A 224637-nucleotide genomic window follows, 5' to 3' on the forward strand; every position below is an offset into this window, starting at 1 on the left:
AGTGGTTCCTGCGGAGCCACACCACGTCGATGGAATTTGTCGTGTCTGTGCTGAAGGATGGCGGGAAACTTACTCGGGCATCCTTCCCGAGCAAGAGATCGAAGCGACCATTGAAGATTTCTACACTCCCGAACAGGTGGCACAGGAGGTAAACTCGCCAGAAGACTGGGACGGTTGGCTTGTCGCGCTTGAACATGACGAAGTAGTTGGCGCAGGTGGTGGTGGCCTCACTGACCCGTCTACTGGAGAAGTATTTGTCCTATACGTTGACCCAACGATGAAACGAAGAGGAATTGGCTCTCATCTGCTCGAATCAATAACAGCGCAACAACGAGAGCAGGGGGCAACGGAGCAGTGGGTCTCCATTGTTCCAGACAACGATATTGGCAAATCATTCTATCTGAAACACGATTTTGAAGTCGTAGGCCAGCGAGAGGCATACGGTGAAGCGAGCGATAGAGATTCGCTTCGACTCAAACGCTTCGTCTAATCGGGTCGCAGTAGAAGACTGACCGACTTGCGCTCTGTATTCAGTATCGGCCTCTGCAAATTATCCACTTACGAGAGTTTCAACAGAGCCAGCAAAAACTGCCTTAGAGCCAACAACCAGATGTGAGAAAATAGTCATCTGATACCTGAAAACCAGAATAAGTATCGGGAGTGATGTAACAGACGTAGTGATGTTACCGACAATTTGACGAAGAGTTAAAAATTCGAGAACGTACTGACTTAGACAGAGGACAGCCACGCAGATACAAGGAGATGTCCATGCAGTGCTCGTCGTTCACCTGCTTCTTTGGACCATGTACTCGGTCCCAACGGTAAATACACTCTACTCGGTCATCTGATCACTGGGTAACGTACAGTGAGTAGGCGATAACCGCGAACCCGATGGCCGTCAACGCGTTTTCGGCAATAAGCGCATTATGTGTACTGAACAGTAAGAGTTGGTCTCCAACACCGGCGAGAAGAGATCCAAAGGTGACGATGCCGAACCCTGCAGCGAGATACGTCAGTCCCTTCCAGCCGCTTTTGCGAGCTGCCGAAAAGGCGGTGTAGGTGATGAACCCACCAATGAGCAGTGTAATCGTTTTGAGAACGATAACGAGAAACGGTATTTCGCTAGTCATAATTCCTCGCTCATACGCGACCAAAACTGTGCGAGCTGATGGTCTGCAGGCTGTCGAACAGTTCCGAGTTCGAGTTCAATCTCGCCGTCTTCTTCGAACATGACTGCCACACCCGTAATCGAACGCTCGTAGGTGTTCACGTGATGGCCGTCGGACCGAATTTCTGTGTCTTCGCGGACGAGACCAGCATCAGAGAGTGCTTGCAGTTTGCGGTATGCAGTTGTCTGGGAGAACTCCGACATCTCAGAGACGTCCTTTGCGTTGCGTGGCTGCTCAAGATCTTTGAGTATCTCTCGACACCCGGGGTCTGCAAGCGTTTCGAGTACGGTTTGCAGTTCTGTACTGGGTGGAGACTCACTGGGCATGTTTGTCGACACTTGAGAGATCGCATTGTGACTCCCTGTAAGAGGCAACTCCGATTGGTTCGTGTCTGTGAGGGCTGGCCATCTTGGGGGGTGAACATCAATTGGCGACGACTGAGGTAGCGTGTTAGTGAGGGTGCTGTCTGTGTGAGATTCGATAGTCGTACTACCGATTGGATGTCATTGCCCCAATATAAAGTAGAAGTGATGATTTCCAGATGTTGAAAATCATCCCCCTTATTGTTCGGCGCAGCGCCCGATGGTCAAATTGCAATGAAACAGTCCCCGACCCGGAGACGGTACCTCAAGACTGCAGGACTTGCCAGTCTCGCCGTAACAGCAGGCTGTACTACCAGTGGGAATTCTGGGCAAGTCGCCGGCGGTGCTGGTGATAAGTCGACAGAAACTGACACAGAGACACAGTCACCAACCACCGACGCTCCACAGTCAACTCCCGAAGAGTCCTTAGAAGAGTGGCTTGCAGACGCGAATGGATACGATGGAGAGGTCATTCGCCACGGCAAAGGATCGAAGCCAACAATCTGGGTTGGGAATCCTGTCGATGACGAGTGGGCGTTCGACCCACCCGTAATCGAAGTTCCTCCCGAAACGTTTGTCGAGTGGGATTGGACTGGCCACGGCGGCCAACACAACGTGGTCGCCCTCGACGGTACGTTCGATAGTGGGCGGACGAACGCCCAGAAGGGAACGTCGTACGAATACCTCTTCTTGCCCGAAGAGACTGGGGTGTATCGGTTCGTCTCCGAACCACATCGTGACGAGGGCATGAAAGGCGCAGTCATCGTCAAAGAGCCACCAACTACTGGCATCGAGGAAGTCGACGAGTGGGTTCAGTTGAGCAACACCTTCGACGGCACCATCACCGACAAAACGAATACGGACACCACGACCATTACTACCGGAGCCGAAGGCAACCGCGGGACGTTTGCGTTCGATCCGGTAGTATTGAAGATCTCTTCAGGAACGACTGTGCAATGGGAGTGGGCAGAGGATAGTGGTCCACACACCGTCGCCTTCGAGGATATCGACGTCAGGACGGACGAAGTCTACACTGAGGCAGGCGTTCACTTGGAGTACACCTTCGAGGAGAAGGGCATCTACCGATACGCCTGCGAACCGCACGAGTCACTCGGGGGACGAGGAGCCATCATCGTCGAATAGCGTCCTGAGCCACACAACTCAACGACTCGCCATCACTCGCGGTTTTCAGTATTCGTTGGCATGCCTGTCACTGTTTTTTGACGTAGAACTCTACCAGCGGCGTTTCTCGTAGCCATAGCAAGGAATCCATGCTTCGACAAAAGTGACCGACTAGGCTGATACAAGTGGTCGTAGGGTACGGGTTGTCTCCAGCATCGGACTGTTTTCTGCATCAAGCGAACACCCTTTTTCTTCGCTCACAGCACCCTGTTTGCTCCTTGAGGGCCGACGGTTCACATCACACAAGAGATGGTAAGGAAGATGCCAAGGAGTGTTAGCACAATGCCGACGCCACGAGTGAGATTGACTTTCCATTCTGTGGGCTCGACTGGTCCTGCGGGTTTGCGTCCGATCGCATCAAGTAGTTCTTCGGAGCGAGCGATTTGGTAGGGCCAGATGGCAGCAGGCACCCCGAAGATGAGACAACCACTGCCCCATACGATTGAGTCGGGTGAACACATACCCTCCAAGGTTGTGTCGAAAGTAAAAGTCGTACCGGTGTTTGGTGTGAGATAACATACGATGTACATCTCGAATGTCACCGTATTCGAACACCAGAGAAAGGACCAATACACCGGTATCAAAGCGCTTTTTGTCAGACTGAGTGCCTCTGGGGCAGTCACATCGCATTTTAGTTATCACGGGCTACGAGTGTGATTTCGTCTTCAATCGGGCTTTGAGAAGTCAATCTCCACTCGCAACACACCGAGATTGAACAGCGATGCTTACCAGAGGTTGCAATTCTATTTAGGATCGCTATTCTGCAATTGTAGTTCTATACTGGCCGTGCAATTCCAAAAAAGGCGATAATTTTTTAATTGGTAGTGCCTATTTGGACGTAATGATCGACGGTTACGACCTCCCACCAAATGCACCTGGACAGTATCTTCCACTCCGTGAGGACCAACGTCTCCCGAAAGCATACTTCCCAGACAAACTCCCACCCAGGCTTGATCTCTCTGATGAGGTTATCGTTGAACACGGACGAGCAATGTGGGCGCTTGGTCGTCTCGAGGGATTGGGCAGCGAGATTGACAACCCTGGTGCAGTATTCAGCTCGTTCGTTTACAAGGAAGCAGAACAGTCTTCGCGAGTTGAAGGTACCGCCGTCACAGTCTCCGACATATACCGTTACGATGTGGATCAACTAACGTTCCGAGAATCTGCAGAGAATGACTACGAGGCCGATGTCGGGGAAGCTCGGAACTACATCCACGCGCTTGATGAGGCAGTATCGTATCTGCGCACAGCAGGGTTCAATCGCTCCAGTCTCACCGTTGAACTGATAAAGCAACTCCACAGGAAATTGCTTGAACAAGGTCGTAGTGATGACGAGGACCCGCTACCTGGACAGTTTCGTCCTGGGTTTGCTGTCATCGAGGAGGACATCCCACGTGGGTTTGGAACGCGTGTCCGGTTCGTGCCTCCCAAACCAGATACTGTTGTGGGTCTGATGGAGGATCTTCAACGCTTTATACAGGGAGGCAACTCTCTGCCCACATTGATCGACGTAGCTGTCGCTCACTACCAATTTGAGACGGTCCATCCATTCAAGGACGGTAACGGCCGTGTCGGCCGCATCCTCGTCGTTCTAATGCTTATCGCCGGTGGGTTGCTTCACTACCCATTGCTTTCTCTAAGCGCCTATATCGAACGTCGTCGCACCGAGTACACAGATCTTCTTTTAGCTGTAAGTGAGGAGGGCAAGTGGGATGAGTGGCTCCTCTTTTTCCTCCGAGGAATCCGCGAACAAGCTGAAGAAGCATTTGTACGGGCAAAATTGCTCATTAACACACGTCAGAAATACGTGACCGAATATGCTGAGCAACCGAAGTCGGTTCGGAGTCTTGCTCTCTCGTTGTTTAAAGATCCATACTTCACGGTTAGAGAAGCAAGCGAACGAATTGATGTCGTCTACCAGACTGCGAACAACGCTGTTGATCGCTTAGAAGCAGACGGGGTCGTTACGGAAATCACCGGAAACAAACAGAACCGCGTATTCAGAGCAGAAGAAATAATGGATCTCGTAGAACGTCCTGCAAAGGGTCTGCCTGACGCGGCAGAACTCATCGATGTTGAACACGCGTGGAACCTTCCCGATAGACCACTTTGAGACTCGCACAGAATACAAATTCAAGAGAATGTGGCACCCTCCTTGGTGTGGGTTAGTTCGACTCGATGAGACGGTCTCTGCGGGCGTCTTCGATGTCCTCGAGCGTTTCTGTCTCTAGTAGTTGTTCGACTTTGCGTTCGAATTGTGCTTCAGTCAGTTCGCCTTCTGCATAGCGACGCCGAATTGTCTCAAGTGGGGTTTCAGCGGGCGTTGCTGCTTTTGTAGGAGTCTGTGATTCTGTGTCGGGAGTCGACGATGTGTTTGTCTTCGACCTCCACGACCCGGACTGTTGCCAGTCGTCGTATTCTTCGTCGTCGTATTCTTCGTCAAAGATCATACTCACGACTGGGATAAACACAATATATCCGAAGAGGAGAGCACCGATCCACCAACTGTGACCGATGAGCAAGAGCGAAAGCCACACACCGGTGACGAGTGTGGAGGCGATTCCAGTTGCATTTTTTCGTATCCGTTCTGCGGGGGAACTATTTGTCACAGAGGATATCTATAACACTTGTTAAAAAATGAATTGTATGTGGTTATCGTGAGGGTGACGTCGCAGTTGAGATGAGTTTTGATTCAGCTTTCCGGAGATGCTCGGCCGCCGTGCTAGGCGAGCATTCTAACACCGCAGCGATATCCTTCGTATTAGATTTCCGTGGTACTTCGTAGTATCCGAGTTCAACAGCAACATCGACGGCCTCGCGCTGGCGTCTACTCAACTGTGTCTCCAGAACGGCAGCCATCGAAGTTAGTCCACTGATTTCCTCTATCGTTACGTCAACTACGTCGGGCACACTCTCAACTGCGTGTTGAATTTCGCTATCTGGACCGAAAACGGAGAACGTCACTGTCCCATCTTCGTGATACCGTATGGGTGGGACAACTACTAGCCCACCATGTGTGATCGGGCCAAAGAGGTCACTCAACTCATTAGTGGTTGCATCCCGGATATAGACGTAGAAGGCGTCTGCTCCAGCCGTTTCAATATCGTAGTCGAGCACCTCCGGAATATCTGCAATGGCGTTCTCAAAGGCAGCAGCATCACCGACAGCGAAGTGAAGAATCCCGAATGCGTCGCCAGTGTAGTTCCATTGGAGGGCGGTTGCACGCTCGATGAAGGGGGCGTTCGCCCACAGGTCATACATCGGGTGGATGTCGGCCTCACGCCCACCTGCGGTGATTCGGACCCGTAGATGCTTCATAGCCGGGGTGACCAGACCAGTCAAAATAAACCCCTCCCATGGGTCCGGCAGCAGCGACTCAGCTCACCACACAGAATATGTGTGTATGAAGGTGTTCATCACGGGCGCAACAGGTGTTCTCGGTCGGCGACTCGTAGCCCAACTCACCACTCACGGCCACGAAGTAGTTGGACTTGTACGCGATGATGCAGGAGCCGACCTCGTAGAACAGAATGGGGCCATTGCACGATACGGAGATGTCCTTGACCCCGAGACACTACGACAAGCGATCGACGACGATACTGAAGTCATCGTCCATGCTGCGACAGTCATTCCAAGGTCACCAAAGCCCAGCAAGGACGAATGGGCGCAGAACGGTCGTGTCCGAAAAACGGGGATGCAGAATCTGCTCGAAACCGCTCCCAGTGAGTTGAAGCAGGTGTTGTTTCCGAGTGTGGTGTGGGTTGCGCGTCAACCTGATGGGTCTTGGTTCGATGAGACCGCTGACCGATATCCAGATAGAGCCACACAGTCTGCCGCAGAAGTCGAGAGGCTCCTCCAGTCACGTGCAGCAGTCGACGATTTCGAGGCAGTGATTCTTCGGTGTGGGTTCTTCTATGCAGCAGATGCTAGAGACACCCGACTCTGGGGAGAGAAACTCCTTGAAGGCGAACTCCCCATTGTCGGTGGTGGGCTGCTTGGCCAACAGGATGCGAAACTTTCGTTTGTGCATGTTGACGACGCAGCATCGGCGTTCGTTGCAGCTATCGAGGCTAACGCGAATGGTCTCTATCACGTCGTTGACGACGAACCAGTGAGCGGAGCCGCGTTCTTCGAGCGGCTGGCGGAGTTGTTGGATGCTCCAGAACCACGTCGGATTCCGGGCTGGCTCGCCCGGCTCTTCATCGGAAAGGTCAACGTCAACGGATTCACGAGTCCGATGCCAACGACGAACGAGAAAATCAAGACCGAACTTGACTGGCAACCAGCATACCCTTCATTCGAGGAAGGCCTCAAGCAGGTGGTTGAGAGCTGGCAGACCAACGGAACAGTCACCGGCTCACGTGAAGAGTCAATCACTGAAACAAAAATCTCGATATAGAGCGTAGTGACGTGGCATTCGATACTCTCAACGGTTCAATCGTACGCTGGCGATGTTGCGGACGATGCACAATCAAAAACCAGCGTCTTCCTTTTTGGCATATGACAACAGTAAGCAAGCCAGCAGCCCCATTAGTCACTATATCGATCATATGCGATCATCGTTCCAATGAGCGTCGTGAAGAACACGAACACAACAATAGCTCTAGAGGGAGTTCTCGGCTCAGCACTTCCTCCAACAAAAAAGATTGCAACCATACCTACAACCAGAGCAGCCAACAAAGAGAGAATATAGATTTTGAATCCTCGAGCGATATCTGCCCTTTGAGCCATACATTCACTTCATTCTACTCACTCTTCAAGAGGAGGAAACCTCTTACAGTACCAGAACAATCGTAGGACTGTCCTCTCCATGTCCTCGATACTACTGGTAGCAGGCATTGTCCTCCTCCCCATCGCAGCATTCGCAACCGTCTACGGTCGTCGTCAACACCGAAAAAGTACGCTCATCAAGGATACCGAGACAACTGACGTTCGAGATATCAAAGAGGAAGGCCTCGTCGAACTCAAAGGCACCGTACGCGAAGACGACACCTTCGACTCCCCGATAAAAGGCGAACAGAGCGTGCTCTCAGCATGGGAAGTCGAAGAATGGAACGAGACGGGTGACTCCGAGATGTGGGAGACACGTGCCGAAGGCATCTACGCAACTCCGTTTGGTCTCGATGACGAAACTGGGTACGTCCGCGTTGAGGTCGGCACCCACGTGAAAGACGCCTCGACAGGCACAGGAATCGACGAGATCCAGATCGGCCCGATTAACTTCGACCGATATCTCTCGAATGGCGTTTCCGTCGACAATCTCCTCGCGTCACTCAGCAGTTTCTCCGTCGAAACCACTGTCCGACCGGACACTGAGCCTCCCGAACGCATCAAAAACTTCGTTCAGGGAGAATCTGGAGTCACCACGCAGACCGACTCGATTACCAACATCATCGACTTTGGAAACGCCCACGGTGAACGTCGCTACTACGAAGGGACGCTTGGTCCCGGCGACGACATCTATCTCCTTGGGCAAGTTCGCGCCAGCGAAACCGCAACACATCCACTGAAACCCGACGACGTCGTTATCACCCCGCCAGAGGACGGCCAGTTCATCATCTCCGATAAGCCCGAGTCCGAACTCGCAGATTCGTTCAGTACGTACAAATACGCGTACGCTGGTGCGTTGATAGCGGCTGTCTCTGGTATCGCCGCCCTCGCCATCGGCGCGGGCGTCGTGTGAGCAAACTGCCGGTCAGTAACCCACGACTGAAGTCGTGGGCTTCCTCCTTGCATCTGTGTGAGCGAGCGAACGGAAGTTCGAGGAAGACAAGCGAACCTATTTCAATATCTGTTTGTTTGCAGTCACATGTTAGTAGTTCATGGCTGTCAGTCACCTCCTCCCAGTAGGGATTTTTCTTGGACTGTAGTTCGCAATAAGTACTCTCTGCGCACCGGTTTTTGCGAGTAAGAGCTGTCGACGACTCCTCAACGCAGGCCCATCTAACCACGCTGTCGCAAACTACCTTGCGGGCATCGGAGTTCTCACTCTCGTCCATGTCGCGCTTGTTTTTGGTGGCGGACTATTCAGTGGCTTCTTTGGAATTCAAACACCGCTGTGGGCGCTCACTGCAACGCTCATCGCCGCCGGGGGCAGTTGGATAGTCACTGGCTTCGTGCTACCATACTATGGCTTCTGGGAGCCCTCTGGTTCAGGCTTCGATGGACGAATCATTCTGGGTCTTACGGCCATCTGGTACGTCGTCTGCACAGTTATCCTCGGCGTGGTCTTCGTGTTTGCGTGGTTTGTCGCATTCTACCCTGGGTAAGACCTTCCCCGTAACGAGCGACGAAAATCTCTCTCGTGAGTGGAGTTTCACGGAAGGTAGGTGGCGAGGAAGTTGACAATGCGGTCAAGTCGTTCGTTGATCTGGTTTTCTGGATTGTCTTCTTCGTCGGAGTCGGAGGACATCACTCGAAATACAGGGCATTTGACTAGATAGTTTCTTCGCTGGGGTCTGACACTCAATGACCATGATCAAGACCGGTACTGACGGACGCGACAGCACTCGTCAAGGTCAAAAACGAGCGAATCGTCCTCGAGTTCGACCGTGAGTTCGAGAGAGCTATAATCACTGTCCAAGTATTCAACGTCACTCGCGCGAGCCAAATCATGTGGTCCGAGTTGTGCGTCTATTGGATCCAACCCATGGTCGATGTACAGTGTTTCAATCGCTGGGTGGCCAAGGACAGTATGTGCAACGGGGAGTGGGTACGTGAGCCAGCAGGCGTCGCAAGCGACTGTTGCATATGGAACGTCGTCAAGTAAGTACGAATCAGGGATGGATTCACCTGGATACGAGATGCCAGCAGTGCCCCAGCACTGTGGGCAGACTCCATTACGAAAGAGTCGGACGTCGCACGCGTGTTTTTGCAGAGTAATTTTGATGATGTCTGAAAGTGGTCGGTCAGTTGCCGCTCGAGGAGGGAGTGGATATGCAACTGCAGCGCCGTGGGTGGGGCATCCGACGTACAGGTGATGGTCTTTGTAGGTTGCAAGAAGCGTGTCATCACAGTGTGGACACTGGTAGTCTGTTTGCTGTTCTTTGATTTTGACTGACGTGTCGGTGTAGGTCCCGGCTCGGATTGCGGAGGCAATTTTGAGGGCAGCTACACGGGGACGATACTGGCCGTCGATTTTCCGGACGAATTGATCTTGAAGTTCTGTGAGGTGGTAGCTGAACCGGCTGGTGTCTTTGATCCCGACTTTTTCGCGCAGTTGTGAGAATGTGGGCCACTCTGCGGTCCATGCGTCGGTGTAGTGGTCTGCGAGCGCGAGCAGGATTCGAATACGGGTTTCATCAGTTAAAACGGCATATGTGTCCTCGTGGGGTTCGTCTCCAGGGTCCGCCATGTAGAATGATTTGGGATTACCAGCGGTGTGGGTTTCGAATTAGATATCAATTTGTCAACTTAACAGTCATCCAGATAACACTTACAAGCAAAACACGAGTCTCCCAACCCGTGTCAGACCCAACCTCCACACCACCAACACATGGTGACGAAACTGAACACACCAACAGTGGCATTGCACGCACAATAGCCGTCGTTGGCGGTCTAATCATAGCCACACTAATAGCAACCTTCACAACGGCACTGGTGACAATCACCGTCATTGGCCGAGACGCAGGTACAACAACCACATTCGTCGCCAGCCTTCTCGGAACTGAACTCACATTTCTCCTTATCGGAGCCATCTACCTCCACTTCCGCCCATCACACCGACTACTAACCAAGCTCCCAACCCGCGAAGCATCTCCAGTCCTCCTTATCGGACTCCTTTTGAGCTTCATTACTGCCTTTCTCTCCATCGCAATCACTGACACGATCATCCCTGCGATCGAACTCTCACCCGGCTATGCCGAATACAGCCAACTCAACAGCGTAACCGGGACAGGACTTCTACTCGCAGCAATCCTCTCGCTGATAGTAGTCGGACCCGTCGAAGAGTTCTTCTTCCGAGGCGTGGTGCAAACTCGACTCCGCGAAGCCCTCACTCCCGTAAGCTCGATTATAATCGCTGGCGCTGCATTCGCCCTCTTTCACGTCTATACCGTTGCATTGCTCGCGCCACCCGCTGCAGTACTCATCCACATGTTAGCCTACTACACTTCGATGGGGATGATCTTCGGCTGGGTGTACCACCGAACAGAGACCCTCACTGCTCCAGCACTCGTCCACGGAGTATTCAACGCGACCATCTTCCTCATTCCTCTGGTGGGCTGACACCATCACTACTTAAGATATCGGCGATGCCCGTTCTCGATGAAGAATCGTGCGTCTGTGAAGCAAACCCATATTCTTAAGCATAGACCTGTGAAGAATCCCTGCATGAACGTTTCCGCGAAGACGTCAACCCCCTCCACAGTGGACGCACTCGCAGTACAATCTGGGGCCGTAGGTCTCCTTGTGGTCTATGGGTCGTTGCTCGCTGCGATTGTGCTCTCACCGACCTTTGGTTGGACCACCAGCGCACTGTCAGACCTCGGTGCAGTCGATGCCCAGCGAATGTGGATTTTCAACGGTGGATTGATTCTTGGTGGGTTCTTGCTAGCGATTTTCGTCCGTGGAATCGTCGCACAGACCACGCATCGGACCAAACAACTCGGGGCGATCGTCCTTGGAACCGCGTACGTTCTCAGTATCTTCGTGGGCGTCTTCCCACACCCGACGCCACTTCACAACCCTGTTGCGCTCACACAGTTCGCACTCATCCCGATTGGACTGTCGATTTATGCAATCGGAAGTCTCTCACAGGGAGTGTCGACGATGGGTCTTGCAGCCACCGTCCTTGCACTCTCTGCTTTCGCAGGTGTCGGTTGGTTGGTGACAGTCGTCTCTGGGGGCTCACAAGGGATTGCACTCCCCGAACTCGTCGTCGTCGCCTCGCTCGATATTTGGACACTAGGGATGCTGTTCCAGCGGGTCAAACGGTGATCGACTACGAGGTCCAACTGCCGAGGATATGCATTGAATCTCAAACCTGATTTCGGGAAGATTCTGAGCTGTTCAGGCGAAAAAGGCGGGGAGATAACCTGCCATGACGACGACTGAGTAGGTGTTGCCCAATGCGTGTGCAAGTGTGGGTCCTGTGAGATTGTCGTACTGCAGTCGCATCCACCCGAATAGGACTCCAGAGAGTGTCGAGAACACGACACCGGATACGCCACCGATAAGCAGATGAATGCCTCCGAAAAAGAGACTTGACCCGACGATGGCGATCGTAGCGCTGTACCGTACGCGAATCGCGTCAAAGACGACTCCACGGAAGAGGATTTCCTCGACAATCGGAGCGATGAGAATGGCACTCACAGCGAGTACGAGCGTTCCGGAGAGTGAGTTGAGTGAGTCGCTAGAGGATTCGCCTGCGCCAAGAACTGTGGCTGTGTGCGCAGCAATCGGGTCGATGAGAACTGTGATGAGTAACGCGATGACGATCGCACTAGCAGTCTCTTGTCGAGAGGGGATGCGAAACGGAAGCATCTTTGAGCGGGTCACTGGTGAGAGCCAGTTGAATAAGATGCCGACCACGGCGACGGATGACACAGCATAGACACCAGAAGGCGTGTTTGGGACTGGCGAGCGACCAACTGTCGTATACAAGATGGTGAGTGCGATGGTAGTGAGTAGGAGGGGACTGAGAGCGATTCCAAGCCATCGCCAGAGGCTGACTCGATGAAGGGTTTCGATTTCGGAGGGTGGATTTGCTCCCATGGCTAGTATGTGTCTCCGCCACAGAGTTATTAGTGAATTTTCATTTCAGGACCGCGATGATTCGATGATCTGTCCCAACACCCGAGCAACCAAACGGTCATACCTGCCGGCCAGCCGTGCCAATACGAACCCACGCAATTGCAGTGACAGCCAACACCCCCGCAAGCGGGATGAACAACAATCGCATTGCGAAGCCGACACCCGAGTCCCCGATTACGAATCCCATCAGTGCAGGCACCGCAGCAATGCCACACGAAGACACAACCAATCCAATCGCATTCACCGGTGCACTATGCTCGGGAGCACTCTCAGTCGCATACGCGAGCAGTGTCGGATACAGCCCAGACAGCGTCAGTCCGATACAGAACACACCCACGAGCAACCAGATTCCGGACGCAATCAGGAACGTGTACCCAGCCGACACCAAACAGAGACCACCCAGTCCGAACGCCAAGGGCACGTATCCAAATCGCTTCGACAACGACCCCGCAACGAATCGTCCCGGAATATACGCAACCAACAACACGCTCAACGACACCGTCACAAGCGAACTCGAGAGCCGTCCCTCTGCGTACGTGGTCAACCACGTGAAGAGCCCCCCTTCAACACCGGTTGTGAGTAAGATCCCGGCTGCCATCACCATCACTGCCGGACTTCGACTGATTCGACGCAACTCCTCGAAGGTGAGGGGGTCGTCACCTCCACCATCGACCGACGGGCTTGGTAGGTACCAGATGAGTGCCGCAAGTGGAATGAAGCACGCACCAAGCGCGTAGTATGCGAGCTGCCAGTCTTCAGCCCAGAGTGCCGCCGCAACAGTGAGCGGGCCAAGCGTCGCGCCAACGGCCCACATCATATCGTAGTACCCGAACAACTGACCGCGTCGACGTGGATACAGATGGCTCAGGAGTGGTCGATCGCTTCCGCGCCCGATTCCGCTGAACACGCCACGTAGGACTAGTGCTCCCAAGAACAATCCAAACGACGGGACCGCCCCCATCAAGAACACACCCAGACCGGTGCCTACAATCCCAACGAGGAGGAGTCGTCGAGTATCTAATCGACCGGCGACGGCACCGACGGCAGCCACGAACACGAGAAAGCCTGCCGTTCCTGCGGGCGCAACCATGCCGAGAAGCCAGTTGGGTGTGCCGAAATCAGTGCGAAGCGCAGGAATGATTGCGCCCTGCATTTGGAGCGTTGCGCCCTCGAGTGCGGCGAACCCGAATATTGCGAGTGTCCACCAGCGACGGCTGTTGGAGTGTTGTGTGGTGTCGCCGTCGGTGGCCGTTTCCATGTAGTGACCACACTCCACTGTCGGAAAAATATTTTGTAGATAGTACTATAATCCTCTACCATGACTCAGGACTCCCTTCGAGAACACCTCACGGCCTTTGGTTTCTCCGAGAAAGAGACCGAAGCCTATCTCGTTATCCTCCAATCGGGAGCTGCAACAACGAGTGAGATTTCACAAGAAGCCGGAATCTCCCAGGCGTACGTCTACGACCTCGCCACGGAACTAAGCGAGCGTGGGCTCATCAGTATCGACGAAACCGCAAGCCCAACCCGCCTTCGAGCCCGGCCACCCGAAGAGGCACTCGGCAGTTTCACCGATCGGCTTGACCAACTGAACACCGACATCGAAACCCTCTATCACCGTTCGGAAACACCCGATCCAGCTGTCGAAATCGTTCACTCACGCACCACTACACGCAAGCGAATCATTCGAGCGATCGAACACGCACAGAACGAAGTCGTGCTTACCGTTCCAGCAACTACGTTCACACATCTGCGAGAACCGCTCAAGGCGGCTCGCAATCGTGGCGTCACAATCTATCTTCAGCTTGTTTCCCCAGTAGAGAACCTCGCAACTGACGTTGACTGGCAGCAGTATGCAACCATCGCCAAAACGTGGGACGCAATCCCGCCAGTCACCGTTGTCGCCGACGAGAAATCTGGTGTGATGGGGTCTCACAGTATTCTTTCGAGTCGACATGGCTCTGCGTACGCGCTCGTCTTCTCCCAGCAAGACATCGCCGGTGGGTTCTTCGGCAATGCCATCAGTAACTTCTGGCCAATGGGTGAAGTCTGCTTCACCGCAGACCCCGATCCGCTGCCAGCGACGTACCACCACGCTCGGACTGCTGTAACCAACGCTGCACTGCACTCAGCGGAGGATCGAGCGCTTGTAGCCGATGTAACGATTCGGGCGGTCGGATCTGAAGAGACAACCACATACGAACGTGTTCCAGTTGTCGAGATTCGCCAGAACCTCGTTGGAGAGCCGACCAACGAATTTCCGATCGAGAACAATCTCGTGTTCGACACACCGGACGGACGCATCGCAACCGGCGGCAGTGATGGAAGTCTCCAACCGTTCTACGAAGGCTATGGGATGGTCTCAGTGACGTTGTATGACGAGAGAAATCACAAAAACTGATCAATCTCGGCATCGTCGTGAGCATCGTCTTTCTATCTCTTGTTCGTCACTATCTTCTAGAAAACACATTCTGAAAATCTGAACAATATCCTGCAGTCCATATTCAGAAAAATTATAAGTAGCCAATCAAGCAGTCAGAGTGAAGACCGAAATTTGACTGATATCCAAAGACATCCATTAGATGATTGAGCTCGTACTCACCGCATTGGGACTCGGCGTTGCTGGATTAGATCCCACAAAGGCGTTGCTTGCTGCTGGAGCGCTCAGCGGTGGGGCTCGCAAACAGGATGTCACTCTCTATGGAGTGGTGTCGATTGTCGGCACAATCGTGTCTGGAACGATTCTGTCTTTGGTGCTTGGTCCTCGCATCGCAGAACTCGACTGGACGCTCTTTGTGCCAACTGACCCGGTGATAGCAACACTCGAGGTCGGGCTTGGTCTCGGGTTTCTCATCTGGGGACTCGTTCGTATTCGTAACTCTGTGGCACATACGTCCAGTTCACGCGTCTCTCATGGAACGAGCCTGCCGGCCCTGGTCGGGTTTGGCCTGTTTTTTGCCCTCACGGCATTCGTCGACCCAGCGTTTGCGTCCCTCATCGTCGTCGCCAGTCGGGAAACGTCGCTTTGGTCAGTCGTTGCTGCCCATTCCGTCTGGATACTCATCTCGCAAGCACCACTGATCGTAATCATCGGTGCGATACTGTGTGGGAAACATGAGACCGTGGTTGCTGAATTCCAGTGCCGCTGGCGGCAAATCCGTCCCACAGTGCGTCGTTTGGTTACGATTGCACTGTTCGTCGCGGCCACGATTTTACTCTCCGATGCCGGCTGGTGGTTCTTCACTGGCAAATTTCTCGTCCTGAGTTGAACGGGGTCAATAGAATCCTCACCGTGGCATCCTGTGTGAGTACCACGAGGTCAATTCTGAGAGACACACCAGTATCCCAAACCCCACGACAGTTCTCGCCTCGAAGAATCGAAGTACTATTCAGTCGAGACGGCCACGAGGTGACAATGTCTCAATCGACCTACGTAATTGGCCACCAGCAGCCTGATACGGATACGATTTGCTCTGCAGTGGCGTACGCACGCCTCAAAGAAAAACAGGGAGCAGACGCAGTCCCCGCCCGAGCCGGAGAACTCAACCCTGAAACGCAGTTCGTCCTTGAGCGATGGGATGTCGACGCTCCCTCGCATCTCGAAGACGCCAGCGGGGAACAACTGATACTCGTCGACCACAACGAGCACAGCCAAACCGTGACTGGCGCGCGAGAGGCCGAAATCATGGAAATCATCGACCACCACCGCATCGGGGACGTCGAAACGAGCAGTCCCATCCTCTTCCGAAACGAACCCGTGGGGTCGACCGCAACGATTCTCTCTGAACTGTTCGACGACGCAGGCGAAACTCCCTCGACGCGAACTGCTGGACTCCTCCTCAGTGGCCTTCTAAGCGACACAGTCGTTCTTCGCTCTCCAACGACAACCGACCGAGACCGAGTCGTCGCAGAAGAACTCGCCGAGATTGCAGGCGTAGACTACGAGGAGTACGGAAAGGAACTGCTCACCCACAAAAGCAAAATCGGTGAGAAAACGCCCCGAGAGATGATCCTCAGTGACTTCAAAGAGTTCGAGTTCGGCACTCACGAGTTGGGGATTGGGCAAATCGAAACGGTGGAACCCGCCGTCGTGTTGCATCAGAAAGACGCCGTCCTCGAAGCCATGGATGATGTCGCCACAGAGCGAGAGTATTCGGCGTTCGTACTTCTCGTAACAGATCTTCTCGAAGAAGACACGACCGCGCTTGTTGCGGGCGACGAAATCGAGACCGTTGAGGCTGGATTGGATACGGCGTTCTCAGAGCAAGAAGCGTTCCTCCCGGGTGTCATGTCCCGAAAAAAGCAGGTCGTACCGCCGCTGGAAGACGCATTCAGATAAACTTCGAATCCGGGTTCCTAGAGACTCTTTTCAGCTAACAATCGTCTGCTTTCGGCAGATGGTACACGACAGTTGCTCCACACGAGTTGTGTTCGCTAAAGGTGAGCTCCCCGCCGATGGATTCGATATACCACTTCATAACCCACAGGCCGAGTCCAGAACCATGAGAGAGGTCGCTAACTGCTTGACGCTCATCGAGCGCATTCCGTTCCATCTCTGGAATTCCCGGACCTTCGTCGCTGATCTGTATCTGGACTTTCCGAGGATTGTCTGGGCCCAGCAGACGGGTTTCCACGACTACTGGTGGTGCTTCTAGCCCTGAGTGGACGATTGCATTCTCCAGTGCGTGTTGTAATGCGACCTGCAGTCGGGTGGGGCCCTTGATACGGACATCCAAGTTGGATTCGACCCCGATGTCTGCGTGGGGATATGCTGCTGTAATCTCGTCTATTGCGTCAGTGATTGGGGTACTAAGATCTGCTTGGGGAAGCGACGGAGACTCTGGCCGGAAGACGGCCTGAATTTGTCCGACTTTCTTGCTGAGTGCAGCAACATCATGTGCAGTTGAGCTTACGACATCTGCGTACTCTTTCTCCGTTTCAGACTTCACCTGGTCTGCGATCAGATCAGTGTATCCGATCACGACGTTCATGCTGTTTCGGAGATTGTGCCGCAAAACCCGGTTGAGGAGTTTGACGCGTCGGGTCTGTCGCTTTTGCTCTGAGATATCCGAAATGAATCCCTCCAAGGCAACGATTTCTCCGTTCTCGAAGATGGCACATCCTTTCTCTGTCACCCACTTTTTCTGTCCGTCCGCTGTTTCGATTTGATAATTTATGTTGAACGGCTTTCCAGCAGCGATCTGTGTCTGCGTGATTTCCCAGACTCGATCGTGATCTGCTGAATGGATGACATCGGTCCCAAAATCGATCTCCCCCTCGATGAGTTCCTCCTGTGCGTACCCAGTGAGTTCTTCGCAGCCTCTACTGACAAACTCCATGGGCCAGTCAGGTTCGTTCGAGCATCGATACACGATTCCCGGGAGGTTACTAACGAGCGTATCGAAGCGACGTTGATTCTCAGATTGTCTCTGCTCTGTTCGATATCGCGTGACTGCCTGTGCAATTCGAGCAGCAAGCACTTCGATGCGATCACTTTGTTCGCTCGGCTGGATAACATCGTTTGCACCGATCGCAAGTGCATCCCGAACAAACTCGTCAGAGGCATCCTTCTGGTAGAACACAAATGGGAGGTCTGCTTTTGCTTCTTGCGTGGCCCTAAGAAACGAAAGTTTCCGGCTATCTTCTAACTGCACACCGCTCACGACACAACTGACATCAGTAGATTCGACGCGACTAAGCGCATTTTGTGAAGAACTCTCGGAAATCGTTGATGTGGTCTCACCATGGCTCTGTAAGAGTGAGTCGATCTGTACTACTGTCTCTGTGGGGATATTCACATACAGTACAGTAGATGAATCATTGAGATTTGGAGAAGACCAGGCACACATACGCTCTTTCACGACATATATGCTTAGAGAACAAAACTGTGCTGGAGGTTATCATATACTGCGTGTTTCGCGCGTTTAGTATTGGATCTTCGATATTTCGAAGCAAACTCGACACCAGTCAAGTTCAGCGAGAACTGTGATATGAGACAGATTCGTGTCTGAATCGTCGCCTCGTTTGCGACTAACCTAGTGTTGTCTCAAGAACAAATTCAGAGCACTTATACACACTCAAACTGAATGTCAGTCGTAGTGCCATGTGGCACTACTCACTCCCATTTCCTAAGAAAACGAGTGGCTACTACTGTCGTCGGAGAGTGAAGCCACAGATACTGGCCAACAGTGCAACGACTGCGAGCAACATCGAGAATCCAGGCGTCGTCGTACTCGTTGTCTCGCTCGAAGTCGTAGATGTCGCGTTGGGCGTGATAACATCCGAATCGGTCTGTGCCGACGTAGTGGTCGCAGGTTCGGTTGTCGACGGAGTCGAACTGGATGTCTGAGTGGTCGTCTCTTCAGACGGTGGCGACGTAGTTGCGGTAGCTGTCGTCGTATTGTTTGGTTGCACCGTTGTAGTCGCCGCTGTTGTCGTCGTATCATCGGACGGTCCATCCTGACCGCCTGATGAACCCCCGCTTCCAGCATTGGTCGTCTCTTCGTTTACGACGACTTCTTGCGTCTGCGTGAGCGCCAGCAGTTCGTTTCGGTCGTTGTAGGTATCGGTCCCACGAACCGTGGTGTACAGTTCATACGTACCGCTCGAATCGAAGGTCACGGATGCGACGTACTGGTCGCCGTCTTTCGTTGCAGTCACTCGCTGTGTGGCTTCTCCCTGTGCGACGACTGCAACCTCCACTTCGTTCATTTCAGGCGCATCCTCACGCGGAGAGACTTCGATCGTGACCTCGGTCGATTCGCCGGCTGTCGTCGACTCAGGAACCGACTGGGAGACATCGTATCCGTTGACTACAACCGGCTGAACTTGCTCGATGTCTCCTTGGGGTCCGTATACCAGAGCAAGGTACGAACCGGGTGTGAGCGGCCCCGTATCGAACGAAACTGTGCTAGAGCCCGATTGGAGATCACTTCGATACTCTGACTGTTGTTCACTATTGTAGAGCAGAACGCGATAGCTCTCACCATCTGGTCCATCGGCATTCACGACAATATCCTCACCAGGCTCAACCGAGCCAATCTCAGAGACGTCATAGTCGGTCCCCTGGAGTGTGAGTGTACGATCTGGGACGTCTACACTGTTTTCGACGCTAATCGAGTAGTCCGGATTATCTGCGAGGACAACTGTCCCTCCCGAAAGTAAGAGGAGAGCAGAGATCAGGACGGCGCCTACGCGTGCGTACATACGTGAAGATGCAGTGTGACCTGCTTGAAAACTATTCCGTTCAGTACTTTGTCTATAGCGCAAAATATCTGCAGGCGTTGAGAACGAATCTCCCCGATTCTACGGTATCTGAGGATGTACCAGCTTACATATGTTAACCGTAAATAATATCAACTAAGAAGATAGACAGCACACGATGACATTCAGTTCTAAAAAAGTAGGGGCTGTCTGTCTTGTGTTTCTCATGGTGGTTTCGACTATGGGGGTACAAGGCGTCGCAGCGATCGGGAGTTCACACTCTCAATCGCTGGGATCTGATGCAGTCCTATTTAACTCAGACTCCACTGAGTTAGAAAGCGAAAGTACAGACGTAACTAGTCAAGTGAGTGTGTGGGACTATGCTCCCTTCTCGATGCGAGCAGGACAGTTCCAGGAAGGAACTGTCGACATCGAAGCTCCTTCAGCGTCTCTGACGACCGACGAAAAGAACATCCCGCTAAACAAAAACGTTCTAGTCGTCGGTAACGTCAACGAGGAGATCGAACTTAACTTCAGAACCCGTACTGGTACTGTAGACACTTCGCAGTTTGCCGGAGAGGACGTCCAACTCGTCGTTGCCAGAATGGGTGACGGATTCGACAGCCAATCCGGTCAGGAAATGCTTGAGCAGTCCAGCGCGGATGAAGAGTCGTTCGAGCAGACTGTAAACGACAACGCAGAGTTCGTTGAGGTCATCGAAGGCGACGACCTCACAATTGACGAAGAGGGTAACCTCCAGACCTCCTACACGCCGACTGAGGCAGGTCACTACGCGTTCTTCCTCGCCCAGCCGCTCGACAAGGGAGACGGCTTCAGTACACACAACAACGACCTCTCCGTCTCTGGCGAGACTCGGATTATCGGCATGGAGTCCGTGCCTGTCCAGACGCGACGCTCGTCGGCAGACCTCGTACGAGATGGTAAAGAGGTTGAAGCAGCAGAGAACGAGGACGTCTACGCGGACCCTGGCGAGACGCTCACCTTCAAGGTTGACTCGCTGTTCTCGTCCGAAGGCGAGTACCCTGACTCGACCGAGCACATGGTTCTCGTCTATGAGAAGTCCACGTTCGTAAACAGCAACCTCGATATCACGGTCACGAAAGACGACGACGGCAACATCGAGGATGTCAGTACGACGAGTGACATTACGTCGGTCAACGGCCACGTAAACGTCGCCGAAGAGTCGACTTCCTTCCAATCGATGGGTGATGGGGAACTGAACCCGACGATGAGCATCAACAGTGCTGGTGAAATCGTCTCGGAGGCTCACGAAGACGACTCCGACGACGGCCAAGAGATTGATGCATCACTTACCGCAATCTCTGGAGACTCCCAGGATACGGTCAATGTCGAAACCAACGAAGATTGGGACGAGACGAAGTACGTCTACGTCCACATCGCAGTCGGTGACGACCCGTCGCAGTTCGCAGTCGACCAAGGTTCGCTCTGTCTGAAACCAGAGGGCGAAACCTGTTACGACCCCGGTGAAGAACCCGACGAGGGTGACAACTCCGGTGACGGCGATGGCGACGACTCCGAGAACGACGGAGACGACGACAACAACGCTGGTGGCGGCGGTGGCGGCGGCGCACCCGCTGGTGGCAGCGACGATGGTGACAGCGGTCCGGACCGCATCAAAGCCAAAGAGAGCAACGGTCAGATGACCGCCAGCACTGGCACGGTCTTCGCCGGCCAGACTGTCGGCTTCAACGTTGACAACGATGGTTCGCTCAAGAACTTCGACATCACGATGGAGAACACGGTGTCGGGCTTCAATGTTGACTACGCTGACCTCGACAGTCAGCCAGGCAGCGTCACGACGCCGCCGATGTCGGCTGTTCGCTTCTTCGAGGTGAACGCAAACGGCGTCTCTGACGACGACATCGACAACGTCAAATTCAATTTCCGACTCGACAGTTCGGAACTCCCAGAGGGCGTCTCGCCTGACGACGTCCAACTGCTTCGCTTCCACGATGGCGAGTGGCAGACACTCGAAACGAAGCACCGCAACGGCGACAACTACCGTGCGAGCTCGCCTGGCTTCACCGTCTACGCGATCGGCTACGATGAGCCTGCACAGCCGTCCTTCGCACTGAGCAGTCCGTCGCTTGCTGGGACGACCGCCTCGGTCGGACAGGCAACTGAGGTTTCCGCAACCGTCGAGAACACCGGCGATGCAGCAGGAACCTACACCGTCGACCTCACCGCCAACGGTGACGTCGTCGACACGAAGGAAGTCACCGTGCCCGCTGGCGAAAGCGAGCAGGTGACCTTCTCGGTCAGCTTCGACGAAGCAGGCACGTACGACCTCGCAATCAACGGCGAGGCACTTGGTGCGATCACGGTTCAAGACGAACCGGTCGACCAAGTTGATAACAACGACGACACCAACGATGGTGACGACGAGACTGGCGGCAGCTTGCTCTCCGGTCCGGTCGTCCTCGTATTGGTCCTGATCGTTGTCGTGATCGGCGTGGCTGTCGCGCTCGCAAAGCGCGAAGACCTCCAAGAAAAGCTCAAGTAACGACTTCCGTCGGATACTTTTTTGTAGTAGTCTCTGAAAGTCGCGTTCAATGAGAATAGCGAATAGCACGACGTCTACTGGTCCCCAGACGTCCGAGAACGCAGATAACCAACAGACGGCGCCCGTAGTTCAGTGTCAAAACGTCACTCGAAGCTATACTGGGCGCGGTTCTGGGAGTCTCTTGGGCCGAAAAGAACACACCCAAACCGTAACCGCGGTTTCGGATGTTTCAGTCACTGTCCGAGAACGCGAACTCGTCGGGATTGCAGGTCCAAGTGGGAGTGGCAAATCGACGCTGCTTCACCTTCTCGCAGCACTTGACGTTCCCACCTCGGGTGTTGTAACCGTCAACGGCACGGACACGAGCTCGCTCAGTGAACGCGCGCTCGCGCGTATGCGACTGAACAATATCGGAATCGTATTCCAGCACTTCTACCTCCTCCCTGCGCTCTCTGCACGCGCTAACGTCGCCCTCCCACTCGTCGAACTCGGACTGAGTCGCAAAGAACGCCGGTCACGTGCATCAACCCTCCTCGAAAAAGTCGGTCTCGGCGATAGGGAGTCGCACAAACCGAGTGAACTGAGTGGGGGCGAACAACAGCGCGTCGCTATCGCACGAGCGCTCTCAACGAAGCCAAAGCTGCTCATTGCAGATGAGCCAACTGGCGAACTCGACACCGAGACCGGGGCCTCCATTCTGGATCTCTTCGATGACCTGCGAGACGAGTGTGCACTGGTCGTTGCTTCTCACGACCAACAGACGCTCGACCGTATGGATCGAGTTGTTCGACTCCAAGACGGGGAGCGCATTGACGACCATGCGTAGGTCACGACAGTTTCGACGACTCACTGGCCTCATTCGACTGGCTGGTGCTCGTATCCGTGGTCGGCTTACCACGTCTTCCAGTCGAGTCATTCTGAGCATGAGTGGCGTTGCACTCGCTATCATGCTCTTGACCGTCGTGACTGGCGTATCACTCGGCCTTGCTTCGCAGTCGGCTATCCAGAGTGAATCCGTTGATTACTGGATCGTCCCTGAGGAGACCGGCCAGTCTTCGATTGCGGTCGAAGTCGATGGCCCACAGCTTGGCGGTGTTCACAGTGCTGCAGAACGGCTTGGAAACGACGATCGCGTAACATACGCAACTCCTGTACAGACGCATATCACACGCGTGTCTGGCCCCGATGGCACGAGTGAGTACATTCTCCTCGTCGGTGTGATTCCAGATGATACAGACCGGGAAGTGTCCGGACTCTCTACTGCTGGCTTAGAACCCGGTGACCCATACTACGCCGATGGTGCGTACAACGGTCGGTGGACGGGTGATCTCGTTGTAAGTGACGGCACTGCAGACTTACTCAACGCCTCTTCTGGGAGTGAGCTCACAGTCGAAAGCGGCGATACAGAGAGAGGGCTGTCGGTCGTCAATGTCACCGAGGGGAACATGCAATCGGGTGCTGGAACGTTCCCAATCGGGCTCGTCCACCTCTCCGAACTCCAAGAGATCTCTGGGAGTACGGGCGGTGACCAAGCAAATCAGCTACTCGTCTCGACGAACGATCCAAGCGTCAAACCGCAGTTGGCCTCACTGTATCCCGGGACTGACGTCGTCACGCAGACTGGGTTTGCAAGTCGTGACGTTTCGACGTCGAATCTGTCGCTTGCAATCGGCTTAGCCGCATTCGTCACCGCGCTTGTGACGGGGGTCTTACTCGTGGCGACAATTATGGGACTCGAAATTCTCGCAGATCGTTCGACTCTCGCACTCTTGGGCGCAGTGGGGTATTCTGCTCGCTCGCGCTCGCTTCTCGTGCTCACGGAGACTGTCATCATAACACTCGCCGGTGGCCTCGTTGGAGTCGTCCTTGGTGCCGGTGGAATCGTTGTCGTGAACGCGCTCTCGTATGACCTACTGGGCGTGGACTCGATTGCGCTGTTCGATCCGCTGATGTTCGGCTACGGACTCATCGTCGCCGTTCTCATTGGACTCGTCGCTGCGCCATACCCAGTGTGGTTGAGTCGTCGAGTAAGCCCTGTGGAGGGACTCCAAGAATGAGCTGGTTGACCCGAATCAGTGGTGGCACGTCAGTGGCGATTGCCCAACTCAAACACGAGCGAATGCGAACCGTCTTGGCGGTTGTTGGACTGGCGCTTGCCGTTCTTGCAGCAACGCTTCTCGCCAGCGTCGGGACTGGCGTTGTTGCCACTGGCCAGGAAAAATTCGACACATCCGGGCGGGATCTCTGGATTACTGGTGGGACGGCACGTCTCACACCCGGTGCTGGTGGCGTGGAAAATCCCGTGATGGATTCACACAAGCTTCAGGATACGCTCGAAGCTCGTGATGATATCCATACCGCCTCACCACTCGCGTTCAAGACTGTGTACGTAGGAAACAGCACGTCAGAGTTCGAGACGTTCGTTGGTGTCGGCGGCCCCGCTCGAGGGAAGTCTGTCCAAATCACCGAGGGAGAAGCAATCAGTCAAAAGGATATCCACTACGCGAACGGCACCTACGAGGGGCCGATGCTCAACGAGGTCGTCATCGACCGACAGACCGCGAACGCACTCAACGTTTCTGTCGGAGATACGATCTATATTGGTGGCACGCTTGCAAGTGCACGGCAGCACGAATTCACGATTGTCGGTATCTCACCGACGTACTCGAATTTCCTCGGTGCGCCCACGGTGGTCGTCCCCCTCAGCGAACTCCAGGAGGTGACTGGGACAACTGGTGGCGACCGGTCGACGATGATCTCTGTGTCGTTGACTGAGGGTAACAGCCCAGAGCAGGTTGCTTCCGAACTCGAAGCAGAATATCCCCAGTACACTATTCGGACGAACCAAGAGCAATTCGAGGCGACACTGCAACGACAGGCAGTGGTCATCGCAAGTGGACTCTGTCTCGTTGCACTCGCGTTTGTCGCAGGGATTGCGCTCACGGTCAACTTACTGCTCTCGCTTGTCTATCAGCAACGAAAGCAGTTTGCCGCCTTCAGAGCGCTTGGTGGATCGACGGCGACACTTTCGACTGTCGTTGTCGCGCAAGCACTGATACTGGGAGTACTTGGTGGAATCCTCGGTGTCGCACTTACGATTCCAGCGGCTGATCTCCTCAACGTCCTCGCAGCGCAACTCGTCGGGTTCGAGGGACTCGTGCAGGCCTCTGATCAGGTTCTTATCGCGGGACTCGTTCTCGCGCCGGTGATGAGCGTTCTTGGCTCTGTGACCGCTGTCTGGCGTCTCAGTCGAATGTCGCCGCTCACCCACCTCAACGCATGAGTGAATCCCACGCCGACTCGGCCGTCGGAAGCCGATAGGTTGGTAAGGCACCCCTCTCTGACAGGTAATTATGACAACCGTTCGCCGAGCGCGGTTCATCAACGCACAACTTGGGTGGATGCTCGGCGTCCTTCTCGTATTGACGCTTCTCGAGTCGCTGACCCTTGAGTTGTTCTTTGTCTGCTCGCTCATCGGGTTTCTCGTCATCATTGAACTCACCGCTCCCTTCGCGGTGACGCCGACGTGGCGGAAACGACTCCGCTGGCTCATTGTTCTCGGACTGGCCGTATTCGGATACATTGTCATCCAACGGATTCTCTCCATTCTCCCACCGGGGGTGCTTTAGATGCGACTGTTCGGCCGTGAGTACTCGTATCCCGAACTGCTCCTCGGAGGGCTCATCGTCACTCTCTGTGTCGCAACGTTGTTTGCGGCGAGTACGTCTGCGGCCTCATTTGGCGTCTATAACGCCGGGTGGAACGGTGCCTCCGGACTGCAGTCACTCACCGAAGAAAGCGACACGACAACCGAAATCGGGCTCAACACCTCAGCGTATGAGGAGACACCAGCGAACGCTACGGCCTTCATTCTCTCTCCTGATAGTGGCTACTCGCCACAAGAGCGGACACACGTGAACTCGTTCGTGAGAAATGGCGGTACCCTCGTTGTCGCAGAGGACTATGGGCCACACAGCAATCGCTTACTCCGTTCGATTGGCGTCTCTGCACGATTCGATGGACGAGTCCTCAGAGACGAACGGGAAAACTATCGATCCCCAGCGATGCCTGTTGCGACAGGCGTCAACGAGACACCGATGACCGAAGACGTGGATCAACTCACGCTCAACTACGGGACGGTCATCACAGCGAACAACAGCACGGTCGTCGCTCGCTCATCGCAGTTCAGTTACCTCGATACGACACCGAACGGTGAACTCGACGACAACGAAACGCTCAGTCAGTATCCAGTGGTCGTCACCGAGCAAGTAGGAGACGGTCGCGTGATTTTGGTCTCTGACCCTAGCTTGTTCATCAACTCGATGTTGGAGCGACCAGGCAATCAGCAGTTCAGCCAAAACCTGATCTCTGATACAGAATACGTGCTGTTCGACTACTCGCAGACAGAGCAACAACCACCGTTGGCGGTTGCACTCTTGACGCTTAGAGAGTCGACGTTCTTGCAGGTGCTCGTCGGTCTACTCAGCTTCGGGGCCATCACAGCGGTTTTCAGCAGTAACCCCAAGGCGAGACGTTTCCGACAAATACTCTCGCCACTGCGTCGAAACGACTGAGCAGCCATTGTACACTGATTTTCCTCGACTCCCAATGACAGGTGTTTTTAACGACACAGCATCAGGAGGATGATAATGAGTCAGAATAGTGCGGCGACATTCTACGACGCTGTCGAGAGCGCCTCCGAGACAGTTCTTTTAGGAAACGAGGACGTCCTCGAACGTCTCAGTGTCGCACTGTTGACCGACGGGCACGTGCTGCTTGAGGGAGTCCCTGGCGTTGCGAAGACGACAATTGCGAACGTCTTCGCGCGCGCGACGGGCCTCGAATCGAACCGGATCCAGATGACACCAGACATCCTCCCCGCAGACATCACAGGGACGACGATTTATCGGATGCAGACTGGTGAGTTCGAGCGTCGAGAGGGACCGGTGTTTTCGAATCTCGTCATTGCAGACGAGATCAACAGAGCAACGCCGAAGACACAGAGTGCGCTGTTGGAAGCAATGCAGGAAGGGTCTGTCAGCCTTGATGGCGAAACGCTGGCGTTGCCATCGCCGTTCATGGTGGTTGCAACGCAGAATCCCATCGAGATGGAGGGGACCTTCGAACTCCCTGAGGCACAGCGAGATCGCTTCCAACAGAAACTGATCGTGGACCTCCCGACCGAAGACGTCGAGCATGCGTTGTTGACACGCTTCGACGACGACCCACAGTTGTCTCCGAGTGAAGTCGAACAGAGTGTGAGCGAGGCCGAATTGGAGGCTGCACGCAACGCAGTCGCAGACACGTACGTCGCAGACAGGGTCAAACAGTACATCATCGACATCGTCCACGCGACACGAGCAGACGACGAAATCGAGTTCGGTGCCTCTCCACGTGCGTCACTGGCGTTGCTTCGAGCGAGCAAGGCTCGTGCAGCGATTCACGACCGTGAGTACGTTATTCCAGACGACATCAAAGCGTTGGCACCGGCTGTGTTCCGGCATCGACTGCTTCTCAGTACGGACGCTGAACTCAGTGGCCGGTCGACCGATGACGTGATCGACACGCTTCTGGAGTCGATCAGTCCACCTGAAAACGTCCAGCCCGAGGCGTCGACGCCGACGACGTAGTCCTTCTGCGGTCTCCAATTTCCCGAGTTGCTCTCTCCCTCTCTTTCTCGGACTGCTTTCTCGAATCTTGCGTACTCGATTACTCTCGGTCCGTTATCTAGCCAACACCGTCTTTCACGCATTTCTCGTGTTGTATAGATATCAAATAGATTTATTGTATTCTATTCCAGAAGGTTTTCTAACTGGAGACACCCGACCAATGACTTTCATTTCGCATACGCTGAACACCCCTTTCTCCGAGTCGCAGTAAGATGGCCGGAAGAGCATCCCCCGACCTCGGCCGAGAGGATATCTTCTACATCCTCCGAAACAAACGACGCCGTTTCGCACTCCATCATCTGAAACATCAAGGCAAGCCAGTAAGCCTTGGTGAACTCTCGACTCGAGTCGCTGCTTGGGAAAACGAGGTAAGCGTTGAGGAAGTGACGACGACGCAACGACGTCGCGTATACAACTCTCTTCAGCAAAGCCACCTACCAGAACTCGTCGACGCAGGGCTGGTCAATATGAACGATTTGGATATTGAACTCACTCCGCGTGCAGATACACTGAAAGTGTATCTCGAGGTCGTCTCTGGACGGGACATTCCGTGGAGTGAGTACTACCTTGGGCTTGGATTCGTTGCCCTCGCGCTCCAGGTGGTTACTTGGCTGGATGTGGGTGTGTTTGCTTCGTTCCCTGACGGCGGTGTCGGTGTCCTTGCGATCACAGCATTTGTCGTCTCTGCTGGAATCAACTACTACACACAGCGACGTGGCCAACTGGGGAATACCTCACTCCCTCCTGAACTCAGAAACTGACCTCTTCACGGCACGGCCCAAAACAATAGACAGAGTTCCTTGCTGTACGCTCAGGGCGTTCGGTCACTGATAGAGCGAAACTCATCGACGACTATTTCCAGACGATGCCGTCTGCTTTCTGAGACTCCGGAACTGCCGTTGAGAATCAAAAATAAACCAGCAACATGATGGGTGCCACCAGTTTATGATCGCCTTTGCAGGCCACCACATTCAAGATTAAAATACATTCTATTAAAACTACTTGTCCGAAGATATCGGTTGTTGGAACTCAAGAACGACTCGTCTAAGACTCTACGAGAGACACTTCCGGCTACTCTAAGGACTCTGCGTCGTACTCGACGATCTCGGTAGACTCACAGGCCGAACACCGCTCACACTCTGTGTGGTGGGTCGTACCGCAGCGACGGCACTCATAGATTGGCGCAGGTGAAACGCCCCTTCCAAGCACCCGCTTGACTAAATTGAACATAGATTTTCAACGGCCAACTGCAGGTCGTCTAGTCAGTTGGTAGCATAGTCACTACAAATACTCTTTCAATGCAGAGTGTAAGTAAAATCGGATAACAACGGCTGAACGCACATTCAACGCTATGTCCGTTCAACCCTCTACGTGGTCATGAGTTTGGATGCTTCCAGTCAGCGTATTCTGACTACGCTTCGATCGACCGGTATCCGTCTTCCCACCCACGTCGATTGCGGATTGCTTCTCTACCTTTCTCGGTGATTGCGTAGTAGTTGGTTCGTCGGTCGATCGGTCCCTTCTCGACGTAGTCCTTGTTGACGAGGGTGTCGAGATTCGGGTACAGTCGCCCGTGGTTGATTTCGCCATCGATGTACTGTTCGAGTTCGGTTTTGACCTCTTGTCCTGACGGTCTTTCGAACCCAGAAATCACGTACAAGAGGTCTCGCTGGAAGCCACTCAAGTCGTGCATATGATATCATCCACAAATTTGTATATAATAGTTCGTAGAGTCATCTGCGTTGACAATTATTGTGGCGATTGATATCTCTTGGTTTCCGTCAGGACGCCAATTCCACAAAATAGCGCAGGAGAAAAGTGCTTTCTAGGTTCTATCGAAGCCCGAGTTCGACGAGCCGTTCCTCGAACGCTTCTGCGGTCATGCGACCGACGGCAAAGACTCCATCAACGGCGACAAGCGGGTAATAGTGACGCGTCTTATCGGGTCTCCACCCGAGGTCACGTCTGCACACGCAGACGAGACGAATGAACTCTCGGTCGATTTTCGCCGAGATCTCGTCGGGCAGCACAACAGCATGGTTGTTCCACGTCGTCGATTCCTCACTTTCGGTATTGACGTTCTGGTCACAGTCTCTGCACATCCACACGAGATTCTCCGCCTCAGTGTTCTCTCGTCTCCCGTCGAGGTGGTGGACGCGAAGTTCGTCGTCTGCACCGCACACAGTGCATTGCTGGATGTCTTCTCTACTGTGACCCGCTGTCTCCCTCGCTTCTGGCCCCCGATTTCCTTCCTGCATGCGTACTCTGAAACACACGCCAGTCAATCATAATGAATGTATGGACTCACAACTAATACCTAGGTACCACTCTCTGCGCACATCTACCGGTGCGTTCTGCTGTCCGACCGAAATGGTTGACCCACCGATTTTTGATTTCGAGATTCATCTTTGGCCTAATCATAGCGTTTATGACTCGGCGATTTATTCCACAATACGATGCTTACTGGGTGGCGGTACCGGGTCGTCAGCGTCGTCGGCGCTGCCAGCCTCACCGCCCTTGCGGTGTACTTTGCCAACCACCCACTGGTGCAGTTACTGTTCACGAGCTACGTCCCTCTGTTCAATCGCCTCGATTCGACTGTACTGGAGGGAATTTCTCTCAACCGTGCCGTCTGGACGACGATTCTCGCCGTTCTCGTGAGTTTGGTGCCGTTGTATAAGCCGCGACCACGTCGAATCCTAGACGTCGTTTCGCTCACGCAGAAGCACGTCCTCATCGCTGGCCTTGCGCTTGCGACGTTCGGCTACTTCGAGTGGTCACACAGACTTCCACGAGCGACGCTCGTTGTCGTCGTCTGTGTGTTGTTGGTCGCCCTGCCAGCTTGGTTCGTCTGGATTCGTCGCCGTCCTCCGGTCGACTCCGGACGAACGGTCATCGTCGGCGACGACCCGACGCTCATCGACCGTATCGCGGGTGAAGTCTCACTACCTGTACTCGGATACGTCTGTCCAACAAGTGCACTTCCAAATCGACGCGCGACAGTTACCGGAGAGACCGATGTGAGCGACGCGGTGGCTGACGGTGGTACAATGCTACCTGAACTCTCTCACCTCGGAGGGTTCTCCCGATTAGACGACGTGCTCGTCGAACAGCACATCGACACCGTCGTTCTCGCGTTCATGCGCCCAGACCGTGCAGAGTTCTTCGGCGCAATCGATACCTGCCATGAACACGGTGTCGAGGTGAAAGTCCACCGTGATTACGCAGATTCGGTATTGACCTCGAAGGCGAGTGCAGGGACGCTCGTCGACGTCGATGTCGAGCCATGGGACATGCAAGATTATATGCTCAAACGAGCATTCGACGTGGTGTTTGCGGCGACGGGGCTGTTAGTGTCCACTCCGCTAATGCTGCTTCTGGCAGTCGCTATTAAATTGGATAGCGAAGGACCGATTCTGTACAGTCAAGAGCGTACTGCTGGTTTCGGCGAGACATTCGAGGTGTACAAGTTCCGGACAATGGTTCCGGAAGGAGAATCCTCGACTCCAATCGAAGACGACGATAACGATCGGATCACGCGCGTTGGACGTGTACTTCGTCGAACTCATCTGGACGAACTACCACAGCTATGGGCGATCTTGGCTGGGAAGATGAGCACTGTAGGCCCAAGGGCTGCGTGGACAAATGAAGAAGTCGCGTTGGAACGTCAAACCGCGATGTGGCGGAAACGGTGGTTCGTCAAGCCCGGACTGACCGGACTAGCGCAGATCAACGACGCGAAGAGTACCGACCCAGACGAGAAACTGCGATACGACTTAGAATATATCCGTCGTCAGTCGTTCTCCTTCGATGTGAAGATCATTGTGCGGCAGGTCTGGAAGGTATTCGAAGACGTTTGGTCGACTCTGCGGTGAAGGATCCGGGAACGAGACACTGAACCGCAATCGGTGCGCTCTTGCGTGCGACGCCGGACGGATTTCGTATGCGAATTCTTCGCGTCGCGCAGAAACTCTATCCGGAAGTGAAAGGCGGTGGTCCATATCACGTTCATGCGATGAGCCGCGACCAGGCGGCGATGGGTCACGACGTAACCGTCTTGACCGTCAGTGACGATATCGACAATCCTCATAGGGAAGATCGAGACGGGTACTCTGTCGTACGGTACCCGACGACCGTGAGTGCACTCGGAAACGATATTTCTGGTGGCGTTGCATCCTTCCTCCAGACTGCTCACTCTTATGACGTAATTCACGCACATTCGCATCTGTACTTTTCGACGAATCTCGCGGCCCTGAAGCGACGGTCGGGCGATATTCCGCTGGCGATAACGAACCACGGGTTGTACTCGCAGAATGCGCCAGAGTGGCTGTTCGATCTGTACCTGCGGAGTGTTGGGCAGTGGACGTTCAACCAGGCCGATGTAGTGCTCTGTTATACGGAGACGGACAGACAGCGGGTTCGTAGTTTCAATGTAAATTCGCGTATCGAGGTTGTCTCTAATGGTATCGACACAGAGCGTTTCTGTCCGAGTGGTCCGAAGAGCTCTCTGATTGAGGACGAGGTGCCGGTTGTGCTTTTCGTCGGCCGCTTGGTCGAGGGCAAACAACCTAGAAAAGTAATCGAATCTCTCGCATTGCTTCGAGAGAAATGCCCTGACGCTGAACTCTATATCTGCGGAAGCGGTCCGTTGCAAGGTGAACTCAAAGAACTCACCGAACGGTTAGAACTCGCAGACGCTGTTCACTTTTTGGGTTACATATCCTACGACGAGATGCCGCAGGTGTACCGATCCGGTGACGTGTTGCTACTCCCGAGTCGTGCAGAAGGCCTACCACGTACAGTTTTGGAGGCCATGGCTTCGGGGTTGCCGGTTGTTGTGAGCGAGCTTGAACAGATGACTGATGTCGTCGGCGACGCTGGGTATTTTGTTGATGCCGAGGATAGTCGATCTATCGCCCAAGCACTCGTCTCCTGTCTCGATCACCAAGACTCGAATGTGATAGGTACACGTGCGAGATCACGTATCGTCGAACAGTACCACTGGCCTCGGACTGTGGAAAAAACCACAGACGTGCTTACATCGTTGGTGGAAAGAAATCGATATATGCAATAGAGCTCTTCGGACGAATATGGCTCGCGACCTCGTTGAGATAATCAAGCACTCCGTATTCTATCGTAGCGCGATGCGAGTGCGCGAGTGGGCTGAGGGAACTGCTGCCACGACTCTGTTGAACGACGAACGAGTCTTAGTCGGACTTCTCGGAGTATTTTTGATATTCAGTATCGTTCGCGTGCTGTCTTCCGGCATGGACGTGACTGTTAAATTTCTCAGTTTCGCTCTCCTCTTCGTGGTCCTTACCGCGCTGACGTGGAACTACACCGAGCCACTGACGGAACACTAATTCCCAGCGTTGAATTACTGGTGCAGCCATGATGACGAGAAGAAACTCGAAGACGATTCTGTGACGGACGTTCGTTCCGAAGTTCGAGTTGATGGCTCCATAACCCATGATACCGGCGAGATAGACGACAACTAAGAAAACAGCCACTGTTTCGTCATACTCACAGTGGTACAGAGAGCGTACCGCGCTAACGAAGAGGATAATTACAATGACTGTTGCGGCAAACGCGAGGAGATGAAAGATCGACTCTATGTGGAGCGGGAACGGTGCAAACTGGAAATAGAGCGCTCGTGCTGGTGCCACGAGTAGGAAATCGAGCCAAGAAGTGTACTGCATTCCTTCGAGATAAACAGCGCCACCTGATGCGCGGTACGCAAGCTGGTAGTTGGCACGCTCGAAGGAGTAGAGAAGTTCGGCGAACAACGCGAATCCGACGAGCCCAATTCCTCCAAGAAGTGTTGTCAATGCTGGTAATGAGATATCCGACTCTAATGCCCGAAGAACTTCTACGACTCCAGCTGCAGCGAGTCCAAGCAAGAGAACAAGTGCAAGTTCGGGACGGAGCAAATACACGAGACCCCACAGCGGCGGGAGTACCAGTCCTCTGACCTCGTCTCGTGAGAGCATACACTGAATTGATAGGCTGAGAAACACGAAGAACAGACAGACCGATAACGCATCTCGCATCGGCACAGCAAAAAATAGGAACGGAAGCGGAAGGAACAACACGAGTGTCATCACTCCGTGGCTTCTGTCGGAGAGGTTCGGATACAGTTGTCGAACGATGTACGAAATGGGGGGGTAGACGAGTACAGCCAGAAGGGCGTTGAACACTGAGACTACTGCTGGATCTGGCGAGAAAACTACGTACAGTAGGCCTTGGAATGTCCCAAACGACGCAACAGTTGATGATGCAGTTACGGGACCTCCGGTCGCAAACGCTACTGCGGCTTCATGGAATTTACTGATATCCCACGAGTACGGAACATTCGGAATTAAAAGGAGTGACACTATTAGGTGACCAATGAACGAGAGTGTCGCCATGAGTCGATAAGTCAAATCCCCGTAGTAACGCACTAGGAGAGCAAGAACCAGAGAAGCCGTGATGACGGCGTAAACAACCATCAGGCGAATAGGGTCTATCGCCATACAAAACTCATTCGCTAACCGACTGATGGAGAACAGTTTTGGTGTCTCAGGAAAAATTTAATTCGTTCAGAAATTCCGGTAGCGTCTCTGTGTAATTGTCATTGTTCTATCATTCGTTCGTATATTTTCTCGGTGCGTTCGGTCAGAACCTCGAAATTCCGTTGTTCTGTAGTGTAACTGTGGCCACGAGATCCCATCTTTCGTCGAAGTTCTTCGGAATTCAAGAGTTTAGAAACTGCCACCGAGAAGTCGGGTACGGTGTAATTGACAGCAAAGCCACCACCAGACGCATCAAGTACCGATTGTTGATCCGGGGTCGCCGAGGCTACCACGGGTGTACGTAAACTCATATATTCGAGTGTTTTAATCGGGGCATTCGTTCTGAGAAGCCCATCCGTCGGGAGGGGAGAGACACCTACATCGGCGGCAGCCACCGCACGATGGAGTTCATTTCGATCGGATATCCAGCCTGTGAACGTGATTTTCGACGACATCCCTGACTGCGAAGCGAGGCGCTGAAGTCTCTCTCGGTTCTCTGGGAACCGTCCCCCGGCAATCACCAGTTCGGTATCGTGTTTTTCGTTTACTTCTGCAAGAACGTCAAAGAGGAAATCCAAGCGACGGAGAGGGGTCAGCGTACCCATGTAGAGCATCAGGTACTCGCTTTTGAGACCGTATGCTTCCCGAAAAGGTTCTCCGTTCGGAACTTCGTCTATGACCTCGGTTCCGGTGGGTAGTACCTCCATTGGCATCTCGTAGCCTGATTGACTCAGGTACTGCTTCATCGCTTCGCTGATTGGGAGTACAGTATCCGCGTTCACCGCAATAGTGCGACGTAACCGCTGCCCCAAGTGACCTTTTACCCACGCCGCTCGATTCTCGAATCCCTCGTGGTAGCCCTCGACGAGCGTTTCGGCTTTCAGATGTGATATTTGATGAGCGAACGCTACGTCGCGAGTGTTCGCGATGTGTGCTGCAGCAAGTCCCATCGGGAGGTCGTTTCGGACGTGAACGACGTCGAAGTCGGCGAAGTCGATATCCGTTGAGAACAACGCGTTCTCGGTTATTCTTCCAGTTCGGTAGCGGAGGTAGTTTCGAACGGGGTTGAACGCTGTTGTCGGCAGAACGTAGACATCTGAGTGATTCCACGTTTGGTGCTCGGTACACGTTTGATTCGGGTCATCCGGTCGCATCACCCACGTCACGTCGTGGCCGCGTTTGACGAAGTTCTCGGCGTAGACGTTCGTTAGAAACTGGTGGTCGCAGGGGTAGGTCCAGTCGGTGAGTAATAGGATGTTCATTTCATCTTTTTCCGTTACAGCGATTAGGTAAAAGTGGCACGTTCATCGCCGTGTCTCTCTGCGCTATTCTGTTGCCACTCTTGTGAACTGTTTCAGAATAACTCTCCGTGAGAATTTTATACCTAATTGGATTGGCAGAGTATGTAGTGAACGAATCTAACTCTTGGTCGATGAATGACTGTCTGACATTTCTATATTTTCGTTACTGTCCTGCCGGTGGAACAACAGATATCCCACCACAAATTCGGAGTGCCATCTCCAACCAACCTCTTGAAAGTTCCAAACAGAATCTACTAGAACGTGGTAAACAATGTGTACGGGATTCTATAAAAAAATATATCGAAGATGTGGGTGAGAATAACACACATGTAGTTCCTCTTAGTGGTGGACTTGACTCCCGGACAATACTAGCGGGTCTAGTCACGAGCGACGAAATAGATCAACAAGATGTCATAACTGTGAGTTTTGGATCTCCCAAGACATGGGACTTTGAGTTAGGACAGCAAATTGCAAGAGCCGCAGGCGTGAAAAACATTGCAATAGACCTCACGAGCTCTGAGATAGATTGGTCTATAGACAAATTACTTAACGTTGCGCAGTTATCCTCGAAACCAGTACCAATTTTAGAAGCACGGGCCAATCGACTCCCTATCGAGAATTTTGAACAGGAAAACACCGTCTTTTGGTCTGGATTCATGGGTGACCCTAGTGTGGGATCCCACCAGCCCTCAGATCTTCATGGCGATTGGGAACTAGCCAAATCCGAGTTCATAGATGATAATTTGATCATGGGCGATTCTCTACTCCATAAGCCAGATTTCTTTGAGCATTTGCCGAATGAAGCATATTTTGATGAATCACTTCTGAGCTATGAAGAGCAATTAGACTTTGCTATTAGACAGGAGAACTATATCCGACCAACAGTTGTACCTGACAAACAATATCTCACACCATTTTTCTGTGATGAGTGGCTCTCCTTTTGGCTAAACATTCCGAGAAATCAACGTAGAGGCCGTAAGTTGTTTAGACGGGTTGTTTGTTCAGCATTTCCGGATCTATTTTCACTCCCATCTAGCACAAATTATGGACTCCCGATTACGTCTTCCAGACTATTAGGGAACATTAATGGTGTGAAGAAAATTGCCACAAATTGGCTGACCAGCAAGATATATGCGAGAACATACACACATCCGAATACCAATTATTTAAATTTCGGACCCTCACTTCGGGGGCCTAATCAGTTGCATAAAAGTGCCGAATATCTTTTAGAATCATTTGAAGAACGAGACATCTTGGAAACCAATCTCAGTTCAGTATGGAACCGGCATCAGGCCGGTGAAGATCATACAGAGTTAATCCGTTCGGTCATGTCTCTTGAATCTCATATGCTGTCCAATCAATAAATTCTCCCAAGCAGGTCTTTAATTAGGTTTCCAATCATAGTCTTTAGGTCTCTCAACTTAATACGTCGTATCAGTCTGAACAGAATAATTGCCCGCTCCTCTTTGCGATTTGTAACTACTGTTTTCCCCAAACTTGTGAAGTATACACGATTTTTCTCCAGTCTATTTATTTCCTGAACTGCGTCTGTTACGTCCCCTCCCTGACGAGCTCCATGACCATTCACTTCTTTGAGTCGGCCGTGGAAAACCTTCACTCTTCGACTCACACGGCCGTACGTTCGGAAAATACAATTGTACTCCCGAGTTAGCGTGTGTATCCCTACGCCCGAATTGTAGAGAGAGCGTCTAAACGAAGCTTGATCTGGTGGATGATCCATGACACAATCACAATCATATCTATATTCTTCTCTCCAATCTGAAAATAGATTGGATACATCTTCATTAGATTTGAATGCGATCACTCCAGTATTGTATTCTGGCACACCTTCGGGTAGTGTGTTTAAGGGATGGTCTTTGGGGACATTCACCTCTCCAAAGTTGTATTCTGTAAGATTATGTGCCGCAGCCACGTCCCATTCGTTTAGAATCTCAAACAATTCATTGACTCCCTCTCCAAGATAAATATCTGTGTCAAAATAAATGGTATTTTTAAACGGAGTTTTGTGTATGTTCTGTACTTTAACCCCAAAGTCACCAGAATTAGTCTGTGACTCAAGTACAATATCAAAAATACCTGGGGGAGAATCAACCCACTTTCTACTGGTAACTAGTGCAATCGGAATCTCTCCCATAGTCTCTCTGACTGACTGTGCGGATTTTTCTGCTTCTTCGATGAAATCATCTTCCGTAGCTATGTATAATATGCCCCTCTCAGGAGAAGACGCAGAAACATTATCGAACATACAAAAAAGACCTGTTTAGAATTAAAAAACCTTCCCATCAGACATCGATTCATTCAAAATTTGAACTATTCATCGGTCATAATTTTTACCTACGAATATTGTATATTATACAACTCTCCATACACTCCATTGTTTGAGAGAAGCTCTGCATGTGTCCCCGATTCCACTACTTGTCCCTTCTCCATCGTGTAAATCCGATCAGCGTTCGTCACCGTTGACAACCGATGCGCGATGACCAGCATCGCGTAGTCGCGCTCCATCCCCTCGATACCCTCGTGTACTCGTCTCTCCAGCGATGTGTCAAGGTCGCTCGTCGCCTCGTCGAGCACCAGCAAGTCGGCATCCTTCAACAACGCTCGCGCGATGGCGACGCGCTGACGCTGCCCACCCGAGAGCATGACGCCCTGATCACCGAGCACTGTCTCGTAGCCGTTCGGCAGGTCGTCAACGAACTCAGTGATCTGGGCAATTTCACAGGCTGTTTCGAGTTCGTCTCGTGAGACGCTTCGGTTGCCGATGGTGACGTTCCGTTTGAGCGTGTCGTTGAAGATGTGGGGGTCCTGTCTGACCACGGATACGCGCGAACGCCACTCCTCTATACCGACCTCCGTGTGTGGCGTTCCATCGGCGGAAATCGTCCCCTCATCTGGGGTGTACATCCGCGCGAGCAGCGAGATGATAGTCGATTTGCCTGCCCCCGAGGGGCCAACGAACGCGACGAACTCACCACGGTCCACGGCAAAGTCGACGCCACGAAGTACTGGTTCGTTCTCCTCGTCGTAACTGAATCGAACGTCGTCGAATGCGATGGTGTCGATGCGGCCGGACAGCGGTTTCTCGCCCTCACTGGGTTCACGGTTCGCCGAGAGTTCGGCGACGAACGCCTGTGTCCGGACGAGATGCGGAAGTTCACCTTCGACACGGTAGACGAGTCGGTTCAGGTTGCTCACCTTCGGTCCGAGGCGGAACATCGCAAAGAGGAATACTCCGAGTGCTCCAAGTTCGAGCGACGAGAACGTTAGTGCGGCGTAGATGAGTACGAACACGCTCACCGCTGTCACCAACTGATAGAAGTTCGTTATCGCCGACTCGTTGCGAAGCAGTTTGATCCGCGAGCGCTCAAACTGTTCGACAGATTTGGTGAACCCCTCTCGAAGTTCGCCGGCGAGACCAAACAGTTTCACGTCGCGTATCCCCTGCGTTCCAGCCTGTGCGTTCTCCTGAATCCCCTCTTTCGCGTCGGCCACCTCGTCACCCAGCGAGTAGCCGCCCTCCAGAACGTTTCGGAATAGCACCGCTACCGAAGCGAGGAGCGCTGCCGTGACGACAGTCAGTACGGGTGCAAGATACAACGCAATGGCGACGTACATTAACGACAACATCGCCTGCTCTACGGTTTGGAGCGCGTAGCGAATCACGCGCCCGGCGTACTCCGCCTGCGTGACGATAGCGTTGAGGATGTCGTCAGAGCCCTCCGTGTCGAAGTATCCGATTTCCGCGTTGAGTGCATTGTTGAACGCCTCTTGCTGTAAGTGCCGGACGTACTGCGTCTCTATGGCACCACGGAACCATCCAACGAGGAAACTTGACGTGAACCTGACCGTCATGATTGTGACGACACCTAGGACAAGATAGCCCATTGTGAATGGGATTCCGAGGATGCTATAGATAGAGAAAAATAATCCGAGCAACCCATCTGTCTCTCCTGGGTTGATGCCGCCCGCCTGCGCGAGTTCTACAATTGGTAGGATGAAGCTTAGGCCGAACCCCTCCAGCACTGCTGCGACGATGCTGAAGCAGACGACTGCAGAGGCGAGTTTCGGCTTGAATTTGGCGACTCGATACATCGCACGCAGCTTCTGACGCCAGTCGAGTTCGACGTTCGTATCTTGGAGAGTAGACATGGAGCTAACCGGGGTCCGTTGGAGAATTTCTCACCGGGGCGAATACAAAACGGCGTCGTTATCCGGTTGTGACTATCCCGAAGATAGACGTGGTGATGTCCCGCAAGAGGAGGACGGAGAAAGGCAGAGAATTCGAACGACTGGGGTTCGAGTCTCTCACGACGACCGAACAAGCGGCTCGTACCACTCCCGATTCTCGTCGTACCAGTCGATGAACTCTCTAACGCCCTCCTCGATGGACCGCGATGGTTCGTAACCAATCGCTTCCTGTGCTTTCTCTACAGATGCGTGCGTGTGCTCCGCGTCGGCTTGACGGGGCTCTTCGTAGACGATATCGAGTTCGGGCGCGAGTTGGTCCCGAACGGCTACCGCCAACTCCCGAATCGAGATGTTGTCACTGCTACCGACGTTCAGTACTCCACCGTCCGCGGCGTCGGTTGCCAACAACGATCGATTCGCGTCGACAATATCGTCGACGTAGGTGAAATCCCGTGTCTGCGACCCGTCGCCGTAGATGACTGGCGGCTCGCCGTTGTAACACCGAGAGACGAAGTTCGAGATCGCCATATTCGGTCGCATTCGTGGCCCGTACACCGTGAAGTACCGCAGACACACGGTCGGTAGGCCGTGAAGTTCGTTGTACACTCTAGCGTAGTGTTCGCCGGCGAGTTTCGTCACCCCGTAGGGGCTCACCGGCTCTGTCTGATGCTCTTCGGTGTAGGGTAGCGACTGCGGTTTTCCGTATACTGACGATGAACTAGCCAAGATAACGCGACGGGTTTCGCTCCGTGCAGCCGACTCCAGTACATTGACTAACCCACCGAGATTGATGTCGGTCACCTCCCGCGGTTCGTCGACGCTGGTCCGGACTCCCGCCTGTGCGGCCTGATGGACGACGGCCTCGGCGTCGCAGACGAGGTCAGACACCAGGTCGGAATCGCGTACGTCGCCTTCGATTAGTTCGTAGCTGCCCTCACTGTCGGCAGCGACCGCTCGACACCGTTCGACAGTCCGTCGTTTGATCCCGAGATCGTAGAAGGGCTCGAAGTTGTCGAGGACGGTGACGTCGTTTCCCTCCGCGACGAAAGCCTCGGTCAGGTGGCCGCCGATAAACCCGGCACCACCAGTGACGAGTATTCGCATCGCTCGGGGCGAATACTTCATCGGATATAACATCACCGAGATGTGAACGAATCAGTTCCCACCCTGCCCTGAAAGCTGGGCAACCTCTTCTGGGTTAGCAGCTTCCCCTCGAATCTCTACTTGATTGATTGCTCCTTTGAATCGTCGCTCGTCATTGACAGATGCTCCGATTCTGAGATGCTTTCGGCTAGGGAGCCCTGTTTCGATTCCTCCACGACGCACCTCCTCGCCGTCGATGTAGAGACGGACTTCCGAGCCGTCCCGAACGGCAGCGAGATGATGCCATTCGCCGTCGTCCACGTGTTCTGTGGAGAGTACTGTCGCGCTGGCCTCCGAGCCATCACCGAGTGCAACCATGACACGGCCTCTCCAGAGCGCGAGCTGATACCCTTCTGTCCCTTCGTAGGCACCATTTTCGCTGTTCGAGACCAAACGAGGGTACTGTAGTCCGTTACGATAATCTACTCCTTCATCTGTTCGAATCCACGCCGACACGGTGAGTCCTCCCTCACCACTCAACTCCTCAGCATCAGGTACAGATACCGACCCACTTCCGTCGAATTCTAGAGCGTACCCGTCGAATCCTTCTGCCCACGTCACCCCACTCACGGAACCGTGATAACCTCCTTGTGAGTCGAACACAAATTCCCCACGCCCTTCGTTGAATGACCATACTGCACGCGAACCTTTCTCAGGGGTGAACCCGCCAGACTGAACCGCCTCTTCCGAAACTTGGTATCGTTGTCCAGCCAACAAATACTCACCAGCGTACGGCACCCGAACTGCATACCACCCGTTCTCAGTCGGTTGCACAGACCGCTCATACGTAATCGACTCGTTGCCGACGTTGGCCTCCGTCTGCACTGTCTGACTTCCGCCGTCACCGCGTCCAACGAGTACAGCCCCCGGAGCGAGACCGAACACTTTCCGCGAACCATCGGTACTCGAGTACAGCGCCTTGTAGTGCCCGATACCCGGTATCGAACCGTCGCCACCACCGTACTGCGAATGAAGTCGCGAGTGGAGCGACTCACCCCCTCGACCATCACCGGCGATAGCTGGCCCATCCTCAGTCACGATGAACCCAACACGGTCTCGCAACCGTCGGTACCACTCCTCGCCGTCTCTCGACCCGAGGAACTCACGATAGTTATTGAACGCGAAGCCGTACGAATCTGAGTTCCCGTTCACCAAGTAATTATACGCCCGATTCCAACTCCACTCGCTGAACACGTAGTTCTCGGGATACTCCAATCCCTTTTCCTCCGAATACTCACGCATCCACATCGCGGCATCGTACAGCCCATCTGGAACCAGCAATTGCCCGGTCTTCACCGGAACTTGGACGAAACTGAAACTTCCGGCGAACAGCCCAAGACCCAACAGAGACATCGCCTCACGACGCTCCGGACGTTCCAACCCGACCGTCTCCCCCATTGCTTCACGTCCGCGCCGACCGGACTCTACCTCCGCGAACGGTTTTGGCATCCGCATGGCGTCTATCTTCGCCGCCAGATGAACGAATCCCAGTCCCGCAAACACCGCGAGGAACACTGCCAACTCACCGGCGAAGCGCAACTGAACCAGCGCCAGCGCTAGGAAATACCACGTGTAAATCCCCATCGCCAACCAGCCCGGTTCGTACTCCCGGGACGACCGAAGCAGCGCCCACCCGGCGTACGGAAGCCCCAAGAGCACAAACAAGCCGAACGACAGCAGCGGTCCGACGAGCGACCCCTGGTCAGCACTCACCAGTGACTGCGTTTCTGCGATCCCCTCCGTCTCAAAGAGGAACTGAACCCCGCTCTGAAGTTCCGCACCCATCTGCGGGATGACGAAGGGCAGAGCTCCGAAAACGACGACGCTCGCGACGACCTCTCCACCGAGGAGCATCCGTGCGGACCACCCCTGTCTCAACGCCAGTTCGGTGACACCCACTACGGCGACCGACCCGACGAACAACCCAGCAGGCGCGAACGCGACGGTCGTTCCGTGCCACCCCAGCGCGAAGTGCGCTCCCGCGGTCAAGATAGCAGCGAGTGCAAGCCCGCCGATAAGCCCACCCAACTCACGAGCCGGCGACTTCCCCGCCTGAACCGTCGTGGTCGCCCATCCGACGACGACCAGTCCCAGCGGAAGAATTAGCAATGGCCCGGCCTCCCACGCGAGTGTCTGTCCGGCGACGGCGACGCCGAACAGGGCGCTCCAGAACGCGGTTTTGGCGTCACGTCGACTCGGTTCTGCGGCCAACGAAACCAACGCCACTGCGGTCAGTGCCAGCCAGAAGTAGTCGAACGCGTGGTGGTCGGCGAAGCCGAGACTCGTCCGATAGGCGTAGGCGGGAATCAACGCCAGTGCCAGCACTGCTGCGAGCGCGACCCGACGGTCGTCGCTCAACCGGAGCGTCGTCAGATACACCAACGCACCAGTTAGCACCGCAGTGACGACGGGGTAAACCGAAAGGACGATTCCCGACGCGTTCGCGCCGCCGCCCAACAACTCTGTCCAGAACCAAAGCGTCACCACGAGCAGCGGTTCGCCGGCCGTGACCCGATGCGGTAGCGACGCCACCGCGCCGATGTCGAACGGGCCGTTCGTCTCCGCGGCCACGGTTTCGACGAGGTAGCGATAGAAGTACGGGTCGTTCGCCGAGAGGACGATAGCGCCTTCGCGGAACACCGCCGAAATAGAGATGAGTCGGACGAGTGCGAGAAAGACGAGCGCCCCCGCGAGTGCCAGTGCTGCGGTTCGGTCGACGCTCACGTTCGAGAGCGAAGGCATCGTCACCGACCGTGACGTGGATTTCGAGGTCGAAGGCGTCGCCGCTCTCTCGCCGTCGAGCGCTGCACGCACTGCCGCGGGGTCGCTGACGCGGTACCCACCGTCTCGCTTCTCGACGATGTCCGCCGCGACGATTTCGCCGAACAGTCCTGAATCGACGTCGACGTCGTCGAACGTCCACGTGCCGTGTTCGTCGGCGGCGAGGATAGAGCGCAGCGCCGATTCGGCGTTCGGGCGCTCCGCGAGGAGGGTAGTCGTCGCCTCGCGCGTATCTGTCATTGCACGCTACACAGTGAAAGAACGGTTAAAATCCTCCGAAGGCCGGTGACAGTCGCTTGACCCGAACGACGCCGAACTACGCCGTCTCGGCGACTTCTTCCTGCAACCGCCGCTCTGCTTCCTCTCTGTCTTCGGGGTAGCCGACGTCGACACGCCAGCCGTCGAGGCGAATCGCGTCGATGGTTCGCCCGCTCTGCAGCAGCAGGTTGATGGCGTCGGTTATCTCGTACTCGTCGCGGTCGGAGGGCTGGACGAGATGGCAGGCGTGGAAGATGGCCGGCGAGAACGTGTAGAAGCCAGTCATCACGAGGTTCGTCGGTGGCTCGTCGGGTTTCTCGATGACTTCGACGATTTCACCGTAGTCGTTCGTGTTACAGACCCCATAGCGACCCGCCTCTTCTTCGGGCACTTCCTCGACGAGGAACGCCGCGTCGGCGCGCTCTTCGCGTTGTCGACGGAGTACGTCGCCGAGGTTCGCCTCGAACACGTTGTCGCCGAGCATCAACACGAAGTCGTCGTCGATGTACTCTTCGACGGTCAACAGCGCGTGCGCCAACCCGTTCTGCTCGCGCTGGTGCGCGTACGTGATGGGGACGCCCTGGACTTCGTCGCCATAGTGGCTGATAACTTTCTCTTTCTTGTAGCCGACGACGACGATGAACTCGTCGGCACCCAAACGTGCGAGTTTCTCGAAACAGTGTGTGAGAATCGGTTGACCGTCGACTTCGACCAGTCCTTTCGGTTTCTCGTCGGTGAGCGGTCGCAGACGAGTTCCCTTGCCCGCCGCGAGCACGACTGCTTTCATACCACTCACCGAGAACGCATCGGATATGTGTCTTTTCACTGTGGATGAACTGATTCTTCGGTTCTCAGAACAACGGCAGTGCCCGCGTGAAGGTCCGAACCGCCGGCAATGCGAACTCGCCCGCGTAACCGAAGTACTCCCATCCCGAAAGGAGCAAGAACACCGTCGTCAGCCCACAGGCGACGCCGACGAGTGCTGCTCCAAGGCGCGGATACGAACCCTCGCCGAGCCCCGTCTCGGAGACGAGTACCCACAGCGCCAGCATCGCTGCCGCGGCGAGATGAACCAGCGCGTGGAGTTGAATCGCTTCACCCAGTTGGACGCCGTCGAGAAGCAGTACGAGCAGTAGAAGTTGACCGCCGATGGCGAGAGCACCGAAGTAACTCCACGCGAGCGTCGCCCACTCGCTGAGTGCCTCGCGGACGCTTTCGAGACGGACGGCGGCGTACACCAGTATCGGTAACAACGGTACGAGATACCGAACCGTCACCATCGCGTGCAGCGGCAGTCGATGCAGGTAGATGAGCGAAAACGTCCACAAACTCGCCACAGCCAGCAGGTCCGTCGCGCGCCTCGGGGATTGAAGCGACCTGCGGAGACGACGAAGTTGCTCGTGGACCGAACGGCGGTTCCACTCCCTATTGGTCCGCTCTCTCACTCGGCGGACTGTGAGGGGGACGACACCGATGAGCACACCGAGAACGGGCGCGGACTCGACGAACGCCATGTTGACCGCTTCGCCGCCGTCGTCGCCAGCTACGTGCGAAAGATAGCCACTGCGGACGAAGATGCGGTAGAGGCGAATTGGTTCGAAACTCGCAACCAATCCCTGTCGAACGTACTCAGCGAACAGCGCCGCCCGGTCGAGAGCACTGCCGAGAACTGCACCAATGGACGCAACGAGGCCAGCGGTCGAAGCGCTTCCATCGCTTCCGGTTCCGCTGTCTCCGCCAGTGAGTTCGCCGCTGGCCCCACTAGTTGGGTCGATTGTGAGCGCCTGGTCACCCGTAAAGCGCGTCCAGAGACGCGGCGGTGACAATGGATTGCCAGTCACTACGGCATTCGTCACCAGAAACGGCACCAACGAGAGCGCGAACGCCACGGCGACAACACCCAGTGTTCGCCAGTCGGTACGCCGCACGGTCAGGAAATCCACCGCGGCGAGTGCGACGAACAGCGTCAGCGCCTCGGCAGGTTGCACCCACGTCGAGAGTCCGACCGTCGCGTACGCTGCCGACCGAAAGCCGAGCGCCCGGTTTGGCCTCTCTTCACTGACTTCGCGACTTCGATAAAAGGTGTACAACACGACAGCGACGACGAGCGCCATCGTCGCGTGTCGCTTCGGCAGCGACGCCCAGAAGCCAACGGGTGTGGCAACTACCAGTATCGCCCCCGAGACGAGTCCGGCCCGTCTGTCGGCGACGCACGCGAGCAGTCGATACACGGCGACACCCGCGAGCGCTGCTGTGACCATAGAGGCCAGTTGCAACGCCATCAGAGGGAACCACTTCGGGTCCAACGGGGTCGCAAACAGAAGGTTCACGCCGAAGAGGCCAATGGCGGCGACAGCTCCGACAAGATTGCCCATCACCGGACGGTCGACGACTCTCCCGACTACGACGCATGCGCCTAGCACGGTGAAACACCAGAGACCGACGACGACGAGCCGGGGGTCCGCGACCAACGCACCCAGTTCCAACAGCCACAGAATTGGCAGCGCGAGCGCCATCTGGCCGTAGTTTCGGCCGTACAGATAGCCATCAACGACGTTCATGCCGGGTGTCGCACCGTCGGCCGGACCGTACCGAAGTTCGTCGACGTACAGATGACCGTCGGCAACGCCGACGAACGCGTTGGCGACGGTGTACGTGTCGTTGACGAAGACGCCGACGCGCCAGAACAGACCGAAGAAGGCGAGTGAGAGAAGAAACAGCGCGAGTCCCGACCGGTCGCCGAACACCGCGGCGACGATTCGTTGTTTCAGGTCCTTCACTCTCGGACCTCCACAGTGACCGAAACCTGTCGAAGCACCCGTGTTCCGGACTGACTACGCAACAGCACCGATACCTCTGCTTCGTAGCTCGACTGGGTCACTCGCCCCGGTTCGACCGGTCCGTCGTCGAGCGACAGTGCAAGCGTCGTTGGTCCATCTTCCGTATACGATTCGTCGAGGAACGCGGACGAACTCCGTTCGATGCCCAGGGCCGGAATCCGAATCTTGTAGGCAAGTATCGGCTGCCCGGTCACCGACTGGAGGTCTACCGTCGCGTCCGGCACCTGGAGATAGTACGTCTGTGACCCGTAGTCGCCTCGCTCGAGTCGAATCCCGTCAAGGTCAAGCGAGACGTCGGTCACCGTCGCGTTTCCGCTACCGAGTGCCCGTTCGGGAGCGCTCTGACTTTCCGTGTCTTCGGCAGTAAAATCGACGCCGGCGACGAGCGGACCGCTTGCTACCGAGAGAACGACGACGGCCAACACAGAGAGCCATACGGCGGCACCCGACGCTCGCATTCTATCTGCGAACGACAGAGAGACTGAATAAATGCGTCGGAACCGAGAGGCGGCCGCTCCGACTTTGTCGTTTGTGATCCAACCTACGACTGGCCGCAGTGACAAGAATGTATGCTCCAATTTCCCCAGACGGCGGCGCGTTTCTCCCTAACCAAGAGCGAACTCTGCCGCGGTAAGAGCACTGTTCAGCCACCGATTAAAGAGTGCTAACCGAACCTTCGGTGACGGCGACACATTGTTATACTTTCAGCTAAATTCGAAGAGCAATGACTACTCACCCAACCGTGTTCCGGCCCTGGAGGGGGTCTCGATGACGATGCGGTTCGGGTGCAGCGACGACGACGGTATCGAAGTTGTCGACCCCATCGAACGACATCGATACGAGCTCGGGACGCCCAGTGCGGTTACTCCCAACTCCATCGATATCGACGAGTTCCGCTTTCCGGTCGACGCCGCCGTCTCCTTTCGCACATCGTCGCTGACACTGCCGACCGTCGTCCCGATTTACGTCCGCGACACCGACGGGACGATGCTCGCACACGTTACTCCCTCGGACTCGCTTAGCCTCCCCGACGGCGAGTACGCTATCGAACTCTGTACGCCAATCAAGATGTATCTCCGGGTGTCGAGCGAACTCACCGTCGACCGGACCAACCAGAGTCTCGACTTCGGCGAGGAGACAACGGTGCTTTTGGGTGCGCGCTCGCACCACGAACATCCAGCCGGCACCATTACCGTCACCGACTCCGTCGAAGACGCGATGCGCGCCGTCTCGCTGTTCGGGTCAGCAGTAAAGACGACATCACCCGAGCGCTCTTACCCCACGCTTCGCGGTCATCCGCCGACGGTCGAACTCGGCGACTCTTTCGAGGCGCCTGAGGATATCGTCGCTCCCGAGACGGGAATCCGCATCGAACTCCCGCGCGAACGCTCGTACGTCTACGCTGCTGCACCGCTTGCATACTACCTCGGTGCGCGCGTCGAACCCGGCTCAGTGCCTCGACTCGTGACCGACTCAGGATTCGAACACCGCTTGGACACTCCAGACGGCGTCGAACGCGAACTCGAACACGTGCTCCGACACGTGTTCTTCTTCGACTGTCTCTGTCGAACCGAGGGACTGTACCAAGTCGACCTCCACGAGCGTCGCGCAGTCGAATCGACCGTCGACATCGACTTTGAACGGCTCTACGGCCTCCCCTCCGACGAACGACTCGAAGCGTACCTCTCGGTTCCGTACGAGACGCTGGAACCGCACCAACCGGAGTGGAAACTCGTCAGTCACGTCGCACCGAGCGCCCAGAGCGCGGAACTCCTCCCGTTCTTGGTCGACGACCTTGCAATCGTTCGCACGCCGACACAGACAAAGACGACGGCAGCACCACAGATACAGGTAGACGCAGTTCAGGAGTTCCTCCGCGACGGTGACGAGTTCACCCGGAGTACAGCGTCACAGCCGTCGTCGATGGAGTTCGTCGAACCCGAGTCGGCCGATGCGGTCGAACAGGCGTGGGTCGGCGAGGGAACACCCGTCGGCGCGAACAAAGCGACTATCGAAGCGTATCGGAATCGGCTCAGTCGGACGATGGCCGACGACGACATCGACATCGTCGTCGTCTGCAACGACACTCAGATGAGCGAGGAGCGCGACGACATCGACCAGGTGTACGGGTCGCGCGAGGAACTCCCGTTCGACGTGCAGATTCACCGCTCTCTCACCACCGACGAGTTGACCGAGGTGCTCCGCGAGGAGACGGAGTTCCTCCACTACATCGGTCACATCGACCAGGGCGGCTTCGAATGCACTGACGGCCGCCTCGACGCACGGGAACTCGATGACGTCCGTGTTGACGCGTTCCTTCTGAACGGCTGTACCTCCTACGAGCAGGGATTATCCCTCATCGAGGCAGGCGCTATCGGCGGTATCGTCACGCTCTCGGACGTTATCAACAGCGGAGCGGTGCGTATCGGTTCGACGCTCGCCCGCTTGCTCAACGGCGGCTTCCCGCTGTCGGTGGCGCTCGAAACCGCTCGTGGTGAGAGCATCGTGGGTAGTCAGTACGTCGTTGTCGGCGATGGAGGGTTGGCGATCACGCAGGCTGAAAGTGGGACGCCACTTCTCTGTGTGGTAGAAGAACACGAGAACAAAGGCCAGTACTCCATTCAAATCAGAGGATATCCCACTGATCGGTCAGGGATGGGTGGTCTCATTGTTCCCTACGTATCAAACAACGAGGAGTACACGCTCAACTCGAACAGTCAGCTTTCGTTCGAGGTCTCAAAATCGGAGTTGGCAGAGTTCCTCCAACTGGAGGGGATGCCCGTTCGTCTCCGTCACGAACTCCGGTGGAGCGACGAGATACCGCTGTACGAACTGTAGAATTTCACGGCCCAGCGACAGTACCTGCCGCCGCCGCTGCTGCGTTTCCTGCCTGTGTGAGCAGCAGCATCATCGTGAACACGACGCCGACCATACGGGGGTTGTTTGCGAGGTAGTCCGCCATTGCAGAGTCGTTCTGGCTCATACTACAGTCGATGGTCGGCACTGGCATGAATATATTTAAACACTTCCCACAGATAATTCAATAATATAATATCAGCATATAGACGGAATAACGCATCCGGAGGCTGTCACGACAGTCGCTAAGATACCGTTTCACACGGGGGGTATGTGATTCTTCCGCCAGTTCGTGTGCGCACTGAGGCTACGCCTCACTCGGCGACTTTGCGACCAGACAGCTTCCACTGCTGACTGTGACCGTGTCGTGACTTAGGCTCTGAGACCGTAGATGATACTCAGAAGGCCAACAACCTCGAATGTCTGGTTGACTACCTGTACTGCGACTTGACCACCGCTGATTGGCAGTGCAAGATACAGGAGAGTAATCGCAAGGGGAACTCCGAGTGCGAGAACGAACCCTAACGAGACGAACAGCATCGGTCGACTCTGGTTCCGCTGATACCCACGATAGGCAAGGTACGCGATGAACACGCCGAGTGCCGCCCCGAGTAACTCGTAGGCCATCAACCCTACTTCGACAGTGCTTGAGGGCTGCCCACTGGCTTGAAGCACGACCGACCCGAGTCTATTAGAGAGCGTCTCGAGCATAGTCACATCTCCCTGATGAGACGAGTGAATCGGTCGGCCATGTTTTCCTGTCGCCGAATCTGCATCGAGAGCGTTCCGTTTTCGAGCCCGATGGTAATCCGGTCAAGGTTCGGAACGTACACTTGCCGATGATGGCCACCCTCGGGGTCTGGACGGGTCTGTTCGACAACAAACTCCGCCTCCCGGAGTCGTTCGAGACGCCGATAAATAGTCGGGCCTGACGCCTCACAGTGCTGTTTCAGGGTACGTGCGGACATAGGTTCTTGGCTCGTTTTAGTGAGGATTTCTCGAACCGTCCGGTCTTCGAGGAGTCCGGCGACCGTTTCGATATCTGGGTTCTCCTCACTCATCGGGGGCTATTGAGTCACCTCACTCATTGACGACTATTCATGTAATGACCCTAAAGGGGTACCGACCACTTCAGGACCTGAAGTCCTGCTCGTCTCTCTATTTGGTGTGCCTTTGAACGACGACATGTGATGACGACGCGTCAAGAAACCGCTCGTAGTACGCGCCTGAGAACGATAGCCAATCGGTATCCCGCACCCACGTTCTTCGCGCTTGCGCTGTCGATCTCGTGGGGGCTCTGGATTCCAGTGCTGATGACCCAGTCCTCCGCGACGAATCTGCACATTCTCCCCGGTGGGTTCGGCCCTGCACTCGCCGCTATCGTCTTGCTGTGGGTACGCGGCAGTAGTATTCGTGCGTGGCTGCGTGAAGGGTTCGAATGGCGCGTCGGTACGCGCTGGTATCTCGTAGCGCTCGGAGTACCGGTACTGGCCGGAAGTGCAATGGGTGGGATTTTCGTCGCCACGACGGGTGACTTCGCTGCCGCTCAAGTCGCACGAATCGTGCCAACATATCCTGTTGCGCTACTGCTCGTGACCTTCGTCGGTGGTGGTCAAGAGGAACTCGGCTGGCGTGGGGTTGCACTACCGACTCTCCAAGAGCGTTTCGACGCCTTGACTGCCAGCGTGGTCATCGGCGTTGTCTGGGCAGTTTGGCACCTCCCGTTGTTCGTGTTCGACGTCCCGGGGTACGGTGGCCGGTCCCTCTTGCTCTATGGATTCCTCGTTATCGGATTCTCGATAGTGTTCACGTGGCTGTACAACAGCACCGATGGGAACATCTTCTTGGCGATGGTGCTCCACGGCGGAGTCAACGCAGCTTCGGGCATCGGGGGTGCGTTCGTCACCGACCTGTCGGTAGTTAATATCCCTGTTTTGGCCGCCTACGCGGCCCCGGTTTGGGTTGTCGCAGGAACCCTAATACTACGGTATGGACGTGAAACTCTCTCTGCGGACTCTACTCTCGGAGAGTGTACGAACGAAGCCGACGACTCAGAACAGTCACCGTCAACCACACAGAAAGCACTCTGATACGTCCAGTTCACCGTATCGAGTTTCGTTGAGCACATCTTCTGTCCGTCTCATGTGCGTTACTCACAGTCAGAGGACATCGACCGAGTTCTATTTTCTCATGCCATCGAACGCGTCGGTCGCTCACCACGTCGGTAGAACTGGCCATGGAAATCGAGCGGAATCGGTTCCGAGAACACCGCCCGTGCGCGTTCGGTCATCGTCGCCGCGTCGAGAATCAAAAGAAACGTCCGCTCGGTCTCGGCGTCGAGAACGACCGAGAGAAGGACGCCGTCGTCTTCGACGACGGGTTCTCCGGTTCCTTCGTCCGACTCCGGCGATACCCGCGGTACGAACAGCGGTTCGCCCGGATATACGTTCGGTTCCGTCCACGTCTTCGAGGCGCAGTAGCGGCCACGACGTTCGTCGAGGTCGATTTTGACGAGTCGGTCGACGTACCCATCCGGCGACGGGTCTTCGGTGCCGACGCCGTAGACGTAGCGATGCGGCTGGGTGTTGTAACGTGCGTAGTGAATCGTCGGAAACTCCACGTGACCCGGATGCAGCGTCCGCGTGACGACGTGCTCCGTCTCGGGGTCGACCTGTAGACGCCGGAGTTCTGCACCCGGCGGCGCGAACTCTGTGGAGTCAAACGTGTCAAGGTAGAACGCGTCGACGACGCTCGCGTCCTCGAACGCCGCAACGTCGATGTGAAGCGCACCGTCTCGCTCGAAGGCGTTGACGTGATGGAAGACGAAACACGGGGCCGTCTCGGTGTCGACGACGAGTTCGCCGCTATCCCGGTCAAGGACGACGACACGTGTCCCGCGGTCGGAGTGCCACCGGTAGTTCTCGACGAACGGTCGGTTCCGGAGTAACGCGAGTGGATTCGTCCGAAACGGCGGGACGAGTACGGCGACGTAGTTCGGTGTCAGCGCGAAACTGTGGAGATAGCCAGGGCGGCGAATCGGCACCCGGCCGAGTAGTTCGCGGCGGTCGGTGCCGTCGGGAACGCGGTAAACGAGGTACTCACTCGGGAGGCCGAACCGGGTTGCGACCCCAACCGTCTCTCCCCGAAACGGGTCGTAGTGAACGTGTGCGAGTGGACCCGCTCTTCCGACTTCGTCCTCTGATTCGTCGAAGTCTTTCGGCGCTCTCGTCCGGAGCGTCTCCGGGTCGTAGGCGGTCCACCGCGGCGTCTCCGTCGCCGCGAAATGCCGTCCACCGAGGTAGACGACGGACACTGGGGCGTTGTCCGTCACCGCGGCGGCACTGAAGCGGCGGAGGCGTCCGAGTCCGCGCCACCGCGGGTCGGTGCCGAACTCGCGGAGATGGAGACGGCCGTGCTCACGGATGTGTTGGTACTGCCGACTCCGGAGAAACCGGTTCGAGTACCGAACGTCGCCGTCGGCGATTTCGAACCGCCGGAGCATCGCTGACCCGTCGAACCAGTGGCTCACTCGGCCGTCGCCGACGGCGAACGACCCCGGTCCGTTGCGGACGAGCGTTCCCTCCAGCCACGACGGAATCTCGCCCTCGACTCGCAGCGGTTCGTCGGCGTACTCGGTCGTCGCCGGTCGCAAGCCGAGTCGGTGGTCGCCGCTCATCGGTTCGATTCCTCCGTCACCCCGACTGCCAGTCTGCCCGCCGTTGCGGCGTCCATACTGAGGAGTGGGTCGCCAACGGAATGGCGTTTGTCCTAAGAACAAGCGTCGAACGTGGGTTGTGAAGTGGAGTGTCGCATTCACGCCCGGCCTAAAGACCGGGACTCTCTCGTTGAATCAGGTAGGTCCACCTTCATCAAATCCGCCAGTTAGTGTGTACGCACACTAGGCTTCATAAATTGTGGTCACGTAGCTCAGTGTATGAGTAGTGAACGTACCAACTCCGAAAGCAAGGTCTCTGGAAACCAGGCGAATATCCCTGCACGAATCCGTCGCGAACTTGATATCGACGACGGTGACAAACTTCGCTGGCACATCGAAGACAACGGGACGCTCCGCGTCGAAATTGTCCAACAACGGAGCGGAACGTTCAGTGACTTCGATGGCTACGATGGCGCACAAACGACCGATGTGACTACCGACCACGATGCGTGGGGCGTCGACGTCAGTTAGATGCCGCGAGCACTCGTCGATACGACCGTCCTCTTCGCCGCCGCCTACCGACGCGACAACGCACACGAAGACGCGCTTCCTATTCTCCGCGGCATCGACACCGGAGACCTTCCAGAAGCGGTCGTTCTCGATTACGTTCTCGCCGAGACGCTGAACGGGTTAACGACGCATGCCGGTCACGATGCTGCCACTGACTTCCTCGATCGCATCGAAGAGAACACCTGCTTTCACATCGACTCACTGACCAAGGACGCCTTCGCCACCGGGAAGGCACTCTTTCGCCAGTACGAGCGGTTCTCGTTCGTTGATGCTTGCATCGTTGCTTACATGCAAACGGAAGGGCTCGGATACCTCTACGCATTCGACGACGACTTCGACGCCGCCTCGGATGTCTATCGTCTTGACACGGCAACCAATCCCTATCGCTCAGATTGATATCCTCCCCCGCGCGCAGACCCCAAAATCCATCCATACACAGACCCCGAGATGAGATTCACGCCGACATCTGGTCGAACTGTAGTTTGACCTGTGGGTAACTGACCGCTTCCCGGAGACTCTTGTGACCACCGACGAAGGCTATCGCATGACACGACTCCCCGACGACGTCGTCGGCGACGCACAGACCAGCACCTTCGGCTGGGAGACGCTCCAGTCGGTCGTCGACGTGGGCAACCGCATGGCCGGCCAAGAAGGCGAGAAGGCGGGCGCAGCAGTCGTCGCCGACGCCTTCGAAGAGGCAGGTCTCCGCGACGTCGAGATAGACGAGTTCGACATTCCGGGATGGTGGCGCGGCAGTTCCTCGCTCGAACTTCGTGGGTCGCATCCGCGACGCCACGAGAGCCAACACGACGTGTTGGCGCTGCCGGGGTCACCCTCGGGAACTGTCTCCGGGCCGGTCGTCGACGTCGGCGACGGCTCCTACGAAGAGTTCGACGCCGTCGGCGACGAGTTGGAGGGTTCAATTGCGCTTGTCTCCAGTGCAACCCCTGAGAACGCCGACCGATGGCTCCACCGCATGGAGAAGTACGTCAACGCCGCCGACCACGGCGCGGTCGGCTTCCTCTTTCGTAATCACATCGAGGGGTCGCTACCGCCGACCGGCGAAGTCGGGTATCACAACCGACCGGGACCGATTCCGGCCGTCGGCGTCTCCAAAGAGGTCGGCGAGCGACTCGTTCGCTACGCCGACGACGAGGAGTTGGTCGTCGAACTCGACGTGGACTGCCGCAACGAGGCGACGCAGTCGAGAAACGTCGAGGGTGTGTTGGGGCCTGCTGACGCCGACGAGGAAGTTCTCGTGACCGCCCACGTCGACGCCCACGATATCGCCGACGGCGCGAACGACAACGGCGCGGGGTCGGCGCTCGTCGCCGAAATCGGTCGGTTGCTCGCCAGCGTCGAATCGGACCTCGACTCCCGAGTCCGTTTTGTTACTTTTGGCTCCGAGGAAATCGGCCTCTGGGGGGCGTACCACTGGGCGGAGAGCCACGACCTCGATTCGGTGAAATGCGTGCTGAACATCGATGGGCCGGCGAACTCCCGGAACGTCCGCGTGGGCACAAACGGCTTCGACGAGATGGGTGACGCGTTCGAGGCTGTGGGTGAGGAACTCGACGTGCCCATCCAGTCGGGTGATACCATCTCGCCGCACGGCGACCAGTGGGCGTTCGTTCAGGAAGGCGTTCCTGCGGTTATGGCCTCTTCGACTTCAGAGCAGAGCGGCCGCGGGTGGGGTCACACCCACGCGGACACCCTCGACAAACTCGACCCACGGGACCTCCGCGACGTGGCGACGATTCTTTCGACGACCGCGTACCACCTCGCCGGCGACGACGTGGAGACGCCGCAGAAGACGCGCCGCGAGATTCGAGACAGCATCGACGACGGCTACGTGACCGAACTGAAGATGGGCGGGCGCTGGCCGTACGACGACGAGGCGCGAAGCGGAGCAGGGGAGAACCGATGACGGTACTTCTCACCGGCTACGAACCGTTCGGCGACGACGACGAGAACCCGACGCAGACGCTCGCCGAGGAACTCGACGGCGAAACGGTCGGAGACCACGAAATCGTCGGCCGCGTGCTGCCCGTCGAGTACGCCGTCGCCGCCGACGAGATGGCGACGCTCGTTACCGACTACGACCCCGAAGTAATCGTCTCGACAGGACTGGCGGCCGGTCGGTCGGCCATCTCGGTCGAACGCGTTGGCATCAACGTCAACGACCACGGCGGCGTCGCCGACAACGCGGGAGCAGAGCCACGAGACGAACCTATCGATGTCGACGACGCGGACGCGTACTTGTCGACGCTCCCGGTCGTTTCGGTCGTCGAGTCGCTTCTGGGCGCTGGAATTCCCGCACGCGTCTCGAACACGGCGGGGACACACCTCTGTAACAACATTCTCTACAGCACCCGCTCGCTCGTCGAACGGGAGGAGTTGGAGATTCCGGTTGGATTCGTCCACGTCCCGTTGACGCCGGCGATGGCCGCCGAGAAAGCAAGCGAAGGCGAGGCGACTGCGGGCGGTGCGGTGAAAGCGAGTCTGCCGCTGGAACTGCAGAAGCGAGCGGTCGAACTGACGTTCGAGACGACGCTCGACGGCTGAACCGTCGAGCAGGTGAGTTCACTTCGGTCGGACAAGAACGGACCACCCTCGACCCCGAAACTCCCTGTATCCATCCCAGAGTGGCGACTTCCTCAAACTACTTCCGACTGCATACACAACGTATGCATATGAGCACGTCAATCCGCGTCTCTGACGAGACGAAAGAGAAACTGGCGCGATTGAAGCGTGAAGACGAGAGTTGGGACGAGTTTCTCGACCGGTTGGCGAACGAGGGAGCAGGGATGAACGCTGGGGCGTGGAAAGGCACCGACAAAGCTGAAAAGGCGCGTGAGGCAATCGAGCGCTCCCGGGAGAGCTACGAGCGGTGACGTTTCTCGATTCGTCAGTTATCATCGATTACCTCGATGGCGTCGAGGAAGTCGTCGAGTTCGTCGACGAACAACCGGTCTTGGTCACGTCCAGTATCTGTATCTACGAGGTTCTCGCTGGAGAGGTGTTTTCGCCCGGAGAGACGGACCTCATCGGCGCACGTGAGAACTTCGGACGAGTCACCGCCCTCGACTTCTCCGAAGAAGTCGCGTTCGAAGCCGCCAGAATGCAGAACCGTCTTCTCGAATCCGGCAACCCGCTGTCGCCACGCGACCTCATGATTGCGGCGACGGCCCGGTCCGAAAGCAAGGAACTCGTCGTCTCCGACGCAGACTTCGACACGGAAGGCCTCCGTGAACTGCTCTCTGTTCGCAGATTCGGTCCGTAACAGTCCCTCAGAGTCGGGTGTCTGCGCGTGGCCGAATCCGTGATCGTTTGCAAATCATCTATCCGCCGTCATACAGGGTGTGCTGAATCTAGAGGATGAGTTCAGCAGGTTGTGGTACCTTAGCTCAGCCAACTAGCGATGGAACAACGGAGAGATTGGTGTGCTTATTGCTCACGGAACAACCGGAATAGGTACATACCGGTTCCAAGAGAGACGCCGCCGAATAATATTGCTCCAGTGAGCTTCGAGGTGAAAGAACCGTTAACTGAGAGTTGCCACAGTATAGCAGCGACTGTTCCGAACAAAATCACACCCCAATCAACGGAGTTGAGGGAACGGTATCTCTCCATATTATACGATCCCGCTGCTGGCGTTATGGCTGTTGCGTACGTCATCTGCTACTGGGCGATTCAATTCTATTGGACTAGGTGCTGTGTGGCGACCGACTCGCGCGCTGAGTTCAGCACAGTCTCGGCAAAACCTACTCAGAAGCTGTCAGTAGTGGCGCACAACAGAAAGAGTATCCATGCAGCACGTGGTCACGTTGATTCCATTCCTGATTTACTGAATCAGCTGTATCATATGGAGTGTAACTTGACTTTCGTTCACTCTTCGCTTTGAACCATTCTATCCCACTGCGAAGCCCAAGAGACATTCGCACAGGCGACTGTCAGAAGATAGGTAATCACTGGAAGAGAAAGGCCCGTGACAACGAGATATGTTATATCAATATCTCCCGAGGGGCCAAAGATTCCGGCGTATTGGAGAACTACGATGGTTACGAGTACAGTCGCTACAAATTCTACGTACTCTCTGTATGACGGGGAGGGAAGTCTCATATTACCATTAGACAGTTGGGAGATATAAACGAATCTCCCAACGGCTCTGTGCAAAACTCGCGTCCTGTATACAGCACGACTGCAAAAATCTCCCCGAGTGCTGTCAGAATCGGCGTGCAACACTCAGAGGAGACATCCAACAGATGTCCGCCTCCTGAATCAACTTGGCCGCCGGGAAGGACGTATATGCTGAAGAGAAGTAATATCGACCCACGTCAATTATTTGTAGAGTGGCGTAGAATCTCAGGATATGGAACGGTTATATCTCTATAACGGCGCGCTTGCCGTTCTTGGACTCTCATTTCTCTTTAATTCAGGGGCTACGATCGCTGGCGGAGATGTGGATATTATCTCGATTTTGTTCTTACTGAGTGGGGGTGGAATGGTCCTCGGTGCTGTATACGAGTCTCTCCGAACCGATCCTGCCGAGTTCACTATCTCTGCTGGAGCACTTATGGTGATAGTCGGTGGTGCCTGCCTGAGTTTCGTTGCGATCGTCCTCGATATCGTTACCACCGCCTGAACGATAGATACGCCGTCTCTATTACTCCGAGCCTCTTTCAGATGACGACCGTCAAGTGACCGACTCGCGCCCTCTATATAGCACGCTAACCCCGAGCTATTCAAAATTTGTCAAAAACGGCTACGTACCACATCGGCCACCAAGCGAAGTTCGTCCTCAGCGGCTACGAACTCGGCGTCGGCGCATCCCGCGAATCCGGTTCGTCCGGGACTTCTGCGACACTGCCCGCGACGGCCTGCAGGAACGCAAGCGGGGCGGCCGCGGCCCACGCCTGTGGTTCACACGCCTCGCCGTAGGAGACGGGCACTTCGGTCTCCTCGCGCGCGAACCCGGCAAACAGTTCGGGTAGACGGTCGTTGCCGCGCTTCTCGGCGGCGGCGACCAATCCTTCAGCAACTTTTCGCGCGGCGTCGACGCGGCCGTAGCGAGCCATCCCGAGGACGACGAGTGAGTTGTCGTGCGGCCAGACGCTGCCGAGGTGGTAGCTCTGCGGGTTGTACACGTCGTGGCTCGCCGCGAGCGTCCGGATACCCCACCCGGTGAACATATCGTCGGCGACGAGACGGTCGACGAGGGCGTCCGCGCGCTCCTCGGGGACGATGCCGCTCCACAGACAGTGACCCGCGTTCGTCGTCACCGACGCGACCTGTTCCTTCTCGCCGTCGAGCGCGACGGCGTAGCAGTTCTCCTCGGGGAGCCAGAACGCCTCGTCGAACGCCTGCTTGAGGTCGGCGGCTTCTCGCTCCAGTTCGGCCGCCCGTCCCTCGTCGCCAGCGTGGCGTGCCAAGTCGGCGGCACGGTGTTTGGCGTCGTAGGCGTAGCCCTGTACTTCGGCGACGGCCAGCGGTCCGTCGGGATGGCTCCCGTTCGGATGCATGATGCCGTCGCCGCTGTCCTTCCACGCTTGGTGGGTGAGGCTGCCGTCGCCGCCGTCGGTCGGGTATTCGAGGAAGCCGTCACCGTCGCAGTCGCCGTACTCGTCGAGCCAGTCGAGTGCGCGTTCGACGTGGGAGTACATCTCGTCGACGAACCCGTCGTCACCGGTGCGCTTCCACGTCTCGTGGACGAGCACGACGAACAGCGCCGTCGCGTCGACAGTGCCGTAGTACGGCGAGTGCGGCACCTCGCCGCGGGCGGCGAGTTCGCCGTAGCGAACTTCGTGGAGAATCTTCCCCGGTTCGGCGTCGCGGAACTCGTCTTCCTCGTCGGCTTGGTGGGCGGCGAGGTAGCGACAGGTTCCTTTCGCTAAGTCGGTCGAGAGCCCCAGCGACTGGTAGGCGGCGATGAGTGAGTCGCGGCCGAAAGCGGTTGCGAACCACGGCATTCCCGCGGCGAGCATCGGTCCGTGGTCGGTGTCGAGACGGAGTTCCAAGAGGTTCTCTCGGCTCTCTTCGAGCACCGACTCCCATCCCTCGGGTACGTCGTCGAGTGTCGTCGCGTCGTTCCACTCGCGTTCGCGCTCGCGGACCTCCTGTCGGGCTTCCTCGACGGCCGCCTCGGGGTCCGAGACCGCTCCGCCGGTCGTCACAGCCACGAAGAACTGCTGTGACTCCTGGGAATCGAGTTCGAGCGCGACCGAGAGCGTGGCGTCGACTCGGTCGTCGGCGACGTCGACGCTCACTTCCACATCGTGGCTCGTCGTCACGGACACCGACGCGTCGAAGTCGACGTCGTCGGGGTCGTAACCGAACGTCACGCCGGTTTCGCGCGTCTCCACGTCGATGTCGCGGTCCCGGAGCGCGTTGCCGTCGAACCCACGCACCTCGAACAGGTCGTCGAATCTGCTGCCGAGCGACAGCTCCAGCGTCTCCGTGCGAGGGTCGTGCGTGAGGTTCGTCACGCTCACCGCCTCGTACAGTCCCTCGGTGACGAACTGGCGACGGCTCAGTTGAACCGCCCGTGCGCCGCGTTCCAGCGGGGTGGCGAGGTGGACGAGTCGCTCGGCGGGACGAACGTCGACCAGTTCGAGCGGTTCGAGCGTTCTTCCACTTGCCGCGAGTCGGTACTGGTCGAGATGCCTCGTGTCCCGGTGGTAGAAGCCGTCGTGGCTGCGCGTCGGTACGCCGTCCTCGTCGGTCACGAGGAACGTCGACCCGTTCGCCACGGTACTGTCTGTCTTCATCTAGCAGGTGATGTGACCGGACCCCAGTTATACATCCCGGTTCACACTACTCCAGTAGTGAGAAATCCCGAATGTTTATTAATCGGTGTCCAGATAGGCAGAACATGGCAGACGATAGCACTCGCTTCGGCGGACTGACGCGGCGACGATTCGTGCGTGCGGCCGGTGCGACCGGCGCTGCGGGGTTGCTCGCTGGCTGTTCGAACGACTCCGGAAACGGCGGGGCCGGTGGCTCCGGCGGTTCCGGCAGGTCGAACAGTTCCGGAAACGGTGGGTCCGGCGGCGCACCGTCGGGTGACCTGACGCTATCGGGGTGGGCCGCAGACGACACCGAGTCCGAACTCGTCAAGGAACTGCTCTCGGAGTTCGAGTCCGACCACGAGAACATCAACGTCGAGTACAACGCGGTGCAGTCGGAGTACAAACAGAAGATGAAGACGCAACTCGGCGCGGGCAACGCGCCGGACGTGTTCTACCTCGACGGAAGCTACTTCAGTTCGTTCGCTTCCGAGGGCGTGCTCACGGAGGTGGACTCGCTCGGAAACGCCGACGACTACAACCTCGACGACTTCATCGACCCCGTCCTCGACGCGTTCCGCTACGACGGGACGCTGTACGGCATCCCGAAGGACTTCTCGACGCTCGGACTGTTCCACAACACCGCGATGTTCGAGGAGGCGGGCGCAGAAGTCCCCGAGTCGTGGAGCGACCTGCGCTCGGCGCTCGAAACCATCGACAGCAATCTGGACGTCGACGCGCCGATGATCGAGTTCCCGAACGCTCGCATCTGGCACGCGATGATTTACCAGAACGGCGGACAGGTGCTCGAAGACGACGGCAGCGGTGTCGCACTCGCCTCCGACGCCAGCATCGAAGCGCTGCAGTTCCTCACCGACCTCAAAAAGGACGGCCTACTCGCAATGCCGAGTGAAATCAGCGCTGGCTGGCACGGTGCGGCCATCGGTAACGAGCAAGTCGCCGTCGCTGGCATCGGCGCGTGGGCGTTCCCGTATCTCGAACAGGACGCCCCGGAAGTCGACAAGAACGTCGACGTCGCAAACCTTCCGTCGCCGCAGGGTGGTCAGAAGGCGACGACGGCGTTCCCGGTGTCGTACAGTATCGGCACGTCCACCGACTCGCCGGAGGCCGCGAAGATGCTCGTCCGCGAACTGACGAGCGACGAAGGGATGGCTCGATGGGCCGAGAAAGGACTCGCCTTGTCGGCGCGAAAATCTCACGCCGACCTCGAGTACTACAACGAGAACCCACGTAAGCAGAAGATGCTCGAAGCGGGCGAGTGGTCCCATCCGTTCGCGTACGGCCCCAACAGTGAGGCCATCATGAACCGGCTCAACCCCGAACTCGAAGGGGCGATGCTCGGTGAACAGACCGCCCAAGAGGCACTCGAAAACGCCCAAGAGAACATCAACTCGGAAGTCTTCAACTGAAAATGGCACTCGAAGAAGGTGACGCAAGCGGCGAAGACTCCTTCGGGAGCGCCGCCCGCGACTACCTCGGACGAGGACGGACCGCCGCCGGGCGGCGCATGGGTGTTTCCGAAGACCAAGACAACCTGATGGGCTGGCTGTTCGTCGCACCCAACGTCTTCGTGTTCTCGACGTTCCTGCTCGGTCCGGTGTTGTTCGCGTTCTACGTCTCCTTTCAGGAGTGGAGCATCCTCCGCAACGCGGGGGAGTTCATCGGCATCGAGAACTACCTGACCGTACTCCAACCGCTGCCGGTGACGACCAACGGCCTCAATCTGAGCGTGTTCACCAATCCGACCGAGAACCTCTTTTGGTACTCGCTGAAGAACACGTTCGTCTACGCTATCGGGACCGTTCCGCTGCAGATTCTGGGCGGCCTCGCCGTCGCGTTGATGCTCGACAAGCGAGTCCGCGCGAAGAAGGCCTACCGCGCAGCGTACTTCATGCCGGTCATGCTGAGCGGTGCGGCCAGCGCCGTCATGTGGCGTTGGTTCCTCTCGGCCGACGGCGTCATCAACAGCTTTCTTCGACCGATTGGGCTGGCACACAACTGGGCGGGTGACCCCGCCACCGCACTCGGTGGCGTGATGCTCATGGCCGTCTGGGGCGGCATCGGGTCGAACATGATTTTCTTCCTCGCGGGACTGCAGAACATCCCCGAGGAACTGTACGAGGCGGCGCGTATCGACGGTGCGAGTCGGTGGCACCTGTTTCGGCACGTCACGTGGCCGAACCTCGGGAACACCAACTTCTTCGTCATCGTGATGGCGGTCATCAGCGCGTTCCAAGTGTTCGGTATCGCGCTCGTCTTCTCCGAAGGTGGGCCGTACTACGCGACGACGACGACGGTGCTTCTCATCTACCAGCGCGCCTTCGACGAGGGGCTGATGGGCGAGGGAGCGGCGATGGCGTTCATCCTCTTTCTCATCATCTTCGTCTTCTCGTACTACCAGTACAGACACCAGCGCTCCGGGGAGGTTGAGTACTGATGGCGCGTTCGAGCTACGAGTACCCCGGCTACGAACGGTCGGGCGTCGGCTACTGGTCGAAGACGGCGCTGCTGTACGCCGTCGTCACCGCGGGTGCGCTGTGGATGACGCTGCCGTTCTGGTGGACTATCACCACGTCGCTGTCGGCGAACCCGCAAGCGTCTGAGGTGACGTTCATCCCGGCGGCGGTGACGCTGCAGAACTTCGTCCAACTGTGGGAGCGACCGGACATCCTACTCGTTCGGTGGTTCATCAACACCGTCATCTTCGCGGGTGCGGTGACGCTGTTCAACCTCACGTTCGACAGCCTCGCAGGCTACGCGCTGGCGAAACTCGACTTCTGGGGTCGAGACAAGCTGTTCTTGGGCTTCATCTCGACGATGATGATCCCGGGGATGGTGACGCTCATCCCGGTGTATCTCATCCTCGTCGAGTTGAACTGGACGAACACGTATCAGGGACTCATCGCGCCGCTCATCGCGGGACCGTTCGGTATCTTCCTGCTCCGACAGCACTTCAAGAGCCTGCCGACGAGTCTCGGCGAAGCGGCGAGAATAGACGGCTGCAACGAGTTCCAGACGTTCTACAAAATCTACCTGCCGCTCGCAAAGCCCGCGTTGGCGACGCTGGCCATCTTCACGTTCATGGGCGCGTGGAACAACTTCCAGTGGCCGCTCATCATCGCCAACGAGAACGAGATGTACACGCTTCCGGTGGCACTGTTTGCCGTCCGGAACCAGTACTTCGCCGAGTGGGGGCTGATGATGGCGGCGGCGCTCATCATCGTTGCACCCGTTCTCGTCGCGTTCCTCGCGGCGCAGAACTACTTCATCCGCGGGATGAGCCTCAGCGGCATGAAAGGATAGTTTCGGCTCCACGCCCCTTCTGTTTTCCGTGAGCGAGCTTTTCGGTCCGTGAGAGCAGACTGAGTCAGAAAGACACGTGGCCGTCGTTCACTCGACGCGTTCGAACTCTTCGTTCCCACAGTTGCACGACCCGTCCGTCCCTACTGGACGGAAGTTCCCGTTCGTCTTCTCCTGTGCGGGATAGATGTTCTTGCAATCTGTGCACTTTGCAAACACAGTCGGTTCGTTGCCATTGGATAGATGTTTCTCAGTCATGTATTTCGAGGTCGATAGTACGCTGGGATATCCTGTTGCTCAGAGGCTCACAGAGGATAAATCGTTTTCTTAGCGGGTTCTGAGAGATACTGTTTCTCACAGCGTTTGTCGGTGGGCGTTTGCTGTACACACTCTCTATCCCGCGAGATTTCACGGCACCTTCTCGGGCATCTCCGACGCGTTCTCGACGGAGTCGACGATTTCACTGTGAGGGGAGTGCGTCCGTTCAGTTCTTTACGAACTCCGAGAGCGGTCAGTCGTAGCGCTTTGCTCGGGTGGGACCCGTTCGGAATCCGCGTTTGCGACTCGGTCACCCGCCCAGAGATACGCGACGCTCGCGTCTCCATCGGGTGGCCGATAGAACTCGTGTCCGTCCCGCCGGCCGTCGTCACGCGTTACGGTGGCGTCTCGAAACTGCGGAACGAGACTGGCGGCAGTCCAGAAGTTCGGGTTGTCTTGGAGTTGATAGTGGAGGTGCGGTTCACCGGAGTGACCGGAGTTTCCACACTCGCCGAGAACCTCGCCGCGTTCCACGTGGTCGCCCGCCGAGACGGCGACACTTCCCTCTCGAAGGTGCGCAAGGAGACTGTACTCGCCGTCTGCGTGTTCGAGGACGACGTGGTTGCCCCGAATGTCCCACGTTCGCCACTCCAACCAGCCGCTGCCCGGCCACGGGTGGTCACGGAGTCCGTCTTTCGTTGCTACGACTCTCCCGGCCGCCGGTGCCCGAATCGGTTCGCCGAACGCGTAGTACTGTTCGAGGTCGGTGCCGTCACCGGTGTGGCTCGCCCCATCTCCGTCCGTAATGAAGAAATCGTAGGCGTATCGCTGCGAGACGAGCATCCACGAGTGAGACGTCTCCTCTGTCACACCACCGTTGACGACGGTCCACTGGCCGTCGAACGGGAGCGTCAGGTCGCTTTCGGGGAGGCGGTAGTCGTGGCTCGGGTACTGTCGTCGATATCGTCTCATCGCAAACAGTTGCCCGCCGAACTGCAGGATTTGCGTGAGAATCCCCCACGGCGTGATACTCCAGACGAGTGCCGAAACGACGTACCGGAGACGCTCTCGGTTACTAATTTCGTACTCGTAGCCGTGTTCGTCTTCGTCACTCCCGACCGTCTGGAACACCATCGGGAGGATTCCGGCCATGAGGAAGAACACCACTGCGAGCGGACTGAACCGCTCTGTCTGCATCGCCAACAACCCCAGTCCACTGAACCCGCCAAATATCACCCAGAAATTGAGATTCGCCACCCAGAGCCACACACGGCGGAGAACTGACCGCGGACTCCGTGCTCCCTCCGACGCGTCCGATGCCCCTGTCGTCCCGTTGGTCATGATACCAGTGGTTGCCTAGTGGACAACTATCTTTCTTCGGTGAAAGAACTCCGCCGTTTGCCACGGGGAGGATGTCACAGGCGTTCTGTGCGATTCGGTTCACGAGAGCGGCCTACATCCTCGTACTGTGGTCGTTCCGTTTTGTAACTCCCATCGAAATTCTCAAAACCGAATGAAAACGGCGTGCCGAAGAGAGGGTGAGTTCAGTAAGTGAGGGCACTTCGTCCCAGCTGGTCAACGGGAAGCTATTAGACAGATATAGGTTCATCTGGGCTTGTGGGAAATTAAATACACACCACCAAGAAGACAGACCGTTGCCACTAGTAGTAGACCACCGCTCAGCACGTCTCTAAGGACGCCAGAGACTCCGGGACTTTCCACAATTCCAAAGGTGCTTTCAAATACTACCGACTGAAGCACCAAAGCTAATCCGCCAATTGCTATGAACAGTTGTGAATTGCTTGCACCCGTGCTAGTACTCATACCGACTGAAACTCATAATGATTTGATGTATTTTTTGGCTCTCTTCGTTGGGTCAGGTCCTGTATGTAACGGAGGGCTGGAAAGAACGAGTGGCCGACTCGCGCCCTCTATTCAGCACGACCACAGAGACCTCACAGAACGCTGTCAGTAGCGACGTGCAGCGCTCGGGGGGTCTATGCAGTAGGATTTTTCGAGAACCGAGGAAGAAGCTGTAGTCGCAAAACACTTGCAACGATACCCAGATGCTCACTCATGGGAATCCGTCGGGTCATCGGGCTCACGTTCGGTTGTGCCCTGCTGGCAATCGCTCTCCTCTTCGTCGTGAATGCGCTCGAAATAGTGACGCTCTTTCTTGTCGGGACGGTCCCACTCAAACAGACTCTGTTCTTGCAGTTGACCAACCTTGGGGCAGCACTCGTCGTCGGCAGCGGGGGCTACATCGTCCTCCAGCGCGTTCGACAAATTAGTGCCGACTAACGCGTGAGCCGTGACTGGAGACGCGTTCTAAGTCCACGAGTCGGTTCAGACTTCGGGAGGTATTGTAGGTCGCGGGTATCGGTGTACACAGGTCACTGCCCTCTCACTACTCACCTGAGCCCCTCCCGAACAGTTCGGCGAGGGTGTTACTCACCGTACGACTTGACCGATTTGTGCTCTGTATTCCGCATGGTCTCGGTAAAGTATCCGCTGCTGTGGATTTTTCACACAGTCTGTAGAATTTCTCGCGTCTCAGGGCGACGTACGCTCCCACAGACGGCTTACCACGTCCCGTATCGCCTCTCGCTTGTAGTAGCCGACGGCGGAGGCGACTATCAGACACCCGAGAATCACTATTCCCTCGAGGAATTCGCCGCTCGCCAGTCTGCCGCCGGCGTAGACGGTGAGCACGTACGCCGGGAGGCGTCCGATGGCGATAGCGACCATGAACGTTCGAAGTCGCCACTTGGTGAGTCCGGCGAGAAAGCAGACGGCGTCGTCCGGAAGTCCGGGGATGACGACGAACACGACGAGGCCCGGAAACCCGACTCGGTCGACGAACTCGTCGAAGCGATCGACGACGTCCTCGTGGAGAATATCTTCGACGAACGTCCGACCGTATCGGTCCGCGAGCAGGAACGCGATTGCACTGCCGATAAGCACACCCGTGATACTGTACACCGTACCAGCCACCGGGCCGAAGAGGTAGCCAGCGACCAGTGCGACGGCTTGTCCCGGAATCGGCGCGACGACCACCTGAACGATTTGGACGAGAACGAACACGGCCGGGGCAAGATACCCGAACTGTTCGACCCACGCGCGGAGTTCGTCGGCGTCGAAGACGAACGGTGCGTACTGTCGAGCCAGCAGGTAGAGGAGAACGACCGCGACCACGACGAGAACGGCGACGAGGACCCCACGTTTTCGAGCATCGGACGACGAGAACACCTGCATCCTGCTTCACACGTGTCTCCTCGCTCTATTGAGGATTCTCCCGGTTGACTTCGGCGCACGACAGTCTGTCATTTCAACTACTCTGCTGCATCCGCGTTGTTTCCGTCGCTTATCACTGCGCTTTCGTCGACTGTTGGACGGTCACCGTCTGCAGTTCAGTCATCAGCTACCGAGCAGTCGTTCCCTGACAGTTCGCCATGAGATTACACCTGTCCTTACGTCGGTATCGCTTTCTGCTGGGTGACGAACCGAAATAATGGCAAACGTTGAACCAATCACACGGGGCGTAGACTGAACAAACTCGACGATTTCACGGCCGAAAAACCCCGACACAGTATCACATGGGCTCGGGGTGTGCTCGACGTACGAAAGTAAGTTCGTACAGTTTCACAGCGATGGACTCCTACAACCTCGGTGACGAGACGATGGTCTGCTTCGACTGTGCGCCTCCCACCGGCGACATAGTTATGTTGAGTTGACGATTTGTTCTCGTATGTCTCCGCTGCGGAATCTCTTGGCTGATGTGGCCGCCAAACCGTTTCGACTCGCCGTTCTTCTCGGTGCTACTTCGATTCCGATTACGGTTTGGATGAACTGGGTACTCACTCCCAAGACTGCCTACTACAGAAGTGAGGTGGCCCCAGTGTTTGTCGCGTGCGTTATTTCCGGATACCTCTACCGGTCACGGGTGCATTCGAGTTCTCGCGCAGGTACAATAACTGGGTTCGTGGGAAGCGTCCCAGTCGTTCTTTGGCAGAGTACGCTGGCACTCCTCCAATTCCTCAACTATCCACCAGTCGTCAAGGCCCCCACCAACACGGTCGAAACGGTTCTGATTTCGGTCGGGGTCGCGCTGTTGACCGCCGTCATCTTGATGAGCGTCTTGGTTGCGGTCAGTTCTGTGGGTGGTCGAATCGGTGGGTGGCTTGCCGAGCGCGTTGACGAGGTTTCGGTATCCGATTCGAACGTCTGACCGACTTGGGAGCGTCTTCAAACCGGTTAGGAGCAGTCACCGAGACTCGTGTGTCACCGACTGCGGACCGTCAACGGGACGCTGTCGACCCGGGCCGGACGAGTCGTTTCGTCGACTGTTCCACAATCGGCTGACCATCGCGCCGAGAGCGGCGAGAAACACGGGAAGCGAGATAAAGAAGCCGAGAAGCGGAATGTTGACGAGAACCGCGCCGACGACGAGTGCAGCCCAGAGATTCGACTCACTGGTTCCGACCCGCCGAAGCAGATACAACCCGACAACGACGGTTGAAACTGCCGACCCGACGTAGACGAACAGTACGCCGACGAGAACTGGAATCACGAGGACGAGGCCGACGGCGTCCGGGAGGCCGGCGTCCGTGAGCAGTGTCACGACGATTGCGAACACGACGAGTCCGACGATGCCACCGATTGTGGCCGCGATTCCGAGGCCGCCGGAACGAACGGGGGCGTCGTGGATTCGACTCTCGATAGCGCGGACGTAGGAGTTCGAGTAGACGAACTCCGAGACGAGCAGAACGGGGATACCGAGGGCGACGGAGAACGCGGCGTTGATTACCACGAGCAGCGCGAGAAGCAGGAGGATGACCGCAAGGTCGGCGAGACCCGACCCCACAGCCGGTGCCTCGACACCGGATTGTGCGAGTGCGGGCGTGGGTACGAGGGTCAACAAGACGACCAACGACAGGAAATGTCTATGGAGGACCATGTCTGACGTTCTCAGTGAGTACATATAAACACTGACTGTAGAGCGAGTCTGACCAGTACCGACGAATCGAGCGGGCAAAGAACGTGTTTGGGCCCGACGAACAGTGTCCCTCGTGACGCCTCCGTTTAGTACCACCCTGATATCACTGCCTGCAGTCTGGCGGTTTACGACTCTCCGAGAAATCTCGTTCCACCTAAACGAGTCAACTCACCGGAATCATTATCTGAAACTAGCTTAGATACATGACCGATGGCTGTCCTGAATGCCCTCCGAAACGTCCCCGGCGCGTTAGTCCGAAATCCGATTCTCGTTGCGATTGTCGGATTGTTCGGTCTCCTGCAAGCGCCGCAACTGCTCGCACAGTACGTTAGCCCACTACTCTCGATTGTCGTTTCTCTGCTACTTCTGGTCGTGTACGTCTTTGGCACTCCGTTCGTCCAAGGCGGCATGATTGGGATGGCCGACGAAGCGCTCAAAACGAAAACGAGATTCGAGACCTTCGTCCAAGCCGGGAAGCGACACTACGTCTCGCTGCTTGCCGCATACCTCCTCGTTGCCGGCGTCGCCCTCGTGTTGATGGTCGGTCTCTTCATCGCCATCTTCGCCGGCGTTTTCTCCGCTGCGACCGGCAGTCAGACCGGACTGCTCATCGGCGGCGGTATCGGCCTCGTTGTCGGTCTCGTCTATCTGGTGTTCGCCTTTTTCATCCAGTTTTACAGCCACGAAATCGTCCTGAACGGTCAAAGCGCCATCTCGGGGCTCAAAGGCAGCGTCGGGCTCGTGCGCCGAAACCTCCTGAGCACTACTGGCTACTTCCTCGTCACCTTCGGTGGTATGTTCATCGTCGTCGGTGCGATGACCGTCGCTCAGATGTTCCTGATGCCGCAACCGAGTATGGCAGCAGCGACGGCCGCGCCCGCACAGCTTTCGTTGACGAGCACACTCGCACAAATCGTGCTCAGCACTGTCCTCACGGCGATTATCGGGAGTGTTGGTGCACTGTATTCGGTAGCGTTCTACCGTGAGATTCGAGAGCAGAAGACCGCTTCTGTGGACTCGACTCCGAGTCTCTGAATCGGCGGCCGATTCGGCACGTCGATATTTTTACGTGCTGTACGCGAACTTCCTGAGCGTCTGCGATACACTGCCTGTTCTCTGACCGTTTTCACTCGATTCTCTCGACGATGAACCGCTGGCCTTCGATATCCTCGACGAGTGCACCCCAGCCACCGACGCTCACGACTTCCTCGCCCGTATCGAGTTCGAGCGTCGCCGCTTCGACGAAACTCGACAGCAGCGGTCCGGCGTCACCGTCGCTCGCCACGTAGTTCACATCCACGACGCGGCCGGTGAGCTCCCGCTTTTCGCGCCCGGTCCGACTCTGTCCGAAGACGGTCAGCGTCACGTCACGTCCGGCTTGGAACTCGTCGTAGATGTCGTCGATGCATTCGCGGATGTTCGTGTACGTCGCCGGCAGTGTGCCGTCACGCGCGGAGTACACCGGTTCCCACGTCTCCCAGAACGCAGTCTGGAAGTGCGCATCGAAGATGCGCGACAGCGAGTAGTCGTTGACGAGGACGCCGTACTCGTGGTTCGGGTGCAGCGGCGCTTCGGGGGCGAAACAGACGTGGGTTCGGTCGGCGAGAACGAGAAACGGCGTCGGCAACGTCCGATGTCGGACTTCGGTAGCGACGCCCGCGAAGTCGAACGAGTCGATATCGATATCGTCGGCCCCACCGGAGGCCTCCGGTGTTAGCGTGAGTTTGACGACGACGCCCCGGTCGACGGCCGCCGACAGCGCGGGACGGAACAACTCGAACTGTGCTGGCGTCAGCGTCGCCTGCAGTTCGTTTTCGGCGTCTTCGAGAGCCTCTCTCGCGCGGTCGAAGATGGACGAGAGTGGCTTGAGAACACTTACGCGGTGGTTCTCGACGGTCGGGCGCTCCCATCGCTCACGTATCTCGGTAGCTGCGCTCGTCACGGTCTCCGCGTACGCCTGCAGGTCGTCGACGACCGCAGCGGGGTCGTGCGCACGGGCGTGGAGACTCCCCTGTTGGTACGTCTCGATGTAGCCTTCGCTCTCCAAATTGCGAAGTACGTCGTAGATACGCGCCTGTGGAACGCCGCAGGCGTCGGCTATCTCGGTTGCGGGGGCGCTGCCGAGTTCGACGGTTGCGATGTACGCCTCTGCTTCGTACTGGGTGAGTCCGGTCCGCTCCAGGGTGGCGCGGAGTTGGTCGGTGTCCATGCTCGGATACCGGATAGAGCGCGTTCGGTCGGTTTCGGCGTTTCGGTGTGTCGGCGAGTTAGAGTTTCACGCCGTCGGGCAACGATTCGGTCTGCCGCGAACGGTTGAACAGCGTCCCGCCGGAGTCGGCATCGAAGGCGTGGATTCGGTCACGGGGGAATCGAAGGCGTACTCTGTCGCCGATATCGATGTTGTAGTCACCCGACACCGACGCGGTCACTTCGTCGCCGCCGACGTCGAGATGCAGCAGGTGTTCGCGGCCCATCGGTTCGACGACTTCGACAGTCGCTTCTACCGTATCCGGGCCCGATTGACTCGCAAGTCCGACGTCCTCGGGACGGATACCGAGCGTCACCCGGTTTCGACTCCCGAGGATTTCGGCCTGCTCGTCGGTGAACTGGTAGGTGACGCCGTCGGTCAGTCCACGGCCGACCGTCGAGTCGTACTCCATCTCGACGAAGTTCATCGACGGTGAGCCGATGAACCCCGCAACGAACCGGTTCGATGGTTCGTGGTAACATTCGAGTGGCGTCCCGAGTTGCTGGAGTTGCCCGCCGTCGAGGACGGCGATGCGGTCACCCATCGTCATCGCCTCCGTCTGGTCGTGGGTGACGTAGACGGTGGCGACGCCCAGTTTGTCGTGCAGTTGTTGGAGTTCGGTCCGCATCTCGGTGCGGAGTTTCGCGTCCAGATTCGACAGCGGTTCGTCCATCAGGAACACCGTCGGCTCGCGGACGATAGCGCGACCGAGTGCGACACGCTGTTTCTGTCCACCCGACAGTGCCTTCGGGCGGCGGTCTAAGAGTTCGGTGATAGAGAGCATCTCCGCGGCCTCGTCGACGCGCGCTTGAATCTCGCTGTCCGCGAGTTCGGTGGTCATCTCCAACCCGAACGCCATGTTCTCGCGGACCGTCTTGTGCGGGTACAGCGCGTAGTTCTGAAACACCATCGCGATGTCGCGGTCCTTCGGTTTCTCGTCGTTGACGACCTCGTCGGTGATTCGTATCTCACCGTCGGAGATAGTCTCCAGTCCGGCGAGCAGTCGTAGCGTCGTCGACTTGCCGCACCCCGAAGGGCCGACGAGCACGAGGAACTCCCCTTCTTCGACGGTCAACGAGAGGTCCTCGACGGCGACGACTTCGTCTTCACCGGAGTCGAACACCTTGTAGACGTTGTCGTACTCGGCGCTTGCCATGGTCTATCACGAACAATCGGTCCCGGGCGTATAGGTGTTACTACTGGAGTAGTGTCACTCGGGCGTCGGAGCCAGTCGGAGAACACCCTCGTTCGACTCGCCACAGCACTGGACCTCCGGAGCAGGTGTACTTTCGACCACGGAAAGTTCTTGTAATCGGGATTGAAAATCGGCTCGTGGTCTCCCGTCGTTCCTTCCTCCGAAACGGAGCCGTCGCTGGTCTGGTCGGCCTCTCCGGCTGTACAACACTGTCGCCCTCCTCGGTCGACACTCTGTGGCGATACCAAATCGGCCGTGCCATCGGAAGCGCGCCATTTCAGATTCGGCCGACTGTGTTGGAAACCGCAATCGTGGTCAACGACTTCCATACCGTCGCAGTTTTAGAGACTGACGGAGCCGAGCGGTGGAGTCACGAGTACGAACCGACGGTGGTTGACGAAGACACGAGAAGCTACGACAACTATCTCGTCACGGGCGTCGGCGCTGACGGTAAACGTGTTTACGTGCCCGAAGCAGAGGGGCTGACTGCGTTCGCTCTCGACGACGGTGAGCGACTGTGGCGGAGTGACGTCCGGCCGCCCGACGGCGTTTCACTCGTCGCTTCCAACTCGACTGTCTTTGGCGCCGGTGCAGCGTTCGAGCCGGACACTGGCGCGAAACGGTGGGATACTGAGCGATTAGTAGAAGGGCCTGGACCGCTCGTAAGCGACGACACGGTCGTCTTCGGAGATTTTCAGGGCCGCCTACACGCAGTCGATATCGCACGTGGAGAACACCGTTGGTACTTCGACACCGACGACGACTGGATACAATGTCGACCGGCTACAGACGGCGAACGAATCTACTTCGGGAGCGGAACGACGGACCTCGAAGGTGGTTGCTGTTACGCGGTCACCACCGATGGTGACCAACAGTGGATGCGGTCGCTCGATGCCGCAGTTCATTCGGCGCTGTCTATGGCCGACGGTCGTCTCTACGTTGCGACTCACCGCGGCACCGTGTACGCGCTCGACCCGGAGGATGGGACCGAACTGTGGAAGTTCCCGGGGCAACACACGTTCAACTCGCTCTTTGGCAGACGGTCGCTGACAAGTATGCTCGCCGATTTCTCTCCGACGGTAGCCGACGACGAACTGTACGTCGTCGACCCCAACGGGACGCTCTCGGTGCTGGATACCGCGACGGGCGAGCGACGCACGCGTTACGAGGCTCCCTCGAATGGGTACAGAACGGCACCTGTAGTCGACGGTGACCGACTGTATCTGCGTACGCCGACCGACCTCATCGCAATCGAGCGTCCGTGAGGCCGACGGCTCACACGCCGCCCAGCCACGGCAGAAACGCCGCCGCGAGGTAGCCGTACCACTGAATCGCCCACGAGATACCCAGCCACAGCAGTCCCCACGGCGAGGAGAAGCCGACCGGACGCACCGGCCACTCCGCGCCGGGATTCGTCTGGGTTCGCGGGTAGACGTAGTCGGCGACGAAATGCAGTCCCATCCCGAGAGCGAGAAAGTGAATCGTCGTCGCTACCGCGGGAAGTGCAGACAAGAGGCCGAGACGCAGCGCCGCCTGATACAGCAGGGTCGGAAACAGAAACGTATGCAGAAGCCACGAGCGGTGTGTTTCCTCGCGGAACGCGTCGAGTTCGGGCAGCAACACCCCAACGACCAACGGCAGCGCAACGGCGGGATGGTGGCCGACAGCGACGGCGAGAAACGCCACCGGTACGGTGCTCACGAGGTGTACTTCTCTACTCGTCACACGAGTTCACCCCGGTACGCGAGGACGATTCGTTCGGCCCCTTCCCCAGTAGTCTCCTCGAAGGCGACGACTTCCAACAGCGCCAGCCATCCCGGCAACAGCATCACGACGGCGATGCCGAGTGCCACGCAGAGTCCCAGCAGGAGGGCGGCAAAACAACACTGGAGAACGCTGAACGAAGGCGTTTCCAGAAGGTGGTACGAGGCGTCTCGAAGTGCGGCCGTCGCCGAGAGTCCACTGCTCGCGTCGCTGTCTCCACCCGCTGGTTCCGGTGCGCGAGCCACCAGCGAGGCGGCCCGAAAGAGCACGACCACGACGACGACGACGGCGTACAGTCCAGCGAGTGCGCCGAGGAGGAACACGGGTTCTCGGATGGTGAGTGCGATAGTCGAGTAGACGTACGTCGTGACGACGACGCCGATTGCGAGGAGACTCAGCGGGAGACCACGCCGGAGATTACGCCGAAACGACTTCCGAAACGCGGCGAATCGTCCTCGTTCACTCACCATCTGTCCGGTGGTCTCGCCCTCGACGACGTCGGTCATCGTTTCGACGAGCGCCAACAGTGCCGCCCCGAGCGTCACGAGTGGGACCGACGCGACCGACGCGGCGACGCTCAACACGACGACGGTCACGAGGTCGGAGTACGTCGCACGGCCGAACGCCGAAATAGCTGCTATTGGGTCGAGACGTTGAGTCTCGTCGGTCGTCGCACGCATCGCTCGTGTTGCCGCACGCCGAACGCAAAAGCGCACCGGTCGCACACTACCGAAGTAGTGTCTTTTCGACGACTGGATTATCCCACTCGCCACCGAACGATACTCGGAGACGTTTCCGATGCACCACCTCGAATACATCTACACCGTCGGCATGGACCAGACCGATGTCGAAGAAGCGCTCGAAGAGGGGACTGACGGGGTGCTGTCGCTCGCCCGTGACGACGACGCCTACGCCATTCCGGTCTCGTATCACTTCGACGGCGACGCACTCTACTTCCGGCTCGGCAAACACGACGAGAGCGACAAACTGGCGTTCGCAGACGAGACGGCCGAGGCGTGTTTCGTACTTTACGAAGCGCCGTCACCGGACGAGTCGTGGAGCATCATCGTCCGTGGAGCGTTCACAAAACTCTCGCCGGGGGATCGCCCGGACGACGCCGACGTCAACGAGGCGTACTCGTCGCTGCGTGTCTTCGGTGAGACGGTCCAAGACATCGACCCCGTGTTCTATCGGCTTGACATCGAGTCGGTCACTGGCCGTCGAACCTCTTAGTCGGACTCCACCAAACGCTTTCGAGGCCTGTGTCGACCACAACTATTTGTCACCACGAGTGGCGTTTCTCTCTGCACTATGACACTGTTAGAGGAGAAAGTCGCCATCGTCACCGGCGGTGGGTCGGGTATCGGTCGCGTCACCGCACAGCGATTCGCCGAAGAAGGCGCGTCGGTGGTCGTCGCCGACGTGAACGACGAGCACACCGACGAAACCGTCTCGCTCGTCGAAGACGAGGGAGGGACCGCCATCGGCGTCCACGCGGACGTCACCGACATGGAGTCGATGCAGTCGATGGTCGACACCGCGGTCGAGGAGTTCGGTAGCCTCGATATCGCGTTCAACAACGCGGGCATCGGCGGCGACCAAGCGAAGACGGCCGACTACACTGAGGAGAAATGGACGAGCGTCATCGACGTGAACCTCACCGGCGTCTGGCGCTCGATGAAAGCCGAACTCGGGCAGATGGCCGACCAAGAGGAAGGCGGCGTCGTCGTCAACAACGCCTCCATTCTCGGCAAGGTCGGCTTCGAGACGGCTCCCGCGTACGTCTCGGCGAAACACGGCGTGCTCGGTCTGACGAAGACGGCCGCGCTGGAGTACGCGGACGACGGAATCCGCGTCAACGCCGTCTGTCCCGGATTCATCGACACGCCGCTGCTGCGAGAGGGCGGCATGGAGGAAGGCTCTGAGATGCGCCAGCAAATCGAGCAACTGCACGCGATGAACCGACTCGGCACCTCCGAGGAAGTCGCCGACGCGGTGACGTGGCTCTGTTCGGACGGGGCATCGTTCGCCACCGGCGGAGCCTACAACGTCGACGGCGGCTTCCTCGCAAGGTAACCAGTGTGTACAGACTCTGGTAGGCAGCCACCTACCCCCAGCGAGAGGAAACCTCGCCGTTCACGGCGAGGAGGATGTCATATGCTCAACGGATACACATTCAAGTACGGCAACGAAGTTCGAGCGTTGCTGAAGCGGTTTGCAACCGATTCAGAGGAGATCGACATCGAGACCGCGGTCGTGTATTTCCGTGCCTGTGCACGGCGGAACAGATAAACGACACCAGAAACTACACGACGGTAAGAGATGGCGTCCAGCACTGATTCCTCACGATCTGCCGACGACGAAGTCCGCGAACTCTACGAACGGTATCACGCGGCAGAAACCGACGAGGAACGCCGCGAAGTTGCGCTCGAAATGGCGCGGCTCGATAGACGCCGTCATGCGGATATCTATGCAGCCCTCGAAACTGAGTGAATCACTCGTCGAATTTGTACCGCCAATAACTTCTCTGGTGACAGTTACTCATGGTCGATTCCGCTCTCGTCTGGATTGTGATTGTGGCACTCGCAGGTGCTGGTGGCATTGGCCTTTCGCTCTTCCACTATATTCGAGACGCTGACTTCGATTACGTGAATGCTGCAATCGGCGTTGGTGCAGTGGGATACAGCATCGAACTCGGGATGGCGAACGGCTATCTCGCTCGAAATGGGCTGTTCGACGCCCTCATGCTCATCTGCGCTGGCATCGTGGTCGTCTGCGCCGTTCTTGCGGTGAAACGGGGACAGAGAGGATTCCGATTGCTCCGAAGTAACTCTTAATCAACGGGTAGGTTTCTGCGGGTGTGCTGAATACAGCGCGCAAGTCGGTCACCAGTTTTCGGCTGAAAGAGTTCGGTGAAATCCTTCTATATTGGTTCTCATCACAGCCATTCTCCCTGCATCTTTCGAATAAAATCGTGAGAGCCACAAATGGACAGACAAATGAGAGACACCAAGAGAAGTGTAACAAGGTCAGCTAGATGTAATTCCGCCTAATAGCATCCATGAGCGACACAAATAGAACATCAGAAGGAATCACGTTTCTACTCCTGGGTGCTGCTTCAATAGCAGTAGGCATGCTTGAAGCAGATGGACTCAGATACTATCGGTTAGGAATCTTTTCAGTTCTATGTGGTTTCTACTGCATGGCATTGTCCAGGTAGCTTTCTGAGCAGGTGCTTGTCTGCGGTTAGTTCAGCGTGGGTGGAATGGAATAACCAAGCTCTCGGTGCTAAACACATCCGCTGGATGCAGCACGCAATTCCTCTCACCCTCTGAGGATTTCAACAGAACAAGTGTGCGGTGTGCGACCGGGAGACATCACCGGCAAGAACCCCCCACTCGCGTGGCTCTTTGAGGCCTATTTTCCAAGGAGTGGTATGGACGCCAGCAACCTCGACAGTTTCACCTCACGCCGGTCGACCGTGTACGGTCGCCGCGGCGTGGTCTCCACGAGCCAACCCCTCGCCGCGCAGGCGGGTATCACCACCCTGCAAGAGGGCGGCAACGCCTTCGACGCGGCCGTCGCCACCGCAGCGGCGCTGAACGTCGTCGAACCCACTTCTACAGGGCTTGGCGGCGACGTGTTCGCGCTCTACCGCACCGCCGACGGCGAAGTCGGCGCGATGCGCTCCTGTGGCGGTGCGCCCTCGGGGACGAGCATCGAGAAAGTCAGAGAGGCCATCGAAGACGCCGACGAGGAGACGCGTTCGTCGTGGTATCCCGCCTCGCGCGGGTACGCCGTCGACTCCGCCGAGGACGCCGGGATGCCGTTCCTCGGCCCGCACGCGGTGACGGTTCCCGGTACCGCCCGCGGATGGGAGACGACCGTCGAGGAACTTGGAGAGATGACGCTCGGTGAGGTACTGCAACCGGCTATCGAGTACGCGAAGAACGGCTACCCGGTCACGGAAGTCGTCTCCGCGCAGTGGCAGCACGGCGAGGAACTGTTCACGTCCGACCACGCCCGCGACGCGTACCTCTTCGACGGCGAAGCGCCCGACACGGGCGACATGGTGTCGTTGCCGAAACTCGGTGCGACGATGGAACGAATCGCCGAAGAAGGCGCAGATATCGTCTACGAGGGTGACATCGCCGAGAAAATCGCAAGCGAGATTCAAGACCTCGGCGGGTTCATGACTGTTGACGACCTCGCCGACTTCGACCCGGAGTTCATAGAGCCAGTGTCGACGACGTACAACGGCGCGGAAATCTACGAACTGCCGCCGAACAATCAAGGGCTCATCGCACTCGAAGCGCTCAACATCGCCGAGGAACTCGGCGCGGCCGACCACCCGCTCGACTCCGCAGAGCGCATCCACTACTTCGCGGAGGCGATGAAACTCGCCTTCCACGACGGCCACCGCTACATCACCGACCCCGAGTACGAGGAGATTCCGCCGTTGGCGTCGCAGGAGTGGGCCGAAAAACGGGCGCAAAAGGTCGGCGAGACGGCGAACCACGACGTGAGTTTCGGCGTTCCCGACGCTCAAGCCGAAGACGCCGACACGGTGCTTCTCTGCGTCGCCGACGACGAGGGCAACGTCGTCTCCTACATCAACTCCCGGTTCGCTGGCTTCGGGTCCGGCGTCGTCGCCGGCGACACCGGTATCGCACTGCAGAACCGCGGTGCATCGTTCTCGCTTGACCCCGACCACCCGAACTCGCTGGAGGCCGGCAAGCGACCGTTCCACACGCTCGTGCCCGCCGTCGCCAAACTCGGCGAGGACGACTGGGCGGCGTTCGGCGTGATGGGCGGCTACATGCAACCGCAGGGTCACGTCCAGGTCATCTCGAACGTCGTCGACTACGACCTCTCGATTCAAGCCGCGTTAGACCGCCCGCGCTGGCGTTACCGCGAAGACGGACAGTTGGCCGTCGAGGAATTTTCGGACTCCGGTGTGCCGACGGCGCTCACCCGCTTCGGCCACGAGGTGGGGATTCTCGCGCCGCTGATGTTCGGCGGCGCGCAGTTCGTCCGCAACAAGGAGGGCGTTCTCTCGGCGGCGACGGAACCCCGAAAAGACGGGAACGCGCTGGGGTACTGAGGCGTCTCCACATCGTCCACTGAGACGATAACTCAGTAGATTCGACCAAAATTTCTCACAGGGTGCGAACTCTCTCGCGCGACGTTGCATCGGCCGTCGCCCAGCGAGAACATATTTTCGCCCAGAGCGTGAATACGGAGTCGTGACTCTCTGCCGTCTTCTTCACTCCCCCGCGTGTAGAACGTGTGGTGATACCACGTGACGCAGCCGATGGGCGACGCCGACGACTCGGGACTCGCCTCCGGACTTCGGCAGTTCCGCCCTAGCGCCGTCGCGGGGTTGTTCTCACGCGCCGACGCTCGTTACCTCTCACCTGTCCTCCTCGCTGGCGTCGCCGTCTACACGCTCTACCTCGTGGTTAACGCCTATCCCGGCTACGGGGCTGGCCTCTACAACCTGATGGGCGAACAGATTGCGGCGAACGGCTACCTCCCGCCCGAACGGATTCCGTACTACACCGTCGACGGTGTCCCCTTCGCGTACCCGCCGCTGATGTTCTACGCCATTGCCCTCATCCGTGATTTGACCGGCGTCGGCCCGTTCACGCTGGCGCGCTTCTTCCCCGGGTTGGTCACTATTGCGTATCTCGTGCCGACATATCTTCTCGCGCGCGACCTTCTCGCCTCGCGCCCAGCGGCGTCTGCGGTCGGCCTCCTCGTTGCGCTCAACCCCAAGGTGTTGCAGTGGCACATCACCGCAGGCGGGTTGGTTCGCGCGCCGGCGTTTCTGTTCGCTGTCTCGGGTATCTACGCAGGCTACCGACTGTACACAGCCGTCGAGACAACCGGCTACGACGGCCGATGGCTCGCCATCTCGGCGCTCTGCTTCGGCCTCACACTCCTGACGCATCCGACGTACACGCTGTTTTTCGTCGGCAGTTTCGTCATCCTGTGGCTGACGCTCGACCGGTCGCTGGCGGGCTTTCTCCGCGGCGGCGTCGTCGCCGCCGGTGGGTTCGTGCTGGCGACACCGTGGCTCCTGTGGAACATCTCGACGCACGGCCTCAGCGTGTTCACTGCTGCCTCCGGAACCCACGGCGGTATCGGCGGTGGATTCGCCGTCACGCCGTGGCTGGCCGTACCGTTACTCTTGGCAGTGGCGCTGTTTCTCGTCCGTCGGCCGTTCCTCGGCGTGTGGACCGTTGCCGCCGCGCTTCTGTTTCAACAGGCGCGCTTCGTCGCCTTCGTCGGCACGTTCGCCGTCGTCGCGTTGTTGCTGCCGCCCGTCCGAACCGCAGTCGCCGAGCGGGTTCCCCGGCCGAACCGCCGGACGCTCGCGGCCGTCGCCATCTCGATAACGTTGGTCGGCGGCCTGGGGGTCGTCGGCTACTCGATGACCGTCGCCGAACCGTCTATCGCACCCGCCTTCGTCGACGACGACGATGTCGCCGCGATGGAGTGGGTCGGCGAGGAAACGTCCGAAGACGCGACGTTCGTCGTCGTCGGCGACGCCGCCGAGTGGTTCCCCGACGTGAGCAAGCGGACGATAACGGTAGGGCTGTGGGGCGTCGAGTGGGAGGGGTCGCAGACGTACTCCGAACAGGTCCGACTGTATCGCTCGGTGTCGCACTGTGACTCCGCCGACTGCGTCTCCGAGACGGTGAGCGAGGCGGGTGTGACGCCCGACTACCTCTACGTCCCGAAAGGAACGTACATCGTCCGCGGGAAACGGACCACCGGCGGCGACCAACTCGTGGAGTCGCTGATGCTCTCGGAGGGGTACGAAGCGGCGTACGAGAACGACGGTGTCGTCGTCTTCCGCGTCGTGTCGACGGAGTCTGCGGCGGACTGAGCCACGCGATAGTAGGTATCTCGACTGTCTCTTTTCCGTCGGTCAGTGGTTCGTTTGCTCTCGGGTTTCGGTAGGAACTGCTCTGCTCACGTACCAAAACGCCGGCGCAGCGACGAGGCCGGTGATGAAGAGTACGAAGACGAGCAGCATCAGACCCGAACTCAAGACCAGATACGTGAGGGCGACACCGAGAAGCGCTGAACAGAGCCAGATGAGTACGTCGAGGCGACGGCGGATGTCTCGGTCCATGTTCTCGCGTCTTGTCACGTGCGTATAAAATGTGAGATTCGAGCACGTCGCCTCCGTCGTCGTCGGCGCTCAGTCGTCGGCGCGCTCGCGCACCAACCGCGCGACTGCGGCCTCGTCGAGTTGGTCGAACTCGCCGGCCTGCACGCCCCACAGCGTCGCGTACAGTCCACCCGAGTCGACGAGTTCGTCGTGGGTACCGCGTTCGACGACGCGCCCGCCTTCGAGGACGAGAATCCGGTCGGCGCGGCGAATCGTCGAGAGACGGTGTGCGATGACGAGCGTCGTTCGGTCTTCGGTCAGACGGGTCAGCGCCCGCTGGATGAGTAACTCGGTCTCGGTGTCGACGGCCGACGTCGCCTCGTCCAACACGAGTACGTCGGGGTCCTGCAGCATTGCGCGGGCGATGGAGAGTCGCTGTCGCTGTCCCCCCGAGAGTTTGATGCCGCGTTCGCCGATGCGGGTGTCGTACCCATCCGGCAACTCGGTGACGAACTCGTGGGCCTCGGCGGCTTTTGCGGCCGCGACCATCTCCGACTCCGTCGCGTCGAACGCGCCGTAGACGAGGTTTTCTCTTACTGTGCCGTCGAACAGGTAGACGTCTTGGCTCACGTAGCCGACGGCGCGACGGAGGCTGTCGAGCGTCGCCTCGCGCACGTCGACTCCGTCGAGGCGGACCGAACCATCAGTAATGTCGTACAGTCGAAGCAGGAGTTTCGCCGCTGTCGACTTGCCCGCGCCCGTCGGGCCGACGAGTGCGACGGTCTCGCCGGGTTCGGCGACGAAACTCACGTCGGTGAGGACCGGTCGACCCTCCTCGTAGGCGAAAGAGACGTCGTCGTACTCGATACGGCCCTCGACGTGCCCGAGGTCGACGGCGTTCTCGCCATCGACGACGGTGACGGGCAGGTCAGTGAGACCGAAGATGCGCTCGCCGGAGGCGCGCGCGTTCTCGTAGGAGTTGACGATGCGGCCCGCGCCGGCCAGCGGGTCGACGAATCGCTGGGTCATGAACAGGAAGGTGACGAACTCACCGACTCTGAGGGCTTCACCGCCACCGATGAAACCCGGTGACTCGGTGACCAACCAGTAGCCGCCGATGGCGAACGTCGCCGCGAACGCGACGTTGGCGGCGAGTTCCATCCCCGGTTGGTAGAAGTACTCCAGTTTGGCCACCGCCCACGTCTTCAGGTAGTAGTCCCACGAAGCGTCCTCGATACGACCGTCCTCGTACACCTCCGTATTGGAGGTCTTGATGACCTCGATGCCCGAGAGGTTGTTCTCCAGACGGGTGTTGAGGTCGCCGACGCTCGCGCGCAGCGCCCGATATCTGGGTCGAATCGTCCGCATGAACGCGACGGTGAACACCACGAGAACGGGCATGGCGACGAGCGTTACGGCCGCGAGTTGCGCGTTGAGCCAGAACAACACCGCGCCGATACCCACGGCCGAAACAACGAGTTGGACTGCGCCGCTGAGCGTCGACCCGAGGAACTCGCGGAGGTTCCGCACGTCGCTGTTGAGAATGCTCATCACTTCGCCGGTCTGCTTGTCGTCGAAAAACGACGTGTCGAGGCGCTGCATCGTCGCGTACGTGTCCGTGCGGATTGCGTGCTGGACGCGGTTCGAGTACAGCGACAGCGAGACGCCTTGGGCCCACGAGAGTCCGACCGTGAGAATCGACGCCCCGACGATGAGGCCGAGCGAGAGCCACAGTTGCCCTTCCGGCGTCGACGGCAGCGACCCGTCGGGAACGATTGGGAGTCGGTACGCCGTCTCGGTGCCGGGGGTGAACAGCGCGTCGATGGCGACGCCGAGGACGAGTGGGGGAACGAGCGCGACGAGGCGACTGAACAGGCTGGCGACGAGACCGACGACGAACAGCCAGCGGTCCTCCTGGCCGTACGCCGAAAAGAGCCGAACCATCGGGTCCGTCGTCTTCTCGTTTCCGTCGTCGATACTGGCCGACTCACCGCTGGCTGATGGTGTTGCGTGCGACATATGCCCCCCGACGCCCGGAGACGCCCTTACCGAAGGTAACGGTGCCAGCGTACATGAACTGCGCGGCGGGGGCACTTCTCTATTTCCTGACGTGATTCGGCGTTTTTCGCACGACGTTTCCCCAGTACGTTTTTGGTGGGGGTGTCTGTAGCAGACGTTACGATGAAAGAGAGAGTAAATTTTGACAACTTGTCACGGAGGAAACTCGTCGGTGGGTTCGGAGCCGCCGTTGTCGGCGGAAGCGCAGTCGGGTTATTGGGTGTCCGGGAGAACCAGCGCGAACGGCCGGTCGAAACGATGGAACCGAACGGCGACGGGACCTCTTCGGCGGGTGAACTCCGTTGGTTGCTCGTTGATGCCGGTCTCGACGTTCAGGAGATGGTTCGTAAAGGAGACGACCTCGTCGTCCGCTACACGTCGGGCGCGTCAGCCATAGACGAACACAACCGGGAACTTGTCGAAGTGACGAGCCAGTTCGTTAGCCACATCAACAACGGCGGCAACGGTGCGCGACTCGTCGCTGAAGTGAGCGAGCGATACGACGACGTCCAAACGCAGTATCACGTCACTGCCAAGTGGGCGAACGCCTACCTGAACGACGAGATGAGTTCGATGGACATCGTCAACACCGTCGCGCGCACCGAACAGGAGCGATAGGAGTCGTGCAATGGTCGCTTCCGAACTCAGCCTGACGCTCGTCTCCGCAGTCGGTATCGTCAGCGCCCTCGGCGCGGTACTCGTCCGGCGCGTCGGCTACCCGCCGGAGTACGAGTCACGGGCAAAAGCAGTGCAAGCCCGACGGCTCTCCGGTGACTCCGGCGAACTCCGTCCATTGAGCGAACTCAGTACGTTCGTCTCCCGAGGTGGAACTCAGTCGAACCGAAACACCGCCCGCGCCGCCGACGCCGGCGTATCGCTCGCGCGTGCGCTCGAAGACCCCGACCGGCTAGACGGCCTCTCCTCGGAACTCTCGTTTCTGCACGAACCGACACGGATACACGAACGCTGCGTCTCGAACCGCAAGAAGGCAGTTCTGTTGTTTCTCGCAGCGGTGATGGGCAACGCGGGTGTCGCCTACGGCTTGGTGTTCACCGAACAGACGACGCTGTTGGCGCTGACGGTGACGGCGTTGTTCAGCGTGAGCGTTCTCGCGTTCGGCGGAGCGCTCTGGCGAACCGCACAACTACTCACCGGTCGGCGAGCCCTCGACCGGATGGCGTAGCAGCCTCTTTACTCTCGAATCGGTCGGATTCGTCGCAGCTTGGGGTATTGGACAGAAACACATCTCCCCGTCAAAGGGGACTCTGAGCAGCTACAGTGCCGACGCTCGAGCGATGTCGGTGCTACGACGGACGAGAGCCCAAAGCGTGTCGAAGGCGCTTTGCTACTCTTCTCGCGTCGTTCGTTCTACCAGTTCTCGAAGCGTCGTGTCCGGAAGCGTGGCGTCGTTGTGGTTCGCAAACCACGTTGCCAGTGACGCGAGCAACTCCTCGGCGTCGTCGCCGACGAATCGCCGGTGAGAGACGCGGCCGTCGACGGAGGCGGCGAGTTCGACCTCGAACCGCGGGCCGTCCTCGTCGGTTACTGTCGTCTCCGTCCGTGTCGTCTCGGCGTCGTCGCTGCTGACGACGAAGGAGTTCTCACCGCGCTTTCGGACGCGTTCGTCCGATTCGATGTCGAGGTCCGTCGGTTCGAGCACGCCGCGCGATATCGGTTCGCGTCGGCGCGGGTCCGAGTTGTCGTCGTCGGAGTCCACAGACCGTCGACTCTCGTCGGAACCGAACATAGTTACGATTCGCTCCGGGAACCGGTCACAGACAAGGCGATACCTGCCTCGCTTGCGATGTGCAGTGCTAGTTCGTACAACATCACGCCGGCGAACAGCGTGGCCGCGCCAAAGACGACGCCGGCCGCACCGACGTACAGGTCGGTGACCACGCTGCTGAACACGCCGAAGGATGCGCCGATACTCGTGACGACGACCACGCGCCAACTACGCGAGAGGTTCGCGTAGCCGACGATGAGTGTCGGTTCGATGCCGACCAGCCGACACCAGATAACGTACAGTGCCGTGTCGAACTCGAACGCGAGGACGGTGAGTCCTACGAGTACCAGAAACGTCGAGTCAATCATTGCGATTCGGTGTAAGAAGGATGTTCGCGGGTCGGGGGGTGTGTCAGCCCCGAGCGCGAGAAATTCGAGGGGTGTGTCAGCCTCGAAAGGTAGTTGGAAGTTTAGACTTCGACCGAAGCGCCGCTGAAGCTGCTGAGCGACTCCGGAACGTTCACGATGTACGTGTACTGGCTGCCGGACTGCGTGACGAAGCGGACCGTTGCAGATTCGCCGCCTGCAAGCGGACGAAGTTCAGCGGTGTCGTACGTCGCCGAACCGTCTTCGTAGCTTGCTAGGTCTCCAGGGTTGTCGAGCTTGATTTCAATCTCCATGCGGTCATCTTTCGCGTTCAGGACCGGAACAGAGCTGTCATCATCTTTCAACGTGCTGGTACCGAACTCAGCATTATCTGCGGACGCAGATTGGTCGTCAGCGTGCGTGAGAGTTACCTTGCCGTTCGGGCCGATGTATTCGATGGTCGCGTCGTCCATGTCGATTTCACCGGCACCCGGCGACTGCATCGTCGTGAACTTCAGTGCAGTGATGACTTCGCCACCGGAGTTGGCCTCAGTGAAGTAGCTGTCATCATTGACTTCGCCAACTGCACTTGCGACGAGAACTTGGTTCGACACCTGTTCGGTGGAATCTTCACTGGTTGCGGATGCTTTGTTCTGCAGGAAGCCAGCGGTGTTGATGAGAACACCGGCGGCGACTGCCGCCACGAGAATCATGGCGATGAAGATGATCAGGGTCTCGATACCGACCTGACCACGGTCTTTGTTGGATTTGTTGAACGGTAGCATGGTTGGTTAGGTTCTTGCTAACCGCGCTGGAACGCGGCTTATTCACTCCGAGAATGCAATGCAACATAAACCTTTGCCCTCACAAGACAGTCTCGAAGAAAATAATGTAGTAATTCTACTAATTTCAGTTTGACATATAACAGTGGCTTAGGCACGGCACAATGGCGGTCAGAGGGGGCCACATGGTGTGTTAGAACAGGGCTAAAACACGCTTTCAAGGACTGTAGTGGCGGTTTGTCTCAAACCGGTCAAGACGACAAAGACGGGGTGTCTTCTCGGTCAGTAGGGCGATAAACACCCAATTTATCGGGACTCTAATATCTATGGAAAGGTTTTATACGTACTAATTTTCAAGAACAGACATAGTATGGATATCGGAAACGTTCTGCGCTCGCTCGGACTCGAAGCGCTCGCACCCGCGTCGCAAGCGCAGCGAGAAGAGACCGGCCGCTCCGGTGAGGCCGACGACGGAGCCGACGAGTCTGCAGAACTCGACGAGGAAGTAGGCCCGGACGTGGGCGACGATGACGACGCCGAGACGGGCGGGCAAGGAGACGCCATCGAGGACCTCCGCCACGAACTCGACCAGGTCGCCGCCGACTTGGAGACGACCCAGTCGAAACTGCGAGCCGTCCAGAGCGAACGCGACGAGATGGTGGCGCGCTTGGACGGACTCGAAGACGACACCGCACAGCTACTCGGCGTGTACGACCGCTTGACCGCGCAGGTCAACCCCTTCGGCGAGAACTGGCAGCAGTCCGCCGAGGGCCGAACCGACGACAGCGAGGGGCGATACGGTGTCGTGTCCGCCAGCAACGGTTCGTCGAACGCGACTCCTGTCGAGACGAACGAGCACGCGGACACGCACGCGTACGAGGAAGACGACGAAGACGACTACGCCAGCGAGGCTGTTGACGAGACGCCATCCGAACCAGTCGTCGAGGTTACCGAGTCGCTTCCGGAAACGCCGAGCGCGTCCGACGTGTACCTTCGGGGACTCGCTCCCTCGTTCGCTACCGAGGTCCTGTTGATGGAGTGGATGACGATGCTCATCGACAACGCGGGTCCCGGCGGCGCGATGAAAGCCGTCGACTACTACGAGCGCGTCAACTGGATAGACGAGTCGGTCAAAAACCACCTCGAAGACCTGCTCGGTGGCGTCCAGACCGCGCCGCTGTCTGCCGAAGGCGCTGTCGCTGACCTCACGAGCGAGGAACACAACCAGAGTTTCGCGTACATCATGAAACTCGACGGCCTCCGGGCAACGACCGTAGCCTAAGCAGATGGGGTTCAGTACGAGCGCCGCCGCCACCATCATCTTCATCGGCGTTCTGCTGAGCTTCGGCTTTCTTTACCCGGTCGTCGAACAGAACCTCGAAGCTCACACCGAAGCGTTCGACGACAGGGACGACCGTCTCCTCACCCAACGAAACACCGATATCTCATTCGATAGCACCACGTATGATTCAGCTGACGACACGCTGGTTGTCACTGTCACCAACACCGGCACCACGACGCTCCGAATAGACGAAACTGATCTCCTCATAAACGGGGAGATACAGACCGGATATCCCACGAGAATCGGTGACACGCCCGACAGAACGCTGTGGGTGCCCGACGAGACACTTACCATTACTGTCGAGGAAGTCGCTGAACAACCGGACCGCATCAACGTCGTCACTGGACTGGGCGTCCAAATCTCGACAAGCGTTGGGGAGAGTTCCTAAATGTCCAGTAACGGTGGCATCACCCAACTCGTATTGTTCATTGCGGCACTGACCGTTGCTGCCGGCGTTGCCACCACGCTTACCGCGAACGTCAGTGACCTCAGTAGTTCGCTCGATACCCGTGGTGACAGTATCGTCGAGGGAATCGACACCGACGTTGAAATCATCAGCGACCCGGGAAGCCCTGAATCGATTTACGACAGTACCGACGGTGAAATTACGTTGCTCGTCAAGAACACCGGCGAGCGGACGCTCGCAACCGATAGAGGCATCGACCTCCTCATCGACGGCCGACTCATCACTGGTGTGAACGTTGAAGTTATCGGTGGTACGTCGGCGTGGCAGCCCGGTCAAACGGTGAGACTCACCGTCTCGGAGACGCTTGACCCCGGCGAGCACCGCGCAGTCGTCCGTGTCAACGGCGACTCGGCGGAGATGATGTTCTACATCGAACAACCCTAACCAGAATCATGAACGGATACTACTCACTCGGACTGACGGACCGCGACCGAATCGACGCCTCCTTCGGCGGCGGACTGCCGCGAGGGAGTCTCGTCCTCATCGAGGGCGGTCACGGAGCAGGCAAGAGCGCACTCACCCAACGGTTCTGTTACGGGTTCTGCGAAACCGACCACTCCGTGACGTACGTTTCGACGGAACTGGAGGCGGCCGGGTTCGTCTCGCAGATGCGCTCGCTGTCGTACAGCGTCGTCAGCCACATGCTCGCCGAACAGATGTTGTTCCTGCACGCGGACGTGGACACGCGCGAACGGATGGACGGTCAAGACGCAGGCTCCGACGACCGCGAGATGCTGACGCGACTGATGCAGGCAGAGACGATGTGGCGAAGCGACGTCGTCATCATCGACGGCTTCGACTCGATTCTGCTTCACGACCCGCGCTTCGAGGCCATCAGCGACGCCAACGACGAGGACGACCTGATGCAGAATCTCATCACGTTCTTCCGACAAATCGTCACTGACGGCACGACAGTCGTCTTCACCGTGAACCCCGAGTCACTTAGTCCGAACACGCTCCGCCCGCTGCGCACCGTATCGGACGTCTACCTCGACATCCAGACCAAAAGCGTCGGCAGTGAGATTCGCCGTAACGCGCTCGTCCGGAAGTTCGGTGGGATGGGCGAGCAAGTCGACGACAGCATCGGGTTCTCGGTCCAGTCGGGCCGCGGCATCAGTATCGTGAGTCGGACGGTGGCCTGAGATGTCGGACCTCGGAACCACGAAACTCTCCGGGGAACTGCGTTCACTCGCACAGAAACACCCACATCTCGACGAACACCTTCAGCGCTTCCGCGCCGAGTACAACGAGTATCCCGTCTACACCGAAGAACTCGACGACGAACACGAGGTGCGTCGCCCGAACGTCCTCTACCCGACGGTGAAAAACGACCACCCCGTGTTCTGCCACGTCTTCGGTGATACCGGCGTCCCGACGAAGTACTACGCCATCGAACCGTCGCTCGACGATACTGACCAGGCGACGTACCGCCGGATTCGACAGCGCATCCTCGACGAAAGTGTCTCGCGCCCTGCACCCGGCGACATCGAACAGTTTCAGGCCCACCTCGACGAACTGTTGAACGAAGTCGTCACCGTCGGCACCCCGAGGACGCGTCTCGGGTCGTTGCTCAGTGGACGCATCACCGTCCGCGAGGAGACGTTCCACACGATTCGCTACCTCCTTCAGCGCGACATCGTCGGCCTCGGCCCCCTCGCACCGCTGATGGGCGACCCCGAGAACGAGGACATCCACGTTATCGGCCCGCACGAGTGTTTCACTGACCACGGGACCTACGGCATGTTGCCGACGAGCATCGACTTTGGGTCACCCGACGAGTTCGAAAACTGGCTCCGAAACCTCGGTGAACGGATGGACACACCCATCAGCGACTCGAACCCCGTCATCGACTCTACCCTCCCAGACGGGTCGCGTATCAACATCATCTACTCCGACGACGTGAGTATCAAAGGCCCCTCGCTGACCATCCGGCAGTTCAACGAGGTTCCCCTCTCGATTCTCCAGATTACGAAGTGGGGGACGCTCAGCCCCGAGATGTCGGCGTACCTGTGGCTCTGTCTCGAAAACGACCAGACCATCTTCGTCGCCGGCGAGACGGCGTCGGGGAAGACGACGACGCTCAACGCCATCCTCTCGTTCATTCCGCGCGACGCCAAAATCTACACCGCAGAGGACACCGCCGAGGTGATGCCACCGCACAGCACGTGGCAGCAACTGCTCACGCGTGAGGGACAGGGTAGCGACGACAGCACCGACGTGGACATGTTCGACTTGGTCGCGGCCGCACTCCGTTCGCGCCCCGACTACATCATCGTCGGTGAGGTCCGTGGTGCGGAAGGACGGATGGCGTTTCAGGCCGCCCAGACTGGCCACCCCGTGATGCTCACCTTCCACGCGAGCGACATCGTCTCGCTCATCCAGCGGTTCACCGGGGACCCCATCGCCGTCCCCGAGACGTTCATGGGTAACTGCGACCTCTGCGTGTTCCAGAACCGCGTGAAACTCGGCGACGACATGGTTCGACGCGTTACGAGCATCCAAGAGATTGAGGGTTACTCCAAGCAGGAAGGCGGCGTCGTCACCCGGCAAGTGTTCACGTGGGACCCAATCGAGGACGACATCGTCTTCACCGGGATGAACAACTCCTACGTGCTCGAAGACCGCATCGCGCCGCTTCTCGGTTTCGAGGACTCGCGGAAGATATACGACGAACTACTGCGCCGCGCGGAGATAATCCGGCGACTCATCGACGGGGACGTCCTCGAATACGCCGAAGTGAACCAAGCTATCGAGACGTTCCAGAACGACGGCGTCGAGGCGCTCCCGATAGATATCGCGGGACTGACCGAGGTCGGTGGGCGGTAAGCGGTGGCGACGATGGACGGCGGTTCGGGGTCGAATCTCGACGACGCGGACTCCGGAAGCCAGTTCGACCTCCAGCAGATGCTGGAGTCGCTCGAACGCGGCTACTACACGATGGACATGCCGTACGAGCGGTATCTGTTTTTTATGCTCTTGCCCTCGCTTCTGTTCGGGCAAGCGACCTTCATCGCCGTTCTCGCAATCGAACCTCCGCTACCCGTCAGCGGGCCGCTCGTTCTGCTGTCGTTCTTTATCCCGGGTGTCGCACTCGTTTATCCGCAACTCATACACGACAGAAAACGAAAGGAGACCCGAGAGAAGTTCTACCTCTTCATCACCCACATTACGGTGTTATCGACGACGAACATCGACCGGGTCGAAATCTTCCGGACGCTCGCACGCGAGAAGGAGTACGGCCCCATCGCCGAGGAGATGGGCCGTATCGTCGCCCTCGTCGACACGTGGAACCAGAGCCTCGACGACGCCTGCCGGATGCGCGCGAAGTTCGTCGCCAGTCCGCTGATGGAGGATTTCCTCGAACGGTTGGCGTACTCCGTCGGCGCGGGCCAGCACATAAGCGAGTTCCTCCTCAACGAGCAGGACTCCATCATCCAGAGTTTCACCACCCGGTACGACAGCCAACTCGACCGACTCGGACTCGTCAAAGACGTCTACATGTCGGTGAACCTCTCTGTGACCTTCGGTCTCGTATTCGCCATCGTCATCCCGTTTCTCATCGGCATCAACCCGACGTCTGCGCTCATCGCCGTCATCCTCGGGTCGATTTTCGTCCAGGTGATGTTCCTCTACGCGATGAACAGCATCGCACCGAAAGACCCAGTCTGGTTTCAGAGCGAGATGTCGCTCGACCGCAACGTCCGTGTCCGCACGAGTCTCGTCGTCGGTGCTGGACTTGCCCTGGCGCTCACCGCCGCCTGCTACGCCGCTCTCCAAGGAATGTTGCCTATCGAGGCCGAGAAGATTCCGCTGCCAATCTACGTGGCGATTCCGTTCACGCCGCTTCTACTTCCCGGGGTCGTGATGCAACGAGAGGAGAAGCGAGTGAAGAACCGCGACGAAGGCTTTCCCTCGTTCATTCGTGCGCTCGGTGCCGTAGAAAGCGTCAAACAGAGTTCGACGTCGACCGTCCTCGCCAGTCTCAAAAAGAAGGACTTCGGGTCGCTCACCGAGAACATCTCGAACCTCTACCGGCGACTGAACATGCGTATCGACTCCCAACAGTCGTGGACGCACTTCTCGGCGGAGACGGGGTCGTACCTCATCCAGAAGTTCAGCGACATGTACGTCAAAGGCCGGCGGATGGGCGGCGAACCCCGACAGTTGGGGACGCTTATCAGCCGAAACATGACCGCCGTGTTGAACCTTCGCCGCAAGCGCGCACAGGAAGTCGGGACGGTGCTCGGCGTGCTGTACGGCGTCGTTCTCTCCAGTACGTTCGCCTACTACGTGGCCCTCGAAGTCGTCCGCGTGCTCAAGGAAATCTCGACGGAGATGGACGTCGACTCGAACATCGTCGGGTCGCTTCTGAACCCCTCGGTGTACACGATGCCCGAAATCGAGTTCTTACTCCTCGTCGCTATCGTCGTCAACGCGTTCTTCGCGTCGATGATTATCCGCGTTATCGGCCGCGGGCACTCGATGACGTCGCTGCCGCACTTCGCGTTGCTCGTCTGGTCGAGTTCCATCGTCGCCGTCATCACGAGCGAAGTCGTCAGCTCGCTCATCGCGTTCTAACGCTGTTCTCCTCTCAAATATTCGTTTCATCAATAGAGTTTCGCAGTCTACGAAACGTATTTAACAGGTCACCCCAATCACTCGGGCGAGGACACTGACATGCAACGAGACCGTTCGGTCGACAGCGAGCAGACGAAACCATATCTCGGCAACATCCCCCGCGACGCCGCCGAGAACGTCACCGCGATGGAGTGGGCACGGTATCTCGGCCGCGAGTTCGGGCCGACCGGTGCGATAAACGCGCTAGCGTACTACCGCGACATCGATTGGATTAGCGAGCAGGCACGACGCCTGATGATTCGTCACGTCCGCGGCCTCTCGCTCGAAGAACTCGACAGAGTCAGCGACGACGGCGTCGAACTCGACGGCACGCTCGACTCCCTTGCTGGGTCGCCGTTCGAACGCCACGCGAAATCGCTGGAGTTCATCGCCAAGATGGCCGGCACGGACGTCGAATCCGACCTCGTCTCGTTGCGTCACCCGGACGAACACACGGTCAACTGAGTTCTGGACATCGCTCGTCGTCCGAGCGGTCTTTCGACGCTTCTGTACACATCGTTTTTCGAGCGTCTGCCGTCTTTCTCGTAGGAGATTCCAATATGTTGAACTATTATATCCACAACCTCCCTCCGTCTCTGCATGCTGGTGGCTGGCCTCATCATGGTCGTGGGACTGCTGGGCGTCGCGGTGATAACACAGCGGTACGGCTATCGCCTCGGTGGCACCATTACGGTCGGTGTCCTCGCCGTCTACACCCTCAAGAACGTCGTGATGTTGCCAGTGTTTCTGTTGAGCACACTCATCGCGTATATCGGACTCTCGGTGCTGAAGGAACGAACCCTCATCTTCGGGCGCAGTGAACTCGTCGCGTCGATTTTCATCGGGTCTGCGATTCCGTTGGCGATTCTCGTCGCGCTGTCGGGCGTCGTCGGCGACCGTTTGCGTGCGGTGGTGTTCATCGGGAGCATCCTCCCGGGTCTGGCCGCGTACAACTACCACCAACTGAAACCCCAGTACAGACTCCCCGACATCGCAACGGCGACCGGTCTGTACGCCGGACTGCTCGCGCTCGGATGGCTGCTCGTCACGCCGGCGACCGCACAGACACTCGGTACGCTGACTCCTCCCGTCCTGTTCGCCGACACCGCCGACATCGCAGTGTACAAGGGTGCAGTCACCGCTACAGCCACCGAACCGGTCATCATTCAACGGACACTGCTCGTCGTGTTGTTGCTCGCTGGGATGGGTCTCTCCGAACTCGCCCGCAGTCGGTTCGGTGTCCGACTCGGCATCATCTCGTTGGCACTGCTGGCGGTATACGCACTGGCGAGTGCGTGGCTCGTCGCCCTGTATCTCGTCACCCTACTCGCCTCCTTTCTGTTCATCGAACTGCTGCACCGCCGGACGTTGCTGTACGGACGAGTGCTCATCGGCCTCGGAACCGCGTTCGCCGTCGTCCTCGTCGTCCCACTGGCTGTCTACTCGCCAGTCGTTCGCGGTCTATCCGCGTTCTTCGTCGGCATCCTCGCGGGGGTCAACGCCTACAACCGCCACGTCACCCCGTCGGCCGAGCGTCCGACTCGGACCGCACTCGTCGTCGCAGTGTTTCTCCCGCTTTTCGCACTGGCGCTGGCCGTCGGTGACCCACTTTCGGGGGCGCTCGTCACCGAACTCACCCCCGTGGTCGGAGTCGTACTCGTGGCCGGCACGCTCGTCGCCGCCGCCGTCGCGTTCTCCCGACACGTCGAACGGCCGTCCGACGAGGACGTGTTTCGCAACTCCGTTCTCAGTGGGGGTGATGGGACGTGAGCGACTCTACTGAGATAGCGACCAAGGAAGCCGAACTGGACTCTGCGGAACTCTCCGCGAAAGAGACCGAGTTCGCGGTGTACCGACGAGGAGACGGCTGGCACTGGCAGTGGGGGCTTCCGGACGGTGACGTCGCGTTCGCGTACAGCGGCCACGCTGCCGACTCGCCCGCCGACGCGGCGGCGAACGTCGACCGGGTGCGCGCACTTACGTCCCGAGAAGGCATCTACAGCGGGTACGTCTCCTTCGAGGTCGGTCACACAGAAACCGGCGAGTTGGACTGGCGACTGGTCGACGAGAACGAGGCGGTTCTCGCCATCGGTGCGACGACCCGTGACAGCTACGAGGCGGTCGAAGCCGACATCGAACGGTTCCGAATCGCCGCCGAGACGGCGACCGTCCATCTTCATCGTCCGGCGGACACCCGAGACGTCCTCGACGCGAACAGTCTCGTCGTTGACGAGCGACCGTCGATTTCTGCGGTGGTTCGCTCACTGCCGTCGCTTCTCGGACGGGGAACTCACCATCGACGAACTCTGGCGAACATCGAAAAACGCGTCGTCGTCTCTGGAATTCGGGGCAAATCCTCGACGGTTCGCCGACTCGACGACATCTTCTCGCGGCGCGGATACGACACGCTCACGAAAATCACGGGCAACCACCCCGTGACCATCCACAACGGCGAAGTCATCCCTATCGACCGCCGGGGAACACGGACAACGCTGTACGAGAACATCCCCATCCTCCGGCAGTTCGGACACTGGTTCGACCAGAACGAGACGGGTGACGTCGCTATCGTCGAGAATCAAGGCATCACCGAATACACGACTCGACTGTTCAACCAGCGGTTCGTCCAACCACACGTGGTCGTGCTCACGAACGTCCGCCTCGACCACAACGACACTCTCGGCGCGGACAGACAGCGACTCGCGCGGTCGTTCGCCCGTTCGATTCCCGCAGGAACACACGTTGTCAGCGGCGAACAGCACCCGGTTTTGCACGAGTATCTACGCGAGGAAGTCGAAAGACGCGGGGCGACAATCGAGCAGGTGTCGATTCCCGAACGGCACCGAAGGCTACTCGGCGCGGAGACGGTCCACGCGCTGGACGCCGTGCTTCGGTCGTTCGGCCTACGGGGGTTGAGCGACGCGCAGTTGGACTCGTATCTCGACGGAGCGCAACCGAACTGGATTCGACTCCCGAAGGGCCGCGTGTTCAACGGTGCGGAGGTAAACGACATCGAGAGCACCGAGATGGTTCGACAGGCGTTGGCCGGCGACGACCGTGTGTTGCCGTTCGTCTACCTCCGTCGTGACCGGCGGGGACGAACCGCATCGTTCGCAGAGTATCTGAACGTCTTAGCCGACCGCGGCGTCATCGACCGTGCACGGGTGGGCGGGTGGAACGCCGAGACGTTCGCCCGCCACGTGGACGTCCCCTGTACGACGCACGACCGAGACGAAAACGCGGGCGCGGTGCTTGACGAGATGCTCGCGGAGGGCGACCCGGTTCTGTTGATGGGTAACACCGTCGACGAGTTCATGCGGGAGATGGAACAGGAGATAATCACACGTGCCGGTGCCTACGACACACTCGACGAAGCAGTCGAGAACGATACTGCCGACGCCGTCGTCGAGATGGTCGACCCGGTCTCCGCACAGTGGGTCGAACAGGGTGACGACTGACGGGTCGGAACTTCGAGGTGGTTCGGTTCGGTTCGGCTTCGACCTCAGAGAACAGCGAACCGGTAGACGACGCTCAGGAACGCGCCACAGGCGATAGCGAGGCTGATGAACAGCGCGGCGAACAGCGGGTGACGAGCGGCGTCGAGAACCGTTCCGTCGTCTTCGAGTTCCGCGCTGATAATCATCGCACGCACGACGGCGAACACGACGGAGGCGAACACGACGAGGGCGAGGGCGGCGACGCCGACGATGACGTCGTCGCGGTTGAACTGGAACATGTAGCCCATCGCACCGAGTACGAGCCCGGCGAGGAGTCCGCTCACGGTTATCGCTGCGGCTTTGACGTTCGCGCTGAGGTCGTCCGAGAAGTTGAGCGCCTTGGTGTGGAGGGATGTACTGTCTTTCGTCGACATGATTCTGTGGCTGATTGTATGCTGAGAGTGATAGATGATAACTGCTCTGGTTGTGGGGGCCTATCGGTGACGGTCACAGATAGTTATCGACGTGGCAACGGCGACAACAAGACGCTGGACAGACGACGCAGCGAGTACAGAAGTGCCACCAGCGTCGGCGCACAGAGGGCGAGGTAACCCACGACCCAACCGGAGACGTGTACTTGACCGACCGTCGAGAGACCGACGGCGTCTCCCGAAACCGTCAGCACCGTCCCAGAGACGACCATCCAAGCGAACACGACCGCTGGAAGCGTCCAGAGGTAGTGCCAACTGCTCGGCGAGACGCGGTAGCGACGGCGATACCGGTCTGCCGCGGAGAGTTCGCCCAAATAGTGAATCAACAGCAGGTAGCAGGCCGGCACCGTGATGACCGCGACGGCCGCCGAGAGGATTGTCATGTGGTCGGAGATGTGGACGCTCACGAAGGGAAACAACGCCGCCGTCGGCACCAACCCGACGAGTGAGAAGGAGGCGACGGTGACGAGTGCACCGGCGGACCCCGAATCCCGAACCCACAACTCGCCGGTGTCGGCGAGGTGGTCGCGGCGCCACTGGAACAGCCGAAACGCCAGAAACCGCGCACACAGAAGCGTTGCGAGAACGACGACGGGGTCGGCCGCGACGCTCGAAAGCGTCGACCGAACCGAGACGCCGTACACGACGACGCCGATGAACGCCATCTCGACGAACAGCAGCGTCAACAGGACGCCCGTGACCGCCCACATCCACGGCGAGACAACCCACGTGAACGTCGGGCGAGTCGCGCGACGCGGTTGCGGTCTGTTGCTCGTCCGACCCGACGTGACCGTCTGTGACTCCTCGTCTCGGAGTTCCACGTTACAGGCTGACCTCGGCGATGACGGTGAGCACGACGAGGATGAGTCCGAACAGCAGCAACGGTGCGACGTTGAGCGGTACTTCCGCTCGGTCCCTCGCACCACCGACGAATCGCGCCACCGATAGCAGCGCGCGGACGTCCTCTACTTTCATTGACTACGACAATTCACGTAACGATATTAAGCGCTTCTCTAGCTATCGGTTCGATATCAGATTACAATACGTTCACGAACATTTATAGGAACGTCCGAGAGACGGTCGAACGAATCGAACGATGCAGTTACTCACCGGTCTGTTCGTCGGCCTCGGCCTCGTAACGGTCGGTCTCTCGTTTCTCCGCCTCCTGCGCACGAACCGGACCGACGCGGCGTACCTGCGCGTCATCGAAGGCTGTTTCGCCGCCGTGCTCGTCGTCTCCGGGTTCGGATTGATGTTTGTCGCGCTGTTGGGTTGACCGAGAGCGACAGAGCCATCTTCTGAGAGCCGATACGAAGGGCCATGCCAGGGAGAACGCCCACCGCGTCGGACCCCGAGAGTCGGTACGGTTTCGACGAGAGTGGCAGTTCAATCGCCCAGCGACTCGCCCAGTTCGTCCCACAGTCGCTGGCGCGTCGGGGGCTGTCGGTTCGACTCTCCGTCGACCGAACCCGATACGAGCGAGGCGAACCCGTCGAGTTCACCATCACGATACGGAACCGACTCCCCGTGCCAGTGACGATTGCGACGCCGAAGCGACGGCTCTGGGGGTGGACCATCGACGGTTTGCTGGAGGGCAGTGACGAGACACGGTATATGAGCGACAACCCCGGGACGTTCGCGTTCCGCGGCAAAGAGACGAAAGTCGTCGAGCGGACGTGGAACGGTCGTCTCAAACACGTCGGCGACCGGACGACGTGGGAACTGCCCGAGCGTGGGACACACGAACTCGCGGCGTTCGTCGCAACCGGCGACGGACGACTGCGGGATACAGTAGAGATAACACTCGAATAGGGACGCGACGAGTAGCGACGAAACGAGAAGCGAAATCCAAGGCGAGAAACGAAAACCGAACGACGAGAGACGGCGAAAAGTGAGGCGCGAAGTCGAGCCGAAATCAGTCGGCGTTGGCGGTGCTCTCGATACCGTCTCTGTGGAGGTGACACGCCGCGTGGTGGACGTCCATGCCGTGCTCCGTTTCGACGGTGTAGTCGGGCTTCTCCTGTGCGCAGATGCTCGGTTCGGCGAACGACTCCTGTAAGAGTGTCTCGGCTTGGTCCCACTCCTCGCTGAGCAGCGAGTCGAGAGCCGTCTCGACGGTGTCGCCCGCCTTGCCGCTGGGGACGCCCTGTTCGAAGAACTCGCTTCGGAGTTGCGCTTCGCCCTGAACCTCGAACGTCCGACGCTTGACCGCCCGGGTGAAACGACGGACGTCCGCCCACTCCCGTTCGGTCATATCGTACTCGTCGGGCGCGATGAGTTTCGGACAGCGCGTCCGGAACCGGCAGCCCGACGGTGGGTTGATTGGCGACGGCACGTCGCCTTCGAGCAAGCCACGGCGGCCTTTCGACCGCGGGTCCGGAACCGGAATCGACCCGAGAAGCGCCTGCGTGTACGGGTGCTGGGGGTTCTCGTACAGCTCTTCGGTTTCTGCGAGTTCGACCATCTGACCGAGATACATCACGGCGACGCGGTCGGAGATATGCCGGATGACAGAGAGGTCGTGGGCGATGAACAGGTAGGTGAGACCGAACTCGTCCTGCAGTTCCTGCATCGTGTTCAGCACCTGTGCCTGAATCGAGACGTCGAGCGCCGACACGGGTTCGTCACAGACGATGAAGTCGGGGTTGACCGCCAGCGCCCGCGCGAGATTCACCCGCTGGCGCTGCCCGCCGGAGAACTGGTGGGGATAGCGGTTGTAGTGCTGTGGGTCCAAGCCGACCTTCTCCAGGAGTTCGCGGGCGCGCTCCTCGCGTTCACCTTCGTAGAGGTCGTGGGCACGCATCGGCTCCTCGACGATAGTCCCGACCTTCATTCGGGGGTCGAGACTCGACTGCGGGTCCTGGAAGATCATCTGCATGTCTTCGCGCTGTTGGCGCAGTTCTTCGCCGGAGAGGTTGGCGATGTCACGGCCGTTGAAGTAAACTGCTCCATCGGTCGGTTCGACGAGGTTCAGAACCGACCGCGCGAGCGTCGACTTCCCACACCCGGACTCGCCGACGAGTCCCAGCGTCTCACCGCGCTCTATCTCGAAGGAGACGTTGTCGACGGCTTTCACCTTCGGCTTCGGCCAGATGCTGTCGAACAGCCCCGACCCCTGCGAGTAGTGCTTGGTCAGTCCCTCGACGCGCAGTATCGTCTCGCGGTCTTCGCGTGGTTCGGTCTTCGTTGTCGTGCTACTCATTGCTCTCACCTTGTGCTTCGATGATGTCGCCACCGAAGGCGGCGGTCGCCTCCGTATCCAACGGTTCGGAGTCCTCGTAGCCGACGCTCTCGTACTTCACGCAGGAGACGCGGTGTGGGTAGCCCTCCGGGCCGCTGACGTCTTGGTACACCGGTCGCGTCCGCCGACACACTTCGCGGGCGTCGGGACAGCGGGTGTGGAAGCGACAGCCCGGCGGCGGGTTGATTGCCTCGGGCATCACGCCCTTGATGGGGTTGAGTTCCTCGACGGTTTCGTCGGGCCGCGGCATCGACTTCAAAAGCGCCTGCGTGTACGGGTGTTTCGTGTCGTGGAACAGGTCGTCGACTTCGGCCTGTTCGATGATTTCGCCGAGATACATCACGTTGACGCGGTCACAGATTTCGGCGACGACGCCCATGTCGTGCGTCACCCAGACGAAGCTGGTGCCGTATTTGTCCTGCAGTTCGTCGACGAGGTCCAGAATCTGACCCTCGACGGTGACGTCGAGCGCCGTCGTCGGTTCGTCGGCGATGATGAGACTCGGCTCGCACGACAGCGCCATGGCGATGAGCACGCGCTGGCGCATCCCGCCGGAGAACTGGTGCGGATAGCTGTCGTAGCGTTCTTCGGGTTCGGGGATGCCGACCTCCCGAAGCATGTCGATAGCGATTTGCTTTGCCTCCTTGCCGGAGACGTCGCGGTTGATTTCGATGAACTCCTTCAGTTGGCTCCCGACGGTGAACACCGGGTTCAGCGCCTCCATCGGGTCCTGGAAGATGATGGCGATTTCGTTGCCGCGAATCTCGTCGCGCATCTGCTTGTTCGACAGCATCTCGTCGGAGGGGCGGCGCTCGCCGTCCGGGCCTTCCTCGAAGTCGATGATGACCTGGTCGCGGTATTTGACCGTCCCGCCGACGACTTCGCCGGGTTCTTCGACGAGTCGCATGATGGAACTCGTGGCGACGGATTTGCCCGCGCCGGACTCGCCGACGAGGCCGACGAGTTCTCCTTCTTCCACCGTGAAGCTGATGCCGTCCACCGCGCGGACGACACCTTCCTCGGTGAAGAACTGTGTCTGCAAGTTTTCGACGGTGAGTAGTGGTTCTGCCATCAGTTGTTGATCCGTGGGTCGAGTGCGTCTCTCAGGCCGTCACCGACGAGGTTGAAGCCGACCACCGTGATGAGGATGGCGAGGCCGGGCCAGATGCTGAACCATGGGTCCGGCAGCAGGTACTGCCGGGAGGACGAGAGCATCTGTCCCCACGACGCCGTCGGGGGCTGTGCTCCGTAGCCGAGGAACGAGAGGCCGGCGATGATGAGGATGTTGATGCCGACCTGCAGCGTCGCCTGAACGAGTACGGGCGCGAAACTGTTCGGGACGATGTGTCTGAGGATGATGTTCCTGTCGCGTACCCCAGCGGCTCTCGCCGCCTCGATGTAATCTTCCTCGCGGACGCTTAACACCCGCGAGCGTATGAGGCGTGCGAACGTCGGAATCGTGGCGATACCGACACCTATCATCGCGTACGTGAGGTTACGCCCGAAGGCGGCCATGAACGCGATGACGAGCACGAGGAACGGGATGGCGAACAGGGTCTCCGCTGCACGCATCAGCGCGTCGTCGATCCAGCCACCGTAGTAACCGGCGACGGCACCGACGAGCGTCCCGAGCACCAGCGCAATACCGGTCGAGACGATACCGACCGTGATAGCGATGCGCGTGCCGTAGAACAGACGCACGGCAATGTCGCGGCCGCGGTCGTCCGTGCCCAGCGGGTGCGCGAGCGTGCCGGGTTCGGTCGGGTAAATCTGGTTGGTCAGTCCGTACGGGGGGAGCAGAATCTCCGCCTGTGCGGGGTCACGGTTGGGGTGATACCAGAACGTCTGCGCGAACCAGTAGTCGAGGAAGACGCCGTCGATGTACGCAAACAGCGCTATCGCGGTCATGACCGCGACGATTCCCAACCCGGCCAACGCCGTCGGGTCGCGTTTGATTTGCGAGACGGTGTACCAGAGGCCGACGCGGGCCTCGAACTCGTCTTCCTGCGGGTCGTCGACCGCGTTGCCGTCCGAACCGTCGATGTTCTGTGGAGTGGATGTATCGGGTGCCATAATCAGTCACCACCGTCGAAGGAGACTCTCGGGTCGACGTACGCGTACGAGAGGTCGGTGATGATGACACCGACGACGAAGACGACACCGAACATCAGCGTCGTCCCCATCACCAAGAGGAAGTCCTGGTTCTGAATCGCCGTAATGACGAGTCGTCCCATCCCGTTGATGTTGAAGACGGTCTCGGTCAGAACGGCACCGCCCAAAGCCGTCGTCAACTGGAGGCCGACGATGGTGATGAGCGGGAGCTGTGCGTTGCGGAAGGCGTGTTTGCGGAGAATCTTCCCCTCACTGACGCCGTACGCACGGGCGAGTTTGACGTACTCCTCACCGAGCACTTCCAGCATCGAGGAGCGCTCGATGCGGGTGAACGCCGCCATCTGCAACGTACCGAGCGTGATAGTCGGCAGTATCAGATGCTGGATTGCGGTGATGATGACGTCTATCTGGTTCGACGCCCCGTCGACCGTCGACGGGTCGGCCCACGGCATCACGAGGCTCGTCGCCGGTAACACGTTGAGGTTGAACGCGAAGATGATGATGAGCATCAGGCCAATCCAGAAGGATGGCGTGCTCACACCGAGGAGCGCGACGACGCGCGAGATGTGGTCGGCCGGCTTGTTGCGACGTTTCGCCGAGATGATACCCAGCGGAATCGCGGTAACGAGCGCGAACGTAAAGCTCGACACCATGAGCAGCATCGTAATCGGCAGCCGCTCCATGATTTTCTGCGTCACCGGCACGCTGTAGTAGAGGCTCTCACCGAGGTCGAGCCGGATTACGTCGAACAGGTAGTTGAAGTACCGAACGTACAGTGGTTGGTCGAGGCCGAACTTCGCCCGAATGGCGGCGGCCTGCTGTGCACTCGGCGACGGGCCGAGCATGATGCTCACCGGGTCGCCCGGAATCGCATCCGTCAAAAGGAACGTGATGGTCACGACTCCGATGAGGACGGGTATCGCCTGGAGGAGCCGGCCAATCGTGTATCTGAGTCTACTCATTGCTGTCTGTCATCCCTGATTGCAGCCTGCGGCGGTACGGTTGTGAATGTTTTCCACGGCAAGTATCGAAATACGTAACGAAGAAGACTCGGGCTGTGGCGAGTCTACTTGTTGACCGAGACGTTGTTGTGGTTCGACGTGAGGTGGAAGCTGTCCACCGGGTGTTCGGCGAAGTCGTTGACGTACTCCTTCACGCCGAAGCTGTTCTTGAGGTTGTACGCCGGCAGGTGTGCGCGGTCCTCGAGGACCGTGGTGATACCTTCGGTGTACAGCTGTTTGCGCTGTTCTTGGTCGGCCATCTCGCGGGCCTGAACGAACTTTTCGGTCGCCGTTGCGGCGCGTTCGCTGGAGTTGTGGTAGAACGTCCCGTCGGTGACGCCGAGGGTGTCCTCCGTGGCACCGAACATGTAGTAGGTGAACGCGTCAGGGTCGGGCGTTCCGGACCAACCGAGCGTGTACATGTTGTAGTCGTCTTCGTTACCGGAGACGTACTGCTCCAGGAACGCACCCCAGTCGAGGCGCTGGACTTCGACGTTGTTGAAGCCGGCTTCCTGCAGCCCGTTCGACACCGTGACACCGATCTGTTCACGCTTGTCGTCCGGCGGCACGATGATGCGCCACGAGTAGTCTTGGCTGACACCAGCTTCCTCGAACAGGCTCTGGGCCTGGTTGATGTCCTTGCCGTGCGGAATCTGTTCCCACTGGCCGACGTCGAAGCCCCACTCGTCGGCGAGCGCCGCCGGGAGCGGACTGTACTGACGGACACCCGTCGGTTCGACGTAGTTCGAGACCGCCTGGTCCATGTCGAAGCAGTAGTCGACCGCCTCGCGGACGAGGGGGTCCGTCGTCGGACCGTTCGCACAGTTGAACGCCAGGTAGAAGTAGCCGATACCGGGCACTTCTTGGATGCTTGCGTCCTGAATCTGCTCGACCGTGCTGTAGAGCTGTGGCGGAATCTCTTCGATGATGTCGTTTTCGCCCTGGCGGAGCGTCGTCACACGGGTCGTCGCTTCCTCGACGGGAACGAACTCGACACCCGAGAGGTTCGGCATCGGCTCGCCCCAGTAATCGTCGTAGCGGCTGATGCGGACGTACTGTCCTTCCTGCCACTCGTCGAACTGGAACGGACCGGAGCCGACGGGCATGCTCGTGCTGAACGCGTCGGGGTCCTCTTCACGGACGGATTTCGGGACGATAGGCCACGCGAGCGTCGTCGTGAACGCACCGTACGGGTACGAGAGGTTGAACACGACCGTCTTCTCGTCCGGCGTGTCGATGGTGTCGATCATGTTCACCTCGGAGGCGTTCTCGGTCTCCTCGTTGACCGGTGCCTCGAAGGAGTACTTCACGTCCTCGGAGGTGACGGGGTCACCGTTCTGGAACGTCGCGTTCTCCTCGATTTGGAGGGTATAGACCGTACCTTCATCATTTACTTCGGCCTCGCTCGCTGCGAGTGCCGGAACGAGGCCCGTCGACTCGTTGTACTCGTAGAGGCCCTCGAAGATTTGGCTAGCGACCTGTTCGGAGGGCACGTCGTTGAGGACGATGGGGTCGAACTCCAGTGGGCTCTTGACGAGACCCATCTTGAGTTGACCGCCCTGGGAGGACTGTCCGCCGTCGGAGCCGTCGCCGCTCTGGTTGCCGGAGCCGTCGCCGCTCTGGTTGCCGGAGCCGTCGCCGCCGTTCCCACCGCTGGAACAGCCAGCCACGCTCGCGATACCTGCGACGCCGAGGCCTTGCAGCATACGACGCCGATTGATCAGTTGAGAGTTGTTATCTTTCGTCATGCGCTGTCACATCACTCGCGAAGGATACCAGTTCGTCTTTGCCGATTATATAAATACCTAACGCTCTGTGGACGTATCTCTCAACAGAATTTAACAATTACCACCAGTTCTGGACGGTTGTTGTCCTCCGAGCGCAGATTCGCTTTGATTCTATTCTAAATGGTTGTACAGGTGCTTTATCTTCGACTCTCATCCTCCAGTTGGCTCGGATTTCCGGCAGTGTAACGGTTCATTGAGCCACCGTCACGCGCTTTTACCCCTTGGCACAACTACGGTGCGAAGAAACTAACTGAAAATACAACTGCAATTGTAGATAAATTAGAAACATCGGCGAAATTCCTCGTCGAATCTGGCCTCGCGCAGCGAAACCAGATACGAGTGTCACCATCGGGTTCTGCTCCTTCGAGTAGACAGAACAAAGGGTCAGCCACGTCCAGACTCGGTATGCGACAGTTCATCGTTATCGGGCACGATGCTCCCACGACGCCGTCGTTCTCGCTGGACGATATCGCCGGCGGTGCGGGCCGTCTCGACGTTCTCTGTCGGTGTGTCAACTCCGCGTTCTTCCTCTCGCACGCGATACGAGAGGACGTTCGGGTACATCTCGTCCTCGGTGACGAGTACACCGTCCGATTCGAGGGCAGCGAACTCAGACGACTGAACCCCGACGAACGAAGCACCGCGGCGCTGATTCGGAAGGCGCTCGACGCCCGCGAGGAAGCCATCGGTCACATGCCCGCCGAGAGCAGTCCCGGCGTCTCGCTGTATCGGATGGGGTTCGAGGCGACGCTCGACGCCGTCGCTGCCGACTCGACGGTGATGCAACTGCACGAGGAGGGAACCCCCGTCGTCGACGTCGAACCTCCCGAAAATCCGGCGTTCGTCCTCTCGGACCATCACGATTTCACCGACGAGGAGGCGTCACTGCTCGACGCCAGCGCTGACGAGCGAGTACGTCTCGGCTCCGAAATCCTCCACGCCGACCACGCCATCACCGTCTCGCACAACTATCTCGACACCGAGGCGTACACGCGATACTGATGCCCGACGACGACTGCCCGGACTCTCCGGAGTTCGACTCCCGGTTCGACGTTCCGCTCCGCGGCGTCGATGTGGACGGTGAGACGCGGTGCGACCACTACCACACAGACCGGGACGTCATCGCCATCCAGTTTCCCTGTTGTGGCGTCTACTACCCGTGTTTCGAGTGCCACAGAGCGATAGCCAACCACGAGGCGATACAGTGGCCCCGAGACCGGTTCGACGAACCGGCGATACTGTGTGGGGTCTGTGGCGAGCGGCTTTCGGTCGAGACGTATCTCGACTCCGGGTACAGTTGCCCCGCTTGCGACGCCGAGTTCAACCCCGGATGTCGAACCCACGCGCACCTGTACTTCGACACGGCGTGACGCGGTTTCTGTTCTTTCGCAACCCTTAAACATCGGCCCGGGCAACTCAGTCGTGCGGGCCGGTGGGGTAGCTTGGTATCCTTCGGCCTTCGGGTGGCCGTAACCGCAGTTCGAATCTGCGCCGGCCCACTTCTCCCGCATTCTCGTCTCGACGAGCGTCGCGTAGCGCGCGAGTCATCCTCCGAAATGCGATTGTGTGGGTGCCGCAAAGATTCGAGCCAGCGAGACGAGCGAAGCGAGTTTCGCCGAGTTCGAATCTGCGCTGGCCCACTTCTTCCGCATTCTCGTTTCGACGAGCGCCGTCTATCCGGCATCGACCATGAATCGGGTGCTTCCGCCAAGTTCGGCGCCGTTAGGGTACTCGTACCCCCGACAAGGAGTACTTGTCTGCGATTCACTTACCGGATATCACGACCGAGAAGCCAACAACACCAGTTTAGCGCCGGGTAGCTGTAACTTCTGTAGAAATCAAAACAAAGTCCGCCTTTACGCCCCGATATATGTGTAATGCCAGACTTAACGGGTGAAAATCAACAGTGCCTTAATGTCTTTTCGAGTAGAACGGTGAGTCATGGCTAAAAGCCGTGGGACGAAGGAATCGGTGTTGATTCCCACCGGACTCGGGCCGTCACGCACGTATCCGACGATACGGTCGCTCGGTCGGCGCGGAATCAACACCATCGTCGCGTCGGAACACGACAGCCCACCGGTGTTCGCCTCCCGGCACTGCGGAGAGCGACTCTCCGTCCCGGCCCCCGACACCGACCTCGTCGGTTACAAGAACGCCCTCCTCGGCCTCGCCTCACGCCCGGACGTCCGAACCGTCATTCCGGCGCGTGAGGAGGACGCCTACGTGTTCTCGCGGTACAAAGACGAGTTCGACGAAGTCGTCGACATGGTCGTTCCCTCGTTCGAGGTGCTACGGCGCTCACAGGACCGACTCCAGTTGGCCGACGCGGCGGAGAAAGCGGGTGTTCCGGTACCGGAGACACGACTGCTCAGCGACGTCGACGACTGGGACCCCGAACTCATCATCAAATCTCGGTACAATCTCCTCGCCGACGGCTACATCGACGGCTACGACCCGAAGGAGTCCTCGAAAGTCAAGAGCATCAAACACCTCTCACCGGGCGAGTGTCCCGACATCGACGCCGTTCTCGACGAGATGAAACACGACCCCATCGTTCAGGAGTACATCAAAAGCTCCGACGAGTACATGTTCGCCGGTCTGTACGACCACGGCGAACCGCTGGCGACGTTCCAACACCGGCAGGTTCGCGGCGACTCGTACGTCGGCGGCGGCGGCGTCTACCGCAAGTCCGTCTACATCGAGGAGTTAGAGGAAGTCGCGGACAAACTGCTCCGTCAACTCGACTGGCACGGCCTCGCGTGCGTGGAGTATATGCGCGACGCCGACACCGGCGAGTTCGTCCTCACCGAAATCAACCCGCGGATGTGGCAGTCACTGCCCGCGACGGTCCACGCGGGCGCGGACTTCCCGTACTACTACTGGCAGGCGGCAACCGGCGAGAAACACCGTATCGAACCCAGTTACGATATCGACAGCGGGAGCCACTCGCTGCGCGGCGAACTCGGCTACGTGCTCAGCCTGTTCCGCGACGAGTCCCCGCACGTCGAACGACCCGGACTCGGTGCAACGGCCCGCGAACTGTTCGCGTCGTTCTGCGACGACCCGTACCTCGACTACACGCACGCCGACGACCTCGGCCTGTTCGTCAGTGGTGCGAACCGGATGCTCCGAAACCGACTCCGGAGCTCCGGTTAACGGTGGTCTCAGGCCGGCCGTCACACCGAGAACAACTGAGTAACCGACCGGACGGCCGAGAACCGAGAGTGGAGAGACCGAACGCGGACGCACCACGCCGCCGTCGGAACCTTCTTCGTGGTCTCCGCGACAGATAGCGTAGTTCGATGGTAACGAAACGCACCAGTGCGGCACTCGTTCTCGCGGGCGTCGTGCTCTTCGTCGGAATGGTCGTCGTGAGCGCTGCCACCGCCCCGACTATCGGGGCGACGCGGAGCGACGCCGACCGGTCCAACGAGACGGTGCGAACGCTGGTCGGGTCGCAGGGCGGCGGCCCCGGCCTCCACGAGTACGGCAGCGTCTACCTGCTCGAAAACGAGGAAGTCGCTTGGCGACTCGCCGACGCCGACAGCTACTTCGACGTGACGATGCTCGACAACGGCAGCGTTCTCGCGGGGTTCATGGACAGCGGCTACACCGACTGCGGGCCGTACGACTCGCCGTGTACGCACACCGGTTTCCGCGTCATCGAACCCGGCGAGAACCCCGAAGTCGTCACCGAGTTCAGTTTCCCCGTTCGAACGCGCGAGAACAGCGAAATCCACGACGTCGAACTGCTGCCCTCCGGTGAGTTCCTCGTCACCGACATGGAGTACGAGCGCATCATGACGGTCCGCGGCGGCGAAATCACGTGGCAGTGGAACGCCAGCAGTTTCTACACCGACGGTCCCACCGACCCGACGACGGAGGACTGGCTACACATCAACGACGTGGACCGCATCGGCGAGGACCGCTACCTCGTTTCGGTGCGTAACGCGAACCAACTGGTCATCGTCGAACGCGGTGCGGGCGTCGTCGACGTCGTCAACGCCGACCCGAACCCCGAAGACGGCCGCGTTGGCGACCCGTCAGTGTTGCGCCGACAGCACAACCCGCAGTGGCTGGGCGAGAACACGATACTCGTCGCCGACTCAGAGAACGGACGGGTCGTCGAAATCCACCGCGGCGACGACGGCGAATGGAACGTTGCGTGGGAACTCACTCAAGCCGAGGGAATCGAGTTCTTCTGGCCGCGCGACGCCGACCGCTTGGAGAACGGCAACACGCTCATCACCGACTCCGCGAACCAGCGCATCGTCGAGGTCAACGAATCCGGCGCAGCCGTCTGGAGCGTGCAGACACGCTTTATCCCGTACGAGGCCGAGCGCCTCCCCGAGGGCGAGACGGTCGGCGGAGAACCGTACACCGATGGCGCGAGCGGGTCCATCGGCGGTGTCTCCGACGGCGTTCCGGGAGTCTCCTTCTTCTTGCAGGTGCTTCGGACGAGCATGCCGCTCCCGTTTTGGGTCGCCGAGATTCACCTCGTCGTCACGCTCGTCTCTCTCGGGTTGGTGTTCGCCGGTCTCGGCACGGCCGGGAAATCCACGCTGAAGAATCGACGCCGCGGTTGACCGCGCTCCACGTTCACGACGACCACCCGACATTATCATCCCGGGTAACGTAGTTCGAATATGGTCCGACGACGAATCGGTGCGCTCTTGCAACTCGTGTTTTCAGTACTTTTGTTGCTGTTCGAGCGGTGGGTCCGCGAAGAAGCCGCAAAGCGCGGTGAACCGGTCTCGTCGTCGCCGAAAACGATTGCTTCCAGCACGCTGTACCATCTGGGGTATCTGTGGCTGCGTGACCGCGACGTCGGCGGCATCCGGACGAACCGACTCCGAGCGTTCGGGTTCCAACTGGCGCAAAGCCGCCTGTCGAACCGCCTGTTCCTGCAGTCCGACGACGGCGAACACGACTATCTCCTCGGTTTCGCGCTTGCGACCATCGGCTACCGACTCTGGTACGGAGTGCTTCGTCCACTTCCCGGCAGCGAAGACTGACCGGACGAGCTTCCGACACTCGGCAACAACACATCGACCGGGCGATTTTTCGACTCGCCGGCGAACCACGAGACGTGAACGACGACGCCGACACCACCGACCACACCGACCACACCGACTCGCTCGACTGGGAGACCACCGACTCCCGAATCGACTACTCCTGTCCGGGGTTCGACATCCGCATGGACGACGTGCGACTCCCCGACGGGACGGAGACGGATTTCCATTACGTCGACGAACCACCGGCCGTCGTGATTCTGCCCTTCACTCCCGACGGCGACGTGGTCGTCATCGAGGAGTGGCGACAGGCGGTCGACCATGTCAACCTCGGACTGCCGGTCGGCGGCACCGAACCCGACGACGACGACTTCACCGCCGCGGCACGACGCGAACTCGCCGAGGAGACGGGCTACGAAGCCGATTCGGTCGAAGAGTTCTACGTCGCCGAACCCGCAAACGGCATCGCCAACTCGGTTCACCACTACTTCGTCGCCCGCGGGTGTGAACCGACCGCCGAACAGGAGTTGGATTTCAACGAGAGCATCCGCCCGACGACGATGCGCTACGACGACCTGCTCGCGGCCGTCGTCGACAACGAGATTCTGGACGCGAGAACGTCGCTCGGCGTGTTGCAGTACGAACTCGCACGGCCCTAAATCGCGAACTCGGACTCAGTTCGCACTCAGTTCGCACTCAGTTCCGTTTCACGCTCTGCCAACTCGCGATGGTCTTCGTCGGTTTCGAGTAGGTATCCGAGGCGACGCTCGAACTCCGCTTCGTCGATATCGCCGTCGGCGTAGCGTCGCTTTAACGCCTCGTAGGCGTCCGACTCCGTCGTCTCGTCTTCGGACTCCATCCGGTCACGAATCGCGTTGGCAACGGCGGCGGAGGCCTGAAAGCCAGTGGACATCGACGCGGTCACGACGCCGAACAGTCCGAGAACCGCCAGTGCGAGCAACGCGACCAGGGGTTGACTCGTCACAACTGTGGAGACCGCATCGACGACGACCAGCATCACGAGCAGCGACCCGAGCATCGCGGCGGGTTTCGACCATTCGGGGAGGGCGTTCATACACCGCGGTTCATGTCGGTAGTGTATAAATTTCCCGCCAGTTCCCTCTTGAACCGTCGAACGCAACCCTTACCGACGCGCCGCCGAAACGCGGCGATATATGCGCGACAGTTTCGAGCAGCGGCAGGGTGACACGGCCGGACGTATCGGCCAACTCACCGTGCCGCGTGCCGGCGTGACGGTGGAGACGCCGGCGCTTCTGCCCGTCGTCAACCCCAACGTCCAGACGATTTCGCCCGCCCGACTCCAGTCGGAGTTCGGCGCGGAGATTCTCATCACGAACTCCTACATCATCCGCAAAACCGAGGAACTCCACGAGCAGGCGCTCGATGTGGGCCTCCACGAGATGCTCGACTTTTCAGGGGCGATTATGACCGACTCGGGGTCGTTCCAGTTGGCCGAGTACGGCGATATCGACGTGACGACGACCGAGATTCTGCAGTTCCAGAAGGACATTGGCTCGGACATCGGCACGCCCGTCGACATTCCAACGCCACCGGACGTCTCCCGCGAGCAAGCAGAGGAAGAACTCGAAATCACTGAGCAAGCACTGGCCGACGCCGAGGCGTTCGACGCGGGCGAGATGCTCGTCAACGCACCCGTGCAAGGGTCGACCTATCCCGACCTCAGAGAACGCGCCGCCCGCCACGCCGACGCGACGAGTCTCGACGTGTTCCCCGTCGGGGCCGTCGTCCCGCTGATGAACGCCTACCGCTACGACGACATGGTCGACGCCGTCGCCGCCGCGAAACGTGGCCTCGGTGCCGACTGCCCCGTCCACCTGTTCGGCGCGGGTCACCCGATGATGTTCGCACTCGCCGTTGCCATGGGCTGTGACCTGTTCGACTCCGCGGCGTACGCGCTGTACGCCCGCGACGGTCGCTATCTCACCGTTCGCGGCACCGAGCACCTCGAAGACCTCGACTACTTCCCGTGTTCGTGTCCGGTCTGTTCGTCGCACACGCCAGACGAGGTTCGGAGTGCGAGCAACGCAGACACCGAGCGCCTGCTCGCCGAACACAACCTCCACGTCACGTTCGCCGAGATTCGCCGCATCAAACAGGCCATCCGCGCCGGAAATCTCCTCGAACTCGTCGAAGTCCGCGCCCGCGGCCACCCGGCGATGCTCGACGGCTACCGGGCGCTGCTCGACCACGCCGACCAACTGGAGGAGTCCGACCCCGCGGCGAAAGGGTCCTTCTTCCACGTCTCTCACGAGAGTGCGAAGCGACCGGAGGTCCGTAGACACCACCGCCGTCTCGCCCGTCTGGACCTCACGGCGTACGACTCCGTTCTCCTGACCGAGGGCGGGACGCCCTCCGAGAGCGAGTACGACGCCGTCTGGAAAGTCGTCCCGCCGTTCGGTCCGTTCCCGGGAGCGCTCTCGGACACGTACCCGTTGAACGCACAGGTCCCGAACAGACTCGACGACGCCGCCCGCATGGCCGCCGCCGAAGGCGTTTCGGCACTCGTCGCCGACAACCCCGACGTGTCGTTCACGCTCGCGTACGACGACTGGTCCGACGCTGCGCTCGACAGCCTTTCCGATTCGGTTGCGCTCGACCCGCTGTCGTCGGTGTCGGACTCGCTCGAAGACGACGACGCCTGAGCAACACTGGCAGGTATTACCGCATAGTTATTGTCTATATTTTTAAATACACCCGTCCGAATCAACGAGTATGACAGACGCCCTCCGAGTCGCAGTCCTCGACGCTTCCGCGGGAGCCACAGAGCGGGTGAGCGCAGTCGCCGCGGAGACGGAGACGCTGTCGTTCGTCCCGACGAGCGACGCGAGCGGCGATGCGTTCGATGCACTCGGTTCTCGCGTCGACGTGTGTTGTATCGGGGCGGACGTGCTGGGGTCGACAGCCGACGCGACACCGGTCGAGGAACTGCTGGCCGCTCGTGGAAAAACGGCGCCAGCAGTCGTCGCTCTCGTTGCCGACGCGGACGTTCGGGCAACGATGCTCGACGCAGGCGTCGACGAAGCAGTGTCTCCAGACGCGTCCGCACGCTCGTTTCGGAGTCGGCTTCGGCGCGCCGCGAGACACCGGCAGGTTACCTGTGAGCGCTCGCTGTACGGGGCTGTCGTCGAGACGATGGACGACGGCGCTCATCTCGTCGCCCCCGACGGCGAACGGGTGTTTTTCAACCGGCGGGCCGCCGAAGTTCACGGCCTGCCGGCCGACGAACTCGCCGAACGGGCACCTGAGGTGTTCCGCGAGCGAGGTATCATGGACGACGAGACATTGGCGGCGTACGAGGAGTCGATGCACGCCGTGTTGTCGGGTGAGAGAGACCGAGCGTTCGTCGACGTCGAACTGGAGACGCCAGCAGGAAGCACCGTCGCCGAGACGAGGCTGACCCGCGTCGAAGCGTCTGACCCGGCGACCGGCGAGTTCGAAGGTGTCGTGGGCGTCACCCGCGACGTGACCGCACGCGTCACCTCCGAACGCGAACTCGAACGGACGAACGAGCGACTCGGCCAGTTGGCGCGCTTTTTCTCGCACGACCTCAGAAACCCGCTCAACGTCGCCAGCGGCTACGCCGAACTCGCGCGAAGAGAGGGCACCGACGAGCAGTTCGACCGCCTGCAGACGGCGCTCGACCGGATGGACGGCCTGGTCGGCGACCTGCTGGTTCTCCTCGACGAGGACGAACGCACGGTTCGGGAGTCAGTCCACCTCCCGACGGCCGCTCGCCACGCGTGGGAGACCGTCGAGACGGCCGACGCGACGCTCGTCGTCGAGAGCGATAAAAGCCTCCACGCCTCCCCGAGCAACCTCCGTCGCCTGCTGGAGAACGCCTTCGGCAACGCCGTCACACACGGCGGGTCGGACGTGACCGTGACGGTCCGCGACACCGCAGACGGGTTCGTCGTCGACGACGACGGTCACGGTATTCCCGCGGAAATCCGCGAGACGCTGTTCGAGACGGGCGTCTCCGGTGATGGGGGGACTGGACTCGGCCTCGCCATCGTCGCCACCGTCGCCGAGCAACACGACTGGACCGTCGCGTTCGAGGATAGTATCGACGGGGGTGCTCGCCTCCGCGTCGGCGATGTCGACGTCGACGGTGTCGACGCCTCACAGGCGGCGTCGAACAAAGCAAGATAGTTCACGCTCCGTCGCAGAGAGCGACCATGACCGATTACTTCGAGGTGCACGCCCGCGACGGGGCCGCTCGCCTCGGCGAACTCCGCCTCTCGGAGTCGCGCACCACGCCCGCACTCGTCGACGACGTCGTCTCCGACGCCGGCAGTCTCTGGGCCGCCGAACGCGACGCCCCCGAGGGCGACGAAAATAACCTCACCGTGTTGCCGCACCGTGGTTTCCCCGCAGGCACGCGCGAGGAAGTCAAAGAGTCGTTCGCCGTCGACTACCCCGACACCGACTACCCGAGTGCGGCCGTCGTCGCCTCCGACGCCGCCCGCAAGGTGGGCGCCGACGCCTATATTCTCTCGGACGCCCACGGCTTCGTCGGCCACGCCGCCGCGTTCAAAGATTCGGTAATCGAGGCCCGCGAGTCGCTGCCGGCGGACACCGCCCTGTATCTCTCGGGGGTGGCGACGCCGACGAACGTGGCGACGCTCGCATATGCCGGAGTCGACCTCGTCGACGCCAAGCGCGCCCGCGTCAAAGGCTTCGAGGGCAGGTACTTCACGAGCGACGCCGAGTACTTCCTCGAAGACCTCGACGAACTCCCCTGCGCGTGTTCGGCGTGTCTCGGCGGCCGCGAGGAGTTCACCCGCGAGGACTGCGCCGAACACAACGAGAACGTCCTGAAAGCCGAGTTGGCGACGGTTCGTCGCCGCATCCGCGACGGCCGACTCCGCGACTACGTCGAAGGGCAGGCCCGCCACGACGTGTGGCTCACCGCCGCCTTCCGCGAGTTCGACCAGCAGTACGGCTACTTGGAGGAGCGAACGCCGGTCATCCGTGACTCGGAACTCACGGCGGCGACCGAAGACTCGCTTCGGCGCGTCGAGATTCAGCGCTTCGCCGAACGGGTGACGACCCGATACCGAAACCGGTTCGATACGCCCTTGGTGCTCGTCCCGTGTTCGGCCCGGAAGCCGTACAGCGAATCTCAGAGCCACGGCCAGTACCACGACGCCATCCAGTTCCGTGCCCACCAAGCGTCGATGACGTCGCCTATCGGCGTCGTCCCGCAGGAACTCGAACTCACCTATCCGGCCCAGCACTACGATTCGGTGGTGACGGGCCGGTGGTCCGAGGACGAAAAGCGGTTCGTCACCGAGGTGCTGCGGCGCTATCTCGAACGCAACGAGTACCCGCGCGTCGTCGCCCACGTTCCCCCGGAGGGCTACCGCGATATCGTCGAGCGCGTCGAAAAGGAGGTCGATATGCCGTTCGAGTACACGGTCGAAGACCACCCGACGACGACCGAGTCGCTGGCGAATCTCGCGTCGACGCTGTCGAACGAACCCAAGTACCGAAAGCGCGAACGCGAGCACAACACGGTGAAAGCCATCGCCGACTACCAGTTCGGCGACGACGCGGGCGACGCCCTGTTTTCGGACGTCGACGTCCGGATGACCAGTCGTTACCCCAAGTTGCAGGTCCGAGACGGCGACGGCGAGCAGTTGGCGACGATGGTGCCGCAGTACGGCGTGTTGTCGTTCACGCTCGAAGGCGCGCGCGTGTGGGACGCTTCGGACGCGCCGACGAAACGCATCGAAATCGACGGATTCGTCCCGCACGGCAGCGTCCTCGCTCCGGGTGTCGTCGACGCCGACGAGGAGATTCGGCCCGGCGACGAGGTGGTCGTAGACGGGCCGAAAGCGTTCGCCGTCGGTAGAGCGGAGATGTCGGGTCCGGAGATGACGGAATCGACACGCGGCATCGGTGCAGAGATCCGACACGTCGAAGAGAAATAGCGACCGTTTACGACCGTTCACGGTGGAACCGTCGGAACGAATTTCGCCGCTGTAGGCCGTCTACGTGTGTTTTTTGACCATCTGTTGCGAAATGTTTCATTTCTGAAAAACAGTCTCGAATCAGGTACCGAGTCACCCTGTTCCCGAGTCAGTGCGAGAGAAGGCCGTACCGAAACGAATCGACGCTTGTGGTCGGTTTTCATCGACGCATAAGACTCACAAACTGCGTATTTACGCGGTGGACGGTTGTGGCTATTTATTCGATATCGTGTTCTACGATGCTTCGTCGGACACGGCCACCGGAACCGGGCCTCCGGACCGGGCCGACACACGAGCCATGTCACAGACCCAATACCACGGCAACGGACTCGGACAGGGCACCGACCCGAGTCGTCCAGCGAGGACGACTGCGCCGACTACACCGGTGCGTACTCTCGGGGTGATTGATGATGGTCGCTACGACCACTGACATCGTTGCCCCGAACGGGTGGATGTGCGAGCGCCTCTCGGACGACCACGTGACGTTCGTCCCCGAGCGGTGGCGACTCTCGCTTCACGCCGTTCGACTGCCGAACAAAGAGTGGGAACTGTACTGTCGTGAGAACGCAGGGGAGGCGACGAGTGCGACGACTATCGGCTTCACGCAGACGCGGTCGTCGGCGATTGCGGCGTTCGTCGAAGCGATGGAGTGGATAAACACCGTCGCCGACCCGAAGCGCCGCGAACACGAGGTGACCGAGATTCCGGTGCGCGTCGGCGCGCTGGTCGACCACCTCACCGCCCGTTCCGACGTGCTCGAAGGCGAGACGTGGGGATGCACCCGCGGACGACCGTCCGATACCGACGGCGGGTCGGGCGGGTCCCGTCGCCACATGCCGCCGACGGGCAACGGCTCTCGATGCACGGCCGAGGATATCTGGGAGTCGCTGGCGAATCACAGATTCCGCCAAACCCGCCGCGGCAGCGGACAGAACGCGCCGAACTCCTCGACGGGGTGAGGCGACCCGACGGACGAGATTGAGACGCCACACGTTCACCGACCCGTTCGAAGACTTTTGGGGGGTCTCGAACGGACCGGCGAGCGAACTTTTTAGACGCGGCCGCGTGACTGCGAGCCATGGAGCAGATTTCACTCGGTGTGCCCCGTCGAATCGTCGACTCGCTACCCGACGACAGCGACGCCGCCGCCCAAGACATGCAGCGAGCCGTCGAGGGCATCGAATCACGCATCAACCGTGCCGTCGACGAAGCCGAAAGCGAGGCCGAAGCCGCCGAGTACGTCACCGACGCGCTCGAACGACTGGAGTCGCAACTCGAACGCTACGACGAGTTCGTTCCGGAGCTCCGTGCGTGGGGCCAGTCGCCCATCTACGCCATCGCGTGGCGTAACCTCCACGCCGACCTCATGCTCCAGTTGTACGAAATCGACTGGTTGACCGAGCACATCGACCGCGAACGGAACCACCGCCTCGTCGAGGACGGCATCCGCTTCGGGAAGCGCTAGCGGCCGATGCACCTCGCAGACGCCCTCGACGCCCGCGAGGGAATGACCTGCGTCGTCGGCGCAGGGGGGAAGAAAACGACGATGTACGCGTTAGCGTCGCGTCTCGACCGGGCCGTCGTCACCGCGTCGGTCCAGATTCCGATTCCGTCGCTCGAAGACAACGTAGAGACGGTCGTCGTCACCGACGACCCACTCGGGGCGCTCGAAGAGGCGACGCCCGACGACTTCCCGCTCGGTCTCGTCCCCGGACAGGCCGACGACGTGCGATATCACGGCTACGAGAACGAACACCTCGATACGCTCGCCGATGTCCACAACGGGCCAGTGGTCGTCAAAGCCGACGGCGCGCGGATGCGCGATTTCAAAGCGCCGAGCGACCGAGAGCCGCAGATTCCAAAGACGACCGACACGGTGCTGCCTATCGCCAGCGCGCACGTCGTCGGCGAACCGCTGGACGAGAATCTGGTTCACCGCCCCGAGCGAGTGGCCGAAATCGCGGGTATCGACGTGGGTGAGACGATTACGACCGAAACCGTTGCGGCCGTCCTCGCCAGCGCTACTGGTGGGTTGAAGCGCGTTCCTGAGGGGACGACGGCGATTCCGGTCGTGAACAAAGTCGACGACGCGGAACTGGAAGAGGTGGGCCGTAAAATCGCCTCAGAGGTGCTGGAGCGCGCGGGTGACCGCGTGGCGAAAGTGGTACTCGCGCGGATGAATCAGGAGGATGCGGTCGTGGACGTGGTTGAGTAACCACGTTTCGGTGGAACGACTCTGTTGTACCCCGTTACCGTTTGGCAGTGAGTTCGACCCAGAGAGTCACCTCTCCTGCCTCTCGTTTTTCACCGTCTGGGTCGCCGATACGAAGGCTCGCCGTCGACTCGAACCGGTACGTCCCGCTGGGAAAGCACGCCTCTCCGTCCAGTTCGAGCGGCACGTGCTCGCGACCACGTACCTCTCCCGGTCCGACCCCGTACGACAGTCCGGTGTCTCCTTTCACTATCGGCCCGTCGAATCGCCAGCACTCGTCGACTGGTGCATCGGGAACCATCCACTGGTCGGCAGGGCCGGTGATGCCGTACGTGTCTACTATCGGCGCGAGAAACAGCCTTGAGGGTCCGGAGCAGCTGACGAGTTCGTCGAACGGTTCTGGTACACCGGTGTCGATGAGGACCGACTGCGTCGACTCATTTGCTACCGCGAGCGTCAGTCTCGCCGGACCGTCTGCAGACATCTGGTGGCGAACCGTGGCACGAAACGACAGGTCGTCGGTACCGTCAGCCTGTGCGTCGGCTGTGAGGTGCGGCCACTTCATATCCTGTTGTCTCCCGAGGCCAACTCATCGGCCGCTTCCTCGAACTCCTCGCGCGTGTTCAGGTTCTCGAACGTCCGCAGACGTCCGTGTTCAGAAACCGCCGACTCGTCGACGACGACGTAGTCCAACTCGAACAGCGGGTCGATAATCTTGCGCGCACCCTCGGCGAGCGCTTCGTCGCAGGCATCAGCCATCGCCTCGGCCCGGTAGACTGCGTGGGTCGTCTGGAACCACTTATCCTCTAACTGCGGGACGGCGGCGTCGTGTTCCTCGACGCGCTCGAACAGGTACGAGATGACGCCGGGGTCGACGAAGGGCATGTCACAGGCGACGACGACGGCGTACTCGCCGGAGGCAGCCCGAAGACCCGTCCGAATCCCCGACATCGGCCCCTCGTCGGGCGTCTCGTCCTCGACGATAGAAACCGGATGAGGATACCCCTCGAACGCCTCCAGAACCGCCGCGCGCTGGTCGGCGCGGCAGTTGACGACGAGTTCGTCGACGACGCCGACGAGTCGGTCGCCGACGCGGCGAATCATCGGCGTGCCAGCGAGGTCGGCGGTCGCTTTGTCGGCGTCGCCGAAGCGGGTCGAGCGCCCGCCGGCGATGATGACTGCCGTGCGCATGCGTGGCGGTTCGGTCGGACGCGATAAGCCTCTTGTGTCAGGGCACATCGTCGACTGTCGGCCGCCCGCCGCCGCCCAAACTGCCGCCCCGCCAACGCTTATTGCCGTGAAGAATCATTTATATACCAGATGACGACCTCCACGCGCGACGCGGTGCTGCGGGTGGACCTCTCGACCGAAACCGTCGAGAGAGAACGTGTTCCCGACGAGTGGCGACGCGACTATCTCGGCGGCAAGGGACTGGGCGCGCGCTACCTCTACGCGGACCTCGCGCCCGGCGTCGACCCGCTCGGCCCGGACAATCTCCTCTGCTTTATGCTCGGCCCGCTGTCGGGCTACCTGCCCGGAGAGACGCGCTACGCGGCGGTGACGAAGTCGCCGCTCACGGGCGGCTTTCTCGACTCCTACAGCGGCGGGTCGTTCCCCGAACGCCTCGCCGGGTCGCTCGACGACTGTCTCGGCATTCTGGTCACCGGCCGCGCCGAGCGGCCAGTGACGCTCGTCGTCGCGGACGGAACGGCGACTATCGAACCCGCCGGCGACCGCTGGGGCGACGACACCGTCGAGACGGACGCGGCGTTCCCCGACGCCGCTGTCGCGTGCATCGGCCCCGCCGGCGAATCCGAAGTCGCCTACGCGACTATCGCCTCCGACGCCGGCGACCACCACGCCGGCCGCGGCGGCGCTGGGGCGGTGATGGGCTCGAAACGCCTGAAAGCCGTCGTCGCTCGGGGTGATGCACCCGAACTCCCGACAGAACTCCGGGACCTGCGCGAGCAGTACGAGCGCCGCTACGAAGACCACGAGACGGGACGTTGGCAGGCCGCGGGCGAGACGCTGGAGAGCGTCGACTTCGCGAACGAAGTCGGCGTCCTCGCCACCGAAGGGTGGCAACGTGGACAGTTCGACGCGGCCGAGAACATCGGCATCGAGGCGGCGCGCGAGGCCGCCGTTGGGCGCGAACACGACAGCGACCCCGCTCCGGGCGGGTTCCGGGTACCGACCGAGGGAAGCGACCACGAGAGCGTTCCACGCGGGGCCGCGCCGATGACGCTCGGGGCCGGACTCGGCATGGAGGAGTTCGACGCCGTCGCGGCGCTGGGCGAGACGTGCGACCGACTCGGGATTGACGTGATAAGCGCCGGAAACGCCGTTGCGTGGGCAATCCGCGCCGCCGACGCCGAACTCCTCGACACCGACGCCCGATTCGGCGACGAGTCGGCGGCCCGGCGACTGCTCGCCGAGATTGCGACGCGCGAGGGCGAACTGGCCGACGCGCTCGCGGACGGCGTCGCCGACGCCGCCGAGCGTTACGGCGGCGAGGCGCTGGTCCCGACCGTCAAATCGATGGAACTGCCGTCGTACGACCCCCGCGGTGCGATTGGGATGGCGCTGGCGTACGCGACGAGCGACCGAGGGGCCTGTCACCGGCGCGCGCGTCCGGTCGAACGCGAGGTGTTCGAGACGTGGGACGACGCCGACGTGGTCGACGCCGTTGCGGGTGCCCAAACCGTTCGTTCGGTACTTTGGAGCCTCGTTGCCGACGACTTCGTCGGTGAAACGATGTGGGACGACCTCGGCGCGGCGTGGTTGGACGCGGTCGGTCTTCCACACGACGCCGCCGAACTGAGCCAAACCGGTGAGCGAATCTGGACGCTCGTTCGCCTGTTCAACGTCCGCGAGGGGTTCGACCGGAGCGACGACACACTCCCCGACGCACTGCGCCGACCGCTCACCGACGGCCCGGCGGCCGGACGCGCTATCGACCCCGAAGCGTTCGACCGACTGCTCGACGCCTACTACGTCGCCCGCGGCTGGGGACCCGACGGCCGACCGACCGAAGCGACCGTCGAACGACTCGGCCTCGGTGCCGTCGTCGACGACGCGACGCCGCTGGCCGAACAGTTGCAGGTGGACGTACACTTTTGTGATTTCGCCACGCAATAGCACAGTATGAGCCTCAGAAACGGCTTCCGTCAATCGTGGGTGCTCACGTTCGGCATCATCGCCGCGATGGCGTGGCTGACCCTCACCGCGATTCGGGTGTTCTCGCTCGTCGAGTCGCCGTTGACGTGGACGGCCCCGACCATCGGGTCGGGCGCGACGGGCGGCCTCGTCGGTATCACCGTGATGGCCGTTTTCGTCGGCGTGCTGGTGGTGTTGGTCGGCGAACTCGGCGAGTCCACCCTTGCGTCGGGCGCGTGGCTACCCGAGAAGTGAGTTGAGACGACACAGGTTGTGGGTATCGAGTGTGGCCACTTCGGGTGGCTATCCCGGGTGGTTCGACTGTTTCGGCGTCTCCTCGTCGTTCCCGTCGGGGACTGCACCTATCTGTGTTGGTTATCACCGTCGTAATGATAGTCGCCGTGTCGTGCGTGAGGTGGAAGTGATACTTCGGCGTCCAACGGACGATAGGCCTCCAGATGCCAGTGACGAGGAGATTCCTCGGTCTCGCATTCGCCTCGGGATTCGGTGTTGGTGACGCTGCTGACTGCGGGGTTTCCCGCCGTTGTAGACAGGGCTGCCCGGCGTCGGGAGATGACTTTGTGCAGGTTCCCAATCTGTTATGGAATCAGCTTTTCAATAGGGGGAGTCTTACGCCGATTCGATTGTCAGCACGTACCGCCTGCGGACCTGATGGGGGCGGAGTTTCAGCAAGTCGTTCTTGTGCACGGCTCGCTGGCTGACAATCGGTACTTCTCTCCACCGAGCGTCAGCGATGTGATTTCAGACGACTCTCTGTGTGACGAGTTCGTCTCCGAACCCCACGAGGCCCGAGGTGACGCCCGACGCAAGCACGACAAACCAGTACGCGATGCTCATTCTTCGGTGACGGTGTGCGTGTTCGTGCTCGTGCTGCCCGACGCGGCCCGAGAGACCACACTGCCCAAGAATCCGAGCGCTGCGAGGACTATCCCCACGTGGGGAATCGGGGTCGCATCGAGTCCGTAGAGTTGCATCCAACTCCCGAACAGAATCAGTGCGATACCGAAGAGGAGGGTGTCTCTTGCTAGAGGCATGTGCGTACCCCTGATTCTAACCGACGTGTCTTATCTTTCACTCACTCTCGCCCGGAAACAGCTGTGACGACTGGGTCCGCCTCCTGAACTACTTTCCAGTTCACTCCTCGTGGTTTGCCGTCGGAGTGAGTCGCCGAAACACGGAAGCGAACGGTTTCAGGAGGAGAACTGCGACGACGAGAAAAACCAAAACCGCCCCGCCGTCGGAGACGCCGAGTTCCACTGCCCCGATTGCGACGGCTCCTGCGACGACGAGATACACCCAGAACGCGACGACGACGGGGACGTACCCGTGCGTCGGGGAGGGCGTCTGGTACATATCTGTGCGTTCGCTTACACTGTAATAGGTTTTCTGCACGGACTGTTCGGCTAATTCACTCGGTATTCGGTGTCCGGAACCCCAAAGAAGAGAGGACTCACACCACCAACCCACCGAACACCAAGAGCGCTCCAACCGTGACGAGGACAGAACCCAGTATTCGACCGTACGTCTCCTGTCTCTGTTTCGCCTTCTCTGGGTTCTTCTGCCACTGTCGAGGACTCTGGAAACTCCGGATTCGGTGCGGAAAGATGTGCGCTACAGCGCCGAACGAGAGGACGACCACCCCTATCAGGACGATTCCAAAATCCATCTCTCTGTCATTTTCGAGCAGTCATGCTATAGGTTCCGGTCGGTCGAACGTTCGAGGAGGTACGTTCGAACGGACAGTTGACGTCGAGGTGTAGTACCTCGTCCAAACAACTACGATGACTACGCCAACAGTAGTCCCACGTTCGACCCGCCCACGTCGTCGACGCAGGTTCGCAACGCCTCCAACGTGCTCATCGTCGCCGCAATCGGGCTGTTTCTGGTTTTGCGATGGCGGCGAGCGTGCTCCTGTGACCCATCGGGTCGACGCGTCCACGAACCAGCGAACCGTTCTACTCCGAAGTCGAGACCACGTCACCGAAAACGCGAACTGCCGCCCAGCACACCTTTTTACGGCTTCCACACCTTCTGCGACCATGCAACTTCAACTGCGGTTCTTCGCCACGTTCCGCGAAGCCGTCGGGCAGAAAACCATCGAGCGGGAGTACGACGAGGGACTCGTCGTCGGCGAGGTGCTCTCGGCGCTCGAATCGGAGTTCGACGGTCTCGAAGGGCAGTTGCTCGAAAACGGCGACCTCAAACCCCAAATCAACGTGCTGAAAAACGGCCGCGAGGTGCTGCACATGCAGGGTATCGAGACGACGATGGAAGACGGCGACACGCTGAGCGTGTTCCCGCCGGTGGCCGGTGGCTGAGATGACGGATACGACCGATACGAAAGACGCGGCAAAGACGGAGACAGAGACGAAGACGGTCGAGAAGTCGTTTCGGGGCATCTCCGAGCGCCTCGCCGCACACTATCTGACGAATCTCGGCGGCGAGCGTGTTGAGGAGGACAGAGTCGTCGGCGACGATTGGGAGGCGACGCTCTCTTCGAAGAAAGTCGATATCGGCCCGACGCTCGACATCACCGAAGTGACGCTCGTCTTCGAGGGCGACGCCGAGACGCTGGACCCGTTGATAGAGCAGTTTTCACAGAAAGCGATGCGCGCCGGTGGCTGAGATGCCCGAGGGAGACGACGGAAACGACGAGAGTGCTGACGTAGCCTCTGCCGACGACGCCGAGTCGGCCGTCGTCGACATCGACGACGTCCCCATCGAAGGACAAATCATGCTCGTCGCGGGCGCAAAAGCGAGCATTCCACCGGAACGTCTTCCCGACCTTCTGACCCGGGCGCAGGCCGACCTCGGCGGCCGAATACAGGAGTACCGCCGTCGCTACGAACTCGTCGACGAGACCGACGAGTACGCGGCGTTCTTCGTCCCCACCGACCACTGGGACGAGGTCGGCGAACGACTCGAACTCGGCCGCCGAGAGACCGACGCGCTCCGCCGAACGCACGAAGAACAGTTGCGCCGAATCGGTCGCTGCAGCGAGCGACGAGAGGAGTTCGATGCCGCGCTCGAAATCAGGCAGGCCGCAGTTATCGGCCTGTAGCTGCGAGGCCGGTCCGTTGCTACCGAGGTCGACCTGCCGTTATACCCGACCGCTCAGAGTCTGCGGTCGAGGTAATCGCCGACGTACGAGTACGCCCGCACTTTCTGGTCGATGTCCGTCGACCCGTGTCCTTCCTCGCCGAGTTCGGTGTACTCGAACTCACCGTCGCTGCGCTCCGCTTGCGACGAGTCTCCGCTCGCACCACTCGCGGAGACACCGCCTTCGGCTTCCGTCCACCCGCGCTCTTTCAGCGCGTCGCGGAAGACGCGCGCCTGCGAAATCGGACAGCGAACGTCGTTGACGCCGTGAACGATGTACAGCGGCGGTTCCGCTTTCTCGACGTGTTCGATGGCACTGCGGTCCCGCCAGAGTTCGTAGTCGTCTTCGGGGTCGCCCATCTGCGTCTCCAAGAACGTCTGGTAGTGTGGCATCGCCTCCTCGTGCATCAGATGCAAGTCGGTGATGCCGACCCACGCGACGCCCGTCTTCCAGAGTTCGGGGCGCTGGACGAGTTGCATGAACGTCGAGTACCCGCCGTAAGAGCCGCCGAAAACGGCGAGTCGGTCGTCGTCGACCCACTCCTCGTCGGCCAACCAACGTGCGCCCGCAGCGATGTCTTCCTGTTCGAGTCCGCCCCAGTCGCCGTGAATCGCGTTCTTGAATTCGCGGCCACGGCCGATAGAGCCGCGGTAGTTGGGTAGAAGCACCGTGTAGCCTTTCGCCGCGAGAAACTGCGCGTAGAGGTTGAACGCCTTCGAGGACCACGAGTGCGGGCCGCCGTGAACCATCACGACGGCGGGCGAGGGGTCGCTCCCGGCGGCCGTCTCACGGGCGTCGTACAGCAGCGCCCCGATATCGAGGCCGTCTGTCGACTCGTAGGTGACGTACTCGGCGTCGACGAACGCCTCGGGGTCGATATCGCCGTAGTCGGGTTCGACGAGCGTCATCGACTCGTGGCTGTCGAGGTCGTACGCCAGAAGCGTCGGCCGCGCCGTCGGTGTCGTGTGCGTGACCAGCAGCGTCCCGTCGTCGGCGACGGAGCCGCCGACGTTGGCGACGCCTTCCGGTAACTCGAACTCCTCGCTCTCACCCGTTTCGAGGTCGTAGACGACGGGGAGCGTGCCGGCCTCACGCATTCGCGTGACGACGACACGGTCACCCTCGGGGCCGAAGGTGACGCCGGACTCTTCGTGTTCGCCGTCACCGAGCCACTCCACCTCGTCGGATTCGAGGTCGTAGACGCCAGCGCGGCCGAGGTCCTCGCTGTTGTCGGTGACGAGCACCGCGTCGCCGTCGGGATGCCAGTCGCTCGGGCCGACCTCCGTGCCGACGGTGCCGACGTCGAGTTTCTGTTTCTCGCTCCCGTCGGCGTTCATCACGTAGGCGTCGTAGTTCTCCAAATTCTCGGTGTCGTTGGCCGCGTAGGCGACTCGCTCGCCGTCCGGCGAGAACGACGCGTTGCCGGCCGGGAACGCGTACTCGGTCAGTTGTTCGGTCTCACCGGACTCGGTGTCGTAGCGGTAGACGTTCATCTGCTGGTTCGCGTCGCTCGTGTACAGCAGGTACCGACCGTCTTCGGTCACGTCGTGGAGAATCGCCTGCCCCTCGATTTCGACGACGGGGCCGACCGACGCCATCTCGCCGTCGTCGTTGAGTGCAACGGCGTGGATATCGTTCTGCTCGTCGCCGTTGGCGTCTAGGTGAAAGAAAACGCGCTCGCCTGTCGCGTCCCACGCCACTGGCCAGCGGGCGTTTCGTGGCACTTCGCCGTCGGTGATGCGTCGCCGTTCGCCGCTCTCGACGTCGATTACGTGCAACTCGTTGCGCCCGGACTCGTCGTAGTACAGCGCTACCCGGTCGCCGTCGGGTGAGAGTTTCGGGTGGTGAAAGGAAGGCAGTCGCGCGAGGTCCATCGGCGTGAACGTGTCGTCTGTCATCAACGTTCGTGGCACGGAGAGCCGTCGCATAAGGGTTTCCTGAAGCGTAGTTCACTCAGCCTGTTGAGATGACGGCACCGACAGCCGTTGCCGGATAGACAGGAGTTTCACCGCCGGTGTTCCGAGAGTTTCTATGAACGTTCCCACGGAACTCAGGGCGGGAATCCGGGACGCGGTGCCACTGTTTCTCGGCATCGTCCCGTTCGCCGTCGTTTTTGGGGTTGCTGCCGTCGACGCGGGACTCTCGGCGGCGCAAGCCGTCGGTCTCTCGGTGTTCGTCTTCGCCGGCGCGTCGCAGTTGGCGACGCTCGATTTGCTCGCGCGAGACGCAGCCATCCCGGTGGTCGTGCTCACGGCTGTCGTCATCAACCTCCGGATGTTGATGTACTCGGCCTCGATTGCGCCGTACTTCCGCTCGCTGGCCGGCCGCACCAAGGCGTTTCTGGCGTATCTGCTGACCGACCAGGCGTACGCGCTCTCGGTGGCACACTACGGACCGCTCGACCGGACCGAGGCCGCGTCGACGTCCGACGACCGGCACGTCGACGAAAACAACCGAGAACCCGACGTTGAAAGACGCGAGAGGAATGCGACGAATCAAACAACGAATACGCTCTCGGCGGCCGACCGCCGCTGGTACTATCTCGGTGTGGCGGCGAGTCTCTGGGCCGTCTGGCAGGTGGGAACCGTCGCCGGACTCGTCGTCGGCACCGGCGTTCCCGAGAGTTGGGGCCTCGAATTCACCGTCCCACTGGTGTTCTTGGCACTCCTCGTTCCGGCGATGAAAGACGTGCCGACGACGGCGGCCGGCGCCGTCGGCGGTGTCGTCGCCGTCGTCACCGCCGGACTGCCGCTGAACCTCGGTCTGCTCGTCGGCGCGACGGTGGGTATCGTCGCGGGACTCGTCGCGGAGCGTGGTCGACAGTGACCACGACGTACCCGGCGACGACGGTGTGGGTCGTCGTGCTCGCTATCGGCGTGTTGACGTTCGCAATTCGCTTCTCGTTTATCGCGTTGTTCGGCGTTCTCGACCGGCGGTCGGGCGACGACGAGTCAGACCAAGCAGTTCCGCCGCGCGTCGCCGCGGCGCTTCGATACGTGCCACCGGCGGTGCTGGCCGCCCTCGTCTTCCCGGCCGTCGTCACCGTCGAACCGACTGTCGCCGAGACGCTCTCGAACGAACGACTGCTCGCGGGCGGCGCGGCGGCGGCTGTCGCCTGGCGTACGGAGAACGTGTTGGCGACGATTGCCGTTGGGATGGCGGTGCTGTGGACGCTGCAGTTTCTCGTTTAATCCGCACTGACTGTCAGCGTCGGGCGGACTCGAAACTAAGCACCCGCCCGTCGAACGAAACCCCGTGATAGCGCCGCTGGAAGGGGCGGTACTCCTGACGCTGTTCGTCCAACTGTTCGTCATTCTCTCGGTCGCGCTACTGCTGGGTCGACTCGCCCGGATGGTCGGCATGCCGGCCGTCGTGGGCGAACTGCTCACCGGCGTCGTTCTCGGTCCGTCGCTTCTGGGGTTGGTCGCTCCCGGCGTGTTCGGCGCGCTGTTTCCGGCGACCCCCGAACAGTTCCATCTGCTCGAAGCCATCTCGTGGCTCGGCGTCGTCTTTCTGCTTCTGACCACTGGGCTGGAGATGGATATCGACCGTCTCCGGCGGCGTGCAGGCAGCGCTGCGCTCGTCTCGACGACGGGCGTCGCAGTGCCGTTCGCACTCGGTCTCGGCGTCGCGTGGGTTCTCCCGGGATTTCTCGTCGTCGACGCCGACGACCGACTCGCGCTCGGGCTGTTTCTCGCCACGGCGATGAGCATCTCCGCGATTCCGGTTATCGCCCGCATTCTCGTCGAGACGGGGCTGGCCGCTCGCCCCGTCGGACAGGTGATGCTCGCGTCGGCGACGCTCACCGACACCGCCGGGTGGCTACTGCTGTCGCTCGTCGTCGGCTTCGCACAGTTCGGTCAGTTCGACGTCGACGCTGCGGGTCTCTCGTTGCTCGCACTCGCAGCGTTCACCGCGTTCGCGTTCACGCTCGGCCGACGAGGAACGACTGCACTGCTCCGGCGCGTCGGAACGGCCGACGGCGGCGTGCGCGGACAGGTCGCACTCGTCGCGGCGTTCGCACTCGGTTCGGGCGCGCTGACCGCCGCCTTCGGCTTCGAGGCAACGTTGGGAGCGTTGTTGGCGGGCGTCGCCGTTGGACGCGATGCGCTCGACGTCGAAGCACGGCGGGTGCTCGAAGACGTGTCGCTGGGCGTGTTCGCTCCGCTGTTCTTCGGGACCGCCGGACTGCGAGTCGACCTCACGCTGTTGGCGAACCCAGCAGTCGCGCTCGCAGGGGTCGCTTTACTCCTCGTTGCAACGGTCGGCAAACTCGTCGGCGTTTCGGGCGGGGCGCTCGTCGCCGGGTTCGACCGACGCGACGCGCTGGCGATGGGTGTCGGACTGAACGCCCGCGGCGCGCTCGAAATCGTCGTCGCCAGTATCGGCCTCGCAATCGGCCTGTTGACGCCCGCACTGTACACGATAATCGTGCTCGTCGCCATCGCCACCTCGATTCTCGCCGCAGCACTGCTCCCCGTCGTCGCGGCGAAACCGGAGCAACGTCGAGTGACCGGCCGACGGATACGACGGACTTGAGCGATTCTAGTGACTGGGTTCGGCGACGAGTTCGGTGAGAATACCCAGATATCGGTGACGAACACCATCGATATCGAGTCCGGCGTCCGAGACGACGTGTTCGGGTGTTTGATTCCACCGACAGCCCATCTGCTCGAAGTGCCACGGGGCGAACCGGTCTTGGAGTTTGGCCAGCGGTTCGACACCGCTCCGCCCGTGTTCGAGCAACAGAATTCGGCCGTCGGGCTTGCAGACACGCGCCATCTCTTCGAGCGCCGCGACCGGGTCCGGGAACGTACAGGTCGACAGCGACGAAACGACGGTGTCGAAACTGTCGTCTTCGAACGGGAGGGCCTCGGCGTCGGCCTCGCGGAGGTCGGCGTCGATACCGAGTTCGTCCGCACGTCGGCGTGCCCGGTTCAGCATCTCCTGACTCAGGTCGACGCCCGTGACAGAGACGCCCGCCGGCAGATACGGCAGGTTCGCCCCTGTTCCGCACGCGACGTCGAGTACGCGGCCGCTGGCCCGCGAGAACAATCGTCGTCGACTTCGGCCCAACAGCAGACGGTCGAACGGTTCGGCGCGGTCGAACCCCGCGGCGGCGTCGCCGTAGATGCGTCGGAGTTCGTCGACGGATTTTCCGGGTCGCTCCGAGTTCTCTGCGCTCACAGTACGTGATGAGCTACCGAAGACCAAAAATCGCACTCCTCCTCACAGTCGGTCTCCCGCCTTCACGAAGGCGCGCGAACCTTATCGATTCCAAGCGCGTACAATCATAGCTCATGAAACACATCCGAACGTCCATCGATATCGAAGCCCCGCCGAGCATCGTCTGGGAGATTCTCACCGACCTCGACGCCTACCACGAGTGGAACCCGTACATCACCGAAGCGAGCGGCGAGGTCGAGGAGGGCGAAATCGTCGAAATTCACGTCGAACCCACCGGGCGGCGACAGTCGACACTCGACTGTCGAGTGACGAACGTCGTCCCCGAACGCCGCCTCCAGTGGGTCGGCGAACTTCGGGTCCCGGGGCTGTTCAGGGGACGACACACCTTCGAACTCGACGCACTCGGCGACGACCGGACGCGCCTCGTCAACCGTGAGGAAGTGTCCGGGTTGCTCACGCGTTTCGTCGTCACCGAGGAGACGCCGCTGGACTACGAGTGGATGAACAAAGAACTCGCCCGGCGCGCCGAACTGTGGTTCAACCCACAGCGGACCGCCGAGGCGTGACGATTTACGGGCGGTCGTCGGACGCGGACCCCGACCCCGACTCTCGCTCGCGGACGCTTGCGAACCGCTGTGCGGCGTCGGCGATTCGCTCGAACGCGAGGACGAAGCGGTAGAGCAGATACAGCGGTATCAGCGCGAGGACCAACCAGACGACGACGAGCAGTTCTTGGAAGCCGAAGACGACGACGACCACCGAAAACAGGACGACTGCGGCGATGTACCGTCCGAACCGTCCGAGTAACATGGCGGCGGAGGGTGGAGAGCTGTCTGTACTCACGGCCGGACTGTCCGAGGTATGTCACAAAAACGTTCGGTTCTCTTTATCACTATTCGAGTGCGTCGGCGACGCGGCCGACTTCGTTGACGAGTCGATATAGGAGATAGACGATGGCGAGTTGCGGAAGAACCGTGAGGAGTGCAACCGAGAGAGATGGATTGAAGACGACGAGAGCGGCGACGGCGAGGAACACGAGAACCACAACGATTGGCTTGTACGTGAGTTTCGAGTTGTCTCCGTCGTCCTCGTCTGTGGGTCCGGATTCGACTCGGCTCTGGTCGTCCGCTGGAGGGCGTTCGCTCATGGCTCTCGGACGCCCGAACCGCGCAGAAAAGTTCGTGTTCTCGGAACTGCACGAAAATCGCGGAGCGATTTTCGACCGACGACCGAGCGGAAGGCGGCGAAGCCGCCTGAAGCGAGGGAGGAGTGTTTTTACTCCAGCTTTTGCCGAGGGGCGGCTTTGCCGCCCCACAGCGCAAAAGGTGGGAGTTTAGTCGTCGGCGGGGGCGGCGGAGTCGCTGCCGCTGCTGACGCCGGTGCCGGGACCGAGGTCGATTTCGAGTGCTTCGAGTTTCTCGTCGGGGACGACGCCGTCGACCCAGCCACGGTGGCTGTAGTACTCTTCTTTCATCTCGTCGAGTTCACAGAACTCGCCTTCGGAGGCGCCCTGTCCAGCGACGCCGCCCTCGCCGTCGAGGAAGCGCGCCGGCAGCGAGTCATCGGAGCCGTCGAAGCCAGCGAGGTTGTTGTAGTAGCGTTCGAGCGTGTAGACGCGCTCACCCGACTCGATGAGTTCGTCTTCGGTCACGTCGAGGCCGGTCATGCCGTTGTACTGCATGACGTACTCCTCGATGCCCTCCGCGAAGGCGTTGAACTTGCAGATGTCGAAGCTGTCGGAGATGGCGTGCAGGTCTTGGAACGTCGCCGTGAGTTCACCTTTGCCCTCCCACGCGTAGGGGTCGACCTTCTCCGGGACGCCGAGAATCTCGGCGGCCGGGGTGTAGGCGCGCAGGTGGCACGCTCCGCGGTTCGAGGTGGCGTAGGCGATGCCCATGCCCTTCATGCAGCGGGGGTCGTACGCCGGAATCGTCTGGCCCTTGACCGCCAGCGAGTTGTTCTCGGCGTCTTTCTTCTCGGCGATGCGCCGCGCACCCTCGGCGAGCAGGTCCGGGAGGCCCTCCTCGCGCATCGAGATGCGCTCTATCATGTCGACCATCGTCTCGGAGTCGCCCCAGTCGAGGGTGCCCTCCTCGTCGAGTTTGCCCTCGTCGGACATCTCCATCGCCATGGCCATCATGTTGCCCACCTCGATGGTGTCGACGCCCATGTCGTTGCAGCGGTCAATCATCAGCGCGATGTCGTCGCGTTCGGTGTGGCCGGAGTTCGGGCCGAGCGCGTACGCCGACTCGTACTCGTAGGACTCCATGCGGACGTTCATCTCCTCGCCTTTGTGCATGGTCGTCACCTCGACTTCCTTCTTGCAGGCGACCGGGCAGGAGTGACACGTCGGTTCGTCGACGAGGATGTTCTCGCGGACGTTCTCGCCGGAGACTTCCTCGGCGTCGATGGTCGTCCCCTCGCTCGCGGAGAAACTCTCTGTCGAGGTGTACTTGCCGTTTTTCACCGGGAGACCGTCCATCTCTTCGGTGATGTTCATCAGAACGTTCGTGCCGTACAGCGAGAGGCCGCCCTCGTTCGGCGCGGTGACGTCGGACTCCTGAATCGCTTGCATCCCCTGCTGGTAGCCCTGCTGGAACGTTTCGGGGTCCGCCGGTTTCGGCATCCGAGTGCCGGATTTGACGACGACCGCTTTGAGGTTCTTCGAACCCATCACGCAGCCGGTACCGCCGCGGCCGGAGGCTCGGTCGTCCTCGTTGACGATGCAGGCGTAGCGCACGCCGTTCTCGCCGCCGGGGCCGATAGCCATCACGGAGACGTTCTTACCGACGGTGCCGTCGATTTCCTCGCCGATGGTCTCGATGGTCTCGTGGACGCCTTTGCCCCAGAGGTGGGAGGCGTCGCGGAGTTCGACTTCGCCGTCTTCGACGTAGGCGTACACCGGTTCTTCGGCCTTGCCGTCGAATAGTAGACCGTCGAAGCCGGACCATTTCAGGCGTGCGCCGGACCAGCCACCGTGGTGGGAGTCGGTGACGGTTCCGGTGAGCGGCGACTTGGTGACGACGGCGATACGACCGCTCATCACCGTCTGCGTACCCGTCAGTGGGCCGTTCATGAACGCCAGTCGGTTCTCCGGGCTGTCCGGGTCGACGTCCGGCCCGGCGTCGAAAACGTACTTCACGCCGAGGCCGCGTGCGCCGATATACTTGCGCGCGTCCTCGTCGTCGATGCCTCGGTAGGACACGTCGCCTGCGGTGAGGTCGACCTGCCCTACGTGGTCTTGGAATCCGCCGAGTTCAGTCATTGTAAGGTACTATGATTATAATAGGTCCCCAGTTCGTTAGCTGTTGTCGCGGTAACGTAATCTAATTTGGTTACATCGGCCGCAAAAGTCCTAGCGGGCGCGTCGATTCGCGGTCTCAACGAACCACCGCGCTCGAACAGGATGTTTATTTCGACAGCGTGAGCAGTCGGGGACAATGGCTCCGGTTTCGTCACACGCTACAGCCCGTTCGTTGCCGCCCTCGACACGGCTTCGCTGGGTGTTCGTGCTCCTCGTTGCCGGCAGCGTCTTCGTCGCCTCCGTCATCACACCGCCCGGTGACGGCGTCCCGACGCTCGGTCCCTTCGGCCTCGTCGGTGCGGACAAGTGGTTACACGCCGCCGCCTACGCCGGCGTCGCCGCCTCGCTGTCACACGCTCTCGCAACACGGACTCGACGGGCCGCTGTCGGCGGCTTCCTCGGCGGTGCGGTGTACGGCTTCTGTATCGAACTGGTGCAGGCGCTCGTTCCGGCACGGCAGTTCGACCTCCTCGACGCCGCCGCGAACGCGCTGGGTGCGGGAGTCGGAGTCGGGATGTGGGCGGTCACCGTCGCAGTTCTCGCGGTGGTTCTCGGTCGGGACTGAGTACCGACTCTCCTCGAATCACGCCGGGCTTCCTCCGAGTGCGTTCGCCGACCCGAGTGGAACCGGTTGTGAGACCCTGACACGACCGTCTCCGCCGACGACGACGTACCACGGACCGACGGTCGGACAGGTGAGCCAACTGTGGTGCTGGCACGACCCGTCGTCCGTTTCGACCACGAGCGAGAACGGTCCGAGACGGTCGAACAGGCCGGTTTCGGTCGTGCTCTCACTCGATTCGAGGCGATAGTAACGCTCTGTCGGGCGTGTCCGGTCCGACAACGGTTCGACGCGGATTCGGAGGCCGTGAGCGCCGTCGTCGTCGTTGACGACGTGACACCGGCCCCCGTCGAGGTCACATCCGAAGGTGACCTGTTCGTCGTCGACTGTCGCCGTCAGATGTGGGACGATGACCGGCCACGTTCGTTCTGCGGACGCCGTGTCGGTGTCGAGCGTCACCGAGAGCGACCCGGTGCGCCGTTCGACCGGAATCACGAGTCGAGAACTCGGCGGAATCCGATAGCGCGAGACGGTCGTTTGAGTCGTCTCGGGCGACGAAGCCAACGAGAGGCGGACGGTTTGCCACCCGGCCGCACGATTATCGAGGCGGAAACTCGGTGCGGGTCCGAACGCCTCGGCTGTCGCATCGCGTTCTCTGTCGACCATCTCGTGGCTGTCGACTCCACCGGACCCCTCCGGCCCGTCGAACGCCTCCGGCGATGGTGACAGCGAGAGTGGCGAACACGTCGGGGTGCAGGTGACTGTGGGCGTGAACCGAACGCCGGATTCGTCGAGAGCGACGTCGAGGTCACTTCGCGCGCCGTCGACGACCCAGTCGTACACCGTTCGCTCGCCGTCTGCGGTCTCGACGAACAACCGATACGTGTCCGCGCTTGCGACCAACGCCGGGTAGACGACCGTCGCTGCCCGAGAGAGCGTCTCGCTCGTGCTGAACACCTCGGTCCGTGTGGACTGAGACGCGCCCCCGACGCGGCCGAGAGCGTCGATAGCTAGTGTCACGTATCGCTCGTCGACGCCAGCGTTCCGAATCCGGACGCCTCGGGTTCCTTCGAGCGTCGCACCCGCTCCCCGATACGGGCCCTCAGTGTCGCTGGGCCGTCGTCGTTTCGGTGTCTCGTCGGTGTGACGGCTCGTTTCTCCACACCCGGAGACGCCGACAGACCCGGCCGCGAGCAGTCCGAGCAGTCGCCGTCGTCGCATACGTCGGGGTCGGCGGTCGATGGGTATGAATCTGCGGCCGAGCTGTTTCAGTCGAGAAACAGTTCGTCGTCGTCGACGAGTACCGTAATCAGACTGTGCGGCGGGCACGCCCACCACGTCGTCGACGCCGTCTCGCCCGATTCCGTCTCGACGGTGAGTTCGTACTGTCCAGCGTCGGACACCGGCCGAATCGCCCGCCGTTCGTCGGCGGCGACGCTCCGGCGCTCGTCGAACACCGTTTCGCCCCTTTCGTCGGTGACGTGTATCCGAACGGCTCGACGTTCGTCGCTCCGGTTCGTCAGCCACAGAACGGGGTTCGCCTTCCCGCAACTCACTCGATGAGTCGGTCCGAGGTCGACTTGCTTTTCGAACTCCTCGGGAACGCGCCACTCGGTCTCGGTTCGTTGGTCGTCGCCGTTCTCGCGTTCCTCGTCGACGACGATGCTGTACGTTCCCCGTCGGTACGTCGTCGGCACGGTGAGACGACTCTGTGCGGGGACACGATATTGGAAGTCGAACAGCGGCCGGTCCGAAAGCGACACGCGGAGTCTCGCCCGGCGTTCTTCGGCCGTCGGGTTGTCGAGAACGACCACGGCCGGTTGATACCACAGCGAGAGACCGCTGCCACTCAGCGGAAGCGACTCCGACGTTTCGCCGCCGAGCGAGAGCGAGCAGTCGGGCCGGCACCGAACGAACCGTCGAAACGTCGTCTCCGACTCGTCGACGTCGATTGCGAGGCCCTCCAACTCCTCGGCGACGGTCCACTCGAACGTGGCTCGTTCGCCCGTGTCCGTCTCGACGATAACGCGGTACTCGCCTTCTGCCAGCGGAATTTCGGGGAACCGACGTTCCTGTCCGGTCGGAAACGTTCGACTCTCGGCGAACATCGTCTCCCCGTCGGCCGCGCGTTCGACGACGAGTGTGACGTACGTCGCCTCCCGCCGGAGGTTTCTGACGGCGATTCGCTGGTTTGACCGTGGGTCGGCAGCCGACGCGCTCGTCGTCGACGCGGACGAATCCGACGAATCCGACGGCTCGGCCGTCGCTTCCGGAGACGTGGTCGTAGACGAATCCGTACGCTCCTCGTCGAACAGTCGGCCGCCGCACCCGGCGGTCGTCCCGAGTCCGGCGACGACCGCGGCGAGCACCGTGCGTCGGCGCATACCCACCCTCAGGAGGCGAGAGACAAATAATCGCGGTCGAATCGCCCGAGTGCGGGGCGTACGAGCGTCGGAGACGGACGAGAGGGAGACGAAGCGGCTTTACGCTCCCGTCGCCGAATCCGAGCAATGAGTGAGCCGAGTCCCGACGTGTACGAACGGGGACGCGGAATGGACGCGCACAACAAGGTGATGCGCGAGATTCGCGGCCTGAAAGAGAAACACTACGACCCGCACGAACCGACGCGGGTGTGGATAGACGAGGACAACACACCGAGCGGCGTCTATCAGTCGCTAACTATCATCCTCAACACCGGCGGCTGTCGCTGGGCGCGCGCCGGCGGCTGTACGATGTGCGGCTACGTCGCCGAGTCCGTCGAAGGCGGCACGGTCGAACACGAGGCGCTGATGGACCAGATTCAAGTCTGTCTCGACCACGAGGAAGAAAACGCCGAGGAGAAGTCGCCGCTCATCAAAATCTACACCTCCGGTTCCTTTCTCGACGAGCGCGAAGTCCCCGCCGAAACCCGCAAAGCAATCGCGGAGACGTTCTCGGACCGCACGCGCATGGTCGTCGAATCGCTCCCGGACTTCGTCGACCGCGAGAAACTCGACGACTTCGTCTCCGAGGACTTGGAAACCGACGTGGCCGTCGGCCTCGAAACCGCGACCGACCGCGTCCGCCGCGACTGCGTGAACAAGTACTTCGCCTTCGACGACTTCATCGCCGCGAGCGAGGAGGCCGACGCCGCCGGTGCGGGCATCAAAGCGTATCTACTGATGAAACCGCCGTTCCTCTCGGAATCCGAGGCCATCGAAGACATGAAATCCTCCGTCCGCCGCTGTGCGGAGTACGCCCACACCGTCTCGATGAACCCGTGTAACGTCCAGCGCTACACGATGGTCGACGAACTCCACTTCCGCGGGGGCTACCGCCCGCCGTGGCTCTGGTCGGTCGCCGAGGTGCTGCGCGATACGGCCGACGCCGACGCCATCGTCGTCTCCGACCCCGTCGGTCACGGCTCCGAGCGCGGCCCACACAACTGCGGCGAGTGCGACGACCTCGTGCAGAAAGCCATCAAAGACTTCGACATCCGACAGGACCCCTCGGTGTTCGAACAGGTCGACTGCGACTGCAAGGGGACGTGGCGCGCCGTCGTCGAAGAGGAGACCAGCTACGCGATGCCGCTGGCGAAGTAAGACCGGCCGAATCGACCGACTGGCGACGCCAGAAGCCGAGATGGCGGCGGCGGACCGACTTGTTTTCGGCAGCACCCAGTAGTAAGTGACGTACCGCTGTAGGCGACCGTTTACGCTCCCGTAGGCCGCTCATAGTGATACTCGATGCCGTGTTACCGATAGGTGGTAGTCGAACGACCGCGTGGCGGCAAATCACCGCAATGTCGGTCGTCTCACGCCACTTCGACCATGAAACAGACGCAAGAAAACTACAAGGCGATATACTGCTCCGACGGCTGGCTGGAGATACGCGAAGAGCAGAACGTCGAGGGGTGGATATCCACCGACTCGCCGGTTCCCGTCACGACGTAGGCGTTCCACCCGCTCGCCTCCGCCTCCCGATGGGGCGACAGCGTTGCTGCAATCGTTTCGACTTCCAGCCGTGTTTTGTCTCCCGAACAGCCGCCAGTCGTCCGCTCAGTCGAACCCGCGGAGGATACCCGCGCCGTCGGTGCCACCCACGTCGTCGAGCGTCGCTCGCTCGGGGTGCGGCATCAACACTGCGACGGAGGCACGCTCGCCCAAGATTCCGGCGACGTTGCCTGTCGACCCGTTGGGGTTCGCCGCGTCGGTGACGTTGCCGTCGGCGTCGCAGTAACGAAACAGTACCTTCTCTCCTGCTTCGAGCGCTTCGTAGCGCTCGCCCGAAATCTCGAAGCGACCCTCACCGTGGGCGATGGGCACTTCGATGACTTCGCCGTCGTCGTAGGCGGCGGTCCACGGCGTGTCGGCGTTTTCGACTCGGAGAAACACGTTTTCACACTGGAAGCGCGCGCTCTCGTTCGTCGTGAACGCGCCGTCTGTGAGTCCCGACTCACAGCCGACCTGTGCGCCGTTGCAGACGCCGAGAACGGGAACGCCGCGCTCGGCAGCCTCGTAGACGTCACTCATAATCGGAGACTGGGCGGCCATCGCGCCCGCACGGAGGTAGTCGCCGTAGGAGAACCCGCCGGGGAGCATCACGCCGGTCGTGTCTTCGGGGAGGCCGTCTTCGTGCCAGACGCGTTCGGCGTCGATTCCGAGGTGCGAGAGCGCGGAGACGGCGTCGCGGTCACAGTTCGACCCGCCGAACTGCACTACGCTGACGGTCATTCTGCTTCCTCGACCACCACGTCGTAGTCGTGAATCGTCGGATTCGCCAACAGGCGCTGGGCCATCTCGTCGGCGCGTTCTTCGGCGTCCGCCGCGGAGTCGGCGTCGACGTCCACCTCGAAGTGGTCCGCCGAGCGCAGCCCTTGCAGTTCGAATCCGAGGCGTTCGAGTGCTCGTTTCGTCGTCTCCGCCTCGGGGTCCAACACGCCACGCTTGAGTCGGACGGTCACCGTCGCGGTGTACGCGGTCATCGTCGAACTCTGCGCGGTCGTGGGTAAAATGGCTTTTGGATGCTCGTTGATACACACGTTTGTGTATACTGGTGGCGTCGAAACGGGTGGTGTCTCCGAGCGTTGCAGAACGCGTCTCCATTCGTCCGCTGGTAGTCGCTCACTATCGTTCGCGCGGAAATCTTCGCTTTCGACGGATTCGGGAGAGATGGCCTCTCTAGCGACGTGGTAACGGATTCACTCTCGCCCGGGTTGTTGCCACGAACGGAAGACGTATCCTCAGTTATGCTCCACATTACCACGTGTTCACTCCCGGTTCCTTGGTGATGAGAGTATGACCCGTGAGCTGACCGAAATTACTGTCATCGGCGAGGACAAGACGGGCCTCGTCGCGCGTATCACTTCGCTTCTCTTCGACCGCAGCATCAACATCGAGGATATCGACCAGGCCGTCCGCGAGGGAATCTTCCGGATGACACTGCACGCCGACACGACTGAGATGGTGTGTACCCCCGAGACGCTCCGGGAGGCGCTCGACGACCTCGCGTCCGAACTCGGCGTCGAGATTCGCGTTCGATTCCCAACCGACCGCGAGACGAAACGACTCGCCGTGCTCGTGACGAAGGAGAGCCACTGTCTTGAGGCACTGTTCGAGGCGTGGGCCAACGACGAACTCGACGCCGAAATCGGCGTCGTCATCGGGAACCACGACGACCTCGAACCGCTGGCGGACCACTACAACGTCCCCTTCCACGACATCGGCGACAAGAAGGGCGGAGCCGACGAAACCCAGTTACTGGAACTACTCGACGAGTACGACGTCGACGTCATCGTTCTCGCGCGCTACATGCGCATCCTCTCGCCGAACGTCGTCTTCCGCTACGAGGACCGCATCATCAACATCCACCCGAGTTTGCTCCCCTCGTTCCCCGGAGCGGCCGCCTACCGACAGGCGAAAGAAGGCGGCGTCAGAATCGCGGGCGTTACCGCTCACTACGTGACGACGGACCTCGACCAAGGACCTGTCATCACCCAACGCGCCTTCGACGTCCCCGACGACGCCTCCGTCGACGACATCAAAGAGCGCGGCCAACCGCTCGAAGCCGATGCGCTGCTCGAAGCGGTCAAACTCCACCTCGACGGGGCACTGACGGTCCACCGCGGCCGGACGAGTCTCCGCGACAGCGAGGATATCGACTACCAACTCGGTCTCACGAAGGAAGCACAAGCGGCGAACCCGGACCGTCCCGTCGACGGAAAACTCCCGCAGTCCCTGCAGAAACCCGTCGAATCGGCTGAGCCGTCAGACCCGAGCGACGACTGACGCCACGTTTCTTTTTGTGTCTCGCTACAGCGACCGAACGGTATCGACTGCTTCGTCGAGGTCGGGCGCGTCGAACCAGTCGAAGTTGGTGTACCGGTTCGTCCCGGCGGCGTACATCTGCGACACCGTCTCGACGACGCTGTTGGGGAGCGCCGGCGGTTCTGTCTCGCAGAGCGCCCGCCAGTCGGGGTCGTCGCGTCGGTCCGCCTCGGTTTTCGCCTCGCTCACGGCGTCGACCCAGTCGGGATGCTCGCGCTTGTAGTACTGGCGGACGACCTCTTTCGACATCTCTTGGCCCTCGTAGCTGAAGCGGTTCTCGTCGAACGTGCCGACGACGTCGGCGACTTTGATAGCGCCGTCGTGATAGAGACACTCGATTTTACCGTCCTCGTGGACCAGTCCCGTGCGTTCGGCACGGTCGGTGAGGATGTGGTTGACCGCCAGCGCCAGTTCTTCGAGACGGTCGATATCGGCCGGACCGGAGATGTCGTCGGCCTCCTTTCTCGACAGGTAGCGGTCACGCTCTTCGAACTTCGTGGAGAACTCGACGACCGGTTGGGGAAGGTCGACGACTTCGTCTGGCCACTCGTCGTAGTCGAGGCCGTACTCTGCCGGGTCCCCGCGCGAGCGAAGACTCGACCCGACAGGAACCGTATTTCGGAAGACGATTTCGAGCGGAATCAGGTAGTTGTTCCCGACGGCGTCGTAGAACCCCTCGTAGTCGTACCCCTCGTCGTAGCGGAGGTTCGGGACCTGTACGAGGTCGATAGCCATCTCGCGCGGCGTTTCGGTCGTCTCGCCGAGTTCACGTTCCTCGCCGTCTTCGACGACCCCTCGATAATGGGTCGGGATGTGGTTCACGTCGAGCAACTCGAAGTTGTACGCGCCCATCGTACAGAGACTCGCACCCTTCCCCGGAATCTCGTCGGGCATCTTCCCCCAGTCGAACACGGAGTAGTCGTCGGTGAAGACGAAACTCCCTCGTCCGAGCGAGTCTACAGTCGGTTCCTCGGCCACGCGGAACTCCTTGACGCTCGTCATAGCTCAACACGCGGCGGCGCACGGTAAGTAATTTTCACTTCTGTGTTGATTCTCGAACAGGCGTGGCTCGAAATGCGCACAATTGTGCTGTGTCTCGAATACACACACCGGCCGTATGTGAGGTCGCTTCCGCTCCGCTACCCCAGATTGCGAACAGGCGACGGTTTCGTCTCCGCGAGCGGCGCGTCGCGCACCGGCCTCGACCGACTCGCGGCGGTTCGTCAGCGCATCGGGCGGTCTGGTCGCCTCTTCACTCTAAAACACTCGGAGGGTCGTGCTACGTTCACACGACCCAAGTCTATTAGCGGCGGGACCGCGCGTCGTACAGTATGGCCGACAGCTACACCGGAGCGGACCTCTTCGTCGACGCACTCGAACAGTACGGCATCACACACCTGTTCGGAAACCCCGGGACGACCGAACTGCCGGTGATGCAGGCGTTGGAAGGTAGCGACCTCGACTACGTACTCGGTCTCCACGAGGACGTCGCCGTCGGCGCGGCCGCAGGCTACGCGAGCACCCGCCGATATCACAGCCACCACGATTCGAGTATCCTGCCGGTCGGCGTCGTCAACCTCCACGTGACGCCCGGACTCGCCCACGGCCTCGGCAACCTCTACGGTGCGAGCGTCGCGGGCGCACCGCTCGTCGTCACTGCGGGCAATCACAGCACCGATTTCCGCCACGAGGAACCGATTTTGTCCGGCGACCTCCGCGAACTGGCCGACCAGTTCTGCAAGTGGTCCGACGAAGTGCTCGACGTGGCGGCGCTCCCGACGATGCTCCGGCGCGCGTTCCGCGTGGCGCTCACGCCGCCGACCGGCCCCGTGTTTCTGGCGCTTCCGCTCGACGTGATGATGACCGAAACCGACGCCGAACCCGAGCGATTGGGACCGATTCCCGACGCCGGACGCGGCGACCCGACCCAGTTGGACCGCACCGCCGAACTGCTCGCCGAGGCCGACAACCCGGTCCTCGTCGTCGGCGACGAAGTCGCCAGAGCGGGAACCGACGCAATCGACGCCGTTGTCGAATTCGCCGAAGCGACCGGCGCACGCGTCCACGGCGAGATTCTCTCCTGCGAAGTGAACTTCCCCGGCGACCACCCGCAGTGGGTGTCGTACGTCCCCCCGGACGAGGGTCTCGCGTCGACGCTGATGAGCACGGATACGCTGATTTTCGCGGGTATCTCGACGCACACGACGCTGACGCGCCACGAGAACCCCCTCGTCCCCGCGGACGCGACGTGTATCCATCTCGGCCCCGACGCATGGGAACTCGGCAAGAACCACCCCGCGGACGCGACGGTGCTCGGAGACCTCGGCCACATCGCCGCGGAACTCGCCGAGCGAGTCCGAGAGGGTGTGAGCGACGGGGAACGTGAGGCCCGCCTCGAACGGGTCGAGATGATGAAGCAGATGGCCGAAGAGCGAATGCGCTCGCTCGGCGAAGGGGAGGAAACGGACGACCCGCGCGCGTCGAAAGCCGAGTTGGTCGACGCGATTCGCGCCGCCGCCCCGGACGCCTACATCGTCGACGAGGGCGTCACCTCGAAGTACGCGATGCTGACGCGGTGGCCGCTCGCACCCGAACAGTACATCTCGAACAAAGGCGGCGGTCTCGGCTACGGGCTTCCCGCGTCGGTCGGTGCCGCACTCGCCGAGAGCCAACGAGACGACCCCCGAACCGTGCTCGGATTCGTCGGCGACGGCTCGTATCTCTACTACCCGCAGACGCTCTACACGGCCGCCCGGTACGACCTCGACCTGACCGTCGTCGTCTCCGACAACCGCAACTACCGCATTCTGAAAGACAACACGCTCGGCCTGTTCGGGGGCGACGAGGACGACTACGAGTTCGTCGGGATGGACTTCGACCCGGCGGTCGACATTCCGAAAAACGCCGAGAGCCACGGTGCTCGGGGGCGGTTGGTCGACTCACCGGACGACATCGAAGCGGCGGTTCGCGAGGCGATTTCGCGCGAGGGTCCGGACGTTCTCGACGTGCTCGTTCACGACTGAAGACGAGAGAGAGCCGATAGCCACGGACTACCGACGCCTCACTCGTCGGGGAAAATCTTCCCCGGATTCAACGTCCCCGTCGGGTCCAGCGTGTCCTTCACGGCTCGCATCGTCCGCACTGCCGCCTCACCGTGTTCGGCGACGAGATACTCGCGTTTGCCGAGGCCGATGCCGTGTTCGCCAGTCGCCGTCCCGCCCAGTTCGAGCGCTCGGTGGACGATGTCGCTGTACGTTCGCTCGCCGAGTTCGACCGACTCGGGGTCGTCGGGGTCGACGAGCACCGAGTAGTGGACGTTGCCGTCGCCGGCGTGGCCGAAACACGGAATAATCAAACCCCGGTCGGCAGCGAGTTCTTTGGCATAACTGACGACCTCTCCGTAGGCGCTGATAGGGACGGTCACGTCACCCGGATGCAGCGGCCGGAGGTCGGGGTCCCACGACTGAACCGCGTACGCGAGGTCCTTTCGCGCCTGCCAGAGTTCGGCCATCTCGGTGTCGTCGGCGCTCACCTCGAATCGCTCTGCGCCGTTGCTCTCGAAGAGACTGCGGCAGAACGCCACCTCCTCGTCGACGCCGTGGTCGGCGTGGAACTCGAAGAACACCGTCGGTGCGTCCGGAAGGTCAGTATCGGAGTACGCGTTCGCCATCCGCGTACTCGTCTCGTCGAGCAGTTCGATAGTCGCCACGTCGACGCCCGAGGTGACCGCGTCGGCGACGGCGGCAGTGGCGTCGTCCAACGACGCGAACACCGCCCGTCCGGCGCGCTTCTGTGCGGGGATGCCCGCGAGTCGGAGCGTCACCCGTGTGACGACGGCGAGGGTTCCTTCGCTGCCGACGACGAGGTCTTTCAGATTGTAACCGCTGGAGGTTTTGGCGGCTTTGCTGCCGAGTTTTATCACTGTGCCGTCGGCGAGAACGGCCTCCAGTTCGAGCACCCAGTCGGCCACCTCGCCGTACTTTACGGTCTTCATGCCGCTGGCGTCGGTGGCGACCATGCCGCCGACCGTCGAGAACTCCCCGGAGGAGGGAAGCGGCGGGAAGAACAGTCCGTGTGAAGCGACGGCCTCGTCGACGGCAGAGCCGATGACGCCGGGTTCGACGTCGATTTGGAAATCTTCGGGTCGAACGTCGAGAACCTCGTCCATGCGGGTCATATCGAGACTGATTCCCGCTTCGACGGGCGTCGCGTTCCCCTCCAATCCGGTGCCGGCGGCGTACGGCGTCACCGGGACGCCGCGTTCTGTCGCGGCGGCCAATAGCTTGGAAACGTCTTCCGTAGAACCCGGCCACACGACGGCGTCGGGGCGAACCTTCTCCTCGTCGGGCGTTCCCCAGTCGCCCGCTCGGCCGTCACGGTGGGAGTCACCGAACGAGACGTCGCCATCGAGGTCGAGTTCGCCGAGAAACGAACAGTCATATGTCATATGGTGACACGAACCAGCCACAGCATAAAACTACGCGCTCGCCCCGACGCTTCGGTCCGAGAAGGGCGATGTTCGCTCTCGGATTGCCGATGACCACCTCACTTTTACCCGTCGCCGCGTTGCGCCGTAGTATGAGTGACGCGCCAGCGCCGGACGCCGGAGTGGGTCCGACCGGGCCGAGGGCGTTCGAGTTCGAGCACGTGCCCGAGACGGACCAGTCGTTCGAGAACGCGCTGGCGAAAGCCCGAAGCGGCGAGCGTCTCACCGTCGACGACGGCGTCGAACTGTTGACGACCGGTACCGAGAATCGAGAAATCGACCGCGAGCGTAAGGAACTCGTCTTGGAGGCTGCGAACCGCCGCCGCGCCGACGTCGTCGGCGAGGACGTGACGTTCGTCGCCAACCTGAACAACAACGTGACGACGGCGTGCAACACCGGCTGTCTGTTCTGTAACTTCAAAAACAGCTCACACGCCTTCGAGACGGAGTCCGAAATCGACCATGCGGGCTTCACCAAAACTCCCGCGGAATCGAGAGCCGTCGTCGAAGACGCCCTCGACATGGGTATCTACGAGGTCACCTCCGTTTCGGGGCTTCATCCGGGGTTCGCACTCGACGACGAACACCACGAGATTCTCCGCGGCTACGACGACGCCGCGCGGACGGTGAACTACAAACCGCCCGAGAGGTACGAGACGGACCCCGGTACGTATCTCGAACAGATGGATGCGATGAGCGTCGGCGACGTTCATCTCCATTCGATGACGCCGGAGGAGGCGTATCACGCCCGTCGCGGTACTGACTGGTCCTACGAGTCGGTGTACAGAAAACTCCGCGACGCCGGCCTCGACTCTGCGCCCGGCACCGCCGCCGAAATCCTCGTCGACGAGGTGCGAGACGTTATCTGTCCCGGCAAAATCGACTCACAAGGCTGGGTGGACGCGATGGAGGGCGCGATTTCCGTCGGATTGGACGTGACGGCGACTATCATGTACGGTCACGTCGAAAACGAGATGCACCGCGTCATGCATCTCAAGGAGGTCCGTGACCTCCAGGACCGAACCGGCGGCATCACCGAGTTCGTCCCGCTCTCGTTCGTCCACCAGCAGACCCCGCTGTACGAACGCGGCGTCGTCACCGGCGGGGCGACGGACGCCGAGGACGAACTCCTGATAGCAGTGTCTCGACTGTTCCTCGACAACGTCGACAACGTCCAGTCGTCGTGGGTGAAGTACGGTAACGCGAAGGGACTCAAACTACTCAACTGCGGCGCGAACGACTTCATGGGGACGATTCTCTCCGAAGAAATCACGAAACGTGCCGGCGGCGAGTACGGCGAGTTCCGGTCGTTCGACGACTACGTCGAGATGCTGTCGGCCATCGGTCGTCCGCCGGTCGAACGTTCGACGGACTACCGGACGACGCGTCGTCTCGACCCGGACGACGGACCGCACGGCCCGATGCTCGGCCCTCGTGCCGACGGGACGCCGATGCTCGACCAGCAGGAGCAAAAACAGTGAGGGTCGCTACGCGATGATGAGTCCGACCCACATCGCAGCAGGTGTCGTCATCGCCACGCCGCTCACTGTCCTCGCACCGGAACTCGCGCCGACCGTCGCACTCGCCGCGATGGCCGGCGGTGTGTTTCCCGATTTGGACCTGTTCGCCGGCGAACACCGCAAGACGCTGCATTTCCCGGTTTACTACTGGGGTCTCGTGCTTCCGGCGGGCGTGCTCGCGGCCGCCTCCCCGTCGATGGCGACGATTGCGGCGTTCTTCTTCTTTCTCTCCGCAGCAGTCCACTCCGTCGCCGACTGGTTCTGCGGCGGCAACGAACTCCGACCGTGGGAGAATACGTCTCAGCACGCGGTGTTCGTCCACCCGCTCGGCCGGTGGCTTCCGCCGAAGCGTCTCGTCCGCTGGGACGGGTCGCCGGAGGACCTGTTGTTGACAGTGCTGCTCTCGCTTCCGGGCCTCGTTCTCTTCTCCGGGCCGGTTCGGACGCTCACCGCGGCGACGCTCGTCGTCGCTGTCGTTTACGCGGCGGTCAGAAAACGAGTCCCAGACCTCGCGCCGTGGTTAGCGGAGTGAGCTAACAGAACGGAACGCGGAGCGAAGGAGTTACTGCGCCGCTCAGTCGTCCGCGGACGGCTGCGCTCGCTCCGTCGTCAGTTCGCCGCCGAGGTCGACGCTTCCGGTGAGTTGCCGGTACGGGTACGGCATATCGATACCTTCGGCGTCGAGACGTTCCTTGACGTTCTGGACGACCTCGGAGCGAATCTTGACGAAGTCCGCTCGGTTCGGGTCGGCCACCCAGAAACGCGTGTTGAGACCGACGTAGGAGTCCGCGAGTTCGGTCACGCGGATGTCCGGCGCGGGGTCGGACATGACTTCCGGGACGTTTCTGACCTCGTCGAGAATCGCGTCCTTGGCGTGGTCGATGTCGTCGCCGTAGCCGATACCGAAGACGAACTGCTGGCGGAGGCGGTCGTACGCGACGGGGTTCGTCAGCGGATTGTTGGCGAGTTCACCGTTCGGAACCGTGATTCGCTCGTTGTCGAACGTTCGGACGCGCGTCACCCGGAGGTCGATATCCTCGACGCGGCCCGTGATGTCGCCGACCTCTATCCAGTCGCCCACCTCGAACGGCTTGTCTTTCAGAATGAAGATTCCGGCGACGAAGTTACCGAGCAGGTCTTGGGCGGCGAAGCCGACGGCGAGTGCAATTGCACCGCCGAACACGCCGAGTGCCGCGATGACGGTGCCGAAGCCGGCGAGCATCAGGCCGACAGCCAGCGCCAGTATCCATACGACCGCTCCCATCACACTGTCTGCGAGGCTCTGGACCGTCTCGTCGTGGCCCTGCTGCTGGAGAACTCTCTCGACGAGCGGAACGAGAACCAACCGCCCGAGAATCAGCGTCGCAATGACGCCGACGACGAACAGCACCGCCGGCACGACGTACTGCTGAATCAGTGCCCCGAGTGTGAGTCCTTCTATCGGTATCGTCTGCAAAACGACTGAGTCGACTGCCTGAAGCGACATAGTGCGCTGTTACGTTCGTCATCTCGCATCATTATTCCTCGGGGGTAAATCTCGCGTTGAGACCGTTTCCAGCCGTAAAACGTATATCCACGTTCAGTCGTCGCTCGCCGCTCGACGTGAGGAGACGTGCCTCCCGCTACCCGGAAAGCTGTGCTCGATAGCGCCGTCCCGCTTCGTCGTCGGCCCGAAGCGCGCCGTGGATATGAGCAGAGAGCCACTCCGTTTCCGCGGCCGCCTGCGACGTGCTGGAACCGTTCGACCTCTCGTATCCCGACTCTCCGAGTCCGGAGGGAAGAAACCGGTCGTAGACGGGGAGTCGTTCTCGGAGCGGTACGTCGCCGTTGGCGGCAATATCTTGGAGTTCTCGGAGTGCAGGCCACTCGTAGTCGGGGTTGATGTAGTCGTCCGTGACGGGTGAGACGCCGCCGAGGTCGTCGACACCGCAGTCCAGCAGGTCACGCGCCGGCGAGAGGTTCGGCGGAATCTGTACCGACACCTCCGCAGGGAGCGCGACGCGCGCCATCGAGACGACTCTCCGCATGGTTTCGACGCTCGGCGTCTCGTAGTCGGAGCGCTCGTTCGGGACGACGTTTTGGACGATGACCTCTTGGACGTGGCCGTGACGCTCGTGGAGTTCGCGGATAGCGAGCAGGCTCTCGGCGCGGTCACGCCACGTCTCGCCGATGCCGACCAGCAGTCCGGTCGTGAACGGAACGTTCGCGCGACCTGCGGCGCGGATGGTGTTGAGTCGCTGTCCCGGCGTCTTCCGACGAGTTCCCGAGTGCGCGGCAACGTCTGCGGTCGTCTCCAGCATCACGCCCATCGAAGCGTTGACCTCGCGCAGTCGCTCGAACTCCGGTTCGGTGAGGTCGCCGGGGTTCGAGTGCGGTAGCAAGCCCTCGTCGAGCGCGATTTCGCACGCGTGATAGAGATAGTCGAGAATCGAGTCGTACCCCCACGCGTCGAGTTGCTCGTGAATCGCCTCGTAGCGCGCGTCCGGTTTGTCGCCGAACGTGAACAGCGCCTCCGTACACCCGGCGTCGGCACCCATTTGGAGCGTCTCTCGGATATCGTCGGGCGACATGAGCGTCGCTTGCCCCGGCACGTCGTAGTAGGTGCAGTACGTGCAGGTGTAGCGACACGCGGTCGTCAGCGGGAGAAAGACGTTCCGCGCGTAGGTGAGCGCCGATGCCGCTTCGACGTCCTCGGGCGTCACAGACAGCAGGCGCTCTACCTCGTCGTCGTCGACGGCGATGTCCACGTCGTACTCGTCGGCCGCGGGAAACACGTCCGGCCCTCGAACGCCGCCGGACAAAAGCGTATCACTCCTCGGCAATCCGCGAGCAAATTCGTAGCATCGGCTGATTTGGCGAACAGGCGGCGTCTCGATTCGTCTTCGCGCCACGAGAGGTTCGCCGCACGCCCGCTCAGACGCCCTCGCGGCCGCTTATCAGGTCACACCGAGGGGTGGTCGCGTTCTCGTACTTCAACGTTCGCGCCGGATTCAACGTTCGCGCCGGACGCCGACGCGGCCCTTCCGCACGTCGACGGTGAACCCGGCGTCGAGGAGCCAGTCGCGTGCGCGGCCGTCGGTGTGAAGCAACACCTCGACGAGGTCTTCGGGTTCGTCGATATCAGTCGACAACCGCATCGAGTCGAACTCGCGGACGCTGGCACCGATGTCGCGGGCGACGCGGAGGTGGTCGAGATACGACGTGCCGTGGTAGTCGACGCGGAACTCGGGATGACGGACGACGAGTGCGTTCGTCCCGCCGCCGCGACCGGGGGCGACGACGAGGTCACCGTCGGCGTCGAAGAACCGAGAGAGCACTCGTGGCGTAGCGAGTGCGAGGTCGCTCATCACGACCGCTGTGGAGTCGTCTCCGTCGTCGGCCGCCGCCGCGAGTCGGTCGTTGACGGCGGTCGAAAGCGGTCGGTCGTCCACCTCGACGGTCGCGTCGGCGTCGAGTTCGACCGGTTCGGTCGCCAACACTGTCGGGTTGCCGCCGGAATCGACGACGGCGTCGACGACGTCGGCGAGCATCGCTCGCGAGAACGAGACTCGCTCGGGGGAATCGAGAAAATCCGACAGACGCGTCTTCGGACGCGCTGCTGCGTAGGGAACGAGAACGGCCATAGAGAAGAGAAGGGGGTTATCCCAGTTTATCGTAGGTGGTCTGGTTCGAGCGGTACCAGAACACACCGCCGACGATAGCGAGCAGTGCGACGAGGCCACCGACGGCGTACATCGCCATCTGCATCGTCTGACTCGACTGCTGGGCGGACCCGGCTTGGTTCTCGGCTTCGGTCGCCAGTTCGGTGGCGAGGTCGAAGTCGGGGTTCTCGCCGTTGAACGCTCGAATCGCCTGCGTCAGCGACTGCTCGGCCTGTTGGGTGTCAGCGCCGCCGGCTTCACTGATAGCGTTCTCGGCGTTAGCGATGGCTTCGCGTGCCTCGGCGCTCTCGGCCGTGTAGTGGTGGGCGTTCCACGTGTTGATTGGGTTGCTCGCGCCGCCGTCGCGCGTCTGCGAGAGACCCATGAGGAGGAACTGCTGTTCGTCCTCGTAGTCGAACTCGGTCACGTCCGGCACCGTGCCGGTGACTTTCACGTCGACTTCGCTGATGCCGTCGTCGGAGTTGACCGACGCGCCGGTGAAGTTCTGCCCGTCGAACTCGTCGCTGCCGACTTTCGAACCGGTCTGGTCGTAGTAGGTGACCGTCCACGTCACGTCGGTGAGGTTCGTCTGACCGGCGACCGACCACGTGTTCCACTGCGGGTTCTGGTACAGTTCGTCGAGCGTCACCGTTGCGCTGACCTGCTCGCCGACCTCGGCTTCCGACGGCACGTTCTCCTCGGCGACGGAGACGGCGGCCACCGGGGTGGCCACCGCCGAGAGGAGCACGAACACGGAGGCGACGAGCGCCGCGAGCTTAGAAGAGCGATTCAAGTTCGTCCTCGTCATCGTTGACCAGATTTTGGAGGTTGTCGTCGCTCTCGCGGTTTATCTCGTCGATGTTGTCCTGCGCCTCGATGGCGACCTGCTGGAGCTCCTTTATGCGGGGGACGTTCGTCACGCCCGACAGCAGGATGACGCTCGCAACGAAGCCACTACCGGTGACCGGGTAGTCGCCACCACGGACTTCCATGCTGCCGGTCTGCTCCTCGAGCCACTTGCGGCCGCGCTCTATTCCCTTCCGATTGAGATGCCGCGGCGGACCAGCCATAACCAACAGCGCGCGTTCGGTGCCTTCGATTTCACACGGCAGCGTCAGTCGGCCGAGCGCCGCCTTGCGGACGAGACTCGTGATGCGGTTCGTCGTGTGTGCGGTGTCGAGCGTGTCGTCGCCGCCGCCGTTGCCGGTCAACCGCGAGAGCAGTCCGCCCGACTGCTTCTCCTCGACGGACTCGGAGGCGTAGCCGACGGTGGAGACGCCGCCGCCCGAGAGCGTGTTGATGATTTCGGAGGAGTCGACGACGCTCTCTGCGACTTCCTGTCCCGCGCTGACTTCGCCTGCGCCGAAGAGGATGCCGAAGCGACGGACGATTTCGTCGTTTATCTCGTCGTAGCCGCCCTGCACCGATTCGCCCGTTTTCCGCCACGCGTCGTTGTCGAAGACGAGCAGATTGTCGACTTCGCGGACGAACGTCTGGAACGAGCGAGCGGCGTTGAGCGTGTAGATGCCACCCTCGTCGCTGCCCGGGAGGATGCCGAGACCGTAGACGGGTTCGGTGTAGATGCGCTTGAGGTGCTTTGCGAGCACTGGTGCGCCACCGCTGCCGGTGCCGCCACCGAGACCCGAAACCACGAGGAAGGCGTCGACCTCGTGGACCGGAATCCCGTCGATGGCTCCCTGTACCTCGTCGATGTCCTCCTCGGCGACTTCCGCGCCGAGTTCGTTGTCCGCGCCGACGCCGTGACCCTTGACGCGCGACTGTCCGATGAGTACGCGCTGTTCCTGTGGAATGTTCGTGAGTCCCATCAGGTCCGCTTTCGCGGAGTTGACCGCCACCGCTGCCCGGACGATGTCGCTGCCGTGACGCTGGTCGTACTCGACGAACTTGTCGACGATTTTTCCACCGGCTTGCCCGAAGCCGATCATTGCCAATTTCATGCTTTCGCTCCCCTCGTCATTGTGTAAAAGCCAATACGAAATCCGATATAAGCCTTATGATGGTAGAAAGTCAGTTAGCTGTGACTTTCAGGGATGGTATAGTGTGTCATAATCCGAGGAGTAACAGGGGCTTACTGACCGATTGAACCCGTTTAGACGGCTGTTTCCGGGCTTGTAACACCGAGAATGACTGAAACGTCTGAAGAGTGAAAAGACGGGGCGACACTGAATTCTTGGTCGACCAGAACGCGTAAAATATCGAAAGTAAGCCGTGGTTACCGCGTGCTTACCGGGTGTTCACCGCGACGATTCGGCCAGATACGTTTCGAGCGTCTTCAGGTCGCTCTCGTCTCTGTCGAACGCGCCGATGTCGTTGTCGTTCGTCGTGTTATCGAACTTCAGCGACCGGTACTGGTCTGCCCCCATCGGGAACCCGGGTATCTTGCCACCGATGCCGAGACCGACGCCCGCCAGCCCCATCGGCACCGGGACGACGTTCACGGAGCGACCCTCCGCACCGTGGGCTTTCTTCGCCACTTCGGCGAGCGTCAACTTCTCCGGACCCCCGATTTCGTACACTTGCCCGACGTGGTCGTCGTCTTCGACACTGTCGGCGAGCATCGGCGCGATGTCACCGACCCAAATGGGTTGGAACCCTGTTTTGCCGCCGCCGGGAAGCGGTGTGACGAACGGCGGCGCGAGTTTCTTCGTGAAGGGGACGAACTCGCCGCCGTCACCGAAGATGACCGACGGTCGGAAGATGACCCAGTCGAGGTCGGAGTTCTGTACGACCTCTTCGGCTTGGCCTTTCGACTGGATGTACGCCGTCGGACCGTTCGGGTCCGCGCCGAGCGCACTCATCTGGACGAGTTTCGGAACACCGTGGGCCTCGGCGGCTTTTACGACGTTTTCGGTCCCGCCGAGGTGGACCTCGAAGTGTTTGTCGTTGCCACCGCTGGGTTTGAAAAGCGGCGATAACGCGACGAGGTTGACGACGACGTCTTGGTCCTCGAACGCGCCTTCCATCGAGTCGTAGGCGGTGACGTCGCCACGGGCGGTTTCGACGCCCGGCGGCAGGTCGTCGTCCTCGGGACTGCGTGACAGCACGGTTACCTCGTGGTCGCGTTCGAGCAGTTCCGCTGCGAGGTGCGTTCCGACGAACCCAGTTCCGCCGACGACGAGCACTTTCATACGTATACTGTCGGTCTAACAGAACGTAAAGCTACCGCGCTATTCCGTTGCAGTCGCCCGTTCTACCCCGACGACGCCGTCGATTTCCCGGTCGTCTTCACTCGCCATCGCCGACGCGGTGAGCTATCAACGTTTAAGCGCGGCCACCGACTCCACCCGGACATGCTCATCACGCTGGAGGGCCTCGACGGCAGCGGCAAGACGACGGTGTGGGAGGCGCTACACGACTCCCATCCCGACGCCGTCTTCACCCGCGAACCGACGAACTCGTGGTACGGCGACGCGGTCAACCGCGCCATCCGCGACGACGACGCCGACCCGCTGGCCTCGCTGTTTCTGTTCACGGCCGACCACGCCGACCACCTCTCGCGGGTGATTCGCCCTGCGTTGGCCGACGACGAACTCGTTATCTCCGACCGCTACTCGGACTCCAGATACGCTTACCAAGCAGTGGAACTCCAACAGTCCGAAATAAATCGGCCGCTGGAGTACGTTCGCGGCATCCACGCCGCGTTCACCCGTCCGCCGGATGCGACCATCTACTTCGACATCGACCCGGAGACAGCGGCGGCACGAAGCGGCGCGACGAACAAGTTCGAGCAAGCCGAGTATCTCTCGTCGGTCCGCGCGAACTACGAGCGACTCATCGACGCCGAACAACACCGCTTCGTCCGCGTCGACGCGACGAAATCGCCGGAAGAAGTCATCGACCGCGTCGAAGATGCAGTCGACCGGTTGGTCGATGCGCACGAGAACTGAGAGGCTCCGAGTCGGGGCGGCACACGGCGTCAGGTCACACGTGGCGGTAGGTTGATGTGTTCTGCCTCGGACGTTTGCGGCGATGCCCTCCAAACTCGCTTCGCTTGCGGTTGTCTCTCTGCTCCTTCTCTCAGGATGTGGTGGCATCCTCGGAAACGAGACGCCGACGCCGCCGAGAGAGAATCGCACGAACGACTCCCCGAAGTGGCTCGCACCCGGGTTGACGAGCGACGGCGTCACCGACGCGCATGCGCTGGCGTCGACACACCGCGAGACAGTGATGTCGCAGTCACGGACGGCGGCGATGGAGACGCGACTGACAGATGCCGAAAACGGGAGTGTTTTCTCGAATCGAAGCTACGTTGTCCGGACGACCGAGGACGACCGCCGACTCGCAGAGTGGACAGAGCACTCGACGAACCCACGCTTCAGCGCGTTCGATGGTTCGCAGGTGTTCTGGCACGACCCGGATGTCTCCGAGTTCGCCGCGCGCAGCGAGACCGAGGAGGGGATAGTTCGGTACGACTACCGAGAAGAGACACCCAACGGACTGTTTCCGGACGCGGCGTACGCCGGCCGTCTCTACAGCCTCTTTTCGGTGATGAACGTCAGCATCGCCCCGGAGACCGTCGACCGTTCCGTGCATCGTTTGGAGGCTACTGAGCAGACGCTCTTCTTCGAGGGCCGAGAGATACGGAACGTGACGTTCACCGCCCGCGTCGACTACACCGGCGTCGTCCGGTCATACGAGTTCGGATACGAAACCGACGTGGATGGGACGCTGCTTCGAGTGACGGAACGCATCCGAGTTTCTGATATTGGGTCGACGAGCATCGAACGGCCCGAATGGGTCGAGACGGCGAGAGAAGCGCAAGCCGAGCGAGACGGTTCGACCGACGAGTCGGAGAACGGCACGTAGCGAGGCGAGAGAACGGTCCAGAGCGTCGATTTCGGCGGCAGTTTGATACTCTCGGCTCCGAACGTCTCAGTATGTCGTCGAAAGCAGTCCCGCTCGCGGTGGCTCTTCTGCTACTGCTGTCGGGATGCGGCGGCCTCTTCGGCGAGACGACTCCGACGCCGCCGAGCGAGAACCGCACGAACGACTCCGCGAAGTGGCTCACACCCGGACTGACGAGCGCCGGTGTCGAGAACGCCGAGACCCTAGCTCGAACTCACCGTGATGCGCTCCGGTCGCAGTCACGGACGACGACGCTGACGCGGACGTATCGCGCCGAGAACGGGACTGCCGTCGCAAACACGAGTTCCGTCACGCGCGCCGCGGCGGGTCGCGGCGGCCAACTCGTCGAGTCGGAAGCGAGCGGACCCGCCCGCTCTCGCGTCGCGTACTTCTCCGACTCCACCGTCGTCTGGTACGATTCGAGCACGTCGGAACTCGCTACCCGAACCGAATCGGACAGTGGCGAGATTCGCTACTCCTACCGGCAAGGCAACCGCGAGCGACTGCCAACACCCGACGGCACGTACACAGAGCGCCTCTACGAGGTATTCTCGTCGACGAATCTCACTGTCGCCCCGGAGACGGTCGATAGCTCGGTTCACCGTCTCGAAGGCTCGACCTCACAGCTTCGCCTCGACGGGGAGCAACTGTCCAACGTCACCTTCACCGCTCGCGTCGACTACACAGGTGTCGTCCGCTCGTACGAACTTCGGTACGAAACCGACCGCGGCGGACTTCCTGTGCGCGTCGTCGAGCGGTTCCGTGTCTCTGACGTCGGGTCGACAGACGTCGAACGTCCCGACTGGGTGGAGACGGCGGAGAACCGAAGCAGTCGCTCCGCGAGCGTGTGACCGAACGCTGTTCGGTGAGTCCGACGAAACGGGAGTCGCTACCGTGCGTCGGGCAGTTCGTATTCTTCGGGCGCGGGCATGTACAGCACGTCGATAGTGAACCCGAGCGCCAGCGGCATTCCGACGAGCAACCCGAGCGTTCCCATCTGACCGAGTTCGACCGGAACCAGTTGTCCGGTGACGAGCGTCAACACCAACAGCACGAACGGGATGAGGATGACGGCGTACAGCACCATCCCCCACTGCGTGTCCAGTCGCAGTCGGAGAAACCGCGTCATCACCGCCGCGACGGCGGTGTGGGCGACGAACGCGACGCCGAGGACGACCAATCCGAGCACCGAAACCATAGTCGGACTACGTACCGCGCGCTCTTTGGACTGTCGGAACCGCAACGGGCGAGATACGACGCCCACGTCGCCCGCGTCTCCCGCGCTGCCCACGCCTCCCACGTCGTCGACAACGACTCGCACCTGAACCCGCGGCGACTGTCGCCACGTTGAACCGACCCACTTTATCACGAACAATCACCGACTGCACTGTCATGCATCGACTCATCGACGACCGGCCGCTCTCGGAGTCGTCGCTTTCAGCTGACGACGCACGAGCGGCGTACGTCGACATGGTCCGGACGCGACGGTTCGACGAGCGCGCGCTTGCCCTCCAGCGACGTGGTTGGATGAGCGGCTACCCTCCGTTCCTCGGGCAGGAAGCCTCGCAGGTCGGCGCGGCTCACGCGATGGCCGACGACGACTGGCTGTTTCCGACGTACCGCTCGAACGCGCTCCAAATCGCCCGCGGCGTCCCGATGAGCGACATCCTCCGGTTCCGCCGTGGCTACCCCGAGTACCACTCCGACCACGACGTGCCCGTATTCCCACAAGCGGTGCCTATCGCAAGCCAAATTCCGCACGCCGCCGGTGCGGGGATGGCCCGAAACTATCGAGAAAACGACGAAGCGATGGTGGTCTGTTTCGGCGACGGCGCGACCAGCGAGGGTGACTTCCACGAAGGGCTGAACTTCGCGGGCGTCTTCGACGCACCGGTCGTCTTCTTCTGTGAGAACAACGACTGGGCCATCTCGTTGCCACGCGAGCGCCAGACCAGAAGCGACTCCATCGCCGCAAAAGCCGAAGCGTACGGCATCGACGGCCTCCAAGTCGACGGCAACGACCCGTTGGCGGTCCGCGAGGCAGTCGAGCAAGGACTCGAATCGGCCAAAGAGGGTTCGCCCGTCCTCATCGAGAGTCTCACGTATCGCCGCGGCGCGCACACGACGGCCGACGACCCCTCCGCGTACCGCGACGACGACCCGGACCTCCCCGAGTGGCGAAGCCGCGACCCGCTCGAACGGTTCGAGGAGTTCCTCCGCGCCGAGGGCGTCGTCGACGACGAGTTCGTCGACTCCGTGTACGACGACGCGAACGAGGAACTCACCGAGGCAGTCGAAGTCGCCGAATCCGGCCCAGAGGCGGACCCCGACGAACTGTTCGACTTCGTCTACGGGTCGCTGCCGCCGGAACTCGAAGCCCAGCGCCAGCAGATGCACGACTCCATCGAGAACCACGACCCACAAGAACTCGACCGGTAACTCGGAGGTATCGCGGTCAGTTCACCGAATCGGAATCGACCGCGCCGCAGCGTCCTGCTTTTCGGCTTTCTCGACGAGTCGCTCGATTCGCGTCTCCAGCGGCGGGTGCGTCGAGAGCAGTCGACCGAGCGCCGTCTCGTCTTCGGGCATCCGGGGCGTCGGCAACCCGAAAAAGCGATTCAGCGGTGACTCGGTCGCTTGCTCCAGTCGGCGAAGCGCGCGGGCGAGCGACAGCGGCCGACCCGTTATCTCGACGGCTCTGTCGTCGGCGGCGAACTCCCGGCGGCGCGAGTACGCGCGGACCAACAACGTCAGTCCGACCGCGACGAGCGTCACGATACCGCCCACACCGTGTTCGCTCCCCGAAAGCGGCGTCGCCGACGGCGTCCCGCGAATCCACGCCGTCGCTCGGGCGACGCCCTCGAAAAAGAGCGCAACGGGCAACAGCGCGACTGCGAGAATGCTGACGACTGTCCGAAGCGCACTGACGGCGAACGTCTGGACGAGTCCGTCGTAGCCTTCGAGATGCGCGAGTTCGTGTGCCATCAGCGCCTCGAACTCGTCGGCGGAGAGCAGTCCGAACAGCGACCGGTCGACGACGACGACACCGCTCTTCGGCCCGCCGAGTGCGAACGCGTTCGGCGCGGCGAGACGGGCGACGTACACCGTCGGCGTCGCTATCTCCATCTGCTCACAGAGTTCGTCGAGTCGGCGGTACAGCCCCGACGCACGGTCGGTCGATAGCGGCGTCGCCTCGACGCTCGCCAACAGTCTCGGTGTTCCGATTCGGTAGTTGAGCCACGCGGTCAGGACGACCACACCGGCGACGAGTGCGACGCTCACCGCCGGGTCCGGACGGGCCGACCAGACGGCGAGGAGGAACCGGTAGGTCAGAAGGGCGAAGACGGCGTAGAACGCCAACAGCGACAGGCCGACTACGACCGTGAACAGACGGAACAGTAGTCGCATGCCGACTCTACGGCCGGGCGGTTGAAACAGTTGTTGTCGGCACGTTGTCGATACACTCTTTTGGGCGTCGCCGAGGTGTCTACGGGGCGTCGCCGGCGTTCGCTGCTAACTATCGAGCGAGATGTACGTCTTCGTATCGGTGACGCCCTGCAGTCCTTGAATCCCCGACGACGCGGTCTTGAGCACGTCGTACACCTCCTCGGCGTCGACTTCGACGATGAGGTCGTACGCGCCCGCGACGATGTGTGCTTCCCCCACCCGTTCGAGGTCTCGAATCGGTGCCACCAACTGCTCGGACTCTCCGGCGCCCGTCTTCACCATGATGAACGCGTGAACCATCGTGGTGTGTTACTCGGTAACGTGGCAAAAGCCTTCCCCCGGGTGTCGCCACCGGGGTAAGGTTATTCTCCCCCGCCACCGTACGCCGTCCCATGCGGTTTGTTATCATTGGCGCAGGACGTGTTGGGCTTCGGACCGCCCGCGTGCTTCGCGAGGAAGGTCACGAGGTGACGCTCATCGAACGCGACGGGGACCAAGCCGAACGGGCGCGTGCGGACGAGTTCGAGGTCGTCGAAGGCGACGGCTCCCGCGAGTCGGTACTGGAGTCGGCGGGTGTCGACGAAGCCGACGCGCTCGGCGCGCTCACGAGCGATTTGAACGTCAACTTCGCGGCCTGTATGATTGGGAAACACCACGGCTGTCGGACCGTGATGCGCATCGACGAGGACTACCGCGAGGAGATATACCAGAAGTACGCCGACGAGGTGGACGAAATCGTCTACCCCGAACGTCTCGGCGCTATCGGCGCGAAGAACGCGCTGCTCGGCGGGTCGATTCGCGCTATCGCCGACATCGCCCAGAGTCTCCAGGTGCTTCTCATCACGATTACCGACGAGTCACCGATGAACGGCTACACGATAAGCGAGGTGGCGCTCCCGTCGGAATCGCGCATTCTCGCGTTCGGCAAAGACGGCGACGCGATGGGGATTCCGCTGCCCGACGACTCGCTGGAAACGGGCGACCGAGTGGCGGTGCTCGCGGACTTCTCGGTGCTCGACGAAGTCCGACAACTGCTCGTCGGCAACAGTTCGCTGGCCGCGACCATGGGAGGTGACTGAGCATGGTCACCGCCTACGTCATGGTGAAAGCCAACACCGGCGAAGCCGAGCGACTGAAAGACGACATCTCCGCTATCGACGGCGTCGTCGACGCGCACATCGTCGCCGGCGACGTCGACATCATCGTCAAAGTCACCGTCGACACGCCCGCGGAGGTCAAAAACATCTCTGCGACCCAAATCCAAGGCATCGACGGCGTCGAAGACACCCAGACGTACATCTCGATGGACTGAGCGCTCGCCGACGAACCGCAGCGCGGTCTCTTGCTTTCTACTACTCTACGGGGTCGCTGCCGCCGGCTTGGTACGCCTGCGAGAGCATCGACGACACCGGTTCGGTGTAGTCGTAGCCGGGGATGACGCCCTGTGCGTACGTCCCCTCGACGAAGTCGACGAGTGCGCCCGCGTCGTCGACGCCGCGGCGTTCGTTGATATCCTCGAACGACATCGAAACCGTGGCGTGGCGACCGTCTTCCGAGACTTCGGGGTCGAGGTCGCGTTCGACGGCGGTGACGCCGCCGACGTCGACGACGCGGAGTTCGAACGTCTCGTACCAGCCTTCTTCGACTACGTCGGCCACCTCGTCGTTCGTCACTTCGTCGAGCATCGGCACGCGGACGGTCACGTCGTAGGCGGTTTTGCCCGCTTCGCCGGACGACACTTCGACAGTGCCCTCGAAGGGACTTTTCACCGATTCGTACGTCGTCTCGTCTACTTTCTCGAACGACGCGTGGTCGCGGAAAGCGCGATGCACGCGGTCGGGAACGTCGGTCATCGGCGGAAGAAGGCGCTCGCGGGAGAAAAACGACTCGCGTCATCGGCGTCGTCGCCGCGGTGACGACAACCTATTTACAACTCTCCCGAGATTCTCCGGCGATAGATGTTCGAGTGGCTCTTTCCGGGATGGTCGAATCCGTTTGCGATGGTGGTGTTCGTCAGTCTTCGAATCCTTCTCAACGCCGCGCTGACGGGTCTCACAGCACGAAGCGCCGGTCGACGCTCCCCATTGACGCTCCTCGTTGGCGCGGGGACACTCGTCTCGGCGGTGATGGTCGTTCTCCTACTCCGACCGGGCGGACTCGGTTACACGGCGTCGTTCGTCGAGTTCGCACTGCAACTCGTCATCGTCGCACTTGCGGGCTACGCCGTTTTGTCCACTGACTCGAAGCGACGGCGAGTGACGACTGCGACGACTATCGTCGGTGCGCTCGCGCTACTGCTGTTTTCGGTTCCCATCTACGGCGAGGCGTTCGTCGCGCCTTGAGTCGAAGCGAATCCATCAATACACTCATCAGGAGACATTATCTTTGCAAATGGCTGGCAGAGTCGATATATCGAAGCCACTGTTGACTCGGTCAAAGAGAATCAAATAAAATAGTCAATTCCACACCATATTAATCAAAATAATGTGAATGAGAAGAACACTTTTACTTTTGCAAGACAGTCTCTCAAGGATGAGATACAGGCTAGAACGGTTAGTTGGAGGTATACTGATTCTACTCCTTGCTGTCTCATCTGTAACAGAATCCCTTCTTCTAGCTGGGGTAGTCGCATTAGTCGGATTGCTATTGGTTGCACTATCTCCAAAATCTATAGACGAAAATCAATCAAGGCGTGTTATCACTGTCAGCCTCATTCCACTTGGGATACTGCTACTAGTCTATCTTAGCAGAACAGATGATATTTACTCAACGATGACTTTCCTCGCCATATGTACAATACTGATAGGTATGTACGCTGCACTCCGGGGTCCTAAGTTGCCACTTACCTTGGTGGGGGTATTGGGTGCGGCACTGATTCTCACCGCCATTGAGTTAATCATGACCAACGGTTTCATCGTGGGGATTATGGCGCTTTTCGCGGGTCTAGTAGCCATTTTCGCAGTACTCATGACATATCGGCAGGGTTCTTCCAGCGTCTAACTCTCTTCAACAATCACGGGGTGGAATCAAACCACCAATGACCGTCCTGAGAGTGGTTCCTACTGCATGTGTCAAAAGCGACAATGAATTCAGATATCGGTCCCGCTGTCCGCTATTGACGGGCTTTTGTCGCTCGCATCGAAACGACCTGCCATGGCAGACCGGTTTCTCGAAACCGACGAGTTGTTGGAGGCCGTCGCGGAGGCGGAGTTCGACCGCGCCCCGGCCGTCGTCGCCAACGCGCACATCACGGGACTGAGCGTCGCACGCGCGCTCTCTGCCCACGGCATCCCAGTCATCGCCGTCGACCGCTCCGGCGACGGCGTCGCACCTCCCTCGAACGCAATCGACTACGCCGGGCGCATCACCTACCCGCTCGACGACCGCGAGGGGTTCAGAACGGACCTCGAAGCGCTCGCCGACGCCGCTGGCACCGACCTCGTCGCCTTCGGCTGTATGGACGAGTGGGTTCACGCGTTCGCAGACGTCGAAGCCGACGGCGTTCGCCGACCGTTCTCCGACAAGCAGGGCATCGACGCCGTGTTGGACAAGTCGTCGCTGTACCGCCTCGCCGAGGAGTTGGAAGTGCCGTACCCCGAGACGTACTGGCTCTCGGAGTCGGACCCCGACGCGGCCGCCGAAGCGCTCGGATTCCCGTTCGTACTCAAACCCGCGCTGAAGCGCGAGGGTGAGGAAGCGCTCGGCACCAACGTCGTCGAGGTCAGTGACCGAGAGCAACTGTACGAGACGCTCGAAGCCGCCGAGGCCGCCGACGTCGAACTCCTCGCCCAGGAGAAGGTGAACATCGCGCAGGGCAAAGACACGTCGCTGGCCTCCTACATCTCGCCCGACGGCGAGACGCTCTCGGTCGTCGGCAACGCCCGCGTCCGCTATCCGCAGTCCTTCGGTACTTCGTGCGTGGTCGAGACGACCGACCGACCCGAAATCCGCGAGCGGGCGCTCTCGGTTCTGGACCGAACGGGCTACCACGGCATCAGCGAGTCCGAGTTCGTCTACGACGCCGACCGTGAGGAGTACGTTCTCCTCGATATCAACACGCGGCCGTGGAAGTGGATTAGCATGCCCGTCGCCGCCGGCGCGAATCTTCCTCTCGCCGCGTACGCGTCCGTCGTCGACAGCGTGGAGTACGACGTTTCGAGCGCCGCCGAGAACGTCGGTGATGCGCGCTGGGTCTATCTCCGCGACTATCTGACGCTGCTGTCGACGGACGACTCGTTCCGCGACGTGCTTTCCGGTGACGACTGGACGACGCTGGTGTCCGGCGGGTTCGAGTCCGCCGAGTCGCTCGGCACATCCGAGTCGTTGACGACGGGCGTCTACCGCCCCTCGGACCCGAATCCGACGGCGAAACTCCTCGAAACGGAGTTCAGCCGGCGCGACTACTACTGCTCCTGTTGACCCCCGAGAGTCCACGCCATCACAGAACCGCCGCGTGTGCCCCGTTCACGTGATTTTTCGGCGGCAACACGCAAGTCATTTCAACACAGTACGCTGTCTGTTCGGTATATGGCTGAGACTGAGGCTCAAAACAGCGTCGACCGGCTCGTCGAACTGCTCGACGACCGACTGAAGAAGTCCGAATGGGAGATTCTCGTCGCACTCGCGGAAGCCGACGGCCCGCTCACCAAGGAAGAACTCGCCGAAGCGACCGGCTACACCGACCGAACCGTCTCGAAGCGTACGGACACGCTCGAAGAGCAGGTCCACGGCGGCACCCTCGTCAAGCGCGACGACGACGGCAACGCCTACCTCCACCCGCAGTTCGCCGCCGCGGTCCGACAGTACGAGTCGTAGTCGGTTCTCGCCCTCCGTCACCGCTACCCCACCCGAGCCGCCGGTATCTCCCACCTATTACTTTCTTCCTCTCCTGCTTCCGCTAATGACCGAGCGGATGCATCTCAACCTCTTTACGATGAACTCGGTAGAGCACGTCTCGCCGGGGCGATGGACCTACCCGGGCGACCAGTCGCACCGCTACACCGACCGTGACTACTGGACCGAGGTCGCCAGAACCGCCGAACGCGGCGGCTTCGACGCCGTCTTCTTCGCCGACGTGCGCGGCATCTACGACGTCTACGGTGGTAACCGTGATTCGGCGATTCGTAACGCCATCCAAACTCCCGCGAACGACCCGCAGGCGCTCGTCCCCGCGATGGCCGAAGTCACAGAGCACTTGGGATTCGCCGTCACGCGCTCGACGACGTACACCCACCCGTACCAACTCGCCCGCGAACTCTCGACGCTCGACCATCTCACCGACGGTCGTATCGCGTTCAACATCGTCACCTCCTATCTGGAGAGTGCTGCCGAGAACCTCGGCTTGGACGAGCGGATGGACCGCCAGACGAGATACGACCGCGCCGACGAGTTCATGGACGTCTGCTACGCGCTCTGGGAGGACAGTTGGGAGGAGGATGCGGTAGTACAGGACCGCGAGCGCGGGATGTACGCCGACCCCGAGAAGGTCCACGCCATCGACTACGAGGGAGAGTTCTTCTCGGTGCCCGGCCCGCACAGTTGCGAACCGTCGCCGCAGCGGACGCCCGTGCTGTATCAGGCCGGGTCGTCGGACCGCGGCCGCGACTTTGCCGCCGACAACGCCGAAGCCGTGTTCGTCAGTCAACCGACGGAGGCAGGGACGCGGAGCTACATCGAAGACATGCGCGAACGCGCCGCCGACCGCGGCCGCGACCCCGACTCCTTGCTCTTTTTCCCCGGAATCGTCCCCATCGTCGGCGAAACTGAGAAACTGGCCCGCGAGAAACACGAGAGCTTCCGCGAACACGTCAGCACCGAAGGGACGCTCACGATGCTCTCGGGCTTTTTGGATATGGACCTCTCGCAACTCGACCCCGACCAGAACGTCGAACACATCGAAACCGACGCGATTCAGGGCGCGATGAACGCGTTTACGAAAAACGACCCCGACCGCGAGTGGACCGTCCGCGAAGTCGCGGAGTTCTCGGGACTCGGCTCTACGTCGCCCGTCGTCGTCGGTACTCCAGAGCAAGTGGCCGACAAACTGCAGTACTGGTTCGAAGAAGTCGGCGTCCACGGCTTCAACGTCAAGGAGATTTCGCGACCGGGCACGCTGAACGACTTCGTGAACCTCGTCGTGCCGATTCTCCGTGAACGCGACTTGGTACGCGAGGCGTACGAGGGCGAGACGCTGCGCGAGAACGTGCTTGGGGCAGGGCAGCGTCGACTTCGGGACGACCATCCGGCGAAGCAGTGAGCGACGACGCACGGGAACACCGAAAAGCCGAAAGAAAACCCATCCTCTCACGCCGGTTGCGATGGGGTTTTGTCGTCTCCGTGACCCGTAGCGAGTAGTGACCGACGCAAACACGTCATTTCAAGCCCTCGCCGACCAGGTCGAGCGCCCGATACAGCGGGTGTTCGACGAGTACGGCAAACCGGAGATACGGTGGTTGACGCTCGGCGTTCTGACGAGTTTTCTCTCCCGAGCGGCGAACCTCGTTCCGCCGCTGCTTCTCGGCGTGACGCTCAACGCCGTCGAAGGTGGTCCCGGCGCGTACACGCTGCCGCTCGTTCCCGACGCGTGGCTTCCGACGACGGTCCCCGAGCAACTGACGCTCTCTATCGCGCTCATCGCGGGCGCGTTCGTCGTCGCCGCGGTGGCGTCGTGGGGCCGGACGGTGACGCTGAACCTCTTCGCCCACCGTATCGAACATTTCCTCCGCGTCGACACCTACGAGCGGATGCAGGCGCTCGACATGGCCTTCTTCGACGACAAGCAGACCGGCGAGATAATGTCGGTGTTGAACAACGACGTGAACAATCTGGAGGTGTTCTTCGACAACGCCCTGGAGAGCACCATCCGCCTGTTCGTGATGGTGCTCGGTATCGCGGGCGTGCTGTTCTATCTCAACTGGCAACTCGCCATCGTGACGCTCGTGTTCGTGCCGCTTCTCGCGGGCTTTACCTACTGGTTCATGACGCGCGTCGAACCCGTCTACGCGGCCGTCCGGTCGAGCATCGGGGGGATGAACACCCGACTGGAGAACAACCTCTCGGGCATCGACCTCATCAAGACCACCGCAACCGAGCGCTACGAGGCCCAACGCGTCCGCACTGCGTCGAAAGAGTACTTCGACCAGATAATGACCGTCATCAAACTCTCCGGCATCTACCAACCGGGGATGCAGTTCATCGGCGGGATGACGTTTCTTGCCACGTTCGCCGTCGGCGGCTACTGGCTGGTCGTCGGCCCGCCGCCGTACGCAAGCGGCGTATTGCGAGTCGGGACGTTCGTGACGTTCGTGACGCTCGCCCGCGAGTTGGTCGCGCCCGTCAGCGAATCCGGCCGCATCGTCGAGTGGTACGAGAACGCGCTCGCGTCGACGCGGCGTATCTACGCGCTCCGCGACATGCCCGCGAGCATCGACGACCCTGACGACCCCGTGTCGCTCGGTACCGTCGAGGGCCGCGTCGAGTACGACTCGGTCTCGTTTTCGTACGACGAGAGCGAGCAGGTGCTTTCGGACGTGAACTTCGCCGTCGCCCCCGGCGAGACGCTCGCACTCGTCGGACCGACGGGTGCAGGCAAATCGACGATTCTGAAACTGCTCCCCCGACTGTACGACGTGAACGACGGGTCCGTCCGCGTCGACGGCGTCGACGTGCGGGATGCGTCACTGTCCGAACTGCGCGGCGCTATCGGCTACGTCGGCCAAGAGACGTTCCTCTTCGACGGAAGCGTCGCGGAGAATCTCCGGTACGGGGCGTTCGACGCAACCGAAGAAGAGGTCGTCGAGGCGGCGAAAATCGCCGAGGCCCACGAGTTCATCGAGGACCTGCCCGAGGGCTACGACACGCGAATCGGCGAGCGTGGCGTGAAACTCTCCGGCGGACAGCGCCAACGGCTCTCTATCGCACGGACGGCGCTGGCGGACGCGCCGATTCTCATCCTCGACGAGGCGACCTCCGCCGTCGACACCGAGACCGAACGCCGAATCCAGCGCGGACTGGAGCGACTCACCGAGGACCGGACGACGCTCGTCATCGCCCACCGCCTGTCGACGGTGACGAACGCCGACCAGATTCTCGTTCTCGACGACGGCCGAATCGAAGAACGGGGGTCCCACGACGAACTCCACGAGACCGGTGGCGAGTACGCGTCGCTGTGGGCCGCGCAGGCGAGAGCCCCGGTCGGCTCACAGGACGACTGATGTCCGGTTCTCAGGTCGACGGAAACCGTCACGACTCGGTGATGGTCTAACTGACCGACCAGTCACCCACACCCTCTGCCGTCTGCGCCATGTTTAAGTAGACGGGGAGTCTGTGTTCAGGTGACGCTTCGCTTTGGAGGGCCGAAGCGTCAGCGGGGACCAATTCAGGGCGGCAAACGCTGCACCCTTGCTTTTCTCACGGGTGCGGCGTTTTCCCCTTTCGCTAACGACCAACACGAGAGAGCGACATCTGTCCTCAATCGCATTCGACGCTAATCGTATCCGGCACAGAGTTGTACCTAACACCGACAGTGCGGTCGGTCGCTGTCCGTTTCAGCCATCGAAGAAACCGACGAGTCCAGTTACGCGTCAGTCGGCGGGTTCCGTGCTAAGCCGTCGAACATCGCTGCTGAAGCGACGAGCGTCCCAGCGCCACCCGCCATCGAGAGCGGAACGACCGTCAGTGCACCGAGTGCCCCGCCGCCGAGAAGCGCGATACCCATGACAAACAGTATCAGGTCGAACCGCGTCGGGACGGTCGATGCGAGGTCGTTCATGGCTCTAATTAGATGTTATTAGCCACCTTTGTGTAAGTTGGGGTCGGTCGGACTTCTGTCGTGTACGCGGGTCGTACCGGGTCGAGCGTGCGCTACTCACAACGTTGCGACGCGACGAAAACGATGCGAGGGACGAGATTTGAACTCGCGAATCCCTACGGAAGCGGGTCTTAAGCCCGCCGCTTTTGGCCTAGCTCAGCCACCCTCGCGCAGTACCTCGTACCGGGGTCGTCCGCAAGTCGGTTTCGGTACGCACTCGTGAGTTTCGTCGACCGCTGTCGCGTCATCGACTCGTTTCTCTCGTCCGAGACACAACCGAACAGAGTTCGGTTCGCCTCTGACTCACTTCGTTCGTCAAAGACACCGATGACACGGTCATCGAGCCTACGCCTCGCTGCGCTCGTCGTAGGCACCGACAGACTTCGTCTGTCCATCTCGGACTCGTTTCTCTCGTCCGAGACACCGGCGAACGTCTCGCCAGACGACAGCCACTAATGCGTGAATTTACTACGAATCGTGTAAATGAACGAGCGGACAACGGACCGCGTGACGCGTAGACGACTCCTCCGAGGCACTGCTGCGGCCGGTCTCGCCGGTCTCGCCGGATGTGCCGGGGGCGGTGGCGACGACGCCGGGAGCGGAAACGACACCGCAACCAACGGCTCCTCGACGGAGACACAGGGTGAAGTCGGTCCGGCCGAGACGTTGAGCGTCGCACAGGTGAAGACGCCGCTCGGATTCGACCCGATTCAAGCCAACAACGTCCCTTCGCTACAGATAGTCGAGCGACTGTTCGACTCGCTGTACACCTACGCCGAGGGGACGGAACTCGTGCCCGAAATCGCCGCGGCCGACCCCGAAATCACGAGAGACGGAACCAGATACGTCGTCCCGTTGCGCGAAGAGGCACGCTTTCAGAACGGCGACCCGGTCACCGCAGAGGACGTGAAGTACTCCTTCGAGGCCCCCGGCCGCGAGGAAACGCCCAACGGGTCGGAGTTCGATATGATAGACTCTATCTCCGTCGTCGACGAGTCGACGGTCCAGTTCGACCTCGCGTATTCCTTTGGCCCCTTTCGGCACACGCTGGCGTGGGAACCGGTTCCGAAGTCGGTCCGCGAGTCGGACAGAGACGCGTTCCACACCGAGTCACCGGTCGGCACCGGGCCGTTCCAGTTGGTCGACTGGCAGGAGGGACAGTACGTCACACTCGAACGCTGGGACGACTACTGGGGCGACGAGCAAGCAAATGTTGCCCGTATCGAGTTCGAGCCAGTAGAGGAGTCGACGACGCGCGTGACGACACTCCGACAGGGCAACAACGACATCATCGAGGAGATTCCGCCGAAACTGTACTCCACCGTCGAGCAGATACCGAACGCGTCGGTGACGGAGACGCCCGGCCTCGGCTACTACTACCTCGCGTTCAACTGCAACGAGGGTCCGACGGCGGACAAGCGCGTCCGGGAGGCAGTCGACTACTGCGTCGACATGGACCAAGCGGTGTCGAACTTCGTCGAACCGGCGGGCGAACGGCAGTACACGCCGCTACCGCAGTCGCTCATCGACGACTGGGGGTTCCCGCAGGAGCAGTGGGCGGAGATTCCCCACGAGAAGAACGTCGACGAAGCGAGACGTCTGTTCGACGAAGCGGGCGTCGACGCCGACTACAGTTGGCGCATCATCGTCCCCCCGGACGACAAGCGCGAACAAATCGGCGTCTCCGTCGCCAACGGACTGCAGGAAGCCGGATTCGACGCCGAGGTCCAGCGACTCGACTGGGGGGCGTTCCTCGACGCCTACAGCACCGGCAACGAGTCCGACTACAACATGTACACTCTCGGCTGGTTGGACGAAGTCGACCCCGACGGCTACCTCTACTACATGTTCCACGAGAGCGAGGAAGGGTCGACCAACGGCTGTTACTACCGCAACGACGAGGTGATGACGAAACTCGACGAGGCGCGTCAGACGGCCGACAGAGAGCAGCGGAAATCGCTGTACACCGACGTCGTGACGACGCTCATGGAGGACCGCCCGCACCTCGCCGCCTACAACCTCAAAAACAGTTTCGGCGTCCGTGACCGAGTCGCCGGCTTCGAGCCACACACCATGCCCTCACAGAACCCGCGGTTCGTCACCGACAGCGGCCGCGTCTCGCTGGAGAAGTAGTCGAACTCGCTCCGAACGGGTCGGCTTCTCGTGCCCGCGCTACCAGTCGACGCTCAGTGTCCCGTCGCCGTGGGGGTTCGGTGCGATTTCCTCGTCGGTCCGGCGGTCGATGACGTGGATGACGCCGTCGCCTTTTTTCGCCGGGCAGACCTCCGCGGCCCGGACGTTTTCGTCGAGTTCGTCCTCGCCGATGTAGTACGACTTCGCCTTCGCCAGTCCGGAGGCGAGGTCCATCTCCCAGTTGTCGGCGACTTCCGCACATCGGCCGGCCCCGAAGCACTTGTTCGCCTCGAATATTATCTTGTACGGTTTCTCCGCTACGGGAGGACCCTCGCCGCCGAACTCGCTCGGCTTCGTGACGCCGTCGTCGCTCATCGTCTCGAAGTAGTGGAAGGTCGGACTTTCGTCTGTCGGTCTCGCGTTCGAAGCCTCGGGCTTACAGCGACTTCTCCATCTCGACGTGCGGGATGCCCGCCTCCTCGAACACGTCGCTCGTCGTCTCGTAGCCCAAGGACTCGTAAAACGACTCGACGTGCGTCTGTGCGTGGAGGCGGAGTTCGGCGAATCCCTCCTCGCGGGCGACTCGCTCGGCGACGACGACGAGTCTCTTGCCCCACCCCTCACCGCGGTTCGATTCCAACACGGCGACGCGTTCGAGTTTGCCGACGGCGTCAGCACCGTCCTCGCCGTCGTCATCGCCGACCGTATCCCCGTCGCCGACGCGTCGCAGACGCGCGACGCCCACGGCCGTCTCGCCGTCGTATGCGACGAAGTGAATCGCCTCGTCGTCGTACTCGTCCCACTCCAGTTCCTCGGGAACGTCCTGCTCGTCGACGAACACCGCCTCGCGGACGCCGAAGGCATCTCTGCGCTCTGCCTCGCTCTCGACTTGCTTTACTGTCCTCTTTGCTCGCGTCACGTCTCGTCACCGACGAGTTCGTCGTACTGCGCGCCCGTCTGTTTGAGCGTCTCCGTGGAGTAGAGCCGTTCGTGGTCGAACGGCAGATACTCCGACGCGAGTTCGTCTATCTTCTCGTCGACGACGTCGGCTTCGCGGCCGTGAATCATCGTGAAGAGATTGTACGGCCACTCCTGTTCGGGGCGTCGCGGGCGGTGGTAACAGAGCGTCACGTACGGCAGCGACCCGACCTGCTCGCCGCGGGCGTCGAGTTCGTCGTCGGGGACGTCCCAGACCACCATGCAGTTGTTCCGGAAGCCAGTGACGACGTGGTTGACGACGCAACCAATTCGCTTGATACAGCCGTCGTCGAGTAGTCGTTGGACCGCTGCGAGCACGTCGTCGACGTCCGCGTCGATGTTCTCGGCGATGTCAGTGTACGGCGTCGCCGACAGCGGAAACCCGTCCTGAATTTCGAGAAGCAGGTTCGCTTCGAGTTCGGAGAGGCCGCCCGTCGCCTCCTCGCTGATGCGCGTCGCGGTCACCTCCGTCTCGGTCAGACTCTCGCGCGCTCGCGGCTCCGCCGCTCGCTCGTCCGGAAACGCGAGCGTCTCCCGCGCGAACCGGTCGTCGTTGACGACAGGGAACTCCAAGTCGATGTAGTAGTCGGTGAGCATCGGGAGGTTCAGCACCTCACAGCCGGTTCGCTCCTCGATTTCGTCGAGAATCCGGTCGCGCGTCGCTCTGGAGCCGGCAGTGACGACGAACCACATGTTCCACTCGTGCTCGCGGCGGTAGTTGTGGTTCACCTGCTGGTAGCCGTTGATTATCTCGGCGACTTCCTCGAATCGCTCCTCGGGTGCTCTCACCGCCGCGAGCGTCGAACTGCCGATGACCGGCGGGTTGAGCACCGCGCCGAACCGTCGGAAGATACCCTGCTCGCGGAGGTGTTCGACCCGCGAGAGCGCGTCGGCTTCGGAGACACCCAACTCCTCGCCGACGACGCGGAACGGTCGTTCGACGACGGGGAACTCGCTTTGGTACTCGTCGACGAGGGCGGCGTCGACGGCGTCGAGGTCGGTCCGCCAGTCGGCGTCTACGGGACCCATCGCTCGGAGTTAGAAGGGAGGAAACCTACCAGTTTCGGAGTCCTGTCGGGCGAATCACTACGGGGAGGGAGGTGTGGTCAGTCGTCGCTACCGGAGCGCCGCCCGTCGCTGCCCGTCTCGGCCATCTCCGGGGGTTCTGCGGAGTCGGTCGTCTCCGCCATCTCTGTTGTCCCTGCTGTCTCCGTTGCCTTCGTTGATTTTGTCGACTCGACTGCGTCGACCAACGGCGGGGCGTCGCTCTCGGGGAGTTCTCTCGCCATCACGACCATCGGGTGGCCGTCGTTGAGTTCGAACGAATCGTACACCGTCTCCCAGCCCTCCCGTTCGTAGAGTTGCCGGGCGGCGTCGTTGTCGACACCGGTCGTCAGCACGCTCGTCTCGTGAGCGAGGCCGTCGAGGACGGTGTCGTGAAGGTTGGTCGCCAGTCCTCGCCGTCTCGCGTCGTCGGCGACGGCGAGTTCGACGAACTCGAAGCAGTTCCGTAACCATCGCTCGGTTCGCTCCGGGCCGAGTGCGCCCGCGAGTTGGTCGTGGTAGAACTGCCCCGGTGCGGAGGTGTAGCCGTAGACGAACCCGAGTACCTCGTCGTCCTCGACGGCCGCGAAGCCGCGGTAGCCCGGATAGTCCGCGTGGCGCTCGAACTGTGTGGCCGCTTCCGCGCGGCTCTCCCACCCGCGCTCGGAGTCGCTGTACAGGTCCCAGTACAGCGAAACGGCAGCGTCGAGCGCCGGGCTTCGTCGAGACAGCGGGATGAGGTCTGTCATCTACCCTGCTGTTCGGACTGTGAGCACATGAGTCCCTGTTACAGAGTGACTGGTATTACACGAATCCAAACCAGTTTCACGTCTCGTGGGACCTCGCCCGCTCCAGAAGCCGAGAGCGGGACGTTTTTGCTCGGCCCGACCCAAGCCGCGCACATGGCGAACGCGACACAGGAGTTTGGCGAATGGCCGCTGAAACGGCTGATGACGGAGGTTTGTGGCTCCGGCCACAAATCGGCTGACGACCTCACGCGCGAGCAAGCGAGCGAGGCGATACAGCGAATCTTCGCGGGCGAACCCGACCCGACGACGCTCGGGGCGTTCTGGCTTGCAAACCGCTGGAAGCGCAACAACCCCGAGGAACTCGCCGCCTACACCGACGAGATGTGTGCGCGCGTCGAGTACGCCGAACCCGACGCCGACCCCGTCGACTGCGGCGCGAACTACGACGGCAAAGGCAGAACGGCCATCTTGGGTGTCGCTGCCGGCGTCGTCGCCGCCGCGGCAGGCACGCCCGTCGTCACACACTCGGGCGACCGCGTCCCGACGCAGAAACACGACGCGTACAAACACGTTCTCGACGAACTCGGCGTCCGAACCGAACTCGAACCGCAGGAATCGGCCGACATGGTCGACGAGACCGGGTTCGGCTTCTACTACCAACCGGCGTTCAACCCCGCAGTGGATAGCCTGTTCGAGCGCCGTGACATGATGGGTGTCCGTACGTTCGTCAACACCATCGAGACGCTGGCGAACCCCGCCAACGCCGACGTTCACCTCGGTTCCTTCTACCACCTCGCGTTCGCCAAGAAAGTGACCGACACGTTCGAGGCCAGCGAGTTCCACGACCTTCACCGCGTCATCATGTTCCAAGGGATGGAGGGGTACGACGACATCCGCCCCGGCTACACGAAAGTCGCCGAGTGGACCGACGGCGAGTTCACCGACTACGAGATAGAGACCGAAAACTACGGCATGGAGTTCGACGCCGAAGACCTCGAAGTCGACGACGTCGCGGGCGACTCCGCGCAGATAACCGAAGCGGTCGTCTCCGGCGAACGCGACGACGAGTTCGCCGACGCCGTCGCGCTGAACGCGGCGTTCCGTATCTTCGCCCGTGAAGACGCCGAGGACCTCGAAACCGGACTGGAGATGGCCCGTGAGGCTATCGCCGACGGGAGCGCCGAAGCGGTGCTCGAAGAGCTTCGCGCGTTCTGAAGTCGACGACACAGGACCTGTGTCTCTATTTCTCTCTTGCCCCCGATTCGGCGAGTGGCGTCGAAAACCCCCGTCGACCGCCGAGAACACGACGTTTTTGCCACTCTGTGACAGCGGTCAGGCATGGCGCAACTCACCGACCGCTCGCTCACGGAGATTCGACGCGACCTACACACCTACCCCGAAGCCGGATGGAAGGAGTTCCGGACGACCGCACTCGTCGCCGAGGAACTCGACGAACGCGGCTTCACGCTCCAACTCGGCCCCGAGGCCGTGAACGCGGACGCTCGACTCGGCGTCCCCACCGACGACGACCTCGCCGCCGCCGAGGACCGCGCCCGCGACCTCGGCGCACCCGACGAGTACGTCGACCGACTCGACGGCATCTCGGGTCTCGTCGCCACGAAAATGTACGGCGACGGCTCCGGGCCGACGGTCGGCGTCCGCGTCGACATGGACGCCCTCGAACGGCAGGAGGCGACCGACGACGACCACCGCCCCGCCCGCGAGGGGTTCGGCTCGAAACACCCCGGCGAGATGCACGCCTGCGGCCACGACGGCCACACCGCCATCGGCGTCGGTATCGCCCGCGAGTTCGACGCGAACGGAGGGTTCGACGGAACCCTCAGACTGTTCTTCCAACCCGCAGAAGAGGGCGGCCGCGGCGGCAAGCCGATGAGCGAAGCCGACCACTTCTCGGACATCGACCACATGGTCGCGCTTCACCTCGGATTGGGTGAGGAGACGGGAACCGTCGTCGCCGGCTACGACAACCCGCTCTCCAATGCAAAGATCGACGTGACGTTCCTCGGCGAACCCGCCCACGCAGGTGGCGCGCCGAACGAGGGCCGAAACGCGATGCAGGCGCTCGCCGCGGCGGTCCAGAACCTCTACGCCATCCCGCGACACGCCGACGGCGTGACCCGCATCAACGTCGGGCAGGTCCACTCGCCGAACGCCCAAAACGTCATCAGCGAAGAGGCGCGTCTGCGCGTCGAAGTCCGCGGTGAAACTGCTGAGTTGAACGAGTACATGCTCGGAAAGGCGCGAACGGTGGTCGAACACGCCGCGGCGATGCACGACTGCGAGTTCGAGACGAGTCTCTACGGCAAGACGACGACGTTCGAGAACGACGCCGAGATGGTCGAAGCGGTGAAAGCCGCCGCCGAAGGCGTCGATTCGGTCAGCGAAATCAAAGACAGAAAGCCGTTCGGCGGGAGCGAAGACGCCTCGTATCTCATCCGCGAGGTGCAGCGAAACGGCGGGACCGCGTCGTACGTCGGTATCGGCGCGTCGAACCCGGCGGGCCACCACACGGCGTACTTCGACATCGAAGAGGAATCGCTGGACATCGGCGTCGACGTGACCTGCGAGACGATTCGGTCGCTCTGAGTCCCTCAGACGACCTCGAACAGCGCGCCGACCGTTCCATGACTTCTACCGCCGACGACTTCGACAGGACCGATACCGAAGCAGTAGCGTCCCGACTCGAAGGCGAGACCAACACCGGCGCGGCCGCTGTTCATCGTTCGGTCTCCGTCGGTGTCGATGGGGACGGTCCAACTGTACTCGTCGCCCGACTCGATTTCGGCCCCGAGGTCTTCGACGTAATCTCGCGAGTCGGCGTTCGTCCACCGCTCCTCGGACTCTCGCCAGATTTCCCAGTGGTACGGGCCGAAAAAGAGCGCGTTGTTGGTTCGGTTGACCAAGGAAAACTCGATGCTGTCGCCCATCTCGGCGCGCTCTGCGGACGGTCGGACGTACACCGCCGTCTCGTCGGTCGCTTCGTGATAACAGCTAGCTACGGTGCCCGGACACGACTCGTCGGAAAACCGAGACTCGCCCGGCGGGTCGCCGACCAACGCTGGCTCCGGTGTGTTCGTCGCGGTCTCCGTTTCACTCGGGGTCCGTGTTGTGGACGTCGATGGTGAACGAGTCGAACCGCTTCTCTCGGCTGGCGACTGACACCCGGCCAATCCAACGAGAAGCGAGGCCGAAGAGACGAGGAGGGCGCGGCGCTGCATGGTCGTCGCTCCCGCGCACCGGGTAAATGTCTTCTGTCGTGAACGAATCTGACTGGCTCCAAAAAGCCGGAATCGACTGCATTACCTCTCCGCTACTCTCCCACCCCGCTACTCGCCCGGCACCAACACTGCGCGGAACCGAACCTCGTTGTCCAACATCGCGTCGTACGCTTCTTCGGCGTCTTCGAGCGCGTACATCTCGATTTCCGGCGTGATGTCGCGCAGGTCGCTGAACTCCAAGGTGTCTTGGGAGTCGCGGGCGTCGCCGGAGGGCCACCCGCTCACGGCGTTGCGACTCGTGACGAACTGCTGAACTGGGACCGAGACGGGGCCGCCGGGAACCGCGACGGCGACGAGTTCGCCGTCGACGCCGAGTCCACCGGCGACCGACTCCATCGCGTCGGCGCTCGGGGCGGTCCCGAGAACGACGCGCGCGCCGCCCATCGACTGCAGTTCCTCGGCGGGGTCGACCTCCGAAGCGTCGAGGAAGTGGTCCGCGCCGAGGTCGTACGCGAGGTCCTCTTTGTCGGGCGAACGCGAGATGGCGACCGTCTCGAACCCGGCGGCGTGGGCGTACTGGATGGCGAGGTGGCCGAGGCCACCGACGCCTTGGACGGCGACGAGGTCGCCCGCCCGCGCGTCGGTGTTTCTGAGCGCGTTGAACGTCGTAATTCCCGCGCAGAGAAGCGGCGCGGCGTCGACCGAATCGAGGTCCTCGGGCATCCGCGCGAGCGCTTCCTGCGGGGCGGTCATGTACTCGGCGTAGCCGCCGTCGTAGGAGATGCCGGTCACTTTCGCGTTCTCGCAGTTGATGAAATTGCCGCGACGGCAGGCGTCGCAGGTGAAGCAGTGACCGCCGTGCCAACCGACGCCGACGCGGTCACCGACCTCCCACGCCTCCACGTCGTCGCCGACGGCGTCGATGCGCCCGGCGACTTCGTGACCCGGAATCCGGGGGTACTCCACGCCGGGCCACTGGCCCTCCTTGACGAACACGTCGCTGTGACAGATGCCGCAGGCGTCGACTTCGACGCGAACTTCGTCGGCGGCGGGGTCTGGAACGTCTCGGTCGACGACTTCGAACGGTTCTCCGGGTTCGGTGACCTGAACAGCCTTCATCGCGGTGAGTACGGAACGCAGTGAGGTAGTGATTGGGCGCTGTGGTCGGGGCGGCGTCCGACCGGTTTCGGCTTACTCCACGTCCAGCAACGCGACGCCGACGAGCGTCTGGCCGGCGGTCACCGTCGACTCCAACGCCACCGAGTAGAGGATGCCGTCGCGGTCGGCTTCGACCTCTTGGAGGGTTTCGTACGTCGTCGGGTCGAAGACGCGGCCGAGATGGTCACCCGAGGCGACCGACTGGCCGAGTTCGACGCCGTCGTCGACGAGGAACAGACCCGAATCCGCCGCTGTGACCCGGCCGAGATGGTTGCGCGCGACGGTGCCGTCCCAGTTCGTCTCGGTCTCGCTCCCGCTGTCGCCGCCGAGCATCCCCATATGTTCGAGCACGCCGAACATTCCTTCGACTCCCGTCTCGATGGCCGGTTCGACGAGTTGCTTGTTGTGCGCGAGTTCCGGCGTGATGGAGGGAATACCCTCCCGAGTGGCGGCGACGCGGAACTTGCCGCCGAAGTTGCGCTCGGACCACTCGGTGTCGGCGTCGTCGCCGGCAGCCTCGGCGAGCAGGAGATTCGTCCCGAACGCCTCCGCGAGTGCGCGGCACTCCTCGTCACCTTTCAGGTAGACCGTGTGGGTGAGCATGTCCGGACTCCCGGTATGCAGGTCGACGATGGCGTCGGCCTCGCCGGCGTACTCCCAGAGGCGGGCCGCGATACGCTGGTGGAGCGACCCGTCGGCGTCGCCGGGCCAAACCCGATTGAGGTTCGGATTCACGGAGTCGACGACTTCCGGCGTCGTGTACGAGACGTTGTCGAACGTGAGCGGGTCCGCGACGGGGACGGCGATTACTCGGCCGCTGAGTTCCTCGTGGTCCAGTCGCTCGTGGAATCGGCGTAAGACTTCGGTGCCGTTGATTTCGCGGCCGTGTTGGGCGGCTTGGACGTACAGCGTCGGCCCGTCGTCGTCGCTTCCGTAGGTGTGGACGGTCGTTTCGACCGGGACGCCGGACGGGAGTCGCGTGAGCGTGATTCGCTCGGCCGTGTGCATGATTTTCACTCGGCGTGAGGGGTGATGTAACTGCGGGTGGCGGCGGCGATGGGGTGTTGTTCGAGAGCATCGAGGAGTTGACCGGCACACACCGAACCACTCTTTTCAGCCTCTCACTACACCCAACTCATGACACGTCCCCCGACTCGACGCGGTGCCCTCCGTGCGCTCGGTCTCTCCGTCGGCGTCGCACTCGCCGGCTGCGCTAGCCAGAACTCGAACGACGATTCTGACGACGACACGTCAACGGGCTTTTTGACCTCCGGAGCCGACGACTCCGGTATGGCCGACCAAGAAAACCCGGACAACCCGACGGCAGTACTGAAGACGAACCACGGCGACATCACCGTCGAACTCTTCGAGGAGCGCGTTCCGCGCACCGTCGAGAACTTCACCGGCCTAGCGACGGGCCAGAAAGAGTGGACCGACCCCGAGTCGGGCGAGACGAAAGACGGTGAGCCGCTGTACGAAGACGTGCTGTTCCACCGCATCATCGAGGGCTTCATGATTCAGGGTGGCGACCCGACCGGAACCGGCCGCGGCGGCCCCGGCTACCAGTTCGACGACGAGTTCCACGACGAACTCGGCCACGACGGCCCCGGCGTGCTCTCGATGGCGAACTCCGGCCCGAACACGAACGGCTCGCAGTTCTTCATCACGCTCGACGCCCAACCGCACCTCGACGGCCGCCACTCGGTGTTCGGCAAGGTCATCGACGGCATGGACGTCGTCCGCGAAATCGGTTCGGTGCCGACCGGTCAGAACGACAAACCGGCCGAAGACGTCGTTCTCGAATCGGTCGCCGTCTACCGGTAGTTCGGTTTTCGACACTCGATTCTTACTTTTTAACGACCGCGGCAGTACGGTTGCGCGTCTACATAAATTCTCGTGGCAATTCTTATATACGAGAATGGTAGATATTCACACGCACAGATGTTCGAACGATTTTCCAGCGGTTACTACCTCGGTGAACTGTACGTCGAACCGGCCGACTGCGACCGCCCCACGATTCACCGAGCGGACCACGAGCGGATGAACGAGCAACTGTACCTCACCGGCGACGGGGTCGAACGACTCGACGCGCCGCTCGTCATGAAACTCCACACGACGCACTTCCCCGTGCTCGGTGACGACGACGTGCCGACGGGCACGCTCGCGCTCCCCGAATCGATGGCGACAGACGACCTCCCGAACTCCTGTGGGGTGTTTCTCGCAACCGCCGAGCGAGCGGAAGAACTCCTTCGATACGCCGGCTACGAGGCCCCGACGGGTACCTGAATCGGTCGCCGTCCACCGTCCGGCGGCGTGGCCGTCGAACCTGACCGCCGACCCCCGCAGTTGAAGTCCCCGGCCACCACCTCTCGGGGTATGTTCGACGAGTTGCTCGGCCGCGCCGAGTTGAAACGGCGTATCGAGGAACTGGAGGAAAAGAACCACCACCTCGAACGCCGCGCGGCCGCCGAGGAGGAACGCAGAGCCGACGCCGCCACCGCCCGACAGGAGGCCGAAGAGCGTGTCAACCGCCTCGAAGACCGTATCGCCGAACTCGACGACCGAGTCGAACGTTTGCAGGACGACGAGGAAGCGGAGTTCGACTTTCGGGGAACGGAGACGCTTCGCGGCGCTCGTCTCGACGAGGTTCTCGACCGTCTCGGCTCGTTTCGGACGGGACCGGAAGGGGCGCTCACCGCGATGGTCGACGACGAAACGCTCCCGAAGGCTGTCGAAGACGCGTTCGGCGAACGCGCCTCGCTCGTCCGTCGCGCTGTGCCGTGTCTCGTCTACACCGACGACGCCGGCCTCGTGGGTGCAGCGTTGTCGCCGCCGCTCGCACCCGACGAGTTCTGCGAGTGGGGTGGGTCGTTTCGGATGGACGAGTCGTGGTTTCGGCCGACCGGTCGCTTCGCGTTCGCCGTCGCCCGCGCGGACCTCTTCGCACTCGGCGTGTACGACGGCCGCGAGCGACTCTCCCAGCGAGGCTTCGAGAGCGACGTGAAAGAGAAACACTCGAAAGGTGGGTTCTCACAGGCTCGCTTCGAGCGTATCCGCGACGGCCAAATCGCCGACCACGTCGAGAAATGTCGGGAGGCAATCGACGAGAGCGACGCCGAGACGACGATTCTCGTCGGTGACCGCGAGGTGGTTAGAGAGTTGCGCGACGAAGTGGACGTGACGGCGACCAGCGACGCGAGCGGCTCACCGGAGGAGGCGCTGGAGGAGGGCTTTCACGACTTCTGGGCGACAGAGTTGCGTCTCCTCTGAGCAACGCTATCAGACAGAAGACGACGACGCGACTGTTACGGCACGTCACACCGCTGGCAACCGATTTATCACATCTTACCGCGTGCACCCGATATGACCGCTGCCGGGACCGAAAGCCGCCGTATCGTCGTTCTCGCACACGAGAAATTCCCAGACCGCGCGAAAACCGCGACGGGCGTGATGCGCTACGGAAACGACGACATCGTCGCCGTACTCGACCGCGACCGCGCCGGCACGCGCGTCCGCGACCACCGCGCGGACCTGCCCGACGCACCTATCGTCGCTTCCTTCGAGGACGTACCCGACGCCGAGTCGGTCGACGCGCTTCTCGTCGGCATCGCGCCTATCGGCGGCGGATTCGACGAGACGTGGCGACCCGACGTTCGCACCGCCATCGAGGCCGGATGCGACGTTATCGCCGGTCTCCACTACTTCCTCGAAGACGACGAGGAGTTCTCGGAACTCGCCGCCGACCACGGCGTCGACCTCGTCGACGTTCGTAAACCCGACCCGACGCTCGGCGTTGCGAAAGGGGTCGCCGACGAAGTCTCTGCTGAGGTCGTTCTGACCGTCGGCACCGACTGCTCTGTGGGGAAGATGACCGCGACGCTCGAACTCGTCGAGGCTGCCACGGAAGCGGGTATCGATGCGGCGTTCGTCCCGACCGGCCAGACGGGAATCATGATTTCGGGGTGGGGCAACCCCGTCGACCGCGTCGTGAGCGACTTCACCGCCGGGGCCGTCGAAGAGATGATTCTCGAAATCGGCGACGACTACGAGATGCTGTTCGTCGAAGGCCAAGGCAGCATCGTCCACCCCGCCTACTCGGCGGTCACATGCGGTATCCTCCACGGGTCGATGGCCGACAAACTCGTGCTCTGTCACGAGGCAGGGAAGGAGGTAATTCACGGCTACGAGTCGTTCTCGCTGCCCTCGCTGTCGGAGTATATCGACCTCTACGAGTCGCTCGGGTCGGCGGTCAACGAGACGGAAGTCGTCGCGGGCGCGCTCAACACCTCCTCGCTGTCGGACGACGAGGCCGAGAAAGCAGTCGAGGCGTACGCGGACGAACTCGGTGTCCCCGCGAGCGACCCCGTTCGTTTCGGCAGCGCCGAGATTCTGGAGGGACTTCGGTGATTCTCACCACCGACTTCGAACGAGTCGAACTCCCGCTCGAACATCCCTTCACTATCTCGCGTAGCACGCAGGAAACAGCCGAGAACGTCGTCGTCGAACTCACCGACGGCGGTGGGATGACCGGTCTCGGTGCGGCCGCCCCGTCCAGACACTACGGTGAGACGGCCGACACCGTCGAAGCGGTGTTACCCGACCTGCTCGACGTGGTCGAACGCGTCGGCGACCCACACGCGTTCGACCGTATCGAACGGCGGATGCGCGAGCGAGTGAACCGGAATCCGGCGGCGCACTGTGCAGTCAGTATCGCGCTGCACGACCTCGCGGCCAAGCGACTCGGCGTCCCACTGTACCGGATGTGGGGTCTCGACGCCGAGAAGTGTCCTCCTTCTTCCTTTACCATCGGTCTCGACACGACCGAACGCGTCCGCGAGAAGACCGAAGAAGCGGTCGACTCGGGGTACGGCGTGCTGAAGATAAAACTCGGCACCGACCGTGACGAGGAACTCGTCGAAGCGGTCCGCGACGCCGCGCCCGACGCGACGCTCCGCATCGACGCCAACGAAGCGTGGACACCGCGTGAAGCCGTCGAGAAAAGCGAGATGCTCGCGGGGTACGACGTCGAGTTCGTCGAACAGCCGGTTCCCGCGACGAATCCCGAGGGGCTGAAGTACGTTTACGAGCGGAGCGCACTCCCCATCGCCGCCGACGAGTCCTGCATCACGCTCGCGGATATCCCACAGATTGCGGACCGCGCCGACATTGCGAACATCAAGCTGATGAAGTGTGGCGGCCTGCGTGAGGCGACGCGGATGATTCACACCGCCCGAGCGCACGGGTTGGAGGTGATGCTCGGCTGTATGGTCGAGACGAACGCGGCCATCGCCGCCGCGTGTCATCTCGCACCGTTGCTCGACTACGCCGACCTCGACGGCTCGCTGTTGCTCGAATCGGACCCGTACGCGGGCGTCGACCTCTCGGAGGGAACGATTCACCTCGACGAGTTCGGACACACCGGCACCGGCGCGCGGCAGGCCGACTGAGGCGCGCTCTCTTCTCTTCGCTTACTCCCAGTCCAAATCCTCGCTGCGGTTGACGCTCCGGAGGATGAACGGTCCGATAGAGAGCGTGCGCTTCGCTACGGTTGCGATGCGAAGCACGTACGAGAGCAGAATCATGAACGGGACGAGTGCGACGGTCACCGCGCCGGAAACCACCCAGACGACGTTGTCGACACCGAACGTAAACCCGGGAATCGAGACGGGGTTGTCGGCGTACAGAATCATCGACGTGGTGACGATGAGCGCCGGAACCGACGCGTACATCATCGCCCGTGAGAGGTTGATGAGTTCCCACTGGAAGTACAGCGTCTTGAAATGCTCTCTGGCGGGGCCGAAGAATTTCAGCGTCTTGATGAGTTCGTCGAGTTGCTCGCGTGTCTCTGTGGAGAGCGCCTCTTCGTGCTGGTTTCGGAGACGGCGGCCTTCGTATATCTTCCACGAGTAGTTGAAGTTCAACGCGGCGAACAGCACGTCGAACGTCCCGAACTGCTCCTCTTCGAGTTGGTCGGATACCCCGTCGGCGTTGCCGACGAGACCATCGACGTACTCCGAGACGGCGCTCTCGGCGTCTTCGGTGCTGTCGCCGTTCGTCTCTGCAGACGTCGTCTTCAGTTCCTCTGCGCGGTTGCGAATGCCTTCGACGAGCGCCCGCAGAAACGCCGACGGCTCCGGCGGCGCGGCGGGGACGTCCAAGACGTCCTCTACATCTTCGCGGAACTCCAACGCGCCGCCCATCCGCTCGCGCTGGTCACCGAGCGGGCCGAGTTCCTGCGAGAGGACGAGTTGGTTGATAGTGACCACGAGCGTCACGCCGGTGATGATGGCGGTCAGAAAGCCTTGAAACGTCGTCTCGATGGGGTCTTTCAGGTTCCACGACCCGCGAATCGGTGCCGGGTCGACGACCCCGAGAATCACCAGCGAGGCGAACACCAACCCAAGGGGAATCGCCGCGACGAACCATCGGCTCGCGTCCATCAACAGCCACAGCTTGAGGCGGCTCTGTCCCACCCGTCCGCGCATCGTATCACTTGGCTCGTCGCCGTCGCTCATGGCTTTAGTACGGTTACTACCTACAAAGGATTCGTGGCAGCGGTTGGATATGCGGGGAGAGGGCGAGGACCGGAGTCGCTCTGCTCGCGCTCTGCTGGTAGTTATTCCGCGCGCGACTCCTCTTCGTTCTCCAGTTCTTCGAGTTCGGTTTCGGTATCGGTGTCGGCGCTCGCGTCGACGGACTCCGAAGGCTCCGACGATTCGGAGGACTCCAGTTCTTCGAGTTGGGCGTCTATCTCCTCGTCGCTGGCGGTGTCGCCTTCGGAACTCGGCGACGACTTACCCATCTCGGCCATCAGCGTCTCCAGTTCGGTGTCGACTTCACTGCCGCTTCGCATCGAGTCGAGTTCACGGTCGATGGAGTCCTTGTCCGAGATGGCGTCGTCGAACGCGCCCGTGTCCTGCAGTTCGTCCATCGCGGCCGAACGCGCTTCCATCTCGTCGGTGCGCTCCTCGGCGCGTTCGATGGCGCGGCCCACGTCTTCCATCTCGTCGCCGACGCCGGTCATCGCCTCGGAGACGCGACTGGATGCTTCGGCGGCTTCGTAACGCGCCTTCATCGTCTCCTTTTTCGTGCGGAACTCCTCGATGCGGTTCTCCAACTGGTTCTTCTTGTCGACCAAATCGTCTTGGGTGTTCTGCAGTTGCGCGATTTGCCCTTCGAGTTCCTCGATTTGGGTCATCTTCGACTGCTTCTTCTCGAGCGCCTTCCGCGCGAGGTCTTCGCGGTCCTGTCGGACGGCTTCGCGCGCTTGGTCGTTGTGTTTCTCGACGTTCTCTTCGAGGCGGCGCTTCTGGATTTCGAGGCGTTTCTTCTGGGTAGTCAGGTCTGCGATTCCCTGTTTGACGTCCTGCAGTTCGTCGCGCATCTGCTCGTACGAGTAGTCGAGCGTCTCCGTTGGGTCTTCCGCGCGGTTGAGGAGGGCGTTAATCTTCGACCGCACGACGTACGACATCCGCGAGAGTATTCCCATACCTCCCCCTTGTGTACGCTGGCCTTAAAACCTCATGCGAACAAGGTGTCGCGTGACCGATTCGGAAACCGTGCTCGTTCCGGGTGGCAGAGACGTTCGCGCGACGCTCGACAGAAGCGAGAAAACGACCGACCACGTCGTCGTCGCCTGCCCGCCACACCCCCAACACCGCGGCCATCGCGGCGACGAACGCCTCGTCGCCGTCGCCGACGCACTCAATCGAGAAGGAGTCGACTGCCTCCGTTTCGACTACGGCGAGTGGGACGAGGGCCGCGGCGAACTGGTCGACGCCGAAAACGCCCTCGACTGGGCCGCCGAACGCTACGACTCCGTGGCGCTGTTCGGCTTCAGTTTCGGCGGCGCAATCTCGTTGCTCGCAGCAGCGGAAACCCGCGACATCGTGGACCCGGTGGCCGTCAGCGCGTTGGCCCCGGCCGCACAAATCGGCGAGAAACACGGCCTCGACGCGGTGGGGGCACTGTACGAGATTCGCGCCCCGGTGCAGGTGGTGTACGGGACCCGCGATACGACTGCCGAGTGGAAACCCATCGTCGACAGAGCGCATGAACTGGGATGTGAACTCGTCGAGATGGAAGCCGACCACTTCTTCGTGGGTCAGTCGGCGAAGGTGGGAACGGTAGTTAGTGAGTTTCTGGTTTCGGAGTTCGAGTGAGAGGCTCTGTCGAAACCGGGATGTGACTTCTCGGTTAATCTACCATCGAACCTGCAATTATATGTCGTTCAGGGACAAAGTTCTCGCATGAATCTCCAGTTCAACTATCCAGAAGGGATAGTGATTCTCCTCGGTATCGGTCTCTCGGTCTCTGCGAGCTACCTGTTACCCGCTATGGAGTATTCGGGGAGTCTCAACCTGAACTGGCTACAGATTCTGGGTGTGATCATTCTGTTCGTGGGAATCGGACTCACTATCAGGAACCGATAACCGACTCGAAAGGCAGATTCCCGTGAGAAAAACACGCTAAATAGGTATCAGTTGTACTCGCGCCACCGATACCCGCACTCCTTACATTTGAAGAAGCGCGTCGGCGGTTCGTCCGCAGAGGCCGTCTGCTTGATGGTGTACCACGCCTCGCCGTGGCCGCATTTGTCGCAGGTCACGTCGTTGGCGGTCGGTTTCCCCTCGAAGTCCGCGCCCTCTTCGGTTTCGATGACCTCGCTGTCGGTTTGGGATTCGGTGGAGACGAACTGCGCGGCGCGTTCCTCGTCTCGGTCGGCGCTCGCGCCGCAGTTCGTACAGACCATCGACCCGTCCTGATTCACCATCATCGAACCGCAGTCGTCGCAGAACTGCATACGTCGGCCTATTCGCTCCGCAGTAAAAGGTCAGTCGGAGCCGTTTGCTTCTTCGTCGCCCCGGCTACTTGTCCCAGATACATCCGCGACGGCGTGCGCCGCCCGGCGACTGCTTCCGGCGTCGCTCTCGTCGTCGACCATCGGGCAGTTCCGTACCCGAAAGCGCTCGAAACTGACGGTTTCGACGATGTCGGTTCCCTCGTGGGTACAGCCGAAGTTCGGCGGCGACTCGAAATGCGGACACGTCTGGCAGTAGTGCCGTTTCGAGACGACGTACGTCTCACCCTCGTCGGCTTCGACGGCTTCGGCGGCGGGCGTCTGCTCGTCGTTCGGCGCGTCGAAGGTGGTGTCGCCGTCGTCAACGCTGTTCGCCCACTCGTCGACCGTAGAGAAGTCGAACTCGGCGGTCCCGGCGTCCGCGAACTCGAACTTTCCGGTGTCGACGCCGTCGGATGCGACTGCATCGCTCGCTTCGAGTTCGGCCCACGGGTCCGATACGTCGGTCTCGGTGGTACCGGTGCTGGGGGTGTCGGCGTCGGCGTCGGCCAACTGCTCGAACGGGTCGACGGCAGGGGCACTGTCTGTAGTCTCGCCGTCTCTCTCGCCGTCGTCGGCTGACTCCTCAGACATCGAAATTGGTCATATCGGTAGCGTTTGGGTCCGCTTTTTCCTTCGATTCGTCCTCGGCCCCAGCCTCGGTCGTCAGCGTCGCCGAACCGAACGGCCAACTCGCCGGGGTGACGCCAGCGAACGATGCGCCGCAGTGCGGACACGTCGGCGACGACAGTAGTCCGAGGTGGACCGTCTCGCCGCAGTCCGCGCAGACACCTTTGCTCACGCCGTTTCGGTGCGCCGATTCGAGAAACTCGTCGAGTTCGCCGCGAGCGGCCACCGTCGCCTCCGCGTTCTGCACTCGGTCGCGGAGGTCGACGGTCACCCGTGCGAGCGTCGCCAGTCTCTCCTCGGCCGTCTCCACGCGGGCGGCCAGTTCTTCGTACGCCGCCGACTGTTCGTTCAGTTCCTCGTCGAGGTCCGAAGAGACCGACTCGACGCGTCGTTCCAGCGCCTCCACGTCGGCACTCGCCTCGGCTACGGCCTGCCGAACCTCGGGGTGTTCGTGGTCGAGCGGCGCTTTCCCGTCCGTCTCGCGCTTGATTTGAACGACGCGGCCGCGAACGTCGTCTATCTTCTCGTCTACGTCCGACTGGACGCCGTCGACACGCTCGTCGAGGCCGTCCAGTCGCGTCGCCAACGCGTCGAGTGCTGATTCGACTGCGGCGTCGTCGGCGCCCGACGACTGGTCCGTCGGAAGGTCGGCGAACACCTCAGCGCCCAGCGTGTCGGGAGTCTCTCCGCTCTTCTCGTCCATCTCGCCGTTCGACTCGACCGGTGTCGTCGACTCCCACGCCGACTCGTCGTTCGGTTCTGCCCGGTCGTCACCCATCTGGAATAGCTCTACTCGTCGCGTATCTTAAAGCTTCGCTCACCGTATCTTTCGAACGTCGCTCACGTCCAACCCCGAGTCCTCGATTTCGACCTCGAATCTGACGATGTTCTCGCCTTCGATGCGCGAGAGGACGCCTCGGAACTCCTCGACGACCATCGTCCGAGCGCGCTTCGACCCGCCGGACTCCCACTGGAAGCGAAGCGTCCCACCGGCCGCGTCGGTCAGCAGTCCCAACTCCTTCGGTCCGAGCGTCTCCTCGTTGACCAAGAGGATGATGAGTCCGCCCCACTGGTGGGCGGCTTTCCTGAGTCCTTTCATCACCATGGCGATGTCGGACCACGACATCTCGTCGGAGATTGCGCCCACGAGGTCGGTTATGGAGTCGACGAGGACCAGATTTTCGGACGCGTGTTCGCCGAGATACTCGCCGAGCGCACTCATCACGTCGTCTCGGCTGTGTCGAGTCCCCAAATCCCGGATGGTCGATGTCTCGCCGACGTACCACTCTCTCGGGATTGGACTCAGTTGGAAGTACTCCGGTGAGAGGTCACGGAACTGAATCGCCGATAGTGCCGCGTCGACGATTTCGTCGTCCAGCGTGTACGCCATCTCCCGACCGATGTACTCCTCGTCGGTCGTAAACGAGAGATAGTGAACTTCCTCGGGGAGTCGCGTGTTCGCCGCCGGCGACCCGTAGTACAACTCGAACAGGTCGCTATTGGCGTGTGCCAGCGCGGTCATTGCCGCACTCGTCTGTAGAAACTCCCGCGCGCCTGCCCCGGATTCCCCCGACAGGAGGACGACGTTGCCCGGCGGCGCGCCCCCACCGATGATGGAGTCGAAGCGCGAGACGCCGAAGGGGATGTTCTCCATGGCCGCCCGTCGGAGGCCGCCGGGATAGTCGTTACGGCGGACAGTCTGAATAGTTGAGAATTATCGCTCGATGCGCGCGCCTTCGTTCCGCGGCGCGGAGACGAACACCTCGCCGTCGATTCCGGCCGATTCGAGCGCTATCTCTCCGGCCTCGTGAGCGGCGTCGGCGCGTGCAGCGTCGGTCACGCCGTACACCGCCGGTCCCCACGAGGTCTGTCCCGCGCCGTACACCGCCGGCGTCTCCGAGAGCGACGCGACGAGTTCGCCGACCGGTGGGCGGTAGACGCCACCTTGCTCGTCGGCGTACCACGCGCCGTTGAGGCGGCCGATTTCCGCGACAGCCTCGCCGAACCGCTCGGGAGCGTCGTCGGCGACGGCCGGGAGCACCCGGCGGACGACGATACCCGAAATACGGTCGGCGATGGTCGGGTCCGCGCGTTCGACGGCGGCACGCATGCTCGCGTCCTCGTCGGCGTCGCTCTTACCCGGTGCGGCGTCCGGGAGAACGACCAGAAACCGCCAGTCGTCGGGGAGTCGGTGTCGGGCGGCCACCGGCGGTACGTCCCACTCGCCGTCTGCAGGTCTGTCGGCGGTGAAGCGTGCGGTCGGATGGCCGGCGTCGAGAACGAATCCCCCGGACTCGAAGGCGGCGACGCCGATGCCGGAGCGTCCGCCGCGACCGAACGCCGGCGCGTTCGCCCGCACGTCGAGCGAGTAGTCGTACGCGTCGACGACGCCCGCGAACACCGACAGCGCCAGTTGCGTCCCGCTGCCGAGGCCCACGTGCCGCGGCAGCGACGACTCGACGCGAACCTCTGCACCCGAGACACCGAGTATTTCGGTCGCTCGGGTGGCGTACTCGCGGACGGTCTCACGTTGGGTGTCGGTTGGTCCGGAGCGGTCGACGGGGTCGGCGAACGCGGCGTTTTGCGGAAAGTCGACGGTTATCGAGTCGGCAGTACTCACGTCGACGACGAGTTGGGGGATGTCGAGCGAAACGCCAAGTGCGCCGTACAACCGCTCGTGGGCGAGGCTCAGATTACAGAACCCGAAGTGAAGTCGCCCGGCGGCGGTGACGCGCGTCATCGTCTCCCGTTCGGAGCCCCGTCGTATCGGGATTTCGACGGTGGCAACGCTGGACGGTGTTTTCTACGACGGCAGCGGACAGAGACTCGCGGTGAAGACGGCGACTTCGTCGGTGTCGTTGCGCGCGCCGTGGACGACGCCGCGTTCGTGGAGGACGACACCCGGTGCGTCGACTTCCTCCTCGTCGTCACCCTGAATCACCGTTACCGTGCCGCGAAGCACGTGAAACACGTTCGTGCTGTCGGCGTGTTCGTGCGCCGAGAGTTCCGCGCCGGGGCCGAGCGCGAACGTCTTCACCAACACGTCGTCGGTGACGACGAGTTCCGCCGTCTCGACTTCTTCGTCGCTTGGGTCGAGGTCTTCGAGTCGGTCGAGTGTCATGGCCGTGACGACGGCGGCGGCCCGAATAAGCGTGGCGTCGTCCCGGCCGTTGTCGCCAGCGGATACGCGTCAGGACCCGCCGTACTCGACGGTCACTTCGTCGGGGTCCGGAAGCAGTTGATACGTCGGCGAATCACCGTTGTCGTCGGCGACGGGGGCGGTGTTCGCGCTGAACGTCGTCGTCATCCCGTCGAACACGTCGAAGCCGTGTTCGTAGGTTATCGGGTCGCCCGGTTGCGTCTCGATACTGGCCTCCGTTCCGTCGTTTAGGACGACGTTCGACTCGCTCACCACGAGTTGGAGGAGCGCGTACGTCTCCGACTCCAGTTCGATATCGGCGACCGGTTCGGACGCGCCGTCGAGCGTGGTAAACTCGACGGTCGTCGGTCCGATATCGTACGCGCTGAACCGGTCGCCTTCGACCACCCTCAGCGCACCGAACGTGACTGACAGCTCCCTCACCCGCCGGAGACCGCCGCGTTCGTCACCGACGGCGACGTCGACGGCGAGGCTCCCGCTCGCGTTCTGCGTCCGGTTCGCCGTCGAGCATCCGGCCAGCGCGCCGCCTGCGGCGACACCGACGCCCGTTCGGAGGAACTACCGTCTGTTCATAGGCGGTACTCAGAACGCACGACCAAGGGTGCTCGGGGGAACTGTCGACGCTGCTTTGCGGCGTTTCGAGCGTCGATGTTTCGACGCACTCCGGCCTTGCTGTTCGAGATTTCGGCGTGACCCACGCGGCCCCTGCGCTTACACCGCTCGCCCCCGTATCGAACGTGATGGAGACAGACCGCCTCCCGGAAGGCTGGCACGAGGAGTCCGACCCCGAGTTCATCGACCGGAAGTACGACCCGCGGCCGGTTACCGTCTTCCGGCACGTCGACCACGGCGCGACGCTCGTGGCGATGCCGTCGGAACCGAACGCCGCGCACACCGAGAGCGACACCTACCGTCTCGCCGTCGCTGACGAGGAGACGACGAACTTCGGTGACGTCGAACCGTTCGCCGAGGTACGCGGCGACGACGAGGCGCTCGACGCCGCCGAGACGTTCGCGGAAGCGTACAACGCCGAGGGTGGCGGCGACGCGGGTATCGAGGCCGGAAAACGAGCGGTCGCAGACGAACGAGAAACCGGAAGAAAGTAGCGCTGCTCGGGCGACAACGCCGCTCAGACGAGTTCGTCGGCGACGACGGACGCATCGAGCAGTTTCGGGTCGACCGCGAGGTCGGCCTGTCCTTTGGCGAACTCCGGCAGCGACTGTTCGGCGTAAACGACGACCCGAACATCCGGGTTCAGTTCCTTCGCCAGTGGAATCGCCGTCGCCTCGGCGACGTCGGTGAGGACGACGAGTTCGGCGTCAACGACGCCGGCGTCTTCGAGCGACGGGCGGGTGACGACGCCGTCGATGTGAGTGAGTTCGACGCCTTCGGCTTCGAGGGCGTCGGCCAGTCCGTTCTCGTCGGGACCGCAGAGTATCGCTTTCATAGAGTGTGTGGGGTACGGAGTTTCGTGGTGTGGAGGGTTGTTCGAGTGCGTTCGTGCCGAAACCGTTTGTGAAGGCGGCAGTCGAGTTGTGAGTTACTCGTACTCGATGGTCGCCGGCGGTTTGTGCGTCACGTCGTAGACGACGCGCGCGACGTTGTCGTTCGTGCCGGTGATTCGGCTCTGGATGCGCTGAAGCGTCTCCCAGTCGAGTTCCTGTGCGCGGGCGGTCATCCCGTCACGACTCTCGACGGAGCGGACGGCGACAATCCAGCCGTGGACGCGGTTGTCGCCTTTCACACCGGTCCCTTTGCCGACGACGGCGGCGAACGCCTGCCACGGGTCGTACTCCTCCAGTTCCTCTTCGACGACGTGACACGCCTCGCGGGCCACCTCGACTTTCTCTTGGGTGACTTCGCCGATGACGCGGACGGCGAGTCCGGGGCCGGGGAACGGCATCCGTTCGGCGACGACTTCTTCGAGGTCCAGTGCACGAGCGACTTCCCGAACTTCGTCCTTGTAGAGGTCGCGGACGGGTTCGACGATGCCCTCGAAGTCGACGACGTCGGGGAGTCCACCGACGTTGTGGTGCGATTTGATGCCGCCCTCGCTCTCGATTCGGTCGGGGTAGATGGTTCCCTGTACGAGGTAGTCGGCGTCGGTGTCTTTGGCTTCACGCTCGAACTCGCGGATGAACTGCTCGCCGATGACCTCGCGTTTGACCTCGGGGTCGACGACGCCCGAGAGCGCGTCGAAGAACCGTTCGTGTGCGTCGACGACGCGGAGGCTCTCCATGAAGCTAAAGATGTCGCGGATGCCCTCCGTCTCGCCTTTGCGCATCAGACCGGTGTCGACGTACACTGGAGTGAGTTGCTCGCCGATAGCTTCGTAGGCGAGTGCGGCGGCGACAGACGAATCGACGCCCCCAGAGAGTGCGATGACGGCGTGGGCGTCGCCGACTTCTTCACGGATTTCTGCGACAGCGTCTTCGATGAAAGATTCAGTGTCGACCATCAGGCTTCGACCTCTTTGAGTTCCGCAGTGTGTTCGAGAATCGCTTCGACGAGGCCGACGAACGGCGGACTCGCGCGGTCCGGGCGCGAGCGGTACTCGGGGTGGAACTGCGTCCCGATGAAGTACGGGTGGTCGTCGAGTTCGACGATTTCCATACGGTTTCCTGACTTCCCGGAGAACGTCAGCGCACCGGATTCGAGTTCCGAGAAGAACTCGGGGTTCACCTCGTAACGGTGACGGTGGCGTTCAGTACAGGTGTCGTCGCCGTAGACGCGGTGAGCGAGTGTCCCCGCTTCGATGTCGGTGTCGTGTGCGCCGAGGCGCATCGTTCCACCCATATCTTCGAGGTCGTACTGTTCGGGCAGCAGGTCGATGACCGGATGGTCCGTGTCGGGGTCTAACTCCGCGGAGTGGGCGTCCTCCCAGCCGAGGACGTTGCGGGCGTACTCGACGACGGCCATCTGGAAGCCGAGACAGAGACCCAAGAACGGAACGTCGTTCTCACGGGCGTAGCGAATCGCCTCTATCTTGCCTTCGGTGCCGCGAGAGCCGAACCCGCCGGGGACGACGATGCCGTCGGCGTTTTTGAGCCGTTCGGCGTGGTGGTCGCGCATCTCGTCGGAGTCGACCCAGTGGACGTTGACTTCGACGCCAGTCTCGATACCGGCGTGTTTGAGCGACTCTCTGACCGACATGTACGCGTCTTCGAGGTCGTACTTGCCGACGAGTGCGATGTCGATGGACCCCTCTCGATTTCGGGTCACGAGGTCGCGCCATCGGCTGTCGCGTTCGTCGTGGGAAAGCGCCTCGTCGTCGAGAGACAGCCGTTCCATCACGTACTCGTCGAGGCCCTCTTCTTCGACCATCAGCGGGACGTGGTAGATGTCGTCCACGTCGGGGTTCGAGAACACCGCCTCGGTGGGAACGTCACAGAACAGCGCGATTTTCTCTTTCGTGTCGATGTCGAGGCGGTTCTGATTGCGCCCGATGAGGATGTCCGGCTGAAGTCCGATGCTCCGGAGTTCTTTGACGCTGTGTTGGGTGGGTTTCGTCTTCTGCTCGCCGTTTTTCGAGTCGGGGACGAGCGTGACGTGCATGAACAGAATGTCGTCTTCGTCCTCCTCGTGGGCGAACTGCCGGAGCGCTTCGAGATACGGCATCGACTCGATGTCACCGACCGTCCCGCCGACTTCGACGAGACAAACGTCGGTGCCTTCGGCGGCCTCGCGGACGCGTCGCTTGATGTCGTCGGTGATGTGCGGGATGATTTGGACCGTCTTCCCGAGGTAGTCACCGGCGCGCTCTTTCTCGATGACGTGCTGGAACGTTTTGCCCGTGGTGACGTTGTGGTCGGAGGTCATGTCGACCCCGAGGAACCGCTCGTAGTTCCCGAGGTCCAAGTCGACCTCGCCACCGTCTTTCAGCACGTACACCTCGCCGTGCTGGTACGGGTTCATCGTTCCGGCGTCCACGTTCAGGTACGGGTCTATCTTCACCGCGGTGACGTCGAACCCGGCGTTCGACAGCAAGCGCCCGGTGCTGGCTGCCGTGATTCCTTTGCCGAGTCCGGACATCACACCCCCGGTGACGAAAATAAACTTCCTCCCTAAGTTCGGGTTGTATCCCGTGTCGGGTTCCGTCGGCATACCGACTGTGCGCGAGGCCCGTTGAAGAACGTTTCGTCACGCGCAACCGTTTGCGAGAGCGCCACACGTCTTCGATTTCTGAGGAGTTCGGTTTCCGGACCGTCTCCACTGACGTCAGCCGTCGGCCGACGCGAGATTCGGCAGTGAGCGACCGAAATCGTGATTGCGAACTGCAATTATCGACAGGCAAACGATGAACCGAAAGCGAACCGTCGAAGTCGTCTGTGGCGTCGCTTGTATTCTCCTCGGCAGTCGCTTTCTCTGGTCGACAATCGCCGACGCACAGTCGCTCTCGTCGGTCTCTCTTACAGCGCAACTCTCGACGGTTCTCTGGGGTCTCTGGGGCACGTCCGGCATTGTCGTCGGTCTCGGCCTTGCGGGTGGGTTCACGAGCGAGAAACAGTACGGCCGATACGACCGACTCGTTCGTACCGTGTTGGTTGGTGGACTGTTCTGTCTCTGTGCTGTTTTCGCTCTCGAAGCCGTTCGTTGACTCACAAACCCAATCAACAATCATGTGTGTTTTTGAGCGGCAGAAACGGCTATCCGCCTGCCCCTCTATGGACGAACGTGGCGCCGACTCACGACTACCACGTCCACTCGACGTACTCCGACGGCAAGTTCCTCTACCGCATGCTGCGCGCCGCCGAGGACGCCGGTCTCGACGCCGTCGGCTTCGCCGACCACTGTAACGCCTCCTCCCGCGAGGAGGCCCGGGAGCGGACGTACGAACTCGGGTTCAACCTCGACCAGACGTATCCCCGCCGACGGGCGGCCATCGACTCGCTCCGCGAGGAGTTCGACCTCCGCATCTTCGACGCCGTCGAGATGGACTACGACCCCCGCGACGAAACCGACATCCGCGCCTTCCTCGACGACGCCGGGTTCGACTACGCCGTCGGCAGCGTCCACCGCCTCGAAGGGACGAACGTCCACACAGAGGGCTTCTTCGCGGCGAAATCGGAGGCCGAACAGCAGGCGTACGTCGACGACTACTTCGACAAGGTCGTCTCGCTCGTCGACAGCGAACTCTTCGAAATCGCCGCCCACGTCGACCTCGTGGAGCGAAACCCCGCGCTCCGCGGCTACGCGACGGCCGACCACTACGAACGCGTCGCCAGCGCCTTCGAGCGCTCGCGGACAGTTCCCGAAATCAACGCCGGACGCGTTCTCCGCGAGTACGGCGAGGTCCATCCGTCGCCGCCGCTGCTCGAACTGTTACTCGAACGCGACGTAGGGTTCACCGTCGGCACCGACTCACATCGCCCGCGAGAACTCCGAGAGCGTCTCCCCGTTCTTCTCGACTACTTCGAGGAGTACGAAATCGACCCCGTTCGCCTGTTCGACTGACGGTTACTCGGCGGCTTTCCCTTCGTTCTCGTCCTCGCCCTCGTCTTCGTCGTCAGCGCTAGTCTCGTCGCCAGCGTCACCGTCATCGTCGGTGTCTGCGTCCTCGTCAGCCATTTCCGCGTCGTCGTCCGCGTCGTCGACGACTTCACGTTTCTCGATAACCTCGCCGTCGACGTCGTCTGCGTCTCCGGTCGTCTCGCCGTCGGTCTCGTCGCTCTCGACAGATGCAGATGCAGATGCAGATGCCGAGTCGGCCTCTGAGTCGGCGTCGGCCTCCGATTCGGCCCACACGTCCTCGTCGGTCCGCTCGACGCCCGGGACCTCCAGAATCAGGTCTGCGCCGAACGCGCTCGCGGGGGTCTGATACCCGACGGGTGCGTCGCCGGCGAGCGTCTTCTCGGCGCACAGAACCGCCGTCTCCGCGGTGAGCGCGTAGGCGTGCGGCGTCCGGAGTCGGGAGACGACGCGCTCGTCGCCGTCGTCGGTCGCTTCACCCCAGACGTACACCGTCGCGTCCGCTCGCTCTTCGGTGCTCGGGTCCTCGGCGTACCGGTCGGTTAGTCGCTTGAGCACGCGCTTTGCTGGTTTCGTGTCGAGCAACGGCGCGAGATATCGCTGGGCCTCCATCGTCCGCCGCGTCGAGTCGGGGAACGTCGAGTACACTTCGATGTTCGGGATTCCGGTGGTCGTGTACGCCGTCGAGACGTCGCCCCACGGGATGGTGACGGCGGTTCGCCACCCGCGCCCGAAGTCGATTTCGCGGGTTTTCCACGCGCTCGGAACCTGGTGGAGTTTGCCGTCTTCACGAATCGCGCCGCCGTCGCCGAACCCTTCGATGGCCGTCTTCAGTGTCCCTCTCGACAGCGACCCGGAGGTGTCGAAGCCGAGCGAGAGATGCGTCGCGTTCGGCAGTCTCTCGGCGAGGTGGGCGGCGAGACAGTCCGTCGGCACCACGTCGAACCCGGTGCCCGGAAGGAGCGTGACTCCGGCTTCCTCGGCTTCGGAACTGCGGCGGTTCAGGCGCTCAAACACCTGAATCTCGCCGGTGATGTCGAGGTAGTTCGCACCCGCGTCGAGACAGGCGTCGACCATCGGTTCGGCGGTCTTCGAGAAGGGGCCTGCGCAGTTCACCACGGTGTGGGCGTCGTCGATTCGGTCGGCGACGGTGTCGAGGGAGGCGACTCGGGCGCGAACGCCGAGTTCGTCGGCTTGGTCGGTCACTTTCTGGGCGTCGCGGCCGACGAGAATCGGGTCGAGACCCCGCTCGACCGCTTTCTCGGCGACGAGCGACCCGGTGTAGCCGTACGAGCCGTAGATGACGAGTTCGGACATACTGTCACGATACGATACCCTGGCTGTTGGGCGTTGCGGCATCTCTCACCCGACGCGCGCGAAGCAGACGCCTCTGCCGCGACCGGAGACTTTTGGCGTCGCCTCCGCGAACCGACCCTATGGACTTTCCGCGACTCGGACTCGGAACCTACCAGAACAAGGACCTCGACCAGTGCGCGACGAGCGTCGAGACGGCCATCGACGTCGGCTATCGCCACATCGACACCGCACAGGGCTACGAGAACGAGGAGGCCGTCGGCGACGGGATTTCGGCCGCGGGCGTCGACCGCGACGACCTGTTCGTCGCCACCAAACTCGACACCGGCAACCTCGGCTACGACGACGTTATCGAGACGACCCACGAGAGCGCCGAGAAACTCGGCGTCGACACAATCGACCTCATGTACGTCCACTGGCCGCTGAACACGTACGACCCCGAGGAGACGCTCCCGGCGCTGGACGAACTCGTCGACGAGGGCGTCGTCGAACACGTCGGCCTGAGCAACTTCCGGCCCGACCAACTCGACGAGGCGAAAGACCACCTCGACGCACCGATATTCGCCCACCAAGTCGAGATGCACCCGATGCTCCAGCAGGACGAACTCCGCGAGTACGCCCGCGAAGACGACCACTGGCTGGTCGCGTACTGCCCCATCGCGCGCAATCAGGTCGCCGACGTCTCCGAGATACAGGACGTCGCCGAGAAACACGATGCGAGTCCCGCACAAGTCGCACTCGCGTGGTTGCTCTCGAAGGACGAAGTCGCTCCCATCCCGAAGGCGACGGGCGAAGACCACATCCGACAGAACTTCGAGGCCAAAGAACTGGAACTGGACGACGAGGACGTCTCGACTATCGACGACCTCGACCGCGAGGAGCGTCTCGTCGACTTCGACGACGCGCCGTGGAACCAAATCTAATCCGCTGACGCGCTGTTTTTGTTCTGTTCGGGTAACTACGTGACCGGTCGGGCGACCGCTCGCATCGCCGCCGCGCCGACGACGAGGACGACACCGAACAGCGCCAGTGCGCCGAGCGGCGAGGTGGCGTCGGCGACGACGCCGCCGACAACCTCGAACGGAATCACCGCCAGCGAGTACACCATCGACGCCGAGGAGAGCACCGTCGCCCGCCCAGCCGAGTCGATGCGGTCGTTCAGATACTGATTGCCGAGCGTGACGGAGGCGGTGTTGACCGCGCGGGCGACGAAGAACGCCGGGACGGCGAGAATCGGCGCGACCCACAGCGTGGCGAACAGCGCGCCGACGAGAAACGGAACCGCGGCGAACCACCGACGGATGCCGACTCGGCGACGGAGCCACCCGGTTCGGTAGCTCACCGCGGCGGCGACGAGCGTGAAGCCCGCGTAGACGACGCCGACGGCGGTTTTCGTCGCCGACTCGGGGACGCCCGCCGCGAGTGCGACGTCTTGGGCGACCGGTTGGTCGAAGATGTACGTCATCTGGACGACGCCGAACAGCAGCGCGAAGTAGCAGACGAACGCCCGAAGTGGCGGCCGTGCGAGGCGGCGACGAATCACGCCGACCGCTGCCGCGACGGTGAACCGCTCGGCGTTGTCGTCGCCCGTCTCCGGTACTGACAAGAGAATAGGGATACCGAGCGCTGTCACCGTCGCCGTCGCAAAGAAGGGGAGCCGAAAGCTCTCGTCGGCGAGTGCACCGCCGAGCGGCGCGGTCAGCGCGCCGATAGCGAGGCCGAGTCCCGTTGCACGCCCTTTGACGGCCGCGAACTCGGCGGTCGCGTCCCGCTCGTCGAGCAGTTCGTAGAGCCACGCGTCGTCGCTGCCCGAGCGGAACGTCTGGCCCACCGCCCACGTGCCGTAGACGAGCGCAAATTGAGGAAACGTCGTCGACAGCCCCATTCCGACCGTCGAGAGCGCGATGACGACGGTTCCGACGAGCATCCCGTTTCGGCGGCCGATGCGGTCACCGACGTAGCCGGTGGGAATCTCGGCGGCGACGAGGCCGACCCACCAGACGGCGTTGAGCAAGCCAACCTCGGCAAACGAGAGTCCCTGTGCGCGGACGAACAGAATCCAGATGGCGGCGGTAAAGCTCGCGTACGTCGTCGTGACGTAGGCGTAGTACTTCGCGTAGATGCTGAGCCGAGCCATCCTCTGGCTCACTAACCGCCGACTCCCGTTCTAACCTGTCGATTCTCCCCTCGTTTCGCCGCTCACCTCAGTCGTCGGGCGTAACGATTTTGCTACGTCTCCCGAAAGACGTTGACATGAGCCACTCTACCGAGCGTGAGTCGGCGGTTCCCGACGACGCCGGTATCGCCCCCGCCGAGGCGTTCGCGCTCCTCGGCAACGACACGCGAATCGAAATTCTGCAGGCACTGTTGGACGAAGAGGGGTCGGAAAAACCGGTCTCCTTCTCGGAACTGTACGACCGCGTCGACGTCGACGACAGCGCCCAGTTCAACTATCACCTGAAGAAACTCACCGACCACTTCGTCCGCCGGACCGACGAGGGCTACTCGTTTCGCTACCCGGGATGGAAAGTCGTCCGCGCCGTCTTCGCCGGGACGTTCACCGACCGCGCCGAGTTGGAACCGTTCGACGCCGACGGCGACTGCTACGACTGCGGCGGCGACCTGCAGGCGTGGTACGCCGAGGAACGACTCACCATCGCCTGCGACGACTGCGCGGCGGTCCACGTCAGCTACCCGTTCCCGCCGGGCGGACTGGACGACCGGACGCCCGAAGAACTGCTGCAGGCGTTTCACCACCACGTCCGTCACCACTACTGTCTCGCCGCCGACGGCGTCTGCCCCGAGTGCATGGGTCGGATGGAGACGACGCTCTCGGAGGAGACGGAGTACCCCGGCCTCGACGTCGAAGTGACCCACGAGTGTCGTCGCTGTCACAACCGTCTGCACTCCGCCGTCGGTCTCAATCTCTTGGACAACGCCGACGTGATGACGTTCCACGCCGAACGCGGCGTCGACCTCAGCACGCGGCCGTTCTGGACGTTCCGGTGGTGCGTCAGCGACGAACACACCGAGATTCTCTCGTGTGACCCACTGGAGATTCGTCTCGACATTCCGTGTGGCGACGATTCGATGTGTATCGTCCTCGACGACTCGTTGGATGTGCTTGACGTGAACGGCTGTGCGCGGCCGGTCGGCGCGTCCGAGAACTGACTGTTCGCGCCGTCGAACCGCTCCGTTCGAGTCGAAATAAAGCCTCTCATGCCGAATCGTTACGTACGGGGCGTCCATCTATGGAGATATGATCGAGACGTTGACTCCGTCGTTCGCCCCGAAGAGAGGCGGTCGGTACCGTGGCTGAGTCGGACGGTGGCGAGACGCCGACGCGGTTCTTCGGCGGACAGACGCCAGCGCGCGACATCCTCGAGACGCAAATCGAGGAAGGACTGCACGAAATCCACCGCGAACTCGACGGACTGTTCCTCTCCGGACTGTCGGCGGGACTCGATATCGGGTTCGGTCCGCTTCTGATGGCCGTCATCCTCACGCTCTCGGCGGGGAGTTACGGTGACCTCCCGACCGAACTGCTGCTCGCCAGCGCCTACTCCATCGGCTTCATCTTCGTCGTTCTCGGTCGGTCGGAACTGTTCACCGAACACACGACGCTCGCGGTGCTGCCCGTCATCGACGGCCGGGCCTCCCTCAGAGACCTCGGCCGACTCTGGTCGGTGATATTCGTGAGTAACGTCATAGGTGGACTCGTCTTCGCCCTGTTCGTCGTGAACGTCATCCCCACTATCGGCGTCGTCCGTCCCGAGTCGTTCGTCACCGTCGCAGAGAAACTCATCGACCACGGTGCCTGGGGGATGTTCCTGTCGGCCGTCCTCGCCGGGTGGCTGATGGGGTTGCTCTCGTGGCTCGTCACCGCCGCCCAGAGTACGATGGGCCGTCTCCTCATCATCTGGCTCATCACGGCTGCCATCGGTCTTCTCCACCTCCCGCACTCTATCGCCGGCAACGTCGAGGTGCTTTTCGGGCTGTTTCTCGCCCCCGAGATAACTCTCGCCGATTACGGGCGATTCCTGGTCCTCGCGACACTTGGTAACGTCGTCGGCGGGTCGGTGTTCGTCGCGTTGCTCAAATACGGTCACATCAGTCGCGGATAACGGAAGGGTCGCTTCAGAGGTCCGGACGCCGATATCGTCCGACAAGCGTCGGCGGGGACGGGTGTCGAGACGACTGGGACAGAGCCGTCTCGGAGAGTCAGTCCGCACGTCTCCACTAGGGCAGTCGAAACAAGAACGCTCTGGCTCGATTGTCGAAAGCGAAGCAGCGACCGCGTCTCGTCGATTTTCGGTCAAAGCGGGTCGGCGTCATTGCTTGAGGCGGGTCGGCGTCATTGCTCGAAGTCGGTCAGCGTCCGTCGTACACGGCGTCGCCGTCGACGACGGTCATGGCGACGCCGAGGTCACGGATTTCATCGGCGTGGTCCCACGGCGACTCTTCGAGAACGGTCAAGTCGGCGCATTTCCCGACTTCGACGGTTCCCAGTCGCTCCTCGTCGAACCCGGCGTACGCCGCCCCGAGTGTGTAGGCTCGAAGCGCCTCGGTCACGCCGAGACGCTGGCTCTCGGCGGGCGCGTTGACCGCCCAGTGAACCCCGAGAAGCGGGTCCAGCGGCATACAGTCCGACCCGAACGCCAGCGGTGCGCCCGCGTCGAGCAGTGCCGGATAGCGGTTCGTCTGCGTCCGCCGGTCGCCGAGTCGGGACGCGTACAGACCACCTTCGTCGGCCCATTTCAGGAAGTTGGGCTGGACGGAGGCGACGACGCCCAGTTCGCCGAACCGTTCGAGAGCCTCGTCGGAGGCGAGTTCGACGTGTTCGACGCGGTGGCGCATCTCGCCGGGATTCCCGGTTTCCGAGTAGGCGTCCAACACGGCGTCGATGGCCTCGTCGCCGATGGCGTGGGCGGTCATCTGGAAGCCGGCGTCGTCGGCGCGGGCGACGATATCACCCAACTCCTCGGGGTCGACGACCCACTGGCCGGTCGCGTCCGCGTCGTCGCTGTAGGGTTCCGAAAGCTTCGCGGTTCGACCGCCGAAGCTCCCGTCGGTGTAGCTCTTTATCGCGCCCGTCCGTACCATCTCGCTGCCGTGGTTCGTCCGCAAGCCGGCTTCTTCGAGCGCGTCCAAGTGGTCGGCCCAGTAGTTGATTCGAACTCGAAGCGAGAGGTCGCCAGCGAGGTCCATCTCGCGGTAGACCTGCGGCGCGCGCGAGTGTCGGACCATGTCGTGGACGCCGGTGGTGCCGAGTTCGTTCGCCCGCCGCTGGGCGGCGGCCAGCAGTTCGCGCATCTCCCCGGCGTCGGGTTCGACGGCCTCGAACACGGGGTCTACGGCTTCCTCGACGACGACTCCGGTCGGTTCACCGCCTTCGGTGTGAACGTCGTCGTCGGGCATTCCGGCGCGGCAGCGCTCCAAGGCGACGGAGTTGAGCGACGCGACGTGCATGTCCTCGCGGAACGCGACGACCGGTTGTGTCTCCGACACGCCGTCGAGGTCCTCGCGGGTGAGATAGCGCGGCTCGTCCCACGTGCTCTCGTCGTAGCCGTAGCCCTGAACCCACTCGTCGGACCCGACCTCGTCGGCACGCTCTCGAAGTCGGTCGACGGCTTCACCGGCCCTCGACACGCCCGAGAGGTTCGCGTGAACGAGGTAGCGACCGGTCATCGAGAGGTGGACGTGGGCGTCGACGAATCCGGGGAGGACGACCCGACCGTCCAAATCGACGACCTCAGTTTCGGAACCGGCGAGAAACTCCACGTCGTACGTCGAGCCGAGACGGACGATTTGGCCGTCGCGGACGGCGAGCGCCTCGAACGTCTCGTCGGCGTCGCCGTCTGTGTTCCCGTCGGCACCGACGAGGCTGTGGACCTCCGCGTTCACGAGAAGGAGGTCTGCTGCTTCGGTCATGATGGTCGTGGGGTCGGGGAACGGCAAAATCGTTCGGGAAGCGGGCGTTCGAGAGTGGCGAAAACCGACACTCCTTAGCGACCGCCGCGAGGACGACAGGGTATGACCGACGCCGAAGCCCTCGCCGACCGCGTCCGCGACGGCGACCTCAGATTCCACGAACTCGAAGAACACGCCGACGCCGACACCGCGACGGCGGCACGCCGACTCCTCGTCGAAGAACAGTCCGGCGCCTCGCTCGACGCCGTCGGCGATTACGGGTTCCCCGCCGAGGTGGCCGACAACGCAATCGAGAACATGGTCGGCGCGGCCCAGATTCCGATGGGCGTCGTGGGGCCGGTCACCATCGACGGTGCGGCCGTCTCCGGCGAGAAGTACCTGCCGCTGGCGACGACCGAAGGCGCGCTTCTCGCTTCGGTCAACCGCGGCCTCTCCGTCGTCGACACTGCGGGCGGCGCACGGGCGCGGGTGACGAAATCCGGAATGACCCGCGGGCCGGTGTTCCGCGTCGCCGACATCGTCGAAGCCGAAGCGCTCGTCTCGTGGGTCAGAGACAACGAGTCGGCACTGAAGCAGGCGGCCGAAGAAACGACGAGCCACGGCGAACTGCTCGACGTGACGCCGTACGTCGTCGGCAACTCGGTCTTCCTGCGCTTCCGCTACGACACCAAAGACGCGATGGGGATGAACATGGCCACCATCGCCACGCAGGCGGCGTGTGACGTGGTCGAAGAGGAGACCACCGCCTCGCTCGTCGCGCTCTCGGGCAACCTCTGTACCGACAAGAAACCGGCGGCGATAAACGCCGTCGAAGGTCGCGGACGAAGCGTCACCGCGGACGTGACGATACCGCGAGAAACCGTCGAAGAGAAACTCCACACGACGCCCGAAGCCATCGCCGAAATCAACACCCGAAAGAACCTCGTCGGCAGCGCGAAAGCCGGCAGTCTCGGCTTTAACGCCCACGTCGCCAACGTCGTCGCCGCGATGTTCCTCGCCACCGGGCAGGACGCCGCCCAAGTCGTCGAAGGCTCGAACGCCATCACGACCGCCGAAGTTCAGGACGGCGACCTCTACGTTTCCGTCTCCTTGGCGAGTCTCGAAGTCGGCACCGTCGGCGGCGGGACGAAACTGCCGACACAGGCGGAGGGCCTCGACGTGCTCGGCGTCCGCGGCGGCGGTGACCCGGCAGGTGCGAACGCGGACGCCCTCGCCGAAGCTATCGCCGTCGGGTCGCTCGCGGGCGAACTCTCGTTGCTCGCGGCGCTCGGGTCGCGGCATCTGTCGAGTGCGCACGAGGAACTGGGTCGGTAGCGTCACTGCGTACGAACGCGGGACTGCGGTCGAAGCGGTCGAAAGCGACAGTAGCCGTTGCAGCCATCGCGTCGGCCGAGTGTCTGCGTGAAATCCGACTACTCCAGTTGGTTACTGTGCATTCTCTCCGCGAAAGTTCGCCGACTCGTACCACGCCTGTCCGATGGTCATCGCCGTCGCTCCGACGACGATACAGGTGAGACCACCGTACAGCGCCACGTCATAACCGAGGAGGTTCGCCCATCCAAGCGCGCTGACGAGGAATCCACAGCCGATGAGTGCCAATCCACCAGCCCTCACGTTCGCCCCACCGTGGTACGCGCCCGCCGCGGCGACGAACGGCAGTACCACCATGATGGCCGCACCCACGGCGACCACAGTGGGATTGCTCTCGCTGACGACGTCCGACCGAGTGAGAACGAAAAGCGAGAGGAGAGCCAGCAGTCCGAGGCGCAGTGTCCACCGCACGCCCGACTGGATGACGATGTCTCGGGTCACAGGCTATTTTGACCCTGTGAAACCATGACTGTTCGCCCACGTTCACGGGTGGAATTAAGCCGCGCACGTTCCCATTCGATTCATGGCTTCACAGCGGACTACCGTTCTCGGCGCGCTCGACGACATTCGCACTGTTCTTCTCGGACTCTACTTCGCCGCCGCCGGGTTGTTCTGTGCGCTCTCGTTCGGCGACTTCGGCGTCGGTGCCGGAATCATCTTCTTCGTCGTCGGCGGGGTGCTGGTGTTGGGCACCGAACTCTGAGGCGGTGCAGAGGAGTTCGCCGATTCAGAGCGACCGATACCGACCGCCGCTCTCCGACACCTCGCCGCGACGGGCGAGTTTCTCCAAGATATCGCGCGCCTTTTCGGCCGGGACGCCGCGCTCTGTGGCGTAGCTGACGACTTCCTCCTCCGTCGGTCGGTCCTGTGTTTCCACCGCATCTTCGACGAGTTCGCGCCGCGATTTCGACGACGAAGACGACGAGGAACTGTCGCCCGCGGCGGCGACTTCGTCGGCATCGAGGCCCGAGCGTTCGAGATACTCACGGTCGGAGATGTGTGCGTCGTCGAGTTGCGTCTCCATCTCTGAAACCGAGTCGAGATTCGAAAACGCCTCCGACGCGCCCTGTTTTTCGGCGAGTATCGCCGAGCGAACCTGTCGGGCGGCGTCGTGGTCATCGGCGGTGTACATCTTCCGCAGTTTCTTCGTCTGGTGGCGCTTGCCACAGCGAGAACACTGCGCCGACGCCTGCTCGCGTGGGTTTTCGAGAATCCAGATGTTCGAACAGCCCTTGCAACCGACGACGGCGTACATGTCTCGGTGTGGTCGGCCGGCGAGGTTTAATCTACTGCTCCGACGTGAGATGTTATCTGCGCTGACTGTCGCCGGAATCCGGAAGAAACGCTATACTCCTAGTCGTTGCAGTGTGTCTGTGAGCAGTGACTCTACGTGGGACTGACCAGTACGCTTCGGACTGTCGTCCGGGTCGCCCGCGACAGAGACATCACGTTTCTCGCCGCCGGATTCGCCTACTACGCGCTGCAGTCGCTCATCCCGCTTGCGATTCTCGTGTTCGTACTCGCCACGTTCGTCGGCGAAGGTGAGGTCGTAATGCAGTTGCTGAATCAGGTGAGCGCGTATATCTCCGACAGCGGCCGAGAGGTGCTCGAACAGGCGTTGACCAGTTCTGCGGGCAGACGAGGGGCGAGTCTCGCCAGTCTCGGCTTTCTGCTCTGGGGCGCGCTGAAGATGTTTCGTGGGCTCTCGAAGGCCTTTGGGGAAGTGTACGGCAGTTTTCTCTCCATCGGCTTCTTCGGCCGGTTGCTTGACGGGTTGCTCGTTCTCGGCGTCGTCCTCGTCGCTATCGCCCTCATGGTCGGCGCGGGGTTCGTCGTCACGTTCGTCGACCTCTCGATTCCCTACCCGGCGTTCGTGACGACGCTCTCGCTGTTCGTGCTACTTATCCTCGTTCTCCTCCCGATTTACTACATTCTGCCGCCGGTCCCCGTCACGTTCAAACACATCATCCCCGGAACCGTCGTCGCTGCCGGCGGGTGGATTCTCCTCCAACTCGGGTTTCTGTACTACGCGCAGAACGCCTCACAGTACCAAGCGTACGGCATTCTCGGTGCCGTTCTGCTGTTCGTGACGTGGCTCTACTTGGGCGGTATCCTCGTACTCTTGGGCGCGGTGGTCAACGTCGTCATCGAACGACCGACGCCGTACGCCGAACTCCGCGCGCCTCGATAGCGCTGGCGACGCCTCAACCCGCAGTAGCTTTATTCGGACGGCGTGCGCGCACACCTCATGGAACGACTGTCGCTGTCGGACGTAGAGACGACCGAAGCCGTATCCGGCGTTCATCTCGCACAACTCGCCGCGGGCGAGGAGATGAGCGTCCAGCATTTCCACATCGCCGCCGGAGCAACGGTACCCGAACACGACCATCCCCACGAGCAAACCGGCTACATCACCCAAGGGACGCTGACGTTCGTCGTCGACGGCGAGGAGATTCGCGTCACCGAGGGTGACTCGTACGCCATCCCCGGCGGCGAACCCCACAGCGCCGAGAATCGCGGTGACGAACCGGTTCGTGGCGTCGACATCTTCAGTCCGCCACGCCTGAACCCCGACTGGCAAGAGTAGGAACCGACCGGTTCGACCGTTCTCACCGTCTTTCGTCCGCGCTCACGTGAGTATCTGACAACCTGAAATAACGTTCATATCGTGGTTTGTGTTACCAACGAACGTGGTAACATGTTGTCCAAGAGCACGCTGACGAGGATGTACGAGGAGATGGTGACCGCGCGGTACTACGAGGAGCGGTTACAGGAGGAGTATCTGGAGGGAAAACAGCCGGCGTTCGACATCTCGGCCGGGCCGATTCCGGGCGAGTTACACCTCGCGGCGGGTCACGAGGCGTCGGCGGCCGGCGTCTGCGCGCACCTCCGCGACGACGACACGGTGACCGCGCCGCACCGACCGCACCACGTCGCCATCTCGAAAGGCGTCGACCTCGAACGGATGACCGCGGAGATATTCGGTCGACGGACCGGCCTCTGCAAGGGTAAGGGTGGACATATGCACCTGTTCGACCCGGACGTGAACTTCGCGTGCAGCGGCATCATCGCCGAGGGCTGTCCGCCCGCAGTCGGTGCAGCGCTGGCGGCGCAGAAGCGCGGGACCGACAGCGTCGCTGTCGCGTTTCTCGGTGAGGGCGCGATAGACCAAGGTGGATTCCTCGAATCGCTCAACCTCGCGGTGGTCCACGAGTTGCCGGTCGTGTTCGTCATAGAGGACAACGACTGGGCGATTAGCATGCCGAAAGGACGCGTCACCGACGTCAAAAACGGCGCACAGCGTGCCGACGGCTTCGACATGCCGGGCGTCCGCGTCGACTACAACGACGCCATCGCCGTCTACGAGGCCGCCGAGGACGCCGTCGGCCGCGCCCGCGCGGGTAACGGACCGACGCTGCTGGAAGTACAGGTCCACCGCCACATGGGACATTTCATGGGCGACGCGGAGGGCTACCGACCCAAAGACGAGGTCGAGCAACTGAAACGACTCGACCCAATCGACAGGCTGGCCGACGACTTGCGCGCCGAGGGCGTCGACGACGAGACGCTCGACGACCTGCGGACGAAAGCCGAAGAACGCGTCGACGACGCTATCGAGTTCGCAAAGGAGCAACCGGAACCGGACCCCGAGGAGGCGTACGAGGACGTGTTCTCGAACCCGCCGGCGTCGACCCCGGCGACCGACGGTGGAACGGTCGAGAGTGACGCGACTGCGGACGAAACAGGAGGTGAACGCTGATGGCGACCGAAGAACAGGACAGCGGTGCACAGCAGGCAGGAACTGAGAACGCGACCCAATCCAGCGACCGCGAACTGACGATGAGTCGGGCGATGGTCGAAGCCATCGCCACGGAGATGCGTGAGAGCGACGAGGTGTTCGTGATGGGCGAGGACGTCGCCGACTACGGCGGCATCTTCGACAGCACGGAGGGCCTTCTCGACGAGTTCGGTCGCGACCGGGTGATGGACGTCCCCATCAGCGAGACGGCGTTCATCGGCGCTGCCGTCGGCGCAGCACAGGCGGGGATGCGCCCGATTGCGGAGCTGATGTTCGTCGACTTCTTCGGCGTCGCCATGGACCAGATCTACAATCAGATGGCGAAGAACACGTACATGAGCGGCGGCGCGGTCAACGTGCCGATGGTGCTCATGTCGGCCGTCGGCGGCACGTACAACGACGCCGCTCAGCACTCGCAGACGCTGTACGGGACGTTTGCCCATCTTCCGGGGATGAAAGTCGTCGTCCCGAGTACGGCGTACGACGCGAAGGGACTGATGCACAGCGCCATCCGCGACGACGACCCGGTCGTCTACCTGTTCCACAAACGCCTGATGGGACTCGGCTGGATGCCGTCGCCGTCGGGACCGAAGACTGCCGTTCCCGAAGCGCCGTACGAGATTCCGTTCGGCGAGGCCGACGTCAAACGCGAGGGCGACGACGCGACAGTGGTCACACTCGGTCTGCACGTCCACCGGGCGCTCGACGCCGCGGAGACACTGGCTGACGACGGTATCGAGTCGGAAGTAATCGACCTGCGGACGCTCGTGCCGTTCGATACGGAGACAGTTGTCGACTCCGTGCGAAAGACGGGCCGACTCGTCGTCGTCGACGAGGATTACCGGTCGTTCGGCCTGACGGGCGAAGTCGTCGCCCGCGTCGCCGACGAGGCGCTGTCGGACCTCGACGCCGTCGAACGCGTGGCGATACCCGACGTGCCCGTCCCGTACGCACGGCCGCTCGAACAGGAGGTCAACCCCGACGCCGACGACATCGCCGCGGCGGTGCGACGAACCCAAGAATGAGCGACGAGACGGTCGCTATCGACTCCGAGCAAATCTGGCCCGACGACTCCGACGACATCGACGAGGCGGTGGTCGCCAACTGGTTCGTCCGGCAGGGTGGCCGGGTGTCGAAGGGCGACACCGTCTGTGAGATTCAGATAGAGAAAGTGAGCATCGACGTGCCTGCACCCGCGTCGGGCGAACTCGTCGAACAGTCGGTTTCCGAGAACGGCGAGTTCCGCCGTGGTGACGTTCTCGGACGGATTCGACGGGTCTGAGGGACAGTACGTCGGTCTCGCCGACGCGTGGAATGGTCACGTCGCGTGTCCTACCCGTGTCGATTCCGGAAAACCGATGATTTCCGAGCGCGCGAAAAGTTATCTACGATAGCTTTTCAATGTCTTCGCGGCGGAGCCGCGAAGGTCAGAGAAACTCTCTACGAGAGTTTCTCTATATTCGCGCGGTTTTCACCGCGCGAGCCAGAGAAGTTGTCTACGACAACTTCTCTATGTTCTCGACGATGGCGTCGGCGAACTCGCTGGTGGCGAGTTTGTTGCCGCCCTCGATCTGACGGTGGAGGTCGTAGGTGACGTCGCCCGAGGAGATGGTCTCCTCGACGGCGTCGCGGACGAGCTGGCCGGCGTCGGCCCAGCCCATGTACTCGAGCATGAGACGACCGGAGAGAATCATCGCGGTCGGGTTGACTTTGTCCTGACCGGCGTACTTCGGCGCGCTGCCGTGGACCGGTTCGGCGAGACAGCGGGCGGTACCGAAGTTCGCGCCCGGTGCGATGCCGAGGCCACCGATTTGGGCACCGGCGGCGTCGGACATGTAGTCACCGTTCAGGTTCATCGTCGCGATGACGTCGTACTGGTCCGTTCGGGTGAGGAGCTGCTGGAGCATGTTGTCGGCGATGCGGTCCTTGACGACGATTTTGTCCTCGGGACGCTCACCGTCGTACTCCTCCCAGAGTTCGTCCTCGGTGATGGTCTGGTCGTACTCCTCTTCTGCGACCTCGTAGCCCCAGTCGCGGAACGCCGCTTCGGTGAACTTCATGATGTTGCCCTTGTGGACGAGCGTCACCGACGGGCGGTCGTTCTCGATGGCGTAGTCGATGGCCTCGCGGACGAGACGCTTCGAGCCGAATTCGGTGATGGGCTTGATGCCGATACCGACCGGTCCGTCGTGGATGGTCGAGTCGTAGCCCATCTCGTCTTCGACGAACGCCTTGACTTTCTCGACTTCGTCGGTGCCGGCTTCCCACTCGATGCCGGCGTACACGTCCTCGGTGTTCTCGCGGAACGTGACCATGTCCATCTTCTCGGGGTGTTTGACCGGCGACGGGACACCGTCGAGGTGGTAGGTCGGACGGACGTTCGCGTAGAGGTCGAGTTTCTTACGCAGGGCGACGTTGAGCGAGCGGAAGCCCGAGCCGACGGGCGTCGTCAGCGGACCCTTGATGGCGATGTTGAACTCCTTGATGGCGTCGACGGTGTCGTCGGGGAGGTTCTCGTCGTACTTCTCGCGGGCGGACTCACCGGCGTAAACGCGCATCCACGAGATGGAGCGGCCCGTCGCCTCGGCGGCGGCGTCGAGTACCTTCTGTGCGGCGGGACCGACGTCCGTACCGATACCGTCTCCGTGGATAATGGGGATAATCGGGTTCTCGGGAACGTCGAGTTCGCCGGTCTCCTCGTCGGCGACTGTAATCTTCTGGCCCTCCTCGGGGACCTCGACTTTGTCGTAGCTCATGAACAACGAGTGGTTTTCGAGGCAGCGTAAAAGGCCTGCCGTTCTGTACCTCGCACGGCAAGATTTCGCCCAACACGTCGACGGTAGCACGTCGCACGGCCTCGTCGATTAGTCGACGTTCGTGGCAACCGTGAACGACGAACTGTCCGTCCCGACGGCGTGTCAAGGCCGACGTTTCCTCCGGACCTCCTGTCGGTCGAGAAACTCCGCGGTTTCGAGGACGAAATCGGCCGAAACGTAAGCACTGAATAACTATTCGGCCACCTTCGGTAGCCGATACGTCGGATAACTAGCGTTTCGGGCGTTCACGGTGGTGGCGATGGCGGGTTCGATAGTGTGCACGCCACACTTTATTCATATCTATAAGCACTGAATTGAAGCCACTCGAAGCCGACTTACACCGTGGTCATGTCCCAACCAGACTACCACGCAAGCACCGACACCGAACAGAGTACGAACCTCGCAGTCGCGCCCGCAGCACCGATGTTCGTCGCGCTCCAACTCGGCGTTCCGGAGTTCCTACAGGAGACGGTCGCATCCATCATCGCCTTCGTGCCTCGACTGCTCGGAGCGTTGGCGATTCTGCTCGTCGGGTGGGTTATCGGTCGAGTCGTCGGCCGAGTCGTCCGCGAAGTCGTCGACAGAGCCGAAATCGACCGGATGGCGCTCCGAACGCCCGTCGGCCGGGCGCTCGGCGGGACCGAACAAGCGGTTTCGGCTACGCTCGGGAAACTGGCGGCGTACTACGTGTACTTGCTCGCCGTTCTCGCGGCGGCGAACGCACTCGCTATCACGCTGCTCTCGGAGTGGGTCGCCGCTGCGGTTTCGTATCTCCCGGCGTTCCTCGCCGGTCTGCTCGTCATCGTTCTCGGCTTCATCATCGCGGACTTCATCGCTCGTGTCGTCCAACAGAGTTCGACGGCAAGCGAGACGCGCTACTCCGGCGTCTTCGCCGACGGCGTCCGACTGTTCCTCTATTTCAGCGTGCTCGTCATCGGTCTCGACACGATGGGGTTCAGCGTCCGTGTTCTGTACATCGTCGCTCAAGCCGTCGCCTACGGCCTCGGTGCAGCCATCGCCATCGGAGCAGGCCTCGCACTCGGGTTCGGCGCGCGCGGATGGGTCGCCGACAACATCGACAACTGGGCCGGCCGGGCCAGCAGCGGGTCGCCGAACTTCAGCGACGGCGCGGTGAGTTCCGACGACGACTGAACAGGCTGCCGACTTTTTTGTGCCAGCGACGCCCGAACGTGTCGCTTCGGTTGGTTTCACGGTGATTCGAGCGACTGTCCCGCCTCGCTGGCCGGATTGCCCGCCCTTTTAGGGCCGTGGTGCGCACCCGCCGCCATGCAGGTCATCGTACACGGCGGCGCGGGCGGCACACCCGACGAACCCGAACCCCGACAGGCGACGCTCGACGAGGCCGCCGACACCGGCGCGGCCCAGTCGACGCCGCTTTCGGCCGTCGAAGAGGCGGTCAAGATTCTGGAGTCGAACGAGCGGTTCAACGCGGGCGTCGGCGGCGCGGTCCAGTCCGACGGCGTCGTCCGAACCGACGCAGGCATTATGACGAGCGACCGCGAAACCGGCGCAGTTGCGGGGATGCCCGGCGTCGAACACGCCGTCTCCGCCGCCCGGGTCGTCGCGGAGGAAACCCCACACGTCTTGGTCGTCGGCGACCACGCCGTCGACCTCGCCGCCGACTACGGCGTCGAGACGGGTGTCGACCTCATCACCGAGAAGAGCCGCGAGCGCTGGGCCGACAGCGACGCACCCGAGGGAAGCCCGAGAGACCACCTCCAGTGGCTCCGCGAGAAGTTCGGCGGCCACGACACCGTTGGCGCTGTCGCCAGCGACGGCGAGACGTTCGCCGCCGCGACGTCGACGGGCGGGCGCTGGTTCGCCCTCGCCGGCCGCGTCGGCGACGTGCCGCAAATCGGCTCCGGGTTCTACTGTGCGCCCGCCGGCGGCGCGAGCGCGACCGGTGCAGGCGAAGACATCGCCAAGGCGACGCTCTCGCGGCGGGCGGTTCGACACCTCGAAAACGGATTGGATGCACAGGCCGCTGCCGACCGCGCGATGGCGGAGTTCGGGGAACTCACGGGCTCGGATGCCGGTATCATCGTCCTCGACGACGCCGGCGCTGGAAGCGCGTTCAACACCGACGGGATGCAGACGAGCGTCGCTATCGCTCGCCGATAAGCGTCCAAAAAAGGTTTTTCGGGCGTCGCTACGGGTTGATTAGCTACTCGTCGAGTTCGACGAAGAGTTGGTGACGGAAACCGGGAGCGTCACCTGCGTCTTCGAGGTCGTGACGATGTGCTGGGGTTCTCCGGAGCGTTCGAGCGTAGATTCGCTCACACCGTTGAACTCCAAGGTCACCGTCTGCGTCTCGCCGGGTTCGACGACGACGAGTTCGCTCGCCGACGACGAGAGGCCGAGACGGTACGAGACCGTGTCAGCGACCGTTTCGTCGGTCGGGTTGACGACGGTCACGGTGACGTTGTAACCCTCGTCGGGCGACACTTCGGACGGCCCTTGGACGTTCGTCACAGCGAGGCTGTCCCATTCGGCGGCCACGCGAACTGACGTGGTTCCGGTGGTCATCTCCTCGACTTCGACGGTTCCGACGTCGACGGCGTCGATGACGACCATGTCACCGTTGCCGGAGCCGACCTGTCGGGCCTCGTCGGGCAGTTGGTCGACTGCGCCTTGGACTTGCTCGTCGGAGACGTTCGAGTCGTCGAGCGTCGAGCGAATCTCCTCGGTGGAGTCGGTGAGTTCCTGGGATTCCTCCTCGGTCACTTCACCGTCTTCGACCGCCGCGCGAACGTTGGCGAGTTCCGTCTTCAGTTGGACGTACTGCTCGTCAGTGAACTGCTCGCGGTTGGCGTCGATGGCCATCTCGGCCTGGTCGATAGCCTGCAGCGTGGAGTTCGTGTTCTCACCGAGCGAGTAGTTGGCCATTCCCTCCGTGTCGTCGAACGCCGACGGCATCGGCGTCGACTGCTGGAGCGTCTGGATGGTCAGCGAGTCGACTTCCATCTCGTCGACGTTGACCTCGCGGACGAGGACCATCGTCCCGTTGGAGTCACCCATCGAGTCGCCCTCGTCGGCCATCGAGTCGCTCTCGTTGGAGTCACCCATCGAGTCGCTCTCGCCCTCGGTCGACTCGCTCTCGTTGGACATCGAGTCACCCGAGAGCAGGCCAGTCTGGTCTTCCTCGACGTTCACTTCGTCGACCGAAAGCGTGTCGACGCGGAGCGTCCCGATGACGACCTGGCTGACACTCTCGCTGGAGTTGAGGTAACCACGGGCGCTTGCCTCGTTCACGTCGTCGTCTTGGACTTCGATGTCCTCGACGGAGACGCCGCTGACTTCGATACTGTCGAAGGAGACGTCCTCGAAGACGCCCTGTTCGACGGTCCCTTGGTCACCAATCTCCACCTCCTGGACAACCAAGCGCTCGACGGTGACGTTCTCTACGGTGCCACCGTCGACCTGTAGTTCACTCACCGACACGTCGGTGAACGTTACGTTCTCTTGTGCCGTCGTCGCCGCACCGCCCATCGCGGGCTGAACGCCTGCCGTAACAAGCAAGAGCGCAGTCACTAACGCGACGGCCGTCCGTATGGTTGTGGAACTCACGCTTTCAATCACTGTAGATTCGATAATAAACCAGAACGGCCGTTTTGGCTCAACAAGCGGAGCTTATCTCTGAGGTCTGTCACTGCGCTGTCTGCGGGTTTTTGGCGAAAAGCTCGAATTACTGCACGAAAATTGATTGGTTCGACCAGCCGTTCGTCCCGCGCGGCCTAGGCGTCTCCCAGTCGCCGCCGTGAGTGGTTTCGCTCGGGTCGGCCCGCCGGCCAGCAGCGACCGAACCTGTAGAACGTAGCGAGAAGTCGTCTCGAATGGCAGCCGACTCACCGGTCGTCGACGAACACGTCGTCGAGGTCGACCGCCGACTCGCGAGTCGGGTTCTCCGTTCCCGTTCGTGGCTCCTCTTCGGGGGCGCTTCGCCGCGCCCGTTGCATCAGTGAGTCGTGGGCCACATATGGCGCTTCGTCCCCGCTCGGGCGAACCTGCTCGTAGGAGCCGTCGGGTCGCATCACCCACCGTTTGCGGTTGTCGGCGAGCATCGCGTCCAGCACGTCTCGGAGTTGCTCACGGAGTGCTCGGTCCTCCACCGGGGCGACGGCTTCGACGCGTCTGTCGAGGTTTCTCGTCATCCAGTCTGCGGACCCCAGATAGTACTCGGGGTCGCCGGCGTTGTGGAAGTAAAACACCCGTGAGTGTTCGAGAAACCGCCCGACGACGCTGTGAACGTTCACGCTGTCGCTCACGCCCGGAATGCCGGGTCGGAGTCGACAGATGCCGCGAACGACGAGGTCGATGTCGACGCCCGCCATCGCCGCCTCGTACAGTTCGGCGACCATCTCGGGGTCTTCGAGCGAGTTCATCTTCGCGACGATGCGTGCGTCCTCGCCGTTTCGGGCGTGGTCGGCCTCGCGGCGTACGAGGTCGGTGAACCGCTCGCGCATGTTCCCGGGGGCGACGAGCAGTTTCCGGTACTGCTCGTGCAGCGAGTGCCCGGTGAAATAGTTGAACAGTCTGACGAGGTCTTGGCCGACGTCGCGGTCGGCGGTCAAAAGGCCGAGGTCGGTGTACGTCTTCGCCGTCTCGGAGTGGTAGTTGCCGGTGGCGACGTGTGAGTACAGCGAGACGCCGTCGTCTTCCTCGCGGACGACGAGTGCCGTCTTCGAGTGCGTCTTCAACCCGATAGTGCCGTACGCGACGTGGATGCCCTCCTCTTCGAGGCGTTTGACCCACCGGAGGTTGTTCTCCTCGTCGAAGCGGGCTTTCAGTTCGACCATCACGGCGACCTGTTTGCCGTTTTTGGCGGCTTCGATGAGCGTCTCGATGACGCTCGAATCGTGCGCCGTCCGGTAGATTGCTGCCTTGATGGCGAGGACGTCCGGGTCTTCGGCGGCGGCGTCGAGAAACGTCTGGACGGTGTTGGTGAACGAGTGGTACGGATGGTGAACTAACACGTCGTCGCGGGCGATTTCGGCGAACAGTTCGGCGGGTCGCTCGGCGTCGAGCGTCGCAAACCGTGGGTGCATCTGCGGCGTCCACGACTCCAGTTTCGACTCGGGACGGTCGAGGTCGGTCAACGACATGAGTTCGCGGTAGTCGAGTGGACCGTCCAACTCGAACACCTCCTGTTCGTCAACGTCGAGTTGGTCCGTCAGCAGTTCGCGCACTTCGTCGGCCATCTCGGATTCGACTTCGAGGCGGACGATGGTGGCGAACCGGCGCTGACGGAGCACTTCCTCAATCATGTCGATGAGGCCCTCTGCGACCTCCTCGTTCCGCCGGACTTCGGCGTTTCGCGTCACACGGAACAGCGAACTGTCGACGAGTTCGACGTTCGGAAACAGCAAGTCGAGGTTCGCGTCGATAATTTGCTCCAGCGGGACGTACCGTGTCTCCTCGCCGACTTGGACGAGTCGCGGACGGTTCTGCGGTATCTTCACCCGCGAGAACTTCGTCTCACCGTCAGTTCGTGTGCGCACCGCCAGCGAGAGGCTGAGATTCGAGATGAACGGGAACGGATGTGCCGGGTCGAACGTCAGCGGCGTCAACGTCGGCAGCACCGAACTCTCGAAGTAGTCGCGCAGTTCCGTCTGTCGGTCGTCGTCGAGCGTCTCGTAGTCGACGATGTGGATATCCGCCTCGGCCAGCAACGGTTCGATTTCTTCGCGGTAACAGCGTGCCTGTGCTTCGAACATCTCCCGGGCTTCCGCAAGAATCTCCACCAGTTGCTCGCTCGGGGTTCGTCCGTCGACGGTGAGTTCGGTCACGCCGGCGTCTATCTGCTGTTTCAGCCCCCCGACACGCTTCATGAAGAACTCGTCCATGTTCGTCGTGAAGATGGAGAGAAACTTCACCCGCTCTAACAGCGGGTTTCTGTCGTCGAGCGCCTCGAACAACACCCGTCGCTGGAAGGCGAGTTCGCTCAGTTCGCGGTTGAGGTAGAACTCGTGGCTCCCGAAGTCGACGTCGTCTTCGCCAATCGCAGGCAACTCGGGTCCTGCCGGCGGGTCGTCGCCCATCGGCCCGACTCGTGTGCCGGTTTCGCCGACAGTCGGACGGAGCGGCGTCAGCGGCGTCGGTCGCCCCTCAACCGATCTCCCCGTCGGGAGGCCGTAGACGTCGGCGGCAGCGTCGCCTGTACCGTCGTCTCCGGGTGTACTCGGGTTCTCACCGTTACCAGCGGTATCCGGGATATCGGTGTCCACGGAGTCAGTCGTCTCGTCGTCGGGGCTGTCGAGGGACTCGCTCGTCTCGTCGTTGGGAGTCTCGACACCGTCGTCTGCCGAGGTGTCACTTGTTTTCTCGTCCACGCCGTCGCCGGCGTCTTCGTCTTGACCCGACGAAGGCGGCGTCAAATCGTCGAATTCGCGCTTCTCGACCGTTTTCGACTCGGTTTCCGATACCGTGAGGTCGTCGGTTTCGGCATCGTCCGGTCCGTTTTCCGTCTCGCCCAGTTCGCTTTCGGCATCGCTCGCTCCGTTCGTTCTCGTTCGGTTTCGTTCGTCGGTTCCACTGTCCTCACCGCTCTCACGGCCGTCTTTGAACCACTCCCAAAATGGCATCTGTCTACTCTTCGGTCGTTGCCCGTGGTGGAATCACGATTTTCGAGTCTTTACGGCTCTGGACCGTCCGCCCGAGGTCGACCGAAATCAGCGCGTCGCGACTGCAGTCGATGGCGGTCAGTTTGCCCCCGTACACACAGCCAGTATCGAGGCCGACGGCGTACTCGCGGTGGACGGCACTGTCGAGGACGGTGTGGCCGAAGAACACGCGCTCCGGTCCTTCGTACTCCTCGAACCAGTACGGCGGGTCGTAGCTACCGCCGGGGACGAGCGACCGGGTGTTCTGGAGGTCGTCGACCGAATGTTCCGAGAGGGGTTTTCGCGGGTCGACGCCGCCGTGAACGACGAGTGCGCCCTCCCACGAGATAGCGACCGGAAGCGACCGCATCCACTCGACGTCGCTGTCGTCCAATCCGTCGGGGTCCTTTTCGCCGCGAATCACTTTCTCCTCGTTGTTGCCGCGGATAGTGACGAGGTTCGGCATCTCGCGGACGCGACGAACGACACCCCCGTTGTCGGGGCCTTTCCGAATCAGGTCGCCGACGAACACCACCAACTCGTCGTCGCCGGGGTCCAGACGCGCGAGCAGGGCGTCGAGTTCGTCGAGACAGCCGTGGACGTCGCCGACGACGTAGATGTTGGCCCATTCGTCCGCGTCGACGCGTCGGTGTTGTGCTTCGATTGCGTCCGAAAACTGTGGTGTAGATGCCATTCGACCAGTTGCTTCGCCGTAAGACGTTCTCCCGATAAACGGTTGCTAAGAGGTGTCTGGTGCGCTATATAGCGGAATAGAGACGTTCGTACCTGCTGACCGGTCGGTGGGTTTCGTAACACCCGCCGCCCGTTCGTTGGGTTGCGCTCGGAGTGCCCGCCGTCCCGCAACCTCTTTGCCTCGGTCGGTCAAAGCCTGCGGGTATGAGCATCGGACATCTCGACGACGAGACGGTCGAAAAGTACCGCGAGGCGGGCGACATTCTCCGAACCGTGTTAGACGAATCCGCGGAGATGGTCGAACCCGGCGTCACGCACCTCGAAGTCGCCGAGTACGCCGAGTCACGCATCCACGAACACGACGCCGGATGCGCGTTCCCGGTCAACATCAGCGTCAACGAAGAGGCGTCGCACGCGACGCCCGCTCGCGACGACGACACCGAGTTCGGCGAGGACATGGTCTGTCTCGACGTCGGCGTCCACGTCGACGGCTACATCGCCGACGCCGCGGTCACCGTCGACCTCACAGGCAACGACGAACTCGTCGAAGCCGCCGAGGAAGCGCTCGACGCCGCGCTCGACGCCGTCGAACCGGGTGCGGAGACGGGCGCTATCGGCGCGGAGATAGAGGACGTCATCCGTGGCTACGGCTATATGCCTATCTTGAATCTCTCCGGTCACGGCGTCCAACAGTGGGATGCCCACACGGGGCCGAACATCCCGAACCGTGGGGCTGAACGCGGCGTCGAACTCCAAGTCGGCGACGTGGTCGCCATCGAACCGTTCGCCACCGACGGCAGCGGGAAGGTGACCGAAGGCGTGAAGGAGGAGATTTACAGCCTCGAAAACGACCGCTCGGTCCGAAACCGGCAGGCGCGTCAAGTTCTCGACGAAGTCAAAGAGAACTACCGGACGCTTCCCTTTGCGGCCCGATGGCTGGACGTTCCCCGCGCGGAGATGGCGATTCGCCGCCTCGAACAGAATCACGTTCTCCACGGCTACCCCGTACTCAAAGAGGACGACGGCTGTCTCGTCAGTCAGGCCGAACACACCGTCATCGTCACCGAAGACGGTTGCGAGATTACGACGAACTGAGCGGTCACTGCCGGGAAATCACACGTTACCGGTGTATTTGGCCGGTGAAAAATCGCGGTTCGGTTGCGTCGTCAGAACTCGCCCTCCTCGTCGACTGACAACGCTTCGAGCGTTACGCGTCGACGGCGTCCAGCAGTTCGTCGTAGTCGGGTTCGTTCTCCGGGTTGTCCGCTTCCCACGCGTACGTCACTTCGCCGTCCTCGTCGACGACGTAGACGGCGCGGTTGGCGACGCCGTGCAGGCCCAGTTCTTCGACGTCGATTTCGAGGCCGTACGACTGAATCGTCTCCCGACTCATGTTGCTGACCAGCGGGAACGAGAGGTCGTACTCGTCGCGGAACGCGTTCAGACTGAACGGCGAGTCGGCGCTCAGGCCGTACACCGACGCGCCGGCCGCCTCGAACTCGTCGATGTGTTCTTCGAAGGAAGTCATCTCGTTCGTACACGGCGGCGTGAACGCGCCGGGGAAGAAGGCGAGAACCAGCGGTCCCTCCTCGACTCGCTCCGAGAGCGTGAACTCCTCCACGTCACCGTTTGCGACTTTGTTCGTGAACTCGGGTGCGTCGTCGCCTACTGAGACCATACTCTCAGTTGGGGAGTGATGCGGATAAACCGCTCACAGCACACCAGGTTCGCCGCGAGCGTGAACCCTTTACCGCTGGCCACGCGGCGGGGATAAGTACGTCAGCGAGTGATGTGTCTCGGCGTGCATTCATCCGTCTCGGTGTACACCCACCAATCTCGGCGCTCACCAACCAGTGCCGTTACTTCTCACCAATCGCTGGAGAACGCTGCCCGAGGTGAAACTAAATCGTACGAGTACCCATCGCACTCACGCGTTGTTCATCCGCTGTGTCGTCTCCGCACCACAGGTACCACAGACCGAGATTCGATACGGTTCACGGGAGAACTCCGCGTTCTCGCGTTTCTTGCTTTCGGTCCGAATTTCGACACGGACGTCGTGTGTCGTCTCCCTCCCGCAGTGGTTACACGTCTCCGTCACCCCATCGGGTTTGGGTTTCGTCGCCATTTCAGACAACAGTATGTGCGATTTACGAATAAAGGCACACCTCCGTTCCGCAGTATTTCGACCGTTCATCGCAAGACGGCGGCGACTTTAACCGGTCGTAATAGGGGGACCGTTCAAACCGTTCAGCAGAGTAAGCAACATGATAAATCGTTGTCGGTCGCCGAGGTTGGGCTTTCGAACTCCGACCGCCCCGTCGATACCGAGCGGAGTCGACGCTCTCGGCGTTGCTATCTTCGGACAACGGCCAGGAACGACCGACGGTGGCTCGCTCTTCGTCCACGGTGAGATACGCCTAAGCGACTGGCGACTGTGACTGTGTCATGGACCAACTGTTCGCGCCGTGGCGCATCGAGTGGGTCGAACGCGACAGCGACGGCGGCGGCGGCGGTGGCTGTCCGTTCTGCACGCTCCCCGACGACGACGCAGACAGGGAGAACCGCATCGTCGCCCGCAGCGAGCGCTGCTTCGTGCTCCTGAACAACTATCCGTACAATCCCGGCCACGTGATGGTCATCCCCTACCGTCACACCGGCGAGTACACCGACCTCACCGACGCCGACCTCCTCGACCACGCTCGTCTCAAACAACGGACGTTCGATGCCCTCCGAACGGCTATCGGACCCGACGCGTTCAACGCGGGGCTGAATCTCGGCGGCCCCGCCGGTGGCTCGATAGAGGACCACGTCCACACCCACGTCGTCCCTCGGTGGTCGGGCGATACGAACTTCATGCCCGTCATCGGCGATACAAAAGTGCTCGTCGAAGCGCTCGAAGACACCTACGACCGCCTCCACGACGCCTTCGCCGGGCAAGCGGGCGCGACGGTCGAAGACGACGCCTCGGCGGTCGAAATTCGATTCGACTGAGTTCGTTCGCGGGTTCGTCTTGCGGTGTCACCCGCTTTGGACACACCTCGTGCCGAGTGAATCGTTACAGCCGACAGTCACTCCAAAGCCTCTTTCAGCGGGGGTGTCTTACTCCGACCGATGGACCGGCAGCGGGTCGTCAGACGGGTCGGGATGGTCGTTCTCGTGGCCAACCTCGCACTCGCGGCGGCGAAGGCGGCGGCGTGGTACTCCACGGGGAGCCTCGCCGTCGGGTCGGAGGCGGTCAACAGCCTCTCGGACGCCGTCTACAGTTTCGTCGTTCTCGCAGGGCTGTACATCACAACCCAACCGCCGGACTTCGAACACCCCCACGGCCACGAGCGAATCGAACCGTTCGTCTCGCTGTTCGTCGCGGTCGGTATCTTCGCGGCCGGTGCAGCGGTGCTGTGGCAAGCCACCCAGTCGGTGCTCACCGGCAGCTACGGCGAGTCGGTCGGCCTCGTCGCCGTCGGGGTGCTCGTCGCAAGCGCCGTTGTGAAGTACGTTCTCTACCACTACTGCCGGCGAGTCGGCGAGAGCCAGAACTCTCCGGCACTCGTCGCCGCCGCCCTCGACAACCGAAACGACATCCTCACCGCGGGCGCGGCACTCGTCGGCGTCCTCGGCACGCGACTCGGCGCACCGATTCTCGACCCCGCGGCCGCTGCCGTCGTCTCTCTCGGCATCGGTTACACGGGGTACGAAATCGTCCGCGACAACGTGAACTACCTCGTCGGCCGCGCGCCGCCGGACGACCTCAGAAGCGAGATTATCCGCCGTGCGCTCTCACATCCCGACGTCCGCGGCGCACACGACGTGGTCGCACACTACGTCGGCCCCGAAATAGACGTGAGCCTCCACATCGAAGTCGAAGGCGACATGACCGTCCGTGATGCCCACGATATCGAGACGGAAATCGTCATGTCGATACGCGAGATTCCGGAGGTCGACGACGTGTTCGTCCACATCGACCCGAAGGAACTCGGCGAGTGGAAAGACGACGACGAAACCGACCGACTGGCCGAGGAGACCGGTGTGGACGGCGGCCCTCGTCGCTAATCGAGCGAGAAGTCGGTGACGAGTTGGCAAGAAATCGGCGACGGGTTGGCGACGAGTTTCCGATTACGGCGCGACGGTAAACAGGAGACGGAACCAGCCGAGCATCGGGATTCCGGTGTCGGCTTTCGCCCGAACCCACTCGGACCGAACCGGGTCGGCGTAGTCGGTCGCCTGGTCGTAGTACTGGTTGCCGTCGCCTTTCGTGACGAATCCAGCATGTGGGGCAGGACAGTTCGCCAGTTCCGCACAGCTACCGACCCTCGGCGGAATCGCCGTGGAGTCGGCGCGTTCGTACCAGTTCTCGTCGGCTTCGACCCAGAGATGCGCTCGATGCACCGTCGGTGCCCCGTAGCCGCGGGGGTCTTCGAAGACGACTACGTCACCGGGACGGCCGAACCGTTCGTGGGCGGTTTCGTGAGCGTTCGATTCGGCTTCCTCGACGGTTGTGATGCCGTCCGCGTTGGCTCCGTCGCCGTCGGGGGCGACACTGGTGACGAAAACGAGGTCGCCGCGGTCGAGATTCGGTTGCATGCTTGCGCTCTCGACGGCGACGACTGGCGGCCACACACCCGCGGCGGCGAACAACACCGCCCCGACGAGGAAAATCACCGCGAGAATGCCGAAGAACTCGCCTACGACGGACCCTCCTTCCGTACCTGACACACGCTCACATACGGGGAGCGGCTAAGAGTAGATTGTGGTGGGTCGAGAACAGTTGTTCGTCTTCCAGTACTCACCAACAGGAGACATCCGAAACCGACTCCGAACCTTCTGCGACGAGACGAAGCCATCCGAGACACGGGATTCGAAGACCGGCTTTCGCGCGGACCCACTCCTCCTTGACCACGGGGGCGATACCTTTCGCTTGGTCGTAGACGCCGTTTGCGTCGCCCATCGTCACGTAGCCGTCGTACGGCGCGGGGCAGTTCCTGAGTTCCTCACAGCTATCGACACCGGCGGGGAGGAAGGATTCATTTGCCCGGTCGAACCAGTTCTCGCCCGCTTCGACGCGGAAGCGCGCGCGATGGATTATCGGCGTCTCACGGTTCGGCGCGTTGTAGATTATCACGTCGCCGTCACCGACGAAGCGCTGATACTCGCCGTCGTCGTCGGTGGTTACGACGCCGACAGCGTCTGCGGTTCCCCCGGAGAACCGGTCGGTGGCGGTGATGACGACCATGTCGCCTTTCTGCATGTTCGGGTCCATGCTGCCGCTCTCGATGGCGACCATCGGGGGCCACACGCCGCTCACCACCACGAGGAGGAGAAACACCGCAGTGACGACGGCGATGGGTTGGAGGATATCGGAGAGGAGCGAACGGGACATCTGTTCGGGAGTACGTGGCAGGACGCAAGAACGTTGCGGGACGGGGAGTCGGGTCTGTCGACTCAGTCGGGTGAATCTTCACCGAATGGTGGTCGTTGCGGAGTCAGTCCGTGGTTGTTGCGGAGTCTGTCGGTGTCGCCGGCGCGGTGCTGAGGTCGACCGCCTTGGTTCGTCCTCGTTTCTCACTCGGTCTGCCGTTTGTGCATGATGTACGCTCCAATCGTCCCACCGATTGCGAGACCGATTGATTCGGTGAAAGCAGTTACCGGTGACCGACCAAGGGCGAGATACAAGACGAAAATCCCGACGAGAACGAGGATTCCCACCGTTGCGACGTACCGCCCTCTCGACATCTCATCTGCCGAGGGATTGAGTTGCACCATCGTCTTCTCTCTTCGTTGTTTGTACTCACTCCCAAAGTGCGTATTGGCCAACAATTCCGTTTCTACGGAAACTGATTGGTGTGGACGCGTCTGAGTCTTCGACTCACACCGGTTCGGCGAACGCGTACACCGTCTGGTGACCCGTCACTTCGACTTCCAAGAAGTCGCCCGGTTCGACGCCGTGTTCCGACGCGTTCTGGACGATAATCTGTCGGTACGCGCCGTCGCGGCACTTCACTGAGTCGCCGACGCCTTCCTCCACCACGAGTACCTCCTGTCTAGTACCGACCATCTTTTCGTACGCCTCGCCGACGATGTCCATCTTCAACTCCGACATCGCCTTCGAGCGCTCCTTCTTGATGGTGCCGCCGAGGCCCTTCATGTCGGCGGCGTCGGTTCCGGGGCGCTTCGAGAAGCGCGTGATGTTCACCTTCTCGGGGCGAATTTCTCGAAAGAGTGCCATGCTCTGGGCGTGGTCGTGGTCCGTCTCGGTGGGGAAGCCGACGATGAAGTCCGTCGAGAGCGTCCAGTACTCCAGTGTCTCGTCGAACACCTCGACGATATCGAGGAACTTGTCGACGCGGTGCTGGCGGCGCATGTCCTCCAGTACGTCGTCGCTGCCGGACTGGACCGGGAGGTGGATGAAGTTGTACAGTTTCTCGTTTGTCGCAAAGACCTCGGCGAGTTCCTCGCGGATGCCGTGGATGCCGCCGGGGTTGGCCATTCCCACTCGAACCCTGAACTCGCCGTCGATGTCGCAGATGCGGTCCAAGAGTTCAGCGAGTTTCCGGTCGCCTTTGTCCCAGCCGTAGACGCCGGTGTCTTGACCGGTGACGCGAATCTCTTTCGCGCCGGCGTGGACGAGCGCACGGGCCTTTTCGACGTTCTCCTCGACGGGTGGCGAGTCGATGCGCCCGGTGGCGAACTTCGTGATGCAGTACGAGCAGTTCGACATGCATCCGCGGGCGATGGGGAGAATTCCCACTTGGCCGTCGAGGATGGGTTGGGTGTCGGGGGTGACGGTCGGACACTCGCCGTTCATCGCCGCGTTCGGCACATCGTCCCAGTGCAGCACTTCGGCGTCGATACCGGCGTCGCGGAACTCGTCGCCTTGCGCGAGGGCCATACAGCCGGTGATGATGAGGTCAGCCGTCTCTTTCTCTAACTCCTCTGCCCGGCGAATCATGTTGCGTTCGGTCTTCTCGACGACCGTGCAGGTGTTGAGGATGGCTACGTCGGCCTCCTCGGGTCCGTCGGCGGGGTGGTGGCCGCCGTCGCGTAATGCCTGCTCGATGTGGCGGCTCTCACCCCGATTCGACGTGCAACCGTAGGTTTCGATGTGGTACCGGGCCATTCGCTTGTGGATGGTATCGGGTCGGCGGCCAAAAGCGCGACGATTGGGGGGCGGGTCGTGGGCGTCGGCTTCACCCGGCGACGCTCACTCTCCGTTCCGTCTCGACCCCGAACCGAACAACCGCTCGCGCAGCGACCGCTTGCTCGGCCGCTCCGCCAACAGCACCGAACACTCCACCTCGTCGACGATGTCGTAGACGAGCGACCCCGTCAGCAACCGCGAGAGCAGGCCACGCTCGGTGGCACCGATGACGACCATCGACATCTCCGCGGAGTGGCGACCGATAGCGCCCTCGATATCGCCGGAGGTGTCGACGCGAACCTCGGCGTCTCCGAGGTCCCGTTCTTCGGCCCACTCGCGGAGGAACGTCTCGCCTCCTTCGCGTTCGCTCTCGCCGTCGACGACGTAGAGAAGCGAGACGTCCGACCCTCGGTCGAGGAGGACGCGAGCGACCTCGGCGCTGAGGTCGGAGTCCCCCCCGCCCGCCGTCGGCACTAGCACGTCGGAAGGGTCGAAGCCCTCGTCTTTCAGCACGAGGAAGTCACACGGTAGGTTGCTCGTGAGTTCGTCGAACGCCCCTTCGACGCGGCCGGCCGACCAGAACGGCGAACGGCCCCAGCCCATCACCACGAGGTCCGAGCGGTGGTCACGGGCGGCGTCGAACACCTCTTCGACGGAGCGATGCGAGATGATTGTCTGTGTCTCGACGGGCGCACCGAACGTCTCGGCGCTCTCGCGGGCGGCCGCCAGCAACTTCTCGGATTCGGCGTCTATCTGCT

Annotated in this window: 234 protein-coding genes, 2 tRNA genes and 1 pseudogene (2 of these 237 cut by a window edge); 126 read left to right on the forward strand and 111 right to left on the reverse strand. The window is 61.1% G+C overall.

What is annotated here, in order from left to right; genetic code table 11:
• Positions 1-490, forward strand: partial view of a GNAT family N-acetyltransferase gene (locus AUR64_RS20100; protein WP_082230755.1) — the 3' portion only. It extends 11 nt beyond the left edge of the window; only the last 490 of its 501 coding nucleotides appear in the window; its start codon lies beyond the left edge, outside the window; its stop codon occupies positions 488-490.
• A gap of 358 nt (positions 491-848) precedes the next feature.
• Here the strand turns inward: AUR64_RS20100 and AUR64_RS11835 are convergent, their stop codons facing one another.
• Positions 849-1130 (reverse strand): DUF7521 family protein, encoded by a 282-nt coding sequence (locus AUR64_RS11835; protein ID WP_058582155.1) that lies wholly within the window; start codon positions 1128-1130, stop codon positions 849-851.
• Positions 1127-1495 carry a winged helix-turn-helix domain-containing protein gene (locus AUR64_RS11840; RefSeq protein ID WP_071391270.1) on the reverse strand — a complete coding sequence of 123 codons (369 nt, stop codon included), beginning with the start codon at positions 1493-1495 and terminating at the stop codon, positions 1127-1129. Before AUR64_RS11840 ends, AUR64_RS11835 begins: the two co-directional genes overlap by 4 nt.
• Before the next feature lie 270 nt (positions 1496-1765).
• On the opposite strand from AUR64_RS11840, the gene AUR64_RS11845 reads away from it, so the two are divergent.
• Entirely contained in the window at positions 1766-2674 is a 909-nt protein-coding gene (locus tag AUR64_RS11845) for a halocyanin domain-containing protein (protein WP_082230757.1), read from the forward strand.
• Positions 2675-3554: 880 nt separating this feature from the next.
• Complete coding sequence (locus AUR64_RS11850) at positions 3555-4826, forward strand: Fic family protein (RefSeq protein ID WP_058582157.1); 1272 nt, start codon at positions 3555-3557, stop codon at positions 4824-4826.
• A 52-nt stretch (positions 4827-4878) separates the two neighbouring features.
• On the opposite strand, the gene AUR64_RS11855 is transcribed toward AUR64_RS11850, so the two are convergent.
• Positions 4879-5322: an SHOCT domain-containing protein gene (locus tag AUR64_RS11855; RefSeq protein ID WP_058582158.1), complete on the reverse strand. Its 444-nt coding sequence runs from the start codon at positions 5320-5322 to the stop codon at positions 4879-4881.
• A 43-nt stretch (positions 5323-5365) separates the two neighbouring features.
• Positions 5366-6031 carry a helix-turn-helix domain-containing protein gene (locus tag AUR64_RS11860; RefSeq protein WP_058582159.1) on the reverse strand — a complete coding sequence of 222 codons (666 nt, stop codon included), beginning with the start codon at positions 6029-6031 and terminating at the stop codon, positions 5366-5368.
• 85 nt (positions 6032-6116) lie between these two features.
• Here AUR64_RS11860 and AUR64_RS11865 point away from each other — a divergent pair, with 85 nt between their 5' ends.
• From AUR64_RS11865 to AUR64_RS11870, 3 genes are all read left to right on the forward strand, one after another.
• On the forward strand, positions 6117-7112 hold the full coding sequence (locus AUR64_RS11865; protein ID WP_071391271.1) for an NAD-dependent epimerase/dehydratase family protein: 996 nt from the start codon (positions 6117-6119) through the stop codon (positions 7110-7112).
• A 168-nt stretch (positions 7113-7280) separates the two neighbouring features.
• On the forward strand, positions 7281-7406 hold the full coding sequence (locus AUR64_RS21255) for a hypothetical protein (protein WP_276203536.1): 126 nt from the start codon (positions 7281-7283) through the stop codon (positions 7404-7406).
• A 117-nt stretch (positions 7407-7523) separates the two neighbouring features.
• Entirely contained in the window at positions 7524-8396 is an 873-nt protein-coding gene (locus AUR64_RS11870; RefSeq protein ID WP_058582160.1) for a GIDE domain-containing protein, read from the forward strand.
• 795 nt (positions 8397-9191) lie between these two features.
• Here AUR64_RS11870 and AUR64_RS20115 read toward each other — a convergent pair.
• A complete protein-coding gene (locus AUR64_RS20115) occupies positions 9192-10067 on the reverse strand; it encodes a winged helix-turn-helix domain-containing protein (RefSeq protein WP_082230762.1) in 876 nt (291 codons plus the stop codon).
• A gap of 110 nt (positions 10068-10177) precedes the next feature.
• On the opposite strand from AUR64_RS20115, the gene AUR64_RS11875 reads away from it, so the two are divergent.
• A complete protein-coding gene (locus tag AUR64_RS11875) occupies positions 10178-10939 on the forward strand; it encodes a CPBP family intramembrane glutamic endopeptidase (RefSeq protein WP_058582161.1) in 762 nt (253 codons plus the stop codon).
• 105 nt (positions 10940-11044) lie between these two features.
• Positions 11045-11650, forward strand: a complete 606-nt coding sequence (locus tag AUR64_RS11880) for a DUF998 domain-containing protein (protein ID WP_058582162.1) — start codon at positions 11045-11047, stop codon at positions 11648-11650.
• Positions 11651-11722: 72 nt separating this feature from the next.
• Here the strand turns inward: AUR64_RS11880 and AUR64_RS11885 are convergent, their stop codons facing one another.
• Both AUR64_RS11885 and AUR64_RS11890 read right to left on the reverse strand, forming a co-directional pair.
• Positions 11723-12259 carry a CPBP family intramembrane glutamic endopeptidase gene (locus AUR64_RS11885; RefSeq protein ID WP_162265541.1) on the reverse strand — a complete coding sequence of 179 codons (537 nt, stop codon included), beginning with the start codon at positions 12257-12259 and terminating at the stop codon, positions 11723-11725.
• Between the two features lie 265 nt (positions 12260-12524).
• Complete coding sequence (locus AUR64_RS11890) at positions 12525-13724, reverse strand: MFS transporter (RefSeq protein ID WP_058582164.1); 1200 nt, start codon at positions 13722-13724, stop codon at positions 12525-12527.
• 60 nt (positions 13725-13784) lie between these two features.
• Between AUR64_RS11890 and AUR64_RS11895 the strand changes: the two genes are divergently transcribed.
• From AUR64_RS11895 to AUR64_RS11905, 3 genes are all read left to right on the forward strand, one after another.
• Positions 13785-14867, forward strand: a complete 1083-nt coding sequence (locus tag AUR64_RS11895) for a TrmB family transcriptional regulator (RefSeq protein ID WP_058582165.1) — start codon at positions 13785-13787, stop codon at positions 14865-14867.
• 181 nt (positions 14868-15048) lie between these two features.
• Positions 15049-15735 carry a hypothetical protein gene (locus tag AUR64_RS11900; RefSeq protein ID WP_058582166.1) on the forward strand — a complete coding sequence of 229 codons (687 nt, stop codon included), beginning with the start codon at positions 15049-15051 and terminating at the stop codon, positions 15733-15735.
• Positions 15736-15881: 146 nt separating this feature from the next.
• Complete coding sequence (locus AUR64_RS11905; RefSeq protein ID WP_058582167.1) at positions 15882-16805, forward strand: manganese-dependent inorganic pyrophosphatase; 924 nt, start codon at positions 15882-15884, stop codon at positions 16803-16805.
• Positions 16806-16839: 34 nt separating this feature from the next.
• On the opposite strand, the gene AUR64_RS11910 is transcribed toward AUR64_RS11905, so the two are convergent.
• The gene (locus tag AUR64_RS11910) at positions 16840-18120 is read right to left on the reverse strand and encodes a sensor histidine kinase (RefSeq protein ID WP_162265542.1); all 1281 of its coding nucleotides are present in this window, start codon (positions 18118-18120) and stop codon (positions 16840-16842) included.
• 493 nt (positions 18121-18613) lie between these two features.
• On the reverse strand, positions 18614-19672 hold the full coding sequence (locus AUR64_RS20505; RefSeq protein WP_155120590.1) for a FixH family protein: 1059 nt from the start codon (positions 19670-19672) through the stop codon (positions 18614-18616).
• 637 nt (positions 19673-20309) lie between these two features.
• Here AUR64_RS20505 and AUR64_RS11925 point away from each other — a divergent pair.
• From AUR64_RS11925 to AUR64_RS20510, 8 genes are all read left to right on the forward strand, one after another.
• Positions 20310-22214 (forward strand): PGF-pre-PGF domain-containing protein, encoded by a 1905-nt coding sequence (locus tag AUR64_RS11925; protein WP_155120591.1) that lies wholly within the window; start codon positions 20310-20312, stop codon positions 22212-22214.
• 49 nt (positions 22215-22263) lie between these two features.
• A complete protein-coding gene (locus tag AUR64_RS11930; RefSeq protein WP_058582172.1) occupies positions 22264-23040 on the forward strand; it encodes an ABC transporter ATP-binding protein in 777 nt (258 codons plus the stop codon).
• A gap of 97 nt (positions 23041-23137) precedes the next feature.
• Positions 23138-24271: an ABC transporter permease gene (locus tag AUR64_RS11935; RefSeq protein ID WP_240479605.1), complete on the forward strand. Its 1134-nt coding sequence runs from the start codon at positions 23138-23140 to the stop codon at positions 24269-24271.
• Positions 24268-25497, forward strand: coding sequence for an ABC transporter permease (locus AUR64_RS11940; RefSeq protein WP_058582174.1), 1230 nt, complete (start codon positions 24268-24270; stop codon positions 25495-25497). The genes AUR64_RS11935 and AUR64_RS11940 overlap by 4 nt, the downstream gene beginning before the upstream one ends.
• Positions 25498-25567: 70 nt before the next feature.
• The gene (locus AUR64_RS11945; protein WP_058582175.1) at positions 25568-25843 is read left to right on the forward strand and encodes a hypothetical protein; all 276 of its coding nucleotides are present in this window, start codon (positions 25568-25570) and stop codon (positions 25841-25843) included.
• Entirely contained in the window at positions 25844-26788 is a 945-nt protein-coding gene (locus tag AUR64_RS11950) for a DUF4350 domain-containing protein (RefSeq protein WP_058582176.1), read from the forward strand. It abuts the gene before it with no gap.
• A 75-nt stretch (positions 26789-26863) separates the two neighbouring features.
• Positions 26864-27844, forward strand: coding sequence for an AAA family ATPase (locus AUR64_RS11955; RefSeq protein ID WP_082230772.1), 981 nt, complete (start codon positions 26864-26866; stop codon positions 27842-27844).
• Between the two features lie 251 nt (positions 27845-28095).
• Complete coding sequence (locus tag AUR64_RS20510) at positions 28096-28644, forward strand: DUF7344 domain-containing protein (RefSeq protein ID WP_155120592.1); 549 nt, start codon at positions 28096-28098, stop codon at positions 28642-28644.
• A 650-nt stretch (positions 28645-29294) separates the two neighbouring features.
• Here AUR64_RS20510 and AUR64_RS11960 read toward each other — a convergent pair.
• Both AUR64_RS11960 and AUR64_RS11965 read right to left on the reverse strand, forming a co-directional pair.
• Positions 29295-29576 (reverse strand): PadR family transcriptional regulator, encoded by a 282-nt coding sequence (locus tag AUR64_RS11960; protein WP_058582178.1) that lies wholly within the window; start codon positions 29574-29576, stop codon positions 29295-29297.
• 139 nt (positions 29577-29715) lie between these two features.
• Entirely contained in the window at positions 29716-30141 is a 426-nt protein-coding gene (locus AUR64_RS11965; RefSeq protein ID WP_155120593.1) for an HNH endonuclease signature motif containing protein, read from the reverse strand.
• A 198-nt stretch (positions 30142-30339) separates the two neighbouring features.
• Here AUR64_RS11965 and AUR64_RS11970 point away from each other — a divergent pair, with 198 nt between their 5' ends.
• Complete coding sequence (locus tag AUR64_RS11970) at positions 30340-31758, forward strand: sugar transferase (protein WP_058582180.1); 1419 nt, start codon at positions 30340-30342, stop codon at positions 31756-31758.
• A 68-nt stretch (positions 31759-31826) separates the two neighbouring features.
• A complete protein-coding gene (locus AUR64_RS11975; protein WP_058582181.1) occupies positions 31827-32957 on the forward strand; it encodes a glycosyltransferase family 4 protein in 1131 nt (376 codons plus the stop codon).
• A 133-nt stretch (positions 32958-33090) separates the two neighbouring features.
• Here the strand turns inward: AUR64_RS11975 and AUR64_RS11980 are convergent, their stop codons facing one another.
• Together AUR64_RS11980 and AUR64_RS11985 are read right to left on the reverse strand one after the other, a co-directional pair.
• Positions 33091-34371: a hypothetical protein gene (locus AUR64_RS11980; RefSeq protein ID WP_155120594.1), complete on the reverse strand. Its 1281-nt coding sequence runs from the start codon at positions 34369-34371 to the stop codon at positions 33091-33093.
• A 122-nt stretch (positions 34372-34493) separates the two neighbouring features.
• Positions 34494-35696 carry a glycosyltransferase gene (locus tag AUR64_RS11985; protein ID WP_058582183.1) on the reverse strand — a complete coding sequence of 401 codons (1203 nt, stop codon included), beginning with the start codon at positions 35694-35696 and terminating at the stop codon, positions 34494-34496.
• 146 nt (positions 35697-35842) lie between these two features.
• Here AUR64_RS11985 and AUR64_RS20515 point away from each other — a divergent pair, with 146 nt between their 5' ends.
• Positions 35843-37099, forward strand: a complete 1257-nt coding sequence (locus tag AUR64_RS20515; protein WP_155120595.1) for a 7-cyano-7-deazaguanine synthase — start codon at positions 35843-35845, stop codon at positions 37097-37099.
• Here the strand turns inward: AUR64_RS20515 and AUR64_RS20520 are convergent.
• From AUR64_RS20520 to AUR64_RS12015, 7 genes are all read right to left on the reverse strand, one after another.
• Positions 37093-38001 carry a hypothetical protein gene (locus AUR64_RS20520; RefSeq protein ID WP_155120596.1) on the reverse strand — a complete coding sequence of 303 codons (909 nt, stop codon included), beginning with the start codon at positions 37999-38001 and terminating at the stop codon, positions 37093-37095. The genes AUR64_RS20515 and AUR64_RS20520 overlap by 7 nt on opposite strands.
• A gap of 89 nt (positions 38002-38090) precedes the next feature.
• Positions 38091-39905 (reverse strand): ABC transporter ATP-binding protein, encoded by a 1815-nt coding sequence (locus tag AUR64_RS11990; protein ID WP_058582184.1) that lies wholly within the window; start codon positions 39903-39905, stop codon positions 38091-38093.
• Positions 39906-40061: 156 nt separating this feature from the next.
• Entirely contained in the window at positions 40062-41048 is a 987-nt protein-coding gene (locus AUR64_RS11995; protein WP_058582185.1) for a GDP-mannose 4,6-dehydratase, read from the reverse strand.
• A 51-nt stretch (positions 41049-41099) separates the two neighbouring features.
• Entirely contained in the window at positions 41100-44108 is a 3009-nt protein-coding gene (locus AUR64_RS12000; protein ID WP_058582186.1) for a LamG-like jellyroll fold domain-containing protein, read from the reverse strand.
• A gap of 76 nt (positions 44109-44184) precedes the next feature.
• Complete coding sequence (aglF, locus tag AUR64_RS12005; protein WP_058582187.1) at positions 44185-44913, reverse strand: UTP--glucose-1-phosphate uridylyltransferase AglF; 729 nt, start codon at positions 44911-44913, stop codon at positions 44185-44187.
• Positions 44914-44977: 64 nt separating this feature from the next.
• Complete coding sequence (locus AUR64_RS12010; RefSeq protein WP_058582188.1) at positions 44978-46906, reverse strand: hypothetical protein; 1929 nt, start codon at positions 46904-46906, stop codon at positions 44978-44980.
• Complete coding sequence (locus tag AUR64_RS12015; RefSeq protein WP_058582189.1) at positions 46903-47424, reverse strand: hypothetical protein; 522 nt, start codon at positions 47422-47424, stop codon at positions 46903-46905. The genes AUR64_RS12010 and AUR64_RS12015 overlap by 4 nt, the downstream gene beginning before the upstream one ends.
• A 310-nt stretch (positions 47425-47734) precedes the next feature.
• On the opposite strand from AUR64_RS12015, the gene AUR64_RS12020 reads away from it, so the two are divergent.
• The gene (locus AUR64_RS12020; protein WP_058582190.1) at positions 47735-49804 is read left to right on the forward strand and encodes a hypothetical protein; all 2070 of its coding nucleotides are present in this window, start codon (positions 47735-47737) and stop codon (positions 49802-49804) included.
• Positions 49805-49808: 4 nt separating this feature from the next.
• On the opposite strand, the gene AUR64_RS20940 is transcribed toward AUR64_RS12020, so the two are convergent.
• The 3 genes from AUR64_RS20940 to AUR64_RS12030 form a co-directional block, all read right to left on the reverse strand.
• Positions 49809-49949: a DUF7503 family protein gene (locus AUR64_RS20940; protein ID WP_169794666.1), complete on the reverse strand. Its 141-nt coding sequence runs from the start codon at positions 49947-49949 to the stop codon at positions 49809-49811.
• A gap of 245 nt (positions 49950-50194) precedes the next feature.
• Positions 50195-50533: a DUF7521 family protein gene (locus AUR64_RS12025; protein ID WP_058582191.1), complete on the reverse strand. Its 339-nt coding sequence runs from the start codon at positions 50531-50533 to the stop codon at positions 50195-50197.
• Positions 50534-50535: 2 nt separating this feature from the next.
• Positions 50536-50883 (reverse strand): helix-turn-helix domain-containing protein, encoded by a 348-nt coding sequence (locus tag AUR64_RS12030; protein ID WP_058582192.1) that lies wholly within the window; start codon positions 50881-50883, stop codon positions 50536-50538.
• Positions 50884-51012: 129 nt separating this feature from the next.
• Between AUR64_RS12030 and AUR64_RS12035 the strand changes: the two genes are divergently transcribed.
• Positions 51013-51912 (forward strand): CPBP family intramembrane glutamic endopeptidase, encoded by a 900-nt coding sequence (locus tag AUR64_RS12035; protein WP_058582193.1) that lies wholly within the window; start codon positions 51013-51015, stop codon positions 51910-51912.
• A gap of 98 nt (positions 51913-52010) precedes the next feature.
• Here the strand turns inward: AUR64_RS12035 and AUR64_RS12040 are convergent, their stop codons facing one another.
• A complete protein-coding gene (locus AUR64_RS12040; protein ID WP_058582194.1) occupies positions 52011-53498 on the reverse strand; it encodes a carotenoid oxygenase family protein in 1488 nt (495 codons plus the stop codon).
• A 258-nt stretch (positions 53499-53756) separates the two neighbouring features.
• On the opposite strand from AUR64_RS12040, the gene AUR64_RS12045 reads away from it, so the two are divergent.
• The 6 genes from AUR64_RS12045 to AUR64_RS12070 all read left to right on the forward strand — a co-directional run bounded on the left by AUR64_RS12045 (position 53757) and on the right by AUR64_RS12070 (position 57330).
• Positions 53757-54008: an AbrB/MazE/SpoVT family DNA-binding domain-containing protein gene (locus AUR64_RS12045; RefSeq protein ID WP_058582195.1), complete on the forward strand. Its 252-nt coding sequence runs from the start codon at positions 53757-53759 to the stop codon at positions 54006-54008.
• Positions 54009-54443 carry a PIN domain-containing protein gene (locus AUR64_RS12050; RefSeq protein WP_058582196.1) on the forward strand — a complete coding sequence of 145 codons (435 nt, stop codon included), beginning with the start codon at positions 54009-54011 and terminating at the stop codon, positions 54441-54443.
• A 148-nt stretch (positions 54444-54591) separates the two neighbouring features.
• Positions 54592-55974 (forward strand): M28 family peptidase, encoded by a 1383-nt coding sequence (locus tag AUR64_RS12055; RefSeq protein ID WP_058582705.1) that lies wholly within the window; start codon positions 54592-54594, stop codon positions 55972-55974.
• On the forward strand, positions 55971-56612 hold the full coding sequence (locus AUR64_RS12060; RefSeq protein ID WP_058582197.1) for a pyroglutamyl-peptidase I family protein: 642 nt from the start codon (positions 55971-55973) through the stop codon (positions 56610-56612). The genes AUR64_RS12055 and AUR64_RS12060 overlap by 4 nt, the downstream gene beginning before the upstream one ends.
• Before the next feature lie 128 nt (positions 56613-56740).
• Entirely contained in the window at positions 56741-56941 is a 201-nt protein-coding gene (locus AUR64_RS12065) for a DUF7557 family protein (RefSeq protein WP_058582198.1), read from the forward strand.
• Positions 56938-57330: a type II toxin-antitoxin system VapC family toxin gene (locus AUR64_RS12070; RefSeq protein WP_058582199.1), complete on the forward strand. Its 393-nt coding sequence runs from the start codon at positions 56938-56940 to the stop codon at positions 57328-57330. Before AUR64_RS12065 ends, AUR64_RS12070 begins: the two co-directional genes overlap by 4 nt.
• A gap of 605 nt (positions 57331-57935) precedes the next feature.
• Here the strand turns inward: AUR64_RS12070 and AUR64_RS20525 are convergent.
• Positions 57936-58169: a hypothetical protein gene (locus AUR64_RS20525; protein ID WP_155120597.1), complete on the reverse strand. Its 234-nt coding sequence runs from the start codon at positions 58167-58169 to the stop codon at positions 57936-57938.
• Positions 58170-58419: 250 nt separating this feature from the next.
• On the opposite strand from AUR64_RS20525, the gene AUR64_RS12075 reads away from it, so the two are divergent.
• The gene (locus tag AUR64_RS12075) at positions 58420-58692 is read left to right on the forward strand and encodes a hypothetical protein (protein WP_058582200.1); all 273 of its coding nucleotides are present in this window, start codon (positions 58420-58422) and stop codon (positions 58690-58692) included.
• Positions 58693-58855: 163 nt separating this feature from the next.
• Here AUR64_RS12075 and AUR64_RS12080 read toward each other — a convergent pair whose 3' ends face one another.
• A complete protein-coding gene (locus AUR64_RS12080; protein ID WP_058582201.1) occupies positions 58856-60814 on the reverse strand; it encodes an amylo-alpha-1,6-glucosidase in 1959 nt (652 codons plus the stop codon).
• Between the two features lie 104 nt (positions 60815-60918).
• Between AUR64_RS12080 and AUR64_RS12085 the strand changes: the two genes are divergently transcribed.
• From AUR64_RS12085 to AUR64_RS12095, 3 genes are read left to right on the forward strand one after another with little or no spacing between them, the layout of a single operon-like run.
• Entirely contained in the window at positions 60919-62262 is a 1344-nt protein-coding gene (locus AUR64_RS12085) for an ABC transporter substrate-binding protein (protein ID WP_058582202.1), read from the forward strand.
• Positions 62263-62264: 2 nt separating this feature from the next.
• The gene (locus tag AUR64_RS12090; RefSeq protein WP_058582203.1) at positions 62265-63290 is read left to right on the forward strand and encodes a carbohydrate ABC transporter permease; all 1026 of its coding nucleotides are present in this window, start codon (positions 62265-62267) and stop codon (positions 63288-63290) included.
• The gene (locus tag AUR64_RS12095; protein WP_058582204.1) at positions 63290-64156 is read left to right on the forward strand and encodes a carbohydrate ABC transporter permease; all 867 of its coding nucleotides are present in this window, start codon (positions 63290-63292) and stop codon (positions 64154-64156) included. The genes AUR64_RS12090 and AUR64_RS12095 overlap by 1 nt, the downstream gene beginning before the upstream one ends.
• A gap of 489 nt (positions 64157-64645) precedes the next feature.
• Here the strand turns inward: AUR64_RS12095 and AUR64_RS12100 are convergent, their stop codons facing one another.
• The gene (locus AUR64_RS12100; protein WP_082230776.1) at positions 64646-65752 is read right to left on the reverse strand and encodes a M23 family metallopeptidase; all 1107 of its coding nucleotides are present in this window, start codon (positions 65750-65752) and stop codon (positions 64646-64648) included.
• A gap of 264 nt (positions 65753-66016) precedes the next feature.
• Complete coding sequence (locus tag AUR64_RS20120) at positions 66017-66235, reverse strand: hypothetical protein (RefSeq protein ID WP_082230777.1); 219 nt, start codon at positions 66233-66235, stop codon at positions 66017-66019.
• Between the two features lie 252 nt (positions 66236-66487).
• Here AUR64_RS20120 and AUR64_RS12105 point away from each other — a divergent pair, with 252 nt between their 5' ends.
• Positions 66488-66712: a hypothetical protein gene (locus AUR64_RS12105; protein WP_058582206.1), complete on the forward strand. Its 225-nt coding sequence runs from the start codon at positions 66488-66490 to the stop codon at positions 66710-66712.
• 252 nt (positions 66713-66964) lie between these two features.
• Here AUR64_RS12105 and AUR64_RS12110 read toward each other — a convergent pair whose 3' ends face one another.
• Complete coding sequence (locus tag AUR64_RS12110; RefSeq protein WP_058582207.1) at positions 66965-67666, reverse strand: TVP38/TMEM64 family protein; 702 nt, start codon at positions 67664-67666, stop codon at positions 66965-66967.
• A 493-nt stretch (positions 67667-68159) separates the two neighbouring features.
• Here AUR64_RS12110 and AUR64_RS12115 point away from each other — a divergent pair, with 493 nt between their 5' ends.
• Positions 68160-68639, forward strand: a complete 480-nt coding sequence (locus tag AUR64_RS12115; protein ID WP_058582208.1) for a DUF5518 domain-containing protein — start codon at positions 68160-68162, stop codon at positions 68637-68639.
• Positions 68640-68675: 36 nt separating this feature from the next.
• On the opposite strand, the gene AUR64_RS12120 is transcribed toward AUR64_RS12115, so the two are convergent.
• Positions 68676-69368, reverse strand: coding sequence for a hypothetical protein (locus AUR64_RS12120; RefSeq protein WP_058582209.1), 693 nt, complete (start codon positions 69366-69368; stop codon positions 68676-68678).
• A 249-nt stretch (positions 69369-69617) separates the two neighbouring features.
• On the opposite strand from AUR64_RS12120, the gene AUR64_RS12125 reads away from it, so the two are divergent.
• Positions 69618-70442: a DUF7847 domain-containing protein gene (locus tag AUR64_RS12125; protein ID WP_058582210.1), complete on the forward strand. Its 825-nt coding sequence runs from the start codon at positions 69618-69620 to the stop codon at positions 70440-70442.
• Positions 70443-70533: 91 nt separating this feature from the next.
• On the opposite strand, the gene AUR64_RS12130 is transcribed toward AUR64_RS12125, so the two are convergent.
• Together AUR64_RS12130 and AUR64_RS12135 are read right to left on the reverse strand one after the other, a co-directional pair.
• Positions 70534-71616, reverse strand: coding sequence for a TrmB family transcriptional regulator (locus tag AUR64_RS12130; protein ID WP_058582211.1), 1083 nt, complete (start codon positions 71614-71616; stop codon positions 70534-70536).
• A gap of 58 nt (positions 71617-71674) precedes the next feature.
• Entirely contained in the window at positions 71675-72811 is a 1137-nt protein-coding gene (locus tag AUR64_RS12135; RefSeq protein ID WP_058582212.1) for an ABC transporter ATP-binding protein, read from the reverse strand.
• Positions 72812-72987: 176 nt separating this feature from the next.
• Here AUR64_RS12135 and AUR64_RS12140 point away from each other — a divergent pair, with 176 nt between their 5' ends.
• Complete coding sequence (locus AUR64_RS12140) at positions 72988-74115, forward strand: outer membrane protein assembly factor BamB family protein (RefSeq protein ID WP_058582213.1); 1128 nt, start codon at positions 72988-72990, stop codon at positions 74113-74115.
• 10 nt (positions 74116-74125) lie between these two features.
• Here the strand turns inward: AUR64_RS12140 and AUR64_RS12145 are convergent, their stop codons facing one another.
• Entirely contained in the window at positions 74126-74551 is a 426-nt protein-coding gene (locus AUR64_RS12145; RefSeq protein WP_205628403.1) for a hypothetical protein, read from the reverse strand.
• A 20-nt stretch (positions 74552-74571) separates the two neighbouring features.
• Entirely contained in the window at positions 74572-75294 is a 723-nt protein-coding gene (locus AUR64_RS12150) for a hypothetical protein (protein ID WP_058582215.1), read from the reverse strand.
• 118 nt (positions 75295-75412) lie between these two features.
• On the opposite strand from AUR64_RS12150, the gene AUR64_RS12155 reads away from it, so the two are divergent.
• The 7 genes and pseudogenes from AUR64_RS12155 to AUR64_RS12180 all read left to right on the forward strand — a co-directional run bounded on the left by AUR64_RS12155 (position 75413) and on the right by AUR64_RS12180 (position 81509).
• A complete protein-coding gene (locus AUR64_RS12155) occupies positions 75413-75847 on the forward strand; it encodes a pyridoxamine 5'-phosphate oxidase family protein (protein ID WP_058582216.1) in 435 nt (144 codons plus the stop codon).
• 78 nt (positions 75848-75925) lie between these two features.
• Entirely contained in the window at positions 75926-76690 is a 765-nt protein-coding gene (locus tag AUR64_RS12160; RefSeq protein ID WP_058582217.1) for an SDR family NAD(P)-dependent oxidoreductase, read from the forward strand.
• 78 nt (positions 76691-76768) lie between these two features.
• Positions 76769-76906, forward strand: a pseudogene (locus AUR64_RS12165) (type II toxin-antitoxin system death-on-curing family toxin); the annotation flags it as partial.
• 30 nt (positions 76907-76936) lie between these two features.
• Positions 76937-77107, forward strand: coding sequence for a hypothetical protein (locus tag AUR64_RS20945; protein WP_169794667.1), 171 nt, complete (start codon positions 76937-76939; stop codon positions 77105-77107).
• Positions 77108-77157: 50 nt separating this feature from the next.
• A complete protein-coding gene (locus tag AUR64_RS12170; RefSeq protein ID WP_058582218.1) occupies positions 77158-77451 on the forward strand; it encodes a hypothetical protein in 294 nt (97 codons plus the stop codon).
• Between the two features lie 599 nt (positions 77452-78050).
• Entirely contained in the window at positions 78051-79718 is a 1668-nt protein-coding gene (locus AUR64_RS12175; RefSeq protein WP_058582219.1) for a gamma-glutamyltransferase family protein, read from the forward strand.
• A gap of 198 nt (positions 79719-79916) precedes the next feature.
• On the forward strand, positions 79917-81509 hold the full coding sequence (locus AUR64_RS12180) for an ArnT family glycosyltransferase (protein ID WP_155120598.1): 1593 nt from the start codon (positions 79917-79919) through the stop codon (positions 81507-81509).
• Positions 81510-81551: 42 nt separating this feature from the next.
• Here the strand turns inward: AUR64_RS12180 and AUR64_RS12185 are convergent, their stop codons facing one another.
• Together AUR64_RS12185 and AUR64_RS12190 are read right to left on the reverse strand one after the other, a co-directional pair.
• Positions 81552-81758 carry a hypothetical protein gene (locus AUR64_RS12185; protein WP_058582221.1) on the reverse strand — a complete coding sequence of 69 codons (207 nt, stop codon included), beginning with the start codon at positions 81756-81758 and terminating at the stop codon, positions 81552-81554.
• A 69-nt stretch (positions 81759-81827) separates the two neighbouring features.
• The gene (locus AUR64_RS12190; protein ID WP_058582706.1) at positions 81828-83681 is read right to left on the reverse strand and encodes an ABC transporter ATP-binding protein; all 1854 of its coding nucleotides are present in this window, start codon (positions 83679-83681) and stop codon (positions 81828-81830) included.
• A 372-nt stretch (positions 83682-84053) separates the two neighbouring features.
• Between AUR64_RS12190 and AUR64_RS12195 the strand changes: the two genes are divergently transcribed.
• Entirely contained in the window at positions 84054-84413 is a 360-nt protein-coding gene (locus AUR64_RS12195) for a hypothetical protein (protein WP_155120599.1), read from the forward strand.
• A 10-nt stretch (positions 84414-84423) separates the two neighbouring features.
• On the forward strand, positions 84424-84978 hold the full coding sequence (locus AUR64_RS12200; RefSeq protein WP_058582223.1) for a hypothetical protein: 555 nt from the start codon (positions 84424-84426) through the stop codon (positions 84976-84978).
• 162 nt (positions 84979-85140) lie between these two features.
• Here AUR64_RS12200 and AUR64_RS12205 read toward each other — a convergent pair whose 3' ends face one another.
• The 3 genes from AUR64_RS12205 to AUR64_RS12215 all read right to left on the reverse strand — a co-directional run bounded on the left by AUR64_RS12205 (position 85141) and on the right by AUR64_RS12215 (position 86671).
• Positions 85141-85512 (reverse strand): DUF7500 family protein, encoded by a 372-nt coding sequence (locus AUR64_RS12205; protein ID WP_155120600.1) that lies wholly within the window; start codon positions 85510-85512, stop codon positions 85141-85143.
• A 32-nt stretch (positions 85513-85544) separates the two neighbouring features.
• Entirely contained in the window at positions 85545-85889 is a 345-nt protein-coding gene (locus AUR64_RS12210) for a hypothetical protein (RefSeq protein WP_058582225.1), read from the reverse strand.
• A 101-nt stretch (positions 85890-85990) separates the two neighbouring features.
• Positions 85991-86671 (reverse strand): archaellin/type IV pilin N-terminal domain-containing protein, encoded by a 681-nt coding sequence (locus AUR64_RS12215; protein WP_058582226.1) that lies wholly within the window; start codon positions 86669-86671, stop codon positions 85991-85993.
• A gap of 367 nt (positions 86672-87038) precedes the next feature.
• Between AUR64_RS12215 and AUR64_RS12220 the strand changes: the two genes are divergently transcribed.
• The 9 genes from AUR64_RS12220 (at position 87039) to AUR64_RS12260 (ending at position 96548) form a co-directional block, all read left to right on the forward strand.
• On the forward strand, positions 87039-87950 hold the full coding sequence (locus tag AUR64_RS12220) for a FlaD/FlaE family flagellar protein (protein ID WP_058582227.1): 912 nt from the start codon (positions 87039-87041) through the stop codon (positions 87948-87950).
• A gap of 4 nt (positions 87951-87954) precedes the next feature.
• Complete coding sequence (locus AUR64_RS12225; protein WP_058582228.1) at positions 87955-88398, forward strand: hypothetical protein; 444 nt, start codon at positions 87955-87957, stop codon at positions 88396-88398.
• Complete coding sequence (locus AUR64_RS12230) at positions 88399-88860, forward strand: hypothetical protein (RefSeq protein ID WP_058582229.1); 462 nt, start codon at positions 88399-88401, stop codon at positions 88858-88860.
• 8 nt (positions 88861-88868) lie between these two features.
• Positions 88869-89618 carry an ATPase domain-containing protein gene (locus AUR64_RS12235; RefSeq protein WP_058582230.1) on the forward strand — a complete coding sequence of 250 codons (750 nt, stop codon included), beginning with the start codon at positions 88869-88871 and terminating at the stop codon, positions 89616-89618.
• Position 89619: 1 nt separating this feature from the next.
• Complete coding sequence (locus tag AUR64_RS12240; protein ID WP_058582231.1) at positions 89620-91302, forward strand: type II/IV secretion system ATPase subunit; 1683 nt, start codon at positions 89620-89622, stop codon at positions 91300-91302.
• A gap of 12 nt (positions 91303-91314) precedes the next feature.
• On the forward strand, positions 91315-93054 hold the full coding sequence (gene flaJ / locus AUR64_RS12245; RefSeq protein WP_082230812.1) for an archaellar assembly protein FlaJ: 1740 nt from the start codon (positions 91315-91317) through the stop codon (positions 93052-93054).
• A 99-nt stretch (positions 93055-93153) separates the two neighbouring features.
• Complete coding sequence (locus AUR64_RS12250; RefSeq protein WP_058582232.1) at positions 93154-93558, forward strand: FlaD/FlaE family flagellar protein; 405 nt, start codon at positions 93154-93156, stop codon at positions 93556-93558.
• A gap of 135 nt (positions 93559-93693) precedes the next feature.
• Positions 93694-94863 carry a poly-gamma-glutamate biosynthesis protein PgsC/CapC gene (locus AUR64_RS12255; protein WP_058582233.1) on the forward strand — a complete coding sequence of 390 codons (1170 nt, stop codon included), beginning with the start codon at positions 93694-93696 and terminating at the stop codon, positions 94861-94863.
• Positions 94860-96548, forward strand: coding sequence for a hypothetical protein (locus AUR64_RS12260; protein ID WP_071391272.1), 1689 nt, complete (start codon positions 94860-94862; stop codon positions 96546-96548). The genes AUR64_RS12255 and AUR64_RS12260 overlap by 4 nt, the downstream gene beginning before the upstream one ends.
• Before the next feature lie 44 nt (positions 96549-96592).
• Here the strand turns inward: AUR64_RS12260 and AUR64_RS12265 are convergent, their stop codons facing one another.
• The 3 genes from AUR64_RS12265 to AUR64_RS20530 all read right to left on the reverse strand — a co-directional run bounded on the left by AUR64_RS12265 (position 96593) and on the right by AUR64_RS20530 (position 97993).
• Positions 96593-96961 (reverse strand): hypothetical protein, encoded by a 369-nt coding sequence (locus tag AUR64_RS12265; protein WP_058582234.1) that lies wholly within the window; start codon positions 96959-96961, stop codon positions 96593-96595.
• Positions 96962-97044: 83 nt separating this feature from the next.
• Positions 97045-97839 (reverse strand): hypothetical protein, encoded by a 795-nt coding sequence (locus tag AUR64_RS12270; RefSeq protein ID WP_058582235.1) that lies wholly within the window; start codon positions 97837-97839, stop codon positions 97045-97047.
• A gap of 1 nt (position 97840) precedes the next feature.
• Positions 97841-97993, reverse strand: a complete 153-nt coding sequence (locus AUR64_RS20530) for a hypothetical protein (RefSeq protein ID WP_155120601.1) — start codon at positions 97991-97993, stop codon at positions 97841-97843.
• A 121-nt stretch (positions 97994-98114) separates the two neighbouring features.
• Here AUR64_RS20530 and AUR64_RS12275 point away from each other — a divergent pair, with 121 nt between their 5' ends.
• Together AUR64_RS12275 and AUR64_RS12280 are read left to right on the forward strand one after the other, a co-directional pair.
• On the forward strand, positions 98115-98294 hold the full coding sequence (locus AUR64_RS12275; protein WP_058582236.1) for a hypothetical protein: 180 nt from the start codon (positions 98115-98117) through the stop codon (positions 98292-98294).
• 44 nt (positions 98295-98338) lie between these two features.
• Positions 98339-98830, forward strand: a complete 492-nt coding sequence (locus tag AUR64_RS12280) for a hypothetical protein (protein ID WP_058582237.1) — start codon at positions 98339-98341, stop codon at positions 98828-98830.
• 103 nt (positions 98831-98933) lie between these two features.
• Here the strand turns inward: AUR64_RS12280 and AUR64_RS12285 are convergent, their stop codons facing one another.
• From AUR64_RS12285 to AUR64_RS12305, 5 genes are all read right to left on the reverse strand, one after another.
• Complete coding sequence (locus tag AUR64_RS12285; protein ID WP_058582238.1) at positions 98934-100220, reverse strand: ABC transporter ATP-binding protein; 1287 nt, start codon at positions 100218-100220, stop codon at positions 98934-98936.
• On the reverse strand, positions 100213-101331 hold the full coding sequence (locus AUR64_RS12290; protein WP_058582239.1) for an ABC transporter ATP-binding protein: 1119 nt from the start codon (positions 101329-101331) through the stop codon (positions 100213-100215). Before AUR64_RS12290 ends, AUR64_RS12285 begins: the two co-directional genes overlap by 8 nt.
• Entirely contained in the window at positions 101331-102332 is a 1002-nt protein-coding gene (locus AUR64_RS12295) for an ABC transporter permease (protein WP_058582240.1), read from the reverse strand. Before AUR64_RS12295 ends, AUR64_RS12290 begins: the two co-directional genes overlap by 1 nt.
• Positions 102333-102334: 2 nt before the next feature.
• Complete coding sequence (locus AUR64_RS12300) at positions 102335-103333, reverse strand: ABC transporter permease (RefSeq protein WP_058582241.1); 999 nt, start codon at positions 103331-103333, stop codon at positions 102335-102337.
• Between the two features lie 104 nt (positions 103334-103437).
• Positions 103438-105120 carry an ABC transporter substrate-binding protein gene (locus AUR64_RS12305; RefSeq protein WP_058582242.1) on the reverse strand — a complete coding sequence of 561 codons (1683 nt, stop codon included), beginning with the start codon at positions 105118-105120 and terminating at the stop codon, positions 103438-103440.
• 444 nt (positions 105121-105564) lie between these two features.
• On the opposite strand from AUR64_RS12305, the gene trmY reads away from it, so the two are divergent.
• The 7 genes from trmY to AUR64_RS12340 all read left to right on the forward strand — a co-directional run bounded on the left by trmY (position 105565) and on the right by AUR64_RS12340 (position 110830).
• On the forward strand, positions 105565-106161 hold the full coding sequence (gene trmY / locus AUR64_RS12310) for a tRNA (pseudouridine(54)-N(1))-methyltransferase TrmY (RefSeq protein ID WP_058582243.1): 597 nt from the start codon (positions 105565-105567) through the stop codon (positions 106159-106161).
• The gene (locus AUR64_RS12315; RefSeq protein ID WP_058582244.1) at positions 106161-106529 is read left to right on the forward strand and encodes a CHY zinc finger protein; all 369 of its coding nucleotides are present in this window, start codon (positions 106161-106163) and stop codon (positions 106527-106529) included. The genes trmY and AUR64_RS12315 overlap by 1 nt, the downstream gene beginning before the upstream one ends.
• A 56-nt stretch (positions 106530-106585) precedes the next feature.
• Positions 106586-106658: transfer RNA gene (locus AUR64_RS12320), tRNA-Pro, on the forward strand.
• A gap of 442 nt (positions 106659-107100) precedes the next feature.
• Entirely contained in the window at positions 107101-108315 is a 1215-nt protein-coding gene (locus tag AUR64_RS12325) for a carboxylate--amine ligase (RefSeq protein ID WP_058582245.1), read from the forward strand.
• Positions 108316-108461: 146 nt separating this feature from the next.
• Positions 108462-109745: an arylsulfotransferase family protein gene (locus AUR64_RS12330; RefSeq protein WP_058582246.1), complete on the forward strand. Its 1284-nt coding sequence runs from the start codon at positions 108462-108464 to the stop codon at positions 109743-109745.
• Between the two features lie 60 nt (positions 109746-109805).
• On the forward strand, positions 109806-110174 hold the full coding sequence (locus tag AUR64_RS12335) for a hypothetical protein (protein ID WP_058582247.1): 369 nt from the start codon (positions 109806-109808) through the stop codon (positions 110172-110174).
• A 74-nt stretch (positions 110175-110248) separates the two neighbouring features.
• Entirely contained in the window at positions 110249-110830 is a 582-nt protein-coding gene (locus AUR64_RS12340; protein ID WP_058582248.1) for an NUDIX hydrolase, read from the forward strand.
• 26 nt (positions 110831-110856) lie between these two features.
• On the opposite strand, the gene AUR64_RS12345 is transcribed toward AUR64_RS12340, so the two are convergent.
• On the reverse strand, positions 110857-111246 hold the full coding sequence (locus AUR64_RS12345) for an SHOCT domain-containing protein (RefSeq protein ID WP_058582249.1): 390 nt from the start codon (positions 111244-111246) through the stop codon (positions 110857-110859).
• Between the two features lie 100 nt (positions 111247-111346).
• Between AUR64_RS12345 and tgtA the strand changes: the two genes are divergently transcribed.
• From tgtA to yqeC, 6 genes are all read left to right on the forward strand, one after another.
• On the forward strand, positions 111347-112855 hold the full coding sequence (tgtA, locus tag AUR64_RS12350; protein ID WP_058582250.1) for a tRNA guanosine(15) transglycosylase TgtA: 1509 nt from the start codon (positions 111347-111349) through the stop codon (positions 112853-112855).
• A 70-nt stretch (positions 112856-112925) separates the two neighbouring features.
• Positions 112926-114362 (forward strand): sensor histidine kinase, encoded by a 1437-nt coding sequence (locus AUR64_RS12355; RefSeq protein ID WP_058582251.1) that lies wholly within the window; start codon positions 112926-112928, stop codon positions 114360-114362.
• A gap of 26 nt (positions 114363-114388) precedes the next feature.
• The gene (gene arcS, locus AUR64_RS12360) at positions 114389-116146 is read left to right on the forward strand and encodes an archaeosine synthase subunit alpha (protein WP_058582252.1); all 1758 of its coding nucleotides are present in this window, start codon (positions 114389-114391) and stop codon (positions 116144-116146) included.
• A gap of 449 nt (positions 116147-116595) precedes the next feature.
• A complete protein-coding gene (locus tag AUR64_RS12365; protein ID WP_155120602.1) occupies positions 116596-117144 on the forward strand; it encodes a hypothetical protein in 549 nt (182 codons plus the stop codon).
• 119 nt (positions 117145-117263) lie between these two features.
• Positions 117264-117650 (forward strand): hypothetical protein, encoded by a 387-nt coding sequence (locus AUR64_RS12370; RefSeq protein ID WP_058582254.1) that lies wholly within the window; start codon positions 117264-117266, stop codon positions 117648-117650.
• A gap of 6 nt (positions 117651-117656) precedes the next feature.
• The gene (gene yqeC / locus AUR64_RS12375) at positions 117657-118400 is read left to right on the forward strand and encodes a selenium cofactor biosynthesis protein YqeC (RefSeq protein ID WP_058582255.1); all 744 of its coding nucleotides are present in this window, start codon (positions 117657-117659) and stop codon (positions 118398-118400) included.
• Between the two features lie 34 nt (positions 118401-118434).
• Here the strand turns inward: yqeC and AUR64_RS12380 are convergent, their stop codons facing one another.
• Together AUR64_RS12380 and AUR64_RS12385 are read right to left on the reverse strand one after the other, a co-directional pair.
• Entirely contained in the window at positions 118435-118962 is a 528-nt protein-coding gene (locus AUR64_RS12380; protein ID WP_058582256.1) for a hypothetical protein, read from the reverse strand.
• The gene (locus AUR64_RS12385; protein WP_058582257.1) at positions 118959-119588 is read right to left on the reverse strand and encodes a molybdenum cofactor guanylyltransferase; all 630 of its coding nucleotides are present in this window, start codon (positions 119586-119588) and stop codon (positions 118959-118961) included. The genes AUR64_RS12380 and AUR64_RS12385 overlap by 4 nt, the downstream gene beginning before the upstream one ends.
• A 129-nt stretch (positions 119589-119717) precedes the next feature.
• Here AUR64_RS12385 and AUR64_RS12390 point away from each other — a divergent pair, with 129 nt between their 5' ends.
• Positions 119718-121535: an aldehyde ferredoxin oxidoreductase family protein gene (locus AUR64_RS12390; RefSeq protein WP_058582258.1), complete on the forward strand. Its 1818-nt coding sequence runs from the start codon at positions 119718-119720 to the stop codon at positions 121533-121535.
• A 6-nt stretch (positions 121536-121541) separates the two neighbouring features.
• The gene (locus AUR64_RS12395) at positions 121542-121808 is read left to right on the forward strand and encodes a hypothetical protein (RefSeq protein WP_058582259.1); all 267 of its coding nucleotides are present in this window, start codon (positions 121542-121544) and stop codon (positions 121806-121808) included.
• 599 nt (positions 121809-122407) lie between these two features.
• Here the strand turns inward: AUR64_RS12395 and AUR64_RS20535 are convergent.
• From AUR64_RS20535 to AUR64_RS21050, 3 genes are all read right to left on the reverse strand, one after another.
• Entirely contained in the window at positions 122408-122608 is a 201-nt protein-coding gene (locus AUR64_RS20535; RefSeq protein ID WP_155120603.1) for a hypothetical protein, read from the reverse strand.
• Between the two features lie 100 nt (positions 122609-122708).
• A complete protein-coding gene (locus tag AUR64_RS12400; RefSeq protein ID WP_058582260.1) occupies positions 122709-122927 on the reverse strand; it encodes a hypothetical protein in 219 nt (72 codons plus the stop codon).
• Between the two features lie 97 nt (positions 122928-123024).
• Positions 123025-123240 (reverse strand): hypothetical protein, encoded by a 216-nt coding sequence (locus tag AUR64_RS21050; RefSeq protein ID WP_058582261.1) that lies wholly within the window; start codon positions 123238-123240, stop codon positions 123025-123027.
• 373 nt (positions 123241-123613) lie between these two features.
• Between AUR64_RS21050 and AUR64_RS12410 the strand changes: the two genes are divergently transcribed.
• From AUR64_RS12410 to AUR64_RS12420, 3 genes are read left to right on the forward strand one after another with little or no spacing between them, the layout of a single operon-like run.
• On the forward strand, positions 123614-123892 hold the full coding sequence (locus tag AUR64_RS12410) for a ubiquitin-like small modifier protein 1 (protein ID WP_058582262.1): 279 nt from the start codon (positions 123614-123616) through the stop codon (positions 123890-123892).
• A 1-nt stretch (position 123893) separates the two neighbouring features.
• A complete protein-coding gene (locus AUR64_RS12415) occupies positions 123894-124199 on the forward strand; it encodes a hypothetical protein (RefSeq protein WP_058582263.1) in 306 nt (101 codons plus the stop codon).
• Between the two features lies 1 nt (position 124200).
• Positions 124201-124635: a hypothetical protein gene (locus tag AUR64_RS12420; RefSeq protein ID WP_240479607.1), complete on the forward strand. Its 435-nt coding sequence runs from the start codon at positions 124201-124203 to the stop codon at positions 124633-124635.
• 53 nt (positions 124636-124688) lie between these two features.
• Here the strand turns inward: AUR64_RS12420 and AUR64_RS12425 are convergent, their stop codons facing one another.
• Entirely contained in the window at positions 124689-126572 is a 1884-nt protein-coding gene (locus AUR64_RS12425; protein WP_058582264.1) for a S9 family peptidase, read from the reverse strand.
• A gap of 133 nt (positions 126573-126705) precedes the next feature.
• Between AUR64_RS12425 and AUR64_RS12430 the strand changes: the two genes are divergently transcribed.
• The 3 genes from AUR64_RS12430 to AUR64_RS12440 all read left to right on the forward strand — a co-directional run bounded on the left by AUR64_RS12430 (position 126706) and on the right by AUR64_RS12440 (position 129213).
• Positions 126706-127500, forward strand: a complete 795-nt coding sequence (locus AUR64_RS12430) for an AzlC family ABC transporter permease (protein WP_058582265.1) — start codon at positions 126706-126708, stop codon at positions 127498-127500.
• The gene (locus AUR64_RS12435; RefSeq protein WP_058582266.1) at positions 127497-127865 is read left to right on the forward strand and encodes an AzlD domain-containing protein; all 369 of its coding nucleotides are present in this window, start codon (positions 127497-127499) and stop codon (positions 127863-127865) included. The genes AUR64_RS12430 and AUR64_RS12435 overlap by 4 nt, the downstream gene beginning before the upstream one ends.
• A gap of 64 nt (positions 127866-127929) precedes the next feature.
• Positions 127930-129213, forward strand: coding sequence for a cation:proton antiporter (locus AUR64_RS12440; RefSeq protein WP_058582267.1), 1284 nt, complete (start codon positions 127930-127932; stop codon positions 129211-129213).
• Positions 129214-129219: 6 nt separating this feature from the next.
• Here AUR64_RS12440 and AUR64_RS12445 read toward each other — a convergent pair whose 3' ends face one another.
• Positions 129220-129861: a class I SAM-dependent methyltransferase gene (locus AUR64_RS12445; protein ID WP_058582268.1), complete on the reverse strand. Its 642-nt coding sequence runs from the start codon at positions 129859-129861 to the stop codon at positions 129220-129222.
• Between the two features lie 113 nt (positions 129862-129974).
• Between AUR64_RS12445 and AUR64_RS12450 the strand changes: the two genes are divergently transcribed.
• A complete protein-coding gene (locus tag AUR64_RS12450; RefSeq protein ID WP_058582269.1) occupies positions 129975-130427 on the forward strand; it encodes an SRPBCC domain-containing protein in 453 nt (150 codons plus the stop codon).
• Between the two features lie 4 nt (positions 130428-130431).
• Here AUR64_RS12450 and AUR64_RS12455 read toward each other — a convergent pair whose 3' ends face one another.
• From AUR64_RS12455 to AUR64_RS12465, 3 genes are all read right to left on the reverse strand, one after another.
• Positions 130432-130704 (reverse strand): hypothetical protein, encoded by a 273-nt coding sequence (locus AUR64_RS12455; protein WP_155120604.1) that lies wholly within the window; start codon positions 130702-130704, stop codon positions 130432-130434.
• A gap of 49 nt (positions 130705-130753) precedes the next feature.
• Positions 130754-131008, reverse strand: coding sequence for a hypothetical protein (locus AUR64_RS12460; RefSeq protein ID WP_058582271.1), 255 nt, complete (start codon positions 131006-131008; stop codon positions 130754-130756).
• 186 nt (positions 131009-131194) lie between these two features.
• A complete protein-coding gene (locus AUR64_RS12465; protein ID WP_058582272.1) occupies positions 131195-133126 on the reverse strand; it encodes an aldehyde ferredoxin oxidoreductase family protein in 1932 nt (643 codons plus the stop codon).
• Positions 133127-133301: 175 nt separating this feature from the next.
• Between AUR64_RS12465 and AUR64_RS12470 the strand changes: the two genes are divergently transcribed.
• Positions 133302-133730 (forward strand): VanZ family protein, encoded by a 429-nt coding sequence (locus AUR64_RS12470; RefSeq protein ID WP_155120605.1) that lies wholly within the window; start codon positions 133302-133304, stop codon positions 133728-133730.
• A gap of 18 nt (positions 133731-133748) precedes the next feature.
• On the opposite strand, the gene AUR64_RS12475 is transcribed toward AUR64_RS12470, so the two are convergent.
• Positions 133749-134948: a hypothetical protein gene (locus AUR64_RS12475; protein WP_058582274.1), complete on the reverse strand. Its 1200-nt coding sequence runs from the start codon at positions 134946-134948 to the stop codon at positions 133749-133751.
• Positions 134949-134995: 47 nt separating this feature from the next.
• The gene (locus tag AUR64_RS12480) at positions 134996-136111 is read right to left on the reverse strand and encodes a hypothetical protein (protein WP_058582275.1); all 1116 of its coding nucleotides are present in this window, start codon (positions 136109-136111) and stop codon (positions 134996-134998) included.
• A gap of 126 nt (positions 136112-136237) precedes the next feature.
• On the opposite strand from AUR64_RS12480, the gene AUR64_RS12485 reads away from it, so the two are divergent.
• Both AUR64_RS12485 and AUR64_RS21260 read left to right on the forward strand, forming a co-directional pair.
• A complete protein-coding gene (locus AUR64_RS12485) occupies positions 136238-137308 on the forward strand; it encodes an archaeosine biosynthesis radical SAM protein RaSEA (RefSeq protein WP_058582276.1) in 1071 nt (356 codons plus the stop codon).
• A gap of 228 nt (positions 137309-137536) precedes the next feature.
• A complete protein-coding gene (locus tag AUR64_RS21260) occupies positions 137537-137659 on the forward strand; it encodes a hypothetical protein (protein ID WP_276203537.1) in 123 nt (40 codons plus the stop codon).
• 105 nt (positions 137660-137764) lie between these two features.
• Here the strand turns inward: AUR64_RS21260 and purQ are convergent, their stop codons facing one another.
• On the reverse strand, positions 137765-138439 hold the full coding sequence (gene purQ, locus AUR64_RS12490) for a phosphoribosylformylglycinamidine synthase I (RefSeq protein WP_058582277.1): 675 nt from the start codon (positions 138437-138439) through the stop codon (positions 137765-137767).
• Positions 138436-138690 carry a phosphoribosylformylglycinamidine synthase subunit PurS gene (purS, locus tag AUR64_RS12495; RefSeq protein ID WP_058582278.1) on the reverse strand — a complete coding sequence of 85 codons (255 nt, stop codon included), beginning with the start codon at positions 138688-138690 and terminating at the stop codon, positions 138436-138438. Before purS ends, purQ begins: the two co-directional genes overlap by 4 nt.
• Positions 138691-139003: 313 nt before the next feature.
• Between purS and AUR64_RS12500 the strand changes: the two genes are divergently transcribed.
• A complete protein-coding gene (locus AUR64_RS12500; protein WP_058582279.1) occupies positions 139004-139993 on the forward strand; it encodes a formyltetrahydrofolate deformylase in 990 nt (329 codons plus the stop codon).
• 24 nt (positions 139994-140017) lie between these two features.
• On the opposite strand, the gene AUR64_RS12505 is transcribed toward AUR64_RS12500, so the two are convergent.
• Positions 140018-141034: a phosphoribosylaminoimidazolesuccinocarboxamide synthase gene (locus AUR64_RS12505; protein ID WP_058582280.1), complete on the reverse strand. Its 1017-nt coding sequence runs from the start codon at positions 141032-141034 to the stop codon at positions 140018-140020.
• 329 nt (positions 141035-141363) lie between these two features.
• Here AUR64_RS12505 and AUR64_RS12510 point away from each other — a divergent pair, with 329 nt between their 5' ends.
• Positions 141364-143055, forward strand: a complete 1692-nt coding sequence (locus AUR64_RS12510; protein WP_058582281.1) for a thiamine pyrophosphate-binding protein — start codon at positions 141364-141366, stop codon at positions 143053-143055.
• Positions 143056-143093: 38 nt separating this feature from the next.
• Here AUR64_RS12510 and AUR64_RS12515 read toward each other — a convergent pair whose 3' ends face one another.
• The gene (locus AUR64_RS12515; RefSeq protein ID WP_058582282.1) at positions 143094-144479 is read right to left on the reverse strand and encodes an FAD-binding oxidoreductase; all 1386 of its coding nucleotides are present in this window, start codon (positions 144477-144479) and stop codon (positions 143094-143096) included.
• A 131-nt stretch (positions 144480-144610) separates the two neighbouring features.
• On the opposite strand from AUR64_RS12515, the gene cofH reads away from it, so the two are divergent.
• Both cofH and AUR64_RS12525 read left to right on the forward strand, forming a co-directional pair.
• Positions 144611-145999, forward strand: a complete 1389-nt coding sequence (cofH, locus tag AUR64_RS12520; protein WP_058582283.1) for a 7,8-didemethyl-8-hydroxy-5-deazariboflavin synthase subunit CofH — start codon at positions 144611-144613, stop codon at positions 145997-145999.
• A 13-nt stretch (positions 146000-146012) separates the two neighbouring features.
• Positions 146013-146570 (forward strand): hypothetical protein, encoded by a 558-nt coding sequence (locus AUR64_RS12525; RefSeq protein ID WP_058582284.1) that lies wholly within the window; start codon positions 146013-146015, stop codon positions 146568-146570.
• Positions 146571-146612: 42 nt separating this feature from the next.
• On the opposite strand, the gene AUR64_RS12530 is transcribed toward AUR64_RS12525, so the two are convergent.
• The 6 genes from AUR64_RS12530 to AUR64_RS12555 all read right to left on the reverse strand — a co-directional run bounded on the left by AUR64_RS12530 (position 146613) and on the right by AUR64_RS12555 (position 152828).
• Entirely contained in the window at positions 146613-147524 is a 912-nt protein-coding gene (locus AUR64_RS12530; RefSeq protein WP_058582285.1) for a mechanosensitive ion channel family protein, read from the reverse strand.
• A gap of 136 nt (positions 147525-147660) precedes the next feature.
• Positions 147661-148812 (reverse strand): 7,8-didemethyl-8-hydroxy-5-deazariboflavin synthase subunit CofG, encoded by a 1152-nt coding sequence (cofG, locus tag AUR64_RS12535; RefSeq protein WP_058582286.1) that lies wholly within the window; start codon positions 148810-148812, stop codon positions 147661-147663.
• Between the two features lie 216 nt (positions 148813-149028).
• Positions 149029-149661: a 2-phospho-L-lactate guanylyltransferase gene (gene cofC, locus AUR64_RS12540; RefSeq protein WP_058582287.1), complete on the reverse strand. Its 633-nt coding sequence runs from the start codon at positions 149659-149661 to the stop codon at positions 149029-149031.
• Positions 149662-149677: 16 nt separating this feature from the next.
• On the reverse strand, positions 149678-150487 hold the full coding sequence (locus tag AUR64_RS12545) for a hypothetical protein (protein WP_058582288.1): 810 nt from the start codon (positions 150485-150487) through the stop codon (positions 149678-149680).
• Entirely contained in the window at positions 150456-151637 is a 1182-nt protein-coding gene (locus AUR64_RS12550; RefSeq protein ID WP_205628404.1) for a tubulin/FtsZ family protein, read from the reverse strand. Before AUR64_RS12550 ends, AUR64_RS12545 begins: the two co-directional genes overlap by 32 nt.
• Before the next feature lie 297 nt (positions 151638-151934).
• A complete protein-coding gene (locus AUR64_RS12555) occupies positions 151935-152828 on the reverse strand; it encodes a complex I NDUFA9 subunit family protein (protein ID WP_058582289.1) in 894 nt (297 codons plus the stop codon).
• 162 nt (positions 152829-152990) lie between these two features.
• Between AUR64_RS12555 and tmk the strand changes: the two genes are divergently transcribed.
• The 3 genes from tmk to AUR64_RS12570 all read left to right on the forward strand — a co-directional run bounded on the left by tmk (position 152991) and on the right by AUR64_RS12570 (position 155396).
• Positions 152991-153587: a dTMP kinase gene (gene tmk, locus AUR64_RS12560; protein WP_058582290.1), complete on the forward strand. Its 597-nt coding sequence runs from the start codon at positions 152991-152993 to the stop codon at positions 153585-153587.
• A gap of 82 nt (positions 153588-153669) precedes the next feature.
• Positions 153670-154506, forward strand: a complete 837-nt coding sequence (locus AUR64_RS12565; protein ID WP_058582291.1) for a DUF7537 family lipoprotein — start codon at positions 153670-153672, stop codon at positions 154504-154506.
• Between the two features lie 71 nt (positions 154507-154577).
• The gene (locus AUR64_RS12570) at positions 154578-155396 is read left to right on the forward strand and encodes a DUF7537 family lipoprotein (RefSeq protein ID WP_058582292.1); all 819 of its coding nucleotides are present in this window, start codon (positions 154578-154580) and stop codon (positions 155394-155396) included.
• A gap of 38 nt (positions 155397-155434) precedes the next feature.
• Here the strand turns inward: AUR64_RS12570 and AUR64_RS12575 are convergent, their stop codons facing one another.
• The gene (locus tag AUR64_RS12575) at positions 155435-155743 is read right to left on the reverse strand and encodes a hypothetical protein (protein WP_058582710.1); all 309 of its coding nucleotides are present in this window, start codon (positions 155741-155743) and stop codon (positions 155435-155437) included.
• 194 nt (positions 155744-155937) lie between these two features.
• Between AUR64_RS12575 and AUR64_RS12580 the strand changes: the two genes are divergently transcribed.
• Positions 155938-156984, forward strand: coding sequence for a thiamine pyrophosphate-dependent dehydrogenase E1 component subunit alpha (locus AUR64_RS12580; protein WP_058582293.1), 1047 nt, complete (start codon positions 155938-155940; stop codon positions 156982-156984).
• Positions 156985-157005: 21 nt separating this feature from the next.
• Here the strand turns inward: AUR64_RS12580 and AUR64_RS12585 are convergent, their stop codons facing one another.
• Together AUR64_RS12585 and AUR64_RS12590 are read right to left on the reverse strand one after the other, a co-directional pair.
• Complete coding sequence (locus AUR64_RS12585; protein ID WP_058582294.1) at positions 157006-157953, reverse strand: M48 family metallopeptidase; 948 nt, start codon at positions 157951-157953, stop codon at positions 157006-157008.
• A gap of 105 nt (positions 157954-158058) precedes the next feature.
• The gene (locus tag AUR64_RS12590) at positions 158059-158292 is read right to left on the reverse strand and encodes an Lrp/AsnC ligand binding domain-containing protein (RefSeq protein WP_058582295.1); all 234 of its coding nucleotides are present in this window, start codon (positions 158290-158292) and stop codon (positions 158059-158061) included.
• Positions 158293-158384: 92 nt separating this feature from the next.
• Between AUR64_RS12590 and AUR64_RS12595 the strand changes: the two genes are divergently transcribed.
• Positions 158385-159071 (forward strand): potassium channel family protein, encoded by a 687-nt coding sequence (locus tag AUR64_RS12595; protein WP_058582296.1) that lies wholly within the window; start codon positions 158385-158387, stop codon positions 159069-159071.
• A 2-nt stretch (positions 159072-159073) separates the two neighbouring features.
• Positions 159074-159304: an Lrp/AsnC family transcriptional regulator gene (locus tag AUR64_RS12600; protein WP_058582297.1), complete on the forward strand. Its 231-nt coding sequence runs from the start codon at positions 159074-159076 to the stop codon at positions 159302-159304.
• A gap of 40 nt (positions 159305-159344) precedes the next feature.
• Here the strand turns inward: AUR64_RS12600 and AUR64_RS12605 are convergent, their stop codons facing one another.
• On the reverse strand, positions 159345-159845 hold the full coding sequence (locus AUR64_RS12605) for a DUF5813 family protein (RefSeq protein ID WP_058582298.1): 501 nt from the start codon (positions 159843-159845) through the stop codon (positions 159345-159347).
• A gap of 105 nt (positions 159846-159950) precedes the next feature.
• Here AUR64_RS12605 and AUR64_RS12610 point away from each other — a divergent pair, with 105 nt between their 5' ends.
• The 6 genes from AUR64_RS12610 (at position 159951) to AUR64_RS12635 (ending at position 166205) form a co-directional block, all read left to right on the forward strand.
• Complete coding sequence (locus AUR64_RS12610; RefSeq protein ID WP_058582299.1) at positions 159951-160334, forward strand: hypothetical protein; 384 nt, start codon at positions 159951-159953, stop codon at positions 160332-160334.
• A gap of 190 nt (positions 160335-160524) precedes the next feature.
• Positions 160525-160992, forward strand: a complete 468-nt coding sequence (locus AUR64_RS20540; RefSeq protein ID WP_155120606.1) for a hypothetical protein — start codon at positions 160525-160527, stop codon at positions 160990-160992.
• 153 nt (positions 160993-161145) lie between these two features.
• Positions 161146-162411, forward strand: coding sequence for a carboxylate--amine ligase (locus AUR64_RS12620; protein ID WP_058582301.1), 1266 nt, complete (start codon positions 161146-161148; stop codon positions 162409-162411).
• A gap of 108 nt (positions 162412-162519) precedes the next feature.
• Positions 162520-162807: a winged helix-turn-helix transcriptional regulator gene (locus AUR64_RS12625; protein ID WP_058582302.1), complete on the forward strand. Its 288-nt coding sequence runs from the start codon at positions 162520-162522 to the stop codon at positions 162805-162807.
• A gap of 85 nt (positions 162808-162892) precedes the next feature.
• A complete protein-coding gene (locus AUR64_RS12630) occupies positions 162893-164248 on the forward strand; it encodes an LLM class flavin-dependent oxidoreductase (protein ID WP_058582303.1) in 1356 nt (451 codons plus the stop codon).
• A gap of 97 nt (positions 164249-164345) precedes the next feature.
• Positions 164346-166205 carry an ABC transporter ATP-binding protein gene (locus AUR64_RS12635; protein ID WP_058582304.1) on the forward strand — a complete coding sequence of 620 codons (1860 nt, stop codon included), beginning with the start codon at positions 164346-164348 and terminating at the stop codon, positions 166203-166205.
• A 362-nt stretch (positions 166206-166567) separates the two neighbouring features.
• On the opposite strand, the gene AUR64_RS12640 is transcribed toward AUR64_RS12635, so the two are convergent.
• Both AUR64_RS12640 and AUR64_RS12645 read right to left on the reverse strand, forming a co-directional pair.
• The gene (locus AUR64_RS12640; protein ID WP_058582305.1) at positions 166568-166762 is read right to left on the reverse strand and encodes a hypothetical protein; all 195 of its coding nucleotides are present in this window, start codon (positions 166760-166762) and stop codon (positions 166568-166570) included.
• Positions 166763-166886: 124 nt separating this feature from the next.
• Positions 166887-166971 (reverse strand) — tRNA-Leu (locus tag AUR64_RS12645).
• A gap of 313 nt (positions 166972-167284) precedes the next feature.
• Here AUR64_RS12645 and AUR64_RS12650 point away from each other — a divergent pair.
• Positions 167285-168934: an ABC transporter substrate-binding protein gene (locus AUR64_RS12650; protein WP_058582306.1), complete on the forward strand. Its 1650-nt coding sequence runs from the start codon at positions 167285-167287 to the stop codon at positions 168932-168934.
• A gap of 39 nt (positions 168935-168973) precedes the next feature.
• Here the strand turns inward: AUR64_RS12650 and AUR64_RS12655 are convergent, their stop codons facing one another.
• From AUR64_RS12655 to AUR64_RS12670, 4 genes are all read right to left on the reverse strand, one after another.
• The gene (locus tag AUR64_RS12655; RefSeq protein WP_058582307.1) at positions 168974-169309 is read right to left on the reverse strand and encodes a ferredoxin; all 336 of its coding nucleotides are present in this window, start codon (positions 169307-169309) and stop codon (positions 168974-168976) included.
• A gap of 61 nt (positions 169310-169370) precedes the next feature.
• Entirely contained in the window at positions 169371-169853 is a 483-nt protein-coding gene (locus tag AUR64_RS12660; RefSeq protein ID WP_058582308.1) for a GNAT family N-acetyltransferase, read from the reverse strand.
• Entirely contained in the window at positions 169850-170941 is a 1092-nt protein-coding gene (ahbB, locus tag AUR64_RS12665; protein ID WP_058582309.1) for a siroheme decarboxylase subunit beta, read from the reverse strand. The genes AUR64_RS12660 and ahbB overlap by 4 nt, the downstream gene beginning before the upstream one ends.
• Before the next feature lie 77 nt (positions 170942-171018).
• Positions 171019-171705 carry a GNAT family N-acetyltransferase gene (locus AUR64_RS12670; RefSeq protein ID WP_058582310.1) on the reverse strand — a complete coding sequence of 229 codons (687 nt, stop codon included), beginning with the start codon at positions 171703-171705 and terminating at the stop codon, positions 171019-171021.
• Between the two features lie 153 nt (positions 171706-171858).
• Here AUR64_RS12670 and AUR64_RS12675 point away from each other — a divergent pair, with 153 nt between their 5' ends.
• Both AUR64_RS12675 and AUR64_RS12680 read left to right on the forward strand, forming a co-directional pair.
• Complete coding sequence (locus AUR64_RS12675) at positions 171859-172920, forward strand: anthranilate phosphoribosyltransferase (RefSeq protein ID WP_058582311.1); 1062 nt, start codon at positions 171859-171861, stop codon at positions 172918-172920.
• 123 nt (positions 172921-173043) lie between these two features.
• Positions 173044-174312 carry an amidohydrolase gene (locus AUR64_RS12680; protein ID WP_058582312.1) on the forward strand — a complete coding sequence of 423 codons (1269 nt, stop codon included), beginning with the start codon at positions 173044-173046 and terminating at the stop codon, positions 174310-174312.
• Between the two features lie 5 nt (positions 174313-174317).
• On the opposite strand, the gene AUR64_RS20545 is transcribed toward AUR64_RS12680, so the two are convergent.
• The 3 genes from AUR64_RS20545 to AUR64_RS12695 all read right to left on the reverse strand — a co-directional run bounded on the left by AUR64_RS20545 (position 174318) and on the right by AUR64_RS12695 (position 177110).
• Entirely contained in the window at positions 174318-174944 is a 627-nt protein-coding gene (locus tag AUR64_RS20545; protein WP_155120607.1) for a hypothetical protein, read from the reverse strand.
• A gap of 108 nt (positions 174945-175052) precedes the next feature.
• Entirely contained in the window at positions 175053-176063 is a 1011-nt protein-coding gene (locus AUR64_RS12690) for an alcohol dehydrogenase (RefSeq protein ID WP_058582314.1), read from the reverse strand.
• Positions 176064-176135: 72 nt separating this feature from the next.
• Complete coding sequence (locus AUR64_RS12695; protein ID WP_058582315.1) at positions 176136-177110, reverse strand: succinylglutamate desuccinylase/aspartoacylase family protein; 975 nt, start codon at positions 177108-177110, stop codon at positions 176136-176138.
• A gap of 282 nt (positions 177111-177392) precedes the next feature.
• On the opposite strand from AUR64_RS12695, the gene AUR64_RS12700 reads away from it, so the two are divergent.
• From AUR64_RS12700 to AUR64_RS12720, 5 genes are all read left to right on the forward strand, one after another.
• On the forward strand, positions 177393-177926 hold the full coding sequence (locus AUR64_RS12700) for a peptidylprolyl isomerase (protein WP_058582711.1): 534 nt from the start codon (positions 177393-177395) through the stop codon (positions 177924-177926).
• Positions 177927-178043: 117 nt separating this feature from the next.
• Positions 178044-178388, forward strand: a complete 345-nt coding sequence (locus AUR64_RS12705; protein WP_058582316.1) for a DUF5802 family protein — start codon at positions 178044-178046, stop codon at positions 178386-178388.
• Positions 178389-178478: 90 nt separating this feature from the next.
• Positions 178479-179372, forward strand: coding sequence for a Vms1/Ankzf1 family peptidyl-tRNA hydrolase (locus tag AUR64_RS12710; protein ID WP_058582317.1), 894 nt, complete (start codon positions 178479-178481; stop codon positions 179370-179372).
• A gap of 93 nt (positions 179373-179465) precedes the next feature.
• The gene (locus tag AUR64_RS12715) at positions 179466-180509 is read left to right on the forward strand and encodes a DUF1611 domain-containing protein (protein ID WP_058582318.1); all 1044 of its coding nucleotides are present in this window, start codon (positions 179466-179468) and stop codon (positions 180507-180509) included.
• Positions 180506-181549 carry a dipeptide epimerase gene (locus tag AUR64_RS12720; protein WP_058582319.1) on the forward strand — a complete coding sequence of 348 codons (1044 nt, stop codon included), beginning with the start codon at positions 180506-180508 and terminating at the stop codon, positions 181547-181549. Before AUR64_RS12715 ends, AUR64_RS12720 begins: the two co-directional genes overlap by 4 nt.
• A gap of 21 nt (positions 181550-181570) precedes the next feature.
• On the opposite strand, the gene AUR64_RS12725 is transcribed toward AUR64_RS12720, so the two are convergent.
• Positions 181571-182617: a hypothetical protein gene (locus AUR64_RS12725; protein WP_058582320.1), complete on the reverse strand. Its 1047-nt coding sequence runs from the start codon at positions 182615-182617 to the stop codon at positions 181571-181573.
• Between the two features lie 101 nt (positions 182618-182718).
• Positions 182719-183591, reverse strand: coding sequence for a PspA/IM30 family protein (locus AUR64_RS12730; RefSeq protein WP_058582321.1), 873 nt, complete (start codon positions 183589-183591; stop codon positions 182719-182721).
• 52 nt (positions 183592-183643) lie between these two features.
• On the opposite strand from AUR64_RS12730, the gene AUR64_RS12735 reads away from it, so the two are divergent.
• Positions 183644-184264 (forward strand): alpha/beta hydrolase, encoded by a 621-nt coding sequence (locus tag AUR64_RS12735; RefSeq protein WP_240479608.1) that lies wholly within the window; start codon positions 183644-183646, stop codon positions 184262-184264.
• Between the two features lie 317 nt (positions 184265-184581).
• Here the strand turns inward: AUR64_RS12735 and AUR64_RS12745 are convergent, their stop codons facing one another.
• The 7 genes from AUR64_RS12745 to AUR64_RS12775 all read right to left on the reverse strand — a co-directional run bounded on the left by AUR64_RS12745 (position 184582) and on the right by AUR64_RS12775 (position 189154).
• Entirely contained in the window at positions 184582-184905 is a 324-nt protein-coding gene (locus AUR64_RS12745; RefSeq protein ID WP_058582324.1) for a transcription factor S, read from the reverse strand.
• A 30-nt stretch (positions 184906-184935) separates the two neighbouring features.
• The gene (locus AUR64_RS12750) at positions 184936-185535 is read right to left on the reverse strand and encodes a hypothetical protein (protein ID WP_058582325.1); all 600 of its coding nucleotides are present in this window, start codon (positions 185533-185535) and stop codon (positions 184936-184938) included.
• Entirely contained in the window at positions 185528-186349 is an 822-nt protein-coding gene (locus AUR64_RS12755) for a hypothetical protein (RefSeq protein WP_058582326.1), read from the reverse strand. Before AUR64_RS12755 ends, AUR64_RS12750 begins: the two co-directional genes overlap by 8 nt.
• Before the next feature lie 39 nt (positions 186350-186388).
• A complete protein-coding gene (locus AUR64_RS12760; RefSeq protein ID WP_058582327.1) occupies positions 186389-187225 on the reverse strand; it encodes an RAD55 family ATPase in 837 nt (278 codons plus the stop codon).
• 60 nt (positions 187226-187285) lie between these two features.
• Positions 187286-188311: a beta-ribofuranosylaminobenzene 5'-phosphate synthase family protein gene (locus tag AUR64_RS12765; RefSeq protein ID WP_058582328.1), complete on the reverse strand. Its 1026-nt coding sequence runs from the start codon at positions 188309-188311 to the stop codon at positions 187286-187288.
• A gap of 63 nt (positions 188312-188374) precedes the next feature.
• Positions 188375-188692, reverse strand: coding sequence for a cupin domain-containing protein (locus tag AUR64_RS12770; protein ID WP_058582329.1), 318 nt, complete (start codon positions 188690-188692; stop codon positions 188375-188377).
• Between the two features lie 69 nt (positions 188693-188761).
• Entirely contained in the window at positions 188762-189154 is a 393-nt protein-coding gene (locus AUR64_RS12775) for a hypothetical protein (protein WP_155120608.1), read from the reverse strand.
• Positions 189155-189471: 317 nt separating this feature from the next.
• Here AUR64_RS12775 and AUR64_RS12780 point away from each other — a divergent pair, with 317 nt between their 5' ends.
• Positions 189472-189837 carry a hypothetical protein gene (locus AUR64_RS12780; protein WP_058582331.1) on the forward strand — a complete coding sequence of 122 codons (366 nt, stop codon included), beginning with the start codon at positions 189472-189474 and terminating at the stop codon, positions 189835-189837.
• A gap of 23 nt (positions 189838-189860) precedes the next feature.
• Here AUR64_RS12780 and AUR64_RS12785 read toward each other — a convergent pair whose 3' ends face one another.
• From AUR64_RS12785 to pyrG, 3 genes are all read right to left on the reverse strand, one after another.
• A complete protein-coding gene (locus AUR64_RS12785) occupies positions 189861-190178 on the reverse strand; it encodes a DUF7126 family protein (RefSeq protein WP_058582332.1) in 318 nt (105 codons plus the stop codon).
• Positions 190179-190271: 93 nt separating this feature from the next.
• Positions 190272-191189: a glutamine-hydrolyzing GMP synthase gene (gene guaA / locus AUR64_RS12790; RefSeq protein ID WP_058582333.1), complete on the reverse strand. Its 918-nt coding sequence runs from the start codon at positions 191187-191189 to the stop codon at positions 190272-190274.
• Positions 191189-192835, reverse strand: a complete 1647-nt coding sequence (gene pyrG / locus AUR64_RS12795) for a glutamine hydrolyzing CTP synthase (RefSeq protein ID WP_058582334.1) — start codon at positions 192833-192835, stop codon at positions 191189-191191. Before pyrG ends, guaA begins: the two co-directional genes overlap by 1 nt.
• 193 nt (positions 192836-193028) lie before the next feature.
• Here pyrG and AUR64_RS12800 point away from each other — a divergent pair, with 193 nt between their 5' ends.
• Both AUR64_RS12800 and AUR64_RS12805 read left to right on the forward strand, forming a co-directional pair.
• Positions 193029-193328, forward strand: a complete 300-nt coding sequence (locus tag AUR64_RS12800; protein WP_058582335.1) for a hypothetical protein — start codon at positions 193029-193031, stop codon at positions 193326-193328.
• Positions 193329-193405: 77 nt separating this feature from the next.
• The gene (locus AUR64_RS12805; RefSeq protein ID WP_205628405.1) at positions 193406-194185 is read left to right on the forward strand and encodes a PHP domain-containing protein; all 780 of its coding nucleotides are present in this window, start codon (positions 193406-193408) and stop codon (positions 194183-194185) included.
• Between the two features lie 3 nt (positions 194186-194188).
• On the opposite strand, the gene AUR64_RS12810 is transcribed toward AUR64_RS12805, so the two are convergent.
• On the reverse strand, positions 194189-195517 hold the full coding sequence (locus AUR64_RS12810) for a saccharopine dehydrogenase family protein (RefSeq protein WP_058582336.1): 1329 nt from the start codon (positions 195515-195517) through the stop codon (positions 194189-194191).
• Positions 195518-195636: 119 nt separating this feature from the next.
• Here AUR64_RS12810 and AUR64_RS12815 point away from each other — a divergent pair, with 119 nt between their 5' ends.
• Positions 195637-196437, forward strand: a complete 801-nt coding sequence (locus tag AUR64_RS12815) for an aldo/keto reductase (protein ID WP_058582337.1) — start codon at positions 195637-195639, stop codon at positions 196435-196437.
• 35 nt (positions 196438-196472) lie between these two features.
• Here the strand turns inward: AUR64_RS12815 and AUR64_RS12820 are convergent, their stop codons facing one another.
• Complete coding sequence (locus AUR64_RS12820) at positions 196473-197663, reverse strand: MFS transporter (RefSeq protein ID WP_240479609.1); 1191 nt, start codon at positions 197661-197663, stop codon at positions 196473-196475.
• Positions 197664-197767: 104 nt separating this feature from the next.
• On the opposite strand from AUR64_RS12820, the gene AUR64_RS12825 reads away from it, so the two are divergent.
• Together AUR64_RS12825 and AUR64_RS12830 are read left to right on the forward strand one after the other, a co-directional pair.
• Complete coding sequence (locus AUR64_RS12825; RefSeq protein WP_058582339.1) at positions 197768-198685, forward strand: winged helix-turn-helix domain-containing protein; 918 nt, start codon at positions 197768-197770, stop codon at positions 198683-198685.
• Positions 198686-198825: 140 nt separating this feature from the next.
• A complete protein-coding gene (locus tag AUR64_RS12830; RefSeq protein WP_058582340.1) occupies positions 198826-199638 on the forward strand; it encodes a formate/nitrite transporter family protein in 813 nt (270 codons plus the stop codon).
• Positions 199639-199885: 247 nt separating this feature from the next.
• Here AUR64_RS12830 and AUR64_RS12835 read toward each other — a convergent pair whose 3' ends face one another.
• Positions 199886-201445, reverse strand: a complete 1560-nt coding sequence (locus tag AUR64_RS12835; RefSeq protein WP_058582341.1) for an amidohydrolase — start codon at positions 201443-201445, stop codon at positions 199886-199888.
• A gap of 102 nt (positions 201446-201547) precedes the next feature.
• Here AUR64_RS12835 and hmgA point away from each other — a divergent pair, with 102 nt between their 5' ends.
• Positions 201548-202759: a hydroxymethylglutaryl-CoA reductase (NADPH) gene (gene hmgA / locus AUR64_RS12840; protein WP_058582342.1), complete on the forward strand. Its 1212-nt coding sequence runs from the start codon at positions 201548-201550 to the stop codon at positions 202757-202759.
• A 111-nt stretch (positions 202760-202870) separates the two neighbouring features.
• Here the strand turns inward: hmgA and AUR64_RS12845 are convergent, their stop codons facing one another.
• Positions 202871-203257 carry a hypothetical protein gene (locus AUR64_RS12845; protein ID WP_058582343.1) on the reverse strand — a complete coding sequence of 129 codons (387 nt, stop codon included), beginning with the start codon at positions 203255-203257 and terminating at the stop codon, positions 202871-202873.
• Between the two features lie 82 nt (positions 203258-203339).
• Here AUR64_RS12845 and AUR64_RS12850 point away from each other — a divergent pair, with 82 nt between their 5' ends.
• The gene (locus AUR64_RS12850) at positions 203340-203519 is read left to right on the forward strand and encodes a hypothetical protein (RefSeq protein ID WP_058582344.1); all 180 of its coding nucleotides are present in this window, start codon (positions 203340-203342) and stop codon (positions 203517-203519) included.
• A 24-nt stretch (positions 203520-203543) separates the two neighbouring features.
• Here AUR64_RS12850 and AUR64_RS12855 read toward each other — a convergent pair whose 3' ends face one another.
• Positions 203544-204071, reverse strand: coding sequence for a DUF5817 family protein (locus AUR64_RS12855; protein WP_058582345.1), 528 nt, complete (start codon positions 204069-204071; stop codon positions 203544-203546).
• 135 nt (positions 204072-204206) lie between these two features.
• On the opposite strand from AUR64_RS12855, the gene AUR64_RS12860 reads away from it, so the two are divergent.
• The 5 genes from AUR64_RS12860 to AUR64_RS12880 all read left to right on the forward strand — a co-directional run bounded on the left by AUR64_RS12860 (position 204207) and on the right by AUR64_RS12880 (position 207897).
• Positions 204207-205007, forward strand: a complete 801-nt coding sequence (locus AUR64_RS12860; protein ID WP_058582346.1) for a YihY/virulence factor BrkB family protein — start codon at positions 204207-204209, stop codon at positions 205005-205007.
• 57 nt (positions 205008-205064) lie between these two features.
• On the forward strand, positions 205065-205403 hold the full coding sequence (locus AUR64_RS12865) for a cupin domain-containing protein (protein ID WP_058582347.1): 339 nt from the start codon (positions 205065-205067) through the stop codon (positions 205401-205403).
• A 138-nt stretch (positions 205404-205541) separates the two neighbouring features.
• The gene (locus AUR64_RS12870; RefSeq protein ID WP_058582348.1) at positions 205542-206576 is read left to right on the forward strand and encodes a thiamine pyrophosphate-dependent dehydrogenase E1 component subunit alpha; all 1035 of its coding nucleotides are present in this window, start codon (positions 205542-205544) and stop codon (positions 206574-206576) included.
• Complete coding sequence (locus tag AUR64_RS12875; protein ID WP_058582349.1) at positions 206576-207640, forward strand: alpha-ketoacid dehydrogenase subunit beta; 1065 nt, start codon at positions 206576-206578, stop codon at positions 207638-207640. Before AUR64_RS12870 ends, AUR64_RS12875 begins: the two co-directional genes overlap by 1 nt.
• Positions 207637-207897: a lipoyl domain-containing protein gene (locus AUR64_RS12880; RefSeq protein WP_058582350.1), complete on the forward strand. Its 261-nt coding sequence runs from the start codon at positions 207637-207639 to the stop codon at positions 207895-207897. The genes AUR64_RS12875 and AUR64_RS12880 overlap by 4 nt, the downstream gene beginning before the upstream one ends.
• Positions 207898-208111: 214 nt before the next feature.
• Here AUR64_RS12880 and icd read toward each other — a convergent pair whose 3' ends face one another.
• Complete coding sequence (gene icd, locus AUR64_RS12885; protein ID WP_058582351.1) at positions 208112-209371, reverse strand: isocitrate dehydrogenase (NADP(+)); 1260 nt, start codon at positions 209369-209371, stop codon at positions 208112-208114.
• Positions 209372-209779: 408 nt separating this feature from the next.
• Here icd and AUR64_RS12890 point away from each other — a divergent pair, with 408 nt between their 5' ends.
• A complete protein-coding gene (locus AUR64_RS12890) occupies positions 209780-210583 on the forward strand; it encodes a mechanosensitive ion channel family protein (protein WP_058582352.1) in 804 nt (267 codons plus the stop codon).
• A 135-nt stretch (positions 210584-210718) separates the two neighbouring features.
• On the forward strand, positions 210719-211573 hold the full coding sequence (locus AUR64_RS12895) for an isoaspartyl peptidase/L-asparaginase (RefSeq protein WP_058582353.1): 855 nt from the start codon (positions 210719-210721) through the stop codon (positions 211571-211573).
• Between the two features lie 39 nt (positions 211574-211612).
• Here the strand turns inward: AUR64_RS12895 and AUR64_RS12900 are convergent, their stop codons facing one another.
• The 3 genes from AUR64_RS12900 to AUR64_RS12910 all read right to left on the reverse strand — a co-directional run bounded on the left by AUR64_RS12900 (position 211613) and on the right by AUR64_RS12910 (position 216745).
• Positions 211613-213019, reverse strand: a complete 1407-nt coding sequence (locus AUR64_RS12900) for a hypothetical protein (protein WP_155120609.1) — start codon at positions 213017-213019, stop codon at positions 211613-211615.
• Positions 213020-213297: 278 nt separating this feature from the next.
• Complete coding sequence (gene ppk1, locus AUR64_RS12905; protein WP_058582713.1) at positions 213298-215490, reverse strand: polyphosphate kinase 1; 2193 nt, start codon at positions 215488-215490, stop codon at positions 213298-213300.
• A gap of 547 nt (positions 215491-216037) precedes the next feature.
• Positions 216038-216745 (reverse strand): metallophosphoesterase family protein, encoded by a 708-nt coding sequence (locus tag AUR64_RS12910; RefSeq protein WP_058582355.1) that lies wholly within the window; start codon positions 216743-216745, stop codon positions 216038-216040.
• A gap of 203 nt (positions 216746-216948) precedes the next feature.
• On the opposite strand from AUR64_RS12910, the gene map reads away from it, so the two are divergent.
• Positions 216949-217839, forward strand: coding sequence for a type II methionyl aminopeptidase (map, locus tag AUR64_RS12915; protein WP_058582356.1), 891 nt, complete (start codon positions 216949-216951; stop codon positions 217837-217839).
• A gap of 112 nt (positions 217840-217951) precedes the next feature.
• Here map and AUR64_RS12920 read toward each other — a convergent pair whose 3' ends face one another.
• Positions 217952-218422: a redoxin domain-containing protein gene (locus tag AUR64_RS12920; protein WP_058582357.1), complete on the reverse strand. Its 471-nt coding sequence runs from the start codon at positions 218420-218422 to the stop codon at positions 217952-217954.
• Between the two features lie 249 nt (positions 218423-218671).
• Positions 218672-218869 carry a DUF7835 family putative zinc beta-ribbon protein gene (locus tag AUR64_RS12925; RefSeq protein ID WP_058582358.1) on the reverse strand — a complete coding sequence of 66 codons (198 nt, stop codon included), beginning with the start codon at positions 218867-218869 and terminating at the stop codon, positions 218672-218674.
• A gap of 320 nt (positions 218870-219189) precedes the next feature.
• Here AUR64_RS12925 and AUR64_RS12930 point away from each other — a divergent pair, with 320 nt between their 5' ends.
• Positions 219190-219735: an HIT family protein gene (locus tag AUR64_RS12930; RefSeq protein ID WP_058582359.1), complete on the forward strand. Its 546-nt coding sequence runs from the start codon at positions 219190-219192 to the stop codon at positions 219733-219735.
• Between the two features lie 120 nt (positions 219736-219855).
• Positions 219856-220794 carry a cation diffusion facilitator family transporter gene (locus AUR64_RS12935; protein WP_058582360.1) on the forward strand — a complete coding sequence of 313 codons (939 nt, stop codon included), beginning with the start codon at positions 219856-219858 and terminating at the stop codon, positions 220792-220794.
• A 63-nt stretch (positions 220795-220857) separates the two neighbouring features.
• On the opposite strand, the gene AUR64_RS12940 is transcribed toward AUR64_RS12935, so the two are convergent.
• The 5 genes from AUR64_RS12940 to AUR64_RS12960 all read right to left on the reverse strand — a co-directional run.
• Complete coding sequence (locus AUR64_RS12940) at positions 220858-221457, reverse strand: S26 family signal peptidase (RefSeq protein WP_058582361.1); 600 nt, start codon at positions 221455-221457, stop codon at positions 220858-220860.
• A gap of 70 nt (positions 221458-221527) precedes the next feature.
• Positions 221528-222121 (reverse strand): S26 family signal peptidase, encoded by a 594-nt coding sequence (locus tag AUR64_RS12945; RefSeq protein ID WP_058582362.1) that lies wholly within the window; start codon positions 222119-222121, stop codon positions 221528-221530.
• 182 nt (positions 222122-222303) lie between these two features.
• Positions 222304-222504: a hypothetical protein gene (locus tag AUR64_RS12950; RefSeq protein ID WP_058582363.1), complete on the reverse strand. Its 201-nt coding sequence runs from the start codon at positions 222502-222504 to the stop codon at positions 222304-222306.
• Positions 222505-222607: 103 nt separating this feature from the next.
• Positions 222608-223858: a tRNA (N(6)-L-threonylcarbamoyladenosine(37)-C(2))-methylthiotransferase gene (locus AUR64_RS12955; protein ID WP_058582364.1), complete on the reverse strand. Its 1251-nt coding sequence runs from the start codon at positions 223856-223858 to the stop codon at positions 222608-222610.
• Between the two features lie 84 nt (positions 223859-223942).
• Positions 223943-224637, reverse strand: partial view of an amino acid permease gene (locus tag AUR64_RS12960; protein ID WP_058582365.1) — the 3' end only. Its footprint extends 1573 nt past the window's final position; 695 of the gene's 2268 nt are visible here — the last part of the coding sequence; the start codon falls outside the window, past its right edge; the stop codon is at positions 223943-223945.

Source organism: Haloprofundus marisrubri (assembly GCF_001469955.1).
GTDB lineage: Archaea > Halobacteriota > Halobacteria > Halobacteriales > Haloferacaceae > Haloprofundus > Haloprofundus marisrubri.

Excerpts from the sequence above, each read along its gene's own strand:
- AUR64_RS11835 (WP_058582155.1), bottom strand. The coding sequence starts at position 1,130 with ATGACTAGCGAAATACCGTTTCTCGTTATCGTTCTCAAAACGATTACA.
- AUR64_RS11840 (WP_071391270.1), bottom strand. The coding sequence starts at position 1,495 with ATGCCCAGTGAGTCTCCACCCAGTACAGAACTGCAAACCGTACTCGAA.
- AUR64_RS11845 (WP_082230757.1), top strand. The coding sequence starts at position 1,766 with ATGAAACAGTCCCCGACCCGGAGACGGTACCTCAAGACTGCAGGACTT.
- AUR64_RS11850 (WP_058582157.1), top strand. The coding sequence starts at position 3,555 with ATGATCGACGGTTACGACCTCCCACCAAATGCACCTGGACAGTATCTT.
- AUR64_RS11860 (WP_058582159.1), bottom strand. The coding sequence starts at position 6,031 with ATGAAGCATCTACGGGTCCGAATCACCGCAGGTGGGCGTGAGGCCGAC.
- AUR64_RS11865 (WP_071391271.1), top strand. The coding sequence starts at position 6,117 with ATGAAGGTGTTCATCACGGGCGCAACAGGTGTTCTCGGTCGGCGACTC.
- AUR64_RS21255 (WP_276203536.1), top strand. The coding sequence starts at position 7,281 with ATGAGCGTCGTGAAGAACACGAACACAACAATAGCTCTAGAGGGAGTT.
- AUR64_RS11870 (WP_058582160.1), top strand. The coding sequence starts at position 7,524 with ATGTCCTCGATACTACTGGTAGCAGGCATTGTCCTCCTCCCCATCGCA.
- AUR64_RS20115 (WP_082230762.1), bottom strand. The coding sequence starts at position 10,067 with ATGGCGGACCCTGGAGACGAACCCCACGAGGACACATATGCCGTTTTA.
- AUR64_RS11880 (WP_058582162.1), top strand. The coding sequence starts at position 11,045 with ATGAACGTTTCCGCGAAGACGTCAACCCCCTCCACAGTGGACGCACTC.
- AUR64_RS11890 (WP_058582164.1), bottom strand. The coding sequence starts at position 13,724 with ATGGAAACGGCCACCGACGGCGACACCACACAACACTCCAACAGCCGT.
- AUR64_RS11895 (WP_058582165.1), top strand. The coding sequence starts at position 13,785 with ATGACTCAGGACTCCCTTCGAGAACACCTCACGGCCTTTGGTTTCTCC.
- AUR64_RS11900 (WP_058582166.1), top strand. The coding sequence starts at position 15,049 with ATGATTGAGCTCGTACTCACCGCATTGGGACTCGGCGTTGCTGGATTA.
- AUR64_RS11905 (WP_058582167.1), top strand. The coding sequence starts at position 15,882 with ATGTCTCAATCGACCTACGTAATTGGCCACCAGCAGCCTGATACGGAT.
- AUR64_RS20505 (WP_155120590.1), bottom strand. The coding sequence starts at position 19,672 with ATGTACGCACGCGTAGGCGCCGTCCTGATCTCTGCTCTCCTCTTACTT.
- AUR64_RS11925 (WP_155120591.1), top strand. The coding sequence starts at position 20,310 with ATGCTTGAGCAGTCCAGCGCGGATGAAGAGTCGTTCGAGCAGACTGTA.
- AUR64_RS11930 (WP_058582172.1), top strand. The coding sequence starts at position 22,264 with ATGAGAATAGCGAATAGCACGACGTCTACTGGTCCCCAGACGTCCGAG.
- AUR64_RS11935 (WP_240479605.1), top strand. The coding sequence starts at position 23,138 with ATGAGTGGCGTTGCACTCGCTATCATGCTCTTGACCGTCGTGACTGGC.
- AUR64_RS11940 (WP_058582174.1), top strand. The coding sequence starts at position 24,268 with ATGAGCTGGTTGACCCGAATCAGTGGTGGCACGTCAGTGGCGATTGCC.
- AUR64_RS11945 (WP_058582175.1), top strand. The coding sequence starts at position 25,568 with ATGACAACCGTTCGCCGAGCGCGGTTCATCAACGCACAACTTGGGTGG.
- AUR64_RS11950 (WP_058582176.1), top strand. The coding sequence starts at position 25,844 with ATGCGACTGTTCGGCCGTGAGTACTCGTATCCCGAACTGCTCCTCGGA.
- AUR64_RS11955 (WP_082230772.1), top strand. The coding sequence starts at position 26,864 with ATGAGTCAGAATAGTGCGGCGACATTCTACGACGCTGTCGAGAGCGCC.
- AUR64_RS20510 (WP_155120592.1), top strand. The coding sequence starts at position 28,096 with ATGGCCGGAAGAGCATCCCCCGACCTCGGCCGAGAGGATATCTTCTAC.
- AUR64_RS11960 (WP_058582178.1), bottom strand. The coding sequence starts at position 29,576 with ATGCACGACTTGAGTGGCTTCCAGCGAGACCTCTTGTACGTGATTTCT.
- AUR64_RS11965 (WP_155120593.1), bottom strand. The coding sequence starts at position 30,141 with ATGCAGGAAGGAAATCGGGGGCCAGAAGCGAGGGAGACAGCGGGTCAC.
- AUR64_RS11970 (WP_058582180.1), top strand. The coding sequence starts at position 30,340 with ATGCTTACTGGGTGGCGGTACCGGGTCGTCAGCGTCGTCGGCGCTGCC.
- AUR64_RS11975 (WP_058582181.1), top strand. The coding sequence starts at position 31,827 with ATGCGAATTCTTCGCGTCGCGCAGAAACTCTATCCGGAAGTGAAAGGC.
- AUR64_RS11980 (WP_155120594.1), bottom strand. The coding sequence starts at position 34,371 with ATGGTTGTTTACGCCGTCATCACGGCTTCTCTGGTTCTTGCTCTCCTA.
- AUR64_RS11985 (WP_058582183.1), bottom strand. The coding sequence starts at position 35,696 with ATGAACATCCTATTACTCACCGACTGGACCTACCCCTGCGACCACCAG.
- AUR64_RS20520 (WP_155120596.1), bottom strand. The coding sequence starts at position 38,001 with ATGTTCGATAATGTTTCTGCGTCTTCTCCTGAGAGGGGCATATTATAC.
- AUR64_RS11990 (WP_058582184.1), bottom strand. The coding sequence starts at position 39,905 with ATGTCTACTCTCCAAGATACGAACGTCGAACTCGACTGGCGTCAGAAG.
- AUR64_RS11995 (WP_058582185.1), bottom strand. The coding sequence starts at position 41,048 with ATGCGAATACTCGTCACTGGTGGTGCCGGGTTTATCGGCGGCCACCTG.
- AUR64_RS12000 (WP_058582186.1), bottom strand. The coding sequence starts at position 44,108 with ATGACAGATACGCGCGAGGCGACGACTACCCTCCTCGCGGAGCGCCCG.
- aglF (WP_058582187.1), bottom strand. The coding sequence starts at position 44,913 with ATGAAAGCAGTCGTGCTCGCGGCGGGCAAGGGAACTCGTCTGCGACCG.
- AUR64_RS12015 (WP_058582189.1), bottom strand. The coding sequence starts at position 47,424 with ATGCGAGCGTCGGGTGCCGCCGTATGGCTCTCTGTGTTGGCCGTCGTC.
- AUR64_RS12020 (WP_058582190.1), top strand. The coding sequence starts at position 47,735 with ATGACGATGCGGTTCGGGTGCAGCGACGACGACGGTATCGAAGTTGTC.
- AUR64_RS20940 (WP_169794666.1), bottom strand. The coding sequence starts at position 49,949 with ATGAGCCAGAACGACTCTGCAATGGCGGACTACCTCGCAAACAACCCC.
- AUR64_RS12025 (WP_058582191.1), bottom strand. The coding sequence starts at position 50,533 with ATGCTCGAGACGCTCTCTAATAGACTCGGGTCGGTCGTGCTTCAAGCC.
- AUR64_RS12030 (WP_058582192.1), bottom strand. The coding sequence starts at position 50,883 with ATGAGTGAGGAGAACCCAGATATCGAAACGGTCGCCGGACTCCTCGAA.
- AUR64_RS12035 (WP_058582193.1), top strand. The coding sequence starts at position 51,013 with ATGACGACGCGTCAAGAAACCGCTCGTAGTACGCGCCTGAGAACGATA.
- AUR64_RS12040 (WP_058582194.1), bottom strand. The coding sequence starts at position 53,498 with ATGAGCGGCGACCACCGACTCGGCTTGCGACCGGCGACGACCGAGTAC.
- AUR64_RS12045 (WP_058582195.1), top strand. The coding sequence starts at position 53,757 with ATGAGTAGTGAACGTACCAACTCCGAAAGCAAGGTCTCTGGAAACCAG.
- AUR64_RS12050 (WP_058582196.1), top strand. The coding sequence starts at position 54,009 with ATGCCGCGAGCACTCGTCGATACGACCGTCCTCTTCGCCGCCGCCTAC.
- AUR64_RS12055 (WP_058582705.1), top strand. The coding sequence starts at position 54,592 with ATGACACGACTCCCCGACGACGTCGTCGGCGACGCACAGACCAGCACC.
- AUR64_RS12060 (WP_058582197.1), top strand. The coding sequence starts at position 55,971 with ATGACGGTACTTCTCACCGGCTACGAACCGTTCGGCGACGACGACGAG.
- AUR64_RS12065 (WP_058582198.1), top strand. The coding sequence starts at position 56,741 with ATGAGCACGTCAATCCGCGTCTCTGACGAGACGAAAGAGAAACTGGCG.
- AUR64_RS20525 (WP_155120597.1), bottom strand. The coding sequence starts at position 58,169 with ATGAGACTTCCCTCCCCGTCATACAGAGAGTACGTAGAATTTGTAGCG.
- AUR64_RS12075 (WP_058582200.1), top strand. The coding sequence starts at position 58,420 with ATGGAACGGTTATATCTCTATAACGGCGCGCTTGCCGTTCTTGGACTC.
- AUR64_RS12080 (WP_058582201.1), bottom strand. The coding sequence starts at position 60,814 with ATGAAGACAGACAGTACCGTGGCGAACGGGTCGACGTTCCTCGTGACC.
- AUR64_RS12085 (WP_058582202.1), top strand. The coding sequence starts at position 60,919 with ATGGCAGACGATAGCACTCGCTTCGGCGGACTGACGCGGCGACGATTC.
- AUR64_RS12090 (WP_058582203.1), top strand. The coding sequence starts at position 62,265 with ATGGCACTCGAAGAAGGTGACGCAAGCGGCGAAGACTCCTTCGGGAGC.
- AUR64_RS12095 (WP_058582204.1), top strand. The coding sequence starts at position 63,290 with ATGGCGCGTTCGAGCTACGAGTACCCCGGCTACGAACGGTCGGGCGTC.
- AUR64_RS12100 (WP_082230776.1), bottom strand. The coding sequence starts at position 65,752 with ATGACCAACGGGACGACAGGGGCATCGGACGCGTCGGAGGGAGCACGG.
- AUR64_RS20120 (WP_082230777.1), bottom strand. The coding sequence starts at position 66,235 with ATGAGTACTAGCACGGGTGCAAGCAATTCACAACTGTTCATAGCAATT.
- AUR64_RS12105 (WP_058582206.1), top strand. The coding sequence starts at position 66,488 with ATGGGAATCCGTCGGGTCATCGGGCTCACGTTCGGTTGTGCCCTGCTG.
- AUR64_RS12110 (WP_058582207.1), bottom strand. The coding sequence starts at position 67,666 with ATGCAGGTGTTCTCGTCGTCCGATGCTCGAAAACGTGGGGTCCTCGTC.
- AUR64_RS12115 (WP_058582208.1), top strand. The coding sequence starts at position 68,160 with ATGTCTCCGCTGCGGAATCTCTTGGCTGATGTGGCCGCCAAACCGTTT.
- AUR64_RS12120 (WP_058582209.1), bottom strand. The coding sequence starts at position 69,368 with ATGGTCCTCCATAGACATTTCCTGTCGTTGGTCGTCTTGTTGACCCTC.
- AUR64_RS12125 (WP_058582210.1), top strand. The coding sequence starts at position 69,618 with ATGGCTGTCCTGAATGCCCTCCGAAACGTCCCCGGCGCGTTAGTCCGA.
- AUR64_RS12130 (WP_058582211.1), bottom strand. The coding sequence starts at position 71,616 with ATGGACACCGACCAACTCCGCGCCACCCTGGAGCGGACCGGACTCACC.
- AUR64_RS12135 (WP_058582212.1), bottom strand. The coding sequence starts at position 72,811 with ATGGCAAGCGCCGAGTACGACAACGTCTACAAGGTGTTCGACTCCGGT.
- AUR64_RS12150 (WP_058582215.1), bottom strand. The coding sequence starts at position 75,294 with ATGCGTGCGACGACCGACGAGACTCAACGTCTCGACCCAATAGCAGCT.
- AUR64_RS12155 (WP_058582216.1), top strand. The coding sequence starts at position 75,413 with ATGCACCACCTCGAATACATCTACACCGTCGGCATGGACCAGACCGAT.
- AUR64_RS12160 (WP_058582217.1), top strand. The coding sequence starts at position 75,926 with ATGACACTGTTAGAGGAGAAAGTCGCCATCGTCACCGGCGGTGGGTCG.
- AUR64_RS20945 (WP_169794667.1), top strand. The coding sequence starts at position 76,937 with ATGGCGTCCAGCACTGATTCCTCACGATCTGCCGACGACGAAGTCCGC.
- AUR64_RS12170 (WP_058582218.1), top strand. The coding sequence starts at position 77,158 with ATGGTCGATTCCGCTCTCGTCTGGATTGTGATTGTGGCACTCGCAGGT.
- AUR64_RS12175 (WP_058582219.1), top strand. The coding sequence starts at position 78,051 with ATGGACGCCAGCAACCTCGACAGTTTCACCTCACGCCGGTCGACCGTG.
- AUR64_RS12185 (WP_058582221.1), bottom strand. The coding sequence starts at position 81,758 with ATGGACCGAGACATCCGCCGTCGCCTCGACGTACTCATCTGGCTCTGT.
- AUR64_RS12190 (WP_058582706.1), bottom strand. The coding sequence starts at position 83,681 with ATGGTTCGGCTCTTTTCGGCGTACGGCCAGGAGGACCGCTGGCTGTTC.
- AUR64_RS12195 (WP_155120599.1), top strand. The coding sequence starts at position 84,054 with ATGGAACCGAACGGCGACGGGACCTCTTCGGCGGGTGAACTCCGTTGG.
- AUR64_RS12200 (WP_058582223.1), top strand. The coding sequence starts at position 84,424 with ATGGTCGCTTCCGAACTCAGCCTGACGCTCGTCTCCGCAGTCGGTATC.
- AUR64_RS12210 (WP_058582225.1), bottom strand. The coding sequence starts at position 85,889 with ATGATTGACTCGACGTTTCTGGTACTCGTAGGACTCACCGTCCTCGCG.
- AUR64_RS12215 (WP_058582226.1), bottom strand. The coding sequence starts at position 86,671 with ATGCTACCGTTCAACAAATCCAACAAAGACCGTGGTCAGGTCGGTATC.
- AUR64_RS12220 (WP_058582227.1), top strand. The coding sequence starts at position 87,039 with ATGGATATCGGAAACGTTCTGCGCTCGCTCGGACTCGAAGCGCTCGCA.
- AUR64_RS12225 (WP_058582228.1), top strand. The coding sequence starts at position 87,955 with ATGGGGTTCAGTACGAGCGCCGCCGCCACCATCATCTTCATCGGCGTT.
- AUR64_RS12230 (WP_058582229.1), top strand. The coding sequence starts at position 88,399 with ATGTCCAGTAACGGTGGCATCACCCAACTCGTATTGTTCATTGCGGCA.
- AUR64_RS12235 (WP_058582230.1), top strand. The coding sequence starts at position 88,869 with ATGAACGGATACTACTCACTCGGACTGACGGACCGCGACCGAATCGAC.
- AUR64_RS12240 (WP_058582231.1), top strand. The coding sequence starts at position 89,620 with ATGTCGGACCTCGGAACCACGAAACTCTCCGGGGAACTGCGTTCACTC.
- flaJ (WP_082230812.1), top strand. The coding sequence starts at position 91,315 with ATGGACGGCGGTTCGGGGTCGAATCTCGACGACGCGGACTCCGGAAGC.
- AUR64_RS12250 (WP_058582232.1), top strand. The coding sequence starts at position 93,154 with ATGCAACGAGACCGTTCGGTCGACAGCGAGCAGACGAAACCATATCTC.
- AUR64_RS12255 (WP_058582233.1), top strand. The coding sequence starts at position 93,694 with ATGCTGGTGGCTGGCCTCATCATGGTCGTGGGACTGCTGGGCGTCGCG.
- AUR64_RS12265 (WP_058582234.1), bottom strand. The coding sequence starts at position 96,961 with ATGTCGACGAAAGACAGTACATCCCTCCACACCAAGGCGCTCAACTTC.
- AUR64_RS20530 (WP_155120601.1), bottom strand. The coding sequence starts at position 97,993 with ATGAAAGTAGAGGACGTCCGCGCGCTGCTATCGGTGGCGCGATTCGTC.
- AUR64_RS12275 (WP_058582236.1), top strand. The coding sequence starts at position 98,115 with ATGCAGTTACTCACCGGTCTGTTCGTCGGCCTCGGCCTCGTAACGGTC.
- AUR64_RS12280 (WP_058582237.1), top strand. The coding sequence starts at position 98,339 with ATGCCAGGGAGAACGCCCACCGCGTCGGACCCCGAGAGTCGGTACGGT.
- AUR64_RS12285 (WP_058582238.1), bottom strand. The coding sequence starts at position 100,220 with ATGAGTAGCACGACAACGAAGACCGAACCACGCGAAGACCGCGAGACG.
- AUR64_RS12290 (WP_058582239.1), bottom strand. The coding sequence starts at position 101,331 with ATGGCAGAACCACTACTCACCGTCGAAAACTTGCAGACACAGTTCTTC.
- AUR64_RS12295 (WP_058582240.1), bottom strand. The coding sequence starts at position 102,332 with ATGGCACCCGATACATCCACTCCACAGAACATCGACGGTTCGGACGGC.
- AUR64_RS12300 (WP_058582241.1), bottom strand. The coding sequence starts at position 103,333 with ATGAGTAGACTCAGATACACGATTGGCCGGCTCCTCCAGGCGATACCC.
- AUR64_RS12305 (WP_058582242.1), bottom strand. The coding sequence starts at position 105,120 with ATGACGAAAGATAACAACTCTCAACTGATCAATCGGCGTCGTATGCTG.
- trmY (WP_058582243.1), top strand. The coding sequence starts at position 105,565 with ATGCGACAGTTCATCGTTATCGGGCACGATGCTCCCACGACGCCGTCG.
- AUR64_RS12315 (WP_058582244.1), top strand. The coding sequence starts at position 106,161 with ATGCCCGACGACGACTGCCCGGACTCTCCGGAGTTCGACTCCCGGTTC.
- AUR64_RS12325 (WP_058582245.1), top strand. The coding sequence starts at position 107,101 with ATGGCTAAAAGCCGTGGGACGAAGGAATCGGTGTTGATTCCCACCGGA.
- AUR64_RS12330 (WP_058582246.1), top strand. The coding sequence starts at position 108,462 with ATGGTAACGAAACGCACCAGTGCGGCACTCGTTCTCGCGGGCGTCGTG.
- AUR64_RS12335 (WP_058582247.1), top strand. The coding sequence starts at position 109,806 with ATGGTCCGACGACGAATCGGTGCGCTCTTGCAACTCGTGTTTTCAGTA.
- AUR64_RS12345 (WP_058582249.1), bottom strand. The coding sequence starts at position 111,246 with ATGAACGCCCTCCCCGAATGGTCGAAACCCGCCGCGATGCTCGGGTCG.
- tgtA (WP_058582250.1), top strand. The coding sequence starts at position 111,347 with ATGCGCGACAGTTTCGAGCAGCGGCAGGGTGACACGGCCGGACGTATC.
- AUR64_RS12355 (WP_058582251.1), top strand. The coding sequence starts at position 112,926 with ATGACAGACGCCCTCCGAGTCGCAGTCCTCGACGCTTCCGCGGGAGCC.
- arcS (WP_058582252.1), top strand. The coding sequence starts at position 114,389 with ATGACCGATTACTTCGAGGTGCACGCCCGCGACGGGGCCGCTCGCCTC.
- AUR64_RS12365 (WP_155120602.1), top strand. The coding sequence starts at position 116,596 with ATGGTCGCTACGACCACTGACATCGTTGCCCCGAACGGGTGGATGTGC.
- AUR64_RS12370 (WP_058582254.1), top strand. The coding sequence starts at position 117,264 with ATGGAGCAGATTTCACTCGGTGTGCCCCGTCGAATCGTCGACTCGCTA.
- yqeC (WP_058582255.1), top strand. The coding sequence starts at position 117,657 with ATGCACCTCGCAGACGCCCTCGACGCCCGCGAGGGAATGACCTGCGTC.
- AUR64_RS12380 (WP_058582256.1), bottom strand. The coding sequence starts at position 118,962 with ATGAAGTGGCCGCACCTCACAGCCGACGCACAGGCTGACGGTACCGAC.
- AUR64_RS12385 (WP_058582257.1), bottom strand. The coding sequence starts at position 119,588 with ATGCGCACGGCAGTCATCATCGCCGGCGGGCGCTCGACCCGCTTCGGC.
- AUR64_RS12390 (WP_058582258.1), top strand. The coding sequence starts at position 119,718 with ATGACGACCTCCACGCGCGACGCGGTGCTGCGGGTGGACCTCTCGACC.
- AUR64_RS12395 (WP_058582259.1), top strand. The coding sequence starts at position 121,542 with ATGAGCCTCAGAAACGGCTTCCGTCAATCGTGGGTGCTCACGTTCGGC.
- AUR64_RS20535 (WP_155120603.1), bottom strand. The coding sequence starts at position 122,608 with ATGCCTCTAGCAAGAGACACCCTCCTCTTCGGTATCGCACTGATTCTG.
- AUR64_RS12400 (WP_058582260.1), bottom strand. The coding sequence starts at position 122,927 with ATGTACCAGACGCCCTCCCCGACGCACGGGTACGTCCCCGTCGTCGTC.
- AUR64_RS21050 (WP_058582261.1), bottom strand. The coding sequence starts at position 123,240 with ATGGATTTTGGAATCGTCCTGATAGGGGTGGTCGTCCTCTCGTTCGGC.
- AUR64_RS12410 (WP_058582262.1), top strand. The coding sequence starts at position 123,614 with ATGCAACTTCAACTGCGGTTCTTCGCCACGTTCCGCGAAGCCGTCGGG.
- AUR64_RS12415 (WP_058582263.1), top strand. The coding sequence starts at position 123,894 with ATGACGGATACGACCGATACGAAAGACGCGGCAAAGACGGAGACAGAG.
- AUR64_RS12420 (WP_240479607.1), top strand. The coding sequence starts at position 124,201 with ATGCCCGAGGGAGACGACGGAAACGACGAGAGTGCTGACGTAGCCTCT.
- AUR64_RS12425 (WP_058582264.1), bottom strand. The coding sequence starts at position 126,572 with ATGACAGACGACACGTTCACGCCGATGGACCTCGCGCGACTGCCTTCC.
- AUR64_RS12430 (WP_058582265.1), top strand. The coding sequence starts at position 126,706 with ATGAACGTTCCCACGGAACTCAGGGCGGGAATCCGGGACGCGGTGCCA.
- AUR64_RS12450 (WP_058582269.1), top strand. The coding sequence starts at position 129,975 with ATGAAACACATCCGAACGTCCATCGATATCGAAGCCCCGCCGAGCATC.
- AUR64_RS12460 (WP_058582271.1), bottom strand. The coding sequence starts at position 131,008 with ATGAGCGAACGCCCTCCAGCGGACGACCAGAGCCGAGTCGAATCCGGA.
- AUR64_RS12465 (WP_058582272.1), bottom strand. The coding sequence starts at position 133,126 with ATGACTGAACTCGGCGGATTCCAAGACCACGTAGGGCAGGTCGACCTC.
- AUR64_RS12470 (WP_155120605.1), top strand. The coding sequence starts at position 133,302 with ATGGCTCCGGTTTCGTCACACGCTACAGCCCGTTCGTTGCCGCCCTCG.
- AUR64_RS12475 (WP_058582274.1), bottom strand. The coding sequence starts at position 134,948 with ATGCGACGACGGCGACTGCTCGGACTGCTCGCGGCCGGGTCTGTCGGC.
- AUR64_RS12480 (WP_058582275.1), bottom strand. The coding sequence starts at position 136,111 with ATGCGCCGACGCACGGTGCTCGCCGCGGTCGTCGCCGGACTCGGGACG.
- AUR64_RS12485 (WP_058582276.1), top strand. The coding sequence starts at position 136,238 with ATGAGTGAGCCGAGTCCCGACGTGTACGAACGGGGACGCGGAATGGAC.
- AUR64_RS21260 (WP_276203537.1), top strand. The coding sequence starts at position 137,537 with ATGAAACAGACGCAAGAAAACTACAAGGCGATATACTGCTCCGACGGC.
- purQ (WP_058582277.1), bottom strand. The coding sequence starts at position 138,439 with ATGACCGTCAGCGTAGTGCAGTTCGGCGGGTCGAACTGTGACCGCGAC.
- purS (WP_058582278.1), bottom strand. The coding sequence starts at position 138,690 with ATGACCGCGTACACCGCGACGGTGACCGTCCGACTCAAGCGTGGCGTG.
- AUR64_RS12500 (WP_058582279.1), top strand. The coding sequence starts at position 139,004 with ATGACCCGTGAGCTGACCGAAATTACTGTCATCGGCGAGGACAAGACG.
- AUR64_RS12505 (WP_058582280.1), bottom strand. The coding sequence starts at position 141,034 with ATGACGAGCGTCAAGGAGTTCCGCGTGGCCGAGGAACCGACTGTAGAC.
- AUR64_RS12510 (WP_058582281.1), top strand. The coding sequence starts at position 141,364 with ATGGCCGACAGCTACACCGGAGCGGACCTCTTCGTCGACGCACTCGAA.
- AUR64_RS12515 (WP_058582282.1), bottom strand. The coding sequence starts at position 144,479 with ATGACATATGACTGTTCGTTTCTCGGCGAACTCGACCTCGATGGCGAC.
- cofH (WP_058582283.1), top strand. The coding sequence starts at position 144,611 with ATGAGTGACGCGCCAGCGCCGGACGCCGGAGTGGGTCCGACCGGGCCG.
- AUR64_RS12525 (WP_058582284.1), top strand. The coding sequence starts at position 146,013 with ATGATGAGTCCGACCCACATCGCAGCAGGTGTCGTCATCGCCACGCCG.
- AUR64_RS12530 (WP_058582285.1), bottom strand. The coding sequence starts at position 147,524 with ATGTCGCTTCAGGCAGTCGACTCAGTCGTTTTGCAGACGATACCGATA.
- cofC (WP_058582287.1), bottom strand. The coding sequence starts at position 149,661 with ATGGCCGTTCTCGTTCCCTACGCAGCAGCGCGTCCGAAGACGCGTCTG.
- AUR64_RS12545 (WP_058582288.1), bottom strand. The coding sequence starts at position 150,487 with ATGACGAGGACGAACTTGAATCGCTCTTCTAAGCTCGCGGCGCTCGTC.
- AUR64_RS12550 (WP_205628404.1), bottom strand. The coding sequence starts at position 151,637 with ATGAAATTGGCAATGATCGGCTTCGGGCAAGCCGGTGGAAAAATCGTC.
- AUR64_RS12555 (WP_058582289.1), bottom strand. The coding sequence starts at position 152,828 with ATGAAAGTGCTCGTCGTCGGCGGAACTGGGTTCGTCGGAACGCACCTC.
- tmk (WP_058582290.1), top strand. The coding sequence starts at position 152,991 with ATGCTCATCACGCTGGAGGGCCTCGACGGCAGCGGCAAGACGACGGTG.
- AUR64_RS12565 (WP_058582291.1), top strand. The coding sequence starts at position 153,670 with ATGCCCTCCAAACTCGCTTCGCTTGCGGTTGTCTCTCTGCTCCTTCTC.
- AUR64_RS12570 (WP_058582292.1), top strand. The coding sequence starts at position 154,578 with ATGTCGTCGAAAGCAGTCCCGCTCGCGGTGGCTCTTCTGCTACTGCTG.
- AUR64_RS12575 (WP_058582710.1), bottom strand. The coding sequence starts at position 155,743 with ATGGTTTCGGTGCTCGGATTGGTCGTCCTCGGCGTCGCGTTCGTCGCC.
- AUR64_RS12580 (WP_058582293.1), top strand. The coding sequence starts at position 155,938 with ATGCATCGACTCATCGACGACCGGCCGCTCTCGGAGTCGTCGCTTTCA.
- AUR64_RS12585 (WP_058582294.1), bottom strand. The coding sequence starts at position 157,953 with ATGCGACTACTGTTCCGTCTGTTCACGGTCGTAGTCGGCCTGTCGCTG.
- AUR64_RS12590 (WP_058582295.1), bottom strand. The coding sequence starts at position 158,292 with ATGGTTCACGCGTTCATCATGGTGAAGACGGGCGCCGGAGAGTCCGAG.
- AUR64_RS12595 (WP_058582296.1), top strand. The coding sequence starts at position 158,385 with ATGCGGTTTGTTATCATTGGCGCAGGACGTGTTGGGCTTCGGACCGCC.
- AUR64_RS12600 (WP_058582297.1), top strand. The coding sequence starts at position 159,074 with ATGGTCACCGCCTACGTCATGGTGAAAGCCAACACCGGCGAAGCCGAG.
- AUR64_RS12605 (WP_058582298.1), bottom strand. The coding sequence starts at position 159,845 with ATGACCGACGTTCCCGACCGCGTGCATCGCGCTTTCCGCGACCACGCG.
- AUR64_RS12610 (WP_058582299.1), top strand. The coding sequence starts at position 159,951 with ATGTTCGAGTGGCTCTTTCCGGGATGGTCGAATCCGTTTGCGATGGTG.
- AUR64_RS20540 (WP_155120606.1), top strand. The coding sequence starts at position 160,525 with ATGAGATACAGGCTAGAACGGTTAGTTGGAGGTATACTGATTCTACTC.
- AUR64_RS12620 (WP_058582301.1), top strand. The coding sequence starts at position 161,146 with ATGGCAGACCGGTTTCTCGAAACCGACGAGTTGTTGGAGGCCGTCGCG.
- AUR64_RS12625 (WP_058582302.1), top strand. The coding sequence starts at position 162,520 with ATGGCTGAGACTGAGGCTCAAAACAGCGTCGACCGGCTCGTCGAACTG.
- AUR64_RS12630 (WP_058582303.1), top strand. The coding sequence starts at position 162,893 with ATGACCGAGCGGATGCATCTCAACCTCTTTACGATGAACTCGGTAGAG.
- AUR64_RS12640 (WP_058582305.1), bottom strand. The coding sequence starts at position 166,762 with ATGAACGACCTCGCATCGACCGTCCCGACGCGGTTCGACCTGATACTG.
- AUR64_RS12650 (WP_058582306.1), top strand. The coding sequence starts at position 167,285 with ATGAACGAGCGGACAACGGACCGCGTGACGCGTAGACGACTCCTCCGA.
- AUR64_RS12655 (WP_058582307.1), bottom strand. The coding sequence starts at position 169,309 with ATGAGCGACGACGGCGTCACGAAGCCGAGCGAGTTCGGCGGCGAGGGT.
- ahbB (WP_058582309.1), bottom strand. The coding sequence starts at position 170,941 with ATGGGTCCCGTAGACGCCGACTGGCGGACCGACCTCGACGCCGTCGAC.
- AUR64_RS12670 (WP_058582310.1), bottom strand. The coding sequence starts at position 171,705 with ATGACAGACCTCATCCCGCTGTCTCGACGAAGCCCGGCGCTCGACGCT.
- AUR64_RS12675 (WP_058582311.1), top strand. The coding sequence starts at position 171,859 with ATGGCGAACGCGACACAGGAGTTTGGCGAATGGCCGCTGAAACGGCTG.
- AUR64_RS12680 (WP_058582312.1), top strand. The coding sequence starts at position 173,044 with ATGGCGCAACTCACCGACCGCTCGCTCACGGAGATTCGACGCGACCTA.
- AUR64_RS20545 (WP_155120607.1), bottom strand. The coding sequence starts at position 174,944 with ATGCAGCGCCGCGCCCTCCTCGTCTCTTCGGCCTCGCTTCTCGTTGGA.
- AUR64_RS12690 (WP_058582314.1), bottom strand. The coding sequence starts at position 176,063 with ATGAAGGCTGTTCAGGTCACCGAACCCGGAGAACCGTTCGAAGTCGTC.
- AUR64_RS12695 (WP_058582315.1), bottom strand. The coding sequence starts at position 177,110 with ATGCACACGGCCGAGCGAATCACGCTCACGCGACTCCCGTCCGGCGTC.
- AUR64_RS12700 (WP_058582711.1), top strand. The coding sequence starts at position 177,393 with ATGGCCGACCAAGAAAACCCGGACAACCCGACGGCAGTACTGAAGACG.
- AUR64_RS12705 (WP_058582316.1), top strand. The coding sequence starts at position 178,044 with ATGTTCGAACGATTTTCCAGCGGTTACTACCTCGGTGAACTGTACGTC.
- AUR64_RS12710 (WP_058582317.1), top strand. The coding sequence starts at position 178,479 with ATGTTCGACGAGTTGCTCGGCCGCGCCGAGTTGAAACGGCGTATCGAG.
- AUR64_RS12715 (WP_058582318.1), top strand. The coding sequence starts at position 179,466 with ATGACCGCTGCCGGGACCGAAAGCCGCCGTATCGTCGTTCTCGCACAC.
- AUR64_RS12725 (WP_058582320.1), bottom strand. The coding sequence starts at position 182,617 with ATGAGCGACGGCGACGAGCCAAGTGATACGATGCGCGGACGGGTGGGA.
- AUR64_RS12730 (WP_058582321.1), bottom strand. The coding sequence starts at position 183,591 with ATGGGAATACTCTCGCGGATGTCGTACGTCGTGCGGTCGAAGATTAAC.
- AUR64_RS12745 (WP_058582324.1), bottom strand. The coding sequence starts at position 184,905 with ATGCAGTTCTGCGACGACTGCGGTTCGATGATGGTGAATCAGGACGGG.
- AUR64_RS12750 (WP_058582325.1), bottom strand. The coding sequence starts at position 185,535 with ATGTCTGAGGAGTCAGCCGACGACGGCGAGAGAGACGGCGAGACTACA.
- AUR64_RS12755 (WP_058582326.1), bottom strand. The coding sequence starts at position 186,349 with ATGGGTGACGACCGGGCAGAACCGAACGACGAGTCGGCGTGGGAGTCG.
- AUR64_RS12760 (WP_058582327.1), bottom strand. The coding sequence starts at position 187,225 with ATGGAGAACATCCCCTTCGGCGTCTCGCGCTTCGACTCCATCATCGGT.
- AUR64_RS12765 (WP_058582328.1), bottom strand. The coding sequence starts at position 188,311 with ATGACGCGCGTCACCGCCGCCGGGCGACTTCACTTCGGGTTCTGTAAT.
- AUR64_RS12770 (WP_058582329.1), bottom strand. The coding sequence starts at position 188,692 with ATGACACTCGACCGACTCGAAGACCTCGACCCAAGCGACGAAGAAGTC.
- AUR64_RS12780 (WP_058582331.1), top strand. The coding sequence starts at position 189,472 with ATGGAGACAGACCGCCTCCCGGAAGGCTGGCACGAGGAGTCCGACCCC.
- AUR64_RS12785 (WP_058582332.1), bottom strand. The coding sequence starts at position 190,178 with ATGAAAGCGATACTCTGCGGTCCCGACGAGAACGGACTGGCCGACGCC.
- guaA (WP_058582333.1), bottom strand. The coding sequence starts at position 191,189 with ATGGTCGACACTGAATCTTTCATCGAAGACGCTGTCGCAGAAATCCGT.
- pyrG (WP_058582334.1), bottom strand. The coding sequence starts at position 192,835 with ATGCCGACGGAACCCGACACGGGATACAACCCGAACTTAGGGAGGAAG.
- AUR64_RS12800 (WP_058582335.1), top strand. The coding sequence starts at position 193,029 with ATGAACCGAAAGCGAACCGTCGAAGTCGTCTGTGGCGTCGCTTGTATT.
- AUR64_RS12810 (WP_058582336.1), bottom strand. The coding sequence starts at position 195,517 with ATGTCCGAACTCGTCATCTACGGCTCGTACGGCTACACCGGGTCGCTC.
- AUR64_RS12815 (WP_058582337.1), top strand. The coding sequence starts at position 195,637 with ATGGACTTTCCGCGACTCGGACTCGGAACCTACCAGAACAAGGACCTC.
- AUR64_RS12825 (WP_058582339.1), top strand. The coding sequence starts at position 197,768 with ATGAGCCACTCTACCGAGCGTGAGTCGGCGGTTCCCGACGACGCCGGT.
- AUR64_RS12835 (WP_058582341.1), bottom strand. The coding sequence starts at position 201,445 with ATGACCGAAGCAGCAGACCTCCTTCTCGTGAACGCGGAGGTCCACAGC.
- hmgA (WP_058582342.1), top strand. The coding sequence starts at position 201,548 with ATGACCGACGCCGAAGCCCTCGCCGACCGCGTCCGCGACGGCGACCTC.
- AUR64_RS12850 (WP_058582344.1), top strand. The coding sequence starts at position 203,340 with ATGGCTTCACAGCGGACTACCGTTCTCGGCGCGCTCGACGACATTCGC.
- AUR64_RS12855 (WP_058582345.1), bottom strand. The coding sequence starts at position 204,071 with ATGTACGCCGTCGTCGGTTGCAAGGGCTGTTCGAACATCTGGATTCTC.
- AUR64_RS12865 (WP_058582347.1), top strand. The coding sequence starts at position 205,065 with ATGGAACGACTGTCGCTGTCGGACGTAGAGACGACCGAAGCCGTATCC.
- AUR64_RS12870 (WP_058582348.1), top strand. The coding sequence starts at position 205,542 with ATGTACGAGGAGATGGTGACCGCGCGGTACTACGAGGAGCGGTTACAG.
- AUR64_RS12875 (WP_058582349.1), top strand. The coding sequence starts at position 206,576 with ATGGCGACCGAAGAACAGGACAGCGGTGCACAGCAGGCAGGAACTGAG.
- AUR64_RS12880 (WP_058582350.1), top strand. The coding sequence starts at position 207,637 with ATGAGCGACGAGACGGTCGCTATCGACTCCGAGCAAATCTGGCCCGAC.
- icd (WP_058582351.1), bottom strand. The coding sequence starts at position 209,371 with ATGAGCTACGACAAAGTCGAGGTCCCCGAGGAGGGCCAGAAGATTACA.
- AUR64_RS12890 (WP_058582352.1), top strand. The coding sequence starts at position 209,780 with ATGTCCCAACCAGACTACCACGCAAGCACCGACACCGAACAGAGTACG.
- AUR64_RS12895 (WP_058582353.1), top strand. The coding sequence starts at position 210,719 with ATGCAGGTCATCGTACACGGCGGCGCGGGCGGCACACCCGACGAACCC.
- ppk1 (WP_058582713.1), bottom strand. The coding sequence starts at position 215,490 with ATGGGCGACGACCCGCCGGCAGGACCCGAGTTGCCTGCGATTGGCGAA.
- AUR64_RS12910 (WP_058582355.1), bottom strand. The coding sequence starts at position 216,745 with ATGGCATCTACACCACAGTTTTCGGACGCAATCGAAGCACAACACCGA.
- map (WP_058582356.1), top strand. The coding sequence starts at position 216,949 with ATGAGCATCGGACATCTCGACGACGAGACGGTCGAAAAGTACCGCGAG.
- AUR64_RS12920 (WP_058582357.1), bottom strand. The coding sequence starts at position 218,422 with ATGGTCTCAGTAGGCGACGACGCACCCGAGTTCACGAACAAAGTCGCA.
- AUR64_RS12925 (WP_058582358.1), bottom strand. The coding sequence starts at position 218,869 with ATGGCGACGAAACCCAAACCCGATGGGGTGACGGAGACGTGTAACCAC.
- AUR64_RS12930 (WP_058582359.1), top strand. The coding sequence starts at position 219,190 with ATGGACCAACTGTTCGCGCCGTGGCGCATCGAGTGGGTCGAACGCGAC.
- AUR64_RS12935 (WP_058582360.1), top strand. The coding sequence starts at position 219,856 with ATGGACCGGCAGCGGGTCGTCAGACGGGTCGGGATGGTCGTTCTCGTG.
- AUR64_RS12945 (WP_058582362.1), bottom strand. The coding sequence starts at position 222,121 with ATGTCCCGTTCGCTCCTCTCCGATATCCTCCAACCCATCGCCGTCGTC.
- AUR64_RS12950 (WP_058582363.1), bottom strand. The coding sequence starts at position 222,504 with ATGGTGCAACTCAATCCCTCGGCAGATGAGATGTCGAGAGGGCGGTAC.
- AUR64_RS12955 (WP_058582364.1), bottom strand. The coding sequence starts at position 223,858 with ATGGCCCGGTACCACATCGAAACCTACGGTTGCACGTCGAATCGGGGT.